The following is a 178,693-nucleotide window of genomic DNA, read 5'->3' on the forward strand; positions in this document are numbered from 1 at the left end:
GAAATCGTCGGTATCCGTCCGACCCAGAAGACGACCGTCACCGGCGTCGAGATGTTCCGCAAGCTGCTGGACCAGGGTCAGGCAGGCGACAACGCCGGTCTGCTGCTGCGCGGCACCAAGCGTGACGACGTCGAGCGCGGCCAGGTGCTGTGCAAGCCCGGTTCGATCACCCCGCACACCGAGTTCGAAGCCGAGGTGTACGTGCTGTCGAAGGACGAGGGCGGCCGTCACACCCCGTTCTTCAAGGGCTACCGTCCGCAGTTCTACTTCCGCACCACCGACATCACCGGCGCAGTGACGCTGCCGGAAGGCGTCGAGATGGTCATGCCGGGCGACAACATCAAGATGGTCGTCTCGCTGATCAACCCGGTCGCGATGGACGAAGGTCTGCGCTTCGCAATCCGCGAAGGCGGCCGTACCGTCGGCGCCGGCGTGGTTGCCAAGATCATCAAGTAATACCCCTCTCCCTGCCGCCTGCGGCGGCGTCCCTCTCCCACAAGGGGAGAGGGAAGGGGAGTCAGGCGCGATGCGTTTCCCCTCTCCCCTTGTGGGAGAGGGACAGGCGCAAAGCGCCAGGGAGAGGGGGCTCAGCGCCCCCTTTTCCCGGTTTCCCAGGTCGTGCTTGCACAACCTGTGGATATCCGGTTAGAATGCACGACCACTGCGGACCTTCCTTCAAGAAGGCCCCGCAACCAGCGAAATGAGGTGCAGGATGCGCCTCGTATTCGCCAGACATGGACATGTCGCACGGCAACGCTCCGTACGTTCTGGGCCCTCGGGCTTCCAAGGAACGCTAAACGGGGCGCTTCGTGCGTTCTACTCCACCGTCTGGGCGGATCGGGAAACCGGTCTGCCTTGTTTTTTGAGGCAGGGAAGCTCCGGAGCGAGGGTGCAGCTCCGGGGTGTTTGCGTATTCCAGGGGTTCGGCACACCCAGAAGCCGGCCCGTCGCTCTTTTAACGTAAGGAATTCCGTCATGGCGGACCAAAAGATCCGAATCCGGCTCAAAGCGTACGATCATCGCCTGATCGACCGCTCGGCCAGCGAGATCGTCGAGACGGCCAAGCGGACCGGCGCGCAAGTGCGCGGCCCGATCCCGCTGCCGACCAAGATCGAGCGTTACACCATCCTCGTTTCGCCGCATGCCGACAAGGATGCGCGTGACCAGTACGAGACCCGCACGCACAAGCGCGTGCTGGACATCGTTGACCCCAACGACAAGACCGTGGACGCGCTGATGAAGCTCGAGCTCGCGGCTGGCGTTGACGTGCAGATCAAGCTGACCTGAGGCCACCACCATGACCGCGAAGAAATATTCGTTGGGCATCGTCGGTCGCAAGGCCGGCATGAGCCGCTTCTTCACTGAAGACGGCAAGTCGGTTCCCGTGACCCTCATCGAGGCCACCCCGAACCGGATCACCCAGATCAAGACCCAGGAAACCGACGGCTACAGCGCCGTGCAGGTGACTGTCGGTGTGCGCCGCGCTGCGCTCATCAACAAGCCCGAAGCCGGTCACCTCGCCAAGGCGAAGGTTGAAGCCGGTCGTGGCCTGTGGGAACTGCGTGTTGAAGACGACCAGATCAACGGTTTCGAAATCGGCGGCGAGATCAAGGCCGACATCTTCGAAGCCGGCCAGTTGGTCGACGTCCAGGGCGTCACCAAGGGCAAGGGCTTCCAGGGCACGATCAAGCGCTGGAACTTCACCATGGGCGACGCGACGCACGGTAACTCGCTGTCGCACCGCTCGCCGGGCTCCATCGGCCAGCGCCAGACGCCGGGCCGTGTGTTCCCGGGCAAGAAGATGGCCGGCCACATGGGCGCGGTTACCCAGAGCACGCAGCGCCTGGAAGTGGTCAAGGTCGACGCAGAGCGTGGCCTGATCGCGATCAAGGGTGCGGTGCCGGGCGCGCCGGGCGGCGACGTCATCGTGCGTCCCTCGAGCAAGGCATAAGGAGAGATGACGATGGAACTCGCCATCAATAACAGCACCAAGACGCTGTCGGTCTCCGACGCGATCTTCGGCCGCGAATTCAGCGAAGACCTGGTCCACCAGGTGGTCGTTGCCTACCGCAATGCCGGTCGTGCCGGTACCAAGGCGCAGAAGACCCGTTCGGAAGTCAACGGCACCACCAAGAAGTCGAAGAAGCAGAAGGGCGGCGGTGCGCGTCATGGTGCGCTGACGGCTCCGATCTTCGTCGGCGGCGGCGTGACCTTCGCGGCCAAGCCGCGCAGCTTCGCGCAGAAGGTCAACCGCAAGATGTACCGCGCCGCGATGGCCGCGATCCTGTCCGAGCTCAATCGCCAGGGGCGCATCATGGTCGTCGAGTCGTTCGACCTCGACGCTCCGAAGACGCAGGGCCTGATCGCTAAGCTCAAGGGCCTGGAAGTCGGTCGTCGTCCGCTGATCGTCACCGAGGACGCTTCCGAGAACCTGTACCTCTCGGCTCGCAACCTGCCGTACGTCGAAGTGCGTGACGTCCAGGGCCTGGATCCGGTCAGCCTCGTCGGCGCCGATTCGGTCGTGGTCACCGCTGACGCCGTCAAGAAGATCGAGGAGTGGCTGGCATGAACGAGGCCAAGCTCTACAACATCATCCGTGCGCCGCGCGTGTCCGAAAAGACCGCACGTCTGCAGGAAGTTTCCAACCAATACGTCTTCGAAGTCGCGACGGACGCTACCAAGGCCGACATCAAGGTCGCCGTGGAAAAGCTGTTCGAAGTCAAGGTCGAGGCAGTCAACGTGGTCAACGTGAAGGGCAAGAACAAGTCCTTCAAGTTCCGCTCTGGCAGCCGCGGCGACTGGCGCAAGGCGTACGTGACGCTGGCCGAAGGCCAGTCGATCGACGTGATGGCCAAGGCCTGAGGAAAGACCCATGGCATTGATGACTTTCAAGCCCACCTCCCCCGGCCGCCGCAGCGCGGTTCGCGTGGTGACCCCGGGCCTGCACAAGGGCGCGCCGCACGCGGCGCTCGTCGAGAAGCAGGGCAAGACCGGCGGTCGTAACCACCACGGCCGGATCACCACCCGCCACGTCGGCGGTGGTCACAAGCAGCATTACCGCATCATCGACTTCAAGCGCGACAAGGAAGGCATTCCGGCGCGCGTCGAGCGCATCGAATACGACCCGAACCGCACCGCTCACATCGCGCTGCTGTGCTACGTCGACGGTGAGCGCCGTTACATCATCGCCCCCAAGGGCCTGAAGGACGGTGACCAGGTGATCGCGGGCCGTGACGCCCCGATCAAGGTCGGCAACACGCTGCCGCTGACCAACATCCCGGTCGGTTCCACCGTGCATTGCATCGAGATGAAGCCGGGCAAGGGCGCCCAGCTGGCCCGCGCCGCAGGCGCTGGCGTGCAGCTGATCGCCCGCGAGCAGGGCTACGCCACGCTGCGTCTTCGCTCCGGCGAAATGCGCAAGGTGCCGGCCGAGTGCCGCGCCACCATCGGCGAAGTCGGCAACGACGAGCACAACCTCGAGAAGCTGGGCAAGGCTGGCGCCAAGCGCTGGCGCGGCGTCCGTCCGACCGTTCGCGGTGCGGCCATGAACCCGGTCGACCATCCGCACGGCGGTGGTGAGGCCAAGGCTGGTCAGGGCAACCCGCACCCGGTCACCCCGTGGGGTGTTCCGACCAAGGGTTACAAGACCCGCAAGAACAAGCGCACCCAGCAGTTCATCGTGCGCGATCGCAGGAGCTAATCGGCCATGGCACGTTCACTGAAGAAAGGCCCGTTCGTCGACCACCATCTGATCAAGAAGGTCGAGACCGCGGGTAACAACAAGAAGCCGATCAAGACCTGGTCGCGTCGTTCGATGATCCTGCCGGAGATGGTGGGTTTCACCATCGCCGTGCACAACGGCAAGAACCATATTCCGGTGCTCGTCAACGAGAACATGGTTGGCCACAAGCTTGGCGAGTTCGCCCTGACCCGTACCTTCAAGGGTCACGGCGGCGACAAGAAGTCGGGCAAGTAAGGAGATGACCATGGAAGCGAAAGCCATCCTGCGCACCGCGCGCATCTCCCCGCAGAAGGCCCGTCTGGTCGCTGACCAGGTTCGCGGTCTCTCGGCCGAACGCGCCATCAACCTGCTGAAGTTCTCGGACAAGAAGGCTGCCCAGATGATCCGCAAGGTCGTCGAGTCCGCCATCGCCAATGCCGAGAACAACCAGGGCGCCGACATCGACGAGCTCAAGGTCAAGACCATCATGGTTGACGAAGGTCCCGCACTGAAGCGCTTCATGGCGCGTGCAAAGGGCCGCGGCACCCGCATCCTCAAGCGCACCAGCCACATCACTGTGGTTGTTGGCGCGGGCAAGTAAGGCGGAGTCAGACAATGGGTCATAAAGTACATCCGACTGGCATCCGCCTTGGCATCTCCAAGGATTGGAATTCCAAGTGGTTTGCCAACAAGAAGCAGTACGCCGAGTTCCTGGCGGCGGACCTCAAGGTCCGCGACCTGCTGCGCAAGAAGCTGGCCCAGGCCGGCATCTCCAAGATCTTCATCGAGCGTCCGGCGAACAACGCCCGCGTGACGATCCACACCGCCCGTCCGGGCGTGGTGATCGGCAAGCGTGGTGAGGACATCGAAAAGCTGCGCAAGGAAGTTAGCGCGGTGATGGGCGTTCCGGCGCACATCAACGTGACCGAGGTCCGCAAGCCGGAACTCGACGCGCAGCTGGTCGCCGAGTCGATCGCCCAGCAGCTGGAGCGCCGCATCATGTTCCGTCGCGCGATGAAGCGCGCTGTCGGCAACGCGATGCGCCTGGGTGCCCTCGGCATCAAGGTCAACGTCGCCGGCCGTCTGAATGGCGCCGAGATCGCGCGTTCGGAGTGGTACCGCGAAGGTCGCGTTCCGCTTCACACGCTGCGTGCCGACATCGACTATGGCTTCGCAGAAGCCAAGACGACCTACGGCATCATCGGCATCAAGGTATGGGTCTACAAGGGCGAGATCTTCGATTTCTCCCAGGTCGGCCAGGAAAAGCAGGACGATTCGCCGCGCAGCGATCGCGGTGACCGTGGTGACCGCGGTGATCGCAGCGACCGTCCGGGCCGTTCGGCCCGCGAACAGAGGTAATCCGCCATGTTGCAACCCAAGCGAACCAAGTACCGCAAGGTACACAAGGGCCGCAATGAGGGCCTGAGCTGGAACGGCAATGCCGTCAGCTTCGGCGAATACGGCCTTAAGGCTACGGCGCACGGTCAGCTGACCGCGCGCCAGATCGAGGCAGCACGTCGTTCCATCAGCCGTTACGTCAAGCGTGGCGGCAAGATGTGGATCCGCGTGTTCCCCGACAAGCCGATCACCAAGAAGCCGATCGAAGTCCGAATGGGCTCCGGTAAGGGCAACGTCGAGTACTGGGTCGCACAGATCCAGCCTGGTCGCATGATTTACGAGATCGAAGGTGTTGCAGAAGACGTGGCGCGTGAAGCGTTCCGTCTGGCCGCCGCCAAGCTCTCGGTGACCACCACTTTCGTTACCCGGACGGTGCGCTAATGGAACTCAAGCAACTTCGCGAGAAGTCGGCCGACGAACTGAAGGCCCACCTGGTCGAGCTGCACAAGGAGGGCTTCGCCCTCCGCATGCAGAAGGCCACTGGCCAGCTCGCCAAGACCCACGATGCACGCCGTGTGCGCCGCGAGATCGCTCGCGTCAACATGCTGCTCGGCGAGAAGAAGTAAGGACCCTGCAATGACCGACAACAATACAGACAAGGCGCTGCGCACGGTTGAAGGCCGGGTCGTCAGCAACAAGATGGACAAGACCGTCACCGTGCTCGTCGAGCGCCAGGTCAAGCACGCGCTGTACGGCAAGTACATCCGTCGCTCGACCAAGCTCCACGCCCATGACGCCGATAACGCCTGCAAGGAAGGCGATATCGTGCGAGTGAAGGAGATTGCTCCGATGTCCAAGACCAAGAACTGGAGCGTGGTTGAAATCGTCAGCCGCGCGGCCGAATAAGAGGAGGCTGAACCATGATCCAGATGCAAAGCTACCTCGACGTCGCCGACAATTCCGGTGCCAAGGAAGTGATGTGCATTAAGGTGCTCGGCGGCTCCAAGCGCCGTTACGCCGGCATCGGCGACATCATCAAGGTCACCGTGAAGGACGCGATCCCGCGTGGCAAGGTCAAGAAGGGCGACGTCTATGACGCCGTCGTGGTCCGCACCCGCAAGGGCGTTCGTCGCCCGGACGGTTCGCTGATCCGCTTCGACGGCAATGCCGCCGTGCTCCTGAACAACAAGCAGGAACCGATCGGTACCCGCATCTTCGGGCCTGTGACCCGCGAGCTGCGTACCGAGAAGTTCATGAAGATCGTCTCGCTCGCTCCTGAAGTGCTCTGAGCGGAGGAATTTATATGAACCGTATCCGCAAGGGCGATCAGGTGATCGTCACCGCCGGCAAGGACAAGGGCAAGAAGGGCGACGTTGTGCGCGTACTCGGCGAGAAGGTCGTCGTGTCGAACATCAACATCGTCAAGCGCCACACCAAGCCGAACCCGCAGGCAGGACAGCCTGGCGGCGTGGTCGAGCGCGAAGCGCCGATCCACATTTCCAACGTGATGCTTTTCAACCCTGCCACTGGCAAGGGCGAGCGCATCGGTTTCAAGGTGCTGGAGGATGGACGCAAACTGCGTGTGTTCCGCTCCAGCGGTGAGGCGGTTGACGCCTAAGGAATGCTGATATGACCACCCGGCTTGAAAAGTTCTACAAGGACGAAGTCGTCCCGTCGCTGACCAAGAAGTTCGGTTACAAGAACCCGATGGAAGTGCCGCGCCTTTCCAAGATCACGATCAACATGGGCGTCGGCGAAGCCGCGACCAACAAGAAGATCCTGGAAAACGCCGTTGCCGACCTGACCAAGATCGCTGGCCAGAAGCCGATCGTGACCAAGTCCCGCGTGTCGGTGGCTTCGTTCAAGATCCGCGACGGTTGGCCGATCGGTTGCAAGGTGACGCTGCGCCGCGCCCAGATGTTCGAGTTCCTGGACCGCCTGATCAACATCTCGCTGCCCCGCGTGCGTGACTTCCGCGGCGTGTCGGGTCGTTCGTTCGACGGCCGTGGCAACTACAACATGGGCGTGAAGGAACAGATCATCTTCCCGGAAATCGACTTCGACCAGGTCGACGCCCTGCGCGGCATGGACATCGCGATCACCACGACCGCGAAGACCGACGCCGAAGCCAAGGCACTGCTGGAAGCGTTCCGCTTCCCGTTCCGCAACTGATCCAATAGGACTGACACAATGGCTAAGACCTCCATGGTCAACCGCGAGATCAAGCGGGCCAAGCTTGCCAAGCAGCACGGCAGCAAGCGCGAAGCACTGAAGAAGATCATCTCCAGCCAGACGGCCTCGTACGAGGACAAGATGGATGCAGTGGTCAAGCTGCAGAAGCTGCCGCGTGACTCCTCGCCGAGCCGCCAGCGCACCCGTTGCGTGCTCTCGGGCCGTCCGCGTGGCGTCTACCGCAAGTTCGGCCTCGGCCGCAACATGCTGCGCAAGGCGACCATGAACGGCGACGTTCCGGGTCTGCGCAAGGCCAGCTGGTAACAAAACGCGCCGGCAAGTCTGCTAGACTTGCCGGCTCGCTCGTTCCAAGGCACTCCGGCCGGAAGGGCGGGGTGCCGGTCGTTTGTGGGTTTGCCCATCCTCGGCCTGTTTTGTCGCCCTCACGGGCATACAACTGAATTCGCAATCCCGCGGATATCGGTGCTACTCATAGGTAATTAATCATGAGCATGACTGATCCCATCGCCGACATGCTGGTCCGCATCAAGAATGCGGCCGCTGTTCGCAAGCAGACGGTGAAGATGCCGTCGTCCACCATCAAGGTTGCCATCGCCAAGGTGCTGAAGGACGAGGGTTACATCCTGGACTCGCGCGTGACCCCGGTCAGCGCCGGCAAGTCCGAACTCGAAATCTCGCTGAAGTACTACGAAGGCAAGCCGGTGATCGAGCGCCTGGAGCGCTTCTCCCGTTCGGGCCTGCGCCAGTACCGCGGCAAGTCCGAGCTGCCCAAGGTCCTGGGCGGCCTCGGCATCGCCATCATCTCCACCTCGAAGGGCATCATGACCGATGCGCAGGCGCGCCAGCAGGGCGTCGGCGGTGAAGTCCTGTGCTTCGTGGCTTAAGGGAGGAATAGACATGTCCCGAGTTGCCAAGAAGCCGGTTGCCCTCCCGAAGGGCGTCGAGCTGAACATCCAGGCTGAGTCGATCAGCGCCAAGGGCCCGAAGGGCACCCTGTCGGTCGCCAAGCCCGCCGCCATCGCAGTCAAGGTTGAAGACGGCCACGCCGTGTTCTCGACCGAAGATGCCGCGCTGATCCCGCTGACCGGCACCCTGCGCGCCATCCTCGCCAACCTGGTGAAGGGCGTGTCGGAAGGCTTCGAGCGCAAGCTCGAGCTGGTCGGCGTCGGTTACCGTGCCGCCATGCAGGGCAAGGACCTGAGCCTGTCGCTCGGTTTCTCGCACCCGGTCGTGTTCGTGGCCCCGGAAGGCATCACCATCGCCACCCCGACCCAGACCGAGATCGTGGTCCAGGGCGCGGACAAGCAGCGCGTCGGTGAAGTTGCGGCCAAGATCCGCGGCTTCCGTCCGCCGGAGCCGTACAAGGGCAAGGGCGTGAAGTACGCCGGCGAAGTCATCATCCGCAAGGAAGCCAAGAAGGCCTAATCGGTCCTTCAGCTTTCGGAGACATAGAAATGAACAAGAACATTGCTCGCCTGCGCCGCGCCAAGTCCACCCGTTCGCACATCCGCGAACTCGGCGTGCCGCGTCTGACCGTGCTCCGCACCGGTCAGCACCTGTACGCACAGGTCTTCACCGCCGACGGCTCCAAGGTCCTGGCTGCGGCTTCGACCGTCCAGGCCGACGTCAAGGAAGGCCTGAAGAACGGCAAGAACTCCGACGCCGCCATCAAGGTCGGTCGCGCGATCGCCGAGAAGGCCAAGGCTGCCGGTATCGAGAAGGTCGCATTCGACCGCTCGGGCTACCGCTACCACGGCCGCATCAAGGCGCTGGCCGATGCTGCTCGCGAAGGCGGCCTGCAGTTCTAAGCTTGAATGGGTGGGGCCCCGGCCCCACCCAGAACTTTCCCCGCCGACACGGGTCTGTGTCGGGCGCGGCTTCGGGTTTCCGGGCTGGCGAAACACCCGCGGTAAATCACAACCATAAGCGGCCACGCCGCAAATCCTTCAACTAACGAGTATTCGAAATGGCAGAAGAACAACGTGCACCGCGGGGTCGTGATCGCGACCGCAACCGCGAAGAGATCGACGATGGCATGATCGAGAAGCTGATCGCGGTCAACCGCGTCAGCAAGACCGTCAAGGGCGGTCGCCAGTTCACCTTCACCGCACTGACGGTGGTCGGTGACGGCAACGGCAAGGTCGGTTTCGGTTACGGCAAGGCACGCGAAGTGCCGGTCGCCATCCAGAAGTCGATGGAATATGCCCGCAAGAGCATGAACAACGTCGACCTGAACAACGGCACCCTGTGGCACTCGGTCAAGGCCGGCCACGGCGCAGCCCGCGTGTTCATGCAGCCGGCTTCCGAAGGTACCGGCGTCATCGCCGGCGGCGCGATGCGCGCTGTCCTGGAAGCGGTTGGCGTGAAGAACGTGCTGGCCAAGGCCGTCGGTTCGCGTAATCCCATCAACCTCGTTCGCGCCACCCTCAAGGGCCTGGGCGACATGCACTCGCCGGCGAAGATTGCCGCCAAGCGTGGCAAGAAGGTGGAGGAACTGAACCATGGCTAAGACTGAAGCCACCACCGGCGGCACCGTCAAGGTGCGCCTGGTCAAGGGTCTGCGTGGTACCCAGTCGCGTCACCGCCTGTCGGTGCGTGCGCTGGGCCTGAACAAGCTCAACGATGTGCGTGTACTGAAGGACAGCCCGCAGGTTCGCGGTCTGATCAATCAGCTGCACTACCTCGTCAAGGTCGAGGAGTAATCGACATGCGTCTCAACACTCTGCAACCCGCTGAAGGCGCCCGTCAGGAGCGCACCCGTGTCGGCCGTGGTATCGGTTCGGGCCTGGGCAAGACCTGCGGCCGCGGCCACAAGGGCTCGTTCGCGCGCTCCGGCAAGGGCAAGATCAAGGCTGGCTTCGAAGGCGGCCAGATGCCCATGCAGCGTCGCCTGCCCAAGATCGGCTTCCGTTCGAAGCTGCTCAAGGACACCGCCGAAGTGATGATGTACCAGCTCGAGAAGCTGGAAGCTGGCGAGATCGACTTCGCAGCGCTCAAGGCCGCCAAGCTGGTGCACAGCACCGCCAAGCAGGCCCGGATCGTCAAGAAGGGCGAGATCACCAAGAAGTTCGTACTCAAGGGCGTGGCCGCTACGGCCGGCGCCAAGGCCGCTATCGAAGCGGCCGGCGGCAAGGTCGAGGAGTAAGGACTAGATGGCGCGCAGCGGTAGCAATGCAGTTGCCGGTATCGGTGGCGGGCTCGGGAAGTTCACCGAGCTCCGTCAGCGCCTGCTGTTCGTCGTCGGTGCCCTGATTGTCTACCGCATCGGTTGCTACATCCCGGTGCCGGGCGTCAATCCGGAGGCGATGCTCCAGTTGATGGAGACCCAGAAGGGCACCATCGTGGACATGTTCAACATGTTCTCCGGTGGCGCCCTGCATCGCTTCAGCCTGTTCGCACTCAATGTCATGCCGTACATCTCGGCATCGATCATCGTGCAGCTGCTGGTGCAGATCGTGCCGAGCCTGAAGGCCATCCAGAAGGAAGGCGAGTCAGGCCGTCGCAAGATCAACCAGTGGTCGCGCATGGGTGCGATCCCGCTGGCCGTGTTCCAGGCATGGGGCATCGCCACGGCCCTCCAGGCCGGCGGCGCCAGCCAGGGCATCGCGGTGGTCTACAACCCGGGCCCGGGCTTCATCCTGACCGCGGTGATCGCGTTGACCGCCGGCACCATGTTCCTGATGTGGCTGGGCGAGCAGGTCACGGAGCGGGGTATCGGCAACGGCGTCTCGCTGATCATCTTCTCGGGCATCGTCGCGGGCCTGCCCGCCGCCGTCATCGGCATGTTCGAGCAGATCCGCAACGGCGACATGAGCGCCCTGGTCGCAATCGCGGTCGTCGCCATTGTGGTGGGTTTCACCTACTTCGTGGTGTTCGTCGAGCGGGGCCAGCGCCGGATCACGGTGAACTACGCCCGTCGCAGCGGCGGTCGCAGTGCCTACCAGAACCAGTCCTCGTTCCTGCCCCTTAAGCTGAACATGTCGGGCGTGATCCCGGCCATCTTCGCCTCGAGCATCGTGATGTTCCCGGCGACGGCGGCGAACTGGTTCAGCCAGGGCAATTCCGGTTCGACCCTGCACCGCGTCAGCCAGTGGCTGAACCCGGGCGAGCCGCTGCACATGATCCTGTATGCGGGCCTGATCGTCGGTTTTGCGTTCTTCTACACCGCGCTGGTGTTCAACTCGCAGGAAACGGCCGATAATCTCAAGAAGTCGGGTGCGTTGATCCCGGGCATCCGTCCGGGCAAGTCGACCGCCGACTATATTGACGGCGTGCTGACCCGCCTGACGGCGGCCGGCGCGGTCTACCTGGTCCTCGTGTGCCTCCTCCCGGAGGTCATGCGTACCGAACTGGGCACCTCGTTCTACTTCGGCGGCACCTCGCTGCTGATCGTGGTCGTGGTTGTCATGGATTTCATCGCCCAGATCCAGGCTCATCTGATGTCCCATCAGTACGAGAGCCTGCTGAAGAAGGCGAACTTGAAGGGCGGCTCGCGCGGCGGTCTCGCGCGCGGGTGAATCCGGACCGTTCCGCGCGCCAGAGTAGCGCGCGGGGTTGGGGCAGGGCAGTTGACCGTCTTGTCCCAGCCAGTCCAGATTCGTCGCCGGAGCATGGGCACACTCCCCATGCCGGGCTTTGCTGCGCCTTCGGGCGCGGTAGGGCTTCCTATTAACCCGAGACCTTAGTATACTTTCCAGTTCACTCCGCCGGGATTAATCCGTCCTGGCCGCCAATCAGTTGGAGATCGCGTTATGGCGCGTATTGCGGGCGTCAATCTGCCTGCCCAGAAGCATGTCTGGGTTGGGCTCCAGAGCATTTACGGCATTGGCCGTACCCGTTCCAAGAAGGTCTGTGTCTCGGCTGGCGTCACCGCCACCACCAAGATCCGTGACCTTTCCGAGCCGGAAGTCGAGCGCCTGCGCGCCGAAGTCGGCAAGTACGTTGTCGAGGGCGACCTGCGTCGCGAAATCGGCATCGCCATCAAGCGTCTGATGGACCTGGGCTGCTTCCGCGGCCTGCGTCACCGTCGCGGCCTGCCGCTTCGCGGCCAGCGCACCCGGACCAATGCACGTACCCGCAAGGGCCCGCGCAAGGCCATCAGGAAGTAAGGGACACAGACCATGGCTAAGCCGGCTGCTGCCAAAACCAAGAAGAAGATCAAGCGCGTCGTCACCGACGGCATCGCCCACGTCCACGCTTCTTTCAACAACACCATCATCACGATCACCGACCGCCAGGGCAACGCGCTCTCGTGGGCGACCTCGGGCGGCGCGGGTTTCCGCGGTTCCCGCAAGTCGACCCCGTTCGCCGCCCAGGTGGCTGCCGAAAAGGCAGGCCGTGCTGCGCTCGACTACGGCGTGAAGTCGCTGGAAGTGCGCATCAAGGGTCCGGGTCCGGGCCGTGAGTCCGCCGTTCGTTCGCTGAACAACGTCGGTTACAAGATCATGAACATCATCGACGTGACGCCTATCCCGCACAACGGGTGCCGTCCGCCGAAGAAGCGTCGCGTCTGAGGAGCTGAAGAAAAATGGCTCGTTATATTGGTCCCACCTGTAAGCTCGCTCGTCGCGAAGGCGCCGACCTCGGCTTGAAGTCGTCCGCTCGCGCACTTGATTCCAAGTGCAAGCTCGAGCAGAAGCCCGGCCAGCATGGCCCGACTGCCCGCAAGGGCAAGCTGTCCGATTACGCCACCCAGCTTCGCGAGAAGCAGAAGGTCAAGCGTATCTACGGTCTGCTGGAGCGTCAGTTCCGCAACTACTACAAGAAGGCCTCGACCAAGAAGGGCAACACGGGTGAAAACCTGCTGCAGCTCCTCGAGACCCGCCTGGACAACGTCGTTTACCGCATGGGTTTTGCGGTGACGCGTCCGGCCGCCCGCCAGCTGGTTTCGCACCGCGGCGTCACGGTCAACGGCAAGTCGGTCAACCTGCCTTCTTACCAGGTCAAGGCTGGCGACGCGATCGCGCTGGCCGAACGCGCCCAGAAGCAGCTCCGCGTGCAGGAATCCCTGACCGTGGCGCAGCAGATGGACCTCTCGCCGTCGTGGGTTGAAGTCGACAGCAAGAAGTTCGCTGGTGTGTTCAAGGCTGTTCCGGATCGTGCTGACCTGCCGCAAGACATCAATGAAGCGCTGATCGTCGAGCTGTACTCGAAGTAATCCAGGAGACGCCACAACATGACGGTTACCGCAAACCAGGTGCTGCGCCCGCGCGGCCCCCAGATCGAACGCCTTACGGGCAACCGTGCCAAGGTCGTGATCGAGCCGCTGGAGCGTGGCTATGGCCACACCCTCGGCAATGCGCTGCGCCGCGTGCTGCTGTCGTCGATCCCGGGCTTCGCAATCACGGAAGTCGAGATCGATGGCGTGCTGCACGAGTACACCACGGTCGAAGGCCTGCAGGAGGATGTCCTCGAGGTTCTGCTGAACCTCAAGGACGTCGCCATCCGCATGCACACCGGCGAGTCGGCGACCCTGTCGCTCGCCAAGCAGGGCCCCGGCATCGTCACCGCCGGTGACATCAAGACCGACCATAACGTCGAGATCCTCAACACCGAGCATGTGATCGCGCACCTGACCAAGGACACCGCGCTCAACATGCGTCTGAAGATCGAGCGTGGTTTCGGCTACCAGCCGGCCGCCGCTCGTCGTCGCCCGGACGAGGAAACCCGCGCCATTGGTCGCCTGATGCTGGACGCCAGCTTCTCGCCGGTCCGCCGCGTCGCGTATGCCGTTGAAGCGGCCCGCGTGGAGCAGCGCACCGACCTGGACAAGCTGGTTCTCGACATCGAGACCAACGGCACGATCGACGCCGAGGAAGCCGTCCGCACCGCGGCCGACATCCTCACCGACCAGCTGTCGGTGTTCGGCGACTTCACCCACCGCGATCGCGGTGCGGCGAAGCCGGCCACCAGCGGCATCGACCCGATCCTGCTGCGTCCGATCGACGACCTCGAGCTCACCGTGCGTTCGGCCAACTGCCTCAAGGCCGAGAGCATCTACTACGTCGGCGATCTGATCCAGAAGACCGAAGTGGAACTGCTCAAGACGCCGAACCTCGGCAAGAAGTCGCTCACCGAGATCAAGGAAGTCCTCGCCCAGCGCGGTCTTTCGCTCGGCATGAAGCTGGAAAACTGGCCGCCCGCTGGCATCGCCCAGCACGGCATGATGGGCTGAGCTTAACGCTCCGTTCCAGGCGGGCCGCACCTTCGGGTGCGGCCTGTGTTCTTGCAGCAAGTAGTACACCGACGAGCCTGAAGGCTCGCGGCAAGCCGGCCACGGAGGGTCGGTTCGGGCCACCCGCAGTCCACTGTGTCAGCGCCTGGATGGCGACAGCGAAGTTCAACGACTCAACATTCATCAGGAATCACGACCATGCGCCACCAGAAAGCCGGCCGTAAGTTCAGCCGCACCAGTGCTCACCGCGATGCCATGTTCACCAACATGGCGGCCTCGCTGATCAAGCACGGCCTCATCCGCACCACCCTGCCCAAGGCCAAGGAGCTGCGTCGCGTTGCCGAGCCGCTCATCACCCTGGCCAAGGTTGATGGCGTTGCCAACCGCCGCCTTGCCTTCTCGCGCCTGCGCGACAAGGAAGCCGTGGGCACGCTGTTCACCACGCTCGGCCCGCGTTACCAGTCCCGTCCGGGCGGCTACCTGCGCATCCTCAAGTGCGGTTTCCGCGCTGGCGACAATGCGCCGATGGCCTACGTCGAGCTGGTCGACCGTCCGGAAGCCGCTGCGGAGTAATTTCCCGCGCGCGCAGTGTTTCGCAGAACCCCGGCCAAGTGCCGGGGTTTTTGCTTTTGGGGGATACGTCCTTGGATTCCCGCCTTCGCGGGAATGACGATGTCTGGGCAGGGAGTGCTGCGACGAGCGGTGTGCCCGATACGCCAGGCCGACTGGTTGCGCAAAGGCATCGCCGTTAAGCTTGGCGGCATGACCAATGCCATCCTGCGCGGCTCGTTCCGCATCCAGTTCCTGATCGGTTTCCTCGCCTGCGCCGGCCTGTTGGGCTTCGCGTTCTACCTCCAGCTCCACGACGGTCTCGAACCGTGCCCGCTGTGCATCTTCCAGCGCGTCGCGTTCTTCGTCATGGGCCTGGTGTTCCTGCTCGGTGCATTGCACGCGCCCAAGGGCACGGGCGGTCGCCGTGGCTATGGTGTGGCGGCGCTGCTGGCCGCACTGGGCGGCATCGCGGTCGCCGGCAATCACGTCCGCCTGCAGCATCTGCCACCGGACCAGGTGCCGTCGTGCGGTCCGGGCCTGGACTACATGCTCGAAGCGATGCCGATCACCGGCGTGATCCGCAAGGTAATGACCGGCTCGGGCGAGTGCGCCAATGTCGACTGGTCGTTCCTCGGCTTGTCCATGCCGACCTGGAGCCTGGTCTGGTTCGTGCTGTTGGCGATCTGGGCCGGCTACGCAGCGTTCCGTCGCCGCTAGGCCACTGTTGCCGCTGTAACGGTTGCAGGGCGCCTGACTAGCGCCCATAGTGATTCGCCGCATTGCAGCATTCCGTGTCATGCCTACGCCCGATCGCAACCTCCGTGCCGTGAACCTGCCCACCGACTGGAATCCGCAGTCGTGGCGCAACCGTACTGCAATGCAGTTGCCGCAGTATCCGGACGCGGCCGCACTGGAGTCGGCGCTGGCCGAACTGCGCGAGCTGCCGCCGCTGGTGACGTCGTGGGAGATCCTCTCGCTCAAGCAGCAGCTGGCCGACGCGCAGGAAGGCAAGCGCTTCCTGCTGCAGGGCGGCGACTGCGCCGAGAGCTTCTCGGCCTGCAACTCCGGCGTGATTTCCAACCGCCTCAAGGTGCTGCTGCAGATGAGCCTGGTGCTCGTCCACGGCATGCGCAAGCCGGTGGTGCGCGTGGGCCGCTTCGCCGGCCAGTACGCCAAGCCGCGTTCGACCGACACCGAGACGATCGGTGAGGTGACCTTGCCGAGTTACCGCGGCGACATGGTCAACGCGCCGGAATTCACCGCCGCCGCGCGCGCGCCGGATCCTCGCAGGATGATCAAGGCGCACGCGCGTTCGGCGATGACGATGAACTTCGTCCGCGCCCTGATCGACGGCGGTTTCGCCGACCTGCACCACCCCGAATACTGGAACCTCAGCTGGGTCGGCCATTCCGAACTCGCCGAGGAATACCGGCGCATGGTCAATGCGATCGGCGATGCGGTGCGCTTCATGGAGACGTTGTCGGGCTCGGAGGTGCACAACCTCAATCGCGTCGACTTCTACACGTCGCACGAAGCGTTGCTGCTGCCGTACGAAGAGTCGTTGACGCGCCAGGTGCCGCGTCACTGGGGCTGGTTCAACCTCAGTACGCATTACCCGTGGATCGGCATGCGCACCGCCGCGGTCGATGGCGCCCACGCCGAATACTTCCGCGGCATCCGCAATCCGATCGCACTGAAGGTCGGCCCGTCGGTGACGCCGGACCAGCTGCTGCGCACGATCGACCTGCTCAATCCCGAAGACGAGCCGGGCCGGCTCACCTTCATCCATCGCATGGGCGCGACCGGCATCGCCGAGAAGCTGCCGCCGCTGCTCGATGCAGTGCGCGGCGACGGGCGTCGCGTGCTGTGGGTGTGCGATCCGATGCACGGCAACACCGAGAGCACCAGCAACGGCTACAAGACGCGCCGCTTCCGCAACATCCGCAGTGAGCTGGAGCAGGCGTTCGAGTTGCACGCCGCGGCCGGCACGCGCCTGGGTGGCGTGCATCTGGAGCTCACCGGTGAAGACGTCACCGAGTGCCTGGGTGGCGCGCGCGAGCTGACCGAGAGCGATCTGGAGCGGGCGTACATGTCGACGGTGGATCCGCGCCTGAACTACGAGCAGGCGCTGGAGATCGCGATGCTGATCGTGCGCAAGCAGGCGCAGATCGCGGCGCCGGCGTAAGTTCCGTCACCGTCATCCCGGCGAAAGCCGGGATCCATTTGCTGCGCAAGCAAGAGCAACGTCCCTGGGTTCCCGCCTTCGCGGGAATGACGAGCAAGGTGGGTCCCGGCTTTCGCCGGGACGACGAGCAAGACCTCAGCCCTTGCTGTTGCCCAGCGACACCGTCGCCAGGAACTGCGGCGCCTTGCGCGCCTTGGTCTTCTGCTCGAACGCATACGCCAGTTCGATCAGGCGCGGTTCGCTCCAGGCCGGGCCCATGAAGATGATGCCGATTGGCAGGCCGAAGCTGTCGCCCATCGGTACGGTGATGCTGGGCGTGCCGGCCACCGCGGCGGCGCCGTAGCCTTCGCCAAGAAAGTGGTCGCCGTTGACCGGGTCGATCAGCCACGCCGGCGCGGTGGCGGGTGCCACCACGGCGTCGAGGTTGTTCGCCGTCAGCGTCGCTTCCAGGCCTTCGGCGCCGGCAAGGCGACGGGCCTTGCTGCGCGCTTCGATGTAGCCGATCTCGTCGAGCGCGCCCTTGGCCTGGGCGCGTTCGAACAGCTCCTGGCCGAAATAGGGCATTTCCTTGCCGGCATTCTTGCGGTTGTAGTCGATCAGGCCCGCCAGCGAGCTCACCTGCGCACCGCTGCGCGAGAGGTAGCCGTCGACGCCGTGCTTGAACTCGTACAACAGCACGTCCATTTCCGGCTCGTTCCAGCTGCCCGCGCCGGCGATCTCGACGTCGACGACTTCCGCGCCCGCCTTGCGCATGGCCTCGATGCTGCGCTCGAGCGCGGCGTCGGCATCGGGGTGGAAGCCCATGGACTTGCGCAGCACGCCGATCCGGGCGCCGCGCAGGCCGTCGGCGTTGAGTCGGGCGTGGTAATCGAACATCGCACGGCCGGTGCTTTCGGCGGTCGCCGGGTCGGCGTCGTCGCGACCGACGATCGCCGACAGCAGCACCGCCGCGTCGGCGACGCTGCGCGCCATCGGGCCGGCGGTGTCCTGGCTGTGCGAGATCGGAATGATGCCGTTGCGGCTGACCAGGCCGACGGTCGGCTTGATGCCGACCAGGCCGGCGACCGAGGACGGGCAGATGATGCTGCCGTCGGTCTCGGTGCCGATCGCGGCGGCGGCCAGGCTGGCGGCGATGGCGCTGCCGCTGCCGGAGCTGGAGCCGCACGGCGAGCGGTCCAGCGCGTACGGGTTGCGGGTCTGTCCACCGCGCGCGCTCCAGCCGGAGCTCGAGCGCGAGGAACGGAAGTTGGCCCATTCGCTGAGGTTGGTCTTGCCCAGGATCACCGCGCCGGCCTCGCGCAGACGCGCGACCAGGAAGGCGTCGGTGCGCGGATGGTGCGAGGCGAGGGCGAGCGAGCCGGCCGAGTTCACCATCGGCGTCGCGTCGATGTTGTCCTTCAGCAGGATCGGCACGCCGTGCAGCGGGCCACGGACGCGACCGGCCTTGCGCTCGGCATCGCGCGCGTCGGCTTCCTTCAGCGCATTCGGATTGGTCTCGATCACCGCATTGAGTCGCGGACCGGCATCGTCGATGGCGGCGATCTGGTCGAGGTAGGCCTGGGTCAGCGCATGGCTGCTGAGTTCGCCGCGTTCCATGCGTGCCTGCAGTTCGGCGATGCCGACCTCGGCGTACGCGAAGCGGGCAGGGGCCGGGCCGGCATTCGCCGATGCGACCGCAACTGCTGGCTTGGACACAGCCACGCCCGCATCCGGCGCGTCAGCGCGTTGGCAGGCAGGCAGCAAGGCGATCATCATCGCCACGGACAACGTCTTGGTTACAGGCAAAGAGCGCATTGCGATTCCCCGGTCGCGGATGGCCGTCGCCGAGCATACGCGAAACTGAACCGCCGTCAGGCCCTATTGGCGACGCTTGAGCAGATCGCGTGCCAGCACTGCGACGACGATCAAGTTGACGGCCAGGACCGCCCACGAAGTCCAGCCGGGGTGGTGGTACACGGCGTAGAGGTCCAGGGGCAGGTAGATCGCGGCGCTGATGCAGCCCAGCCACGAGGCCCAGGCCTTGGCCCGCCACAGACCCCAGGCTTCGAGCATGCGCAGCAGGCCATAGGCCAGGACCACCGCGGCAGCCAGGTGCACGCCGTCGGGGTTGATGACCTTGTTCAACCAGGCCAGGGCGCCTTCGTTGGGGTCGAGCTGGAATCGGGCGATCAGCTCATGCAGCCAGCGCAGCAGCGGCGCCGGCCCGAGAAGTTCGAGGCCGCTGGCTGCCAGCAGTGCCAGCAGGCCCTTGGCGGCCTCGAAGATCGCGATGACATGGAGACCCGGATGCGCGTGCGGATCCGGGTTGTAGTGCTGGGCGTCGGTCATGTTGGCGAGTCGACGCCCTTGGTGCGTGCCGGTGCTTACTGTACCCGGTGACTCAGGCCGCGCGCGAGGCGCGCTTGCGGTCCGACTCGGTCAGGAACTTCTTGCGCAGGCGGATTTCCTTCGGGGTGACTTCGACCAGCTCGTCGTCCTCGATGAAGTCCAGGGCCTGTTCCAGCGAGTATTTGATCGCCGGGGTCAGCTTGATCGCATCGTCCTTGCCCGAGGCGCGCATGTTGGTCAGCGGCTTGGGCTTGATGGCATTGACGGTAAGGTCGTTGTCCTTGGAGTGGATGCCGATCAGCTGGCCCTCGTACACCTGGTCGCCTTCGGCGGCAAACAGGCGGCCGCGCTCTTCCAGCGGTCCGAGCGAGTAGGCCGGGGTGGTGCCGGCGGCATTGGCGATCATCACGCCGTTCTGGCGCTTGGCGATCGCGCCGGTTTCCTTCGGACCGTAATGGTCGAACACGTGGAACAGCAGGCCCGAGCCCTGGGTCAGGGTGCGGAACTCGTTCTGGAAACCGATCAGGCCACGGGCCGGGATCATGTAATCAAGGCGCACGCGGCCCTTGCCGTCGGACTCCATGTTCTTCAGCTGGCCCTTGCGGATGCCCAGCTTCTCCATGACGCCGCCCTGGTGCTGCTCTTCGATGTCGACCACCAGCTGCTCGACCGGCTCCATCATCTGGCCGTCGATTTCCTTGATGATCACTTCCGGACGCGACACGGCCAGCTCGAAGCCTTCGCGGCGCATGTTCTCGATCAGCACCGACAGGTGCAGCTCGCCACGGCCGGAGACCAGGAACTTGTCCGGGTCGGAACCTTCCTCGACCTTCAGCGCGACGTTGTGCAGCGTCTCGCGCTCCAGGCGCTCGCGCAGCTGGCGGCTGGTCAGGAACTTGCCACCGCTGAGTTCCTTGTTGCCGGCGAACGGCGAGTTGTTGACCTGGAAGGTCATCGAGATGGTCGGCTCGTCGACGGTCAGCGCAGGCAGCGCTTCCGGGAAGTCCAGGGCGCAGACGGTGTCGGAGATCGACAGGTCGGCGACGCCGGAGATGGCGACGATGTCACCGGCCTCGGCTTCCTCGGTCTCCAGGCGCTCCAGGCCCATGAAGCCCAGCACCTGCAGGACCTTGCCCTGGCGCTTCTTGCCTTCGCGGTCGATCACGCTGACCGGCATGTTGCGCCGGACCTTGCCGCGCTGGATGCGGCCGATGCCGATCAGGCCGACGAAGTTGCTGTAGTCCAGCTGGCTGATGCGCATCTGGAACGGGCCGTCCATGTCGACCTGCGGCGGCGCGACGTGCTTCATGATCGCTTCGTACAGCGGGGTCATGTCGCCATCGCGGGCGCTGTCGTCGAGGCTGGCGTAGCCGTGCAGCGCCGAGGCGTAGACGATCGGGAAGTCGAGCTGCTCGTTGGTGGCGCCGAGCTTGTCGAACAGGTCGAACACCTGGTCGATGACCCAGTCAGGACGGGCGCCCGGACGGTCGATCTTGTTGACGACCACGATCGGCTTGAAGCCCATCGCGAACGCCTTCTGGGTGACGAAGCGGGTCTGCGGCATCGGGCCGTCCATCGCGTCGACGAGGATCAGCACCGAGTCGACCATCGACAGCACGCGCTCGACCTCACCGCCGAAGTCGGCGTGGCCCGGGGTGTCGACGATGTTGATGCGGTTGCCCTGCCAGGTGATCGCCGTGTTCTTGGCGAGGATCGTGATGCCACGTTCCTTTTCCTGGTCATTGCTGTCCATCGCGCGCTCGGCCAGCACCGTGCGTTCGGACAGGGTGCCCGACTGCTTGAGCAGGCAGTCGACGAGAGTGGTCTTGCCATGGTCGACGTGGGCGACGATGGCGATATTGCGGAGGCGTTCGATGGACATGCGAAAAGGCCGGCAGACCGGCACTCGGGCGAGGAGGTAGCCGGGCATTATACCTGTCAATGATTACCTCTGCCTGTTCAGGTGGAGGCGTTGCAAGTACCCTTGTCTATTGGCCCGGACGCCGCCATCTGAACGGCAAGTCTGAACGCTTTTTGCGCCTTTCCCCCGCTTTTGCCCCACTTGCACCCAACTGCCCCACGTCCCAGGAGACGGATTCATGAGCCTGATCGCCACCTTCGACACCGACCGCGGTCCGATCCGCATCGAACTCGCCGCCGACAAGGCGCCGCTGACGGTCGCCAACTTCGTCAACCTGGCCCAGCGCGGCTTCTATGACGGCCTGAACTTCCACCGCGTCATCAACGATTTCATGGTCCAAGGCGGCTGCCCGCTGGGCACCGGCACCGGTGGCCCCGGCTACCGCTTCGAGGACGAGGCCCGCAATGGCCTGAGCCACGAGCGCGGCGTGCTGTCAATGGCCAATGCCGGCCCGGGCACCAACGGCAGCCAGTTCTTCATCACCCACGTCCCGTGCCCGTGGCTGGACGGCAAGCACACCGTCTTCGGCAAGGTCCTGGAAGGCCAGCAGATCGTCGACAGCGTCAAGCAGGGCGACACGATCAAGTCGGTCAAGATCGAGGGCGACACCGCCGCGGTGCTGGCCGCCAAGGCTGACCGCGTCGCCGAGTGGAACAAGACGCTGGACCAGAACGCCCGCCCGTAAGGCGGCGCCAGCCGGTCACGCACAGGCGCCCGCTCCGGCCTTGCCGGGGCGGGCGTCTGCGTTTCAGGGATGCATTCGACCCGCCCGCGCAACGAGCCGCCACGAACCTCCGTGCTAACATTTGCGGGCTCTGGCGGCGGTTGGACATGTCGCCCGCAGCGACCCCACATCGACTCCCAGAGGTTCCCGCGATGCCCCAGCTTGCCCGGCGCATCGGTCGCGCCAAGCCCAGCGCGATCATGCAGGTTGCCGAGAAGGCCAAGCGGCTCAAAGCCGAAGGCCGCGACATCATCAGTTTCTCGATTGGTGTTCCCAACTTCCTCCCCGGCGACCATGTCTATGCCGCGGCGCGTGATGCGCTGAGCAAGGACAGCGGCCAGTACGGCAGCAATCGCGGTGCCGACGCGATGCTCGATGCCTTCATCGAGCACATGGCGAAGATCGGACTGACCGGCTACGGCCGCGTCAACATCGCCACCGGCATCGGCGCCAAGCACGTCATCTACAACCTCGCCGAAGCGCTGCTCGACGAAGGCGACACGATCGTCTTCCCGACGCCGTACTGGACGAGCTACCTCGACATCGCGGACATCGTCAACGCGAAGATCGACCTGCTGCCGTGCCCGGCCTCGCAGGACTACAAGCTCACCCCGGCGCAGCTCGACGTCGCGCTGGCGAAGAAGCCCAAGGTGTTCCTGTTCAACAATCCCTCGAACCCGACCGGCATGGTCTATTCGAAGGAAGAGATCGACGCGCTGGCCGACGTCGTCGCCAAGTACCCGGACACCTGGGTCATCACCGACGACATCTACAACCGCATGGTGTTCGACGGCCTGGGCTACCACAACTTCGTGCACGCCCGTCCGGAGCTGCGCGAGCGCGTGATCTTCATCGACTCGCTGTCCAAGACCTACGGCATGCCGGGTTGGCGCGTGGGTTTCATGGCCGGCCCCGAAGCGATCGCGCAGGCGATCGTGACGATGAACTCCAACCACATCACCAACATCCCGGAGATCGTCAGCGCCGCTGCGGTCGCCGCGCTGTCGGGTCCGCAGGACGTGCCGACGGCCAAGTGCGCAGAGTTCCAGGCCAAGCGCGACCAGGTGATGGCGGTGATGGATTCGATCCCGGGCGTGATCTGCCCGCGTCCGCAGGGCGCGTTCTACGTGTTCCCGGACATCAGCGTCGCCTTCGGCAAGATCCACGGCCCGACCGGCACGAAGATCGGCAACGACGTCGACTTCTGCAATGCGCTGCTGGAAGCCAAGGGCGTGGCCTGCGTGCCGGGTTCGGCGTTCGGCGAGCCGCGCGCGCTACGCATCAGCTACACCTGTCCGACGCCGCAGCTCGCTCCGGGCCTGCAGCGTTTCCAGGAATTCTTTGCAGAGCTTTCCTAAATTTCGTGATCCATCGCGGGGCGCCTGTCGCCCCGCTTTTCATTTCAGGAGTTACCCATGAAGACCCCCGTCCGCGTTGCCGTTACCGGTGCTGCCGGCCAGATCGGCTACTCGCTGCTGTTCCGCATCGCTTCCGGCGAAATGCTCGGCAAAGACCAGCCCGTCATCCTGCAGATGCTCGAGCTGCCGATGGAGAAGGCCCAGGCCGCGCTCAAGGGCGTGATGATGGAGCTGGAAGACTGCGCGTTCCCGCTGCTGGCCGGCATGGTTGGCACGGATGACGCCGAGGTCGCGTTCAAGGACGCCGACATCGCCCTGCTGGTCGGCGCGCGTCCGCGCGGCCCGGGCATGGAGCGCAAGGACCTGCTGCTGGAGAACGCCAAGATCTTCACCGCCCAGGGCGCCGCGCTGAACAAGGTCGCTTCGCGCAACGTCAAGGTGCTGGTGGTCGGCAATCCGGCCAACACCAACGCCTACATCGCCATGAAGTCGGCGCCGGACCTGCCGGCGAAGAACTTCACCGCGATGCTGCGCCTGGACCACAACCGTGCGCTGTCGCAGCTGGCCTCCAAGGCCGGCGTGGCCGTGGCCGACATCGAGAAGCTGGTCGTGTGGGGCAACCACAGCCCGACCATGTACCCGGACTACCGCTTCGCCACGATCAACGGTGCCTCGCTGAAGGACAAGATCAACGACGCCGACTGGAACGCCAATACGTTCATCCCGCAGGTCGCCAAGCGCGGCGCGGCGATCATCGAGGCGCGCGGTCTGTCGTCGGCCGCTTCGGCTGCCAACGCCGCCATCGACCACATCCGTGACTGGGTGCTGGGCAGCAACGGCAAGTGGGTGACGATGGGCGTTCCGTCGGACGGCAGCTACGGCATTCCCGAAGGCGTGCTGTACGGCGTGCCGGTGACCACGGCCAATGGCGAGTACACGCGCGTCGAGGGTCTGCCGGTCGACGAGTTCAGCCGCGCGGCGATGGACAAGACGCTGGCCGAGCTGGAAGAAGAGCGTGCCGGCGTGGCCCATCTGCTGGGTTGATTGACTGCTGCCGGCTTCGTGCCGGCTGCGCTGAAGAGGCGGCCTTCGGGCCGCCTTTTTTTGTGGCTCCGCCATCCCGCCCTGTCACCGTCATCCCGGCGCACGCCGGGACCCAGGCCGACACACCTTCCGCCCCGTCACCGTGATCCCTGCGGACAACGCTCCGGCGATTGGTTGCACGGTCTTCGGTAAGGGGAGCAACGACGCTGGGTTCCCGCCTTCGCGGGAATGACGGGTTGGAGGAATGATGGGTCGGGGGAATTTCGACCAAGGTCGTAACGCTTCCTTCCGCCGCTGGGACTAGCCTCAACGCATGGGTCGTTGAGGGTGCCGCGATGGGTTACGAAGAGTTCTACCGCCGCTCGATTGAGCAGCCCGAGGTGTTCTGGGCGGAGCAGGCGAGGGCGATCCATTGGCACAAGCCGCCGCGGCAGATCCTCGATTATTCCAACCCTCCGTTTCGCAAATGGTTCGCGGGCGGCGAAACCAACCTCTGCTACAACGCGGTCGATCGCCATCTGGATGAGCGCGGCGATCAGCTGGCGCTCGTGGCGATTTCGTCGGAGACCAACGTCACCCGCGAGATCAGTTACCGCGAACTGCACGCCGAGGTGAACACCTTCGCCGCAGTGTTGAAGTCGCTCGGTGTCGGGCGCGGCGATCGCGTCGTGATCTACATGCCGAACATGGCCGAGGCGGTGTTCGCGATGCTGGCCTGTGCGCGCATCGGTGCGGTGCACTCGGTCGTCTTCGGTGGCTTCGCCGCGCACAATCTGGCGCTGCGCATCGACGATGCGAAACCGAAGTTGCTCATCTGCGCCGATGCCGGCATGCGTGGCGGCAAGGTCATTGCCTACAAGCCGCTGGTCGATGCCGCTTGCGCGGAGGCCGCGTCACCGCCGCCGCATGTACTGGTCGTCAGCCGCGGGCTCGATCCTGCACTCAACATCGTCGAAGGTCGCGATGTCGATTACGCAACGCTGCGCGCGAAGCATGAAGGTGCGCAGGTCGAGGTCGAGTGGCTGGAGTCGAACGAGCCCAGCTACCTGCTCTACACCTCCGGCACCACCGGCAAGCCCAAGGGCGTGCAGCGCGACGTGGGTGGCTATGCGGTGGCGATGGCGCTGTCGATGTGGTCGATCTACGACGTGCGCGCCGGGCAGGTGATCTTCTCCACGTCCGATGTCGGTTGGGCAGTCGGGCATTCGTACAACGTCTATGGCCCGCTCATCGCCGGTGCGACATCGGTGCTGTACGAAGGGCTGCCGACGAATCCGGATCCAGGCATCTGGTGGCGCATCTGCGAGCAGTACGGGGTGCGCACGATGTTCTCATCGCCCACCGGCATCCGCGTGCTGAAGAAACAGGATCCGTCGTGGCTGACGAAGCACGACCTGTCGAAGCTCCACTGGTTGTTCCTTGCCGGTGAACCGCTGGACGAGCCGACCGCGCACTGGATCACCGACGGCATCGGCAAGACCATCATCGACAACTATTGGCAGACTGAAACCGGTTGGCCGGTGCTGTCGCTGATGCCTGGCCTGGACATGAAACCGGTGAAGTTCGGCTCGCCCGGGCTGCCGACGCCGGGCTACAAGTTGCGCGTGATCGACGACAGCACAGGCGAGGACGTCGCGCCGGGGCAGAAGGGCGTGCTGGTGATCGAACCGCCGCTGCCTCCGGGGTGCCTGACCACGGTGTGGAACGACGATGCGCGTTTCCTGTCGAGCTACTTCAGTCACTTCAAGCAACTGGTGTACAGCTCGCTCGACTGGGCGATCCGCGACGAAGATGGCTATACCTTCATCCTCGGTCGCACCGACGATGTCATCAACGTCGCCGGGCACCGTCTGGGCACGCGCGAGATCGAGGAGTCGTGTTCGACCCATCCCAGCGTCGCCGAGGCGGCGGTGATCGGCGTGCATGACGAGCTCAAGGGGCAGGTGCCGGTGGTGTTCGCGACGTTGAAGCAGGCGCTCGGCGGCGAATCGGCGGCGGAGGCGGCGGCGAGCATGCAGCAGCGGGTGGTCGAGCAGCTGGGCGGGGTGGCCCGTCCGGCACGGGTGTATGTCGTCAACGCCTTGCCCAAGACGCGATCGGGCAAGTTGCTGCGGCGCTCGCTGCAGGCGTTGGCCGAGCACCGCGACCCGGGCGACCTGTCGACGTTGGATGATCCGGGGGCGCTGGAAGAGGTGCGGCGGGCGCTGGAGCGGGGGGCCGATTCTGGCAGTTGACCCGGGGAGTTGAGTTCTCAAATCGCGACATCCTGGCGAAGGCGGGGAAAAGCCACGTCACTGGGTTCCCGCCTTCGCGGGAATGACGAGCGCAGGCAAACCCGACGCCGCCGCCCGAGGTGGCCTAAAATGCCCCTTCAACCAGGAGATGACATGACTTCGCAAGCCTCCGCCGGTGCCCGTTTCCGCGCCGCCGTTTCTGAAGAATCCCCGCTGCAGGTGATGGGTGCCATCACTGCCTACGCCGGCCTGATGGCCAAGCGCGTGGGCTACAAGGCCCTGTACCTGTCCGGTGGCGGCGTCGCCGCCAATTCGCTTGGTGTGCCGGACCTGGGCATCAGCACGATGGAAGACGTGCTCACCGACGCACGCCGCATTGTCGACGCCACGCAGATGCCGTTGCTGGTCGACATCGACACCGGCTGGGGCGGTGCCTTCAACATCGGCCGCTCCATCAAGTCCTTCATCAACGTCGGCGTCGCCGCCGTGCACATGGAAGACCAGGTCGGCCAGAAGCGTTGCGGCCACCGCCCGGGCAAGGAAGTGGTGCCGACCTCGGAAATGGTCGATCGCGTCAAGTCGGCCGTCGATGCGCGCACCGACAGCAGCTTCGTGATCATGGCCCGCACCGATGCGGCCGCGGTCGAGGGCATCGATTCGGCGATCGAGCGCGCCTGCGCGTACGTAGAGGCCGGCGCCGACATGATCTTCCCCGAGGCGATGAACACGCTCGAGGATTACCGCCGCTTCAAGGCCGCGGTGAAGGTGCCGATCCTGGCCAACCTGACCGAGTTCGGTTCCACGCCGTTCTTCACCACCGACGAGCTGCGCGAGGCCGGTGTCGACATCGCCCTGTACTGCTGCGGCGCCTACCGCGCCATGAACAAGGCGGCGTTGAACTTCTACGAGACGGTACGCCGCGAAGGCACGCAGAAGAGCCTCGTGCCGACGTTGCAGACGCGCGCGGAGCTCTACGACTACCTGGGCTACCACGCGTACGAAGAGAAGCTCGACGCGCTGTTCGCGCGCGAGAAGTAAGCAAAGGATGGAAGTGGTCGGCCGACGGAGCGTACAGGGCCTCGACGTTGAGTCCCCCTGTCCCTATCTCCGCCGGCGCGTCCGTCCGCCATGCGACCGCGACGGGCGCGATACTGGCCCGCCACGGTCGCGTGCGACCTGCCCGTCGCAACTTGGCTTTACCCCCTGCTATTAGCAGCACCTGCAGCTAACCGCGTTATCCCTGAGAACGACGGCCCCTGGCGGGACCGGACAAAAAATCCACCGCCAACGTGGCCGAATGAGGAGACAAGCAATGAGTGACTCGGCACAGATCCTGCCCAAGGCCAAGAAATCCGTCGCCCTGAGCGGCACCGCCGCGGGCAATACCGCCCTGTGCACCGTCGGCCGCAGCGGCAACGACCTGCATTACCGCGGCTACGACATCCACGACCTGGCGACCAAGTCGACGTTCGAGGAAGTCGCGCACCTGCTCGTGCACGGCGCCCTGCCGACAGTGTCGCAGCTCAAGGCCTACAAGGCCAAGCTCAAGCGCCTGCGCGGATTGCCGGCGATCGTCTCCGAGGCGCTGGAGCTGGTGCCGGCCAACGCACATCCGATGGACGTGCTGCGCACCGGTTGCTCGGTGCTGGGCACCGTGCTTCCCGAGCGCGAAGGCCATCCGGCTGCCGAGGCGCGCGACATCGCCGACAAGCTGATCGCCAGCTTCGGTTCGATGCTGATCTACTGGTGGCACTTCACCCGCAACGGTCGCCGCATCGACGTGGAGACCGACGACGACAGCGTCGCCGCGCACTTCCTGCACCTGCTGCACGGCGAGCCGCCGAGCGAGCTGCATGCCGACTCGCTCGACAAGTCGCTGATCCTCTACGCCGAGCATGAGTTCAACGCATCGACGTTCACCGCGCGCGTGATCGCCGGCACCGGTTCGGACCTGCATTCGTGCCTCACCGGCGCGATCGGTGCGTTGCGCGGTCCCAAGCACGGCGGCGCCAACGAAGTGGCGATGGACATCATCAGCCGCTACGGCAGCGCCGACGAGGCCGAGGCCGATATCCGCGCACGCATGGAGCGCAAGGAGATCGTCATCGGCTTCGGCCATCCTGTGTACACCATCGGCGATCCGCGCAATCCGATCATCAAGGAAATCTCGCGCAAGCTGTGTGCCGAGGGCGGCAACCAGATGCTGTTCGACGTGTCCGAGCGCATCGAGAACCTGATGATGGACACCAAGAAGATGTTCCCGAACCTCGACTGGTACAGCGCATCGGCCTATCACATGATGGGAATCCCGACGCCGATGTTCACGCCACTGTTCGTGGTTGCTCGCACCACCGGCTGGAGCGCGCACGTGATCGAACAGCGCGAGGACGGCAAGATCATCCGTCCTAGCGCGAACTACGTCGGCCCGGAAGATCGCGAGTACGTGGCGATCGACAAGCGCTGAGTCACGTGCAAGACCCTCCCCCTTCGCGGGGGAGGGACAGGCCGCACCGCGGCCAGGGAGAGGGGCAGGGCAGCGAACAGCCTGCCCCGACCCCCGCCTTTCGTCTGATACCCCCTTTCAGGCCATCCTCCGGCGCGCCGCCCATGGCATAGTCGGCCACGCCTTTCGTGGCCGATGGTTTTAGGGGAAGCCATGCGCGATGACGAAGTGCCGAACAAGACCGATGCCGGGCGCGATGAGATCCTGCAGCGCACGCGCAAACTGCCAAACGTATTGCGTTCGATCCTGTTGCTGGTTGATGGCCAGCGCAGCGCCGGGCAACTGCGTGACGTGATCGCAGGTCTGCGTGGGCCGCCCGATGGGCTCGAGCAACTGCGCGCATTGGGGCTGGTCGACGTGCCGCAGACCATGGCAGCCGTTGCAGCTGCGTCGATTCCCGGGCGGGTGACGGGACAGTTCTTCACTGCCGCTGTAACGACAGCCATGGGGCCCGGACCGACGGCCGGCAGCGGTGGCGGTTACGCCCCGCTGTACACGCAGATGTCTGAGACCGTGCGCGAGCACTTGGGCCTGCGCGGCTATTTCCTGCAGCTCAAGATCGAGCGCTGCACCGATGTGGACGAGTTGCTGGCGCTGTTGCCGGACCTGAGCACGGCCCTGGCCAAAACCCACAGCGTAGGGTTCGCCGGTGAGATGGAGCGGCGCCTGCGTTCGCTGGCGACTGCCTAGGCGTCGCGCTTGGAACAGCGAAGGACCTGCCTTGGAAGCAGGTCCTCCGTGGCGTAGGGCTCAGGCCAGCCCTTCGTCCTTCAGCGCCTTCTGCACGCCGGGGTCGGCGTCCATGCGCTGCCGGAAGGCCGCCAGGTTGGCCAGGCCGCCCAGGTCGATTCCCAGACCATCGGCCCAACGCATCGTGATGTAGAGGTAGGGGTCGGCGAAGCTGCGGAAGCCGGCCAGCCACTGCTTGCCGGCCAGCTGCTTGTCGGCGGCCTCGAACAGGCTGCGCACGCGCTTGCGCGCGGTGGCCCTGACGGCGTCGTACTGGGCTTCGTCTTCGATGAAGGCCGCCGGGCCGAACAGCGGCTTGAACGCCGGGTGCAGGTCGGAGTTGACGAAGGCCAGCCAGCGGGCGGCTTCGCCGCGCTGGCGCGCGCTGCCGTCGCCGGCGAGACCGGCCTCGGGATAGCTGTCGGCGATGTAACCCATGATCGCGGCGTTCTGGGTCAACACGAAGTCGCCATCGACGACGGCCGGCACGGCGCCGGTCGGATTGATGGCCAGGTAGGCGGGCGCCTTCATCGAGTCCTTGTCCAGGATCTCGTACTCGAACGGCTGGCCGGTCCACTCCAGGGCGATGTGGTCGGCGGTCGAACAGGCACCGGGCTTGGTGTAGAGCTTCATGGCGAACTCCGCGGGGGCGATGGGCAATTACCCACTATCGCCGACTCGTCCCGCGTGCTCAACGCCACGGCTGCAACAGTCCGTGAGCGGCTTCAGGCGAAGCCGCTTGCATCATTGCCGCCTCAGGTGCGGCGCGGCTTCAACGACTGCACCTTGTAGAAGGTGTGGTCGCCAATGGTGGCCACCTGGTAGGCGGTGCGCCAGCTCGGGCTGGCGATCGCGTGGGCGGCGAAGTGGCTGGCACCGGGCACGATCTCCTTGCGCTGGCCGGGCGGGAGGGCCCAGTTGCGCTCGGCATCGAGAGCGACGGTGACGGCCTCGCCCCACGCCTCGGTGTTGGTCAGGCGCGTGCCTGGGGCCACCAGGGTCGGCGCGAACTGCTTGCGGGCGGTGACCACGTCACAGACCGTGTTGCCCCACAGGCCGCTGTCACGGCGGCGCAGGGCCACTTCAGCCACCGCCTTCTGGCCGCGCACGGACTGGTCGCGGGCTTCCAGGTAGACGGTGGTGCTCAGGCACAGCGAATCGGCGGTTTGTGGCGGAAGCACAGAGGCCAGCCACAGGATCCAAGCCAGTTTCATCTAATCGGACTCCTTGCTCCGTTGCGCCGTTCCGCATCGCGGTCGCCGTCCCTGATGGGAAACACGGCAACTGCGGCGCGAACCGGCATGGCGTACTGGGGAGGGCAGCGGGCTCTGCGGCACGCTTTTGCCCCTTCACCTAAACCGCGCAAAGGCGCGGGCGGTGTGGGTCGCCACCAAGGGGGTGGCTGAAAAGTTGGCGCAAGGTAGCGGCGGAAGTATAAATGCCAGCTGAATGGCTAATTCGTAACCATCGGATTGTCTTGGGTTTTTTATCTGAACAGGCAGCTGAAAGCCCCGTCCCGTGGGGCTCTCAGCGTCCGGGAGCGGGCGCGTGTCACAGCGTCGCGGCGAGCCGCGAGGCCTGCGCGATGGCGCGTTTTGCGTCGAGTTCGGCGGCCACATCGGCCCCTCCGATCACATGAGTCGCCTTGCCGGTACCCCCCAATTGACTCTCCAGCGGCTTGAACGGCTCCTGACCCGCGCAGATCACCACGTGGTCGACCGGCAGGGTCTGGTCGCTGCCGTCGACCCGGATGTGCAGGCCTTCGTCGTCGACCCCGAGGTACTCCACGCCGCCCAGCATCCGGACCTTCTTGGCCTTGAGCGTGGCCCGGTGGATCCAGCCGGTGGTCTTGCCCAGGCGGGCACCCGGGCGACCCGGGCTGCGCTGCAGCAGCCAGACCTCGCGGGCGGGCGCCTCCGGTTGCGCCGGGGCCAGGCCGCCACGGGTGTCGCCGCCGTAGCCGAGGTCCACGCCCCATTCGGCGCGCCACTGGGCTGCGTCGACAGCGTCGGGGTCGGTCGGGCCGGGGTGATGCACGAGGAACTCGGCGACGTCGAAGCCGATGCCGCCGGCGCCGATCAGGGCGACCTTGCGTCCCGGCACGACCCGACCCGTGAGGACGTCCAGGTAGCTGACCACCTTGGGATGGTCAGCGCCGGCAAACTCGACTTCGCGCGGACGGATGCCGGTGGCCAGCACGACGTCGTCGAAGCCGGCGAGTGCGTCTGCGTCGGCGCGGGTGTGCAGGCGCAGTTCGACACCGGTCTGCTCGATGCGGCGAGCGAAGTAGCGCAGGGTTTCGTGGAACTCTTCCTTGCCCGGGATGCGCTTGGCCAGGTTGAACTGGCCGCCGATCTCACTGCCTGCTTCGAACAGGGTGACGCGATGGCCGCGCTCGGCGGCGATCGTCGCGCAGGCCATGCCCGCCGGTCCGGCGCCGACCACGGCAATGCGACGTGGCGACGTGGTCGGCGTGTAGTTGAGTTCGGTCTCGGCGCAGGCGCGGGGATTGACCAGGCAGCTGGCGGTCTTGTTTTCGAACACGTGGTCCAGGCACGCCTGGTTGCACGCGATGCAGGTGTTGATGTCGTCGGCGCGCTGCTCGCGCGCCTTGTTGACCCACTGCGGATCGGCCAGCAGCGGCCGCGCCATCGACACCATGTCGGCGTCGCCGCTGGCGAGCACGCGCTCGGCGACCTGCGGCATGTTGATGCGGTTGGTGGTGATCAGCGGCAGCGACACATGCGGCTTCAGTCGACCGGTGATGCCGGTGAAAGCTGCGCGCGGCACCGACGTGGCGATCGTGGGAATGCGCGCTTCGTGCCAGCCGATGCCGGTGTTGATCAACGTCGCGCCGGCGGCTTCCACGGCTTTCGCCTGCTGCACCACTTCATCCCACGCCAGGCCTTCGTCGACCAGGTCGAGCATCGACAGGCGATAGACGATGATGAAATCCGGTCCGCAGGCCTCGCGGATGCGGCGGACGATCTCGACGGCGAAGCGCATGCGCTTGCTGGCGTCGCCGCCCCAGGCGTCGTTGCGTTTGTTGGTGCGCGGGGCGGTGAACTGGTTGAGCAGGTAGCCTTCCGAGCCCATCACTTCCACGCCGTCGTAGCCGCCTTCGCGGGCGAGTTGGGCGGTGCGTACGAAGGCGCGGATCTGGCGCTCGACGCCGCCGGCCGACAGGGCGCGCGGGGTGAACGGATTGATCGGGGCCTTGAGCTTGCTCGGCGCCACCTGCAGCGGGCTGTAGCCGTAGCGGCCGGCGTGCAGGATCTGCAAGCAGATGCGGCCGCCGTGGCCGTGCACGGCGCTGGTGACCTGGCGGTGGCGGCGCACTTCCCACGGCCAGCGCAGGGTGCCGCCGAAGGGTTTTAGCCAGCCGGCCAGGTTCGGCGAGAAGCCGCCGGTGACGATAAGGCCGACGCCGCCGGCGGCGCGCTCGCCGAAGTAGGCCGCCAGCTTCGGGAAGTCGGCGGCCTTGTCCTCCAGCCCGGTGTGCATCGAGCCCATCAGCACGCGGTTGCGCAGGGTGCAGAAGCCCAGGTCGAGTGGCTCGAACAGGCGTGGGTAGAGCGGGTGCGGGGTGGCGGTGTTTTCGAAGCTCAGGGGGCTGGCGGCCGTCATGGCGAATACGCTGGCGTACGGAAGCCGGCACCATGCCGGGAAAGCGGGCTGGCGGCAAGCTTCCTTGCGCCGGTTGGTGGCCGGCTTGCTTCTGCGGAGCGGCGCCGTCCGCCGGGCCGGGGATTGCTCCGCCCCTCCAGACGCCATCCTGGCTTTAGTCGGGGCGCGGGACATCCATGTCCCGCTGCTCCGCAATCCCCGACCCGGCGGACGACGCTTCGGCAATTCATTTCACGGTCTTCGGCGGCCCCTCTCCCCAACCCCTCTCCCACAAGGGGAGAGGGGCTAAGGGCGCGAGTGGTTTTGGAACTACCACTCCCTTTCGCGGGCGTCCGGGACCGAGCTCACCGAGCAGACGTGCGAATGAGCGAGGGCACGGACCCCGTCCAGGGCCGGCACAGCCCGAGTCCGACCCGCGCAGACGCATCACGCAGGCACTGCGCTCTCGCCAACAGCCCAAGTCAATAAAACAGTAGAAGCTTCCGGAAGGAGGGGGTGGGGTGTATTTCGCGAACAATAAACGGAGCGAAGCGGAGGTTCGCGGAATACACCCCACCTCCTCCACCCACTAACCGCGCACGACGCACGACGTGGGCATCACCAGCCCGACAGCACCAGCTTCCCGATCGTCGCACCCGATTCCAGGCGCCGGTGCGCCTCGCGCAGGTTGGTCGCGTTGATCGGGCTGAGCGCATCGTGCTGCGTGCCGCGCAGTTCGCCACCGTCGATAAGCGCTGCGACCCGGTCGAGGATGTGGCCCTGCTCGTCCATGTCGGCGGTGCGGAAGCGCGTGCGGGCGAACATCATTTCCCAGTGGATGCCGATGCTCTTGGCCTTGTACGGGTCGCCGATGCGCAGCGGTTCGGATGGCTCGACGATCAGGCCGACGTGTCCGAGCGGGGCGAGCAGTTCGCCCAGCACCTCCCAATAGCGGGAGGTGTCGGCGAGGTTGAGCGCCGCGTCGATCGTGGGGAAGCCCAGCGCGGCCAGTTGCGGCGGGAACGGTTGGCGATGGTCGATGACGTGGTGCGCACCCATCGCCTTGCACCATTCGATGGTTTCACTGCGCGATGCCGTTGCAATCACGGTGAAGCCGGCGCGGCGGGCGAGCTGGATGGCGATCGATCCGACGCCGCCGGCGCCGGCGATGACCAGCAGCGATTTGCGGCTGCCGCCGCTTTCGCTGTCGAACGGCATGCGCTGGAACAGCAACTCCCATGCAGTCAGCGCGGTCAGCGGCAGCGCTGCCGCCTGCGCGGCATCGAGCGACTTCGGTGCGTGGCCGACCACGCGCTCGTCGACCAGTTGCAACTGCGCGTTGCTGCCGGCGCGGGTGATGTCGCCGGCGTAGTAGACGCGATCGCCGGGACGGAAGCGGCTGACATTTTCTCCGATGGCTTCGACCACGCCGGCGGCGTCGTAGCCCAGGATCTTGGGTTGCGCTTCCACTTGCGGCTTGGGCGAGCGCACCTTGGTGTCGACCGGGTTCACCGAGACGGCTTCGACGCGCACGAGCAGGTCGTGGCCGGTCGGCGCGGCCGGATCGGGAAGGTCTACGTCGACGAGCGATTGCGGGTCGTCGATGGGGAGGTAACGGGTGAGGGCGATGGCTTTCATGGGCTCTGTGCTGTTGTTCAAACCGGCGACGGATTGCGCTCGGCGAAACCGGCCTGGTGCCAGTACGGATACACCGCGGTCGATGCGCTGGCTTCGTCGAGCGATGCGACCTGCTCGGGCGTCAGGCTCCAGCCGACCGCGCCGAGGTTCTGCCGCAGTTGCTCCTCGGTGCGCGCGCCGATCACCACGGTCGATACCGTCGGACGTTGCAGCAGCCAGTTCAACGCGATCTGTGGGACGGTCTTGCCGGTCTCCGTGGCTATCGCGTCGAGCGCGTCGACGACGCGGTACAGGCGCTCCTCGTCGACCGGCGGGCCGTAGTCGGCGGTGGCCGACAGGCGCGTCACTTCCGGTCGCGGCTGGCCGCGGCGGATCTTGCCGGTGAGGCGGCCCCAGCCGAGCGGGCTCCACACCACCGCACCGACGCCCTGGTCGATACCGAGCGGCATCAGCTCCCATTCGTAGTCGCGACCGATCAGTGAGTAGTACGTCTGGTTGGCGACATAGCGCGACCAGCCGTGGCGCTCGGACATCGCCAGCGACTTCATCAGGTGCCAGCCGGAGAAATTGGATACACCGAGGTAGCGGATCTTGCCGGCGCGGACCATGTCGTCGAGCGTCGACAGCGTTTCCTCGATCGGCGTGCGCGCGTCGAAGCCGTGCAGCTGGAACAGGTCGATGTAGTCGGTGCCCAGGCGCTTGAGCGCGGCGTCGACGGTGTTGATCAGGTGGAACCGCGACGAGCCGACGTTGTTGGGGCCGTCGTCGAAGCGGAACGTGGCCTTGGTCGAGATCAGCACCTTGTCGCGGCGGTTCTTGATCGCGGCGCCAAGGATGCTTTCGGCCAGGCCACCGGAGTAGACGTCGGCGCTGTCGAACATGTTGAGGCCGGCGTCGAGGCAGATGTCGACCAGGCGCGTGGCCTCGGCGATGTCGGTATTGCCCCACGAGCCGAACAGTTCACCCTTGCCGCCGAAGGTGCCGGTGCCGAAGCTCAGCGCGGGGACGCGAAAGCCGGATTTGCCGAGAAAGCGGTAGTCCATCGTTGCGATTCCTGAGTCAGTGTTCGTGGGGAACAAATGCCGGTGAGGTAGTGGCCACTGCCGGTTCGTCGCCGAGCAGGGCGCGCAGGTCGATCGAGTCGGCCATCGCCTGGTAACCGGCATCGCCGGGATGGAGATGGTCGCCCGAGTCATAGGCGGGCAGGAAACGTGCCGGATGCGACGGGTCGCAGGTGACCGCGTCGAAATCCAGCACCGCATCGAACTCGCCGCTGTCGCGGATCCAGGTGTTGACGGCCTGGCGCACGCGTTCCTTGTCGGCGCCGTAGTAGCCGCGCATGGGAGTGTCCTGCAGGGCACCTTCAAACGGCGTCAGGGTCGCACCAATGATGCGCACGCCGCGTGCATGCGCGCGGGCGATCAGTTGGCGGTAGCCGCCGATCAGGTCTTCGGCGCGGGCGGCCGGATCGGTCGGCGCGAACGCGGTGCCGTTCCAGGCGATGTCGTTGATGCCGATGAAGACCACGGCTGCCGCCACGCCCGGTTGCGCCAGCACGTCGCGGTCGAAACGCGCCAGCGCGTTGCTGCCCATCTTGTCCTGCAGCAGGCGCGCACCGGAGATGCCGGCGTTGAGTACGGCGACGTCCTGGCCGGCCAGGCGACGGGCGAGGAAGTCGGGCCAGCGGCGGTTGTGGTCCACCGTCGACATGTTGCCGTCGGTGATCGAGTCGCCCAGTGCGACCACGCTGCGCGTCGCCGCGGGCGCCTGCACCTGTATGGCCGACAGGAACACGCGCGTGCTCAGCGTGCTCTCGGCCTTGAGCGCGGTCGCAGAGGTCTGGTCGCCGGCGCCGACGTGGGTGGTCTGGCGCGCATCCCAGTGGAACGTCGCCGGTGGCGTCGGCTCGGGCAGGTACAGGCTCACCGAGACGTCAGCCAGTGCGGGCACGTCCAGTTCGACCGGATCGCTGAGCATCGGCGCGCCAGGCGGAATGACCACCGACGACTTGCCGCCGAACGTCAGTGCGCGATCGCTCGCCGCGACGATGCGACCATCGCCCTGGCTGCGTGCGATGCGCGCTGCGCCAATCCGCAACGGTCTGCTGCCGTACTCATTCGAAAGCAGCACGCGCACGCGCGGTCCTCCGATACTCACGCGCGCATCCTGCCGCACCGTCTGGTTCCACAGGTGATACGGAACATTGGTGGGCAGCACGAAATCGCCAGCCCACAGCGGCTGTGGGCTCGCGGTCCAGGTGGTGGTCCACTGCGTTGGCTCTTCGCCCGCGCGTGTCGGCAGCGGTGTGGCGGTGCCCGCGAGCAGCAGCGCGGCGAGCAGGGCGGGGGAGGCGATGTGGTTCATGGCACGCAATTCCTTCGCGAATGGTGAAGTCAGGAACGTTCGGGCAAGCAGCCTGCGGGCAACGCGGCGTCACGCTCGCGCGCGCTTTCCAGTCGCACGCTCCACAGTGCGACGGCCAGGCCGGCGACGGTCACCGCCGCTGCCGCCCACGTCACCGCTTGCAGGCCGGGGCCGCGTTCGATGACCACGCCGCCGAGCCAGGCGCCCATGGCGTTGCCAAGGTTGAAGGCGGCGATGTTGAAGCTCGATGCGAGGTTCTCGCCGGCACCGGAGGCGTGGCGCAACACGCGCAGCTGCAGCGGCGAGACCGTGGCGAACGCAGCGATGCCCAGTGCGGTGACGAAGGCGACGATGGCGACCTGGTTGTGCAGCGCGAAGCTCATCAGGCCCAGCACGATGGCGAGCGCGGCGAGCGTGCCGAGCAACGCCGGCGTCGGCTTGCGATCGGCGAGATGGCCGCCGAGCAGGTTGCCCACCACCATGCCGGCGCCGAACAACAACAGGATCGGCGAGACGGCGCTTTCGGAGAATCCGGCCAGGCCGGTCAGCAGCGGCTGGATATAGGTGATCACCACGAACACACCGGCGAAGCCGAGCATGGTCATCAGCAATCCCAGCAGGACCTGCGGACGCACGATCGTGCGCAGTTCGTCGCGCACTGCGACCGGCGCCTGCACCTCGCGGCTGCGCGGCACCAGCAGTGCGATGACCAGCAGCGAGACCACGCCGACCAGGCTCATCGCCCAGAAGGTCGAACGCCAGCCCAGGTGCAAGCCGAGCCAGGCGCCGGCCGGCATGCCCAGCAGCGTGGCCAGGGTCAGGCCCGAGAACATGATGGAAATGGCCGAAGCCTTGCGGTCGGCCGGAACCAGGCCGGTCGCGACCACCGCGCCGACACCGAAGAACGTGCCGTGTGTCAGCGAGGTCAGCACGCGCGCGGCCATCAGCGTGGTGTAGTCCGGCGCCAGCGCACAGGCGGCATTGCCGATCGTGTAGATCGCCATCAGCGCCAGCAGCACCGCCTTGCGCGGCATGCGCCGGGTCAGCAGGGTCAGCACCGGGGCACCGACGAACACGCCCAGCGCGTAGCCCGACACCAGCATGCCGGCGGCGGCGATGGAGACGTGCAGGTCGGCGGCGACCTGCAGCAGCAGGCCCATGATCACGAACTCGGCGCAGCCGATGCCGAACGAGCCGGCGGTCAGGGCGTACAGCGCCATGGGCATGCGGCCGGAGGTCGGGGCGGGAAGGTTTGGATTGGAGCGAGATGGGGCGGTGGCGAGGGCCATGGCGCGGCGTCCACTCGGGGAAGAAGGGAGGTGCGCAGGCTAGGGCGTTGCATATTCCGCGAAAACCGCCAAGATGACTAATCAGTTTCAATGATTGGTTGATAATCCATCCATGGACCGCATCGGCGATATCAGCCTGTTCCTGCGCGTGCTCGACCTGGGCTCGATCAGTGCCGCCGCCCGCAGCCTCGACCTGTCGGTCGCCGTAGCCAGCCAGCGCCTCAAGCGGCTGGAGCGGGACCTGGGGGTACGCCTGCTGCACCGGACCACGCGCCGGCTGCACGCGACCCCGGAGGGCGCTGCGCTGGCCGAGCAGGGGCGGGCGCTGGTGGAGGACCTGGAGGCACTGACCAGCAGCCTCGGCCTGGGCGGCAGCGAGATCGCCGGGACCCTGCGGGTGACGACCTCGGCCTCGTTCGGACGTTTATATGTATCGCCGCTGGTGCCGGAGTTCCTCGAGCGCCATCCGCGCGTGCGGCTGAGCCTCAACCTGAACGACCAGATGCTGGATCTGGTCAGCTCCGGGTTCGACCTGGCGATCCGGATCGGCGAACTCGCGGACTCCAACCTGGTCGCGCGCAGGCTCGCGCCGAACCGGCGGGTGCTGTGCGCGTCGCCCGACTACCTGCGCCGGCATGGCACGCCACGCACGCCACAGGATCTGGTCGAGCACGATTGCGTGATGCTGGTCGGCAGCCAGGGGCGGCAAGACGTGTGGCGAATGAGCGACGGTGCCGGCGGCGAAGTCGCGGTGCGCGTGCACGGCCGCATCGAAAGCAACTACGGCGAAGTCGTGCGCGATGCCGCCGTCGCCGGGCTCGGCATCGCCCTGCATTCGACCTGGCATGCGTCGGATGACCTGCGCAGCGGTCGCCTGCAGATCGTGCTCGCCGACTTTCCGCCGGCCGAGACCGGCATCTACGCGGTGATGCCGCAACGCCGGCTCGTTCCGCCGCGCGTGCGAGCCTTCGTCGACTTCATGGAAGAGCGGTTGGCGCAGGTGTTGCCGACGGACTGACGGTCGGCATTGACCGCGCCCATCGCCACTCAATCGAACGCGAACGCATCCAGTGCCAGCGAGCCAAGCTGGTGCGATCGATGGATCGCGCGGACGTTGGGCGTGTCACCCGCGGCGCCGAGTGCGACGAACAGCGGCATCAGGTGCTCTACGGTGGGATGCGCGTGCTGCGCGTGCGGCGCGCGCTGTTGCCAGTCCAGCAGGGCCGGCCAGTCGTGCGCGGCCAGCATCGTGTGCATCCAGTCGCCGAACTCCTGCGCCCACGGTGCCAGCGCCGCCTGCGGATGTTTCCAGTCCAGATCGCCCAGGTTGTGCACGAAGCCGCCAGATCCGATTACCAGCACGCCTTCATCGCGCAAAGGGGCCAGCGCCTGGCCGAGCGCGAAATGCTGCGCCGCGTCGCCGTGCGGCATCACCGACACGGGCACCACCGGCACGTCGGCATCGGGATACATGCGCAGCATCGGCACCCAGACGCCGTGATCGAGGCCGTGGTTTTCGCGCACGCGCGGATTGAGCCCGGCATCGGCAAGGCGTTGCGCGATCTGTTCGGCCAGGTCGGGCGCGCCCGGCGCCGGATAGCGGATCTGGTAGAGCGGTTCGGGGAAGCCGCCGAAGTCATGCACCGTGTGCGGCTGGATATGCCCGCCCACCATCGGCCGGTCCGTCATGAAATGCGCCGAGACGACCACGACCGCCCGCGGCCAAGGCAGTTGTCGGCCAAGGCCATCAAGGAAGCGGCCGGCAGGGGAATCCTCCACTGCGAGCATCGGCGAGCCATGGGAGAGGAACAGGGTCGGAAGGCGGGTAGGAACGTCCATGCAACAAGGGTGGGCCCGTAGCGCGTCTTTTCCAAGCACCATGCGCGTGCCGGTGCGTTCCGCCGTGAAGCGTGCAGCGACGCAAGTTGCTCACATCCACGCCACTGCGCCCCGACGACAATGCGCGCGGCACCGTCCACTGGATTGCTCATGAGCCACGCCGACCTGCGCTCCGCCGTCCGCCCGCCGCCCGATGCGGCGATGGCGGACATCGCCGACTACGTCGTCGACTACCGGATCGATTCGAGCGAGGCCTACGACACCGCCCGTTACATGCTGCTCGACTCGCTGGCCTGTGCGGCGCTGGCAATGGACCACGCCGAGTGCGTCAGGCACCTGGGACCGCTGGTGCCCGGTGCCGTGCTTCCCGGCGGCGCGCGCGTTCCGTTCACCGCGCACGAACTCGACCCGGTGCAGGCCGCCTACAACATCGGCGTGCAGATCCGCTGGCTGGACTTCAACGACACCTGGCTGGCGGCGGAGTGGGGGCATCCGTCCGACAACCTCGGCGCGATCCTGGCGGTGGCCGACTACCTGGGACGAAAGGGCGGCGGCGCGGCGATGACCGTGCGCGACGTACTCGGCCATGCCATCAAGGCACACGAGATCCAGGGCTGCTACGCGTTGAAGAACTCCTTCAACCGCGTCGGCCTCGATCACGTGATCCTGGTTCGCCTGGCATCGACGGCCGTGGCCACCGCGATGCTCGGCGGCGGCAAGGAGCAGATCGTCAACGCCATATCGCACAGCTGGATCGACAACGGCGTGTTGCGCACCTATCGCCACGCGCCCAACACCGGGCCACGCAAAAGCTGGGCAGCAGGCGATGCATGCCGTCGCGCGGTCACGCATGCACTCAACGCGGTCAAGGGCGAGGTCGGATATCCCAGCGCCCTGAGCGCAACGACATGGGGATTCCAGGACGTCGCCTTCGAGGGCCAGCCGTTCGAGTTCGAGCGGCCGTTCGGCAGCTACGTGATGGAGAACATCCTGTTCAAGATCAGCTACCCGGCCGAGTTCCACGCGCAGACCGCGGTGGAGTGCGCGATGCAACTGCACGCGCAGGTCGCGCCGCGAATCGAAGCGGACGGCGTGGAGGCGATCGAGTCGATCGTCATCCAGACCCAGCAGGCGGCGATGCGCATCATCGACAAGACCGGCCCGCTGGCGAACTACGCCGACCGCGATCACTGCCTCCAGTACATGGTCGCCGTGCCGCTGTTGTTCGGGCGCCTGCGTGCCGACGACTACGGCGATGCGGTGGCGGCGGATCCGCGCATCGATGCACTGCGTTCGCGCATGCGGGTGGAGGAAGACCCCCGTTTCACCCGTGATTATTTCGATCCCGACAAGCGGTATATCGGAAACTCCGTTCAGGTTTTCTTCAAGGACGGAACGCAGAGCGAAAAGGTTTCTGTCGATTATCCGGTCGGCCATCGCCGCAGACGCGGCGAGGGTATTCCGCTGCTGATGGCCAAGTTTGAAGCGGCTGTAACGGCAAAACTGCCGGAAAGGCAGGTTGGGGCGCTGCTCGCGCTGGTGGCTGACCCCGAGCAACTGCTGGCCCAACCGGTCACCCGGCTGATGAACGGCCTGCGTTGCTGAATCCCGACCAATTGCCGGACGTTGGCCGGGGAACTTCCCGGATTGTTAGATCACCGTTAACACCGCTTTCACATAGGCAAATTTAACCTCCGCCCCGATGGCGTCGTCTGGCGGCCGTCCTAAGTGGGAACCTCGCAGACGCTGTTTCCGTTTTTTGATCAAGGAGCTGGATATATGAATAAGAAACTCCTCTGCGCCGCCCTGCTGGGTGGTCTGAGTCTGGCCCAGGCTGCCAATGCGCAGGAATTCGATGATCGCTGGTATCTGACCGGCTCGGCCGGCATGAACATCCAGGACAACGATCGCGGCACGCGCAATGCGCCGTTCGGTGCGCTCGGCGTCGGCAAGTTCCTTAATCAGAACTGGTCGATCGACGGCGAGCTGAACTACCAGAACCCGAACATGGACGACAACCAGGATCTCAACTGGAGCCAGTACGGGATTTCGTTTGACGGTCGTTACCACTTCGTGGAAGAGGGCCGCAACTGGGCTCCGTACATCCTGATGGGCCTGGGCTACCAGCGTTCGGAGCAGGAGTTCGACAACTTCCCGAATCCGAATTCGCCGGCAGAGCGTGAGGAAGGCAATCTCGCAGCCAAGGTCGGCGTCGGCGTGCAGAGCGCCCTGTATGGCAAGCGCGCTGCGATCCGCACCGAGCTGGCCTACCGCGCCGACTTCGACGACAGCGACTTCAGCACCAATGCAAGCGGTGCCCCGCTCGACGACGAATCCTGGTACGGCGATCTGCTGGCTTCGGTCGGCGTCGTGATCCCGCTGGGTCCGCCGGTTGTTGCCGCTCCGCCGGCTCCGGCGGCGCCGAGCTGCGCCGACCTCGATGACGACGGTGACGGCGTCAACAACTGCGACGACAAGTGCCCAGGCTCGCAGGCCGGCCAGACCATCGGTCCGGACGGTTGCCCGGTGCCGGTGTCGATCGACCTGAAGGGCGTGAACTTCGACTTCGACAAGGCCACGCTGCGTCCGGATGCGGTTTCGATCCTGTCCGAGGCCACCGAGATCCTGAAGCGCTATCCGGAGCTCAAGGTCGAAGTCGCCGGTCATACCGACCAGTGCGGCAAGGATGCGTACAACCAGAAGCTGTCGGAGCGTCGCGCCACCACGGTGTACGACTACCTGACCAGCAATGGCGTGGACGCCGCTCGCCTCGTGGGCCCGATCGGTTACGGCGAGAGCCGCCCGCTCGAGGACATGGGCCAGGCCTTCCCGGGCTGCAAGAGCGAGAAGAACCGTCGTACCGAGCTGAACGTGCAGAACTAAAGCTCGAACCGCGGGGGGCTCGGCAACGAGTTTCCCCCGCAAAGCAATCCTCGAAGCCCGGCCTCTGGCCGGGCTTCGTCGTTATTGGGACTTTGCCTTATCAGATAAATTCGCGAAAAAACGTTAACCAGTATTAACAAATACAATCACGGTGTATGATCGCCGCCGTCAGTGACCCCCTTGGCCCCCGCCAAGGCCGATTCAGCTACCGCAACGCGCATGCCTGCAGTACGCCTGTATTTCCCCGTCCGTTTCTGACTGATCAAGGAGTGACACATGAAGACCCGTTTGTTGAGCACCGCCCTGCTGGCTGGCCTGGCCGTTTCCCAGGTCGCCAGCGCCCAGGAATTCGATGACCGCTGGTACCTGACCGGCACCGCCGGCATGAACATCCAGGACAATGACCGTGGCACCCGCAATGCGCCGTTCGGTGCTCTGGGCGTCGGCAAGTTCCTGAACTCGAACTGGTCGCTCGATGGCGAGCTCAACTACCAGAACCCGAACAACGACGCCAACCAGGATCTCAACTGGAGCCAGTACGGCATTTCGTTCGACCTGCGCCGCCACTTCCTGGCCGAAGGCCGCAACTGGGCGCCGTATCTGTTGATGGGCTTGGGTTACCAGCAGTCGGAAGAAGAGTTCGACTCGTTCCCGAACCCGAACTCGCCGAGCCAGCGTGACGAGGGCAACCTCGCCGCCAAGGTTGGCGTCGGCCTGCAGACCGCCCTGGGCGAGCGCGTGTCGCTGCGCACCGAGCTGGCCTACCGCGCCGATTTCGACGACGGCAGCGTTGCTGCTCCGAACGAAGACTGGTTCGGCGACATGCTGGCCTCCGTCGGCGTCGTGGTCCCGCTGGGCGCGCTGCCGGTCGCTGCCGCGCCGGCCCCGGTCGCGCCGAGCTGCGCCGACCTCGATGACGACGGTGACGGCGTCAACAACTGCGATGACAAGTGCCCGGGTTCGCAGGCCGGCCAGACCATCGGTCCGGACGGTTGCCCGGTGCCGGTGTCGATCGACCTGAAGGGCGTGAACTTCGACTTCGACAAGGCCACGCTGCGTCCGGATGCGGTTTCGATCCTGTCCGAGGCCACCGAGATCCTGAAGCGCTATCCGGAGCTGAAGGTCGAAGTCGCCGGTCACACCGACCTGTGCGGCAAGGACGCGTACAACCAGAAGCTGTCGGAGCGTCGCGCCACCACGGTGTACGACTACCTGACCAGCAATGGCGTGGACGCCGCTCGCCTCGTGGGCCCGATCGGCTACGGCGAGAGCCGTCCGCTGGAGCCGACCGAGCAGACCATGCCGGCCTGCAAGAACGAGAAGAACCGTCGTACCGAGCTGAACGTGCAGAACTAAGCACGCGACGCGGGAGGCTCGGCAACGAGTTCTCCGCACTGCACTCTTCGAAGCCCGGCCTCGCGCCGGGCTTCGTCGTTTCCGGGAGGCTCGTGCATCCTCACGTTGCTGCGACGTGATGCGCGCGTGATGCTGTTTTCCCGGCGGTTTTCGCGGTTGTCGCCAGTTGCCCCGGCGCCTACACTGCCGACGCAACCCCGCGACGTTCCGGTCGCCGGGACGAATGGAAGGAGCCGTGCCATGCGCGCGATGATCGGTGTGTCGTTGTTGTTGCTCGCAGGAGTGGCGCAAGCGCAATCTGCGCAATGCGGTTCGATGTCGGCACCGGCTGCGCTGCCGATCCGTCCGACCGTGGTGGCACCGATCGCGCCGGAACTGGTCGTGCCCAGCCATCAGCTCGGTGCGCCGACTGGTGTGCTGTCGCAGGCGTTCGATGAAGCACTCGCCGTGGACCAGGTGCTGTTCCGCTTGCGTCTGGAAGGTTGCCAGGTGGCCAAGGCGCTGCCCGCTGCCGCTCCGGCGAGCGCGATGCCGAGCGCGAATGATGCGGCCGCCTACAAGCCCAAGACGCAGTTCGACAACACGCCGTGGCGGTTCGACATGAACCAGAACGGCAAGAAGATGACGGCCGAAGAGTTCGATGCCTGGATGAAGGCCAAGGGCGTGCGCGTGGCCAAGGGCAAGGGCGGTGCCGTGGCACCTGCGGTAACTGCGCCGGCTCCGGTCGCAGCGCCGCCTGCTCCGGTCAAGGACGAGAAGAAGTGATTGACGCGGGGCGCATCCGCGCCCCGTTGCCTGCATCGCATCACGCGCGCTGCGCGGGTGCCTGCGCAACGTCGCCCTCGCAAGCGGGCGACATGAACCCAGCGAATCGATGATGGCGTCCACGCCTCGCCACGGCCTTGCGCGCGTGCTGTCCAAACAGGGTGTGTGTTCGCGCAGCGAGGCCGCGCGCTGGATACAGTCCGGTCGCGTCGAAGTCGACGGTCGCGTGATCCGCGATCCCGAATTCCCGATCGTGCAGGGCCGCCACCGCGTCGTCGTGGACGGCAGCGAGCTCGGCCAGGCGCGGCGCATCCACCTGATGCTCAACAAGCCGCGGGGCCTGGTGACCACGACCCAGGACGAGCGCGGGCGCGACACTGTCTACCGCTGCTTCGACGGCGCCGGCCTGCCCTGGCTGGCGCCGGTGGGCAGGCTCGACAAGGCCAGCGAGGGCCTGCTGCTCTTCAGCAACGACCCCGTCTGGGCGGCCCGCATCACCGACCCGGACAGCGGGCCCGACAAGACCTACCACGTGCAGATCGACACGCTGCCGGACGAGTCGCTGCTGGCGGCCCTGGTGGCCGGCGTGGACGAGGATGGGGAGAGGCTTCGTGCCAGCAGGGTGAGCCTGCTGCGCAATGGCGAGCGCAATGCCTGGGTCGAGATCGTCCTCGAGGAAGGCCGCAACCGGCAGATCCGGCGGCTGCTCGCCGCGTTCGGGATCGAAGTACTGCGCCTGGTCCGGGTCGGCATCGGCTCATTGGCGCTGGGCGACCTGGGCAAGGGCCAATGGCGTGAACTGAGCGAGGCCGAAGTGGCCGCGCTGGCGGCGCCTCCCTGTTCATCTGATCGTTGAGGTGCCGGCTTGAATGCCGCAGTGCGGGACTGTGGGCGGCATCACCTTTTTAACGTTTCCTTTGCGCGGTTTTGACGCCTACACTGCCGCCAACTTCGTCGTGGGGAGAGCGTGAGATGCGCAAGATGTCGATGGTGGTTTCGCTGCTGCTGGTGTCGGGTGTTGCCGCAGCACATACGGGTATGAATGATCGTGGCCCGGCCGGCGCTGCCCAGTCCGACGTCGCTCGTTCGGCCGTGCGCATGGATCAGGGCGTGATGGTTGCCGCAGGCAAGAAGACCAAGGCGGCCGAAGCCGCTCCGAAGGCCGAGGAAGCCAAGGCCGAAGTCGCAGCCGAATCCACGGCGCCGGGCGAGTACAAGCCCAAGACCCAGTTCGACAACACGCCGTACCGTTTCAACATGAACCAGAACGGCAAGAAGATGACTGCCGAAGAGTTCGATGCCTGGATGAAGTCGCGCGGCATCCGCGTCGCCAAGGGCGCACCGGCTGCCGGTGCCCAGCCTGCCGCTGCGCAGGGCGGTGCCCAGGTCGCGAACGAGGCCAAGGGCAAGTAAGCGCTCCACATCCTCGTCGGGATGAAAAGCAGAAGGCCGGTCAATGACCGGCCTTTTGTTTTTTTGTCGTCATCCCGGCGAACGCCGGGATCCATTTTGCTGTCGACGTCAGGCCTTCACGACGCCCAGCTCGCGACCAATCTTCACGAACGCAGCGATGGCCTGGTCGAGTTGCTCGCGCGTGTGCGCGGCGGAAATCTGCGTGCGGATGCGCGCCTGGCCCTGCGGCACCACCGGGAAGAAGAAGCCGATGGCATAGATGCCTTCTTCCAGCAGTCGCGTTGCGAACTTCTGCGCCAGCGGTGCGTCGTACAGCATCACCGGGCAGATCGGGTGCACGCCCGGCTTGATGTCGAAGCCGGCGGCCGACATCTGTTCGCGGAAGTAGGCGGTGTTGGTGGCCAGCTGCGCGCGCAGTTCGCCGGCCGACGACAACATCTCGAACGCCTTGATGCCGGCGGCGACCACGTGCGGCGGCAGTGAGTTCGAGAACAGGTACGGGCGCGAGCGCTGGCGCAACATCTCGATCACTTCGCGGCGCGCGGTGGTGAAACCGCCCAGTGCGCCGCCCATGGCCTTGCCCAGGGTGCCGGTGAAGATGTCGATCTTGTCCATCACGCCTTTCACTTCGGCCGAGCCGCGGCCGCTGGCGCCGAGGAAGCCGGTGGCGTGGCATTCGTCGATGTGCACCAGTGCGTTGTACTTCTTGGCCAGTGCGGTGATCTCGTCGAGCGGGGCGATGAAGCCGTCCATCGAGAACACGCCGTCGGTGGTGATCATCTTGGTCTTGCAGCCGGCGGCATCGGCGGCCTGCAGTTGCTTCTCCAGGTCGGCCATGTCGCAGTTGGCGTAGCGGAAGCGCTTGGCCTTGCACAGGCGCACGCCGTCGATGATCGAGGCGTGGTTGAGGGCATCGGAGATGATGGCGTCTTCTTCGCCGAGCAGCGGTTCGAACAGGCCGCCGTTGGCGTCGAAGCAGGCGGCGTACAGGATCGTGTCCTGGGTGCCGAAGAAGTCGGCGATGGTCTGTTCCAGTTGCTTGTGCAGGTCCTGGGTGCCGCAGATGAAGCGCACCGAGGCCATGCCGAATCCGTGGGTGTCCAGCGCGGCCTTGGCGGCGGCGATCACGTCCGGGTGGTCGGCGAGGCCAAGGTAGTTGTTGGCGCAGAAGTTCAGCACGCTGCGGCCGTCTTCGAGGGTGATCTGCGCCGACTGCGGCGAGGTGATCACGCGCTCGGCCTTGAACAGGCCCTGGCTGCGGATGGTGTCGAGTTCTTCCGCGTAGCGGGCGGTCAGGGCAGGGGAGTTCGTCATGGCGGGATTCCGTCGGAGGCAGGGCGCTGCGGCAAGCGGGCATTTTAGCTGGTGCTTGGGTGTCCGGCGCTTCACAGGCGGGGACCCGGCGACGTTGCTCTGATCAACTGGTTACCATCCGCCCCATGAGCCTGCGCACCACGCTGCCGCTGTGGCCGCTGCCATTCCTGGCGGCACTGCTGCCGTTCGCGGTCAGTCACGTGGCGTGGTGGCTGTCGGTGCGCGATGGCCTGATTCCCTCCTGCAACCCGTACTGGGACGGTTGCGTGTCGATCAGCCGGGCGGCGCGTTATGGATTGGGCAACCACCTGTTCCGGATGGTGATGCTTCCGGCGGCGACGATCCAGGCACTGTGCTGGCTGGCGGCGACCGTCTGGCTGCGGCGGCAATGGCAGGTGCGCGTGCGCGTATTGCCATGGCTGGGCCTGGCGGCAGGTGTGTTCCTCGGCCTGTACGCAACGTTCCTCGGCAGCGATGGCGAGATCTACCAGGTGCTGCGCCGCTACGGTGTCTACCTGTACTTCGGCTGCAGCTACATCGCGTTGATGCTGGTGCTGCATGCCTTGTCGCGGCGGCAACCGCGGCCGCGCGCGTACGCGCCCTTGCTGGCCGTCGCGATGGGATTCCTGGCGCTGGGGGTGATCGCGGTGGCGCTGGGCTATGCGCTGGCTGCAACGCTCTATGGCGATCGCTGGGAGAACGTGCTCGAGTGGCACGTCGGTTTGTGGCTGACCGCGATGTTCGCGGCGCTGGCGTGGTGCTGGTGGCGCGATGGGCTGCGCGTGGCGCTGGTGGACTGACGGACGCCCGAGCGTCCGTCAGTCGAATCAGATCAGTTCCAGCTCAGCACGACCTTGCCGGCCTTGCCCGATTCCATCAGTTCGAAGCCCTGCTGGAAATCGTCGATCGGCAGCTGGTGCGTAAGCACCTTGCCGAGCGGGAAACCGCCGAGCACGAGCTGCGTCATCTTGTACCAGGTCTCGTACATCTTGCGGCCGTACATGCCGTGGATGGTGAGGCCCTTGAAGATGATCTTGTCCCAGTCGGCGCCGGCGCCCTTGGGCATGATGCCGAGCATCGCGATCTTGCCGCCGTGGTACATGCAGTCGAGCATGTCGTTGAAGGCGCGCGCGTTGCCGCTCATCTCCAGGCCGACGTCGAAGCCTTCCATGTGCAGGTCGGCCATCACGTCCTTGAGCGAGGTGTTGGCGACGTTGACCACGCGCGTGGCGCCCATGTCGGCGGCGAGCTTGAGCCGGTAGTCGTTGACGTCGGTGACCACCACGTTGCGCGCGCCGATGTGCTTGCAGATGCCGGCGGCAATGATGCCGATCGGGCCTGCGCCGGTGATCAGCACGTCCTCGCCGACCACGTCGAATTCCAGCGCGCAATGCGCGGCGTTGCCGTAGGGATCGAAGAACGCGGCCAGCTCGCTCGGGATCTGGTCCGGGATCGGCCACAGGTTGCTGGCCGGCATCACGATGTATTCGGCAAAGGCGCCGTTGCGGTTCACGCCGATGCCGACGGTGTTCGGGCACAGGTGCTGGCGGCCGGCGCGGCAGTTGCGGCAGTGGCCGCAGACGATGTGGCCTTCGGCCGACACGCGCTGGCCGATCTTGTAGCCGGTCACGCCCGGGCCGACTTCGGCGATGCGGCCGACGAACTCGTGGCCGATCACCAGGCCCGGCTTGATCGTGCGCTGGCTCCACTCGTCCCACAGGTAGATGTGCAGGTCGGTACCGCAGATCGCGGTCTTCTCGAGCTTGATCAGGACTTCGTTCGGGCCGGGCGCGGGGATCGGCACCTCTTCCATCCAGATGCCCTTGCCAGCTTCGCGCTTGACCAGCGCTTTCATCGATTGCGTCATTGGGATCGTCCGCGGTTTGGCGGTAAAGAGACGGCAATTATACGCCGCCGGCCCGGTCGGACCGGGGGGCGGGTTTGCCCGGGGCGGCAGGATTGGCCTATCGTCGCCGGCTTACATCCCAGATTCGATTCATGCCCCTGTCCATGCCGACCATGCGCCACCGTCTGTCCGCCCTGTCCGTCTCGCTGTTGCTGGCTCTGGGAGCGGGCGCCGCCCACGCCGACGAGGGCATGTGGATGCCGTCGCAGCTGCCCGACATCGCCCGCCAGCTCAAGGCGGCGGGGTTCAAGGGCAAGCCCGGCGACCTGGCCGAGCTGGCGCGGCCGCCGATGAACGCGGTGGTCAAGGTCGGCGGCGCCAGTGGCGCGTTCGTGTCGAACGATGGCCTGGTGCTGACCAATCATCACGTCGCCTTCGGCGTGGTCCAGTACAACTCCAAGCCTGAGCGTGACCTGATCAAGGACGGCTACATCGCCAGCGACCGCGCCGGCGAACTGCCTGCCAATCCCGACTACCGCGTCCTCGTCACGACCGGTTTCGATCGTGTCACCGACAGCATCCTCGACGCTGCGCGCGGCAAGCAGGGTCGCGCCTATTACGACGCCGTCGACAGCGCCAGCAAGGCCGCGGTCGCTCAGTGCGAAAGCGAGCCTGGCTATCGCTGCAGCATCGCCAACATGTACTACGGCACGGACTTCTATCTCGTGCGCCAGCTCGAGCTGCGCGACGTTCGCCTGGTCTATGCGCCGCCGAACGACATCGGCAACTACGGCGGCGAAGTCGACAACTTCGTCTGGCCGCGCCATGCCGGCGACTTCACCTTGCTGCGTGCCTACGTCGGCAAGGACGGCAAGCCGGCCGACTACTCCGCCGACAACGTTCCGTACGTGCCGCCGGCGCACCTGCAGGTGTCGACGCGCAACGTCAAGGATGGCGACTTCGCCATGCTCGCCGGCTACCCGGGCGTGACGTTCCGTCATCGCATGGCGTCGGAGTTCGACAACCAGATCCAGTGGCAGCTGCCGTCGCGCGTGGCGCTGTACCAGCGCATGATCGACGTGGTTGAAGCCGGTGGCAGCAAGGATGAAGCCGCGCGCGTGAGCTACGCCTCGCAGGTGCGCGGCATGAAGAACACCCTCAAGCGCGCGCAGGGCGAACTCGATGGCCTGCGTCGCAGCGACGCGGCCAAGGTGCGTCGCGATGACGAGTCGGCCATGTACGCCTGGCTCGACCAGCAGGCCGATGCCGCCGCCACGCGCGCCGACATCGACGCCGCGCAGGCGGTGATCGACCAGGGCGTGGCCACGCGTGAGCGCGACCAGCTGCTGGGCGCGATCCAGTCGCAGACGCAGCTGCTGCGAGCGGCGATCACCCTGCAACGCTGGGCCGCCGAGCGTCCCAAGCCGGACGCGGAGCGCGAGACCGGCTACCAGCAGCGTGATGAAGTGCTGGTCACCGGTCAGCTCAAGCAGGTACAGCGCCGCTATGCGCCGGCGATCGAAAAGGCGCTGCTGACCGAATTGCTGACGCAGTACCAGGCGTTGCCGGTGACGCAGCGCGTGGCCGAGTTCGATGCGGTGTTCGGCACCAGGCCGGCGCAGCTGAAGACTCGGCTGGATGCGCTGTACGCAGGTACCAGGCTGGGTGACGAAGCCACGCGCCTGGGCGCGATGGAGTCCGACAGCGACACGCTGGCCAAATCCGGCGACACGCTGCTCAAGGCGGCGGCGACGCTGCTGCCGGCGATCCAGCGCCTGGAAGACGAGAACAAGGCCAGCGCAGGCGAGCTGCTGCGGCTGCGCCCGGCCTACATGCGTGCGCTGATCGCCTACCGCAAGACGCAGGGCCGCGCCGTCTACCCCGATGCCAACTCGACGCTGCGCGTGAGCTATGGCCGCATCAGCGCGATGGACCCGCGCGACGGCGTGCACTACCTGCCGCTGACCACGGTGCAGGGCATCGTCGAGAAACACACCGGCGAGGAGCCGTTCAACGCGCCGCAGCCGCTGCTCGACGCCATCGCCAAGGGCGATTTCGGCAGCACCGCCGAGCCCAGCCTGGGCACGCAGACGGTCGACCTGATGACCAACCTCGATACCACCGGCGGCAATTCCGGCTCGCCCGTACTCGATGCGAGGGGCGACCTGATCGCACTGAACTTCGACAGCAACTGGGAAGCGGTGAGCGCGAGCTGGATGTTCGATCCTCGTTACAAGCGCGCGATCCATGTCGACATGCGTTACCTGCGCTGGCTGCTGGCAAAGGTGTATCCGGCGCCGCACCTGCTCCGGGAAATGAACCTGCCGGCGGAATAAAGGCAGGTAGACGGGGCGGGCGTGCCGATATTGGCGCGCCGCCTTGCAGCAGCAAAGCTGAACGGCGGTCATGGTCTTTGCCATGGCCGCGCGGGCGCGGCAGAGGCTAGACTCGCCCGTCGATCTTCGTGCTGGGAGCGGATGCATGCGTCATGCGGTGTTGGCGGTTGCGGTATTGGGTGCGACGGCCGGAGTCGGCGTTGCCCGGGCAGGCGAGGGCATGTGGGTGCCGCAGCAGTTGCCGGAAATCGCCGGCCCGCTGAAGAAGGCCGGCCTCAAGCTCAATCCCAAGCAACTGGCCAACCTCACCGGCGATCCGATGGCCGCGGTGGTTTCGCTCGGCGGATGCACCGCCAGCTTCGTTTCGCCGCAGGGGCTGGTGGTGACCAATCACCACTGCGCCTATGGCGCGATCCAGCTCAACTCCACGCCCGAGAAGAACCTGATGAAGGACGGCTTCAACGCCGCCACTCGGGGCGAAGAAGTATCGGCCGGGCCCAATGCGCGCATCTATGCGCTCGATACCATCCAGGACGTGACGCGCCAGGTGCAGGACGCGATCGCTGCCGCACCCGACGCACTTGGCCGCACCGCTGCGCTGGAGAACATCGAAAAGCAGCTGGTGGCCTCGTGCGAACGCGAAGCCGGATTCCGCTGCCGCCTCTATAGCTTCTCCGGCGGCAATGCCTACCGGCTGTTCCGCAACCTCGAAATCCGTGACGTGCGCCTGGCCTATGCGCCTCCCGGCGGCGTCGGCAACTTCGGTGGCGAAGTCGACAACTGGACCTGGCCGCGCCACACCGGCGACTTCGCGTTCTATCGCGCGTATGTCGGCAAGGACGGCAAGCCTGCCGCGTTCTCGCCCGACAACGTCCCCTACCAGCCCAAGGCGTGGCTGAAGTTCGCCGACAAACCGCTGGAGGCGGGCGACTTCGTGATGGTCGCCGGCTACCCGGGTCGCACCGCGCGCTATGCGCTGGCCGAAGAGTTCGAGGAAACCGCGAGCTGGACCTACCCCACGATCGGCGGCCACTACAAGGACCTCGTCGCGCTGGTCCAGGCCGAGGGGCGCAGGAACCCCGACGTCGCGGTGAAGTACGCCAGCACCGTCAAGGGCTGGCAGAACACGATGAAAAATTACGAAGGCCAGCTCGCCGGCTTCAAGCGCATCGACGCCGCCGGCCGCAAGCAGGCCGAGGAAACCGCGGTGCTCGACTGGCTGCGCAAGCAGGGTGGCAAGGGCGAGGCGGCGCTGGCCGCGCACGCCAGGTTGATCCAGCTTGACGATGCCGCGCGCGTCAATCGCGAACGCGACCTGGTGTTCGGGCAACTGCGCAGCACCGGCGTGCTCGGCGCGGCGACGCAGCTGTACCGGCTGTCGCTCGAGCGTGCCAAGCCCGATGCGCAGCGAGAGCAGGGCTACCAGCAGCGCGACCTGGCCACGTTCGAAGGTGGCATGCGGCAGATGGAGCGTCGCTACGTGCCGGCCATGGATCGCCAGCTGCAGGCCTATTGGCTGCGCGAGTACACCAAGCTGCCGGCATCGCAGCGCATCGCCGCGATCGAGAAGTGGCTCGACGGCAGTGACGACAAGGCGATCAACCGCGCCCTCGACAAACTCGCCAAGACCAACCTCGGCATCACCGAGCAGCGGCTGAAGCTGATGACGGCCAGCAGCGCCGAGCTGGAGAAGAGCAAGGACCCGGCGATGCAGTTCGCCGTGGCGATCATGCCGACCGTGCTGCAGCTGGAAAGCGAAGGCAAGGCCCGCGCCGGCGACGCATTGCTGGCGCGTCCGCTGTACCTGCAGGCGGTGGCGGACTATCGCAAGAGCAAGGGGCAGTTCGTCTACCCCGATGCGAACTCCTCGCTGCGCATCACCTTCGGCAACGTCACCGGCTATACCAAGCTCGATGGCAGCAAGCAGGTTCCGTTCACGCGCCTGGAAGAAGTCGCCGCCAAGGCCACCGGCCAGGATCCGTTCAACGCGCCGAAGGCATTGCTCGATGCAGTCGCGGCGAAGAACTACGCGGGCCTGGCCGACAAGAAGCTCGGCACCGTGCCGGTGAACTTCCTGTCCGATCTGGACATCACCGGCGGCAATTCCGGTTCGCCCGTGCTCGATGCGCAGGGCAAGCTGGTCGGCCTGGCCTTCGATGGCAACTGGGAGTCGGTCAGCAGCAACTGGGTGTTCGATCCGGCGATGACGCGGATGATCTCGGTCGACCAGCGCTACATGCGCTGGATCATGCAGGAGGTCTATCCGGCGCCGCAGCTGCTGCAGGAGCTGGGTGTCGCGAAGAAGCAGTGAGGCAGCAGTGCCTCACTCCTGCCTGGGCAATTCGTAGTCGAAGGTATAGAAATGCGCGCCATCGCGGATGTCGATGGTCATGCGCCCGCTCAGGCCCTTCAGCTCGCCGGTGCCCGAGTCGGGCACCACGCTCACCGTCAGTGTTGGTGAGCCGCGGTCGAGCGTGCCGTTGTGCTGGGTGAGGAAGGCGCCTACGCGGCCCTCGAGCGCACCGCTGATGCGCTCGACCGCGACGTAAGCCGCCGAGCCTTCGACTTCGGTGCCGACGGCGAGCATGTGCACCACCGCGGTGGCATCGAGCGCGCCATGGAAGCGCTTGTCGAAGCGGAAGTGGCCGGCGACGACGCCGTCGCCGAGGTCGCAACCGCCTTCCGGTGTGCGCTTGACCTCGAATTCGCCCTTCACCTGTTGTGCCATGGTCGTGCTCCGTGCGCTGTCGTGTGCGGTGAATCCTCGCGCACGGCCACGGCGGTTGCCAGTGCAACGGTTGTGCGGCCGCCGGCATTTGCCTAGGCTGCAGGGCTGTCGTCCCCACAGACCAGAGCATGCGCATCCTCTTAGCCCGTCACGGCGAGACGCCGTGGAACGCCGAAGGCCGCTACCAGGGCCAGGAAGACATCCCGCTGTCGCCGGTCGGCATCGGCCAGGCGACAGCGCTGGGCGAGCGCCTGCGCGAGCTTCCGATCACCCGCGCCGTGGCCTCGCCGCTGACGCGGGCCCGCCAGACCGCCGAGTTCGCCCTGGGTGAGCGCGACCTGCCGCTGACCCTGGATCCGGGCCTGATTGAAATCGCCCATGGCACCTGGGAAGGCCTGCTCGCCAGCGAGATCCGCGAGCGCGACGGCGAGCGCCTGCAGGCCTGGCGCGATGCGCCGCACGAGGTGCTGATGCCGCAGGGCGAATCGCTGCAGCACGTGTTCGACCGCGCCTGGCCGGCCTTCGCCCGCGCCACCGAGGGCCTGGGCGATGGCGACACGCTGCTCGTGGTCGCCCACGATGCGGTCAACCGCGTGCTGCTGTGCCACGTGCTGGGCATCCCGCTGTCGAAGCTGTGGGGCTTCCGCCAGGCGCCCACCACCATCAACCTGCTGGAAGGCCCGGACGTCGACCATCTCGAAGTGGTGCGCCTCAACGATTGCAGCCACCACACGCTGCTGTTCGGCGAAGCGGTGCACCGGGCCCTGTAATCGCCTGCCAGAGAGTCGGACAGGCGATAATGCGGCGATGACCCGCACGCTTGCCGACTGGCTCGAGTACATCGAGCGCATCCACCCCAAAACCATCGACATGGGCCTGGAGCGCATCGGCGAAGTCGCCAGGCGCCTGCGCCTGAAGCGACCGGCGAAGAAGGTCATCACCGTCGGCGGCACCAACGGCAAGGGCTCGACGGTGGCCTTCATCGAGGCGATCGCGCGCGCCGCGGGCCGCAAAGTCGGCGCCTACACCTCGCCGCACCTGCTGGCCTACAACGAGCGCATCCGCATCGACGGGACCGACGTTGGCGACGCCGACCTGATCGCCGCCTTCGAAGCCATCGAGGCGGCCCGCGTCGAAGTCGAGCTGACCTATTTCGAATACGGCACGCTGGCGGCGCTGTGGCTGTTCGAGCGCGCCGGGCTGGACCTGGCGATCCTCGAGGTCGGCCTGGGCGGGCGCCTGGATGCCACCAACCTGGTCGATGCCGATGTCGCGGTCGTCACCACCGTCGACCTCGATCACCAGGACTACCTCGGCGACGAACGCGAGGCGATCGGTGCCGAGAAAGTCGGGATCGCGCGCATGGGCAAGGCGCTGGTGCTGGGCGATGACGATCCGCCGTCGAGCGTGCTCGGGCATGCCTACCGCATCGGTGCGTCGACCTGGCGCATCAGCAACGACTTCTTCTTCGAGGTGTTGCCCGTCGATCTCGACGGCAACGGCGAGCCGCTGCCGCCGCGCTGGCGCTGGCGCGAGATCGGCTATCGCCAGGAGTTGCCGATGCCGCGGCTGGCTGCACCGGTGCAACTGCGCAACGCCGCCGTCGCCATCGCGGCCCTGCGTGCGCTTGGCAAACCGGTGCCGCGTGCCGCCATCGCCGAAGGCGTCGCCAATGCACAGGTCAGTGGCCGCTTGCAGCGCTTCGATCGCGACGGCGTCGAGGTCGTGGTGGATGTCGGCCACAACCCGCAGGCGGCGCGTGCGCTGTCGGCGTGGCTGGCGGCCAACCCTGTGGGCGGCACCGTGCATGCGGTCTATGCCGCGCTTTCGGACAAGGACGTGGCGGGCGTGGTCGAGGCGATCGCGCCGCAGGTCACGCATTGGCACCTGGCGGGCCTTCCCGGTCCGCGCGGTGGCAGCGTCGAAGCGTTGGCAACGCGTTTGCAGGGCACGCCGGCGGCGACCGCGACACGCCATGAGCAGGTCGAGGATGCGCTGCGGCAGGCGCATGCGCAGGCAGGTGCCGGCGATCGCGTGCTGGTGTTCGGTTCGTTCCACACCGCCGCCGCCGCGCTGGAGTGGCTCGACCGCGACTGAACGGTGCGAAGCGATTCCTTTGCGTCCGATCGCGGTCGCGGCGGGCGGCGAGGGTATAATTCGCACGGCAATCCGCCTGCGGTGTGCGAGACCCGATGGAACCTGCCCTGAAACAGCGACTCATCGGCGCGACGGTACTGGTCGCGCTGGCGGTGATCTTCCTGCCAATGCTGATCAAGGGCCCGGCGCCCGAAAGCGGAGCCTCCGACGTTCCCCTCAAGCTTCCCGATGCCCCGCAGGGCGAGTTCGAGACGCGCGAGTTGCCACTGGTTACTCCTGGCCAGGCCCCGCAAGGCGGCGCGGTCGGAATGAACGCCGGCGATGCCGACAGGCTGCCCACGGTCGATACCACGCAGGGCGCGACTGCCGCAGCGCCGACCACTGACACCACACCCGCGCCTGCCGGTACCGCTGGCGGCGATTTCGCCGTGAGCTTCGGCAGCTACGCCTCCGCGGCCGATGCCGACCGGGTGGTGAAAGCGCTGGCCTCGGCGCAGTTGCCCGGTTTCCAGGAAGCGGCGCCGGGCAACGGTGGCCGCACCCTTTATCGCGTCCGCATCGGACCGTATGCGACCCAGGCCGAGGCCGAGGCCGCGCGCCTGCAATCGGCGCGCGTGCGCAGCGACGTCGGCGCCAAGGTCTTGACCCTGAATGCAGACGCGGATGCGGATGCCGCGCCGGCGGCGCAGACCGCCGCCGTGCAGCCCGCACCGGCGGTGTCGGCGGCGGTACCGCTGGCCGACTCGACGCCGGCAGCCCGCCCGGCGCCGCTGCCCCCGGAGCCGACCAAGCCGGTGGCCAAGCCGGTCGAGGCCCCCGCCAAGCCCGTGACCAAGCCCGCGTCGACCACGGTCGCCAGCGCCGCCCCGGCGGCAGCGCCGGCCAGGCCGGCCGCCGCCGATACCGGGTTCGCGGTCCAGTTGGGCGCCTTCGGCAGCGCCGAGGAAGCCGGAAAGCTGCGTGACCGCGCCCGCGCGGCCGGCTTCAGCGCTTTCGTCGAGCAGGTCCGGACCGACAAGGGCGTGCTCAACCGGGTCCGGGTCGGGCCGGTGGCCAGCCGCGCCGACGCCGACCAGCTCAAGGGCCAGGTCGCGGCGAAGCTGGGCGTCGGCGGCATTGTCCGACCGCACCCCTGACCCCATCTAGGCCGGGCAGACCATGAGCGATTGGCGCACCCCATGAGCATGTTCGACTGGGTGCTGCTGGCGGTGGTGGCGGCATCGGCGCTGTTCGGGCTGATGCGCGGCTTCGTCGGCGTGCTCGCCTCGCTGGCGGCATGGGTGCTGGCAGGGTGGGCGGCGTTCCTGTTCGGTGCGCAGGTCGCGCTGGCCCTGGCCGGTGATGGCGATGCCGGTCCCGGCGAGCTGCTCGCCGGTTACGCATTGAGCTTCATTGGCGTGTTGATCGTGGTCGGCCTGGTGGGCTGGCTGGTACGCAAGCTGGTGCAGTCGGTCGGCCTGTCCGGGCTGGACCGGTTGCTGGGCCTGGCACTGGGCCTGGCGCGTGGTGCGTTCGTCGCCTGCGCGCTGGTGCTGCTGCTGGGCCTGACGGCGATGCCGCGCGAGCCGCAGTGGCAGCGCTCGCAGGTGGTGCCGGTGTTCGTTCCGGGGGCGCAGTGGCTGCGCACCTGGCTGCCCGACTGGGTGGCCGCGCAAGTTGACCTGGACGGTCGTGAAGAAGCACTGCCGGCGCCGCAATCGCCGGAGCACGAAACCGGTCAGGCCCTGCCTGCGCCGGTCAGCGAGGCCTGACGGGCCGCGCCAGCACCAACCCTCTTTACTCAGCAGGACTCATCACCATGTGCGGCATTCTCGGTATCGTCGGCCATAACGACGTCGCGGCGCAGCTCTACGACGGCCTGACGGTGCTGCAGCATCGCGGCCAGGACGCCGCCGGCATCGCCACCGCCAACGGCAGCAAGCTGCGGGTGCACAAGGGCAATGGCCTGGTCAGCGAAGTCTTCGACGCCAAGGCGATGGCGCTGCTGGAAGGGCGCGTCGGCATCGGCCACTGCCGCTACCCGACCGCGGGCAGCGAAGGTTCGGACGAGGCGCAGCCCTTTTACGTCAACTCGCCGTTCGGCATCGCACTGGCCCACAACGGCAACCTGATCAACACCGACGCGCTGCGTCGCGAGGTGTTCGAGCAGGACCGCCGCAACGTCAATACCGAGTCGGATTCGGAAGTGCTGCTGAACGTGTTCGCGCACGAGCTCGACACGCAGAAGGCGCTCAACCCCGAAGCGACGTTCCGTGCCATCGAAGGCGTGCACAAGCGCTGCGTCGGTGGCTTTGCCGTCGTCGCCACGGTGCTTGGCCTGGGCCTGGTCGCGTTCCGCGATCCCAACGGCATCCGTCCGCTGGTGCTGGGCAAGCGCCAGGGCAATGGCCAGGACGAATATGCGGTCGCGTCGGAATCGGTCGCGCTCGACCTGCTCGGTTTCGAGCGTCTGCGTGACGTCCGGCCGGGCGAGGCGATCGTGATCACTCCGCGCGGCGAACTGTTCACGCGCCAGTGCGCCGAGCCGCGCATGCACACGCCGTGCATCTTCGAGTACGTCTACTTCGCCCGTCCCGACTCGATGATGGACGAGGTTTCCGTGCACAAGGCGCGCATGCGCATGGGCCAGAAGCTCGGCGAGAAGATCCTGCGCCTGCGCCCGGACCACGACATCGACACCGTGATCCCGATCCCGGACACCTCGCGCGACGCCGCGCTGGAAATCTCCAACGTGCTGGGCGTGAAGTACCGCGAGGGTTTCATCAAGAACCGCTACGTCGGCCGCACCTTCATCATGCCGGGGCAGGGCGAACGCGCGAAGTCGGTACGCCGCAAGCTCAACCCGATCCCGCTGGAGTTCCGCAACCGCGTCGTGCTGCTGGTCGACGATTCGATCGTGCGCGGCACCACCTCCAAGCAGATCGTGCAGATGGCGCGCGACGCCGGCGCGCGCAAGGTCTACCTGGCCTCGGCCGCGCCGCCGGTGCGCTTCCCCAACGTCTACGGCATCGACATGCCGTCCGCCGAGGAACTGGTCGCGCACGACCGGACCGACGATGAAGTGCAGAAGCTCCTCGGCTGCGACTGGCTGATCTACCAGGACCTGTCGGACCTGGAAGAGGCGGTTTCCGGGCCCAAGCACAACATCGAGTATTTCGATTCGTCGTGCTTCAACGGCGAATATGTCACCGGCATCGAACCGGGCTACTTCGAGCGCATCAAGCAGTTGCGTTCTGACGAAGCCAAGAAGACGCGGAGGGCCTGAGCCATGCACGAACTTCGCCGAATGATGATCCCCGACGACGAGAACGGCCAGGTACTGCGGCAGATGCTCGACGACGGCGACGACCTGGACGTGCCGCGCGGAATCGAGTTCTTCCATGTCTTCGCCGAGCAGGAGGATGCCGACGCCTTCGTCGAAGCCGCCGCCGCATTGCCCGACCTGATGGTCGAGGATGCCGAAGTGGACGAGGAAGGCATCTGGCAGGTGTGCGTGATCCGGGTGATGGCGCCGTCGCACGCGGCCATCACTGCGCTGGAGCTGCAGCTGGGCGAGCTGGCCGAGTCGCACAGCGGTTATGCCGACGGTTGGGGCTGCCCGCCGGCGGACGAGACCTCGCACTGAGTCCTGTATGGAAGGCTCGCTGTTTTCCGCTGCGCGGGCCTGCCTCGATGCGTCCACGCCCGACGACAAGCTGGCGCTGACATTCGCAGCAGCCGAAGCCTTCGCCCGCGGTGAACTGGTGGTCGACGAGAACGCGCCGGCGCCTGAAGCAATCAGGATGCCCGGACGCCCCGAGCGTCCGCTGCTGGTGCATCCGCGCGACCTTCCAAGGCGTGGCTTCGGTACCAGCGACGGCCGCGCGGCGTTCGTACACGCCATCGCCCACATCGAGTTCAATGCGATCGACCTGGCGTGGGACGCGGTGTACCGGTTTCGTGGGATGCCTGCGGAGTTCTACGCCGACTGGGTAAGCGTGGCCGCCGACGAGGCGCGCCATTTCGCGATGCTGCGCGCGCGCCTGCAGGAGTTCGGCCGCGACTACGGCGACTTCGACGCCCACAACGGCCTGTGGGAGATGGCGGAAAAAACCGCACACGATGGCCTGGCGCGGATGGCGCTGGTGCCGCGCGTGCTGGAGGCGCGCGGCCTCGATGTCACTCCGGCGATGATCGTCAAGCTCCGCTCGCTCGGCGACGACGCCACCGCCGACATCCTCGAAGTGATCCTGCGCGAGGAAGTCGCGCACGTCGCCGCCGGTTCACGCTGGTTCCGCTGGTATTGCGAGCGTGCCGGTGTCGCGCCCGCGCCGCGCTTTCGTGAGTTGCTCGCCGAGTACGCGCGAGCGGTGCTGTATGGCCCGTTCAATCACTCCGCGCGCAGTGCGGCGGGCTTCGATGACGAGGAACTGGCGGCGCTGGAGAAGCTGGCGGGATAGCAGCCCGTCGTCCCGGCGAACGCCGGGACCCAGGCCCACAACCCGTCGGCCCCATCACCGTCATCCCGGCGAACGCCGGGATCCATTTGCGGTTGACGTTGCTCGAAGGCGCTGGGTTCCCGCCTGCGCGGGAATGACGGGTAAGCGCGCCACGGAATGACGATCAGCCAATCGCCTGCAGGTCATACCCATCCGAATTCACCCGCAGCACCGAGCCCTGGTCGTACCAGTCGCCGAGCACGATGCGCAGGCAGGCCTGTCCATCGACTTCCAGCTCATGCATCGCCGGGCGATGGGTGTGGCCGTGGATCATCGTGTCGATGCCGTAGCGGCTGAAAGTGCCGGCCACCGTCGCCGGCGCGACGTCGGTGATGGTTTCCATCGTGCCTTGGGTCTTGAGCCCGCTCTGGTGCGCCTTGCTGGCCGCGCGCGCCTGCTGGGCGAACGCGATGCGGGCGGCCAGCGGTTGCGACAGGAACTGCGCCTGCCACTGTGGATGACGCGTCTGCGCGCGGAACTGCTGGTAGGCGACATCGTCGGTGCACAGCAGGTCGCCGTGCTGCACCAGCGTCGGGCGGCCGTAGAGCATCACCACCGAAGGGTCCGGCAGGATGCGCGCGCCGGCGCGGCGGGCGAAATCCTCGCCGAGCAGGAAATCGCGATTGCCGCGGATGAAATACACCGGCACGCCGGACTGGTTCAGTGCCTGCAATTCGCTGGCGACGAAGGCGCCGGTCTCGGACGGATCGTCGTCGCCGACCCAGGCTTCGAACAGGTCGCCCAGGATGTACAGCGCATCGGAACCACGGGCTTCGTCGCGGACGAACTGGCCAAACAGCTGGGTGATCTGCGGACGCTCGGCGTCGAGGTGGAGGTCGGAGATGAACAAGGTGGTCATGGTGGGAATTCTAGGGCACGGGGTTGCGGCTGCGGCCTGTGGATCCTTCGACTTCGCGCGACACCCTGTCCAGGGCCGGGCGCTACGCTCAGGACGAACGGTCATTGGATCCGATGGGCAGGCCCCCACTCCGGTAAAATCCCCGTTTTCCGCCGTCCGAGCCCCCCGCATGAGCTGCCGTACCCGTTTCGCCCCCAGTCCCACCGGCTATCTGCACATCGGCGGCGCGCGCACCGCGCTGTATTGCTGGCTGGAAGCGCGGCGTCGCGGTGGGCAGTTCATCCTGCGCGTGGAGGACACGGACCGCGAGCGCAGCACCCAGGCGGCGATCGACGCCATCCTGGAGGCGATGGACTGGCTGGGCCTGGGCTACGACGAAGGTCCGATCTACCAGACCCAGCGCCTGGATCGCTACCGCGAGGTCGCCGAGCAGATGGTCGCGGCCGGTACCGCCTACTACGCGTACGAGACCAAGGCGGAGCTCGAGGCCATGCGCGAGGCCGCCGTCATCGCAGGCGACAAGCCGCGCTACAACGGCGCCTACCGCGAGCGCAACGCGGGCTATCGCGATGACCCCAACCGCGTCATCCGCTTCAAGAATCCGTACGACGGCGTGGTCGCGTGGGACGACAAGGTCAAGGGTCGCATCGAGTTCGCCAACGGTGAACTCGATGACCTGGTGATCTTCCGTTCCGACGGCTATCCCACCTACAACTTCGCCGTGGTGGTCGACGACCTCGACATGGGCATCACCGATGTCGTGCGCGGCGACGACCACGTCAACAACACGCCGCGCCAGATCAACATCTATCGCGCGCTGGGCGCGGAGGTCCCGCATTTCGCCCACCTGCCGATGATCCTCGACCCGGATGGCGCCAAGCTGTCCAAGCGCACCGGCGCCGCCGACGTCATGCAGTACCGCGACGCGGGTTACCTGCCGCACGCGCTGCTGAACTACCTGGTGCGGCTGGGGTGGTCGCACGGCGACCAGGAAGTGTTCTCGATCGAGCAGATGATCGAGCTGTTCGACCTCAAGGACGTCAACTCCAAGGCCTCGCGACTTGATCCGGCCAAGCTCGGCTGGCTCAACCAGCAGTACCTGAAGGCCGACGATCCGGCGCAAGTCGGCGAGCACCTGCTGTGGCACCTGCGCGAGCACGGCTACGACCTCGACAAGGGGCCGGCGGCGAAGGACGTCGTCATCGCCCTGCGTGACCGCGTGCAGACGCTCAAGGAGATGGCCGAACGCGCGGCGGTGTGGTTCCAGCCGCTGACGCATTACGACGATGCCGCGGTCGCCAAGCACCTGGGCGCCGCTGCGCGCGCGCCGCTGGCCGACGCGCGCGAGCGCCTGGCAGCGCTGACGCAGTGGAGTGCGGAGAGTGTGTCGGCGGCCCTGCACGAAACCGCCGAAGCGCTTGCGATCGGCATGGGCAAGGTCGCCCAGCCGTTGCGCGTGGCCATCACCGGCACGCAGGTCAGCCCGGACATCTCCCAGACCGTCTACCTGGCGGGGCAGGGCGAGGCCGTGGCGCGCATCGATGCGGCCCTTGCAAAAGTGCCGGCCGGGGCATAAATCAAGGCCATAGCCGACAACCATCCCAATGAGCCAACACGACCACGCCTGCACCGACCCCAAGCACCACGTCCACGACGGCGATGCCTTCGTGCAGGAGGTGGAGCGGTCGTGCGAGCAGCGTGGCCTGCGGCTCACGCCGATCCGCGCGCATGCACTGCGCCTGATCGCTGACGCCGGCCGGCCCGTCAAGGCCTACGAACTGCTCGACCAGATGAAGGCGACGCACGACGCCGCGGCGCCGCCGACGGTGTACCGCGCGCTCGACTTCCTGCTCGAGCACGGCTTCATCCACAAGCTGGCCTCGATCAACTCCTACGTCGGCTGCCACCATCCGGGCGCGGCGCAGCACGCGGTGCCGTTCCTGATCTGCGACCGCTGCCAGTCGGCGACCGAACTGGAAGACGAACGCATCGTCGAGCTGCTCGATTCGCGTGCACGTGCGCTGGGATTCACCGCGCAGGCGCAGACGCTGGAAGTGCACGGCGTCTGCGCGGACTGTGCGGGCAAAGAGGCGGCCTGAGACGGCGTCCCTGGCCGATTGCAATGCCTTCTACTCGTAGGCGTTCGTCTTGACGGTCAGCTGCGATCGCGTTTTTCCGCGTTCCTGCATGTAGTCGGCGAAGTAGTCGAGCAACTCGAACCGGGCTTCCAGAGGCATGGCCTGTAGCGCGGTCGCGTGGCGCGGTACGAGACCCTTCGGGTCGCGAGGCGCCTGGAGGCGTGGGTCCAGGGTCGAAAGGACGATCTGGCCGCTGAAGTAGATCGTGCCGTCCGATGCGTAGGTGGTTCCAGGCGCGAGGTTGGTGGCCAGGCTGGACATGGCCACGACAATTGCTGCGAGAACTTTCATTACGACCTCCGGAGGGTGCAGTCGGACACTGTGCCGCACGCGAATTCTCCGCAACCGGTGTGCAGCTTGTGTCTGTGCTTACTCGGTGTCGTGTGTCCTCAGGTGCAATAGCTTCGATCAACCCGGTTGCAGCAAGAGCCATTGCCGCATCGGAGCATCACCCTGCCGCTGGTTGCAAAGCGGGCCGGCTCTCGCGAATCGGCAGATTGGCTATCGCCGCGCCGGCGGCCAGCGCCATGAAGGTCAGCGGCGTCGGCGGCGAGGCTAGATGGATCGCGGACACCTGTTTGGCGCGAGGGGAAAGCGGGCGGCAGACGGAAAGTGCAACGTCCATGGATCCCCGCCTTCGCGGGGATGACGAGGTGAGGGCTTGGACGCCCGTTTCCGTTATCTGCTGGTCCGGTCATCCCGGCGATCGCCGGGATCCATTTGCCGTTGACGTTGCTTGACAGTCGCCGGGTCCCCGCCTTCGCGGGGATGACGATGCGAGTGCGCTCTCTGCGGCGCGCGTCAGAAGAACGCGCGTACGCCGAAGGCGAAGCCGCGGCCGGGCAGCGGGGCGACGTCCTTGAGGAAGGACGTATGCACGCGAGCTTCTTCGTCGAGCAGGTTGTTGCCGTCGACGAACAGTTCCCACGCGTTGCCGGCGGCGGTGTCGGCATGCCAGGCCACGTGCGCATCGACGAGTGTGTAGCCAGGCGTTGCAGTCTCGAACTCGGCCACGTCGTCCTGCTTGGCATAGCGCACCGCGCCGAGCGAGGCACGCCACTGGCCACGCTCCCAGCGCACTTCGCCACCGACACGGCCGGGCGCGATGCGCGGGAGATTGCCGCCGCGGGCGAGGTCGATGGTGTAGTCGTCGCTGTGATCGCCGTGCGGGACCGAGAAGCTCAACTCGCGCGTTCCGCTGCCGCTGAGTTCGCCGCGCACCATGTCACCGAAGATGCGAAGTTCCCAGTCGGATCCCACGCTGTCGGCGAAGTTCCAGCTGGCCTCGGCTTCGGCGCCGTTGAATCGCGCGTTGTCCTGCGTCCACACGCGAACCGGGCCTTCGGCATCCTCGATGCCGGTGTCGGCGAGGTAGATGAAATCGTCATAACGCACGTGGTAAAGCGAGGCGCCCAGCTTGAACGGGCCGCTGTGCCAGTGCAGTCCGATCTCGGCGCGATTGGCGGTCTCGGCATCGAGCTCGGGTGAGCCCAGCTCGATGCTCGAGGTGGCCACGTGCAGGCCGTTGGAATACAGCTCCTCGGCGGTCGGCGAACGCTGCGCGCGGTCGAGACCGAAGGACATGTGCCAGGACTGGTTGATGTCCCACTTCAGCGCCGCCGACAGGCTGCTGGTGTCGAAGTCACGATCCGGGCCGATCGCGGTGGCCTGGTCGACGTCGATGCTGTTGCGGTCCAGGCGTGCGCCGAGCTCGGCCTTGAACGCACCGAAGGTGCGATCGCCGAGCCAGAACAGGCCGGCGTCTTGCGACTTCGACGGCGGCACGAATGCCTCGGCGCCGATCGCTTCGAAGTCGCGCTGGCCCCATTGCACGCCGATTGCGCCATCCCAGCCCAGCAGCGGTTCGTGGACGAGTTCGACGCGGCCTTCGGTGCTGGTGTTCTCGAACACGGTGCCGGTTTCTTCGCCTTCGAACTCGGTATGCGTGTACTCGGTGCGCGCGACCTTCGCGCGCAGGGACTTGAACGGGCCGAGGTTGTCGAGACCGCCGCGCAGTTCATAGCGGTGCTGGTCCATGGAGATGGTGACCGGACCTTCCTCTTCCTCGACGGGCGCGCCGGGTGATTCGTCGGCGTGTTCGTGCGCGGCGCCGGGGATGCCGTAGCGGGTATTGAACAGGCTGGCGCCGACGCCGAGGAAGCCGCGGCTGCCGACCCAGGTCACGCCGAGCGCGCCGCTGTCGGTGCGCACCGCACTGTTGGGCAGCGTGCCCTTTTCGGCCGGGTCGGGGGTTTCGCCTTCCTCGGCCATGCGCTGGGCGCTTTCCGGGTAGCCGGGAATGTCGTAGTCGCCGGTCTCACGGTGCAGGCCATCGATATGGAAGACAAAGCCACCACCGGAGGAGGTGCCATCGAGTCGGAACATGCCGGTGGTCTCGTCGTTGACCGAATTGCCGCGCAACTCGGCACGGCCTTGCAGCGGTTGGTCCGTCACGCCCTCGGGGATGCGTCCGTCGACGACATTGACCGCGCCGCCGATCGCGCCGCTGCCATAAAGAAGCGTCGCCGGGCCCTTGAGCACTTCGATCTGGTCGGCCAGGAACGGCTCGACGCTGACCGCGTGGTCGACGCTGACCGTGGACACGTCGCCGGAACCCAGGCCGTCGCTGAGCACCTGCACGCGGGCGCCATCGAAGCCGCGCACGATCGGCCGGCCAACGCCGGGGCCAAAATAGGAACTCTGCACGCCAGGCAGCTTGCTGACCGTCTCGCCGATCGAGTTCGCCTTCATTTCGTCGAGCTTCTCGCCCGTCAGCACCTCGACCGGCCGCGCCAGGTCCTCGGCGGTGCCCGCCAGCGGAGTGGCCTTGACCTCGACTCCGGCCAGATCGGTCGGCTGCTGGTGGTCGTGCTGGTCGGCTGCGCCCGCGGCATCGGCGGGCTGGGCGGCCTGGGACGCAAAGGGGAGGGCGATGGCCAGGGCCAGGGCGAGGGGGAGGCGTGGGGGCATGCAGCGCTTGGGCATGGGTTCGGGTAAAGTGGCGTGGTGGATTCCGTGGAATGTTATATTATAACAACCTAGGACATCGCACTCCCCCGGAAGTCATGCTCATGCCACTCGTCCGCCCCCGCCGCCTGCTCGACCGCCTCGGCGCCTTTGGCTCGCTGCTGTGCGCGATCCACTGCGCGCTGCTGCCGGTGCTGATCGCGACGCTGCCGTCGCTGGGCGTGGCGAGCTGGCTGGGCAGCAGTTTCGAGGCTGGATTCGTGATCTTCGCGACCGGTCTGGGGCTCTTCAGCACTATATGGGGTTACCGCCGCCACCACGGCCTGCGCGCGCTGTCGCTGGTCGTGCCTGGCCTGCTGCTGCTGTGGCTGGGCGTGCTTTACCGCCCGCTGCACGAAAGCCTGATCCCGCATGCCATCACGATGACCCTCGGCGGCACACTGGTTGGACTGGGTCACCTGGCCAACCTTCGCCTGGGCCACATCCACGACGCGACGTGCGTTCATTGACCTCACCGCCGGGTCCCGTCATCCCGGCGCGTGATAGACTTTGCGGCCGCGCATTCTTATAACGCCGCACCCTTCGTGCGGATTTTCGATAGTTCCAGGAGCACGACCATGGGTAAAGGCGACCGCAAGACCGCCAAAGGCAAGCGCTACAACTCCAGCTACGGCAACGCCCGCAGCAGCTCGACCGTGACCAAGGCCACCGGCAACGCCGCTGCGCCGGTCGCCAAGAAGGCGACCAAGACCGTGGCCAAGGCCCCGGCTGCCAAGAAGGCCCCGGCCAAGAAGACCGCTTCCAAGGAATAAGCGCCCCGGCGCTGTTCCGAACGAAAAAGCCCCGCTCCGGCGGGGCTTTTTTGTAACTCAGCGCGCCGTCGCCGCCTTCTCCACCGCCGTCCAAACCCGCAGCAGGTTGCCGCCGAGGATCTTGCGGATGTCCGCGTCGGAGTGGCCGCGTGCCTGCAGGCCGGCGACCAGGTTGGGATAGTCGGCGACCGACTTCAGCTCGACCGGCAAGTTGCCGCTGACGCCGTCGAAGTCCGAACCGATGCCGACATGGTCGACGCCGATCAGCTTGACCGCGTAGTCGAGCTGGTCGAGCACTGCCTCGATATGCGTGACCGGCATCGGATGCGCATCCTTCCATGCCTTCTCGAAATCATCCTTCGAGCGCGCCGGCTTGCCGGCCGCGACCAGCGCCGCGTTCTCGCGATCAAAGTCCGCCTCGGCCTGGAATGAGGCCTGCAGATCGGACGCCGCCTTGGCATCGATGAAGCCGGTGCCGAACACCAGCTGCACCACGCCGCCCTCGGCCGCCACCGCCTTGGCAAGCTCATCGCTGATGTTGCGCTCGAAGCCCGGCGTGAAATGACGCATGCCCGAATGGCTGGCGATCACCGGCACGTTGGTGGCGGCGAGCACGTCGCGGATCGAATCGTCCGACAGATGCGAGACATCGACCATGATGCCCAGGCGATTCATCTCGGCGACGACCTTTTCGCCGAACGGACTCAGCCCGCCCCACTTCTTCTGCAACGCGTAGGACGAATCGCTGATGCGATTGTTGGCGCTGTGGGCGAGGGTGATGTAACGCACGCCGCGCTTGTGGAACGCGGCGAGCTGGGACAGGTCATCGCCGATCGGCGCACCGTTCTCCATGCCCAGCGCCAGCAGCACCTTGCCGCCTTTGCGCAGGCGCGCCACGTCGGCGGGCGAAGTCAGCTTGGCGAACTTGTCCGGATGCCGGCCGACCATCGCCTCGACGGCATCGATCTGCGTGTTCGCGCTCTGCCAGGCGGTGCCGGCATCGTCCTGGTCAGGCGAGGTGTAGATCGACATGAAGCCGATGGCGAGCCCGCCCTGTCGCGCGCGCGGATAGTCGAACTCCTTCCCCGGCGTCGCCACCCCCAGGTCGTCCCAGTGCGACATCAGCTCGCCCGGCGCATCGATGTGCGTGTCGACGATGATCGAATCCTGGGCGAGCCGGTGCGCGGCCTCGTTCGTGGCGGCCAGCGCGGGGACGGCGGCCATGGACAGGGTCAGGCCGAAGACGAACGGAAAACGCATGCTGTATCCCCAAGTTGAGCGTGAGAGTGGTGAAGAGGCGATTCAGAAGCAGTGTTCAGATGACGCGGTGCCCGCCCGCATAGACCGCCTGCGCGAGGCGGCCACCGAGCCAGTAACAAAGCTCGGCGGGGTGATGGATGTTCCACAGCGCGAAGTCCGCGCGCGTCCCCACGCGCAGGATCCCGCGGTCGTGCAGGCCCAGCGCGCGCGCCGCATGCACCGTGGCGCCGCGCAGTGCTTCTTCCGGGGTCAGGCGGAAATGCGTGCACGCCAGTTGCATGGCCTGTCGCAGCGACTGCAGCGGCGACGTGCCCGGGTTGCAGTCGGTGGCCACCGCCATGGCAACGCCGTGATCGCGGAAGGCATCTAGCGGTGGCAGTCGCGTTTCGCGCAGGACATGAAAAGCACCGGGCAGCAGCACCGCGACCGTGCCGTGGGCCGCCATCGCGCGCACGCTGTCCACGCTGGTGTGCTCGACGTGGTCGGCCGACAGGCCGTCGAACGAGGCAGCCAGCGCGGCACCGCCCAGGTCGCTGAGCTGGTCGGCGTGCAACTTGACCGGCAGCCCGAGCGAACGGGCCGCTTCGAACAGCTTGCGCGTCTGCGCCGGACTGAAGCCGATGCCTTCGCAGAACGCGTCGACCGCATCGACCAGGCCGTCGCGGTGCAGGCGCGGCAGCCATTCGATGGCCGCGTCGATGTAGTCGTCGCTGCGCCCCGCGTACTCCGGTGGCAGCGCGTGCGCGGCAAGGTAAGTGGTGCGCACGCCGATGCCGAGCTGGTCGAGCCGGCGCGCGACGCGCAGCATCTTGCGCTCGTTCTCGAAGTCGAGGCCGTAGCCGGACTTGATTTCCAGCGTGGTCACGCCGTCGGTGATCAGCGCATGCGCGCGCGGCAGCGACTGGCGCAGCAGTTCGCTCTCATCCGCGGCGCGGGTGGCGGCCACCGTGGAGAGGATGCCGCCACCGGCGCGGGCGATGTCTTCGTAGCTGGCGCCCTGCAGGCGCAGCTCGAACTCGCGGGCGCGATCGCCGGCGAACACGAGGTGGGTGTGGCAATCGACCAGGCCTGGCGTGATCCAGCCCTTGGTTTCGATCACTTCGCGGGCAAGGCGCTGGGGGGCGTCGGGCAGGTCCTTGCGGGCGCCGACGAAGGTCAGCAGGTCGCCCTTCCAGGCAAGCGCGCCATCGTGGATTTCGGCATAGCCCTGCGGCGAGTCCAGCGTGGCCAGCGAAACGCCAAGGACGATGCCATCCCAGGCCGGGTGGGTACTTGCGGTCATATCGGCGATTCTAGCCACGTTTCCCCGTCCACTGTGGTCCTCGGGGACAGGCGCCGGACATTCGCCAACGCCGGCCGACCGGGCGACAATCGGCGTCATGAAGACACTCGACGCCGCGATGCTGTGGACCCCGGGCGGCTGGCAGGCCGATGCCGGATTCGACATCGACGACCAGGGCCGGATCGTCGCGATCGACTCCGCCGAACCCACCGCCAGTGCCAGCTGGATCGTGCCGGGCATCGCCAACCTGCATTCGCATGCCTTCCAGCGGGCGATGGCGGGCATGGCCGAACGCCAGACCAATCCCGAGGACTCGTTCTGGACCTGGCGCGAGACGATGTACCGGTTTGCCGCGCGCTTCACCCCGGAGCTGCTGAAGGATGTTGCCGCGCAGCTGTATGCCGAGATGCTCGAGGCGGGGTACACGACGGTCTGCGAGTTCCACTACCTGCACCATGCGCCCGACGGCCGCCCGTACGACGATCCGGCGGCGATGTCGCGCGCGCTGATCGCCGCCGCCCGCGAAACCGGCATCCGCCTGACGCTGCTGCCGGTGCTGTACATGACCGGTGGATTCGACGGTCGCGCCCTGGGCGAGCGGCAGCGCCGTTTCGGCCACGATCTCGATGCCTACCTGCAACTGATCGACACGCTGTGCGAAGAGGCCGCGCCCGACCTGCACGTCGGCTGCGCGCTGCACAGCCTGCGCGCGGTTCCGGCCGATGCGATGAAGGCGGTGCTGGCCGCGTTGCCGCCGGCCATGCCGGTGCATATCCACATTGCCGAACAGGTCGGCGAAGTGCAGGACTGCCTGGCGATCCGCAACGCGCGGCCGGTCGAATGGCTGCTCGACAACGCCGCCGTCGACGCGCGCTGGACGCTGGTCCATGCCACCCATCTCAACGGACCGGAAGTGCAGGGCATCGCCCGCACCGGCGCGACGGTGGCGATCTGCCCGACGACAGAGGCCAACCTCGGTGATGGCTTGTTCCCGCTGCGCGACTATCTCGCCGCGGGTGGACGCTGGGGTATCGGTTCGGACTCGCACATCTCGGTGTCGCCGGTGGAAGAACTGCGCTGGCTCGAGTACGGCCAGCGCCTGATCACCCGCCACCGCAACATCGCCGTGCGAGCGGCGTCACCGAGCGTCGGCGAGACGCTGCTGGCCGATGTGTCCGCCAGTGCGCGGCAGTCGACCGGCCATGCCATCGGCCGCCTCTCGGTGGGCGAGTTCGCCGACGCGGTCGTGCTCGACACCGATGCGCCGCCGCTGTTCGGGCTGACCGGCGCTGATGCGATCGACCGCTGGATCTTCAGCGGCAATCGCAACCTGGTGCGCGATGTGTACGTGGGTGGGCGTCGCGTGGTGGTGGGTGGGCATCACGTGCAGCGTGATGCGATCGCGGCGCGCTACCGGGCGGCAATCACGCGGTTGATGACGTAGCGAGTCAAGCTCGCGTCAGCCCCCCGGATGTTCGGCCCCCACCAACTCGCCATCACGGCCCCGTTTTTGCAGGACCGCCAGATACACCAGGCCCAGTGCGATCCAGGTCAAACCAAGGTACTGGGCGTCGCGGCTCATGCTTAGCAGCACGTAGGCGATGATCACCAGGCCCAGCAGCGGCACCAGCAGGTGGCGCAGAATCTTGCCGCTGCGCTGGCGCACGAAATAGTGGTTGATCACCGACAGGTGAAGCAGGCAGAAGCCGGTCAGCGCGCCGAAATTGACCAGCGAGGTGAGCACGTCCGGGGCGTCTAGGAATCCCACGCCGATCGCCAATGACAGCAGCGACACCATGTAGAGGCTGATGTGCGGCGTCTGGTAGGTCGGATGGACCTTGGCCAGTGCCCGCGGCAGCTTGCCGTCTCGGGCCATCGAATAGAGCAGGCGCGAAACTGCCGCTTGCGAAGTGATCGACACCGTCACGCCCCAGGCCAGCGCCGTGGCCACCGCGGTGAGCGTCGACAACCAATGGCCGCCGGCGGCCTGCGCGATCTCGTAGAAGGCCGTATCGGCGGAAGTGAACTGCATGCCGGCGGCCAGGTCCGTGGCCAGCCAGGTCTGCGCAATGAAGATCGCACCCATCACGAACAGGGCAATCAGCGAGGCGCGACCGATTTGTCGGGCCGGATCTCCCTTGACCTCCTCGGCCAGGGTGGAGATGGCGTCGAAGCCAAGGAACGACAGCACCGCGATCGACACCGCCTTCATCAGCAGACTGAGGTCGAAATGCCCGGGCTGGTACAGCGGCGCCAAGGTCAGCCGGCCGTTGCCCATGCCGCCCTCGAGGGCACCGTAGCCAACCACCAGGAACACCGCGAGGACGATCAGCTCGGCGATCAGGAATATGAGGTTGAAGCGCGCAGCGAAGGTGATGCCGCGCAGGTTGACCAGGGTCGCCGAAACCAGGAACAACAGCATCCACGCCAGCTTGGGAATCGCCGGGTACAGGTGGTTGAGCGCCAGCGCACTGAACACGTAAAGCAGCGGCGGGATCAGCAGGTAGTCGAGCAGCAGCACCCATCCGGCGATGAAGCCAACGCGCGGATGGATGCCGCGCTGCGCGTAGGAGTACACCGAGCCGGCGATCGGGAAGGCGCTCGCCATGGCACCGTAGCTCAGGGCGGTGAACAGCATCGCCAGCATGCCGACCAGATAGGCCATCGGCACCATGCCCTTGGAGTCGGCGTAGACCCAGCCATACACACCGAACGGTGCGATGGGGATCATGAAAATCATCCCGTAGATGACCAGGTCGCTGAGGGAAAGACTGCGGCGGAGCTGTTGCTGATAACCGAATTGCTCGATTGCCATGGAGATCCCTTCGGGAATCGCAGTGATCAGGGTTCTGTGCAAAGTGTGCAGTTCTGGTGTAACGGTTGGCCTGCGCAGGTCGAGCTCAGAGCCAGGGCGCCAGGCGCTCGGCCCAGCGGGCAACACCTTGCGCAGTCCGCAGTCCGTCATTGCGGACTTCGATCAACACCGCGTCGATGCCACGTTCGTCGCCATGCCGGGGGACGGTCACGTCCTCGTCCGGGTCGATCCGGTAGGGCTGGTTGGCGCCAATTTCCTCGCCGCACTGGCGCAGCCCGTCGATCATGCGCATCGCATAGGCCTCGGCGCGGCCGTAGAGCACTCCCGCCACCCACGGCCTGGGCACGCCGCGATATGTCGGAGTGAAGCTGTGCACTCCGACCAGGCGCAGTCCGCGGCCACTGGCCAGGCGCTGGTCGATCAGGCTGGCGAGTTGGCGGTGAAAAGGTTCGAACAGGCACTCCTGGCGCTCGCGTCGGGCCTGCGCGCTCAGCCCGAAGTTGCCCGGGATGGGGTAAACCTCACTGTGTTCGGGGATGCTGTCGGGTGCTTCCAGCGGACGGTTCAGGTCGATCAGCAGGCGCGAGTAGCCGGCCACCAGAAGCGGCGCATCCATGCGCGCGGAGAGTGCTTCGGCCAGCGCCAGCGCGCCGATGTCCCAGGCGATGTGCTCGCGGGCAGCGACATCGTCCAGCCCCAGTTGTCGCAGCGGTTCGGGAATGAAGCGGCTGGCGTGCTCGCAGACCAGCAGCACCTGGTTGCGCCCCTCGGGGTTGAGCAGGCGCGCTGGCGGCTCGCTGTAGAGACCGCGCTCAATAGAGGTTGGCATAGCGTTCGCACAGTTGTTCGGCGGTGAGCTCGCGGGTCAGCAGCAATTCCTGTCGCTTCATCGCGACGTAGGTCTTGAGCAGGGCCGACGGCAGTTGCGCGCATAGCGCGCTGTCGTCAGCGAGCAACTGCTGGGCGTGTTCCAGCGATCCCGGCAGCGCCTCGATGCCGCGCCGGGCGCGCTCCTCGGCGCCAAGGCCGTCCGGATCGACGTCGGTGACCGCGCCCAGCACCAACTGCTCCTGCAGGCCCAGGCGCCCGGCGATCAGCACCGCGGCCATCGCCAGGTGCGGCGAGGCGGTGGCGTCCATCGGCCGGAACTCCAGGTTGAACTGGCGCGCCAGCGGTTTGCCGCCGAAGCTCACCACAGGGCAGATGCGCAGCGCCGCTTCGCGGTTGCGCAGGCCCAGGCAGGCGTAGGCGGCGCTCCAGTGGTGCGGCTTCAGGCGCAGGTAGGAGACAGCGGTCGGTGCGGTCAATGCGCACAGTGCCGGCAGGTGGCGGAGCACGCCGGCGGCCCAGTGTTCCGCCAGAGCCGACAGGTTGTTCGGGCGCTTGCTGTCATAGAACAACGGCTCGCCATCCAGATCCTGCAAGCTCAGGTGCAGGTGAACGCCATTGGTCACCTCGCCCGGTGCCAGCAGTGGCGAGAAGCTGGTGTGCAATCCGCACTGGCGTGCGATCTCGCGGGTCAGCTCGCGAACGTTCACCGCACGGTCGGCCGCGGCCACGCCCTGGGTCGGTCGGCAGGTCACCTCGTACTGGTTGCGCCCATATTCGGGGAGGAACATTTCCGGCTCGGCGCCAATGTGCTCCAGTGCGCCCATCAGCCAGCCCGCGAAGTCGCCGGCCGCGCGCTGGGCCTGCAGCGAGAACGCCGCGGCTGGCTTGCTCGCCAGGCCGAGCAGGTTGAACTCGTGCTCGAAGGCCGCGGTGACCTGCAGGCCCAGCTCCTGGTAGCGGGCGACTTCCTCGCGCAGCAAGGTGCGCGGGCACACCGGCCAGGCGCGGCCGTCGGTGTCCACCAGGTCGCCATGGAAATAATCCAGGCTCGGTGCCAGCGGGTCCGGGCCTCGCTCCAAGCGCACCCGGCTGGCCGGATCGGGGAGCAGGCGCAGGTCGCCATGGCTGCCCCAGGGGTTGTCCTGCGCGATCACGTCCTGTGGCGTCAGCGCGCTGTTTGCGGGCACCCAGCCGCAACCGCTGGCGAGCTGGTCGACAACCTCCGATTCGGGCAGCGAGCGGCCGCGGGTGATGCCGGACAGATCGGTGGTGACAAAGCTGCACAGGCGCATCGGGCCGGCGGGGCGGGCAAGGCTCATGGTCTGGTCGGCTCAGGCGAGGGCGGCGATGCGCGTCAGCACGCTGTCGGTGTCGGCGATCCAGCAATACCCCTTGATCGCTTCCAGGCAGGCTCGATGGCGCTCGGCGGTGTGGGTGGCGCAGGCGTCCTCGACCAGGGTGACCAGGTAGCCGCGATCGGCGGCGTCGCGCACGGCCATGTCCACGCACTGATCGGTGACCACCCCGCAGACGATCAGGTGACGGGTCTGCAAGTTGCGCAGGACATAGTCGATGGCTGTCGAGTTGAAGACCCCGGAGGAGGTCTTGGGCAGCACGATCTCGTTTTCCTGCGGTGACAGTGCATCGATCACGCGGGCATCGGGGTGGCCCTTGGGCAGATGCATGTCCGACAGCTTGTGGTCCAGCGAGCGGTCGCGGCCGTCAGCGCTGAGGCTTTCGATGATCGTGTGCACGACGTTCTCACCGGCACCGCGCATCGCCGCCAGCAGGCGGCGCTGGTTGGGGATCACCTGGGCCTCGACGCGTTCGTAGTAGTACTGCGCCGCGTGCGGGTCGACATGGGCATCGCGGCCGGGCTCGACCCAGGCGCGTTGCATGTCGACGAACAGGATCGTGCTCCGCCCGCGGCGCAACGGCATGTCGCGGGGAGATACGTGAGGGAGGCTGAACGTCATCACTTCGAGGCAGGTGTTTTTGTAGCGAATATTTCACCTCATTCCAGTTGATTAATTCTGGTTGAGTTCACTACATTTCCGGGCGATGCCGGCGTGCTACCCCGGCCTGTCGTCAATGCAAAAAGGCAGCACTGCGTCGACGTTGGGTCCGCCTAGGGACTATTCGAAGGGATGGGAATATGTGAGGCGCACTGCACCCGCTGGCTCCGAGCGCGCTGCTGCTCGACGAGACGATTCGACGCGTGGTGGCACGCGGACATCACGTGCAGCGGGATTCGATCGCGGCGCGATATCGGGCGACGATGACGCGGCTGAAGGCGTAGCGGCGACGCGCATCGCGAGCAAGCTCGCTCCTACGGGGCGCTGCGGGACGCTACGGGGCGATGGCGAAGAGGTCGCTGGCTTCATGCAGGGCGCCTTCCATGCGCAGCAGGAAGTGCTTGGTCGGCAGGCCGCCACCGAAGCCGGTCAGGCTGCCGTCGCTGCCGATCACGCGGTGGCATGGCAACACCAGCGGCAACGGATTGCGGCCGTTGGCCGCGCCCACCGCGCGCACCGCGCTCGGCTTGCCCACGCGCTGCGCCAGTTGCGCATAGCTGATCGTTTCGCCGTAGGGAATTGCCGCCAGCGTATGCCAGACCTCGCACTGGAATGGCGTGCCATGCGGCGCCAGCGGCAACTCGAACTGGCGGCGCTTGCCGGCGAAGTACTCGTCGAGCTGACGCCGCGCCATGCGCAGCAACGCGTTGTCGCCTTCGTGCCAGTTGGCGTCGCGTCGCATCGGATGGCGCGGGGTATGGAACTCGATCAGGTGCATGCCGTCATCGCTCGTCGCCAGCAGCAGCGGGCCGACCGGACTGGCGATGGTGGTGTGCACGATCACGGCGTCGCGCCCGTGGCTTCGGTGCCGCGGCGCCTGGTCGCGGTCGTCTTGCGCGCCGGTTTGCGTGCCGGTGGCGTTGCAGCAGGCAAGGGCGCCGTCATCGTGTCGCGCCACAGGTGGATGACCGCGTAGCCACGCCAGGGACGCCAAGCCTGTGATGCGGCGGTCAGTGCTTTCGCGGTGAGGCGTGATCCATCCGCAGGGACCGCGCGCTGCAGCACCAGGTCCTCGGCAGGGAAGGCGTCGGGGTGGCCGAGCGCGCGCAGGGCGATGTACTGCGCCGTCCATGGTCCGATGCCTGGCAAGGCCACCCAGCGCGCCGCGAAATCATCGAGCGTGCGCTCGGCGCGAAAGTCGACGCGGCCGTCGAGCAATGCGCGTGCGACCGTGCGTACCGTTTCGGCGCGCGCGCGGGTCATTCCGCTTGCGCCCAGGTCGGCATCGGCCAGTGCTTGCGCGGTCGGGAACAGGTGCTCCAGCCCGGGCGCGAACGGATGGGGCAGCGGCTGGCCAAAGCGTTGCGCCAGGCGTGCGGCGACGGTGCGCGCAGCGGCAACGGAGACCTGCTGGCCGATGATCGCGCGCACCGCGATCTCGAATCCGTCCCAGCCACTGGGCAGGCGCAATCCAGGCCGCTTCGCCAGCAGCGGTGCCAGTCTGGCGTCTGTCGACAGCGCCGCGGCGATTGCCTGCGGGTCGGCGTCCAGGTCGAACATGCGGCGCAGGCGTTGCACGATCTCCAGCAGTCGCGCCGGCGCGGGGCCGAACAACTCCAGTTTCAGCGCGTGCTCGCCACCGGGCCAGGCGCTCACGCGCAACCAGCCGGCCTGTTCGATCGGGCCGATCGCGCGCGAGTAGCTGTGTTCGTCGACGACTTCGACGCCGGGCAGGGCGCGGCCGCGGAGGAAGTCCAGCATTGCCGCGAAGTCATACGGCGGACGGTAGCCAAGGCGCAGGACCAATGCCTGGTTGGCATCGTGGCGCTGGTGATCACGTTGCTTGCGCAGGTCGCGCGGCGCCATGCGATAGGCGGCACGGAAGGCATCGTTGAAGCGGCGCAGGCTGCCGAAGCCCGAGGCAAGCGCGACTTCGGTGATCGGCAGCGTCGTCTCGGTCAGCAGTTGCTTGGCGAACAGCAGGCGACGCGTGCCGTGCACGCCGATCGGCGCAACGCCGACTCGCTCGACAAACAAGCGGCGCAGTTGCCGTTCGCCCAGCCCCACGCGCTCGGCCAGTGCCGACAGCGGCTGCTCGGCCAATGCGCCGTCATCGATCAGCTTGAGCGCACGCGCCACCGCCGCATCGCCGCGGCGCCAGCTGCCATCGTCGGGCGATAGCTCGGGGCGGCAGCGCAGGCAGGGACGGAAACCGGCGGCTTCGGCCGCGGCGGCGTGGCGGTAATAGGCGACTTTCTTCGCCATCGGCGCCGGACACACCGGACGGCAATAGATGCGCGTACTCGGCACCGCGGTGAAGAACAGGCCGTCGAAACGCGGATCTCGACTCTTGCGCGCCTGCTCGCAGACCTGCCAGTCGGGAAGCGAGTCGGAATGGGTGGGGGACACGTTCGCCATGGGTGCAGGCTAGCACCGTCGACGGGCATCGACTGGCCGGATTCGGACATGGACGTAGTATGGCCTGGCGCAGCATTTCTGAACGGCCGGGCGCTCGCTTTGCCCGGGAAAACGGGTGGCTATGCCTGATTCACTACCGCGGCGATGTCTTCGGCACCCAGCGCGTGGCCTCCAATGCCCCAGCCGCCCTCTGTGGCTTCCGTCAGCAGCACCCACACGCGATCCGGTGGCACGGCGCTGGAGGCAGCCACGAGTGTCGTGAGGCGAGCGACCGCATCCTTCTGCCTGTCGCGATCAAGCGCGCCGTGAGGCGTCAGAACCTGCACCCGGATGCAGGCGCCGTCGCCGTTGACATCTGCGAGGAACTGCACGTCGTGCACAAAGGCCGCGGTATTCGCGCGGAAAATCGGAAGGTCAGGCAACTGTTCGGCCGCCATCAATTCACTGGCGGCTTCGCGGGCGCGACGCGCGGGATCGGCAAACGTGCCCGGTGAAGCGTAGATGTCGATCATCGGCATGGCAGGGAGTTCCGCAAGCGACGGCGCGTACGCACTCACCTTTTCGAACGCGAACTCCCAGGCCGGCCGGTCAACCGTTCCAGCCAGAGCGCCGAGGCTCAGCGCCCCTGATCGCGCAATGCCGGCAACAACGTCGACGGATCGCCATCGTTGGGAGCGGGCGCGACGTCCAGCAGCCTGGCCATCAGTGGATAGACATCGACGTTGTCGAACGCCGGCAACACCGCACCCTGGCGGAACGATGGGCCGCGTGCCAGGAAGATCGCCCGCATCGACGGCAGCGCCGGATCGAAACCGTGCGAACCGCGGGTGATGCCTGGCGGCCGTTGCGCGACTTTCTCGCGCGCCAGCGCATCCCAGCCCTCGTGCATCTGGCAGACGATTGGCGGCACGCGCGGATTGCTGCCGTAGTGCCAGCGTCCAGGCAGCTCGCCCTTGCGCCAGCAGTCGTAGCGCGCGTGCGCACCGAGCAGGCGCTTCTCCACGAATGCCTCGCGGCCCGGTCTGGGGGCGATACCGATCGACTGGCCGATCGAGACGACAGTGGCATCGTCGGGTTCGACCATGTCCTCCACCGCGATGACATGGCCGGGACCGACGCTGGCCATGCCGTGGTCGGAGACGATGATGAGGTTGATGCGATCGAGCTGTCCGCGCGCTTGCAGGCGATCGAGCAGGCGACCGATCGCGGCATCGAGTTCGATGATGGTCTGGCGCACCTGCGGTGAATCCGGGCCGTGGTCGTGGCCGGCGACGTCGAGCTGGTCGAAGTACAGCGTCGCCAGTTGCGGGCGCGTCGATGCCGGTTCGTCCAGCCACGCCAGGACCTGGTCGACCCGGGCGTCGGCGCTGACCTCCTTATCGAACGGCCTCCAGCGTTGCGGGCGACGGCCCTGGATCGGCGCTTCGCTGCCCGGCCAGAACATCGTCGCGGTAGTCAGCCCGGCCTTGTCCGCGCCGACCCAGATCGGCTCGCCTCCCCACCACTGCGTGGCGCCAACGGCGGTCTTGTCGGACGCCCGGAACGTACCCAGCCCGTCATCCCACATGCTGTTGTGGACGATGCCGTGATGGTCCGGGCGCAGCCCCGTGACCAGCGTGTAGTGATTGGGAAAAGTCAGCGACGGGTAGGACGGGTTCATCCACTGCGCGCGCACGCCCTGCGCGGCGACGCGCGCCAGGTTGGGGGTGATGCCCCGGTCGAGGTAGTCGGCGCGGAAGCCGTCGATGGATACCAGCAACAGGCTGTCGGCACGGGCGGGCAATGCTGGCGACGCCACTGCATGCGGCGGGGCAGTGGTACAGCCGGCGAGGGCGGAAGCGAGGGCGAGGCAGGCGGCCGCGGCCGCGAAACGTATCGAGGGCATCGGGCGATGATAGCCAGCCTGTGTTGCGGCATGACTTTCGTCGCTGGTCGCAGGCGGCAACGTTGCCGATAGTGGCGCCTCGTCCGAGGAGCGTCGTCATGAAGCCACAGGCACCTGGTCTGGCAAGCGTTGCCCTGCTGTTCGTGTTCGCTTCCGCCGGCGCGCAGCAGCCGGTCAAGCCCGCTCCGGTCGCACGCCTGAGCGCCGAGGAATGCCAGGTCTGGTCACGCGAACTGAGCTTTGCCCAGTCGGTGGCCGATCACGACGCCGCGGCATTCGCCTCGCACCTGGAATCGGACGCGGCCTTCGGTGCCAGTGGCCCGGAGCCGACCCGGGGCCGCGAGCTGATCACCCGGCGCTGGACCGGGATCATCGAGGGCAAGCGCTTGAAGCTCGCCTGGTACCCGACGCGGACGACGATCGGCGGCGTTGGTGACATCGCCTGGTCCAGCGGCCCGTCGTTGTTCGAGGATCCCGACCCGAAGGCCGAGCATCGCTACCGCATCGGTGCCTTCAACTCGGTCTGGCATCGCGGGGCGGACGGCGTGTGGCGGGTGCTGTTCGATGACGGTATCGAGCCGCACCCGGTCGGCGAGGCCGAGGCGGTCGCGTTCCGTGAAGGCCGCCGGGCGACCTGTCCACAAGCCTGACGAACGCCTAAACGCCGGCAAGCACGCAACCGCCTTCGCCGCGTCCGCGGCGTATGGTGGAATCGCGGCAATGCCTGCCGCTGTAACCCCGGCATAGAAGCCAAAGGTGATGCCATGAACCGCATGACCCCCACCCTGATCGCGGCATGCCTGCTGGCAACCACGTTCGTGGTTTCCGCACAGTCCGCTCCGGCCACCGAAGCCGCTGCGCCGGCGCAGGCCGATGCGCAATTGGCGGCGCAGGCCGACCTCGGCCAGGCCGATGCCACGGCCAGCAACGTCCCTGGCGACAAGCTCGCTGCGCAGACTCCGTACAACTGCCTGCAATACACCGGCTCGCGCATCCGCACCGCCGACCGCAAGACTGGCAAGCCGGCGTGCGCGCAGGGTCCGGGTCGCTCCTACGGCCGCGATGACCTCGACCGCACAGGCCAGGTGGACATCGCCGACGCCCTGCGCCGCCTGGATCCTTCGATCAAGTGACGCACCGCGCATGAAATTGGCGCTGCCAATCCTGTTGGGTTCATTGCTGGTGGCACCGTCGTCCGCCCTGGCACAGTCGAACTCGCTGCAACCGCCGCCGCTGGTCGCGCCGATACCGCCACCGACCTCGCCGGTGAGCAGCAAGCCCACGCGTGCCGGCAACGACGCCGCCAAGCTGGGGCGCGACATCGACGCGGCCAGTCGCCGCGTCCAGGCCGATGGCGTGCGTAACGACATCGACCGTGGCGACCAGCAGTTGCAGAACGATCGGGCGCGCCTGGACCGTGAGCGGGGTGCCGAACCCGCGCGCAGCAACGAGCTTCGCCAGGAATACGACCAGAAGCAGGCCGATCACGATGCCTGGCGCGTGGGCAAGGAACGCGAACTCGATCGGATCGAGGCCGAGCCGACGCCGGAGCCACCGCCGCCGAACGATATCCCACCAGCGCAGCCACGCGTGCGTATTCCGTAGGAGCGAGCTTGCTCGCGAATGGGCGTGCGGCTCGTGGGAACCGTGGTCGCGAGCTAGCTCGCTCCTACCGCTGCAGCCCCGCCATCAGCCGCTGCAGCGACGCGTCGTAGTAGCGGCGGAATGCCGCCTCGTCGAAGCTGAAGCGTCCGGCGCGGTACAGCGCGATCAGGCCATGGGTGTGTGCCCACAGCGTCATCGTCACGTCCCAGACATCGTCCGTGCGCAGCAGGCCGGCGCGCATCGCGTCGGCAACCGCGTCGGCGACGACGTTGAGGGTCGGCGACAGACGCGCATGGAAGTCCTCCGGGAATCGACGTGCGTCGTTGCGCGGCGTTGAGAAGGCGTGGTCGAAGCGGTGCGGGTAGGCAAGCGCGAAGTCGAGGTAGATGCGCTGCACCGCCAGCAGACGTTCGCCGACGTCGCCGCCGCTGCCGCGCGCGTGCCAGTGGCGAGCGATCGCGTCGAAGCTGTCGTCGCTCATGCGCTTGAGCAGCGCTTCGCGATTCGGGAAGTGTCGATAGATCGCCATCGGCGTCAGCCCGACGGCGGCGGCGACGCGGCGCATGCTGACGCCTTGGGCACCCTCACGGTCGAACAGCACCTGCGCGGCGCGGAGGATACGAGTGGCGGTGTCGGCGGGGCGTGGCATGTATACAGCGTATACAAAACCGCTCCCCGAGGCGCGCAACGTGCCCGAAAGGCGTGGTTTGCGCTCCGTCGGCGATACCGCGCCGCAAACCGGGCGCGATAATTCCTTTCCAGTCCTTCATTGCGGCCATGCCCCCCGCATGGCCGGCCCGTCGCCTGCCGGAGTCGTCCGATGTCCACCCGCAAAGATCCCTCCCGCGTCATCCGTGCACCGCGCGGAACCGAGTTGAGCTGCAAGTCGTGGCTGAGCGAAGCCGCGTACCGGATGATCCAGAACAACCTGGACGCCGAAGTGGCCGAGAGCCCGACCGAGCTGGTGGTGTACGGCGGCATCGGCCGCGCCGCGCGTGACTGGGAGAGCTATGACGCCATCCTCAAGTCGCTGCGCGAGCTGGAAGACAACGAGACCCTGCTGATCCAGTCCGGCAAGCCGGTGGGCGTGTTCCCGACCCATGCCGACGCGCCGCGCGTGCTGCTGGCCAATTCCAACCTGGTGCCGCACTGGGCGACCTGGGAGCACTTCAACGCGCTCGATAAGAAGGGCCTGATGATGTACGGGCAGATGACTGCCGGCAGCTGGATCTACATCGGCAGCCAGGGCATCGTCCAGGGCACCTACGAAACCTTCGTAGAGATGGGCCGCCAGCACTACGGCGGCAGTCTCAAGGGCAAGTGGATCCTCACGGCCGGCCTGGGTGGCATGGGCGGCGCGCAGCCGCTGGCGGCGTCGCTGGCCGGCGCGTGCAGCCTCAACATCGAATGCCAGCAGAGCCGCATCGACATGCGCCTGCGCACGCGCTACGTCGACGAGCAGGCCAGCGACCTCGACGACGCGCTGGCGCGGATCGAGAAGTACTGCGAGGCCGGCGAGGCGAAGTCGATCGCGCTGCTGGGCAACGCCGCCGAGATCCTGCCGGAGCTGGTGCGTCGCGGCGTGCGTCCGGATGCGGTCACCGACCAGACCAGCGCGCACGATCCGGTCCATGGTTACCTGCCGATCGGCTGGAGCGTGGAGCAGTGGCAGCGCATGCAGGTCGAGGATCCGGGTCGCGTGCGCGATGCCGCCAAGAAGTCGATGCGCACGCACGTCGAGGCGATGCTGGCATTCGAGGACATGGGCATCCCGGTGTTCGACTACGGCAACAACATCCGCCAGATGGCCAAGGACGAGGGCTGCGAGAACGCGTTCGACTTCCCGGGCTTCGTTCCTGCCTACGTGCGACCGCTGTTCTGTCGCGGTGTCGGCCCGTTCCGCTGGGTCGCGCTGAGCGGCGATCCGGAGGACATCTACAAGACCGACGCCAAGGTCAAGGAGCTGATCCCCGATGACGCGCACCTGCACCGCTGGCTCGACATGGCGCGCGAGCGCATCAGCTTCCAGGGCCTGCCGGCGCGCATCTGCTGGGTCGGCCTGGGCCTGCGCCACAAGCTCGGCCTGGCCTTCAACGAGATGGTGCGCAATGGCGAGCTGAAGGCGCCGGTGGTGATTGGCCGCGATCATCTCGACAGTGGTTCGGTGGCGTCGCCCAACCGCGAGACCGAGGCGATGAAGGACGGCAGCGATGCGGTCAGCGATTGGCCGCTGCTCAACGCGATGCTCAATGTCGCCGGTGGTGCGACCTGGGTGTCGCTGCACCACGGTGGCGGCGTCGGCATGGGCTATTCGCAGCACTCGGGCGTGGTGATCGTGTGCGATGGCAGCGAGGAAGCCGACAAGCGCATTGCGCGCGTGCTCTGGAACGATCCGGGCACGGGCGTGATGCGTCACGCCGATGCGGGGTACGACATCGCCAAGGCGTGCGCGAAGGAACAGGGTTTGAAGCTGCCGATGGTGTGACCGGCCACCGTCATCCCGGCGAACGCCGGGATCCATTTTGACTTTGCCGTTGCCCGGTTTCCTGCTCCGGTGCGGCGTCGTCCGCCGCTCCGGCGATTCATTGCCAGGTCTTCGTCGCAACGTCCTTGGATTCCCGCCTTCGCGGGAATGACGGGCTAAGGGCAACGACGCTGGGTCCCCGCCTTCGCGGGGATGACGGCGTGAAGCTTCCAGGTTGGTTATCAGAACAACCAATTTCTTTCGCGGGCGTCCGGGCCCGAGCTCACCGAGCAGACGTGCGAATGAGCTAGGGCACGGACACCGTCCAGGGCCGGTACAGCGCGAGTCCGCCTGGCGCAGCTGCATCACGCGGGCACTGCGCTCTCGCCAACAGTCGAAGTCAATGAAACAGTGGCTGCTTCCGGAAGGAGGGGGTGGGGTGTATTTCGCGAACAATAAACGGAGCGAAGCGGAGGTTCGCGGAATACACCCCACCTCCTCCCCAACTGACGCACCACGCACCACGCAGCAATACCAACACAGGTACAAACCCTGCCCAACCCCGGGTAGGCGCTCCAATGGCACCAGCGCTTAGCGTTAAAGGGCAGTTAATTCGCCCAGAACGCAAAGCGGAGGTCCACCATGAATTCTTGCCATTCGCGGCCGTCACTGCGGCGCGCGCCGCTGCCGGCCAGCATTACCCTGGCACTGCTACCGGCGCTGGCCGGTGCGCAGGAAGCACCGGCCACTGAAGACACCACCACCACGCTCGATCGCATCGAAGTCACCGGCTCGCGCATCAAGCGAGCCGACATCGAGACCTCGCAGCCGATCTTCAGCCTCAGCCGCGACGAGATCCAGGCGCAGGGCCTGACCTCGATCGGCGACGTCATCCAGAACATCACCGCCAACGGCTCCACCCTCAACTCCGCGTTCAACAACGCCGGCAACGGCGAGACGCGGGTGTCGCTGCGCAACCTCGGCTCCAATCGCACGCTGGTGCTGGTCAACGGCCGCCGCTGGGTCGGTGGCACCGGCCTGGGCGGTGCGGTCGATCTCAACACGATCCCGACCGCGGCCGTGGAGCGCATCGAAGTGCTGAAGGACGGCGCGTCCACGATCTACGGTTCCGATGCCATCGCCGGCGTGGTCAACGTGATCCTGCGCAAGGACTTCGACGGCGCCGAAGCCAACGCCTACCTGGGGCAGTACGACAAGGGCGACGGCTTCCGCCAGTCCTATGACGTGCTGATCGGTTCGCGGTCGGATCGCTGGTCGACGATGCTCGGCGTCGGCTACGTGAAAGAGGAGCCGGTCATGGCCGGCGACCGGCCGCAATCGGCGGTGCCGGTGTTCGGCGCCATTCCCGGCACCGGTGGCAGCTTCTCGCCACCGGACGGCAACTTCTCGTTCTTCCGCCCGCCGGTCGACGAGAACGATCCGGGCCCGTTCTTCACCCAGCCCAACGACGACTACGGCTTCTTCGTGCCGACGCCGGGCGTGGGACCGGGCTATAGGGCCAACGCAGGGCTTGCCGACAACTACAACTTCGCCCCGGACAACTACCTGATCACGCCGCAGGAACGTGTCTCGCTGTTCGGCAGCGGCACGCTGGAGATCACCGACGAGATCCGCTTCAGGACCACGATCACCTACAACCAGCGCAAGTCCGAGCAGTTGCTGGCCGCGGTTCCGCTCGCGTTCGATGCCAGCTCCGGCGACCCCGAATTCATCAGCGCCGACAGCATCTACAACCCCTACGGCCGCGACGTCAACGAGATCTTCCGGCGCATGGCAGAGACCGGCGGACGCTCGTTCAACCAGGACGTTCGCACGTTCGCATTCGACGGCGGATTCGAGGGCACCTTCGACATCGGCGAGCGCTTCTTCGACTGGGAGGCCGGCTACTTCTACGGCGACAACAAGGCCAACAACACCACCAACGGGTTGTTCCAGATCAGCAAGGTTGTCAATGCGATCGGCCCGTCGATGCTCGATGCCACCGGCACGCCGATCTGCGTCAGTGTCGCCGGCGATGCCAGCACGGTCATCGATGGATGCGTGCCGATGAACCTGCTCGGCGGTGCCGGCACGCTGACCCAGGACATGATCGACTACGCCACCTTCACCGCCCACGACGAGTTCTACTACAAGCAGAAGACCTACTACGCCAACGTCGGCGGTGATCTGTTCGACTTGCCCGGTGGCGCCCTCGGGTTCTCCTTCGGCCTGGAGCACCGCACCGAGTTCGGCTACGACGAGCCCGACGGCCTGATCAACTCCGGCGACACCACCGGCAACGCGCGCACGGCGACGCGTGGCGGCTACAAGCTCGACGAGGCGTACCTGGAGCTGGCGATTCCGGTGCTCGCGGACGTGCCGTTCGCGCGGTTGCTCGATTTCAGCCTGGCCACGCGCTATTCGGACTACAGCAATTTCGGCGACACGCTCAACAGCAAGTTCGGCTTCCGCTGGAAACCGATCGACGACCTGATGATGCGCGGCAACTGGTCGGAAGGTTTTCGTGCACCGTCGATCTCCGAGCTGTTCGCCGGACAGGCCGACTCGTTCCCGGCGATCACCGATCCCTGTGCCGGCAGCCTGCAGGGCACGCCCAACAACGACATCCCGGCCGGATGCGCCGGCATCCCGCAGTACAACCAGAACAATCCGCAGATCCGCATCACCGTCGGTGGCAACCCGGACCTGCAACCGGAGCTGTCGACGTCGAAGACGCTCGGCTTCGTCTACAGTCCGGGCTTCATCCAGGGCCTGGATATCTCGCTGGACTGGTGGCAGGTCGAGATCGATGACGCCATCTTCCTGCAGACCGGACAGGCCATCCTCGACAACTGCTATCGCAACGGCACCGACGCGGCCTGCGCGTTGATCAGTCGCACTTCGTCGGGGCAGGTCAGTGACCTGCTGTCGATTCCCAGCAACATCGGCACCATCGACACCGAAGGCTACGACTTCACGGTCAGCTACCGGTTGCCGGAGACGTCGTGGGGCAAGTTCGCCTTCGTCTGGGACACGGCGTACACAAGCGATCTGTTCATCGACGTCAACGGCGACGGCGTGTACTCGCCGGACCAGCTCAACGGCGAGTCGGGCAACAATGTCGGCGAGTACTTCGGCTCGACATTCACCAACAACTGGCGGATCCGTTCCAACCTGTCCGCGCGCTGGGACAAGGGCGACTACGGCGCGACCTGGTATGTGCGCTACTACTCGCCGCAGGACGAGCTGTGCGTGGGCACGCCGAACGTGCCGGCGGCGCAGATCGAGCGCCTGTGCTCGGATCCCGACCGTTTCACCAACCTCGACGGCGACGATCCGGACCTGGCGCCCGACGGTCCCGCCGCGCGCCCGGAGAACAACATCCCCAGTGCGACCTACCACGACCTGACGGTGTACTGGAACGCGCCGTGGAACGCGAGGGTAACCCTCGGCGTCAACAACGCCTTCGATCGCGATCCGCCGATTGCGATCACCGCCTTCGCCAACAGCATCGACCCCGCCTACGAGATCGGAGGACGGTTCTTCTACATGACTTATTCGCAGAAGTTCTAGCCACACGCGATGCATCCGGACGCGGACCGCGCTCCGGCGCGGCAGCAGGGAAGGGCGCACGTCCTTCCCGCTGTCCCGCGTTGGCAAGCATGACCTGAGCCAGTGGCGCTGACGAAGTTGATCTAGAATCCTGCCAGGAGTCGCTCACACCGGTTCTGGCGCGCAATGCCCAAACAGCATCAAAGCTTGTTGCAGTCGTTGCCTTCCCAACGCGTTCGCGTGGGCGACAGCATGGTCGACCTCGCCGCGCGCGAGATCACGCCCGCGTCCGCTGGCGGCGATGGCGCGCCGCATCGCATGAGCCTCAAGGCGATCGACCTGCTGGTCGTGCTGATCGGCCATGCCGGCAAGGTCGTCAGCCGCGAAACGCTGCTGGAGACCGTCTGGCCCGATACGTTGCCCGGCGACGACGTCGTCACCCAGGCGGTGGCGCAACTGCGCAAGGCGTTCGGCAGTGACGAGCCCTATATCGAGACCATCGCCAAGCATGGCTATCGCCTGCTGGCGCCGGTGGAGTGGCTGGATGTGCCCGACGCTGTCGAGCAGACGCCGCTGCCGGCGCAACCCACTGCCATTCCAGCCAGTCCGCGTGCGCGGCCGGGCCTGCGGATCATCGGTACGGCTGCGGCACTGGCCGCGCTCGGTTTCGCCCTGTGGCTGGCGATCGGCGCTGACCGCGAACGCGCGCAGCGCGTCGCCGGTGATAGCGACGAAGCCGCTCCGCCGTTCCTGAAGATCACTTCCGCGCCCGGTGCCGAGTTCGCGCCGAGTCTGTCGCCGGACGGTTCGCAGGTCGTGTACAGCGCCTATGTCGACGTGGATGGCAAAGGCCGCACGCAGCTGATGCTGCAGACGACGGCGCCGGTCGAACCGCGGGCGCTGACCCATCCGGTGGCCGGCGAGCAGGACCTGATGTCGGCATGGTCGCCAGATGGTCGACAGATCGCGTTTTATCGTGTTCGCCGCGGCGCCGGCCCGGGTTCCAGTTGCCATCTGATGCTGATGGCGTCGGCCGGCGGCGACCCGCATCCGGTGGCCACTTGCGAAAGCGATCGACTGCGCATGTTCGGTTGGCACCCGGACGGAAAGCAGCTGGTGTTCGGCGCCAGCAATGCCGGCCAGCCCGGCGTGAACGCGATCGAGGTGCTTGATCTCGCCGCCGGCACGTCGCGCAAGCTCGACTACGCGCATGCCGCAAGCGATCTCGACCTGGCGCCGAAGTATTCGCCCGATGGTCGCTGGATCGCATTCCAGCGCAACGTCTCGCGCGGTGACCTGTGGCTGGTGCCGGCCGCCGGCGGGCAGCCGGAACGGCTTACCCGGATCGAATCCAACCTCTACGGCCTGGCCTGGTCGCCCGACGGCAAGTCGATCGTCTTCTCCGCCTACCGCGGCCAGGAGCCGTCGCTGCTGCGTCTGGACGTGCAGTCGCGGCGGATTACCGAGCTGGGCATCGGCAACGCACGCTTCCCGAGTGTTGCATTGAAGGATGCGTCGGTCGCGATCGTGATCGAGGAGACGCCGACGTCGTTGTTCCGCGTCCGCATTCCCGCGCAGGGCGAGGCGGTTGCCGCGCCGGAGAAGGTGTTCCCGTCCTCCGGCAGCGAACTGCTGCCGTCGGTGTCGCCCGATGGCCGGCAGATCGTGTTCGTCTCCGATCGCACCGGCGATGTGCGCCTGTGGTCGGGTGAGATCGGACGCGCCTCCTCGCTGCGTCCGATCGAGAACTTCATACCGTTCCCGCGCCATCCCGCCGCCTGGTCGGCCGATGGCAAGACCGTGCTGATGATCGGCGCCGATGGCGACAACGAGGCACTGTTCGAGATCACCCCGGCCACCGGTGCGGTGCGCAAGCTGGCGCTGCCGCAGGGGCGGCCGACATACGGTGCCTATGTGGCCGAGCCCGGGCGATTGCTCGTGGTCTCCGACCGCGGCGCCGGGCGGCTCGGGCTGACCCTGTACCAGCGCAGCGGCGAACAGCTGCAACCATTGGCGACGCTCGACGATGTCTCCCTGGCGCGCTTCGATCCCTCGAGCCGGCGCGTGGTCTTCTTCCGCAATGCCTCGTGGGGGCTGTGGCAGGCCGGGCTGTCGCTGGACGGTGCGCAGATGCTCGACGACCTGCATGCCGATCCCGGCGGCTCGCTGCCGCGGATCGTTCCCAATGCCGGGTTCTACCTGCAGAGCCGGCGACTGGTCACCTCCGATCGTGGCAACTGGATCGTGGCTGCCGGCGACGGCTGCAACGTGCGCTGGGTCGCCGTCGATGCGCCGGCCGGGAGCCGCAGCGGGCCGTGCCTGGACTCTCGCGGTGGCGAGCTGACCGGAGTCAGCTACGACCCCGCCAGCGGCTGGCTGTACTACTCCTACAGCACCGGCGATGCCAGCGACATCGGCTGGGCGCGACTGCCCCCGGAACCGGCGCGCTGACCGCAGCGCAAGGCGTGGCAAGGGTTTCGGAACTTCATCAGGAATCCGATACCGCGATTTCAGCAAGAAATCCGCGCAACGACAGGACATCAGAACCGCGTAATCGGCAAATCAGGGCACCCCACACACGGAGAGGTGCCATGGCCAGTTCGCGGCTTTCGATGCATGCGCTGTCGATGCAAGCCATCCTGCCGGTCGATGACCTGGCGTCGCGATACGCCGAGCCGGCCCCGGGCATGCGCCCGGCCCCCGCAGCCGCCACGACGCCGTTGTCTCCGCATCGCGTCTGGGCCCATGACGGCCAGTTCCGCGAGATCGCCGCGGCCGCCACCGCGGCGGGTGCCAATGCTCCGGCACGGGTGTGCTGGGCCGCCGTGTCCAGGCTGGGCAGCATCGCGCTGACGCGGCCCTCGTTCTCGCTGTGGATGCAGATCCGCGGCAGCGCGCAGGTACACGCGGCCGAGGGTACGTTCCGGCTGCGCACGGGAGCATGGATCGCCCTGGACGCCGATTCGGCGCCGGAGGTGCAGGCCGACCACAACGGCCTGACCCTGGCGTTGGTCGTTCCGGCCGACCTGATGCCGCTGCTCCAGGATGCCTACCTGTTCGTTGGCAAGGGCACGATGACGTTGCGCGATCGCATCCTCGCGCTGCGGCTCTGGCACGGCGCGGTGCGCGTGCTGCAGGCGCATGAACGCGTCCCCGACCGCACCCTGGTGCGGGCGCTGCGGCCGCTCATCCTGCACATGTCGGCGGTGCAGGCGCGCCACGTCGCCGCGCTGGGTCACTGCCCCGGTCACTCGCGCACCCGCAAGCGGCGCCTGTTCAACCGCCTGCAGCGCGCTCGCCTGTACCTGGAAGGCAACGCCCACCGGATGGTGCGGATGAGCGAGATCATGGCCATCAGCAATTACTCGCTGTGGTACCTGTCGAAATCGTTCCACGAGCTCTACGGCGAGAGCGTGCAGACGGCAGCCTCGCGGTTGCGCATCGAACGCGCCTATGACCTGCTCGAGACGACCTCGATGGACATCACCGAGATCGCCGAATCCTGCGGCTTCGACAACGCCTGCAGCTTCGCCCGCGCGTTCCGCGCCAAGAGCGGCACCAACGCCACCCAGTTCAGGAGCGCGCTGCGCGATGCCGGCGGTGGTCGGCGCAGGCCGGTGATTTCTTCATGAGTGACGCGGGTCGCACCTGACCGGGACTGTCCGGTCTTGCCCGGCGTGTCGATCTCTGGTTGCATCCGGGTATGGCCGATCACGTCCTCGACAACCCGATCTGGGAATCGCTGCGCAGCCGCCATCGCGACCTGGCAATCCGCGCCGGCGATGCGGCCCGCTACCCGGCGCAGGTGGCGCCGTTCCTCGGCGTTGCCGCCGACGGCGTCGATGTCGGCGCCGCGCTGGCGCAGCTGGTTCCGCCCGATGACACGGTGCTGCTGCTCGGCGTGACGCCGGCCGTGGCCGACGGCTGGCGCCTGGACAAGCTGGCGATGCTGGCGCAGATGGAATGCCCGCATCACATGGCCGAGGTGGAAGGACCGCCGATCCTGGAACTGGGCGAGGCGCACCGGCAGGACGTGCTGGAACTCACCGCGCTGGTGTACCCGCACTACTTCCGTCCGCACACGATGGACCTGGGTCGCTACTTCGGCATCTACCAGGACGGGCGCCTGGCGGCCATCATCGGCGAGCGCATGGGCATGGACGAGTTCCAGGAAATCAGCGCGGTGTGCACGCATCCGGACTTCAACGGCCGCGGTTATGCGCGACACCTGCTGGCGTGGCTGAGCAACGACGTGCTCGATCGCGGGCGGACGCCGTTCCTGCATGTCGCCCACGAGAACCATCGCGCCAAGCAGTTGTACGAGCGCGGCGGTTATCGCGATCGCCGCGATATCGGCTTCTGGTCGCTGCGCAGGGCCGCGCCGCTGTAGGAGCGAGCTTGTTCGCGGACAAGCGTGTCCGTGGCCGCCAGGCTGCTCGCGAGCAAGCTCGCTCCTACGGGCGCGCGTCCGTCGCCAGCTCGCGGCACAGTTGCACGGTCGCCTCGTCCACCGGGAAGCAGCATTCGATGCGCAGCTCGTCCAGGGTCACGTCACGCGGCGTGCCGAACGTCGTGATGGTCGAAAAGAAGCGCAGCTGCCGGTCGTCCCGCTGCAGCACGGTCGTCAGCAGCGGTGCCGGCGCGGTTTCGAGATCGCGCCTGCGCCAGCGGGCGGGAACGCCGGGGTAGGCCAGAACGTCATCGAGCAGTGCGCGCGCTTCCAGGTCCGACGGCGCGGCCGCCACTTCGGCATGGAGATGGTGGATCAGGTCGCCGGCCACTTCCTCCCAGTTCGCCACCGCCGCGCGCAGGTCGGCGGGATCGAAGATCTGCCGGATCATGTTGCGGTGCGCACTGGTGCGGCCGTGCATCACGTAACCGTTGACGCGCAACGCGGCGTCGTTGGCCATCAGCACGTCCCAGCGGCGATTGAGGACGAAGGCGGGGTAGGGCTCCTGCTGGGCGAGGATGAACTCGATCGCGCGGCGAACCTGGGCGAGCTCCGGCGTCGCCAGCGCGGTCTCCGGATAGCGCGGTGCGAAGCCGGCGGCGACCAGCAGCGAATTTCGTTCGCGCAATGGCATGTCGAGGGCATCGGCCAGGCGCGTGACCACGTCACGGCTGGGCTGCGCCTTGCCGGTCTCGATGCAGCTGAGGTGGCGCGGCGAGATGCCGGCATCGAGCGCCAGGTCGAGCTGGCTCAGGCGCCGCGCCGCGCGCCATTCGCGCAGCAGCGCGCCCAGCTGGGGACGGGACAGCGGATGGGCAAGGTTGTTCACGCCGGCAGGATACGACCGGCTCGCGCGCAGTTCCATGACCTTGCAGGTCATGACGTCATGACCTGCGACTTCGTTGATCGCATGCCCTGTCAGGCGAATCATTAGCCTCGACAGGCGGGGATCGTCCCCGTGGAGATCACTACGATGCTTCGCAGGCAGTTCCTCTCGATGACCATGGGCACGCTGGCGGCAGGCGCGCTGGGTGGATACGCATCGGCACTGGGCACGCGGCCCGGCGCTGCGGCTGCGGCTGCAGCCACGGACGACGATGCAGTCGCCGCGGCGGCGTTCCGCGCTGCCGGCCGCTTCATGAAGACGCCGTTCGGCAACATCGCCTATGCCGAAAGTGGCAGCGGAGAGGCAGCGTTGTTCCTGCACGGATTCCCGCTCAACGGCTACCAGTGGCGCGGCGCGTTGCAACGCCTGTCGCCGTACCGCCGCTGCATCGCGCCGGACTTCCTCGGCCTGGGCAATACCGAAGTCGCGCCTGGCCAGAGCGTGGCGCCCGATGCGCAGGTGGCGATGCTGGCCGATCTGCTCGATCGCCTCGGCATCGACAGTGTCGACCTGATCGCCAACGACAGCGGCGGCCAGGCCGCGCAGCTGTTCCTCGCTCGCTATCCGCGGCGGGTGCGCACGCTGCTGCTGACCAATTGCGACTCGGAGATCGAATGCCCGCCACCGGCGCTGCTGCCGGTGCTGGAGCTGGCCAAGCAGGGCAAGTTCGTCCAGGAATGGCTGGCGCCATGGCTGGCCGACAAGGCGCTGGCACGCTCGCCGCAGGGATTGGGCGGGCAGACATTCACTTATCCGTCCCATCCCACCGACGAGGCTGTCGACACCTACCTCGGCCCGCTGGTGCGCAACGCGGATCGAACCCACGCCTATGCGATCGGGCTCGATCGTAACTGGCTGGAAGGCATTGGCCCGACCCTGGCGCGCTTCGAAGGACCGACGCGGATCATCTGGGGAACCGGCGACAACATCTTCTCCGAGCGCGGCGCCGAACACCTGGATCGCAGCTTCGGCAATTCGCGCGGCGTGCGTCGCATCGAAGGCGCAAAGCTGTTCTTCCCGGAAGAATTTCCGGACGTCATTGCCGAGGAAGCGCGCGCGCTGTGGGGCGTCTAGCCCACGTCAGGAAGCCAGTTCATGGACCGCGCGCGCGGCGCGGTCCACTTCTTCCGGCGTGTTGACCAGGCTCGGCGCCAGGCGCGGGTAGCTGACGGCATACGGACTGCTGCTGGCGATGATCTTGCGCTCCAGCAGGCGCTTGACCACGTCCTCGGTCTTCACCCCTTCGACCTCGAACGCGACCAGTCCTGCCGACAGGTCCGCCGACATCGGCGTGTGGATCCGGATCTTGCGGTTCTGCGCGAGGTTCTTCTTGAGCTGGTCGTTGAGGCTGGAAATGCGGGATGCGACGCGTTGCCGTCCCATCGCCTGGTGCATCTGGAAAGCGGCTGCCATCGCCCACTGATGCTCGAAGGCATGGAAACCACCAGGGCTCATGCGCGCGGCGTTGCTGGGCGTCTTCGGATCGCGGTTCTCCGCCCAGGCGTTGTACGACTCCCATTCGCTGAAGGTCGGGATGGTCGGGCGCAGGCGCGCCCAGTTGTCGGCGTTGGCCCAGACCAGTGCGGTGCCGCGCGGCGCGAACATCCACTTGTGGCAGCCCCCACAGAAGTAGTCGGCGCCCATGGTGGCAATGGTTTCGTCTGCCGCGCCGATGCCATGCACGCCATCGACCACCAGCAGCACGTCCGGATGCTTTGCCTTGAGGGCGGCGGCGAGCGGGCGGATCGGCAGGCGGATGCCGGTGCTGGAGTGCACCCAGGTCAGGCCGACCACGCGCGTGTTGGGTTGCACGCCCTGCAGCAGGCGCGCGATCAGCTGGTCGGTGCTGGCTTTGGCGGAATCGTCGAACAAGGTGATCTTGCGCATGCCCGCGCCGCTGCGCTCGCACGCCAGGCGGATCGACTCGTGGTGCGAGTAGTGGTCGTGGACGGTGGTGAGCACGTCGTCGCCCGACTTCAGCGGCAGGCCGTGGTAGACCAATGCCAGGCTTTCGGTCGTGCTGCGGGTAAGGCAGACCTGGTCGGGCTGGCCGCCGAGGTAGGCGGCAATGGTCTTTTGCACCTGCAGCGGGACGTTGTGCGCCTCGTCCTCGAACAGACCCTGCTCGACGACCAGGAACGGGTTCAGGTCGATGGAGCGGCGGTAGGCCTCGATCGCCTCGCGCACCGGCGCCGGGTGGCTTGCGATGAAGAAGCTGGCGAAATGCGCGTACGCCGGATCGAGGACGAACTGCGCGCGCACCCTGGTCCAGTCCGACAGGTCGGGCAGGGCGGGCGTTTCTCGCGCCAGTGCCCCAAGCAGGCCTGCAGGAAGCAGCGCGGCGGCGCCGACTGCAGCGGGAATTGCCAGGAACTGACGGCGCGAAACTGAGCGGTTCATGGCGGTCTCCATTGCGGATCACACGCGACCGGCGCAGCCTGCGCCGGGTTGGGTTCAGATCAGGTCAATGCGCATCAGTCCGGTCAAACGGGAAGTGGCGGCATGGACCGGCACACGCGACCGCGGGTCGGAAGGGACGACCGTCCGGCCGCCGTGAAGCGCCTCTTCACACCCGGGCGGCACGGGTTCTGCCAGCCTGATTGGCGCGGGACCGCCCCGGACCATCGCGGTCCTTCGCGGGGACACGGAGGAGCAGCGCAATGGTGCAGAGCGGACGACGTGCATTGCAGGGGGCGCTTGCCCCGATCCTGATTGTGGTCCTGGTTGCGGTGCTTGGCGCCTGTGGCGGCGGTGGCGGCAGTCCGCGCGCCGGTGTCACGCCGCCGCCCACGCCGGCAAACCGGCCACCTGTGTTCACTTCGGGCGCAACAGCGACAGTTCCCGAAGACACCACGTCGGTCTTTTACACCGCCACCGCGAGCGACCCCGACGCAAATCCCATCACGTTCTCCCTCGCCGGCGGCGCCGACCAGACGCGCTTGCGCATCACCGCGCAAGGCGGACTGTCATTCGTCACCGCGCCGGACTTCGAGAACCCCGTCGATGCCAACGGCGACAACGTCTATCTGGTGACCCTCGCCGCCAGCGACGGAATCACCAGCGTGACGCAGGCTCTGTCGGTCACCGTCACCGACGTCCGCGGGGCTGCTTTCCGTGTGCGCCGCGTCGCGACCGGTTTCAACTTCCCGATCTTCCTGGCGCCGGTGCCCGACAGCAGCGGCCGCCTGTTCGTGGTCGAGCGCGAGGGACGCATCCGCATCATGACCGCGAATGGCGCGATCACGGCCGCACCGTTCCTCGACATCAGCGGAACGATCTCGATCGACGGCGAGCGCGGCTTGCTGGGCTTTGCGACGGCGCCGGATTTCTTCACCAGCGGCCGTTTCTACATCTTCGTGACTGCGCCCGACGGGACGCTGGAGGTGCGTCGCTACCTGACCGTGGCCGGCGACCTCAACCGCGCCGACCCCACCAGCGGTGACGCGATCGTGCGCGTGCCGCACCCGCGCAACAACCACAACGGCGGTTGGATCGCTTTCGGTCCGGACGGCATGCTCTACATCGCCACCGGCGATGGTGGCGGTAGTGGCGATCCGGACAACAACGGCCAGAACACCAGCACGCTGCTGGGCAAGATCCTGCGCGTGAATCCTGCCAGCGACGGGTTCCCGTCCGACCCCGACCGCGACTACGCGATCCCCGCCGGCAATCCGTTCATCGCCTCCGGCGGCGCGCCTGAGGTCTGGGCGTACGGGCTGCGCAACCCGTTCCGCAACAACTTCGACCCGCAGACCGGCAACCTGCTGATCGGCGATGTCGGCCAGGGCGCGATCGAGGAGATCGACCTGATGCGGCCCAGCGACGGCGGCGCCAATTTCGGCTGGCCGATCCTCGAGGGCACCGTGCCGTTCCGCGGCGGGCCGACCACGGGACTGACGCCGCCGGTGGCGCAGTACTCGCACGGCACCGGGCCGGTCAACGGCTTGTCGGTGACCGGTGGCCTGGTATATCGCGGCGCGGTCGAGTCGCTGATCGGCGAGTACATATTCGCCGACTTCGTGCGTCCCAATATCTGGTCGCTGCCGATCTCGCGGCTGGTGCCGGGGACGACACTGCAGGCGAACGAGTTCACCTTGCGCAACGGCGACTTCACCCCCGACGCCGGCGCGCTCACCAATATCGTCAGCATCAATGCCGACAGCAGCGGGCAGGTGTACCTGGTCGATTTCGACGGCGAGATCTTCGTGATCGAGAGGGTGGTGCTGGGATTGCCGTTCGCCGCCTCGCAGATGACGCCGCAGCAGTTGCTGCGCCGGAGCCTGTCCGGGGGGCCGTAGCCCCGTTCGTCGAGGCCCCGGATTCCGCGTGTGCCTGGTGCCACACTAGGCCGACAGTCAGCCCGCGCATCGTATCCTTGTGTATACGTGCGCTGCGGGCGCGCATTCATCGACTGAACACAAAGCGGGATTTCCTTGCGACAGATCCTCACGCACTCCTGGCCGTTGCTGTTGTGCCTCACGCTGGCAGCCTGCCAGCGGGCCGAGCCGGCGACCCATTCGGGCATGGTCATCGAAGAGGTGAACAGCCCGCAGGAAGGCGGTGCGATCAGCACCGCGCCGGTCAAGGTGCCGCCCGCGCCTCCCGAACCGACGGCATCGCCGCGCAAGGCCAAGACCAGCGTGCGCGAAGCGGCCAAGGCCGGCAGCGAGGAAGCACCGATCGACTGGTCGACGCTGGAGCTGACCTCGGGCGAGGCATCGATCAGTTGCGAGCTGGACTACGCCGCGCTGGGCGACGGCAACGTGCTGGCGAAGTTCGACCAGGCCGGCCTGCGCGAAGCGCTGCAGCCGTGCGTGGAACGTGGCGTCGCGCGCCTGCGCTACAAGGGCAAGATCACCGCCGAGTTCGGCTCGCTGGTCGAACGCGTCACCCATGTCGCCAACGAGCTGGGCATCCACAAGCGCGTGCTCGACGTCGACTCGGCCGGCGGCCAGGTCGAGGATGCGATCAAGGCCGGCGATTTCATCGCCGAGTCGCGCTGGACCATCTGGGTGCGCGAGGGCGCGATCTGCCACAGCGCCTGCGTGTTCATCCTCAGCGCGGGCGACACCCGCATGATCGCCGGCCAGGTTGGCATCCATCGCATCATCCGGATGAGCTCGACGGCGACCACGCGCGCGCAGCTCAACGCCGAACTGCGCGTGGTCTACGAGCGCGTGCGCGATTACCTCGAGCGCAACGGTGCCGCGACCGCGGTCGCCGACCTGATGATGGCCGTGCCCAACCGCGGCCTGCGCCTGCTCACGGTCGAGGAGCTGGAGCTGTATGGACTGGACGGCGTCAACCCGGCCCAGGACGACCTCGACCGCCTGCGCCTGATGCGCAAGTGCGGCGAGGACTTCGTCAGCCGCCGCGATTCGTTCGTGCGTGCCTTCGACAAGCGCTGCAAGACGCCCAACACCGACCTCGACGCGCTCAACACCTGCGGCCTGAACCTGCGCAAGGATTACGGCTTCCCCGACCAGGCCTGCCCGGCGGAGAGCCCGTTGTCGGAGTTCGATCCGGGGACGGCTCTGGTCCCGGGCGCCAGCAAGCCCGACGGCGTGTCGCAGCAGTCGCCCAAGCCCAAGGCGGGCGAGAGCTGACCGCAGCCATGCGCGACTGATCGGCCGGGTCGCACCGGCGGCCGCGTGAGTCGGCCATCACATCACCCGCGGCACGATTCCCCGGCGCGCATACCGCACGCGCCGGAGGCCCTGCGATGAGTGATCTGCGCTATTCGTTGCTGCGTGGTGGCCTCGTGTACCGCGTTTCCAGAATCAGTGGTCTCAGCCGCGTCCAGCGCCGGCTCGCACCGCTGGTCGCCATCGTCCTGGTGCTCATCATCCTGGTGCCGATGGTGGCGGCAGCGGCGCGCGACGGTACCCTCGTCGGCGGCGTGACCATTCCGTTGCTGTACGACTATTCGATCTGGGCTCGGTTCCTGATTGCCGTGCCGCTGCTGGTCCTGGCGGCACCGATGGCCGATGAACGCCTGTGGCGCGCGATCAAGCACCTGCTGGATCTGGTCGATGCAAGCGACCGTGGCCGTTTTGAAGAGGTGTTGGCGCAGATGCGGCGCTGGCGCGATGCCAACACGCCCGAGCTGGTGCTGTTCGCGCTGTCCATCTTCGCCTCGTACGCGATCCCGGTGCTGGGGCTGCTGGACAACGTCAGCGACTGGAAGGGCAGTGCCGGCGCGATGAGCTTCGCCGCGATCTGGCTGCAATGGGTCGCGATGCCGGTGATCCGCTTCCTCGTGCTGCTGTGGTTCTGGCGCCTGGCGCTGTGGACGCTCCTGCTGCTGCGCTTCTCGCGCTTCAACCTCGACCTGCACGCCGCCCATCCCGATGGCCGTGGCGGGCTGGCGTTCCTGGGTTATGCGCAGACTGCATTCCTGGTGCTGCCGCTGGTCGGTGGCATCTCGCTGGGCGGCACGCTGGCGCTGGACGTCCAGTACTACGGTGCAGAGCTCAAGAGCCTGCGTTTCATCATGGCCGGCTGGGTCGTGCTGGGCGTGGCGCTGATGGTGGCGCCGTTGCTGCTGCTGGTGCCACGGCTGGCGGCGCTGAAGCGCAACAGCCTGCTGGCCTACGGCGCGCTGGGCACCGACTGCTCGGAGAGCTTCGAGCAAAGATGGCTCGGGCGCGCCCGCGGCGGCGCCTCGCCGATCCTGGAAGCCGGCGACTCGTCGGCGTTGTGCGACCTGACCGGGGTCTACGCCACGGTCAAGGAGATGGGGACGATTCCGCTGCAGCGTTTCCTGTTGACCCAGTTCGCGCTGGCGGCAGCGGTGCCGCTTCTGCCGGTCATCCTGATGAGGATGCCGCTGAAGGAGCTGCTGGGGAAAATATTCTCTGCCCTGGCGTGAGCGCGCCCGCCATCAAGCGGCGTCGACGACGTGGATCTCGACGTCGTCGATCGTCACGACCTGGCCGGCGTGGATCTTGCAGGTCTTGCGCAGTTCGACCGCGCCGTCGACGCTGACCGCGCCGCTGGCGACGATGGCCTTGCCGGCGCCGCCGCTGTCGCACAGTCCGACCAGCTTGAGCAGCCGGTTGAGTTCGACGTGGTCGCGGTCGAGTTCGAATTCGATCTGTTGCATGGCGATGGCGCGGGGAAGGGCGGTCAGGGTCGCAGTGACGGTGGTGTTGCGCAATGGCTGGCGGCTAGACGGCACCGGCGCAGAGCGCGCGCTTCTGCTCCGGCCGCAGCTGCTTTATGGCGTATTCGGCCCGGCTGGCGGTTGCGCGGTCAGGGTAGGGGAATTGCGCAAGCAGTCGGACCGGCGGTCGCGCGCGGGTGTAGCGGGCGCCTTTGCCGGCTTCGTGCTCGGCATAACGGCGCGCAACGTCGGTGGTGATGCCCGTGTACAGGCTGCCGTCGCGGCATTCCAGCAGATAGACATACCAGGCGTTCATGGGGCCGCAGCCTAGCGTAGGAGCGGTCGCGCTGGCGAGCGGACGCGTGGGCACCCGCCAGGCCGGGTCGCCACTGCAGTCGCGGTCGCAGTTTGAAGCATGACCGATGACCATACGCATGCGCACGTCATTGTGGCTGTCATGGCGCGCACCCACAATGCATCGTCCACACCGAGAAGTGCCTTGAGCGCCACAGCCTCCGCGTCACCCACCGCCGCAACCCTTCGCCAGCTTTGCGCCCGTTTCGCCCGCCCGCACCTCGGCCGCGCCGTGTGGCAACTGATCAACACCCTGGTTCCATTCCTTGCGTTGTGGGCAGTGATGGCCTGGAGCGTGGTCGACGGCTGGGGCTTCGGCTGGACGCTGCTGCTGGTGCTGCCGGCGGCGGGCCTGTACGTGCGGATGTTCATCATCCAGCACGACTGCGGGCACGGTTCGTTTTTCGCCAGCCAGCGCGCCAACGACATCGTCGGTCGCTGCCTCGGCCTGGTGACGCTGTTCCCGTACGGCTACTGGAAGAAGACCCACGCCGTGCACCACGGCACCTCGGGCAACCTCGACCGCCGCGAGATGGGCGACATCGACACGCTCACCGTCGCCGAGTACCGCGCGCTGCCGCGCATTCGTCGCCTGGGCTACCGCCTGTACCGCAGCACGCCGGTGCTGCTGGGCATCGGCCCGTTCTACCAGTTCGTGATCAAGCACCGCTTCCCGTTCGACCTTCCCTTCACCTGGAAGAAGGAATGGGCCAGCGTACTGCTCAACAACCTGATGCTGCTGGTCGCGTTCCTGGCGCTGGGCTTCAGCATCGGCTGGCACACGGTGCTGATGGTGCACATGCCGGTGGTGCTGGTGGCCGGTGCCGTGGGCGTGTGGCTGTTCTATGTGCAGCACACGTTCGAAGAGGCCTACTGGGCCCGTCGCGAGGACTGGGATTCCGGTCGCGCCGCGGTGGCCGGCAGTTCCTACTTCGACCTGCCGCGGGTCGTGCACTGGTTCACCGGCAACATCGGTTACCACCACATCCACCATCTCGCCAGCCGCATTCCGAACTACCGTCTGCGCGAGGCGTTCGAGTCGAGCCCGCTGCTGCAGGCCGCGCCGCGGCTGACGATGTGGACCAGCCTGCGCAGCGCCCGCCTCAAGCTGTGGTGCGAGGAAACCCAGCGCATGGTTGGTTTCCCGCAGCGCGCCAGGGCCTGATCGCCGACCTTGGGGAGGTCACTCCTCCCCGAACCGTGCGATCTCGTCGAGGTACTGCTGGGCGCGCGTAACGCTTCGCCCGGCACTTCCGGCATCGATCGCTTCGCCGATGTGCCTGCGCTCGGGCCGATGCGCCCAGCGATGGAACCACACCGTCGCCAGCATGCCGACGATGCCGATCGGAATTCCGATGTAATACACGCTGGCGTGCATCGGCGCGCCGAACTGCTGCTTGAACACGATCGCCATCAGCGGCATCCACAGCAGCCAGAACGGCAATCCCAGCCACGGCGACACGCGCGTGCGCCACAGCCGCAATTGCGCCAGTGATTTCTGGATCGTCAGCACCGGGCCGGCGTAGTCGATCCGGGTAATGAGCAGCAGCTCCATCACCGCCGAGATGATCAGCGCCACGCTCCAGGCATGCATCACCAGGCCGCTGGCGAGCAGCGCCGGTGAGCCGGTGTTGGCGATCCAGAAGTTGGCGAACATCACCGTCAGCAGCACGCCCACGATCAGCTGGATCACCTGGCCGAACCACAGTGGCCGCAGGCGCGAGCGGACCTTGTCGATGCGCGTTTCGGTGAGCAGTTGCAGGTTCAGCGCGGTCTGCTCCTGCAGGCGGCGGTCGAGGGTCTGCCAGGCGAGTTTGAGTTCATCGAGTTCCATGGTCGTTCCTTGCGATTGCGGGCACGTTGCTCATGCGACGTCCTGGCGGATGCGCTGCTTGAGCCGGCTGATGCGGGTGGCCACGTTGGTTTCGCTGATGCCCAGGATCTCGGCGATCTCGCGGTAGCTGCGGTCCTCGAGATAGAGCAGCAGCAGGGCGCGGTGCATCGGATCGAGTGCGCTGATGAAACGCTGCAATACGTCCAGGCGCTGCCGCGCTTCGACATCGATGCCTTGATCGTCGGGCAGGTCGTGGAGGCTGTCGTCGAGCGAAACCGTGCGGCGGCGGCGCTGGCCTTCGCCGCGCAGCCAGGAGATCGCCACGTTCAACGCGATCCGGTACATCCAGGTCGGGAACGGTCGCTGCGGGTCGTACCCCGGGAATGCGCGCCACAGCTGCGCGGCGATGTCCTGGGCGAGGTCGGCGCGGTCTTCGGCATGGCTTGCATAGGTCGCGGCGACCTTGAACACGATGCCGCGGTGGGCCTGGAGCAGGGCCTCGAACTGCTGCCTGGGTCCAGCTGTCTCTGCCGTCATGCTGGCGGTGTGCTCCATCGCGAACGTGTCCATTGCCTGGTCGAAGACATGATTCGCAGGCAGGGGCGAATCGTCACAGCCGCCCTCGATCCTTTAGTCCAGGTAGTCGTACAGGCGGTAGATCCAGCTCAGCTCGTAGACGATCGCGGCGACGACGAAGCAGCGGTGGAAGGTCTCCGAGCGCACCTTCATCGCGATCAGGCACAGGCCGATCATCGCCACGTTGCGGATCGGGTACTCGACGTTGAAGCGGCGGTAGTAGTCGTGGCCCTTGATCAGGGTGTCGCCGAAGTCGATCAGGTACAGCACCGCCATGATCCCGAAGAACCAGCCGCGGCGGGACTGGAAGTAGTCGTGCCAGCCGGTGTACTCGGCCAGGTCGTCGGGGAACAGGACCGTGCACAGCAGGAACAGCACCACCACGTACAGGATCAGGAACGCGTAGGCGACGAAGCTCCACGGATGGACGTGGCTCAGGCCGAATTCCCACCACCAGAAATGCACGAGCAGGATGAACATGGAGATCGCCCAGCCCATGTGCACCCAGTAGATGTGATCGCGGCCGGGGTGCTGGACGAAGCGGGCCATGCCCTTTAGCAGGGTGGTCAGGCCCAGTCCGAGGACGATGCCGAGGACGATGCGGATATGCGTGAACAGCGGGTCGGTGGTCATGCACTGCGTCCCGGCAGGCCGAGGGCCGATGGCGGCAGCATAGCCAAATCCCAAAACCGTCATCCCACCGAACCCTCACCGTCATCCCGCCGAACCCTCCCCGTCATCCCGGCGCACGCCGGGATCCAGGCCCGTCCCCTTCCAGCAATGCTCCGTCATCCCGGCGGACGCCGGGATCCATTTTGCTTCGCGCCTGCCACGTCCATGGATCCCCGCCTGCGCGGGGATGACGGTTACAGGGCGGCGCGCGTGTGGCCCTGGATCCCGGCGTCCGCCGGGATGACGTGGCTCCACCGAGCCCGTGCTCGGCCGATAGCTGCGATCATGGCGGCATGAACGAACCGCTTTCCGACGATTTCGCCTCCCTGGCCCTCGACCCGGCCCTGCAGCAGGGCGTCCAGGCGCTGGGCTATACGAAGATGACGCCGGTGCAGGCCGGCAGCCTGCCGGCGATCCTCGCCGGCCGCGACCTGATCGCGCAGGCGCCGACCGGCAGCGGCAAGACCGCGGCCTTCGGCCTGGGCCTGCTGCACCGCCTCGACCCGTCCCAGGGCGCCACCCAGGCGCTGGTGCTGTGCCCGACCCGCGAACTGGCCGACCAGGTCGGCAAGCAGCTGCGCAAGCTCGCCTTCGCCATCCCCAACCTGAAGCTGTCGATCCTGTGCGGCGGCATGCCGCTGGCGCCGCAGCTGGCCTCGCTCGAGCACGCACCGCACGTGGTCGTCGGCACGCCGGGCCGCATCCAGGAACTGCTGCGCAAGCGCGCGCTGAACCTGTCGGCGCTGCGCACGCTGGTGTTCGACGAAGCCGATCGCATGCTCGACATGGGCTTCGAGGAACCGATCCGCGAGATCGTCGGCAAGACGCCGAAGTCGCGCCAGGGCCTGCTGTTCTCGGCGACCTTCCCCGAGGCCGTGCGCGAGATCAGCCGCGGCCTGCTGCGCGAGCCGATGGAAGTGACGGTGGAAGGCGACGAACAGCACGTCGCCATCGACCAGCGCTTCTACGAAGCCGAGCCGACGAAGAAGACGCCGCTGCTGGCGGCGCTGCTGCTGCAGTACAAGCCCGAATCATGCGTGGTGTTCTGCAACATGCGCCGCGATGTCGACGAAGTCGCCGCCTCGCTTGCGCATTACGGTTTCACCGCGCTGGCGTTGCATGGCGACATGGAACAACGCGACCGCGACGAAGTGCTCGTACGCTTCGCCAACCGCAGCTGCGCGGTGCTGGTGGCCAGCGACGTCGCCGCGCGCGGTCTCGACGTCAAGGAACTGGCGATGGTGGTCAATTACGACATGCCGCCGGATCCGGACATCTACGTGCACCGGATTGGCCGCACCGGTCGTGCCGGCAACGAGGGCATGGCGCTGAGTTTGTGCGGACCGCGCGAACAGGCGCGTGCAAGCCAGATCGAGGAGCGCCAGGGCCTGCCGTTGATCTGGTACAAGGCCACGCCGCTGGCCGGCAAGGCCTCGGGCGTGCCGGCCGCTGCGATGGTGACGCTGCGCATCGATGCCGGCCGTACCGACAAGCTGCGTCCGGGCGACATCCTCGGTGCGCTCACCGGCGATGCCGGCCTCAAGGCCGATGCGGTCGGCAAGATCGACGTGTTCGCCACGCGTTCGTATGTCGCCGTGGCACGTGCGCAGGCCGCGCCGGCGTTGGCGCGACTGCGCGAAGGCAAAATCAAGGGACGCAAGTTCCGCGTCAGCCGGATGTAGCAGTGCAAACCCCTCCCGCGCGAAGCGGGAGGGGCTTCAATCGGCTCAGCGCTGGTTGAACGCGTACTTGCCCGGCCCGAGCAGCGCGACGGCCGCGGCGGTGGACAGGAACATGATCTGCAGCTCGATCGCCCAGCCGCCCTGTTCGTTGAGCCGGCCGAAGTCGCCCAGGTGCACCAGGTAGAGCGCGAACAGCATGTTGATCACGACCAGGATGCCGCCGATGCGCGAGAAGAATCCGGTGATGATCAGCAGCGGCGCCAGTACTTCACCGATCAGCACGCCGTAGGCGAACGAGCCGGGGAAGCCCTGCGTCTCGACCATCTTGACGATGCCGTCGAGGCCACCTTCCAGTTTGCTGATGCCATGCAGGAAAACCAGTACGCCCACTGCGAGACGCAGGATCAGCTTGCCGATGTCTTGCTGGGTGCTGCTGTTCATGGCGGAACCCCTTTGCTGGCTGGATGGTTGGGTGGATCCAATCGTACGGAGCAGACCGGTAGAGCCGCGACCCGCTGATGGTCACGCCAGCGCGGGCTCCGGCGCAACTGCAACGCGACGGTGGATCAGCGGATCGGCAAAGCCAGCCGCTGGCCATGCCAGCTTAGGACCACGCTGTCGGCGCCGATCTCCTCGACCACCGCATCGCCGACGCGGTCGCCCTGGCCGACCCGGGCGCCATCGATGATGGCGAAGCGCTGGTCCGGGGTCGCGCCCCACATATGCATGCTGATCTTCAGCGCCGGCAGCTGTTCGCGCTCGCCGGCCGACAGGTCGGCCAGGCGCAGCGGCGCGGGGGCGGTCGGGGCGGTGGCGGGCGCAGGAGCGGTGGTCGGTGGCGGGCTCACGCTGGCCACCTGCACGGGTGGCGGCTGCGGGGGCACGAGGGTCGGATCGCTCACCGGTGCCGGTGGAGCAGGCGGCGGCTCAGCGGTGGCGATCGCTGTCGGCATCGCGGACGTTGCTGCCGGATCTCGTACCGCGGGAGCCGGAGCGGGGTTCGCTGCCGTCGGCGCGATTACGGCAGTAGCGGCCGGCACCGCCGGCGCCACGGCCGCGGGCATCGCGATGGGCGGCTGGGCGGGGATCGTCGCAGGCGCGGTTTCCGGCGGAGGAGCGGCAAGCGGGGCGACCGCATCGGCGGCCGGCGCCGTTGTCGCTCCGGCCAGGGATGGGACATCGCGCAGCATCCACAGCGTGGCGAGCACGGCCAATCCCCCGGCCAGCCACCACGGCCAGGCCGGGCGGCGCGCAGCCGCGCGCGGGACCAGGGGCGGCAGCTCGGCATACAGGTCCGGCGCCTGGCCGCGGCGGCGCTCGGCTTCGGATTTACGCAGGGCGTCGAGGATCAGCGACATCGGATCTAGTTCCCGCCTTCGGGCGTGGTCAGGTGCGGGCCGTCGCTGCCGGTCGCGGCCAGTGCCAGCAACGTTGCCGGGCCCACCAGGCCGTCGCTGTCGAGTCCGCGATCGCGCTGGAACTGGCGCACCGCCTGCTGCATCGCAGCGTCGAAGACGACCGCACCGGATTGTGCCGGCAGGTAACGCGGCTGCAACCGCGCGCGCACCCAGTCGGTGGCTTCGCCCTGGCTGCCCAGGCGCGGCGTTTCGGCCAGGAACGCCGGGGCGCGCCACAGCGCGGCGTGCTCGCCATCCCAGAGCTGCTGCAGGGCGATCCGGTCGACCGCGACACTGTCGCTGCCCAGTCGCAGGCGCGCCTGTCGCGCGTCCGCGCCTTCCAGCAGCGCCCAGGTCTCGGTGCCGCCGTGGCGCAGCCGCAGCAGTACCGGGCGATCCTGCGCGATCAGCGCATCGAGCGTGGTGTGGCCGCGCAGGCAGTACACGCCGGCGGCCAGCACCGGCGGGCAGGTTGCGGCTGCGACGGATTCATTCGCGCCCGACGGCAACTGCCAGCGCGCCAGCAACTGGCTCCAGGCGGCGGTGGGTGCAACCGACGAAGCGTCCAGGTGCGCGACGGCAGCGGTCGCATCCAGTGCCGTCTGCGTGGCCGGCCTGGCCGGCTTCGCCACGACTGGCGCGGCCGGTGTCGAGGCGGTGGCAGGCGACAGTGCCGGCGCGCGCGGCCACCACAGCGTGAGCGCGAGGGCGAGCAGGGCGATCGCGGCGACGGCAAGCGGCACGGTCACGATTGCCCGGGGCGGCCACCACTTCCGGGCGCGTGCAGGCAGCACTTCGGCCGCGGCGCGATCGACCCAGCGCGCATCGATGACGCTGGCATCGTGGGCATAGCCGGCCAGCAGGCTGCGTTCGGCGATGTTGTTGATCAGCCGTGGCACGCCACCGGAATGGGCGTGGATGCGCCGGACCGCGGCGGCATTGAACGGAAAATGCTGGCCGCCGGCGACGCGGAAGCGATGGCGCAGGTACTCACCGGTTTCGGCGGCGTCGAGCGGGGTGAGGTGGTAGCGCGCGGTGATGCGCTGGGCGAGCTGACGTAGCTCGTCGCGGCCCAGGATCGTGCGCAGCTCGGGCTGTGCCAGCAGCACGATCTGCAACAGCTTCTGCGTCGGCGTTTCCAGGTTGGTCAGCAGGCGCACCTGTTCGAGTGCGTCTACCGACAGGTTCTGTGCCTCGTCGATGATCAGCACCACGCGCAGGCCCTGTGCGTATGCATCGAGCAGGTAGGCGTTGAGGGCGTCGACCATCGCCTTGATGCTGCCGCCGGCACCTTGCGCGCGGATCCCGTCGAGGTCGAGGTGCAGCTCCTCGCAGATCGTCTCCAGCAGCTCTACTGGGGTCACGCGCGGGTTGAGCACCAGCGCCACGCGGGTGGTATCGGGGATCTGTTCCAGCAGCAGGCGACACAGCGTGGTCTTGCCGGTGCCCACTTCGCCGGTGAGCTGGACGAAGCCGCCGCCGCCGCCCTGGCCGATGCCGAACAACAGGTGCGCGAGCGCATCGCGGTGGCGCTCGCTGAGGAACACGAAACGCGGGTCCGGCGTGATCGAGAACGGCGGCTCGGTCAGGCCGTAGTGCTCGAGATACATGCGCAACCTGCAAGGGGTGATGGCGGTAAGCCTGCCACAAAATGCCTGGCGGGGCTAAGGCCCCCTTCGCCCGGTGAGGGTTGCCGTCTCCGACGCAGTCAGAAACATCTTCGACCTTTCGTCCCGAACGCAGTGAGCGACCTGATGGTGCCTGTGCATCTCGGTCTCGCGCCCCGTCGTAACAGATCGCACCCGCATCCCACCCGCTTACAAGAATAAGTCTCTCTGAGGCGACTCTGATGGTTCCGCGTGGCCGCACGTTCGAGCATTACAGCGTGCTATCGCAATCACGGATGAAGTATGCGTAACGAGTGTCTTCTGTACTTGTTTGTGGGTGCCATCACGGTTGTGTCCACGCCGGCATCTGCGGGAACCATCGACTACACCTACGACGCGCTGGGCCGAGTCGTCCGCGTCGTTTACGTGAACGGCGCCGTGAAGACGACCGTCTACTACTTCTATGACGAAGCCGGAAATCGGACGACCAGGATAGCCAACTCGTCAACGTCCTGATTTCTGGACTGACGCTGCAAATCAAACCAAAGGTATCGAACGGCTACCCCGATTGCAGGGGGTGGTCGTGGCCTGCTCATGGAATGACAAAGATGACGACAACGAAGTCGAAGTGGAAACTGCTGTTCGCCCAATGCCTGGGCATGTGGCTGTTGTTCGACGCCGGTTCCGCACTGGCAGGCAATGTTCAATTCTCCACGGCGCAGCCTGCGGTGTCGTACCCGTCGCCTGCCAAGACCAGAATGGTCACCACCGATGCGCAACCCTCTGCTGCTGCACAGCAGACTTGGGCGCCAGCGCCCAACGTTTACCGCGCCATAATGTCGCCGGTCACCGTGGATGCGTCCCACGAGGCCATCGCGGCCAACCAGGGCCGGCTGCCGACTACCTTGAACAGCGGCATCGGCAGCGCCGTAAGGTCGGGCGCGGCACGGATCGGCGGCGATGCAAATCCGCTCGGGCCGGCCTCCATCAGCGAACTGGCGCGATCGCTTCGCAACAACCCTGACCTCATCTACCAGTTCGTCCGCAACAACATCGAGTCGTACCCGGTGTGGGGTATCCAGAAGGGTGCCCTGGGTACGGTGCTGGACAACCAGGGCACCAGCATGGATCAAGCCATGCTGATGGTGGAACTGCTACGGGCATCGGGTTACAGCGCCAAGTACGTGCGCGGCGTGATCACCCTGAGCGCGCAGCAGTTCAAGGACTGGTACGGCTTCGATACCTCCAGCGTGTGCGGTGTGATCAACCTGCTGGGGCAGGGCCAGATTCCGATCTACGACATCAGTGCAAGCACTAGCGGCAGTTGCCCTGGCCTGCAGTCGCCGACGAATAGCGTTTCGATCGAACATGTCTGGGTCACGGTCGTCATCGGCGGGGTCAGTGTCGTGTTCGACCCGAGCTACAAGCCACACAAGGCCGTGGCCGGCATCGATATTGGCAGTGCCGCCGGTTACGCCGCCTCCGCGTACTACAACTCCGGCGTCGGTGGCGCCAGCGCCACGACCGACTACGTGCAGGGCATCAACCGCACCAACGTCCGTAACAACCTGTCCAGCCATGCCAGCAACCTGGCCCGGTGGTTGCGGACCAACAAACCAACGGCCGGAATCGACGACGTGCTGGGTGGCCAGGTAATCGTGCCGTACCTCGGCGATGCCTTGCGTCAATCGGTCCTGCCCTATCAGAGCGGCGGCTACAGCACAGTGGAGATGGGGGAGCTGCCCACCGGCTACCGCCCAACCCTTCGCATCCGTTACCAAGGCATCGACCGGACGTTCACGTCGGACGCCATCTACGGGAAGCGCCTGACCGTCAGCTTCAGCGGCGGGCAACCCTCGCTGCGGCTAGACGGCACCGTCCTGGACACCGGCACCGCCGTGGCCAACGGCGCCAACAGCACGATCACCTTCACCGTCACCCACAACGCATACGCGGACAGATACTCGGATCACGAGTTCCAGCAGCAGATCAAGGGCGGCGGCACTTACCTCATTGCCAACGCATGGGGTCCCACGGGCCGAGGGCTATCCCAATTGTTTGCGTCCCAGCTGAGCGATCTGCGTGCAGGCGGAGGAGCCGACGATAGCGAAGGCGTGCTTGGTTCGAGCCTTGGCGTCATCGCCGCGCAATGGACGGCGCAGAACACGCAAGTTGGCTCCATGGCCGAGCGTGTCGCGGGCGCTTCCATCGTTCATCACCATCAGGTGGGCATCGCCGGTTACAACGGCTCCAGCTACGTCGACCTGCCGAGCAACAGCGTCGCCATGGCGCATCCGCAGGGGAACATCGCCCAAGAGGACGCCATGTTCGCCAACTGGGGAATGCACCTGAGCATCCTTGAGTCCACGGCGGTCAACCAGTCCACCGGCGTGCCGGCAGTGTCGACCGTGAAGCTGCTGGACATGGCGGTTGCCAACGGACAGCGGATCTACAACCTGACCGCCTCGAACTACGGGGCACTCAAAGGCAGCTTGAGCAACTGTTCTGTCGAAGACGGAAATTTCACCTCCTACTTGAGCTCAGGCCTGCGGATCATCACGCCTGCAAACTGCGCACTGACGGAAGGGGCGTGGCGCGGCACGGGCTATTTCACCGTGGGGCCGCGGGTGATTGGATCGGTCATCAGTGGTGGGCTGTCCGGTGGCTTCTCGAGTGCGCCCCAGAGCAGTTCGGCGACCAATACCAACACCTTCGCGAACTCGAAGAGCCAAGACAAATGGTATAGCCAATACACCGGGAAGACTTATGGCGACCCGGTCGACATGGTCCACGGAAACTATCTGTTCGACCGCGAGGACATGTCGGTTGGCGTGGGTGAATTCCCGGCCACCCTGAACTTCCAGCGCCTCTATAGTTCTGGCTTGCGCGCCCAGGACGGGCCGCTCGGCAAAGGCTGGAACCACAATCAAAACATCAGCATTGCCGTCGGATCGGACGGATTTCAGGGCCTGGGCGAGCAGACGGCGCTCAGCGCCGTGGGTGCGATTGTCGAGATCAAGGCGTCCCACGACTTGTTGCTCGATAGCGCGCGTCCGCTGGGCCGCCTGATGGTTGCAGCGGTCGGTCAACGCTGGTTTGGCGATCAGCTCGTCGACAACGTCGCCACCGTCAAGCGTGGCTTGAACGGCGAGATGTTCGCCCGCTTGCCGGACGGCTCCTACAGTTCACCCCGGGGTAACTCCGCGCGCCTGATCAAGAACGGCGATGGCACCTGGACGCATGAAAGCAAGGGTCGCACCAAGCTGCAGTTCGACAGCACAGGCAAGGCCACGGCGCTGACAATGCCGAGCGGACTGCAGGTGAAGTACAGCTACGCCGGCAACAACCTGAGCCGCATCGAAAACAGCCTCGGCCGCTGGCTGTCGATGGCGTACAGCGGAGACCGCATCAGCCAGGTCTCCGATCACACCGGCCGTGCCATCAAATACAGCTACGACGCGGCAGGCAATCTGTCCACGTTCACCGACGCCGCCAACGCGGTGACCAGGTTCGAGTATGACCTGCCGGGTCGCATGACCCGCTTCTTCAAGATTCCGCGCATTCCCATCGTATTCGGCGAGTGCAAGAACATCGTCGGTTTCATTCTGATCAGCGCTGGTGTCTTGATCGCGATCAGAGCCAGAAAATGACTTCGCGCTGGCCGAAGATCCTGGTCATCGCAGCGCACGTTTCATCGATCGACGCCATTCTTCAGCAACGGGAGACTTTTTCAGTATTGCTGGAATAGAACTCGATGGGGGATGCTCGTGAGCAAGCTGCAAACATTTGAACGCGCTTCTGCGCGCTGTGCCGCCGCGGCATGGCGAGGAACGGGCGAACGCAGAATCAGGGGCGAAAGTGGAAACGATAGTCAGGGTTGGGATTGGCTTGCTGTTCCTGGTGGCAGGAATCTCCATTGTGAAATTCGCGCTCAACAATCGCCCGCCGATCGAGGACATTCTCTTCGCTAGCAAGTTCTCATCCGCGGGAGGCGATGTGACCGTCTTCATGTTGAGGATGCTGGTCGGAATCGGCTATTGCGCCGTGAGTTGGATCTTCATTGTGGAAATGGATTGGAACCGGATGGATCTGCTGGAGGCTTGGCGAGGACCAAGTCACACGGCACCGCACTTTCCGAAGGTCAGTGCTTGAGGGAAGTTGAACTCATGGAAGAAGCCAGGCGCTATCGCTCTCACTCGCCGTCCGAACCCGCCATCGACCGCGTAATGGCACTCAGCCTGGCCTTGGCCTTCCCGGTGTCGATGTTGTTCTGGCTGCTCGGCGCCGTAGGACCAGCTCCGTGGTATGCAAGTGGCGTAGACGCCCGCCAGAGCGGGTCCATGGATCTGGTTTGGGTGCCTGCGCCCGCCCGACGTCCCGAGCGCGTCCGGCCGGAACCGGTATTGGAGCCTACGCTGGGGCCGGTGCCCGAGCCCTCGCAACAGACGGGTGCTCCAGGTGCATCGCAAGAAAGTAGTGCGGCCTTTCCGCAAGCGGTATCGTCGATCGAGCCGGATACCGTTTCCGTGCCTGCCGACCCTTCCGGGACGGTGTATGACCCCAGTCGCGTGAGCCAAATCGCTGCTCCCGCGACGCGGTTATTGCGCGCCGATGCTGCACTCAGCAATGAGGCAGCGCGTATCGACGAGGTGTCGCTGCAACTCCATCCGGCGCCAGGCGCTGCGCTGGCCATGGCGGACCGGTGCACGGCCATAGTCGAAGTGAGCATCGACGCCCATGGCGACGTCACCGATGCACGATTGGTCGGCCCCTGCGCAAATCGCGCTACCGACACCGCTGCCTTGGAGGCCGTGCGGCTGTGGTCCTTTCACCCGGAGATCAGGGAAGGTGCGGCGGTGCCGAGCGTCCTGCAGGTCGAGGTGGATGTACCGCTCCAGTGACCCGCCGCTATCCGCACCCAAGGCGGCTATGAAAACCCGGCCTGAATGCGCCCCTCAGTCCGCCGCGCCCTTGGCTTCGGCGGTTCCCAGCACTTCCGGATGCTGCAGGCGCCTGGGTTTGCCCAGCAGCGGGTGCACGAACACCGCAGCCAGGATGATGACCACGCCGACGTAGAAGGTCGTGGTCAGTTCCCGCTGTTCACCCAGCAGCAGTGCGGCCAGCACGATCGCATAGACCGGCTCCAGGTTCACCGCCAGCTGCTGCGCGAATGCGCTCATGTGGCGCAGCGCCACCAGCGACAGCGTGAACGGCAGCAGGGTGCAGGCCAGCGCCAGGCCCAGCAGCAGGGCGATGTCGTGGCCGCTGGGCACCACCAGCAGCGGCCCGGCGAAGGCCGGGAACAGCATTGGCATCAACGGCGCCAGCAGGGTCAGCGTGAGCGTGCCCGCGCCCAGTTCCAGCGCGGTTACGGTGAGCGGGTCGCCGTGTTCGACGAGGCGCTTGTTGAGCGAACCGAACAGCGCCACCAGCAATGCCGAGATCGCGCCGACGGCAATGCCCGCGCGCATGCCCGCCGGCACGCCGCCCACCACCAGCACCACGCCCGGCAGCACCATCACGCCCAGTGCCAGCTCGCGCTTGGAAAAACGCGTGCGGGTCAGCCAGGGTTCGATCATCGCCACGAACACCGTGCCCAGCGCCATGCAGGTCGCGCCGACCGAGGCGTTGGAGAGCTTGATCGCGCCGTAGAAGGTCAGCCAGTGCAGGGCCACCAGCGCGCCGATGCCGGCATAGGCCAGCATCAGTCGCGCCGACATCGCCCGCAGCCCGCGCCACACGCGCGGCAGCAGCGCCAGCGCGGCGACCACGATCAGCATCCGCCACCACACCAGCGGCAATGCCGGCAACGTGATCAGCTTGCCGAGGATCGCGGTGAAGCCCCACAGCAGCACGCAGAAATGGATTTGCAGTTGCGCCTTGCTGGTCGGGTTCATGCGGCTGTGGTCGCTGTGGGGCGGTGGTGGCGAGGGGGCCCATTGTCGCCGCAGTTGCCAGTCGGCGGCGACGGGCGGAACGGACGAGACGAGGCGCCATCATGGGGTGCAGACTGGGAGCGGCCGGAGCCACTGCGATCGCACGTCCATGAGCAACGCCTTCATCGCCCATCTCCACGACCTGCTCGACGGGATGGGCCGGGTGACGACGCGTGCCATGTTCGGCGGCCACGGCGTGTATCTCGAGGGGGCCCTGATCGGCGTGGTCATCGAGGAAGCCCTGTACCTGAAGGCCGACAACGAGACCCGCCTGCATTTCGAGGCCGCAGGCAGCGAGCCCTACGTCTACCGCGGGCAGCAGCTGCCGATCCGCATGAGCTACTGGTCGGTCCCGGAGTCGGCCATGGAATCGGCGCAGGCGATGAAACCCTGGGCGGAACTCGCCTACGCAGCTGCCCTGCGCAAGACCCCGTCCAAGCGCCGCAAATAAAAATCCGCGGCCCGCCGCTGCGATGTCGATTTGGCCCGGGCCCGTTCGTCGTGACAGTGAAGGCCGCCATTGTGGATAGTTCGCAGGCCGCCGGCATCCCATCCAACCCCGGAACCCTGTCATGTCATTCCAGCACTCTGTTTTCGCCCGACTCGCCCTGGCCGCGACCCTGCTTTCGCTTGCCGTGGCGGCCAGCGCCAAGCCCGTCCGCTATGAGATCGACCCGTCCCACACGTTCCCGAGCTTCGAGGCCGACCACATGGGTGTCTCGGTGTGGCGTGGCAAGTTCAACTCCAGCCAGGGCGAGATCTCGCTCGACAAGAGCGCCGGCACCGGCACGGTGGAAGTGACGATCGATACCGCCAGCGTCGACTACGGCCTGGACGTGATGAATGACAAGGCGCGTGAAGCCGACCTGCTCGACGCGGGCAAATTCCCGAAGGCGGTCTACAAGGGGCGCCTGGCCGATTTTCGCGATGGCGCACCCACGCGCGTCAAGGGCGAACTGACCCTGCGCGGCGTGACGCGGCCGCTTGACCTGACCATCGACCGCTTCAAGTGCATCCCGCATCCGCTGCACAAGCGCGAACTGTGCGGCGCCGATGCGCTGGGCACGTTCCGCCGCGACGAATTCGGCATCGACGCCGGAAAGGACTATGGCTTCGACATGAACGTGACGCTGCGGATTCAAGTTGAAGCAGTGCAGGAAGCACAGGCTTCAGCCGGCAATGCGCAGGCGCCGTGACCTGTTGATCGTTTTCTTGCCGGCACGCTAACGGCCCATGCCGGAACATGCGACCACACAGTCGCCCATGAAGGAGGAGCAACGATGGCTTACTACGTTGATGGTTATGTGATCCCGGTGCCAAAGAAGAACCTGCCGGCGTATCGCACGATGGCGCGCAAGGCCGGGAAGATCTGGCGTGAGCACGGTGCACTGGAGGTCGTCGAGTGCGTGGCCGACGATGTCCAGCCCGGCAAGCTCACTTCGTTCCCGCAGGCGGTGAAGCTCAAGGCCGACGAGGTGGTGGTGTTCTCGTGGATCACCTACAAGTCGCGCGCGCAGCGCGACAAGATCAACAAGCTGGTGATGAATGACCCGCGCCTGGCGTCGATGATGGATCCCAAGAACTCGCCGTTCGACGCCAAGCGCATGTTCTTTGGCGGCTTCAAGCCGATCGTGTCGCTCTGAGCCGCCGCTCCGAAGCTCAGCCTTCGGCCAGGCACTCGGCCGCGCGCTGCCGCAGCAGCGCCTGTTCGCGCGCGTTGCGGGTCATGCCCGCGGCGCGCTCGAACTCCTCGCGCGCCTCGCCGAAGCGACCAAGCTTGCGCAACAGATCGCCGCGCACGCTCGGCAGCAGGTGGTAATCCTTCAACAGCGGGTCGCCGGTCAGCCCGTCGACCACGGCCAGGCCCGCGGCCGGGCCGAACAGCATCGACAGCGCGACCGCGCGGTTGAGTTCGACCACCGGTGAGGGCACCTGCTGCGCCAGCGCACCGTAGAGGCCGACGATGCTGGCCCAGTCGGTTTCATCGGCGGTCAACGCGCGGGCATGGCAGGCGGCAATTGCCGCCTGCAGCGTGTACGGGCCACGCGTGGGGTTGCGCACCGAGCCGAGTTTTTCCGCACGCTCCAGCGCGGCCAGTCCGCGGTGGATCAGCAGCTGGTCCCAGCGGGCGCGGTTCTGTTCGAGCAGCAGCACAGGCTCGCCGTTGCCGTCCACGCGCGCGGCCGAACGCGAGGCCTGGATTTCCATCAGCGCGACCAGGCCGTGCACCTCCGGCTCGTTCGGCACCAGCCCGGCGAGGATGCGGCCCAGGCGCAGCGCGTCCTCGCACAAACCGGGGCGCATCCAGTCGTCGCCGGCGGTGGCGGCATAGCCTTCGTTGAAGATCAGGTAGATGACCGCCAGCACCGACGACAGCCGCTGCGCCAGTTCCTCGCCACGCGGGACCTCGTACGGCACCTGCTTGTCGGCCAGCGTGCGCTTGGCGCGGACGATGCGCTGGGCGATCGTCGGCTCCGGCACCAGGAACGCGCGCGCGATCTCGTCGGTGCTCAGTCCGCCGAGCAGGCGCAGGGTCAATGCCACCTGCGCGGGCGTGGACAGCACCGGATGGCAGGCGGTGAACACCAGCCGCAGCAGGTCATCGCCGATGGGATCGTCGAGCTTGTCCAGGTGCGCGTCGTCGGCGCTTTCCTGTTCGGCTTCAAGCTCCCGCGCGAGCTCCTCGTGCTTGCGCTGCAGCAGCTTGCTGCGGCGCAGGCGGTCTATGGCACGGTGCTTGGCGGTGGCCATGAGCCAGGCGCCGGGCTGGTCGGGGACGCCGGTCTCCGGCCAGCGTTCCAGGGCGGCGACCAATGCGTCCTGCGCCAGTTCCTCGGCCAGGCCGACGTCGCGCACCATGCGCGCGAGCGTCGCGATCAACTTGGCTGATTCGATGCGCCATACGGCATCGATGCTGCGGTGGATGTCGGTCGCCGTCATGGCGACCGATCACACCACCGACGTTGTGAGGTTGCAAGTGCTCGAAGTGGCATCACGCGCCTTCCAGGCGGGGCGTCGCGGCACCGTCGTGCTCGCTCAGGCGCTTGAGGTTGCCGAGCCCTTCCTCGAAGGCCTTGCCGATCATGCGGTCCATGTTCACGAACACGCTGAACACCTTGGAGACATACGGCATGTCGCCATTCATCGCCCAGGTCACGTCGCTGCCATTGCCCTGCGGCACGATGGTGAACTGCGCGGAGCTGCGCGCCTGCATCGGCCGGGTGAAATCAAGCTGCACCTCGATGCGCGAGGAGGGCACAGACTGCACGATCTCCATCCGTCCGGCGCCGGCCTTGTTGTTGCCGTCCCACCGGTAGGTCGCGCCGGTGCCCTGTGCGGCACCGCCGATCTCGCGCTGCATCTGCGGATCGAGCTTCTCGTACGGCGACCACGCGCGCCAGCGGTTGAAGTCGTTGATCTGCGCGAACACCTGGTCCGGTGGTGCCTGGATGTGGACGTGGCGTTCGACGCGGAACGTGTCCGGGCGGGTTGCGGCGAAGATGAGGACGGCCGCGATCAGTACGACGACGGCGATGGCGATGAACTTCAGCATTCGAAACTCCGTTCCATGGGGTGAATAGGTTTGAGGTCAGTGCTTGGGGGGCGAGCCGGCCTGCTGCTGCATTTCCTCCAGGCCGGCGGCGGCTTTCTGCACGTCGGCGGGGAAGTCGGCCATCTCCTGCACCTGGCGGATCTCGATCACTTCGTTGTCCGAGGCCGGGCAACGCGAGGCCCAGGCGATGGCTTCCTCGCGCGACTTCACCTGAATCATCCAGTAGCCGCCGAGCACTTCCCTGGCTTCGCTGAAGGGGCCATCGGTGACCTGCGGTTTGCCGCCCTTGAAGCTCACGCGCGCGCCCATCGACGGCGGGTGCAGTCCGTCCAGCGCCAGCAGCACGCCGGCTTTCTGCAGGGACTCGTTGTATTTCATCATCGCCGCTACGGCGTCGGCTTCCGGCATCGTGCCGGGCGCAGCGGATTCATAACCCTTGGGGATCATCAGCATCATGAAGCGCATGGTGGCATCTCCGTGGTGGCGGGTCAGCGGTTGGGGACCGCATCGGGTTTCATGTGGACGTACTCCCACAGGTGGCCGTCCAGGTCCTCGAAGCCGTGGCCGTACATGAAGCCCTGGTCGCTGGCATCGAAGTGGGTCTTGGCGCCGGCGGCCACGGCCTTCGCGACGATCGCATCGACCGCGTTGCTGCTGTCCAGGGTCAGGCAGACGATGGCCTCGGTGGCCTGTGTCGCATCGTGCACCGGCTTGCGGGTGAAGGTCTGGAAGAACGGTTCGGTCAGCAGCATGACGTAGATGTCGTCGGACACCACCATGCATGCCGCCAGTTCGTTGGTGAAGTCCGGGTTGAACGAGTAGCCGAGCTTTTCGAAGAAGTCGACCGAGCGGTCGAGGTCCTTGACCGGGAGGTTGACGAAGATCTGGCTGGCCATGGCGATCACGCCTCGCTTTCGCAGTTGACCATCCACGACACGCCGAACTGGTCGACGAGCATGCCGAAGCTGACCGACCAGAAGGTCTTGTCGAGCGGCATGATCACGTTGCCCTTGTCCGACAGTGCCTTGAACACGCGCTCGGCTTCGCCGACGGAGTCGACGTTGAGGGCGATCGCGCAGCCCTTGATGCCGTCGTAGCTGTCGGTGGGCATGCCGTCCGATGCCATCAGCACCTGGTCGCCGACCTGCAGGCGGGCGTGCATGATCTTGTCGCGATAGTCGGCCGGCACGTGATCGCAGGCGGGGCTGTCGCCGAAGGTGGTGATGGGGTCGAGCGCACCGCCGAGTGCCTGCGCGTAGAAGCGCATCGCGGTGCCGCAGTTGCCGTTGAAGGTGAGGTAGGCGTTGATCTTCATGGGATGTCCTGTTGGCTGATGAGGTCGGTGATCAGCGGCGTTCGCCAAGCTGGGCACGCAGGCGGTCTTCCTGGGCGCGCAGCTCGGGGGTGAGTTCGGGGCCGAAGTCCTCGGTCTCGTAGACCTGGCGGATCTCGACTTCGCCGTTGTCCTTGCCTTCGAACAAGTTGGGTGCGCGCTTGACCCATTCGATCGCTTCGGCCAGTGAGCCGGTCTCGAACAGCCAGTAGCCGGCGATGAGTTCCTTGGTCTCGGCGAACGGGCCGTCGACGATGCTGCGTTGCGTGCCGCTGAAGCGCACGCGGGCGCCCTTGCTGCTCGGGTGCAGGCCTTCGCCGCCGACCATCACGCCGGCCTTGACCAGTTCTTCGTTGTAGTTGCCCATCTGCGTGAGCAGCTCTTCGCTCGGCATCACGCCGGTTTCCGATTCCGCGGTCGCGCGGACTATCACCATGAAGCGCATCGTCGTCTCCTGCTTTGGAGCCGCCGGAGTGGGGCTCTTGTCTGGATGACGAACGGGAATGGGGTGGATCGACAGTTGCCGGAAACTTTTTTTGCACTGTGGGCATTCGTGTGCGGGTTGCGTCGGTCGCAGCATCGGCTCTTGCGTCTTCCGAAGGGCGCCGTCCGCCGGGCCGGGGATTGCTCCGCCCCTTCGCCGGACATCCTGTCCGGAGGTGGGGCGTGGGCCATCCATGGCCCACTGCTGCGCAATCCCCGACCCGGCGGACGACGCTTATGCATTTCATTGCCCGGTCTTCGTCTCTGGCCCGTCATCCCCGCGAAGGCGGGGACCCAGCGACGTTGGCCCGTCATTCCCGCGAAGGCGGGAATCCATGGACGTTGCTTTTTCACCCGCCCACGGAAGTCCCGCCTCAATCCTTCGGCAGCGCCAGCAACCAGTCCACGAACGTCTGCGCCGCAGCACGCAGCCGCCGGTGCGAGGGATACACCACGTAGTAGCCCCAGCGCGCCTTCACCGTCGGCACCGGCAGTCGCTGCAGCCGTCCGCTTTCGAGATAGGGCGTGACGATGCGCGAGCGCGCGAGCGCAATGCCCATCCCGAACACGGCGGCGTTCATGGCGCCGGTGCTGTCGGTGTAGGTCAGGCGCTCGTCGAACTTGGCGCCGTGCACGCCGGCGGCGCGGAACCAGTCGTGCCAGCCCTGCCGCGAGTGGTCGGAGATCAGCGGCTGCCTGGCGACGTCCGCCGGCTCGCGGATCTGGTCGACTCCCGGAAAGTCCGGCGAGACCACCGGCAACAGGCCTTCGTCCATCAGGAAATGCGATGTCAGGCCGGGCCAGTGTCCGGGTCCATGGCGGATGCCGAAGTCCGGGCCAGGTTCGTCGAAGCGGGTGAGTGCGACTTCGGTGTCGATGCTCAGGCGCAGGTTGGGGTGCGCCTGGGTGAACTCAGGCAAGCGCGGCGTCAGCCAGGTGTAGGTGAGCGAGTGCAGGGTGGTGAAGCGGATGCGGTCGCTGTCCTCGCGACCCGAACGCAGGCTGCGCAGCACGCCATCGACGTCGGCCAGGGCACTGCCGGCGGCGTCGGCCAGCTTGCGGCCGTCGGCGGTCAGGGCGACCCCGCGCGCATGGCGCTGGAAAAGGGCCACGCCCAGCCGCGACTCGAGCTTGCGCACGTGGTGGCTGACCGCGCTGGCGGTCAGGTGCAGTTCCTCGGCGGCGTGGGCGAAGTTCTGGTGCCGGGCCGCCGATTCGAATGCCGTCAGGGCCGGCAGCCAGTCCGCGCGCAGTGCCATGTCGAGCCTCAAATCTGATTTGTGTCTGACAGCCAAAGTATGCGCTTGTGCAGGACGTACAGGTAATCAGAATGGCGGTCTGGCAAGAGCCAGATTAGTCGATGGGCGCCCCCCCGGCGCCGGACCGCAGGAGCGGACGAATGGGCCATCTGCACGAAGTGACTCCGCAATTGACGATGCAGGCGCTGCCGATCGAGGCGGTCCCGGCGATCGAAGTGGGCCCCGGCTGCCTGCGCCGCGACCTGCCCGCCGGTCCCGGCCTGCGCATGTGGGTGGTGGACATGGCGCCGGGCTCGAAGTGGCCGGTGCTGGACCACCATGAGACCGGCGTGTCGTACTACGTGATCAGCGGCGAAGTAATCGAGGGCGAGGCCCGCCACGGCGCCGGAACGTACGTGTACTTCGCTCCCGACAGCCGGCATCGCCCGCACACCGAAAGCGGTGTACGCCTGATCGGAGTGAACCTTGGCTACGCCGCGTTCCTGGCCGCAGGCGGCAGTTCGGAATCCATCACGCATTGCTATCACCCGACGCAGGGCTGACCACGCCCGCGCGTCGACTGTCGTTCCACATACGTCCTCCCCCACGAGTACGTCCTCGAAGAGGTTTGGCATGACCAGCGTTGCATCGACTTCCAGTCTTTCCGATACGCACGAACGCGGTTGGCTCACGCCGCTGGAACTGTGCCTGCTTGGCGCCATCTGGGGCGCTTCGTTCCTGTTCATGCGCGTGGCCGCTCCTGATTTCGGCGCGATGGCGCTGGTCGAGGTTCGCCTGGCCCTGGGCTCGCTCGTGCTGCTGCCGTTCCTGTGGCGTGCCCGCGCGCAGTTCCCGGCGAAACTGTGGCCGAAACTGGCGATCATCGGCGCGTTGAATTCGGCGCTGCCGTTCATGTTGTTCGCCTGGGCGGCCAAGACCGCGCCCGCCGGCGTGGGCGCGATCACCAATGCGATGACGGTGCTGTTCACCGCGCTCGTCGGCTTCCTGTTCTTCGGCGAGAAGATCGGTGCACGCCGGGCGATCGCGCTGGTCGCAGGTTTTGTCGGCGTGATCGTGCTGGCCAGCGACAAGACCGCCGGCGCGAGCATCGGCTGGGCGGTCGCCGCCGGTGCCGGCGCTTCGTTCCTGTACGGCGTGGGCATCAACCTGGTGCGTCGCCACCTGACCGGCCTGCCGCCGGCGGCGGTGGCCTCGGCGACCCTGGGCGTGGCCGCGCTGCTGACGTTGCCGTTCGCCATCGCGAACTGGCCGACCCATGCGGTCGCGATGAAGTCATGGTTGTCGGCCGGCATGCTCGGCGTGCTGTGCACCGGCCTGGCCTTCGTCATGTACTACCGCCTGATCGCCCGGATCGGCGCAGGCCGCGCTTCGACCGTGACCTACCTGATCCCGGTGTTCGGCGTGGCATGGGCCTGGCTGCTGCTCGACGAGCCGCTGACCTTGAAGATGGGCATCGCAGGCGTGATGATCCTGGGCAGTGTTGCGCTCAGCCAGCGCACTGCGAAGTGACGACATGACCGAAAAGCGCGTGGTTTTCGACTTCGACTTCGAGTTCACCAACGGCGGCGGTATCCAGGGCCAGGACTTCCGCCTGGACATCGACGGCGACGACATCGCCGATGCCGAGCTGGTCGACTACATCGTGCGCGACCTGCGCCTGCTGATGGTCGGCCCCGCGCGCATCCTCAACAAGAAGATCATTACCGAGCCGCACAAGCGCAAGGCAGGAGGCGCCGGGAAAGGGCGCATCTACGTCGACCTCAGCCACGTCATCGAGGACGGCCTGGTCACTTATCCCGGTCTCCCTGCCGCGCGCATCTGCGACTTCCTCAGCCGCGAGCAGTCGCGTGCGAAGTACGCCGCGGGCACCGAGTTCCAGATCGCGAAGATCGAGATCGTCGCCAACACCGGCACCTACATCGACTGTCCGTCGCACCGCTATGCGCATGGCCACGATCTTTCGCAGGTCGGGATCGCTGCGTTCGCCGACCGAGATGGCATCGTCATCCGCGCAGATCATCGCGAAGTACGTGCGATCGATGCCTCGTGGTTCCGCGACAAGGAGCTGCGCGGTCGCGCCGTGCTCGTCCACACCGGCTGGGACGCCTACTGGCGAGAGCCGGGCTACGCCATCGAACATCCGTACCTGACCGAGGACGCGGCTGCCTACCTGCGCGACTGTGGCGTCGCCCTGGTCGGCATCGACTCGATGAACATCGACGACACCCGCGGTGGTGAGCGCCCGGTGCATACGACGCTCCTCGGCGCCGAGATCCTGATCGTCGAGCACCTGTGCAACCTGGCCGCGCTGCCGGACGAAGGCTTCGCCTTCAGCGCGATCCCGCCGAAGGTGAAGGGCGCAGGTACGTTCCCGGTGCGCGCGATGGCACGCCTGCCGTAGGAGCGAGCTTGCTCGCGAACCAGCGTGTGCCCATCGCGAGCAAGCTCGCTCCTACGTCGACGGGCCCTGCGAGTCGGCGATGCGTGACTGCGCCCGCGCCAGGCTCGCGCCCGTCACCGCCCATGCGAGCGCGATGGCCGCGCCCACCAGAGCGGCGATCGCCGGTTGCTGCGCCAGCATGTCGACGAAGGTCTTGGCCCAGCCGCTGACGGCATCGGCGCCGCGATAGACCACCGAGTCGATGAAGCTCTTGGCCTTGTACTTGGCCTCGGTCGGGACAACGGTGAACAGCATCTCGCGGCCCGGCCTGACGAACGCGTACTCGCCGAAGCGGCGCACCACCATCACCACCGCCAGGACAGCAAAGGTCGGCGCCATCGCCAGCCACAGGAAGCCGAGCATGGTCACCATGGGCACCGCCACCAGCAGCACGCCCAGCCCCAGTCGCTGCACGAGCCGGCCGGTGAGGAACAGCTGCGAGGCGATCGTCAGGCTCTGCACGATCACGTCGATCATGCCGAACACCTGGGTCTGGTCGGCGCGATCGGGGAAGCGCAGCTCGATCAGTCGCGCCTGTTCGAAGTAGAGGAAGGTGCTGACGCTGGCCAGCAGCAGCACGAACGCGGAAATGCCCAGCAGGTATGGCGAGCGCATCACGGTGGTGATGCCGGCAAGCGGACTGCCGCCGAGCGGTCGTGCGCGCGCACCGGCGGTGAGTTCCTCGCGCACCGGATGCGCGTCGCGCCATCGTTGCAGGCGCCGGGCGGCGAAGATCGCGGCAACCAGCAATGTCGCCGCCAGCCAGAGCAGGCCCGCGTGGCCGATCAGTTCGACCAGCGCGATGCCGAGCAACGGCCCGACCAGGCCGCCCAGGCTGGCGCCGGAGGCCATCAGCGCGAAGATGCGCTTGGCCTGCGAGGTCGGGAACAGGTCAACACACACGCTCCACACCACCGACACCGCGATCAGGTTGAACACCGAGATCCAGATGTAGAACGTGCGCGCGATCCACAGGTTGTCCGGATCGAGCTGGAAGCAGACCGCGAACAGCGCCAGGTTGGCGGCGAAGAAGCCGAACGTCCACGGCAGGATGTGGCGCCGCTTCACCTTCGCCGCGATCCAGCCGAACAGCGGCATCACCGCCAACGTGGCGACGAAGGTGCCGGTGAACAGCCATTGCAGGTTGTCGACGCCACCGGCGACGCCCATCGTCTCGCGCACCGGCCGCAGCATGAAATAGCCGGCAAACAGCAGGAAAAACACCAGGGCGCCGGCCAGTACCGGGGGCGCCTCGTCTTCGGTCACGCCGAAGAGGGACGCGATCTTGTGCGACCAGTTCGCCATGGGCACCGCTCAGGCCAGCGCCACGACGAGCGCGTCGCGTTGCTTTGCATCGAGCAGTTGGCCCGTGCCGGCCTTGAGGTTGTCGAGCTGGTGCCGGGCCTTCGAGGTGGCCGGGATCACCACCGTCACTTCCGGCTGGCTGAGCACGTACTTCAGGATCAGCTGCGCCCAGGAATCAGCACCGACCTCGGCCGCCCACGGTGGCAGCGGCTTGTCGCGCATCTGCGAGATAAGGCGGCCATCCTCGAAGGCGCGGTTGATCATCACCGCGATGCCCAGTTCCTTCGCCAATGGAAAGATCGTCTTTTCGGCGCCGCGCGAAACCGGCGAGTAGTTGATCTGGATCCAGTCGGGTTTGTGCTGGCGCATCTCGGCGGCGAGCTGCGCCTGACCGTCCTCGCGGTAGTGGGTAAGGCCGACGTAACGCGTCTTGCCCTGCTGCTTCAGCTCGCGCGCAAGTGCGATCTGCGCGGCGGTGTCGCGCAGGTTGTGGACCTGCAGCAGCTCGACCTTGTCGGTCTTGAGCCGGCGCAGCGAATCATTGAACTGGGCCAGGCCTTCCTCGCGCCCGCTCACGCCCGACAACTTGGTGGCGATGAACAGCTTCTGCCTCGCCTTGGCGTCGGTGATCAGGTCGCCGAGGACGTCTTCGGCGGTGGAGTAGGTAGGTGCGGTATCGATCAGCGATCCGCCGGCGTTGACGAAGGTGTCGAGCACTTCACGCAGCGGCGCGCGGCCGGCGGCATCGGTGCCGACTTCAAAACTGCCGGACGTGCCCATGCCGATCACCGGGATCTTCTCGCCGGTGGCGGGAACCGCGCGCGTCAGCAGCGGGCCCTTGAAAGGCTTCATTGCCGCGGCCGCGGGCGCGGACGCACTGGCGGCCGGCTTTTCCTGGCTGCAGGCCACCAGTGGCGCCAGGGCGATGCCTGCGGCGGTCAGGGTGGCGGTGGAGATGAACTCGCGACGGTTGGCCATGGCGTGATCTCTTCCGGGGGGTGAAGGGGGATTGTGCCGTTGTTGCCCGTGCAACGTGCGAGTGCCGATTGGCACGGCCGGGAGCCGGTGACTGCGCGCTTCGCGCGACTGGATCCCGGCTTTCGCCGGGATGACGGGATACCTCAGGCGCCCAGGCGCCGCAGCAGCGCCATTGCCGCCGCCGGGTTGCGCTCTTTCGCGGCGCTGATGAAATAGACGAACACGTCACGCTTGCTGCCACTGCCATGCTGCGCCGCAAGATAGGGCAGGTCGGCCGGTTGCCCGCCTTGCGACCACTCGCGCGCACGCGCTGCCCAGCGGTCGAGTTCGTCGTCGGGATAGCCGTCGGGGATGTCGCTGCGCGTCTGCATCAGGCGCGCGTAGACGAAGTCCGCGGTGACGTCGGCGAAGGACGGATGCTCGGGCGAATCGGTGAAGACACCGGCCATGTTGTGTTCGCGCAGCAGCGCCACGTAGTCCTTGTCGACGAAGGCGTGGTCGCGCACGTCGATCACGTGGCGCAGGCGCCGGCCTTCGACTTGCGTGGGAAGCAGTGCGAGGAACTGCGCGAACGTGTCGCGCTGCAGCGGCGGCCCCTGGTCGAACTGCCAGACGATCGGGCCAAGGCGATCTCCCAGCGAAGCGATGCCACCGACGAAGTCCTCGATCTGCGGACCGGTCCTGGCCAGCGTCTTCGACTGCATGATCCGCATCGGCGCCTTGGCCGAAAACAGGAAGCCGTCCGGCGTCTCCGCCGCCCACTTCGCGTACGTCGCCGGTTTCTGCGAGCCGTAGAAGGTACCGTTGACCTCGATCGCGCTGAGATGGCGGCTGGCGTACTCGAGCTCGCGCCGCTGCACGAGGCCCTTGGGGTAGAAGTTGTTGCGCCAGGGCACGTAGGTCCAGCCGCCGACACCGACGCGGATGCCGTCGACCGGTTTCGGGCCGTTACCGAAGTCGTCCATCGCTCAGGCGTCCTTCCAGGGGTCGTAGGTGCCGAACCACCACAGATGGCCTTCGAGGTCGCGGCAGGCATAGCCACGGCCGCCGTAGGGCTGGTCGGCGATGTCGATCACGACAGGGGCACCGGCTTTGGTGGCCTGCGCATAGTGGGCGTCGGCATCGGCGACGATCACGCAGATGCTCTGGGTCGCGCGCTGGCCGGTTTCGTCGGGATGGATCATCAGCCGCGACCACTCGCCGTCCTTGTTGGCCGAGCCGAGCATGATCATGCCGCTGCCGTGGACGAGCTGCGCGTGGAGAACCACATCGCCGTCGGTGTAGACCGCCTGGCGCTGGAAGCCGAAGGCGTCGCACAGCCAGTCGATGGCCTTGGGTGCGTCGCGGTAGACCAGGGTGGGAATGACCGTGCTGCCGGGGGACATGGCGGGTTCCTCGTTGGATGAAGCCCCTCTCCCGCGCGCGGGAGAGGGGGGTAGAGCACGCGCTTCGCGCGTCTGGATCCCGGCTTTCGCCGGGATGACGATCATTTGATCGGTTCGTCCAGCATCATCTCGCGAACGAAACGCACCGGCGGCGCGCCATACGACAGCACCTGGTCGTGATAGGCCTTGGCGTTGAACTTGTCACCGAGCTTGGCCTCCACCGCCTTGCGCATGTCGAAGTGCTCCTGCGCACCGACGAAGTACGTCGGCAGCTGCGCCGAGGTCAGCTGCGCGCGCACCCACTTGCCGGACGCTTCGCGCTCCTGCTGGAAGGCCTGCTTGGTCATCAGCTCCATCGCCTGCTCGCGGCTCCAGTTGTCCACGTGCACGCCCTGGTCGAGGATCGCGTTGGCAATCGTGCGCAGGTAGAACTTCAGCTGCACAAGGCGGAACAGCGGGTCGTTATCGAGGTAACCCGCGTCGGCCATCATGTCCTCGGTGTAGACCGCCCAGCCCTCGGCGAACAGGCCCGAGCGCAGCACCGAACGCAGGGTCGAATGCGACTTGGCCGAATGCGCGCCTTCCAGGTAATGGCCCGGCATCGCTTCGTGGATCGACAGCAGGTGGATCATGCGGCTGTTGTATTCGCGCAGGAACGAGTCGGCCTGCTTGGCGTCCCAGTCGTCCGGAATCGGCGAGATCGCGTAGTAGGTGTCCAGCCCCTTGTCGAGCGGACCCGGCGAGTCGCAATAGGCCACCGCGACGCCGCGCTGGAACTCCGGCATCAGGATGATCTTGACCGGGTCGTTGGGCACGGTGACCAGGTCATGCTTGCGGGTGAAGTCGGTCGCTTCGGCCAGCGTCTTCTTGGCGAAGTCGACCACTTCGTTGCGTGCCGGCTTGTCGGTGTAGGCCAGCTCGAGCGCAGCCTCGATCGCCTTCTGCTGCTGGTCCGGGTTCGGGTTGGCCGGCAGTTCCGGTGCGTTGGGCTTGTCCTTGAGCACGTTCTGGGCGATGGCGTACATCTCGCCGCGCACGCGCTTGAGCTCGGACTCGGCACGCTGCTTGATCTCCGCGCGCGACAGCGAGGAGTTCAACGAGAACTGCAGCTTCTCGTCGTACAGGGTCTGGCCGATGCGGAAGTCACCCTTCGCGTTCGGTACCAGGGTCTTGTCGAGCCAGGTCTGCTGCTCGGCCACGGCCTTGCGCAGGCCAGCGACGGCGGCGTCGAGCTGCTTGCGATCCTCGCCCTTGAGCTGGTCGGCATTGGGGACGATGAAGGTGTCGATCAGGCTGAGCACGCCGGCGTTCTGCTTGGCGACGGTCTCGGCGTGGATCGACGGCACGCGTGCCGGGTCGAGGTTCTCGCGCATCTGGGCGTAGATGCCCGGGATCTTCTGCATGCGCGCGGTGGCCGACTTCAGGCGCTGCGGCATCGGTGCGAAATCGCGCGCCATGAGGTTGTAGATCGCGCCGCCGGCCAGGCCGCTGTAGACCTGCGGATCCCAGGCCCAGCTCTGCAGCGTCTCGATGCCCCAGATGTCACCGCGGATCTGGTTGCGCAGGATCGAGGCGTCGATCTGGTTCTCGCGCGAGAGCTTGGTGGTGTCGATCGCGTCGAGCTCGGTCAGCAGCTTCTTGCTGAAGTCGACCAGCTTGGTGCGGCCGGCCGCGCTGAGGTCGTCGACCTCGCTGTCGTAGTCGTGCTTGCCGATCTGGGTGGCGCTGACCGGGTTGAGCTGCAGCCAGCCGTCGAGCCAGCGCTGCGAGATCTCGGCGAAGCGGGCGTCGGTGGCGGCATCGGAGGCCGGGGCGGCCGGTGCCGTGGCGGCGGTGTCGGCCGGCGCCGGCGGGGTCTGCGGCTGGCAGGCGGCCAGGGTCGCGCTGAGCACGGCGACGGCGAGGAGGGTGGGGCGCAACGAACGCATGGCAGGTCTCGGAACAGGCGGCAGGCCGCGATCTCCACAGGATATCGCCAGCGGCGTGGGGCCCGCATGGGTCGTTGGTTGAGTCCGGCCGCCGGTTGCCTTGCCGAATCTGTCGCGAGCGCCCGGGAGGGCCCTCAGGCGCCGGCGCCGGCAATGCCTTCGGGGTGGGCGTAGACATTGAGCTGCCCGCCGCGGGCGAACGCCGCCAGGGTGATGCCGGCAGCCTCTGCGGTGCGGATGGCCAGGTCGGTCGGAGCCGAGATCGCCACGACAATCGCGATGCCCGCGGTCGCGGCCTTGTGCACGATCTCGTACGACGCGCGCGAGGTGATGACCAGGAAGCCGTCCTGCGCACGCAGCGGCGGCGCCTGCGCCACCATGGCGCCGATCAGCTTGTCGAGCGCGTTGTGCCGGCCGACGTCCTCGCGCACCAGCAATCCGCCGCCATGGGCGAAACCTGCGGCATGCACGCCACCGCTGTGGGTGTTGAGGGGCTGCTGTTCGGCGAGGGCGGCCAGCGCGGCATGGATCTGCGTTGTGCCCACGGGTGTCGGTGCGGCCACGCGCGGCACCGGACGCAACGCTGCCTGCAGCGATTCGACCCCGCACAAGCCGCAGCCGCTGCGGCCTTCGATGCCGCGCCGCCGATCCTGCAAGGCATCGAAGCGCGCTTGCGGAATCGCCGCGTGCAAGGCGATGCCATCCTCGTGCCGCACCACATCGACCAGGCGGAACTCGTCGGCGCTGGCAACAATGCCTTCGCTCAGGGCAAAGCCGAGGGCGAAGTCCGGCAGCGATTCGGGCGTGGCCATCATCACCACGAACGGTTCACCGTTGTAGAGCAGCGCCACCGGCGCCTCGACGATCACGCGGTCGTCGTGCTGCATGCGCGCGTCGCCGTGCAGGCGCAGCGCCTGCACATCGCTCAGTGCTTCGTTCACACGGTCCCGCACAGCTGCCGTCCGCGCGAAGTGAGCCACAACACGGTGCGATCGCCGTCCTCGCGTTGCTCGACCAGGTCCAGGCCATCGAAGCGCGGATCGCTGCCCAGTGCCGACAGCAGTCGCTGCAGTTCGCTCAGGCCCAGGCCCAGGCGCTTGGCGACGCGATGGATCGACTGCCCGTCCTCCTGTGCGAGCAACTGCAGCAACGCCAGCGCGGAATCCTCGGTCATGCGATCGCGCTCCGTGCGAGCCGCACCGGGATCGATTTCGATGCCGGGGTGCGTGCGCGTTCGGCATGGTGGTCGAGCGGAACCAGTGGATTGGTCTCCGGGAAGTAACTGGCCAGGCAGCCTTCGGGGATGTCGTACTCGACCAGGCGGAAACCGGTCACCGTGCGTTCGCCGTCGGACCACACCGAAGTGATGTCGACCAGGTCGCCGTCGTGGAAGCCCAGCCGGCGCAAGTCGGCGGCATTGATGAAACACACGCGGCGCAGGCCGTGCACGCCGCGATAGCGATCATCGAGGCCATAGACGGTGGTGTTGTACTGGTCGTGCGAGCGGACGGTCATCAGGGTGAACAGCTTGCCGTCCCGGGATTCATCCGCCGGCAGCAACGGATGGGCATGGAACGTCGCCTTGCCGCTCGCGGTCGGGAACACCCGCTCGCGGCCGGGATGGTGGAGGTGGAATCCGCCCGATGCGCGCACGCGCGAGTTGAAATCGGTGAAGCCATCGATGACGCGGGCAATGCGGTCGCGGATGCGGTCGTAGTCCTCCACCAGCCACAGCCACGGCGTGCGGCTCTGCGGCAGCGTCGCCGCGGCCAGCCGCGCGACGATCGCCGGCTCCGACAGCAACTGGTCGGAAGCCGGCGGGTTCATGCCCGACGACAGGTGCACCATGCTCATCGAGTCCTCCACCGTCACCGCCTGCGGACCCGCGGCCTGCAGGTCGATCTCGGTGCGTCCCAGGCACGGCAGGATCAACGCCTGGCGGCCATGCACCAGGTGCGAGCGATTGAGCTTGGTGCTGACGTGCACGGTGAGCTGGCAGCGGCGCAGCGCCTCGATGACGCGCGCGCTGTCGGGCGTGGCCGCGGCGAAGTTGCCGCCCATCGCGAAGAACACGCCGGCACGACCATCGTGCATGGCCTCGATCGCGGCGATGGTGTCGTGGCCGTGCGCGCGCGGCGGCTGGAAGTCGAACTCGGCGCCGAGACGGTCGAGAAACGCAGGCGAAGGCTGTTCGTAGATGCCCATCGTGCGGTCGCCCTGCACGTTGGAATGGCCGCGCACCGGGCAGGGGCCCGCGCCTGGCCGGCCGATGTTACCGCGCAGGAGCAGCAGGTTGGCCAGCATCTGGATCGTGGCGACGCTGCGCGCATGCTGGGTGATGCCCATGCCCCAGCACAGGATCGTCGCCGGGCTGTCGATGTAGGTCTGCGCGGCGTGTTCGAGCTCGGCGCGGGTCAGGCCCGACTCGCTTTCCAGCGTGTCCCAGGCGATCGCGCGCAGCGAGGCAGCGAAGTGCTCGTAGCCGCTGGTATGTGCGGCGATGAAGTCGGCATCGACCACGCCGCGTTCGACCACGACCTTGGCCAGCGCCGTCGCCACGGCGAGGTCTCCGCCGATGCGCGGTTGGTAGTACTCCGAAGCGATGCGCGTGCCGCTGCCGCCGAGCATGTCCGCTGGTGACTGCGGATTGGCGAAGCGTTCCAGTCCGCGTTCCCGCAGCGGGTTGAACACGACGATGCGGCAACCGCGGCGTGCCGCCGTGCGCAACTCGCCGAGCATGCGCAGATGATTGGTGCCGGGGTTCTGGCCGAAGATGAAGATGGCGTCGCTGTGCTCGAAATCCTCCAGCGTGACCGAGCCCTTGCCGCTGCCCAGCTGCTCGGTGAGCGCCACGCCCGACGCCTCGTGGCACATGTTCGAGCAGTCGGGCAGGTTGTTGGTGCCGTACTCGCGCACGAACAGCTGGTAGAGGAACGCCGCCTCGTTGGAGGTGCGACCGGAGGTGTAGAAGATCGCCTCATCGGGCGAGGGCAGGGCGTTGAGCGCGTCAGCCACCATCGCGAACGCGCCGTCCCAGTCGATCGGTCGGTAATGGTCGCTGCTGGCGTCGTAGACCATCGGCTCGGTCAGGCGGCCCTCCGCTTCGAGCAGGCGATCCTCCCACTGCGCCAGCTCGCTGACGCTGTTGGCGGAGAAGAACTCGCGCGTCACCCGCTTCGACGTCGCCTCGTTGGCGACTGCCTTGACGCCGTTCTCGCAGAACTCGAACGTCGAGTGCACGTTGCGGTCCGGCCATGCGCAACCCGGGCAGTCGAAGCCGCGCGGCTGGTTCGCGCGCAGCAGGGTGTTGGCGCCCTTGACCAGCACCTGCTGCTCGCGCAGTGCCTGCCAGGAACTCTTCAGTGCATCCCAGCCACCGGCGGGCTTTTCGTACGGGTCGATGGGCTTGTTGTCGGTCATCTGCAGTCGATCGTTTGCCGGCGGTTGCGCCTGCATGCGCCGATGATAGGCCTGTTGCCGTCTTTCCGGGCTGAAGGCCCGTCCGGCACGTGTCGGCTCGTGGCATAGTCGCGACCGTTGAAGTTCACGAGGGGCGGCGATGCGGATCAACTTTGCGGCAACGGCGATGCTGGCGTCGGTGATGGCGCTGGTCGTGGCGGTGGCGGGCTGCAGCGAAAAGCGCAGCGCCATGGATGCCGGCGGCTCGGGCCCCGCACAGGCCACCGCCAATCGCGCCGGCTCGATGCTGGCCTATGAGCACAGCGTGGTCGTCTGGCTCGATGCCGGGCAGATTCCGCAGCGGCTTCAGACCGTGCGCGATGCCTGCAGCCAGCAGCGCGTCGGTGACTGCACCGTGCTCGATGTCGACCAGCAGGCCGGCGATACGCGCAGTGCCAGCCTGACCGTGCGCGTCGTGCCGGCCGGCGTGGAGCCGCTGATTTCCCTGGCCGGCAAGGACGGCGAAATCGGTCACCGCCGCACTCACGCCGAAGACCTGGCCGTGGTCGTGCGCGACAACGACACCCAGCGCCAGCGACTGCAGAATGAACGCACCCAGCTCCAGGCGTTCCAGCAGCGCCGTGACCTTGCCGTCGCCGACATGATCGCGCTGTCGCGGCAGCTGGCCGAAGTCGAGGCACAGTTGCAGGCGGCCGAGCAGGAAGGCGCGCAGCACCGCATGCGCATCGATACGCAGAAGCTCACGATCTCGTTCCTGCCGCCGGCCGGGCAGAGCGGTCGCAGCGAGATCGGACAGGCCCTGCGGGACTTCGGCCAGACCCTGGCCATGGGCACCGCCTGGACCATCCGTGCCGCCGCATTCCTGATCCCGCTGGGACTGGTGGTGCTGGTGGCGGTGTGGCTGTGGCGGCGCCTGCGCCGACGGGGAGCACGCTGACATGCGCAATGTGATGCTGGCCCTGACGCTGGCGGTTGCATCGATGCCGGCATTCGCAGGCACGTGCCCGCCCGACGGCTGGAGCGTGGAAAAGCTCGAAACGCTGAAGCAGTCACAGTTTGTCGTCGCCGATGCCGGCGAGCGCTCGAGCCTGGCCATGGCGCTGCTGGACTGCCTCGGCAACACCGATGCGCAGTTGCGTGACGGCATCGCCTACGAAGGACTGGCGGCGTGGATGCGCAAGGGCGAGCTCGCGCCGGAGACGCTGCGGCCGATGCGTGAGCGCCTGTACGCGATGCTGTCCGAGCCCGATCCCGATGGCGTGCGCTGGCCGTTCGTGGCGCTGGTACTGGCCGAGGTGGCGCGCACCGACCGCACCACGCCATGGATGTCGCCGGCGGAGCGGGCGACGATGGTGGTGCGCGCGACGACGTACTTCACGTCGGTGCGTGACTATCGCGGCTTCGAGGCTGGCGTCGGCTGGCGCCACGGTGTCGCCCACGGCGCCGACTGGCTGATGCAGCTGAGCCTGAATCCGGCCCTGGACGGGCCGCAGTTGAATCGCATCGTCGATGCGGTGGCGGTGCAGACAGTACCTGCCAGTGGCCACGCCTACATCTTCGGCGAACCGCAGCGGATGGCGGCGCCGCTGGTGTACGCGGCGCAGCGCGGCGTTCGCGACGAGGCGGCATGGTCGGCCTGGTTCGCCGCGATGCTGCCGCGACTTGGCGATCCGGCGCTGGCATGGCGCGACAGCGCATGGCTCGGGCGCCGGCACGACCTGAGCGCGTTCCTGGAAGCGGTCTATGTCGAGGCCGATCTTTCCGCGGACCCGCGCGTCAAGGCGTTGCTGCCGGGCGTGACCGCGGCGCTGAAGGCGCTGCCCTGACGTTCGACGCCGGGGTCAGTCCTCCTCGGTATCGAACTCCACCAGCACGTCGAGATCGAAGGCCAGCGCCTCGACTGCATCGCGCACGCGCGCCGCGGTCGCCAGGTTGGGGGCCTCGATTTCCAGGGCGTGCTGGCCCGGGCCCTGGTCATCGACGAGTCCGGCCGAACTCGAATCGTCGTCGTCCAGGTGCGACATCAGGTCGTCCACCTCCTCGATGTGTTCGATGCCGTCGAGGCTGGTGAGGAGGTTGCTGATGGCGCGGACGCTGTCGTCGCTGCCGGTCACTCGTAGACGCATCAAGGGCATGGCAGGGGCCTTTCGGATGGGGCCATACGAGGCTATTGACCGGCGGGATAAGACCGCGTGATGGCGCACCGGCTGCATCCGGGCTACACGCGGTGGTGTCACGGTGATGGAGTAGGGTTGCCACCATGAATACAGACACCCGAATCCCGTCAACTGGCGTCACCCTGAGGCCACTGGAGCGTGGCGACCTGCATTTCGTCCACGTGCTCAACAACAACCGCAGCGTGATGGGCTACTGGTTCGAGGAACCGTACGAATCGTTCGTGGAGCTTGAGGAGCTGTACCGCAAGCACATCCACGATCAGTCCGAGCGCCGCTTCATCGTCGAGGATGGCGCGCATGAACGCGTCGGCCTGGTGGAGCTGGTCGAGATCGACCATCTGCACCGCCGCGCCGAGTTCCTGATCATGATCTCGCCCGAGCAGCAGAACCACGGCTATGCGCGCGAGGCGACGCGGCTGGCGATCAACTACGCCTTCCGCGTGCTGAACCTGTACAAGCTTTATCTGCTGGTCGACGTCGACAACGAGCGCGCGATCCGGATCTACGACGAAGCGGGTTTTCGCCGCGAGGGAGTGCTGATCGACGAGTTCTTCAGCGACGGCCGCTACCACGACGTGGTGCGGATGTGCCTGTTCCAGGACGAGGCGCTCAATCGCGAACCCAGCCAGGTGCGGACCGCGCCGTAGCGACAGTGGAGGAGGGCCCGTCATTCCCGCGAAGGCGGGAACCCAGTGACGTTGCCCTTGCCGTCATTCCCGCGAAGGCGGGAACCCAGTGACGTCGCCCTTTGTCATCATTCCCGCGAAGGCGGGAACCCATGGACGTTGCCCTTTGCCGTCATTCCCGCGAAGGCGGGAACCCAAGGACGTTGCCCTTGCCGTCATTCCCGCGAAGGCGGGAACCCAGGGACGTTCGAACGATGTCAACCGCAAATGGATCCCGGCGTTCGCCGGGACAAGTGATGGCCGGGACGACGGTGAAGTCAGCGTTTCCTGGTCTTCGGCTTTGCCTTCGACTTCGGTGCCGCCACCGGCTTCACCGGCTTCGGCGGCGGCGCGCGCGTGGGCAGCGGCACGTTGCACAGGTCGATGTGGCCGGCCATGTGCTTGTACCACTCGTCGCGGCGATTGCGGCGCGACTCGACCAGGTCGGTGAACAGCGGCGTGTCGGTGCGCAATACCTCGATCGCGACGCGGTCCTTCTTCGCCACGTCCGCGGCCAGGCGCACCGAGCGGATCGGCGTGCGCTGCGAAGGTTGCTCGTAGAAGCCCAGCGGGCCTGTGCCGCGCGGAAGCACCGACAGCAGCTCCATGCCCTTGATCACGCGACCGACGAGGGTGATGTTGCGGTCGAGCTGGCGCGGCGACTGCCCGGTGACGACATACAGCTCGGTGGCATTGCTGGAATCGGCGGCGACATCGCGGCCGGCACCGACGGCGCCATAGCAGTGCGCCATCCAGGCGGTGTTGGTGGTCGGATCACGACCGGCCGGGAAGCCGTTGGAGAAGCCGACCTGCGGTGCCCAGCCATCGGCATCGGGCAGGCGATCGAACGGCAGGCCCTCGGATTTGCGCGCGAACTCCGCCGGCAGCTTGGGCTTGGTGCCGCGGCCCATCGGCTTGCGGTCCTTGTCTTCCTCGGCCGGGTCGCCCCACTGCACGACGAAGTTGTCTTGCGAGCGGTTGATGCTCATCCCGTTCCAGTAGCCGTTCTTGGCCATGGCGCGGATGTTGGCCACGTGCGCCGGTGCGAACGCCGGCGCCAGTTCGATCACGACCTGGCCGCTGTCGAGGTCAAGGTACAGCGTGTTCTTCGGGTCAGGGACGCGCCAGTCCGACGGCGCGGACGCATCGAGGATCTCCTGCATCGAGCGCGGCTTGGGCGCGGCGGCAGCCGGCTCGGGTGCGGCTGGTGCGGGGGCAGCTTGTTTGGTGGCAGCCGGTTTGGGGGCAACTGGTTTAGGAGCCGCCGGATCGGGAGGTGCGGCGCCGGCCGCGGAAACCGCCAGCAGCATCGCCGACGAGAGCAGGGCGAACGACCAGTTGCGTGCCCTGGACAGGCGTTGATGCGACAGGCATGACTTCGACACGACTTACCCCCTGAGATGAACAGGCAGATTCTGGCCCAGCCCCTGCGTCGCGGCCAGCCCTTTCAGCCGCGCCGGAATGCCGGTGGTCAGAACGATTGTCCGACTGTGCCGCGCTGGGTCAGGTTGATGCACCGTTGGAGCTGGCGCGCCGGCTGGCCGTCCGCTTGCGTGCTGTCTTTCGCGCCGGTGTCTTGCGCGCGGTCTTTTTTGCAGCTTTCTTCGTTGCCTTCTTCGCGACCTTGCTTGTTGCCTTGCTGGCGGTCTTCTTCGTTGCCTTTTTTGCGGCGGCGGTCTTCTTCGTCGCTTTCTTTGCAACCTTCCTGGTGGCCTTTTTGGCTGCCTTCTTTACAGCCTTCTTCGCAATCTTCTTCGTCGCCTTTTTTGCGGCCTTCTTCGTCGCCTTCTTCGCGCTCTTGCGGCCCGAGCCGGACTTCTTGCCGCCGCCGTCGCGCTTGTTGACCGTCGCCCAGGCGATGCGCTCGGCAGCTTCTTCGGGCATGCCGCGCTCGCGTTCGCTGTCCTCGATGTGTTCGGCCTGGCGCTTCTGCTTGTCGGTGTAGGCGGATTTGTCACCCCGTGGCATCGCGATCCTCTCCTCGCCGCCTGGAATACGGCGCAAGGCCTTGATAACAGGGACGCGGTCGAGGGGGCGGCAAGGCCATGAACGGCCCACTGGCGGGCTCATGACTAATGGCAGGTTCTGTATATAGAACTTGATAGTAGTGTTGCCATCAGCATAGCGGGACCCCCGCCCCGCAAGACCCCGTGGACCCAGTGCCATGACCGACCTCGACACCCAGCTTCGCAAATTCCAGAAGGAGCTCAGTGCCGGCACCGTGTCGCTGGTGCTGCTGGCAGTCCTGGCTGCGGCGAGCGAGCCGATGTACGGCTACCAGATCGCCAAGCGCCTGGAGCGGACCGGGGAGGGTGTGCTCAGCGGCAAGCAGAGCGCGCTGTATCCGGTGCTGCGCAACCTTGGTGCCTCCGGCCTGCTCGACAGCCATGTCGAGCCGTCGATGTCCGGCCCGCCCCGTCGTTACTACCAGATCACCGATGCCGGTCGTGCGGTCCTGCAGGAATGGATCACCGCCTGGCGCGCCACCCGTGATTCCGTCGATACCGTCCTTGAAGGACCTGACAAATGAACGCGTTCAATTCCAGCAGCGCCGGCCTGCCGACCACGATTCCCGAATACCTCGAACACCTGCGTCGCTCACTGGCCGGTGCCGATCCGGCGCTGGTGCAGGACGCGCTGTACGACGCCGAGGAATACCTGCGCTCGGAACTGGCGGAGAACCCCGGCAAGTCCGAGGCCGATGTCATCGTCGCCGTCGCCAGCAGTTACGGTGCACCGGACGAAGTCGCCGACATCTACCGCGACACCGAGGTCAAGGTGCAGACGGCATTGCGGCCGCCGGCGCCGCCGCCGCGCAAGTCGTTGCTCGGCCAGTTCTTCGGCGTGATCGCCGAGCCGCGCACGTACGGCGCGCTGTTCTACATGCTGCTGTCGCTGGCCACCGGCATCTTCTACTTCACCTGGGTGGTCACGGGCATCTCGCTGTCGGCGGGCCTGGGCGTGCTGATCATCGGCATTCCGTTCGTGATCCTGTACTTCGGATCGGTGAAGATGCTGTCGCTGGTCGAGGGTCGCATCGTCGAGACGATGCTGGGCGAGCGCATGCCGCGCAGGCCGCTCTACGGGACCCGCGGGCAGCCGTTGCTGGAGCGCATCAAGGATCTCTTCATCGATCCGCGCACCTGGGCCACGCAGCTGTACTTCCTGATGATGCTGCCGCTGGGCATCCTCTACTTCACCGTGACGGTGGTGGGTCTGACGGTGTCGCTGTCGATGATCGCGGCCCCGATCGCGCTGCTGCTCGGGTTTGGTTCGCACCTGTATGTCGACGACATCGTGGTGTTCGGTGCGGCCGAGCCGTGGCTGTGGCCGCTGGCGATACTGGGCGGCGTGCTGCTGCTGTTCGCGACGATGCACCTGGTGCGCCTGTTCGGCCAGATGCACGGATTGCTGGCCAAGCACATGCTGGTCAAGACGGCGCAGTACAACTGACGCAGACGTCATTCCCGCGAAGGCGGGGATCCAGTGACTTGAGGTTGACCCGACTGCCCCTGGATCCCGGCGTTCGCCGGGATGACGGTGAGGGAAGGCCCGTCATTCCCGCGAAGGCGGGAACCCAGTGACTTGAAGTTGACGCGACTGCCCCTGGATCCCGGCGTACGCCGGGATGACGATCAAGATGGATCCCGGCGTTCGCCGGGATGACGATCAAGATGGATCCCGGCGTTCACCGGGATGACGGTGAGGGTTCAGAAGTCGAACAACTCGCCCAGCAGGTTCTTCTTCTTCTTGTGCCGATGCTCGGAATAGCCGCCATGCGAGTCGCGCGACTGGTACGGCGACGGCGGCGGGCCGTGCTGCGGTCGCGGAGCCGGCTGGCGGCCGCCTTCGGCGGTGGCGCGCTCGATCAGCTTGTCGAGCTCGCCACGGTCAAGCCAGACGCCCCGGCATTGCGGGCAGTAATCGATCTCGATGCCCTGGCGATCGGTCATCGCCAGTTTCACGTCGCGGCAGACAGGACAATCCATCGAAGGTTCCTTTGCTCGGCTTGGGATACCTTCGTGATCTGGGCGAAGCGCCCGTGAATCAAGGCTTGGCCGGTGCGTCCCCGCTCGATTCAACCGGAACGGCATAGCGGGCGATGAAGTCGCGCACCTGCGGATACACCTGCGTGCGCCAGCGACGGCCGCTGAAAATGCCGTAGTGGCCGGCCCCCTTGACGGTCAGGTGCTCGCGGTCGGCTTCCGATACACCGGTGCACAGCGTGTGCGCGGCGCGGGTCTGGCCCTGGCCGGAGATGTCGTCCAGCTCGCCCTCGATCGTCAGCAGGGCGGTGCCGTTGATGCGCGAAGGGTCGACGCGCTCGCCGCGCACCTCCCACAGGCCGCGCGGCAGCAGGTGCTCCTGGAACACGATGCGCACCGTCTGCAGGTAGTACTCGGCCGGCATGTCGAGCACGGCGTTGTACTCGTCATAGAAGCGGCGATGCGCGGCGGCATCGTCGAGATCGCCCTTGACCAGGTCCTGGTAGAAATCCCAGTGCGAGGTGAAGTGGCGCTCGGGGTTCATCGCCACGAAGCCGACGTGCTGCAGGAAGCCCGGGTAGACGCGGCGACCGTGGCCCGGATAGTTCTGCGGCACGTGGTGGATCAGGTTGTTCTCGAACCACGACAGCGGCTTGTCGGTGGCCAGGTCGTTGACCTTGGTCGGGTTCTGGCGGGTGTCGATCGGGCCCCCCATCATCACCAGCGAACGCGGTGTGTCCTCGCCACGCGCGGCCATCAGCGACACCGCGGCCAGCACCGGCACGGTCGGCTGGCAGACGCTGATCACGTGCAGCGACTTGGCGCCGATGTGGCGGATGAACTCCTCGATGTAGGCGACGTAGTCGTCCAGCGAGAACTCGCCGTCGCTGGTCGGCACCATGCGCGCGTCGACCCAGTCGGTGATGTAGACCTTGTGGTCGCGCAGCAGCGTGCGCACGGTATCGCGCAGCAGCGTGGCGTGGTGGCCCGACAGCGGCGCGACGACCAGCACCGGCGGATCGTCCTTGAGGTCGCGCAGGTTGCCGGCGTCGTCGGCGTAGCGCTTGAAGCGCAGCAGCCGGCAGAACGGCTTTCGCAGCATCTCGCGCTCGACGACGGGGTAGGCGACGCCGTCGATGTCGACCGAGTGGATGCCGAACTCGGGCTTCTCGTAGTCCTTGCCGATCCGGTACATCAGTTCGTAGCCGGCGGCGGCCTGCGCCGCGCCCGGCAACGACGACAACCATCCGCCGTTGGCGCCGAAGATCTTGGCGCTGGCTTCGGCCCAGTAGGTCATCGGGGCCATCCAGGCGCGTCCAAGCTCGTGCATCTGATAGAGCATTCGTCGAATCCGGTCAGGTTGGCGGTTTGCTGCGACGCAGCATAAGGGATCGGCAGGGCGTGAAACTGAATTGGGGTCCGGTAGGAGCGAGCTTGCTCGCGAACGGGCGGTCTGCAAGCGCCCAGATGCTTATCGCGAGCAAGCTCGCTCCTACGCGGGACGTTCGAGGGCGACCAGGCGATCGGCCAGGGCCGGCGCCAGCCACAGGTGCGAACCCAGTGCGGTCATGCCCAGCGCCTGGAAGCGCTGGCGATAGAAGCGTGCCGGCCGCTGCTTGAACTCGTGGTTGTCGCCGTCGGTCTCGTCTTCGCGGGTGAAGGTTTCGAGGAAGGCGACGCCACCGCACAGCTCGGCCAACGCCGGCAGGCCGCGATCGAGTTCGCGAGTGTCGAGGTAATGCATCACGTCGCTGCACACCAGCAGGTCCACCGGCGGGCAAGGGCGCAGGTGCTGGAAGTCCGCGAAGCGCGCCAGATGCAGGTTGCGCCGTGCGCCGTAGCGGGCGATCGCATATTCGCTGCTGTCGAAACCCAGGTACTGCAGTTTCGGCCGCAGCTTCAGCAGCGGTGCGCGCCAGGCGCCTTCGCCGCAACCGATGTCGAGCACGCTGCGGATCGGCCGTTCCAGGTGGTACTCGGCGGTGGCCACGGCCAGTGCGACCTTGCGCGCAAGCCGCACACCGCTGCCGACGGCGTGGTCCTTGCTGGCGCCCTTTCGGTACCAGCGGTCGAAGTAGCTCTGGTCGTACTGCTTGCTCATCGGATCGATCGATTGCGGCTGGCGCGGGACGGGGCATCGTAACCGGATGGGGTTCCCGCAGTAGCAATCACCTTCCGCCCTTCATCCCCGCGAGGAGAGCCAACGTCCTTGGATCCCCGCTTTCGCGGGGATGACGGTGACGGGAAGGGATGGACTGGTATGCGATCCTATTGCCCGCATTTCGGAGCAGAACCCAATGGCCTATCTCTGGACCAAGACCGCGCACCTCGTATTCGTGATGGCCTGGATGGGCGGGGTGTTCTACCTGCCGCGGATCCTGGTCAACCTCGCCGAAGCCGGCGACGACGCGGCCGTGCGCGCGCGCCTGGTGCTGATGGGCAAGCGACTTTACCGCTTCGGCCACATCATGTTCGGCCTCGCCTTCGTGCTCGGCCTGACGCTGTGGCTGCACTTCAAGATCAGCGGCGGCTGGCTGCATGCCAAGCTCGCGCTGGTCGCGGTGATGCTGGCGTACTTCATCGTCAGCGGACGCTGGCTCAAGGGTGTCGAAGCCGGCAAGGCGCTGCCTTCGTCGAAGGCGCTGCGCTGGTTCAATGAGCTGCCCGTGCTGCTGCTGGTGGCGATCGTGTATCTGGTGATCGCCAAGCCGTTCTGACTCACCTGTTACGACGCAGCCCTCAGCGGAACTTCGCCGGGTCCGGAAGCGTCACCGGCACGCCGTTGCCGTCGCAGTCGCCGGCCTTGCACAGGCCGTCGCGCAGTTTCGGCATCGCCTGCAGCATGAAGTGGAAGATCGCGTTCTGCTCGACGCTGCCGCGCACCGCATCGCTGCCGGGGCCGCGCGCCCAGATGCCGACGTCATCGCCACCGTGCGATTCGGCGCTCATCGGCATCAGCGCTTCCTGCAGGTAGTCCGGATCCTGGGTGTCGACGTTGCGCAGGTCGGGACGGCCCCGCTTGGGGATCTGCACGCCGCTGACCGAATGCAGGAATTTCTTCGGGCCCTCGGGCTGCTGCGCGCTCGCGCCGACATAGCCGGGACCATTGCTGTAGCTCAACGTGGCGTAAGGCAAGCCGAGTGCGTCGATGGCGTAGTCGCCGTTCTCGCCTTCCTCGCCGCTGGCGCCGCGGACCTTTCCGAGGATCGGATTGCCGCGCACCGGGTAGCCGACGAAGCTCAGCGTGTGCGAGTGGTCTGCGGTGACCAGGATCAGCGTGTCGTCGGCCGACGTCGCTTCGGCTGCCGCTTGCACCGCTTCGCTCAGGGCGATGGTGTCGGTGAGTGCGCGGTAGGCATTGCCGTAATGGTTGGCATGGTCGATGCGGCCGCCTTCGACCAGCAGCACGTAGCCGTTGCTGTTGCGCTGCAGGCGCGCAATCGCGGCGCGCGTCATCTCCGCCAGCGTCGGTTCGCCGGCGCCGTCCTTCGGGCGGTCGTGCGAGAACTGCATGTGGTCGTATTCGAACAGTCCAAGCAGCGGGCCCTGCGTCGGCGCGGCGGCGAACTGCTGCGCATTCCAGACATAAGAGCCTCCGGGATGTCGCTGCTTCCACTGCGCGATCAGGTCGCGGCCGTCGAGGCGCTGGCCGACCTTGTCGTCGTATTCCGGGTCGGACTGCTGGGCAGTCATGAACTCGCCGCGGCCGCCGCCCATCAGCACGTCCGGGCCGTTGCCGTAGGGGGTTTCGATCAGTTGCCGCGCGATGTCGATGCAGCCGGCGGCCTTTGCCTCGTCGGGCATGTCGACGTCGTTTTCCCAGTTGCGGTCGGCCGAGTGCGTGAACGTCGCGCCCGGCGTGGCATGGGTGACGCGCGTGGTGGTGACCACGCCGGTGCCCAGGCCCTGGCTCGCGGCCAGTTCCCACAGCGTCAGGATCGGTGCCTGCAAGGCCTGCGCACAGTTCCGGCGGGCGGCCTGCTGGCCGATGCTGAGCACGCCGGCGCGCGTCTTCACACCGGTGGCCATCGCGCTCATGGTGCCGGCCGAGTCGGGCGTCTGCGAGTCGGTGTTATAGGTCTTGCTCAGCGCCGTGGCCGGGAAACGCTCCCAGCTCAAGCGGTTCTCTTCGCCCGAGCCGCCCTTGCGCTGGCCATCGAGGATGCGCGCGGCGGCGACCGTGGTGAGGCTCATGCCGTCACCGACGAACAGGATCACGTTCCTGGCCTTGCCCGACATGGCGCCACGCTGTGCCGCCTGTGCCGCGCCGTCGCGGAACCACCAGCCCGGGGTCTCTTCCTTCGGGTGCGCAATGACGGGCACGTCGACCGCCACGGCGGAGGCCGCCGACGGCGCGTGGACGCCCTGGCTGGCGCAGGCGCTGGCGAGCACGGTGATGGCGAGCCCTGTAATGGCGTGGGAGAGGCAGGCGTGCGGCAGTCGGGACATCGGGCAGGGGTATCGGCAGGCGAAACCGCGATTATGCAGTGCGTTATTGCAGTGCTGGGACACCGGCGTTGCACTCACGGGGTCGCAGCCCAGTTCCGGCTGGGATATCGTGCAAATCCGACAAGTAACGCAAAGCGACGGTTCCGATGAAGGTGGTTTCGGCCTGGCTCCGCATCCCGTTCTGGCAGCGCGTGCTGGCCGGATTCGTGCTGGGTGCGCTAGCCGGATGGCTGTTCGGCCATTCCGCCGAAACCTGGTTCGGTCCGCTCGGCACGATCTACGTCAACGGCATCAAGATGATCGCCGTGCCGCTGGTGTTCTTCGCGGTGATGAACGCCATCAGCAGCCTGCACGGCCAGAAGTCGGTGGCGGCGCTGGGCGGACGCACGTTCGTCTGGTTCGCGATCACCGCGGCGTTGGCGGTGGGTGTCGGCCTGTCGGTCGGCTGGGTGCTGCAACCCGGTCACGGCCTGGCCGGGCTGACGGTCGCGCCGGACTACACCGTGCGCGAAGTGCCGTCGGCCACGCAGGTGCTGCTCGACGTCATCCCGACCAATCCGTTCAAGGCACTGAGCGAAGGCAAGATCCTGCAGGTGATCGTGTTCGCCGGCCTGGTTGGCTTTGCCCTGGTCAAGCTCGGCGAGCGCACCGCGACGCTGCGCAAGCTGGCCGCCGAGGCCAGCGACACGATGGTGCAGGTCACCCGCTTCGTGCTGGAGCTGACGCCGCTGGGCACGTTCGGCCTGATCGCTTCGCTGGTCGGCGCCTACGGCTTCGAGAAGCTGCTGCCGCTGGGCACGTTCGTGTTCGCGCTGTACCTGGCGTGCGCGCTGCACATCGTCTTCGTCTACGGCAGCCTGCTGCTGGCGCACGGGCTCAATCCGCTGAAGTTCTTCCGCGGCGCCGCGCCGGGCATGCAGGTGGCGTTCGTCGCCTCGTCGAGCTTCGCGGCGATGCCGGCGGCGATCCGCTCGGTAACGCACAACCTGGGCGTCGACAAGGACTACGCCGCATTCGCCGTGCCGCTGGGCGCGAGCATCAAGATGGACGGCTGCGGGGCGATCTACCCGGCGCTGACATCGTTGTTCGTCGCGCAGTACTTCGGCCTGCACCTGGAGCCGGGCCAGTACTTCACCATCCTCATCGCCTCGGTGCTGGGCAGCTTCGGCACGGCCGGCGTGCCGGGCACGGCGATCGTGATGGTGACCCTGGTGTTGTCGGCGGCAGGTTTGCCGCTGGAAGGCATCGGCTACCTGGTCGCGATCGACCGCGTGCTCGACATGATGCGCACGATGACCAATGTCACCGGCCAGATGCTGGTGCCGGTGCTGGTCGCCAAGGAGACCGGCATGCTCGACCGCGAAGTCTACGAGGCCGCCTCGAGCAACCTGGGCATCGCCGAAGGCGAACGTGCCGAGATCGGCCGGATCTAAAAACGGGGTCAGAGTACCTTTTCCGACTTGCCACGACGCGGACGACCGGGCACCCCCAAGCCCGCGCGCTGCTGCAACTGCCGCTCGATCTCAGCCTGGAAGCGCGAATCTCCCAGGGCGCGTTGGCGCGTCACGTACAGCCGTATTGCCTCAAGTTCCTCGGTTGGCAGACCGGACGACACGAGTGCGCAGTAGCGCGCATGTCTGCCCGGTTCGTCGCGATGGAGTTGCAGGTACGTGGGGTGAGGAGAAACCAGCGGGTCGAACCGGCCCTGCGCGTTGTGTCCGTAGCTGGACCAGCGGTACTGATCGGGGCCAGTCACCATGGCCGCCCGCACCGGATTGAGCTCGATGTAGCGGTAGCAGGTCAGGACGTAGCGCTCGCTGTCGACAAGGCAGGCCTTGTATCGGCCCTCCCAAAGCGTACCGGTGCGCAGACGGGTGTCGTTGATGTAGCGGACATAGCGTCGGCCAATGGCTTGCATCATCCGGCCGATGCCGCCTGCCTGCTCGGGCGTGACGAGCAAGTGGACATGGTTGGTCATCAATACGTAAGCATGGATGCCGCAGCCGAACTTCACAGCCGCCTCGCGCAGGTCTTGCAGGTAGTGCAGATAGTCGGATTCACGAAAGAAGCACGGCTGCCGATCATTGCCGCGCTGCACGACGTGCTGCGGCACACCGGGGAGGTCGAGTCGCTTGGCCCTGGGCACTGTCCGGTCTCTGGGGAGTCGCGGGCATCGTTGCATCTGGGCCGGCGGCCGTCGGTCGGGCTGAGCAGTCCGGAGATGTCAGTATTGAGAGAAAGGCACTCTGACCCCGATTCGGACCCCGATTCGAAAAGTACTCCGAAAAGGTACTCTGACCCCGGTTTGCTAGAGGACGCGGACGCTGCCGCGGCCGTCCTTCTGCTCGAATACGAAACGGTAGGTCAGGCTGACCGCCTCGGGGATCGCCTGGAACTCGCCGCAGCTGGCAATCGTGTCCTCTTTCGTCTTCGCATCGGGGAACACGCAGCGCAGCGCTGGATCGAACCGCCAGCCGGCGACGGCCTTGGCTGCCGCGCCGAAGAAGGCGGCATCGACAAGCTCCGGGCCGGGGCATTCGGGCATCTTCACCAGCGGTGCCGATGAGGTGACGGCACCGTCGCGGTCGACACTGACGCGCATGCATACGATCTGCGCGGGCAGGCGCTGAGCGAGCAGTGCGTCCGGGTAGGTCGGCGTGGCGTTGGCGCTGTCGTCGAGTGGCATCAGGAACGATTCGTTGTCGGCCAGCTGCATCCGCGTCGTCGGAGCAATGACGGCGCTGATGTCGCGCATGCCGACCTGGCCGGACGGCGATGCCGCCTCGCTGTTCGCGGTCGGTGGAGCGGTTGCGCAGCCGGAGGCCAGCAGTGCGGCGAGTGCGGCCGCTCCTCGTGCCGTCGTGGCACTCATACCCGCGAATACGACCACGACACCATGCGCCCATCGCGATAGGGCATCACGCCATGGAACGAGCGTGCGTCGTCGTCGAACACCAGCGGCAGGAAGTTGCGGTCGCCTTCCCACATCGGCAGCTCGTCCAGCTTTTCCAGCGGCACCCATTCCAGCGTGCCTTCCGGATTGCTCGCATGCGGCGTGCCGCTGAAGCGCGTGATCACGAACACGAAGCCCAGCCAGTCCTCGCCGTGCTTGCCAAAGCCGGGCCAGCTGATCGTGCCGCGCAGTTTGAGTTCCTCGCAGTCGATTCCGGCTTCTTCATGGATCTCGCGGCGCATGCCGGCGACGACATCCTCGAGCGGTTCGAGCTTCCCGCCCAGGCCGTTGTACTTGCCCAGCTGATGATCGTCCGGGCGCGCATTGCGATGAACCATCAGTACATGGCGGCCGTCGGGCGAGAGGACGTAGCCCAACGTGGCCACGATCGGCGTGTACGGCATCAGTGCTTCGCCTCTTCGGCCTTGAGCTGGTCATCGAGCCGTGTCGCGGCACCGGTTGCGAAGTCAGCGCACGTCATCGGTCGCGGATGCGGCGCGGCGGTATTGGCCGGTGTCCAGCCGCTGGCATCCGGGTGTGGCGTGATCAGCACGTCGCACGGCAGCGCACGGACGGTGTCCACGCTATGTCTGTAGTCGTCGACGATGTGCGGGTAGCGCGGATTGCCGGCCAGGTGATAGCCCGGCGCCGACAGGCTGTCGACGTAGGCGATGCGCAGCGGCTTGCGGTTGCGTGTGTCGTCCCAGGTCCAGCTCATGCTGCCCGGGGTATGGCCGGGCGTGAAGTGCACGGTGAAGCGGATGCCGCCCAGTTCCAGCACTTCCTCGTCGAGGACCAGGCGATCGGCGCGCAGCGGAGGAAACTGGATCTCGTCACCGAAGTGCAGGTCGGCGCTGCCGCCACGGGCCAGCAGCGCGTCCGATTCGGCGTTGCTCACCACTCGGGCACCCGTGGCGCGCTGGATTGCGGCGAGCGGGCCGGCGTGGTCGGCGTGGGCGTGGCTGTGCAGGATGTACTTGAGGTCGGCCGGTGCCACGCCGAGTTCGCGCATGCGCGCCAGGATCATGTCGGCGGCCTGCGGCATGCCGCCGTCGATCAGCACGGCACCGGCATCGGTTTTCACCAGCAATGCGCTCAGGCCGGCCGTGCCGACATACCAGGTGTGGTCGCCAATGCGGAACGGCGACACCGGTTGCCGCCATTCGTCCTTGGTTTCATACGCTTTCAATTGCGGCAGGACCGGTTCTGCTTTCTGCGCCGGTGCCGCGGCCACCGACGAGGCGATCGCGATCAGCAGCAGGGAGGCGACAGCGGAAACGCGCGGCATTGGCATCGGCGACAGCTCACGTGGGGGGCGCACAGTTTCGGCGATTTTGGCGCAGCCGATATGTGCCGGTGTTCACCCGTCGCGTCTGGATGCGACCTACACCTTCGGCAGCGTGTTGCGCCGGTACACCAATCGCACCGCCAGCAATGCCACCGGGATCGGCAGCACCAGGCCGCACACCGACAGCCAGCCAGGGTGCGGGACCTTCAGGATCATGCCGAGCACACCGGAGATCACCACCAGCGCGACCAGCAGCGCGGCGGCGGTCTGATGGCGGGCGATCTTCGCCCCGGCCAGGGCGCCGGTGAACGTGCCCAGCAGCCAGGCCAGCAGCACCATGAGCTTGGCGCCAAGCGGCATCTGCGCGACGAAGGCGGCGAAGGCGGCCTCGTTGGCCGGATCGGTGATGTCCAGGCCCGGCGGTGGCGGCCAGGCCGAGTGGCCCAGCATTTCCACCAGCATGATCACCGCGACGGCGACCACCACGCCGACCAGCATGCCCAGGATCGTCCGCCCCATGATGTCGTCCTCGATTGTCTGGCCGCGAGGATCGCCCGGGCGCGGCCATGCCGCAAGCTCACGCGTGCCGCGCATAATCGTCCCTCCGCCGACCCACGCACCACGGAGCCAGGAATGCCTGCTGCAGTTCCCCGTTTGCTCGCCTTTGCCGGAAGCCTGCGCCAGGGTTCCTACAACCGTCGCCTGATCCATGTCCTGGTCGAGGGCGCGCGCGCTGCCGGGGCCGAAGTGACGCTGATCGAGCTGCGCGACTATGCGCTTCCGGTCTACGACGGCGACATCGAGGCGGCGGGCATGCCCGAGGCGGTGCGCCAGTTGCAGGCATTGATGGCCAGCCATGACGGGCTGTTGATCAGCACGCCGGAGTACAACGGTTCGATGCCGGCGCTGGTGAAGAACACGCTCGACTGGATCTCGCGGCCGACCGACGCCGGCGGGTCCGGTGTCGCGTTGTTCCAGGACAAGGTCGCCGGCATCGTGTCGGCATCGCCCGGTCCGCTCGGTGGTCTGCGTTCTCTGCTGGTGTTGCGCGATGCGCTTGCAAAACTTGGCCTGCTGGTAGTGCCACAGCAGGTCGCTGTCGGTCAGGCCGCCGACAAGCTGCCCGATTACGGCATCCTCAACGACGATCGACTCAGGAACGGCGTGCACGGCGTGGCCAATGCCGTGGTGCGCCATGTGCGGGCGACGGTCGCCTGATCCTTAAGCCACGCATCCCCCAGCGGAGCCCAGCCATGAGCGGTAGACAGCGTGAACTGAACCTGCGTTTCCTCGCCGAGCCGTCGGACGTCAATTACGGCGGCAAGGTCCACGGTGGCGTGGTGATGAAGTGGATCGACCAGGCCGGGTATGCGGCGGCCGTCGGATGGGCCGGGACCTATAGCGTGACGGTGGCCGTTGGCGGCATCCGCTTCGTCGCGCCGATCCGCATTTCCGACATGGTCACGGTGCACACCAAGCTGGTGCACACGGGCACGACCAGCATGCATTTCGCGGTCGACGTGAAGGCGCGTGATCCGATGGATGGGCCGGAGTGCGACCGGTTGTGCACGCACTGCGTGATCGTCTTCGTCGCGCTGGACGGCGTCGACGGCAAGCCGACGCCGGTGCCGCCGTGGACGCCGCTCACAGACGTGGACCGGCACCTGGGCGAGTACGCGCTCAAGGTGATGGACCTGAGCAAGGGCATCGAGGCGACGATGAACGAGTTGAGCCAGGTGGCGCAGGAAGTCTGAGCGTCCGGGTGTTCGGGCGTTCGGGCGTTCGGGCGTGAGTCTTCCGAGGGACGCCGTCTGCCGGGTCGGGGATTGCTCCGCCCCTTAGTCGGACATCCTGTCCGATGCGGGGCGCGGGACATCCATGTCCCGCTGCGGGTCAATCCCCGACCCGGCAGCCGCCGCTCCGGCATTTCATTGCCCGGTCTTCGGCGCGGCAAGGGAACCGTCATCCCCGTGAAGGCGGGGGCCCAGCGTCGTTGCTCTCGTGCCCGTCATTCCCGCGAAGGCGGGAATCCAAGGACGTTGTTCGGCGCAACCACGAAAAAGGCCGCCCGGAGGCGGCCTTTCCAGATCGTGCTGTCGCGTCGCTCAGATGCCGTCGAGGCGGCGCGCCTGCATGAACTTCGCGCTCCAGTAACCGGTGTCCATGCTCGATACCTGGACGTCCTTGCCGCGACTGGGGGCGTGCACGAAACGGCCTTCGCCGACGTAGATGCCGACATGGTCGACGCGGCCACGACGGCCGAAGAACACCAGGTCGCCGGCGTTGAGCTTGGCCCGGTCGGTGACCAGCTCGCCGCTCTTGGCCATTTCGCGCGAGACGCGCGGCAGGTCGATGCCCAGGGCGTTGCGGAACACGTAGCCGACCAGGCCGCTGCAATCGAAGCCCTTGTTCGGATCGGTGCCGCCCCAGCGGTACGGGGTGCCGAGCAGCGCCATCGCGCGCTGCAGGACGGTGGCGATCTTGCCTTGCTGCGCCGGCGGCACGGACGCGGCAGCGTCGACGGCACCCGGGGCGAACAGGCGGTTGAGGTCGGTGGCCAGCAGCAGGGCGCGGTCAGACAGGCCCATCGCTTCAGGCAGCATCGTGCTGGTGGTGGCGGCCGGGGCGTCTGCCGAGTCAGCGGCCAGCGACGAAGACGGCACCTGCTGGGCAAACGCCGGCACGGCCAGCACGGCCAGCATGGCAGCGAGGAAGAATTGGACGCTCGCCCGGAAGGGGCGGCGGGAGCTTACGGCGGCTTGGCCGGAGCGGGGCGGGTTGAGCGTCACGCGGTCATCACGAAGTCGTCGACCGGGGGATCATGCCTGCCAAACCCTTGGATTGGGTTCATTTTTCGTTAAAAAGTCATTAAGTAGGCTGTGGATGGTCACAATTCGTGCCACCGCTAAGTCCAAGTCCCCGTTCAGTAAAATTACTGAACCACCTAGTTCAGCACACGCTTGGCACCGCTGTAGTGGTCCCGCCAGTAGCTGCCGTCCAGGGTGTCCAGTCGGACGGTTCCGCCAGTGCTGGGCGCATGCACGAAGCGGCCTTCGCCTACATATATGCCTACATGACTGACGTTGCCGCCCTGGCCAAAGAACACCAGGTCGCCGGCGGCGAGGCGGTCGGGGACGATCCGCGGGCCCTGGAAGCTGGCCAGGTCGCGCGAGGTCCGCGGCAGGCGCAGGTCGAGCATGTCGCGGTAGACATAGTTGACCAGCCCGCTGCAGTCGAAGCCGCCTTCGGGCGTGTTGCCGCCGTACCGGTAGGGCGTGCCGACCAGGCTGATCGCCCGCATCAGCACCGCATTGGCGGCGACCGGGTCCTGGGGTTGCACCGCCGGCCACGAGCGGGCCGGGGGCCGCGACTGGCGCACGGCCTGCTGGTTGCCACCGCAGGCGGCGAGGGCCAGGCACAGCAGCACGAGAGAAATGGCGCGCGCTCCGCGCAGTGGCGCGGGGGCGGTCTTGCCGGGATAATGCGGCGCTTTCGTCACGGCCATTAGCTTGGCCGTTCATGTTGCCGACGGTCAAGCCGTCGCCGCCCCCAGCTGCCGTATCGGCGGCAGCACTCCATTTCGAGCCCCCTGCAATGAACATCGAGAAAGATCGCGTCGTCCTTTTCCATTACTCCGTTTCCGAGCAGGGCCAGGAGACGCTTGAAAGTTCGGAAGGCCGCGAGCCGCTGGCGATCCTGATCGGCCACGGCAACATCATCCCGGGCCTGGAAAAGGCGATGGAAGGCCATGTCGCCGGCGACAAGTTCGAAGTCGACGTCGCTGCGGTCGATGCCTATGGCGAGCGCCGCGAGGGCCTGACCCAGCGCGTGCCGAAGAAGCATTTCCAGGGTGCGCGCCTCGAGCCGGGCATGCAGGCCGTGCTGCCGACCAACTTCGGTCCGCGCGCCGTCACGATCCAGAAGGTCGGCATGAGCGTGGTCGACGTCGACCTCAACCATCCGATGGCCGGCAAGGACCTGCACTTCGCGATCGAGATCGTCGAAGTGCGCGAGGCTTCGGCGGAAGAAGTCGAGCACGGCCATGTCCACGGTGAAGGTGGTCATCAGCACTGATCGCCGAGTTCCCTTCAGCGAACCGACGGCCCGCGCATGCGGGCCGTTTTCGTTTGTGTCGTTGTCTCCGTCCCGTCGTCGCCGGTCCCGTCGTCCCGGCGAAAGCCGGGACCCAGGCCGTCACGCTTCCAGACCCATCACGTCATCCCGGCAAACGCCGGGATCCATTTTGACTTTGCCCCCGCTCGCCACGCGCATGCTTTAATCGGCGCTTCTCCTGGGGAGGGGGGCGTCAATGGCGGCAACTGGCTTGCACTGGGCGCGGCTCGTCGCGCTGGCACTGGCGATGGGCACGGTCGCTATGGCGAATGCCGCCGCGCCGCCTCAAGTCGCATTGCCTGCGGCTCCTGCCGACACTCCAGCCGCCACGACCGACGCCCTTGCGCCGCCACCGCCGCGCGCGGTCGATGCCGCCGACCTGTCGGCCTATGTCGACGGCGTGATCGAAGGCTACATGCGCCGCCTCGGCATCGCCGGCGTCACCGTTGCCGTGGTCGATCAGCAGGGACCGCTGCTGCTGCGCGGCTACGGCATGGCCGCGCAGTCGCCGCATCGCGATGTCGATCCGGCACGCACGCTGTTCCGCGTCGGTTCGGTGTCCAAGACGTTCACCTACCTGGAAGCGCTCAAGCTCATCGACGCCGGCAAGCTGTCGCTCGACGCACCGGTCAACGATTACCTGCCCGCCGACCTGCGCCTGCCCGATGACGGCTATCCGCCGGTGCTGGTGCGCCACCTGCTCACCCACAGCGCCGGCTACGAGGACACCGCGCTCGGCCACCTGTTCGCCAGTGCGCCGGAGACTTCGCTCAGCCTGCACGACTATCTGCTCAATCACCGGCCGGCGCGGGTGCGTGCGCCGGGCACGCATGCGGTCTACTCAAACTATTCGCTGGCGCTGCTTGGCGCCGTGCTGGCACGGGTCAACGACGTGCCGTTCGAGACGCTGGCCGAGCGCGACCTGTTCGAGCCGATGGGCATGCCGTTGACGACCTTCCGCGAGCCGCTCGGACAGGGTGACGCGCGCAGTGCCGATGCGCGCTTCCAGGGGCTGTGGTCACAGGGTTTCAAACGCGAAGGCGGCGGCTACACCAGCGAACCGTTCGAGTACATCGCGCAGATCGCGCCGGCCGGCAGTGTCTCCAGCAATGCCGCCGACATGGCGCGCTACCTGACGATGCTGGTCAATCGCGGCCAGCTCGATGGCCGCCAGATCATCCCGGCCGCGGCCTTCGCGCGCCTGGAGGGCGAACCGCTGTTCCGCAACGCGCCCGATGCCACCGGCTTCGCCTACGGCTTCTTCCGCAAACGCTACGGCCAGGTGCAGAGCCTGGAGCATGGCGGCGCGACGCTGTATTTCCATTCCAACCTGGTGGCGGTGCCGGAGCTGGGCTTTGGCGTGTTCGTCTCGACCAACACCGACAACGGCGCGCGACTGGCCGCGGAACTGCCGCAGTTGCTGCTGCAGCGCTATTTCCCGCGCGCACGCGACGCCGCACTGCCGGCGCCGCCGAAGGACTTCGCCACGCGGGGCGTGGTCTACGCCGGCAAGTACCTGGGCGAACGCCGACCGTTCCGCGGCTTCGAGAAACTGCTGCTCGCCAGCGCCGCCACCGTCGCGGTCACCGACGACGGCTACCTGACCCTGACCGCAGGCGGTGAAAGCTCGCGCTGGGTGGAAGAGAAGCCGCACGTCTTCCGCGCCCTGCAGGGTCCGGGGCGCCTGGCCTTCCTCGTCGGCCAGGACGGTGCGGTCACCGGTTTCGTCAGCCCCGGTGGCCACGATGTCTACGACCGCGCCGGTACGCTCGATGACTCGCAGTTGCTGATCGCACTGATCGTGCTGGCGGCGCTGACCGCGCTGGCGGTCATCACCGGTGCCTGGATGCGGCGCTGGAAGCGCCGCAACGGCGAGGCGATGGCGGCGATGCGCAGCGCGCAATGGCTGTACATCACCGCGGCGGCCTGGCTGGTGCTGGGTGTGTTGCTGGCCGTCGCCACTGTCGGCATCGTCCAGGGCGGCGATGCGTTGATGTTCAGCTACCCGGGCCTGCCACTGCGGCTGGCGCTGTGGTGGGCGCTGCCGGTCATGCTGCTGACGCTGGTGTGCATCGTGCAGCTGTGGCCGGCATGGCGGGCACGCACCTGGGGCTTCTGGCGCAAGCTGCGGCACACCGGCGCCGTCGCGATCTTCGCCTTTGCCGCCGTACTGATGTGGTCCTGGAACATGGTTGGCTGGAAACTCTGAGGAGACTGTCCGTGCTGCGTCCGTCCGCAATCGCTCTCGCCCTCGCGCTGACCGCCTGTACCGGGCCGGCTCCGCCGGAAGCTCCGCACTACGACCTGGTGATCCGCAACGGCCAGGTCTTCGACGGCAGTGGTGCACCGGCCAGGCGCGTCGATGTCGCCGTGCGCGGCGACCGCATCGCCGCGCTGCTGGCGCCTGGCGCGCCGGTGCAGGCGACGAAGGAAGTGGATGCGCATGGCCAGGCGGTGACGCCGGGCTTCATCAACGTGCTCAGCTGGGCCACCGAATCACTGATCGCCGATGGCCGCGGCCAGAGCGACACGCGCCAGGGCGTGACCCTGGAGATCTTCGGCGAAGGCTGGTCGATGGGACCGCTGACGCCGGCGATGAAGGCCGAGGCCCTCAAGCTGCAGGGCGACATCCGCTATCCGATCGAGTGGACCACGCTCGGTCAGTACCTGGAGTACCTGGAACACCGCGGCATCACGCCCAACGTCGCCTCGTTCGTCGGCGCCGCCACAGTGCGCATCCACGAGCTGGGCGAGGCCGATGTCCAGCCCGATGCGCAACAGCTGGCGCGGATGCAGGAGCAGGTCCGCCAGGCGATGCGCGAAGGTGCGCTCGGTGTTGGTGGTTCGCTGATCTATCCGCCGGGGTTCTATGCGCGCACCGACGAGCTGATCGCGCTGTCGCAGGCGGCCGCCGAATCCGGTGGCGGTTACGTCGCGCACATGCGCAGCGAAGCCAATGGAATGCTGGAGGCGCTGGACGAGACGATCGCGATCGGCCGCGCCACGGGCCAGCACGTCGAGGTCTACCACCTCAAGGCGGCCGGGCAGGGCAACTGGCCGAAAATGGCCGAAGCCATCTCGCGCATCGATGGCGCGCGCGGGCAGGGCGTCGACATCGCCGCCAACATGTACGCCTACACGGCCGGCGCGACCGGCCTGGACGCGAGCCTGCCGCCGTGGGTGCAGGACGGTGGCCACGACGCGATGATCCGTCGCCTGAAGGATCCGGCCACGCGCGCCCGCATCATCGCCGAGATGAAACGCATCGACGGCGACTGGGAAAACCTGCGCCTGCAGGCCGGCTCGCCCGAACGCGTGCAGTTCATCGGTTTCAGGAGCGACAAGCTCAAGCCGCTGACCGGCCTGACCCTGGCGGAGGTTGCCAAGCGCCGCGGCACCACGATCGAGGACACCGTCATCGACCTGATCATCGAAGACGACTCGCGCGTGGACACGGCCTACTTCCTGATGAGCGAGGACAACGTCGCGCTCGGCCTGCGCCAGCCCTGGGTCAGCCTGGGCTCGGACGCCGAGTCGTCCGCGCCGGAAGGCGTGTTCCTCAAGTCCAGCACCCACCCGCGTGCCTATGGCAACTTCGCCCGCTTCCTTGGCCACTACGTCCGCGAGCAGAAGCTGATGCCGCTGGAGCAGGCCGTGTTCCGCCTGACCGGGCTGCCTGCGCGCACCTGGAAGCTCAAGGACCGCGGCTGCCTCGCCGTCGGCTGCTTCGCCGACATCGCGGTGTTTGATCCGGCCACCATTCGCGACAACGCCACCTTCGCCAAGCCGCAGCAGTACGCCACCGGCGTCAGCGACGTGTTCGTCAACGGCGTGCAGGTGCTTCGCGGAGGCGAGCACACCGGTGCCAAACCCGGACGCGTGGTGCGCGGTCCGGGCTGGCAGGGCGCGGCACAGGCACAACCATGACCGAGGCGGTTGCGCTGGCGCCTGTCGAAGCGCGCCAACGTCTGCACACGCTTGATGTCCTGCGCGGGTTCGCGCTGTTCGGCATAGCGCTGATGAACGTCGAGTATTTCGGCCGTCCACTGGCCGATGTCGGCAGCGGCGTCGATCCGGCGCTGCACGGACTCGATTACGCGCTGTCGTGGCTGATCTACGTGTTCGTGCAGGGCAAGTTCTGGATCTTGTTCTCGCTGCTGTTCGGCATGGGCTTCGCACTGATGGCCACGCGCACGCACACGGCCGACGGCGGCTTCTCGAAACTGTACGTGCGCCGCAGCCTCGGCCTGCTGGTCATCGGCCTGGTGCACGCAGTGGCGATCTGGGCTGGCGACATCCTCGTCACCTACGCCATCGGAGCGCTGCTGTTGCTGCTGTTCCGCGATGCATCGCCACAGAAGCAGGGACGCCTGGGCGCGCTGCTGTACGGTGCGCCGGTGCTGGGCCTGCTGCTGATGTCGGCGGTCATGCTCGCCATGCAGGCGGGCGGCTCGACCGCGGCCGACCACGTCGATGCCGCGCACGAGGCCGCCGAACAGGCTGCGCGTGCCGCCGAGATCGCCGCTTATTCCACCGGCTCGTGGTGGCAGGCGACCGCTGTCCGTGCGCGTTACCTGCTGACCCATATCCCGGAAATGCTGGTGTTCGAGTGTTTCGCCCTCGGCATCTTCCTGATCGGCGCCTGGCTGCTTCGCAGCGGCGCGATGGCCGACCCGGCCGCGCACGCGCTGCTGTATCGCCGTTTGCGCCGCTTCGCCCTGCCGGCCGGACTGGTGCTGGCGCTGCTTGGTGCGTCAGTGACGGTGCACCTGGACTGGAAGCAGGACAGTGCGCACGCGATGCTGGCCATGGCGCTGATGCTGGCCGCCAGCCCGCTGATGAGCCTTGGCTATCTGGCGCTGGTCGTCGGCGCGCTGCAGACGGCCCTGGGCGCTCGCGTGCTCGGCCTGCTTGCACCCGCCGGACGGATGGCGCTCAGCAACTATCTGCTGCAATCGCTGGTCGGCACCTGGCTGTTCTATGGCCATGGGCTGGGTCTGTGGGGCAGCGTGCCCAGGCGCTGGCAGGTGGCGGGTGTCGTGGTGGGGTTCGCGCTGCAGGTGCTGCTCAGCCGGGTCTGGCTGGCGTACTTCCGCCATGGCCCGGCCGAATGGCTCTGGCGGGCATGGACGTATCGGCACTTTCCAGCGATGCGCGCACGCTGATCACTGCGCCAGGGATCAACACGCAACAATCGAGAAGACCTTTGTCCGATGGCCGAGCCTACCCAAGCGATTAAACTTGCCCCCATGGAACAACGCGAAGATGTCCTGATCGTCGGCGCCGGCGTGATCGGCCTGGCCTGCGCCCTTGCCCTCCTGGAAACCGGCCGAAGCGTGCGCGTGATCGATGCCGGCCGCATCGGCGGCGGCAGTTCGCACGGCAATTGCGGCACGATCACGCCCAGCCATGCACCGCCGCTGGCCGCACCCGGCGTGGTGCTTAAGGCGTTGCGCTGGATGCTGACCCCGGATGCGCCGCTGTATGTGCCGCCGCGCTTCGACCCGCGCCTGTGGTCCTGGCTGTTGCGCTTCGCCCTGCGCTGCAACGAGCGCGACTGGCGTGCCAGCGCGGTGGCCAAGTCGGCGATCCTCAACGACTCGCGCGCGCGACTGGCGCAATGGGTCGAGCAGTATTCGCTGGCCTGCGAGTTCGCGCCGTCCGGCGAGGATTACATTTTTCGCACCCAGGATTATTTCGAGCACACGCTCGAAGAGGTCGGCCTGCTGCGCGAGCTGGGCGTTGCCGTCGATGTCGTCGACGGCCGTGCCTACGAGGCCATGGAGCCGGCACTCAAGCCCGGCCTGGCCGGCGCGATCCGCTTCAATGGCGATGCGGTGCTGCGTCCGGACCGCTACGTCGCCGAGCTGGCGCGCGTGGTGCGCGAGCGTGGCGGCACCATCGTCGAGGACTGCGCATTCGTCGGGGCCGTGGCCGAGCAGGGCGGCGTTCGCGTGACCACCGGGCAGGGCACCCTGTTGGCGGGCGAAGTAGTGATGGCCCTGGGCGCCTGGTCGCCGAAGCTGGCCGATGCCATCGGCGCGCCGGCACTGAAACGGACCATGCAGCCGGGAAAGGGCTACTCGATCACCTATTCATCGCCGGCCCTCGTGCCCCGGCGCCCGCTGGTGCTGCGCGAACGCCAGGTCTGCGTGACGGCGTGGGGCAGCGGCTACCGCCTCGGCAGTACCATGGAGTTCAGCGGCTTCGACGACAGCCTCAATCCGCGCCGCCTGGCCGCGCTGGAGCGCGGTGCCGGCGAGTACCTGCACGAACCGGTCGGTGCGCAGAAGCAGGAGCAATGGTTCGGCTGGCGCCCGATGAGCTGCGACGACGTCCCGATCATCGGCCCGGTGCCGGGGCGTGATCACATCTGGTTGGCAACCGGTCACGGCATGATGGGCGTCAGCATGAGCGCGGCGACTGGCCAGCTGGTTGCCGACCTGATCGCCGGGCGTGATCCGGCGATCGATCCTGCGCCCTTCCGCATCGAGCGATTCGAATGAACACGAGTCCCGCCACCAGCGAATTCGACCTGATTGTGATCGGGGGCGGATCCGGTGGCCTGGCAGGCGCCTTCCGCGCGGCCGAACATGGCGCGCGCGTGGCGCTGCTCGAACCGAACCTGCTCGGCGGCACATGCGTCAACGTCGGCTGCGTGCCGAAGAAGGCGATGTGGCTGGCCGCGGAGGTGGCGGCGAAGCTGAAGCTCGCGCCGACGCTGGGCTTTCCGGTGCAGCCGGCAGCGCTGAACTGGCCTGAGTTCATCGTCCACCGCGAGCGCTACATCGAAGGCATCCATGCCAGCTACCGGCGCCGCCTGGACGCGGCCGGCATCGTGCTCGCGCCGATGCGCGCGCACCTGGTCGACGCGCGCACGGTCGAATGCGAGAACGGGACGCGGCTGCGTGCCCGCCACCTGCTGATCGCCACCGGCGGACGGCCGGAACGACCGGACATTCCCGGCGCCAACCTGGGCGTGGTTTCCGACGACTTCTTCCAGTGGCGCGCCGCGCCCGCGCGCGTGGCCGTTGTCGGCGGCGGCTACATCGCGGTGGAGCTGGCCGGCGTGCTGCAGGCGCTGGGCAGCCGGGTCGAGATGTACGTGCGTGGTTCGCACCTGCTCAGGGGCTTCGACCACGACGTGGTCGAGCAACTAACCGAGGACTATCGCCAATCTGGCGTCCGCATCTGCTTCGACCAGCACCTGGCCGCGGTGGAATCCGACAGCGGCGGTGTGCGCCTGCGCCTTGCCGACGGCAGCGCCAGCGATCGCTACGATGCAGTGCTGTTCGCCACCGGGCGCCGCCCCAACAGCGAGCGCCTGGGGCTGGAGGAGGTGGGTGTCGCCACCGATGCCGACGGCTACATCGCCGTCAACGAGCGCCATGAAACCAGTGTCGAAGGCGTCTATGCCGTCGGTGACATCACCGCCAACGCGCAGCTGACGCCGGTCGCGATCGCCGCGGCGCGCCGCCTGATGGACCGCGTCTACGGTGGCAGCCAGGCCGTGCTCGACCAGCGCGACATCCCGACCGTGGTGTTCTCGCATCCGCCGTTTGGCCAGGTCGGATTGACCGAGGTCGACGCGCGCGCCGAGCACGGCGACGAGGCCGTACACGTCTATCGCGCCGCGTTCCGGCCGATGTTGAATGCACTGGCCGACGTGCCGCAGCGCAGCCTGTTCAAGCTGGTCTGCGTCGGTGAAGAGCGCCGCGTGGTCGGCATCCACCTGATGGGCGAGGCCGCCGACGAAATCCTGCAGGGCTTCGCCGTCGCCCTCAAGCGCGGCATCACCTTGCAGGACCTGCGCGAAACCGTGGCGATCCACCCGACCAGCGCCGAGGAAGTGGTGCTTATGCGCTGAGAAGCGCTGCAACAGACATCCTGATTTGAGCGACTCGAGATGAACGACGAGATCTACACCCTGCATCGCGGCACCGCGCCGCTGCTGGTCAGCCTGCCGCACGACGGCAGCCATATTCCGCAGGCGCTGGCCGAACGCATGACCGAGCGCGCACGCGTGGCGCCGGACACCGACTGGCACGTGTCGATCCTCTACGACTTCGCCCGCGAGCTGGGCGCGTCGGTCATCGTGCCACGGCATTCGCGCTACGTCGTCGACCTCAACCGCCCGCCGGACGACACCTCTCTTTACCCCGGCCAGAACACCACCGGCCTGTGCCCGGCCGTGCAGTTCACCGGCGAGCCGGTGTACCTGGAAGGCCAGGCGCCGTCGCCGGCTGAAGTCGCACAGCGCGTGGACACCTACTGGCGTCCCTACCACGAGGCGCTGCGCGGCGAGCTCGACCGCATCCACGGCGAGCACGGTCACGTGGTGCTGTGGGAAGGGCACTCGATCCGCGGCAGCGACCTGCCGTTCCTGTTCGAAGGCCGGCTGCCCGACCTCAACCTGGGCACCTCTGCCGGCGCCAGCTGTTCGCCAGCGCTGCAGCATCGGCTCGAGTCGGTGCTGGCCGCGCAGGACGAGTACGACTTCATCGTCAACGGGCGCTTCAAGGGCGGTTACATCACGCGCCACTATGGCGAGCCGGCGCGCGGCATCGATGCGGTGCAGATGGAGATCAGCCAGCGCAATTACATGGACGAGGACAGCTTCGCCTACGATGCCGGCAAGGCCGCGCACCTGCGCAAGCTGCTGACGGCCCTGCTGCAGGCCACGCTGAAACCATGAAGGCGACGGCGTGACCGGTGCCGTCGCGGTGCTGGCGCCGGCACAGGCGCGCGCGCTGCACCTGGCCGCGCAAGGGCTGCTCGCACGCCCGCGCGCGCGGGCACGCAAGGCCGACCTGCTTGCGGCGATCGCGCGCATGCAGCTGCTGCAGATCGACACCATCCACGTCGTCGCACGCAGTCCGTACCTGGTGCTGTTCTCGCGCGTCGGCGCCTACCCCGCCGAATGGCTCGACGAACAGCTGGCGCAGCGCGCCATCTTCGAGACCTGGGCGCACGAGGCCTGTTTCGCCCCGGTCGGCGACTACACCCTGCTGCGCAGCGCGATCGAGCATCGCGAACATCACTGGGCGATCCGCAACGCCCGCCACCGCCATGCCGAGCACGGCGCCGAGATTGCGCAACTGCTGACGCACGTGCGCGAGCGGGGCGCGGTCAAGGCCGCCGATTTCGAGCGCGAGGCCGGCAGCGGCAGCGGCGGCGGCTGGTGGCAGTGGAAGAACGAAAAGCTGTGGCTGGAAGCCGCGTTCGCCCTCGGCGAGCTGATGGTGAGTCGGCGCGAGAACTTCCACCGCGTCTACGACCTCGCCGAACGCGTGATCGGCCAGGTCCAGCCCGACTGGAGCAGCGCCGTGGTCCCCACCGCGCTGGCGCGGCGCGAACTGCTGCTCAAGTCGGTGCGCGCGCTCGGCATCACCCAGGCGCGCTGGATCGCCGACTACTACCGCCTGCGGCCGCGCCTGCGCGACCCCGACCTGGACGATCTGGTGGAGGAGGGCGCGCTGCTGCGTGTCGAGGTGCGTGGATGGGCGGCGCCCGGCTACGTTCATCCGGACCTGGCGCCGCAACTGGCGCGGGCTGCCGCCGGCCGCCTGCGCGCGACCCATGCCACGCTGCTGTCGCCGTTCGACCCGGTGGTCTGGGATCGCGAACGTGCCAGCGAGTTCTTCGACTTCGATTACACGCTGGAGTGCTACACGCCCGAGTCCAGGCGTCGCTACGGCTACTTCGTGCTGCCGATCCTGGTCGGCGGCCGCCTGGTCGGGCGGCTCGACGCCAAGGCGCACCGGCGCGAGGGCGTGTTCGAGGTCAAGGCGCTGTACCTGGAAGAGGGCATCGTTGCCGATGATGCGCTGGCGCAATCGGTGGCGCGGGCGATCGACGACTGTGCGCGCTGGCACGCGACGCCGCGGGTCACGCTGGGGCGTTGCCGTCCCGCAGCGTTCGCGCGATTGCTGAGGACGCAGCTCGCCGCGATGCGCTGAGGCGCACCGCGGCGAGTCGATTGCTATTTCGTGGCGGCAGAAGCCGCGCCCGCACCCGGTCCGATGTTCCGGTCGAGGAAGGCTTCGATGCGCTTGTACACCTCGGCACGGTTTTCCGGCTTGTAGAAGCCGTGGCCTTCGCCCTTGACCACCATCGTGTCGACCTTGACGCCGGCCTTGCGGAAGCCGGCGACCATCGCGTCGAACTGTTCCATCGGCACGCGCCGGTCGACGGCACCCTGGAACAGCATCACCGGCACCTTGATCTTGTCGGCATGGCGGGACGGCGAGTTGGCCGCCAGCTCCGCCGGATCGGTACCCAGTGCCTGGTCGAGGTAGTCACGGCCCTGTTCGCTGCCGCGCACGTCTCCGACCTTCTTCATCAGCGCCAGGTCATAGACGCCAATCGAGCCGATCGCACAGCGGTACAGGTCGGGATAGCGGATCGGATTCATCAGCGCCGCGTAACCGCCGAAACTGGCACCATAGGTGCAGATGCGATCCGGGTCGGCGAGCTTGCTGTCGATGGCCCAGCGCACGCCGTCGGCGATGTCGTCCATCATCGTGCCGCCCCACTGGCGGTAACCGGCGTACTCGAACGTGTCGCCACGGCCGCCGGAGCCGCGGAAGTTCACCTGCAGCACGGCATAGCCGCGACTGGCCAGGAACTGCACGTCGCTGTCATAGCTCCACGCGTCATAGACGCCGTGCGGACCACCGTGCGGCATCACCACCATCGCCTGCGGGCCCTTGCCACCAGCAGGCAACGTGTAGAACCCGTGCAGCGTCATGCCGTCGCGGGTCTTGAAGCTGACCGGCGTCGTCGCCGCCATGCGCTCGGGTTTGATCCACGGCTCGACCTCGTTGATCAGCTGGACCTTGCCGGCCTTGCGGTCGAAGACGTAGTAGCCGCCCGGGGAGCGATCGCTGTGGGTCCGGAACAGGACCTTGTTGTTGTCGTGGCTGAAGTCGTACAGCGACACGAGTTCACCCGGGAATGCCTTCATCAGGCCGGCGTGCAGCCGCGCCCATTCGGACGTCGTATCCAGGTACTGGATCGTCGGCGCAGCGGCGTTGTAGTAGACGCCGAACGGCGCGCCGCGATGCCCGGAGTAGAACAGGCCGGCGATGTCGATGTCGTCGCGGCCGGCCAGCCGCGTGCGCGTTCCGCTGGCCAGGCTGATCCGGTAGAGCTGCGAGGGTTCTCCTTTGTCGGAGATCAGCGCGTAAGCGGTATCGTCGTCGTCGGCCACGTAGGCCAGGTGCATCGTGCGACCTGCCAGACTCGCCGGGACGGCAGTCCAGTTCGTATCGGTCGGGCGTGGTCGATAGAACAGGTCCGGCTTCTGCATGCCCGGCCGGGCCACGATGCGCAGGCGCGCACGCGACCTGCTGTCGAACTGGAACGTTGCTGCTTCTTCCGAGAACTCGATCTGGCGGCGTTCGCCGGTGACCGTGTCGACGCGGAAAATGGTGGTTGGCTGGAACTCGTCGTCATGGCGCGTGCGCCAGGCGGTAAAATCGACCATCGCGATGCCCGGTTCGCTCTCCACCAGATCGGCGATTTCGGCCCAGCCCTGGTCCTTGCGCCGTCCACCGACGACGCCGTCGTCCGGGATGTAGGCGAACAGGATTTCCTGGTTCTTGCCGTCGATGTCGGCGGCGACCAGTTCCCCCTGGCTGATTGGCCGCGCCTGCAGCGGCTCCATGTTCGCGCGCGACACGACCACGCGGGTCGGACTGGTCCAGATGATGTTGGTGACGTGTTGGCGCTTGCCGAAGCGGAGCGTCTGGGTCTTGCCCGAGCCATCGATCGGAACGATCAACAGCTGGGTCTCGTTGCCGTCGTCGACCGGGACGGTCATGGCTACGTTGCGCCCATCGGGCGACAACGCCACTTCCTGGACTTCGACATGGCGCGCGAAGTCCTCCACCGGAACCACCTGCGCTGCCGCCACGACAGGCAGCATCGATACGAAACCGGCGATCAGCCGGCGACTAACCTGGTGCATCGGTTGGCCCTCCCCAAGGCCTGGCGATGCCCAAGCATATCGCCTGCGATGCATCCGCAGGAAACGACGCCCGGAGTCAGACCTCCAGCGTCGCCAGGTCGCCCTTGGTTTCCAGCCACTGCTTGCGGTCGCCGGCGCGCTTCTTGGCCAGCAGCATGTCCATCAGCGAATGGGTTTCGGTGTTGTCGTCGACGGTCAGCTGGACCAGGCGGCGCGTGTCGGGGTGGATTGTCGACTCGCGCAGCTGCGAAGGATTCATCTCGCCCAGGCCCTTGAAGCGGGTCGTGTTGACCTGGCCGCTGAAGCCCTTCTTGCGGTCACCCTTCTCGCGCTCGATCTTCTCCAGCAGGATCCGCTTTTCCTCTTCGTCGAGCGCATAGAACACCTGCTTGCCCACGTCGACGCGGAACAGCGGCGGCATCGCCACGAACACGTGGCCGGCCGAGACCAGCGACGGAAAGTGCTTGAGGAACAGCGCCGTCAGCAACGTTGCGATGTGCAGGCCGTCGGAGTCGGCGTCGGCGAGGATGATGACCTTGCCGTAGCGCAGGCCCGACAGGTCGTCCTTGCCCGGGTCGCAACCGATCGCGACGGCCAGGTCGTGGACTTCCTGCGAGGCCAGCACGCTGCCGGAGGCGACTTCCCAGGTGTTGAGGATCTTGCCGCGCAGCGGCAGGATCGCCTGGAAGTCCTTGTCGCGGGCCTGGCGCGCACTGCCGCCGGCCGAGTCGCCTTCCACCAGGAACAGTTCGGTACGCGACAGGTCCTGGCTGCTGCAGTCGGCCAGCTTGCCGGGCAGGGCGGGGCCCTGGGTGATCTTCTTGCGGACGACCTGCTTCTCGGTCTTCAGGCGCGCGCTGGCGCGTTCGATCGCCAGCTGCGCGATCCGCTCGCCCATCTCGGTGTGCTGGTTGAGCCACAGCGAGAACGCGTCGTGCGCGGCGCCCTCGACGAAGCCGGCGGCCTGGCGCGACGACAGTCGCTCCTTGGTCTGGCCGCTGAACTGCGGGTCGGTCATCTTGATGCTGAGCACGAAGGCGACGCGATCCCAGACGTCTTCCGGCGCCAGCTTGACGCCACGCGGCAGCAGGTTGCGGAAGTCGCAGAACTCGCGCAGCGCATCGGTGAAGCCGGTGCGCAGGCCGTTGACGTGCGTGCCGTGCTGCGCGGTCGGGATCAGGTTGACGTAGCTCTCCTGCACCAGTTCGCCTTCCGGAACCCACGCCACCGCCCAGTCGGCGGTCTCGGTGTCCTTGGTCAGCTTGCCGACGAACAGGTCCGGCGGCAGCAGCTCACGCTCGGCCAGTTCACCGCGCAGGTAATCGCGCAGGCCATCTTCGTAGTACCACTCGTTGCGCTCGTCGCTGGCTTCGTCATGCAGGCGGACGGTGAGGCCCGGGCACAGCACGGCCTTGGCGCGCAGCAGGTGGCGCAGCGAGCGCAGGTTGAACTTGGGCGTGTCGAAGTACTTCGGGTCGGGCCAGAAGTGCACGCGAGTGCCGGTGTTCTTCTTGCCGACGGTACCGATCACTTCCAGCGGCGTGGCGCGGTCGCCGTCCTTGAAGGTCATGCGGTATTCGTTGCCGTCGCGCTTGATGCGCACGTCGACCAGGGTCGACAGGGCATTGACCACGCTGACGCCGACGCCGTGCAGGCCACCGGAGAAGGTGTAGTTCTTGTTGCTGAACTTGCCGCCGGCGTGCAGGCGCGTGAGGATCAGTTCCACGCCCGGGATCTTCTCCTCGGGGTGGATGTCCACCGGCATGCCGCGGCCGTCGTCGCCGACCGAGCAGCTGCCGTCGCTGTGCAGGGTGACGTCGATGAAGCGGGCATGGCCGGCCAGCGCCTCGTCGACCGCGTTGTCGATGACTTCCTGCGCCAGGTGGTTCGGGCGCGTGGTGTCGGTGTACATGCCGGGACGGCGCTTGACCGGATCCAGCCCGGACAGGACTTCGATATCAGCTGCGTTGTAACGGGAACTCATTCTTGGCTACGACAGCGGGGGCAGGAGCGGGGATGGTCTGCGCGTAGCGGCGGAAATTCAACCGCGCGCGCCGGCGCCCGGGGTGATCCCTTGAAGCGACAGGGTTCTGGCCGCATCTTGGGAGGGCCCGGCGAGGCCGCCGGTCCAACTTCGCGCAGGCCGTTCAGTCCCGGCTACGGAAGGCGCCGCTAGGGTCGCCTCGTCGTCAACCGCGCGTCCCGTGACGCGTTATGCAATATGGATGGCGCTGCCGCTACTGTTCCCAGGAGGTCTTACGCATGAATACCCGCAAGCTGTTGCTCCCGAGCCTGATCGCCGCGCTGCTGGCGTCGCCGCTGGCACTCGCGCAGCAGCAGGACGCCCAGGCCGATGCCAAGGCCAAGGAACAGGCTGCACAGGCACAGAAGGCCGACGCAGCGCAGTCCGGCAAGGCCGACAAGGCCGGCAAGGCCCAGAACGACGCCAACAAGGGCGGCAAGAACGACAAGTCCAAGTCCCGCCCCGAGGTCGAGCCCGAGGAAGAGGACGACCGCTGAGCCTGCTGGCTCGACAGGTTTGACCCGCGACGCCCCGGCTTGCCGGGGCGTCGCTGTTTGCAGGGCCATGCAACGCATCTGAACGGCCCTGCGGAGCCCGGACGGCTCGCCGGAAAGCGACTCAGCCTGTAGACTATGGCTTTCCAGCGGTAGCAAAACCATGACTCCCCTGATTTTCGTCACCGGCGGCGTGGTGTCCTCGCTTGGCAAGGGCATTGCGGCAGCCTCGCTGGCGGCCATCCTCGAAGCACGCGGCCTGCGCGTGACGATGATGAAGCTCGACCCCTACATCAACGTCGATCCGGGCACGATGAGCCCGTTCCAGCACGGCGAGGTGTACGTCACCGACGACGGCGCCGAGACCGACCTGGACCTGGGCCACTACGAGCGCTACCTGCGCAACCGGCTCAGCCGCAAGAACTCCATCACCACCGGTCGCATCTACGACAACGTGATCCGCAAGGAGCGCCGCGGCGACTACCTGGGCGGCACCGTGCAGGTGATCCCGCACATCACCGACGAGATCAAGCGCTGCATCATCGAGGCCACCGAAGGCTTCGACGTGGCCCTGGTCGAGGTCGGCGGCACGGTAGGCGACATCGAGTCGCTGCCGTTCCTCGAGGCCATCCGCCAGATCCGCAGCGAGCGCGGTTCGGAAGGCGCGTTGTTCATGCACCTGACCCTGGTGCCGTACATCGCCGCCGCCGGCGAACTCAAGACCAAGCCGACCCAGCACTCGGTCAAGGAACTGCGTTCGATCGGCATCCAGCCCGACGTGCTGCTGTGCCGCAGCGAGCAACCGCTGCCCGACAGCGAGCGCCGCAAGATCGCGCTGTTCACCAACGTCCCCGAGCGCGCCGTCATTTCGGCCGTCGACCTGGACAACATCTACAAGATGCCGCGCCGCTTCCACGAGGAAGGCCTGGACGCGATCGTGCTCGACCGCCTGCGCATCAACGCCGGCCCGGCCGACCTGACCGAATGGGACGAAGTGGTCGATGCCAGCGAGCATCCGGTCGACGAAGTCCGCATCGCCGTGGTCGGCAAGTACATCGACCACCAGGACGCCTACAAGTCGCTGGCCGAGGCCCTCAAGCACGGTGGCCTGCGCCAGCGCACCAAGGTCAAGCTGAAGTGGCTGGAGTCGAGCGAAATCGAGGAGCAGGGCGTCGCCTCGCTCAAGGACGTCGACGGCATCCTCGTGCCGGGCGGCTTCGGCGACCGCGGTTTCGAAGGCAAGGTGCTCACCGCCAAGTTCGCGCGTGAGGCTGGCGTACCGTACTTCGGCATCTGCTACGGCATGCAGGCGGCGGTGGTCGACGTCGCCCGTCACCTCGGCGGCCTCGACGGCGCCAACAGCACCGAGAACGACAAGGCCAGCCCGCATCCGGTGATCGGACTGATCACCGAGTGGCGCACCGCCACCGGCGAGATCGAGCGCCGCAGCGAGGACAGCGACCTGGGCGGCACCATGCGCCTGGGCCTGCAGGAGCAGCGCCTGAAGCCGGCTACGCTGGCGCGCGAGGTGTACGGCAAGGACGTGGTCGCCGAGCGCCATCGCCACCGCTACGAGTTCAACAACCGCTACCGCACCCAGCTCGAGGACGCCGGCCTGGTGATCTCGGCCAAGTCGATGGACGACCTGCTGGTGGAAATGGTCGAACTGCCGCGCGACAAGCACCCGTGGTTCCTGGCCTGCCAGGCGCACCCGGAATTCCTGTCGACGCCGCGCGACGGCCACCCGTTGTTCATCGGTTTCGTCCGCGCCGCGCGCGAGCACAAGGCGCAGGCCGGCGGCCGGCTGCTGAAGGAAGCCACCGCGTGAGCGGGACTGGCACCCCACGCCCGCAACCCATCCCCTCCCAACCCTCCCCTTGAAGGGGAGGGCTACCGAGTACACAGCATGAAACTTTGCGGATTCGAAGCCGGTCTCGACCAGCCCTTCTTCCTGATCGCCGGCCCGTGCGTGATCGAGTCGATGCAACTGCAGCTCGACGTCGCCGGCAAGCTCAAGGAAATCACTTCCGAGCTGGGCATCAACTTCATCTTCAAGTCGAGCTTCGACAAGGCCAACCGCACCTCCGGCACCAGCTTCCGCGGCCCCGGCCTGGAAGAGGGCCTGAAGGTGCTGGCCGAAGTGAAGAAGCAGATCGGCGTGCCGGTGCTGACCGACGTGCACGAGTACACGCCCATGAACGAGGTCGCCAGCGTCGTCGACGTGCTGCAGACCCCGGCATTCCTGTGCCGCCAGACCGACTTCATCCAGAACGTGGCGCGCACCGGCTTGCCGGTGAACATCAAGAAGGGCCAGTTCCTCTCCCCGTGGGAGATGAAGCACGTCACCAACAAGGCCAAGGCGACCGGCAACGAGCTGATCATGGCCTGCGAGCGCGGCGCCAGCTTCGGCTACAACAACCTGGTGTCGGACATGCGCTCGCTGAGCGTGATGCGCGACACCGGCTGCCCGGTCGTGTTCGACGCGACCCACTCGGTGCAGCTGCCCGGCGGCGCCGACGGCAAGAGCGGCGGCCAGCGAGAGTTCGTGCCGGTGCTGGCGCGCGCGGCGATGGCGGTCGGCATTGCCGGCATCTTCATGGAGACGCATCCGGTCCCGGACGAGGCCCTGTCCGACGGCCCCAACGCCTGGCCGCTGCCGAAGATGCGCGCGCTGCTGGAGACGCTCAAGCAGCTCGACGAGATCACCAAGCGCAACGGTTTCCTGGAATCCGACGCCTGACCATGCCGGGCGCAGCCATCCCCTGCGACCACCGGCTGGCGCCGCAACCGCGCGGCGCCGCCCCAACTCGGCTATCGTCCCCGGCTGGCGCCTGTCCGGCCCCCATGCCCTACACCCCTCATTGACCTCAACTTCGACGACATGACCACGACCATCGCCAAAGTCCACGCCCGCGAGATCCTCGACAGCCGCGGCAATCCCACGCTCGAAGCCGAGGTCACCCTGGCCGACGGCAGCTTCGGTCGCGCGATGGTGCCGTCCGGCGCCTCCACCGGCACCAAGGAAGCGGTCGAGCTGCGCGACGGCGACAAGACCCGTTACCTGGGCAAGGGCGTGCGCAAGGCGGTCGAGAACGTCAACGGCGCCATTGCCACGGCGCTGGCCGGTTTCGACGGCGCCGACCAGGCCGGCCTCGACCGCCGCCTGATCGACCTCGACGGCACCGAGAACAAGGGCCGCCTGGGCGCCAACGCGCTGCTCGGCGTGTCGATGGCCAACGCCCACGCCATGGCCGCCTCGAAGAAGCTGCCGCTGTGGAAGTACCTGGCCGGTGGCCGCGAGGCCGTGCTGCCGGTGCCGATGATGAACATCATCAACGGCGGTGCGCACGCCGACAACAACGTCGACCTGCAGGAATTCATGATCCTGCCGGTGGGCGTGGACAACTTCGCCGAAGCGCTGCGCGCCGGCACCGAGGTGTTCCATGCACTCAAGTCGGTGCTCAAGGGCCGCGGCCTGAGCACGGCGGTGGGCGACGAGGGCGGTTTCGCGCCGGACCTGCGCAGCAATGAGGAAGCGCTGGAAACCATCCTCGAAGCGATCGGCAAGGCCGGCTACAAGGCCGGCGAAGACATCCTGCTCGGCCTCGACGTCGCCTCCAGCGAGTTCTTCGAGAACGGCAAGTACAACCTCACCGGTGAAGGCAAGCGCCTGACCAGCGAGCAGTTCGTCGACTTCCTCGCCAACTGGGCCGCGCAGTACCCGATCATCACCATCGAAGACGGCATGGCCGAGAACGACTGGGCCGGCTGGAAGCTGCTGACCGAGCGCATCGGCAACAAGGTGCAGCTGGTCGGCGACGACCTGTTCGTGACCAACCCGAAGATCTTCCAGGAAGGCATCGACAAGGGCGTGGCCAACGCCATCCTGATCAAGGTCAACCAGATCGGCACGCTGACCGAGACCCTGGAAGCGATCGCGATGGCCGACGCCAACCGCTACGCCTCGATCGTCTCGCACCGCTCGGGCGAAACCGAGGACACCACCATCGCCGACATCTCGGTCGCCACCACCGCGACCCAGATCAAGACCGGCTCGCTGTGCCGCAGCGATCGCGTCGCAAAGTACAACCAGCTGCTGCGCATCGAAGAGCAGCTGGGTGCCGCGGCGAAGTACGCCGGCCGCGACGCCTTCATCTCGCTCAAGCGCTGAGCCAGGAGCCCCGGCGCATGCGCGGCTTGCGACTGCTGCTGCTGGCACTGGCCGGGTTGCTGGTGTTCCTGCAGTACCGGCTGTGGGTGGGCGAGGGCGGCAGCCGCTCGGTCGCCCGCCTGCAGCAGCAGGTGCAGCAGCAGGCGCACGAGAACCAGGGCATGCAGCAGCGCAACGACGCGCTCGCCGCCGAAGTCGAGGACCTCAAGTCCGGCGAGGCGGCGGTCGAGGAGCGTGCGCGCAGTGAGCTGGGCATGATCAAGCCGGGCGAAACCTTCTACCGCGTGGTCGAGCCGGAAGGCGCGGCACCGGCGCCGGAAGAAGGCGCCGAGCCGAAGAGCGAGTGACTCTCCGCACCGTCGACGTCGCCGCCACCGTCACCGTCACCGTCATCCCGGCGAACGCCGGGATCCAGTGACGGAGCCTCAGGCTGTGGTGGGCGGCAAGGGTGGGGGGCTGGGTCCCGGCGTGCGCCGGGACGACGTTCTATTGGCAGTCTCAACGAGGATCGTGACGAAGTGATCTGGGCCGTGATTCCCGCAGCAGGTCGTGGCTCGCGCTTTGGCGGCGAGACACCAAAGCAGTACCTCGAAATCGCTGGCCGTCCGTTGATCGCACACGCGCTCGATGCGCTGCTCTCGCACCCGCGCATTGCCGGTGCGATGGTCGCATTGTCGAAGAACGATGCCCTGTGGCCCGGCTGGGCCAACCTGCACGGCAAGCCGGTGCTGCGCTGCGTCGGTGGCGGCGAGCGCGCCGATTCGGTACTGGCGGCATTGCAGGCGCTTCCCGTCGAAGTGGCCGACGACACGCTCGTGCTGGTGCACGATGCGGCACGGCCCAACCTGCGAACTGAAGACCTCGATCGCCTGATCGCAGCGGCCAGTGCCCATGCCGACGGCGCCATCCTCGGCGCTCCGGTGCGCGACACGCTCAAGCGTGCCGACGCCGCCGCGCACATCGCCGCGACCGAACCACGCGAGCGGCTGTGGCGTGCATTCACCCCGCAGGCGTTCCGCCGCGGCGCGTTGACGGCCGCGCTGGAGCAGGCGCAGGCGCAGGGCATCGTGGTCACCGACGAAGCGATGGCGATGGAGCGCTTGGGCGCCCACCCGGCGCTGGTCGAAGGACGCGAGGACAACCTCAAGGTGACGACGCCGGCCGACCTGGCCTTGGCGCGATACCTGATCTCCAACAGGTAACCCAGTACATGAACATCCGCATCGGCCAGGGTTTCGACGTCCACGCCTTCGGCGAAGGCGACCACGTGATGCTCGGCGGCATGCGCGTGCCGCACGAGCGCGGCATCGTCGCCCACTCCGATGGCGACGTGGTCATCCATGCGCTGTGCGACGCGATGCTCGGCGCACTCGCGCTGGGCGACATCGGCCAACATTTTCCGCCGAGCGACCCGCAATGGAAGGGCGCCGACAGCCGCGCTTTCCTGCGCCACTGCCAGACCCTCATCCAGGAGCGCGGCTGGCAACTGGGCAACGCCGACATCACCGTGATCTGCGAACGCCCCAAGGTCGGGCCGCATGCGGCGGCGATGCGGCAGCTGCTCGCAATCGATCTGGGGTTGGCGGAGGACGCCGTCAGCATCAAGGCCACCACCACCGAGAAGCTCGGCTTCACCGGCCGCGGCGAAGGCATCGCGGCGATGGCGGTGTGCCTGCTGGTGCGTGCGTGAGCGCGCAGGAGCCGACGCTGCCGCGTGCGCATGGGCCGTCCGTGCTCAGCGCCAACATGCGCACCACGCCCGGGGATTTCCTGGTCGAGGAACTGCCGGGCTTCGAGCCCAGCGGCAGCGGCGAGCACCTGTTGCTGACCATCGAGAAGCGCGGCATGAACACCGCCTTCGCAGCCCGACGCATCGCCGAGTGGGCGGGCGTAGGTGAGGTCGCCATTGGTTACGCCGGCCTCAAGGACCGCAACGCCGTGACCCGGCAGCGTTTCAGCGTCCACCTGCCCAAGCGCGTGGCGCCGGACCTGGCGACGCTGGAAACCAGCGGCGACAATGAGCACCTGCGCGTGCTCGAACACACCTGGCACGCGCGCAAGCTGCCGCGCGGCGCGCTGGCCGGCAATCGCTTCGTGCTGGTCCTGCGCGAAGTGGCCGGCGGACGCGAGGCGATCGAATCGCGCCTGCAGGCGATTGCCGCGCGTGGCGTGCCCAATTACTTCGGCGAACAGCGCTTCGGCCGCGACGGCGACAACGTCGCCAATGCCATGGCGATGTTCGCCGGCCGGCGCGTGCGTCGCGAACAACGCACGTTGCTGCTGTCGGCGGCGCGCTCGGAGTTGTTCAACCGCGTGCTTGCATCGCGCGTCCTGTCCGCCAGCTGGGACCAGGCGCTGGACGGAGAGGTGTGGCTGCTCGACGGCAGCCGCAGCGTGTTCGGCCCGGAGCCTTTCAGCGACGAACTCGCGCAGCGCCTGGCCGCGTTCGACATCCATCCCAGTGGCCCGCTATGGGGCAAAGGCGAACTGCGCAGCCAGGGTGAGTCGGCGGCAGTGGAACTGGCCGCATTGTCTGGCGATGACGCCGCCGCGCTGCGCGCCGGCCTGGAGGCCGAAGGGCTCAAGCAAGAACGTCGTGCCCTGCGCCTGAAGCCTGCCGACCTGGCGTGGGACTGGCTTGACGGCGATGTACTCCAGTTGGCTTTCAGCCTTCCACCGGGCACGTACGCCACGGTCGTACTGGCCGAACTGGGCGACGTACGCGCGCTGGGTCGCAGCGGCTGAACGGGTAGTTTCGACCGTTCGTCGGAAAGCATCTGCTGGCACTGGTGTGCCCCAAGCGCCGGCGTATAAGCCGAAATCGTACAAGTCTTCATGTTGGCTTGTGCCGTCGTACCCGTCGGGTAGGGCGATCACGTCATGGAGATGTCGTCATGAACGCATCGTTACGCATGGCCGTGTTGGTGTCGGTGGTGGGCCTGGCGGCCTGCGCCGGCATGCAGAGCAAGACCGCTTATGTGCCGGAGCCGAAGGCTCCGTCGATCATGGACGACGACGAGGCTTACATCGCCTACGTCGAACGTGTTGCCCGCCGCCGCGGTATCGAGGTGGTCTGGGTCAATACGCCGCGCAAGACGGCCGACCAGGTCGCCCAGGAAAGCGGTCAGCAGTAGTGCAACACTGTCTCGCGTCCCGGTGGCCGGGCTCAGGATGAGCGCAGGCGACGGGGCGCAAGCAGTATCAGCACCGCTCCGGTGCCTCCCTGCGCGGGCGGCGCGGAGTGGAATGCCAGGACGTCCGCGCGCTGTCGCAGCATGCGGTCGACCAGGTTCTTCAGCACCGGCATGCCGCTGCTCGCGATCGTGGCGGCGCCATGCAACCCCTTGCCGTGCACCACGCGCACGCAGCCCACGCCGTGCAGGCGGGCGTCGTGCAGGAATGCGCGCAACAGCAGTTCGGCCTCGCGCGTGTCGGCGCCGTGCAGGTCGAGCTCCTCCTGTACCGAGATCTCGCCGCGCCTGAGCTTCTGCAACAGCCGCGGCGAGACTTCGTCGCGGCGATAGGACAACGCGTCACCGGCATCGAGCAGGCTTTCGTCCAGGGCATGGCGGAACTGTTCGCGCGCCTGGGCCTCATCGCGCTCGGCCATGCGCGCCCGCGGCCGTGGCTTGGGCGTCGCCGGTGGCGGCGTGGTGTCGGGCAGCCGCCTTACCGGACCGATCGCGGTGCGGAACAGCTCGGCGTCGTCGTCTTCGGGATCGTCAGCCATGGCGACAGTCTAGGGGCTCCCGCGCGGGGCGGGCAGGGGGCCGGCAGGGAGCAGCAAGGTCCGCAATCCCCATCGGCTATCATGGGTGCCGCACGGTCCGGCAAGCGCATGCAACAAGTGCCCGGTCCTGTCACCACCCCACGTTCCAAGGTTCGATCAAGGGAGTTCATGCGAGTTCTGGTCAGCAACGACGACGGCGTCGACGCCCCCGGTATCCGCGTCCTCGCCGAAGGCCTGCGCGCCGCCGGCCATGAGGTGCTGGTGGTCGCCCCCGACCGGGACCGCTCCGGCGCCAGCAATTCGCTCACCCTGGATGCGCCCGTGCGCGTCCAGCGGCTGGACGAGTCCACCTGGCGCGTCTACGGCACCCCCACCGACTGCGTGCATGTGGCCATCACCGGCATGCTCGAGGTCGAGCCCGACATCGTCGTGTCGGGCATCAACAACACCGCCAACCTCGGCGACGACGTGATCTATTCCGGCACCGTCGCCGCGGCCATGGAAGGGCGCTTCCTCGGCCTGCCGGCCGTGGCGATGTCGCTGCAGACGGTCGACCACACCGGGCGCCATTACGAAACGGCGGCGCGTGCGGCGGTGGAGATCATCGCCCGCCTGCGCGTGGATCCACTGCCGGCCGACACCATCCTCAACGTCAACGTTCCCGATTTGCCCTGGGACGAGGTCCGTGGCTTCGAAGTCACCCGCCTGGGCAATCGCCATCGCGCCGAGGCGTGCATTCCGCAGCACGACCCGCGCGGCCGCGAGTGGTGGTGGATAGGGGCTGCAGGCCAGGAGCAGGACGCCGGCCCCGGCACCGACTTCCATGCGCTGCGCACTGGCAACATCTCGATCACGCCAATCCATGTCGACCTGACCCGCTACCAGGCGCTGGACCAGGTCGCGAGCTGGGTCGACGGGCTGGCCGTGTCGCTCGATCGCGGCGCCGTTCGCCAACATTCGGAGCACAGCGCATGACGTTGCGCATGCGCCTGCAGCCCGAGGCCATCGGATCCGGCATGACATCGCAGCGGGTCCGCGACCGCCTGGTCGAACGCCTGCGCGAGAACGGCATCCGCGACGAACGCGTGCTCAACGCGATCCGCACCGTGCCGCGCCATTTGTTCGTCGACGAAGCACTGGCCACGCGCGCCTACGAGGACACGGCACTGCCGATCGGCCACGGCCAGACCATCTCGCAACCGTGGGTGGTGGCGAAGATGACCGAGGCCGTGCTCGAGGCCGAACCGAAGAAGGTGCTGGAGATCGGCACCGGCTCGGGCTACCAGGCGGCGGTGCTGGCCGCGCTGGGCCTGGAAGTGCACACCGTGGAGCGCATCGGTGAGCTGCTGCGTACCGCGCGCAAGCGCTTCCGCCAGCTCGGCATGAACATCCGCAGCAAGCACGACGACGGTCGCATCGGCTGGTCCGAGAACGGCCCGTTCGATTCGATCATCGTCACCGCGGCCGCACCGGCGCTGGTCGAATCATTGACCGCGCAGCTGGCCGCGGGCGGCACGCTGATCGCGCCGGTCGGCGGCGCCTCGTCGCAATCGCTGCTGAAGCTGCACAAGGACGCCGATGGCGTCGTCACCCAACACACGCTGGCTCCGGTCGTATTCGTGCCGCTGCTGTCAGGGATGATCGATTGAACACCGCAGGAACTGGCTCCGCAGTGACATTCTGGAAGGACTGGCGTTGAAGATTTTTGGACCGCTTTACGAGCGCACGATTTCCTGGGCGCGTCATCGCCATGCACCCGCACTGCTGACCGGCCTGAGTTTTGCCGAGGCGGTGGTGTTCCCGGTTCCGCCGGAAGTGATGCTGGCGCCGATGTGCCTGGCCGATCGCCGACGCGCGTTCTGGTTCGCCACGCTGAGCCTGGCCGGTTCGATGGTCGGCGCGTTGCTGGGCTATGCGCTGGGACACTTCGCCTATGAGCTGGTCAAGCCGCTGCTGACCTCACTGGGCTGGATCGATCGCATCGACGCGCAGGTCACGCAATTGCGCGAGATCGCCGCGAACTCGCCGTGGAAGGCGTTCTGGCTGCTGGTTCTGGCCGGGTTCACGCCGATTCCGCTGAAGATATTCACCTGGGCGTCGGGCATCGTCGGTGTGCCGATCCTGCCGTTCATGGCCAGCATGTTCATTGGCCGCGGCAAGCGCGTGTACCTGATTGCCCTGGCAATCCGCCTTGGCGGCGCGCGCGCGGAAGCGGCGCTGCGGCGTTACATCGAGCCGATCGGCTGGGCCGCTTCGGTCCTGCTGCTGGCGGCAGTGGCATGGCTGGTCTGGAAGGCACAGTTCGCAGCATGAGCGCACGCACGACACGAGCACGAATGTCCGTCGCATCGCGTCCGCTCCTGGTGGCGGCGCTGGTCGCCGTCGCGGTGGCCGGATGCGCGAGCACGAAGGTGATCCGCACGCCCAGCGGCGGCACGACCACGGTCAAACCGTCGGTACCCCGGTACGGCAAGACCGTGGTGGTGCAACGCGGCGACACCATGTACCGCGTGGCCTCGAGCAATGGCATCCGCGCGGTCGACCTGGCTGCATGGAATGGAATTCCGGCGCCTTACACGATCTACCCGGGCCAGCGCCTGCGCCTGTATCCGTCGCAGGGTTCCGGCAGTGCGACGACCGGCACGTCGGGCGGCACGGTAGCGACGCGACCGGTGCCTGCGACCAGGCCGCCGACGACCACGCCACGTCCGCCGACCGCCACCGCACCGGCGCCAGTGCCGCAGGCGGCACCTGTCGCCAGTGGCTTCAACTGGCGCTGGCCGGCCGATGGCGAACTGATCGGACGTTACGTCGCCGGTGAGCCGACCAAGCAGGGCATCGACATCGCCGGCAGTAGCGGTGCGCCGGTGCGTGCGGCCGCCGACGGGGTGGTGGTGTACTCGGGTTCGGGCCTGGTGGGTTACGGCGAGCTGGTCATCATCAAGCACAACGAGCAGTGGCTGTCGGCCTATGGCCACAACCGCAATCGCCTGGTCAACGAGGGGCAGCTGGTGAAGGCCGGCCAGCAGATCGCGGAGATGGGCCGCAGTGGCGCGCCGCGCGAGATGCTGCACTTCGAGGTGCGCTACAACGGCAAGCCGGTCGATCCGCTGCTGTACCTGCCGAAGAAGTAGCGTCCCAGTCGTCCCAGTCGTCCCGGCGAACGCCGGGACCCAGGCCCGCACTCCATCAGCAATGTCACGTCATCCCGGCGAATGCCGGGATCCATTT

184 protein-coding genes are annotated in these 178,693 nt (G+C 66.8%); 112 read left to right on the top strand and 72 right to left on the bottom strand.

What is annotated here, in order from left to right:
- The 30 genes from AC3A3Q_RS15225 to AC3A3Q_RS15370 all read left to right on the top strand — a co-directional run.
- Positions 1–456: EF-Tu C-terminal domain-related protein (locus AC3A3Q_RS15225; RefSeq protein ID WP_487587048.1), on the top strand; the 456-nt coding region annotated here is incomplete at its 5' end.
- 519 nt (positions 457–975) lie between these two features.
- Positions 976–1,287 (top strand): 30S ribosomal protein S10, encoded by a 312-nt coding sequence (gene rpsJ / locus AC3A3Q_RS15230; RefSeq protein WP_014161383.1) that lies wholly within the window; start codon positions 976–978, stop codon positions 1,285–1,287.
- A 10-nt stretch (positions 1,288–1,297) separates the two neighbouring features.
- On the top strand, positions 1,298–1,951 hold the full coding sequence (gene rplC, locus AC3A3Q_RS15235; protein ID WP_200606506.1) for a 50S ribosomal protein L3: 654 nt from the start codon (positions 1,298–1,300) through the stop codon (positions 1,949–1,951).
- 12 nt (positions 1,952–1,963) lie between these two features.
- A complete protein-coding gene (gene rplD / locus AC3A3Q_RS15240) occupies positions 1,964–2,569 on the top strand; it encodes a 50S ribosomal protein L4 (protein ID WP_200606504.1) in 606 nt (201 codons plus the stop codon).
- Positions 2,566–2,862, top strand: a complete 297-nt coding sequence (rplW, locus tag AC3A3Q_RS15245; RefSeq protein ID WP_158733593.1) for a 50S ribosomal protein L23 — start codon at positions 2,566–2,568, stop codon at positions 2,860–2,862. The genes rplD and rplW overlap by 4 nt, the downstream gene beginning before the upstream one ends.
- A 10-nt stretch (positions 2,863–2,872) precedes the next feature.
- Entirely contained in the window at positions 2,873–3,700 is an 828-nt protein-coding gene (gene rplB, locus AC3A3Q_RS15250) for a 50S ribosomal protein L2 (RefSeq protein ID WP_200606503.1), read from the top strand.
- A 6-nt stretch (positions 3,701–3,706) separates the two neighbouring features.
- A complete protein-coding gene (gene rpsS / locus AC3A3Q_RS15255; protein ID WP_200606502.1) occupies positions 3,707–3,976 on the top strand; it encodes a 30S ribosomal protein S19 in 270 nt (89 codons plus the stop codon).
- 10 nt (positions 3,977–3,986) lie between these two features.
- Complete coding sequence (gene rplV, locus AC3A3Q_RS15260) at positions 3,987–4,322, top strand: 50S ribosomal protein L22 (protein ID WP_158733590.1); 336 nt, start codon at positions 3,987–3,989, stop codon at positions 4,320–4,322.
- A gap of 14 nt (positions 4,323–4,336) precedes the next feature.
- Positions 4,337–5,080, top strand: coding sequence for a 30S ribosomal protein S3 (rpsC, locus tag AC3A3Q_RS15265; RefSeq protein ID WP_158733589.1), 744 nt, complete (start codon positions 4,337–4,339; stop codon positions 5,078–5,080).
- A gap of 6 nt (positions 5,081–5,086) precedes the next feature.
- A complete protein-coding gene (rplP, locus tag AC3A3Q_RS15270; protein WP_055902334.1) occupies positions 5,087–5,500 on the top strand; it encodes a 50S ribosomal protein L16 in 414 nt (137 codons plus the stop codon).
- Positions 5,500–5,685, top strand: a complete 186-nt coding sequence (rpmC, locus tag AC3A3Q_RS15275; protein ID WP_057948548.1) for a 50S ribosomal protein L29 — start codon at positions 5,500–5,502, stop codon at positions 5,683–5,685. Before rplP ends, rpmC begins: the two co-directional genes overlap by 1 nt.
- A gap of 10 nt (positions 5,686–5,695) precedes the next feature.
- Positions 5,696–5,965 carry a 30S ribosomal protein S17 gene (gene rpsQ / locus AC3A3Q_RS15280; protein WP_158733587.1) on the top strand — a complete coding sequence of 90 codons (270 nt, stop codon included), beginning with the start codon at positions 5,696–5,698 and terminating at the stop codon, positions 5,963–5,965.
- Between the two features lie 14 nt (positions 5,966–5,979).
- Entirely contained in the window at positions 5,980–6,348 is a 369-nt protein-coding gene (gene rplN / locus AC3A3Q_RS15285; protein WP_056136003.1) for a 50S ribosomal protein L14, read from the top strand.
- Between the two features lie 14 nt (positions 6,349–6,362).
- Positions 6,363–6,677, top strand: a complete 315-nt coding sequence (rplX, locus tag AC3A3Q_RS15290) for a 50S ribosomal protein L24 (RefSeq protein WP_158733586.1) — start codon at positions 6,363–6,365, stop codon at positions 6,675–6,677.
- A gap of 11 nt (positions 6,678–6,688) precedes the next feature.
- The gene (rplE, locus tag AC3A3Q_RS15295) at positions 6,689–7,231 is read left to right on the top strand and encodes a 50S ribosomal protein L5 (RefSeq protein ID WP_200606500.1); all 543 of its coding nucleotides are present in this window, start codon (positions 6,689–6,691) and stop codon (positions 7,229–7,231) included.
- An 18-nt stretch (positions 7,232–7,249) separates the two neighbouring features.
- Positions 7,250–7,555 (top strand): 30S ribosomal protein S14, encoded by a 306-nt coding sequence (gene rpsN / locus AC3A3Q_RS15300; RefSeq protein ID WP_158733584.1) that lies wholly within the window; start codon positions 7,250–7,252, stop codon positions 7,553–7,555.
- A gap of 182 nt (positions 7,556–7,737) precedes the next feature.
- Entirely contained in the window at positions 7,738–8,136 is a 399-nt protein-coding gene (gene rpsH, locus AC3A3Q_RS15305) for a 30S ribosomal protein S8 (protein WP_158733583.1), read from the top strand.
- A gap of 13 nt (positions 8,137–8,149) precedes the next feature.
- Entirely contained in the window at positions 8,150–8,677 is a 528-nt protein-coding gene (gene rplF, locus AC3A3Q_RS15310; protein ID WP_487587049.1) for a 50S ribosomal protein L6, read from the top strand.
- A 23-nt stretch (positions 8,678–8,700) separates the two neighbouring features.
- Complete coding sequence (rplR, locus tag AC3A3Q_RS15315; protein WP_487587189.1) at positions 8,701–9,060, top strand: 50S ribosomal protein L18; 360 nt, start codon at positions 8,701–8,703, stop codon at positions 9,058–9,060.
- Between the two features lie 158 nt (positions 9,061–9,218).
- Positions 9,219–9,761, top strand: coding sequence for a 30S ribosomal protein S5 (rpsE, locus tag AC3A3Q_RS15320; RefSeq protein ID WP_158733581.1), 543 nt, complete (start codon positions 9,219–9,221; stop codon positions 9,759–9,761).
- Positions 9,754–9,954 (top strand): 50S ribosomal protein L30, encoded by a 201-nt coding sequence (rpmD, locus tag AC3A3Q_RS15325; RefSeq protein ID WP_200606497.1) that lies wholly within the window; start codon positions 9,754–9,756, stop codon positions 9,952–9,954. The genes rpsE and rpmD overlap by 8 nt, the downstream gene beginning before the upstream one ends.
- A complete protein-coding gene (gene rplO, locus AC3A3Q_RS15330; protein ID WP_487587190.1) occupies positions 9,954–10,397 on the top strand; it encodes a 50S ribosomal protein L15 in 444 nt (147 codons plus the stop codon). Before rpmD ends, rplO begins: the two co-directional genes overlap by 1 nt.
- A 7-nt stretch (positions 10,398–10,404) precedes the next feature.
- Positions 10,405–11,769, top strand: coding sequence for a preprotein translocase subunit SecY (gene secY / locus AC3A3Q_RS15335; protein ID WP_487587050.1), 1,365 nt, complete (start codon positions 10,405–10,407; stop codon positions 11,767–11,769).
- A gap of 234 nt (positions 11,770–12,003) precedes the next feature.
- A complete protein-coding gene (gene rpsM / locus AC3A3Q_RS15340; RefSeq protein WP_200606494.1) occupies positions 12,004–12,360 on the top strand; it encodes a 30S ribosomal protein S13 in 357 nt (118 codons plus the stop codon).
- Between the two features lie 12 nt (positions 12,361–12,372).
- On the top strand, positions 12,373–12,765 hold the full coding sequence (gene rpsK / locus AC3A3Q_RS15345) for a 30S ribosomal protein S11 (RefSeq protein ID WP_055902370.1): 393 nt from the start codon (positions 12,373–12,375) through the stop codon (positions 12,763–12,765).
- 14 nt (positions 12,766–12,779) lie between these two features.
- Positions 12,780–13,409 carry a 30S ribosomal protein S4 gene (gene rpsD, locus AC3A3Q_RS15350; RefSeq protein WP_200606492.1) on the top strand — a complete coding sequence of 210 codons (630 nt, stop codon included), beginning with the start codon at positions 12,780–12,782 and terminating at the stop codon, positions 13,407–13,409.
- An 18-nt stretch (positions 13,410–13,427) separates the two neighbouring features.
- Positions 13,428–14,426 carry a DNA-directed RNA polymerase subunit alpha gene (locus tag AC3A3Q_RS15355; protein WP_158733575.1) on the top strand — a complete coding sequence of 333 codons (999 nt, stop codon included), beginning with the start codon at positions 13,428–13,430 and terminating at the stop codon, positions 14,424–14,426.
- 198 nt (positions 14,427–14,624) lie between these two features.
- Entirely contained in the window at positions 14,625–14,999 is a 375-nt protein-coding gene (gene rplQ / locus AC3A3Q_RS15360) for a 50S ribosomal protein L17 (protein ID WP_200606488.1), read from the top strand.
- Between the two features lie 189 nt (positions 15,000–15,188).
- Positions 15,189–15,695 (top strand): disulfide bond formation protein B, encoded by a 507-nt coding sequence (locus AC3A3Q_RS15365; protein ID WP_487587051.1) that lies wholly within the window; start codon positions 15,189–15,191, stop codon positions 15,693–15,695.
- Positions 15,696–15,774: 79 nt separating this feature from the next.
- Positions 15,775–17,163, top strand: coding sequence for a class II 3-deoxy-7-phosphoheptulonate synthase (locus AC3A3Q_RS15370; RefSeq protein ID WP_487587052.1), 1,389 nt, complete (start codon positions 15,775–15,777; stop codon positions 17,161–17,163).
- Positions 17,164–17,298: 135 nt separating this feature from the next.
- On the opposite strand, the gene AC3A3Q_RS15375 is transcribed toward AC3A3Q_RS15370, so the two are convergent.
- The 3 genes from AC3A3Q_RS15375 to typA all read right to left on the bottom strand — a co-directional run bounded on the left by AC3A3Q_RS15375 (position 17,299) and on the right by typA (position 21,373).
- Positions 17,299–18,930 carry an amidase gene (locus AC3A3Q_RS15375; protein WP_487587191.1) on the bottom strand — a complete coding sequence of 544 codons (1,632 nt, stop codon included), beginning with the start codon at positions 18,928–18,930 and terminating at the stop codon, positions 17,299–17,301.
- 90 nt (positions 18,931–19,020) lie between these two features.
- A complete protein-coding gene (locus AC3A3Q_RS15380) occupies positions 19,021–19,491 on the bottom strand; it encodes a DUF2127 domain-containing protein (protein WP_200606483.1) in 471 nt (156 codons plus the stop codon).
- Positions 19,492–19,543: 52 nt separating this feature from the next.
- Positions 19,544–21,373, bottom strand: a complete 1,830-nt coding sequence (gene typA, locus AC3A3Q_RS15385) for a translational GTPase TypA (RefSeq protein WP_200606482.1) — start codon at positions 21,371–21,373, stop codon at positions 19,544–19,546.
- Positions 21,374–21,590: 217 nt separating this feature from the next.
- Here typA and AC3A3Q_RS15390 point away from each other — a divergent pair, with 217 nt between their 5' ends.
- The 7 genes from AC3A3Q_RS15390 to AC3A3Q_RS15420 all read left to right on the top strand — a co-directional run bounded on the left by AC3A3Q_RS15390 (position 21,591) and on the right by AC3A3Q_RS15420 (position 29,965).
- Positions 21,591–22,097, top strand: coding sequence for a peptidylprolyl isomerase (locus tag AC3A3Q_RS15390; RefSeq protein ID WP_487587053.1), 507 nt, complete (start codon positions 21,591–21,593; stop codon positions 22,095–22,097).
- Positions 22,098–22,288: 191 nt separating this feature from the next.
- On the top strand, positions 22,289–23,494 hold the full coding sequence (locus AC3A3Q_RS15395) for an aminotransferase class I/II-fold pyridoxal phosphate-dependent enzyme (protein WP_487587054.1): 1,206 nt from the start codon (positions 22,289–22,291) through the stop codon (positions 23,492–23,494).
- Between the two features lie 57 nt (positions 23,495–23,551).
- Positions 23,552–24,538: a malate dehydrogenase gene (locus AC3A3Q_RS15400; RefSeq protein WP_487587055.1), complete on the top strand. Its 987-nt coding sequence runs from the start codon at positions 23,552–23,554 to the stop codon at positions 24,536–24,538.
- A gap of 335 nt (positions 24,539–24,873) precedes the next feature.
- Positions 24,874–26,772 carry a propionate--CoA ligase gene (prpE, locus tag AC3A3Q_RS15405; protein ID WP_487587056.1) on the top strand — a complete coding sequence of 633 codons (1,899 nt, stop codon included), beginning with the start codon at positions 24,874–24,876 and terminating at the stop codon, positions 26,770–26,772.
- A gap of 153 nt (positions 26,773–26,925) precedes the next feature.
- Positions 26,926–27,810 carry a methylisocitrate lyase gene (gene prpB, locus AC3A3Q_RS15410; RefSeq protein ID WP_487587057.1) on the top strand — a complete coding sequence of 295 codons (885 nt, stop codon included), beginning with the start codon at positions 26,926–26,928 and terminating at the stop codon, positions 27,808–27,810.
- Between the two features lie 274 nt (positions 27,811–28,084).
- Complete coding sequence (gene prpC / locus AC3A3Q_RS15415) at positions 28,085–29,236, top strand: bifunctional 2-methylcitrate synthase/citrate synthase (RefSeq protein WP_487587058.1); 1,152 nt, start codon at positions 28,085–28,087, stop codon at positions 29,234–29,236.
- Between the two features lie 192 nt (positions 29,237–29,428).
- Positions 29,429–29,965 (top strand): hypothetical protein, encoded by a 537-nt coding sequence (locus AC3A3Q_RS15420; protein WP_487587059.1) that lies wholly within the window; start codon positions 29,429–29,431, stop codon positions 29,963–29,965.
- A 60-nt stretch (positions 29,966–30,025) separates the two neighbouring features.
- On the opposite strand, the gene AC3A3Q_RS15425 is transcribed toward AC3A3Q_RS15420, so the two are convergent.
- The 7 genes from AC3A3Q_RS15425 to AC3A3Q_RS15455 form a co-directional block, all read right to left on the bottom strand.
- A complete protein-coding gene (locus AC3A3Q_RS15425) occupies positions 30,026–30,637 on the bottom strand; it encodes a glutathione S-transferase family protein (protein WP_487587060.1) in 612 nt (203 codons plus the stop codon).
- 122 nt (positions 30,638–30,759) lie between these two features.
- Positions 30,760–31,218, bottom strand: coding sequence for a cell wall hydrolase (locus AC3A3Q_RS15430; protein ID WP_158733560.1), 459 nt, complete (start codon positions 31,216–31,218; stop codon positions 30,760–30,762).
- A 337-nt stretch (positions 31,219–31,555) separates the two neighbouring features.
- On the bottom strand, positions 31,556–33,631 hold the full coding sequence (locus tag AC3A3Q_RS15435; RefSeq protein WP_487587061.1) for an oxidoreductase: 2,076 nt from the start codon (positions 33,629–33,631) through the stop codon (positions 31,556–31,558).
- 597 nt (positions 33,632–34,228) lie between these two features.
- A complete protein-coding gene (locus tag AC3A3Q_RS15440; RefSeq protein WP_487587062.1) occupies positions 34,229–35,248 on the bottom strand; it encodes a zinc-binding alcohol dehydrogenase family protein in 1,020 nt (339 codons plus the stop codon).
- A gap of 17 nt (positions 35,249–35,265) precedes the next feature.
- Positions 35,266–36,291 carry an aldo/keto reductase gene (locus tag AC3A3Q_RS15445; RefSeq protein ID WP_487587063.1) on the bottom strand — a complete coding sequence of 342 codons (1,026 nt, stop codon included), beginning with the start codon at positions 36,289–36,291 and terminating at the stop codon, positions 35,266–35,268.
- A 16-nt stretch (positions 36,292–36,307) separates the two neighbouring features.
- A complete protein-coding gene (locus tag AC3A3Q_RS15450; RefSeq protein ID WP_487587064.1) occupies positions 36,308–37,612 on the bottom strand; it encodes an SGNH/GDSL hydrolase family protein in 1,305 nt (434 codons plus the stop codon).
- 29 nt (positions 37,613–37,641) lie between these two features.
- Positions 37,642–38,838: an MFS transporter gene (locus tag AC3A3Q_RS15455; RefSeq protein WP_487587065.1), complete on the bottom strand. Its 1,197-nt coding sequence runs from the start codon at positions 38,836–38,838 to the stop codon at positions 37,642–37,644.
- 175 nt (positions 38,839–39,013) lie between these two features.
- On the opposite strand from AC3A3Q_RS15455, the gene AC3A3Q_RS15460 reads away from it, so the two are divergent.
- On the top strand, positions 39,014–39,919 hold the full coding sequence (locus tag AC3A3Q_RS15460) for a LysR family transcriptional regulator (protein WP_487587066.1): 906 nt from the start codon (positions 39,014–39,016) through the stop codon (positions 39,917–39,919).
- Between the two features lie 29 nt (positions 39,920–39,948).
- On the opposite strand, the gene AC3A3Q_RS15465 is transcribed toward AC3A3Q_RS15460, so the two are convergent.
- Positions 39,949–40,740 (bottom strand): DODA-type extradiol aromatic ring-opening family dioxygenase, encoded by a 792-nt coding sequence (locus AC3A3Q_RS15465; protein WP_487587067.1) that lies wholly within the window; start codon positions 40,738–40,740, stop codon positions 39,949–39,951.
- A gap of 150 nt (positions 40,741–40,890) precedes the next feature.
- Between AC3A3Q_RS15465 and AC3A3Q_RS15470 the strand changes: the two genes are divergently transcribed.
- From AC3A3Q_RS15470 to AC3A3Q_RS15495, 6 genes are all read left to right on the top strand, one after another.
- Entirely contained in the window at positions 40,891–42,345 is a 1,455-nt protein-coding gene (locus AC3A3Q_RS15470; protein ID WP_487587068.1) for a bifunctional 2-methylcitrate dehydratase/aconitate hydratase, read from the top strand.
- A gap of 174 nt (positions 42,346–42,519) precedes the next feature.
- Entirely contained in the window at positions 42,520–43,623 is a 1,104-nt protein-coding gene (locus tag AC3A3Q_RS15475; protein ID WP_487587069.1) for an OmpA family protein, read from the top strand.
- A gap of 276 nt (positions 43,624–43,899) precedes the next feature.
- Positions 43,900–44,979 carry an OmpA family protein gene (locus AC3A3Q_RS15480; RefSeq protein ID WP_487587070.1) on the top strand — a complete coding sequence of 360 codons (1,080 nt, stop codon included), beginning with the start codon at positions 43,900–43,902 and terminating at the stop codon, positions 44,977–44,979.
- Between the two features lie 240 nt (positions 44,980–45,219).
- Positions 45,220–45,744, top strand: a complete 525-nt coding sequence (locus tag AC3A3Q_RS15485; protein WP_487587071.1) for a hypothetical protein — start codon at positions 45,220–45,222, stop codon at positions 45,742–45,744.
- A gap of 112 nt (positions 45,745–45,856) precedes the next feature.
- The gene (locus AC3A3Q_RS15490) at positions 45,857–46,600 is read left to right on the top strand and encodes a pseudouridine synthase (protein WP_487587072.1); all 744 of its coding nucleotides are present in this window, start codon (positions 45,857–45,859) and stop codon (positions 46,598–46,600) included.
- Positions 46,601–46,716: 116 nt separating this feature from the next.
- Positions 46,717–47,157: a hypothetical protein gene (locus AC3A3Q_RS15495; protein ID WP_487587073.1), complete on the top strand. Its 441-nt coding sequence runs from the start codon at positions 46,717–46,719 to the stop codon at positions 47,155–47,157.
- Positions 47,158–47,265: 108 nt separating this feature from the next.
- Here the strand turns inward: AC3A3Q_RS15495 and kbl are convergent, their stop codons facing one another.
- Positions 47,266–48,471, bottom strand: coding sequence for a glycine C-acetyltransferase (gene kbl / locus AC3A3Q_RS15500; RefSeq protein WP_487587074.1), 1,206 nt, complete (start codon positions 48,469–48,471; stop codon positions 47,266–47,268).
- 125 nt (positions 48,472–48,596) lie between these two features.
- Here kbl and AC3A3Q_RS15505 point away from each other — a divergent pair, with 125 nt between their 5' ends.
- Complete coding sequence (locus AC3A3Q_RS15505) at positions 48,597–49,271, top strand: hypothetical protein (protein WP_487587075.1); 675 nt, start codon at positions 48,597–48,599, stop codon at positions 49,269–49,271.
- A gap of 32 nt (positions 49,272–49,303) precedes the next feature.
- Here the strand turns inward: AC3A3Q_RS15505 and tdh are convergent, their stop codons facing one another.
- Positions 49,304–50,338, bottom strand: coding sequence for an L-threonine 3-dehydrogenase (gene tdh / locus AC3A3Q_RS15510; protein ID WP_200606451.1), 1,035 nt, complete (start codon positions 50,336–50,338; stop codon positions 49,304–49,306).
- A gap of 131 nt (positions 50,339–50,469) precedes the next feature.
- Between tdh and AC3A3Q_RS15515 the strand changes: the two genes are divergently transcribed.
- Positions 50,470–52,653, top strand: coding sequence for a S46 family peptidase (locus AC3A3Q_RS15515; protein WP_487587076.1), 2,184 nt, complete (start codon positions 50,470–50,472; stop codon positions 52,651–52,653).
- Between the two features lie 145 nt (positions 52,654–52,798).
- A complete protein-coding gene (locus tag AC3A3Q_RS15520) occupies positions 52,799–54,964 on the top strand; it encodes a S46 family peptidase (RefSeq protein ID WP_487587077.1) in 2,166 nt (721 codons plus the stop codon).
- Positions 54,965–54,976: 12 nt separating this feature from the next.
- Here the strand turns inward: AC3A3Q_RS15520 and AC3A3Q_RS15525 are convergent, their stop codons facing one another.
- Entirely contained in the window at positions 54,977–55,381 is a 405-nt protein-coding gene (locus tag AC3A3Q_RS15525; protein ID WP_487587078.1) for a DUF3224 domain-containing protein, read from the bottom strand.
- A gap of 128 nt (positions 55,382–55,509) precedes the next feature.
- Here AC3A3Q_RS15525 and AC3A3Q_RS15530 point away from each other — a divergent pair, with 128 nt between their 5' ends.
- From AC3A3Q_RS15530 to AC3A3Q_RS15560, 7 genes are all read left to right on the top strand, one after another.
- Positions 55,510–56,151 (top strand): histidine phosphatase family protein, encoded by a 642-nt coding sequence (locus AC3A3Q_RS15530; protein ID WP_487587079.1) that lies wholly within the window; start codon positions 55,510–55,512, stop codon positions 56,149–56,151.
- A gap of 37 nt (positions 56,152–56,188) precedes the next feature.
- On the top strand, positions 56,189–57,478 hold the full coding sequence (gene folC / locus AC3A3Q_RS15535; RefSeq protein WP_487587080.1) for a bifunctional tetrahydrofolate synthase/dihydrofolate synthase: 1,290 nt from the start codon (positions 56,189–56,191) through the stop codon (positions 57,476–57,478).
- A 95-nt stretch (positions 57,479–57,573) separates the two neighbouring features.
- A complete protein-coding gene (locus tag AC3A3Q_RS15540) occupies positions 57,574–58,614 on the top strand; it encodes an SPOR domain-containing protein (RefSeq protein ID WP_487587081.1) in 1,041 nt (346 codons plus the stop codon).
- A gap of 42 nt (positions 58,615–58,656) precedes the next feature.
- Complete coding sequence (locus AC3A3Q_RS15545) at positions 58,657–59,229, top strand: CvpA family protein (RefSeq protein ID WP_487587082.1); 573 nt, start codon at positions 58,657–58,659, stop codon at positions 59,227–59,229.
- Between the two features lie 47 nt (positions 59,230–59,276).
- Positions 59,277–60,743, top strand: a complete 1,467-nt coding sequence (purF, locus tag AC3A3Q_RS15550; RefSeq protein ID WP_487587083.1) for an amidophosphoribosyltransferase — start codon at positions 59,277–59,279, stop codon at positions 60,741–60,743.
- 3 nt (positions 60,744–60,746) lie between these two features.
- Positions 60,747–61,103 (top strand): ribonuclease E inhibitor RraB, encoded by a 357-nt coding sequence (locus AC3A3Q_RS15555; protein WP_487587084.1) that lies wholly within the window; start codon positions 60,747–60,749, stop codon positions 61,101–61,103.
- A 7-nt stretch (positions 61,104–61,110) separates the two neighbouring features.
- Complete coding sequence (locus AC3A3Q_RS15560; protein ID WP_487587085.1) at positions 61,111–61,917, top strand: ferritin-like domain-containing protein; 807 nt, start codon at positions 61,111–61,113, stop codon at positions 61,915–61,917.
- A gap of 163 nt (positions 61,918–62,080) precedes the next feature.
- On the opposite strand, the gene lpxH is transcribed toward AC3A3Q_RS15560, so the two are convergent.
- The gene (lpxH, locus tag AC3A3Q_RS15565; protein WP_487587086.1) at positions 62,081–62,815 is read right to left on the bottom strand and encodes a UDP-2,3-diacylglucosamine diphosphatase; all 735 of its coding nucleotides are present in this window, start codon (positions 62,813–62,815) and stop codon (positions 62,081–62,083) included.
- Positions 62,816–62,984: 169 nt separating this feature from the next.
- Between lpxH and gltX the strand changes: the two genes are divergently transcribed.
- Positions 62,985–64,391, top strand: coding sequence for a glutamate--tRNA ligase (gene gltX, locus AC3A3Q_RS15570; RefSeq protein ID WP_487587087.1), 1,407 nt, complete (start codon positions 62,985–62,987; stop codon positions 64,389–64,391).
- A gap of 28 nt (positions 64,392–64,419) precedes the next feature.
- Positions 64,420–64,914, top strand: coding sequence for a transcriptional repressor (locus AC3A3Q_RS15575; RefSeq protein ID WP_158733536.1), 495 nt, complete (start codon positions 64,420–64,422; stop codon positions 64,912–64,914).
- Positions 64,915–64,944: 30 nt separating this feature from the next.
- Here AC3A3Q_RS15575 and AC3A3Q_RS15580 read toward each other — a convergent pair whose 3' ends face one another.
- The 3 genes from AC3A3Q_RS15580 to AC3A3Q_RS15590 form a co-directional block, all read right to left on the bottom strand.
- Positions 64,945–65,244 carry a hypothetical protein gene (locus AC3A3Q_RS15580; protein WP_487587088.1) on the bottom strand — a complete coding sequence of 100 codons (300 nt, stop codon included), beginning with the start codon at positions 65,242–65,244 and terminating at the stop codon, positions 64,945–64,947.
- Between the two features lie 157 nt (positions 65,245–65,401).
- Positions 65,402–65,578 (bottom strand): hypothetical protein, encoded by a 177-nt coding sequence (locus AC3A3Q_RS15585; protein ID WP_487587089.1) that lies wholly within the window; start codon positions 65,576–65,578, stop codon positions 65,402–65,404.
- 176 nt (positions 65,579–65,754) lie between these two features.
- Positions 65,755–67,923, bottom strand: a complete 2,169-nt coding sequence (locus AC3A3Q_RS15590; protein WP_487587090.1) for a TonB-dependent receptor — start codon at positions 67,921–67,923, stop codon at positions 65,755–65,757.
- A 101-nt stretch (positions 67,924–68,024) separates the two neighbouring features.
- Here AC3A3Q_RS15590 and AC3A3Q_RS15595 point away from each other — a divergent pair, with 101 nt between their 5' ends.
- Both AC3A3Q_RS15595 and AC3A3Q_RS15600 read left to right on the top strand, forming a co-directional pair.
- Positions 68,025–68,429 carry a MerC domain-containing protein gene (locus AC3A3Q_RS15595; protein WP_487587091.1) on the top strand — a complete coding sequence of 135 codons (405 nt, stop codon included), beginning with the start codon at positions 68,025–68,027 and terminating at the stop codon, positions 68,427–68,429.
- Positions 68,430–68,537: 108 nt separating this feature from the next.
- Positions 68,538–68,732 (top strand): 30S ribosomal protein THX, encoded by a 195-nt coding sequence (locus AC3A3Q_RS15600; protein WP_200606426.1) that lies wholly within the window; start codon positions 68,538–68,540, stop codon positions 68,730–68,732.
- 57 nt (positions 68,733–68,789) lie between these two features.
- Here the strand turns inward: AC3A3Q_RS15600 and AC3A3Q_RS15605 are convergent, their stop codons facing one another.
- A complete protein-coding gene (locus AC3A3Q_RS15605; RefSeq protein WP_487587092.1) occupies positions 68,790–69,992 on the bottom strand; it encodes a dipeptidase in 1,203 nt (400 codons plus the stop codon).
- 55 nt (positions 69,993–70,047) lie between these two features.
- The gene (gene hutI / locus AC3A3Q_RS15610; protein WP_487587093.1) at positions 70,048–71,274 is read right to left on the bottom strand and encodes an imidazolonepropionase; all 1,227 of its coding nucleotides are present in this window, start codon (positions 71,272–71,274) and stop codon (positions 70,048–70,050) included.
- A gap of 97 nt (positions 71,275–71,371) precedes the next feature.
- On the opposite strand from hutI, the gene AC3A3Q_RS15615 reads away from it, so the two are divergent.
- The gene (locus AC3A3Q_RS15615) at positions 71,372–72,718 is read left to right on the top strand and encodes a formimidoylglutamate deiminase (RefSeq protein ID WP_487587094.1); all 1,347 of its coding nucleotides are present in this window, start codon (positions 71,372–71,374) and stop codon (positions 72,716–72,718) included.
- Between the two features lie 15 nt (positions 72,719–72,733).
- Here AC3A3Q_RS15615 and AC3A3Q_RS15620 read toward each other — a convergent pair whose 3' ends face one another.
- The 8 genes from AC3A3Q_RS15620 to AC3A3Q_RS15655 form a co-directional block, all read right to left on the bottom strand.
- Positions 72,734–74,089 carry an APC family permease gene (locus AC3A3Q_RS15620; protein WP_487587095.1) on the bottom strand — a complete coding sequence of 452 codons (1,356 nt, stop codon included), beginning with the start codon at positions 74,087–74,089 and terminating at the stop codon, positions 72,734–72,736.
- Positions 74,090–74,174: 85 nt separating this feature from the next.
- Positions 74,175–74,918 (bottom strand): N-formylglutamate amidohydrolase, encoded by a 744-nt coding sequence (locus AC3A3Q_RS15625; protein ID WP_487587096.1) that lies wholly within the window; start codon positions 74,916–74,918, stop codon positions 74,175–74,177.
- Entirely contained in the window at positions 74,902–76,239 is a 1,338-nt protein-coding gene (locus tag AC3A3Q_RS15630; RefSeq protein WP_487587097.1) for a hypothetical protein, read from the bottom strand. Before AC3A3Q_RS15630 ends, AC3A3Q_RS15625 begins: the two co-directional genes overlap by 17 nt.
- Before the next feature lie 12 nt (positions 76,240–76,251).
- A complete protein-coding gene (locus tag AC3A3Q_RS15635) occupies positions 76,252–76,860 on the bottom strand; it encodes a cysteine hydrolase family protein (RefSeq protein WP_487587098.1) in 609 nt (202 codons plus the stop codon).
- A 409-nt stretch (positions 76,861–77,269) separates the two neighbouring features.
- Positions 77,270–77,779: a methylated-DNA--[protein]-cysteine S-methyltransferase gene (locus tag AC3A3Q_RS15640; protein ID WP_487587099.1), complete on the bottom strand. Its 510-nt coding sequence runs from the start codon at positions 77,777–77,779 to the stop codon at positions 77,270–77,272.
- Entirely contained in the window at positions 77,776–79,353 is a 1,578-nt protein-coding gene (locus AC3A3Q_RS15645) for a DNA-3-methyladenine glycosylase 2 family protein (protein WP_487587100.1), read from the bottom strand. The genes AC3A3Q_RS15640 and AC3A3Q_RS15645 overlap by 4 nt, the downstream gene beginning before the upstream one ends.
- Positions 79,354–79,472: 119 nt before the next feature.
- Positions 79,473–79,871: a tautomerase family protein gene (locus tag AC3A3Q_RS15650; protein WP_487587101.1), complete on the bottom strand. Its 399-nt coding sequence runs from the start codon at positions 79,869–79,871 to the stop codon at positions 79,473–79,475.
- Between the two features lie 98 nt (positions 79,872–79,969).
- On the bottom strand, positions 79,970–81,238 hold the full coding sequence (locus AC3A3Q_RS15655; RefSeq protein ID WP_487587102.1) for an alkaline phosphatase family protein: 1,269 nt from the start codon (positions 81,236–81,238) through the stop codon (positions 79,970–79,972).
- 98 nt (positions 81,239–81,336) lie between these two features.
- Between AC3A3Q_RS15655 and AC3A3Q_RS15660 the strand changes: the two genes are divergently transcribed.
- The 3 genes from AC3A3Q_RS15660 to AC3A3Q_RS15670 all read left to right on the top strand — a co-directional run bounded on the left by AC3A3Q_RS15660 (position 81,337) and on the right by AC3A3Q_RS15670 (position 82,843).
- Positions 81,337–81,888, top strand: coding sequence for a YybH family protein (locus AC3A3Q_RS15660; protein WP_487587103.1), 552 nt, complete (start codon positions 81,337–81,339; stop codon positions 81,886–81,888).
- Positions 81,889–82,002: 114 nt separating this feature from the next.
- Complete coding sequence (locus AC3A3Q_RS15665; RefSeq protein ID WP_487587104.1) at positions 82,003–82,371, top strand: hypothetical protein; 369 nt, start codon at positions 82,003–82,005, stop codon at positions 82,369–82,371.
- A 10-nt stretch (positions 82,372–82,381) separates the two neighbouring features.
- Entirely contained in the window at positions 82,382–82,843 is a 462-nt protein-coding gene (locus tag AC3A3Q_RS15670) for a hypothetical protein (RefSeq protein ID WP_487587105.1), read from the top strand.
- Positions 82,844–82,907: 64 nt separating this feature from the next.
- Here the strand turns inward: AC3A3Q_RS15670 and AC3A3Q_RS15675 are convergent, their stop codons facing one another.
- Positions 82,908–83,492, bottom strand: a complete 585-nt coding sequence (locus AC3A3Q_RS15675; protein ID WP_487587106.1) for a TetR/AcrR family transcriptional regulator — start codon at positions 83,490–83,492, stop codon at positions 82,908–82,910.
- A gap of 171 nt (positions 83,493–83,663) precedes the next feature.
- On the opposite strand from AC3A3Q_RS15675, the gene hutU reads away from it, so the two are divergent.
- The 5 genes from hutU (at position 83,664) to AC3A3Q_RS15700 (ending at position 93,249) form a co-directional block, all read left to right on the top strand.
- On the top strand, positions 83,664–85,328 hold the full coding sequence (hutU, locus tag AC3A3Q_RS15680; RefSeq protein WP_386700524.1) for a urocanate hydratase: 1,665 nt from the start codon (positions 83,664–83,666) through the stop codon (positions 85,326–85,328).
- Positions 85,329–85,949: 621 nt separating this feature from the next.
- Positions 85,950–88,880, top strand: coding sequence for a TonB-dependent receptor domain-containing protein (locus tag AC3A3Q_RS15685; RefSeq protein WP_487587107.1), 2,931 nt, complete (start codon positions 85,950–85,952; stop codon positions 88,878–88,880).
- A 186-nt stretch (positions 88,881–89,066) separates the two neighbouring features.
- Positions 89,067–91,310 (top strand): winged helix-turn-helix domain-containing protein, encoded by a 2,244-nt coding sequence (locus tag AC3A3Q_RS15690; protein ID WP_487587108.1) that lies wholly within the window; start codon positions 89,067–89,069, stop codon positions 91,308–91,310.
- Positions 91,311–91,450: 140 nt separating this feature from the next.
- The gene (locus AC3A3Q_RS15695; protein WP_487587109.1) at positions 91,451–92,491 is read left to right on the top strand and encodes a helix-turn-helix domain-containing protein; all 1,041 of its coding nucleotides are present in this window, start codon (positions 91,451–91,453) and stop codon (positions 92,489–92,491) included.
- A 71-nt stretch (positions 92,492–92,562) separates the two neighbouring features.
- A complete protein-coding gene (locus AC3A3Q_RS15700) occupies positions 92,563–93,249 on the top strand; it encodes a GNAT family N-acetyltransferase (RefSeq protein WP_487587110.1) in 687 nt (228 codons plus the stop codon).
- Positions 93,250–93,313: 64 nt separating this feature from the next.
- On the opposite strand, the gene AC3A3Q_RS15705 is transcribed toward AC3A3Q_RS15700, so the two are convergent.
- On the bottom strand, positions 93,314–94,138 hold the full coding sequence (locus AC3A3Q_RS15705; RefSeq protein WP_487587111.1) for a helix-turn-helix domain-containing protein: 825 nt from the start codon (positions 94,136–94,138) through the stop codon (positions 93,314–93,316).
- 144 nt (positions 94,139–94,282) lie between these two features.
- Between AC3A3Q_RS15705 and AC3A3Q_RS15710 the strand changes: the two genes are divergently transcribed.
- Positions 94,283–95,269: an alpha/beta fold hydrolase gene (locus tag AC3A3Q_RS15710; protein ID WP_487587112.1), complete on the top strand. Its 987-nt coding sequence runs from the start codon at positions 94,283–94,285 to the stop codon at positions 95,267–95,269.
- Between the two features lie 6 nt (positions 95,270–95,275).
- On the opposite strand, the gene AC3A3Q_RS15715 is transcribed toward AC3A3Q_RS15710, so the two are convergent.
- Positions 95,276–96,595, bottom strand: a complete 1,320-nt coding sequence (locus AC3A3Q_RS15715; RefSeq protein ID WP_487587113.1) for an aminotransferase class V-fold PLP-dependent enzyme — start codon at positions 96,593–96,595, stop codon at positions 95,276–95,278.
- Positions 96,596–96,855: 260 nt separating this feature from the next.
- On the opposite strand from AC3A3Q_RS15715, the gene AC3A3Q_RS15720 reads away from it, so the two are divergent.
- From AC3A3Q_RS15720 to AC3A3Q_RS15730, 3 genes are all read left to right on the top strand, one after another.
- The gene (locus AC3A3Q_RS15720; protein WP_487587114.1) at positions 96,856–98,493 is read left to right on the top strand and encodes a PQQ-dependent sugar dehydrogenase; all 1,638 of its coding nucleotides are present in this window, start codon (positions 96,856–96,858) and stop codon (positions 98,491–98,493) included.
- Positions 98,494–98,628: 135 nt separating this feature from the next.
- Positions 98,629–99,801, top strand: a complete 1,173-nt coding sequence (locus AC3A3Q_RS15725; RefSeq protein ID WP_487587115.1) for a COG3904 family protein — start codon at positions 98,629–98,631, stop codon at positions 99,799–99,801.
- A gap of 116 nt (positions 99,802–99,917) precedes the next feature.
- Positions 99,918–101,066, top strand: coding sequence for a hypothetical protein (locus tag AC3A3Q_RS15730; protein WP_487587116.1), 1,149 nt, complete (start codon positions 99,918–99,920; stop codon positions 101,064–101,066).
- A gap of 12 nt (positions 101,067–101,078) precedes the next feature.
- On the opposite strand, the gene AC3A3Q_RS15735 is transcribed toward AC3A3Q_RS15730, so the two are convergent.
- Together AC3A3Q_RS15735 and AC3A3Q_RS15740 are read right to left on the bottom strand one after the other, a co-directional pair.
- Positions 101,079–101,300: an RNA-binding S4 domain-containing protein gene (locus AC3A3Q_RS15735; RefSeq protein ID WP_487587117.1), complete on the bottom strand. Its 222-nt coding sequence runs from the start codon at positions 101,298–101,300 to the stop codon at positions 101,079–101,081.
- Positions 101,301–101,364: 64 nt separating this feature from the next.
- On the bottom strand, positions 101,365–101,616 hold the full coding sequence (locus AC3A3Q_RS15740; RefSeq protein ID WP_487587118.1) for a GIY-YIG nuclease family protein: 252 nt from the start codon (positions 101,614–101,616) through the stop codon (positions 101,365–101,367).
- A 183-nt stretch (positions 101,617–101,799) separates the two neighbouring features.
- Here AC3A3Q_RS15740 and AC3A3Q_RS15745 point away from each other — a divergent pair, with 183 nt between their 5' ends.
- On the top strand, positions 101,800–102,819 hold the full coding sequence (locus tag AC3A3Q_RS15745; RefSeq protein ID WP_200609538.1) for a fatty acid desaturase: 1,020 nt from the start codon (positions 101,800–101,802) through the stop codon (positions 102,817–102,819).
- 18 nt (positions 102,820–102,837) lie between these two features.
- Here the strand turns inward: AC3A3Q_RS15745 and AC3A3Q_RS15750 are convergent, their stop codons facing one another.
- From AC3A3Q_RS15750 to AC3A3Q_RS15760, 3 genes are all read right to left on the bottom strand, one after another.
- On the bottom strand, positions 102,838–103,488 hold the full coding sequence (locus AC3A3Q_RS15750; RefSeq protein WP_487587119.1) for a hypothetical protein: 651 nt from the start codon (positions 103,486–103,488) through the stop codon (positions 102,838–102,840).
- A 30-nt stretch (positions 103,489–103,518) separates the two neighbouring features.
- Complete coding sequence (locus AC3A3Q_RS15755) at positions 103,519–104,025, bottom strand: RNA polymerase sigma factor (RefSeq protein ID WP_487587120.1); 507 nt, start codon at positions 104,023–104,025, stop codon at positions 103,519–103,521.
- A 93-nt stretch (positions 104,026–104,118) separates the two neighbouring features.
- A complete protein-coding gene (locus AC3A3Q_RS15760; RefSeq protein ID WP_487587121.1) occupies positions 104,119–104,697 on the bottom strand; it encodes a hypothetical protein in 579 nt (192 codons plus the stop codon).
- A 332-nt stretch (positions 104,698–105,029) separates the two neighbouring features.
- On the opposite strand from AC3A3Q_RS15760, the gene dbpA reads away from it, so the two are divergent.
- Entirely contained in the window at positions 105,030–106,418 is a 1,389-nt protein-coding gene (gene dbpA, locus AC3A3Q_RS15765; protein WP_487587122.1) for an ATP-dependent RNA helicase DbpA, read from the top strand.
- Between the two features lie 45 nt (positions 106,419–106,463).
- Here the strand turns inward: dbpA and AC3A3Q_RS15770 are convergent, their stop codons facing one another.
- The 3 genes from AC3A3Q_RS15770 to AC3A3Q_RS15780 all read right to left on the bottom strand — a co-directional run bounded on the left by AC3A3Q_RS15770 (position 106,464) and on the right by AC3A3Q_RS15780 (position 109,425).
- The gene (locus AC3A3Q_RS15770; RefSeq protein WP_487587123.1) at positions 106,464–106,859 is read right to left on the bottom strand and encodes a DoxX family protein; all 396 of its coding nucleotides are present in this window, start codon (positions 106,857–106,859) and stop codon (positions 106,464–106,466) included.
- Between the two features lie 125 nt (positions 106,860–106,984).
- Entirely contained in the window at positions 106,985–107,776 is a 792-nt protein-coding gene (locus tag AC3A3Q_RS15775) for a general secretion pathway protein GspB (protein ID WP_487587124.1), read from the bottom strand.
- Positions 107,777–107,781: 5 nt separating this feature from the next.
- A complete protein-coding gene (locus tag AC3A3Q_RS15780) occupies positions 107,782–109,425 on the bottom strand; it encodes an ExeA family protein (protein WP_487587125.1) in 1,644 nt (547 codons plus the stop codon).
- Positions 109,426–110,030: 605 nt separating this feature from the next.
- On the opposite strand from AC3A3Q_RS15780, the gene AC3A3Q_RS15785 reads away from it, so the two are divergent.
- The 3 genes from AC3A3Q_RS15785 (at position 110,031) to AC3A3Q_RS15795 (ending at position 114,323) form a co-directional block, all read left to right on the top strand.
- Positions 110,031–113,072, top strand: coding sequence for a DUF6531 domain-containing protein (locus tag AC3A3Q_RS15785; protein ID WP_487587126.1), 3,042 nt, complete (start codon positions 110,031–110,033; stop codon positions 113,070–113,072).
- A 136-nt stretch (positions 113,073–113,208) separates the two neighbouring features.
- Positions 113,209–113,574 carry a hypothetical protein gene (locus AC3A3Q_RS15790; protein WP_487587127.1) on the top strand — a complete coding sequence of 122 codons (366 nt, stop codon included), beginning with the start codon at positions 113,209–113,211 and terminating at the stop codon, positions 113,572–113,574.
- A complete protein-coding gene (locus AC3A3Q_RS15795) occupies positions 113,571–114,323 on the top strand; it encodes an energy transducer TonB (protein WP_487587128.1) in 753 nt (250 codons plus the stop codon). Before AC3A3Q_RS15790 ends, AC3A3Q_RS15795 begins: the two co-directional genes overlap by 4 nt.
- Before the next feature lie 54 nt (positions 114,324–114,377).
- Here the strand turns inward: AC3A3Q_RS15795 and AC3A3Q_RS15800 are convergent, their stop codons facing one another.
- Positions 114,378–115,319, bottom strand: a complete 942-nt coding sequence (locus tag AC3A3Q_RS15800; protein ID WP_487587129.1) for a DMT family transporter — start codon at positions 115,317–115,319, stop codon at positions 114,378–114,380.
- 148 nt (positions 115,320–115,467) lie between these two features.
- Here AC3A3Q_RS15800 and AC3A3Q_RS15805 point away from each other — a divergent pair, with 148 nt between their 5' ends.
- The 3 genes from AC3A3Q_RS15805 to AC3A3Q_RS15815 all read left to right on the top strand — a co-directional run bounded on the left by AC3A3Q_RS15805 (position 115,468) and on the right by AC3A3Q_RS15815 (position 117,001).
- Entirely contained in the window at positions 115,468–115,809 is a 342-nt protein-coding gene (locus AC3A3Q_RS15805; protein ID WP_487587130.1) for a TfoX/Sxy family protein, read from the top strand.
- 121 nt (positions 115,810–115,930) lie between these two features.
- Entirely contained in the window at positions 115,931–116,554 is a 624-nt protein-coding gene (locus AC3A3Q_RS15810) for a YceI family protein (RefSeq protein ID WP_487587131.1), read from the top strand.
- Between the two features lie 84 nt (positions 116,555–116,638).
- Complete coding sequence (locus AC3A3Q_RS15815) at positions 116,639–117,001, top strand: DUF1428 domain-containing protein (RefSeq protein WP_487587132.1); 363 nt, start codon at positions 116,639–116,641, stop codon at positions 116,999–117,001.
- Between the two features lie 16 nt (positions 117,002–117,017).
- Here the strand turns inward: AC3A3Q_RS15815 and AC3A3Q_RS15820 are convergent, their stop codons facing one another.
- From AC3A3Q_RS15820 to AC3A3Q_RS15850, 7 genes are all read right to left on the bottom strand, one after another.
- Complete coding sequence (locus tag AC3A3Q_RS15820) at positions 117,018–118,298, bottom strand: RNA polymerase sigma factor (RefSeq protein WP_487587133.1); 1,281 nt, start codon at positions 118,296–118,298, stop codon at positions 117,018–117,020.
- Positions 118,299–118,350: 52 nt separating this feature from the next.
- Positions 118,351–118,911: an SRPBCC family protein gene (locus tag AC3A3Q_RS15825; RefSeq protein WP_487587134.1), complete on the bottom strand. Its 561-nt coding sequence runs from the start codon at positions 118,909–118,911 to the stop codon at positions 118,351–118,353.
- Between the two features lie 36 nt (positions 118,912–118,947).
- Positions 118,948–119,376 carry a YciI family protein gene (locus tag AC3A3Q_RS15830; RefSeq protein ID WP_487587135.1) on the bottom strand — a complete coding sequence of 143 codons (429 nt, stop codon included), beginning with the start codon at positions 119,374–119,376 and terminating at the stop codon, positions 118,948–118,950.
- A 23-nt stretch (positions 119,377–119,399) separates the two neighbouring features.
- Positions 119,400–119,807, bottom strand: a complete 408-nt coding sequence (locus AC3A3Q_RS15835; RefSeq protein ID WP_487587136.1) for a VOC family protein — start codon at positions 119,805–119,807, stop codon at positions 119,400–119,402.
- A gap of 5 nt (positions 119,808–119,812) precedes the next feature.
- Positions 119,813–120,226, bottom strand: coding sequence for a VOC family protein (locus AC3A3Q_RS15840; protein WP_487587137.1), 414 nt, complete (start codon positions 120,224–120,226; stop codon positions 119,813–119,815).
- 31 nt (positions 120,227–120,257) lie between these two features.
- Positions 120,258–120,689, bottom strand: a complete 432-nt coding sequence (locus AC3A3Q_RS15845; RefSeq protein WP_487587138.1) for a YciI family protein — start codon at positions 120,687–120,689, stop codon at positions 120,258–120,260.
- Between the two features lie 412 nt (positions 120,690–121,101).
- Positions 121,102–121,986 (bottom strand): LysR substrate-binding domain-containing protein, encoded by an 885-nt coding sequence (locus tag AC3A3Q_RS15850; protein WP_487587139.1) that lies wholly within the window; start codon positions 121,984–121,986, stop codon positions 121,102–121,104.
- 140 nt (positions 121,987–122,126) lie between these two features.
- On the opposite strand from AC3A3Q_RS15850, the gene AC3A3Q_RS15855 reads away from it, so the two are divergent.
- From AC3A3Q_RS15855 to AC3A3Q_RS15865, 3 genes are all read left to right on the top strand, one after another.
- Positions 122,127–122,528 (top strand): cupin domain-containing protein, encoded by a 402-nt coding sequence (locus AC3A3Q_RS15855; protein WP_487587140.1) that lies wholly within the window; start codon positions 122,127–122,129, stop codon positions 122,526–122,528.
- Positions 122,529–122,598: 70 nt separating this feature from the next.
- Positions 122,599–123,495 carry a DMT family transporter gene (locus AC3A3Q_RS15860; RefSeq protein ID WP_487587141.1) on the top strand — a complete coding sequence of 299 codons (897 nt, stop codon included), beginning with the start codon at positions 122,599–122,601 and terminating at the stop codon, positions 123,493–123,495.
- 4 nt (positions 123,496–123,499) lie between these two features.
- Positions 123,500–124,387: a cyclase family protein gene (locus AC3A3Q_RS15865; protein WP_487587142.1), complete on the top strand. Its 888-nt coding sequence runs from the start codon at positions 123,500–123,502 to the stop codon at positions 124,385–124,387.
- Positions 124,388–124,438: 51 nt separating this feature from the next.
- Here AC3A3Q_RS15865 and AC3A3Q_RS15870 read toward each other — a convergent pair whose 3' ends face one another.
- The 8 genes from AC3A3Q_RS15870 to AC3A3Q_RS15905 form a co-directional block, all read right to left on the bottom strand.
- Positions 124,439–125,731 (bottom strand): NTP/NDP exchange transporter, encoded by a 1,293-nt coding sequence (locus AC3A3Q_RS15870; protein WP_487587143.1) that lies wholly within the window; start codon positions 125,729–125,731, stop codon positions 124,439–124,441.
- A 9-nt stretch (positions 125,732–125,740) separates the two neighbouring features.
- Positions 125,741–126,709: an aldo/keto reductase gene (locus AC3A3Q_RS15875; RefSeq protein ID WP_487587144.1), complete on the bottom strand. Its 969-nt coding sequence runs from the start codon at positions 126,707–126,709 to the stop codon at positions 125,741–125,743.
- A 143-nt stretch (positions 126,710–126,852) separates the two neighbouring features.
- Positions 126,853–127,674 (bottom strand): DUF72 domain-containing protein, encoded by an 822-nt coding sequence (locus AC3A3Q_RS15880; protein WP_487587145.1) that lies wholly within the window; start codon positions 127,672–127,674, stop codon positions 126,853–126,855.
- 3 nt (positions 127,675–127,677) lie between these two features.
- Positions 127,678–128,094, bottom strand: coding sequence for a VOC family protein (locus AC3A3Q_RS15885; protein ID WP_487587146.1), 417 nt, complete (start codon positions 128,092–128,094; stop codon positions 127,678–127,680).
- Positions 128,095–128,195: 101 nt separating this feature from the next.
- The gene (locus AC3A3Q_RS15890) at positions 128,196–130,013 is read right to left on the bottom strand and encodes a DUF885 domain-containing protein (protein WP_487587147.1); all 1,818 of its coding nucleotides are present in this window, start codon (positions 130,011–130,013) and stop codon (positions 128,196–128,198) included.
- A 143-nt stretch (positions 130,014–130,156) separates the two neighbouring features.
- Positions 130,157–130,909, bottom strand: coding sequence for a formate dehydrogenase accessory sulfurtransferase FdhD (gene fdhD / locus AC3A3Q_RS15895; protein WP_487587192.1), 753 nt, complete (start codon positions 130,907–130,909; stop codon positions 130,157–130,159).
- A 50-nt stretch (positions 130,910–130,959) separates the two neighbouring features.
- Positions 130,960–131,196, bottom strand: a complete 237-nt coding sequence (locus AC3A3Q_RS15900; RefSeq protein WP_487587148.1) for a helix-turn-helix domain-containing protein — start codon at positions 131,194–131,196, stop codon at positions 130,960–130,962.
- On the bottom strand, positions 131,193–133,442 hold the full coding sequence (locus AC3A3Q_RS15905; protein ID WP_487587193.1) for an FdhF/YdeP family oxidoreductase: 2,250 nt from the start codon (positions 133,440–133,442) through the stop codon (positions 131,193–131,195). The genes AC3A3Q_RS15900 and AC3A3Q_RS15905 overlap by 4 nt, the downstream gene beginning before the upstream one ends.
- Positions 133,443–133,581: 139 nt before the next feature.
- Between AC3A3Q_RS15905 and AC3A3Q_RS15910 the strand changes: the two genes are divergently transcribed.
- Positions 133,582–134,379: a DUF4349 domain-containing protein gene (locus AC3A3Q_RS15910; protein WP_487587149.1), complete on the top strand. Its 798-nt coding sequence runs from the start codon at positions 133,582–133,584 to the stop codon at positions 134,377–134,379.
- A 1-nt stretch (position 134,380) separates the two neighbouring features.
- Complete coding sequence (locus AC3A3Q_RS15915; RefSeq protein ID WP_487587150.1) at positions 134,381–135,268, top strand: DUF2785 domain-containing protein; 888 nt, start codon at positions 134,381–134,383, stop codon at positions 135,266–135,268.
- 15 nt (positions 135,269–135,283) lie between these two features.
- Here the strand turns inward: AC3A3Q_RS15915 and AC3A3Q_RS15920 are convergent, their stop codons facing one another.
- Positions 135,284–135,577, bottom strand: coding sequence for a hypothetical protein (locus tag AC3A3Q_RS15920; RefSeq protein WP_158731763.1), 294 nt, complete (start codon positions 135,575–135,577; stop codon positions 135,284–135,286).
- A 125-nt stretch (positions 135,578–135,702) separates the two neighbouring features.
- On the opposite strand from AC3A3Q_RS15920, the gene speG reads away from it, so the two are divergent.
- Positions 135,703–136,266, top strand: coding sequence for a spermidine N1-acetyltransferase (gene speG, locus AC3A3Q_RS15925; protein ID WP_487587151.1), 564 nt, complete (start codon positions 135,703–135,705; stop codon positions 136,264–136,266).
- 296 nt (positions 136,267–136,562) lie between these two features.
- Here the strand turns inward: speG and AC3A3Q_RS15930 are convergent, their stop codons facing one another.
- Positions 136,563–137,669 carry a peptidylprolyl isomerase gene (locus AC3A3Q_RS15930; RefSeq protein WP_487587152.1) on the bottom strand — a complete coding sequence of 369 codons (1,107 nt, stop codon included), beginning with the start codon at positions 137,667–137,669 and terminating at the stop codon, positions 136,563–136,565.
- Positions 137,670–137,787: 118 nt separating this feature from the next.
- Complete coding sequence (locus AC3A3Q_RS15935; protein ID WP_487587194.1) at positions 137,788–138,252, bottom strand: hypothetical protein; 465 nt, start codon at positions 138,250–138,252, stop codon at positions 137,788–137,790.
- A gap of 196 nt (positions 138,253–138,448) precedes the next feature.
- Between AC3A3Q_RS15935 and AC3A3Q_RS15940 the strand changes: the two genes are divergently transcribed.
- Positions 138,449–138,814, top strand: a complete 366-nt coding sequence (locus AC3A3Q_RS15940) for a PadR family transcriptional regulator (RefSeq protein WP_487587153.1) — start codon at positions 138,449–138,451, stop codon at positions 138,812–138,814.
- A complete protein-coding gene (locus tag AC3A3Q_RS15945; RefSeq protein ID WP_487587154.1) occupies positions 138,811–139,737 on the top strand; it encodes a sensor domain-containing protein in 927 nt (308 codons plus the stop codon). Before AC3A3Q_RS15940 ends, AC3A3Q_RS15945 begins: the two co-directional genes overlap by 4 nt.
- Positions 139,738–139,994: 257 nt before the next feature.
- Here the strand turns inward: AC3A3Q_RS15945 and AC3A3Q_RS15950 are convergent, their stop codons facing one another.
- The 3 genes from AC3A3Q_RS15950 to AC3A3Q_RS15960 all read right to left on the bottom strand — a co-directional run bounded on the left by AC3A3Q_RS15950 (position 139,995) and on the right by AC3A3Q_RS15960 (position 142,371).
- A complete protein-coding gene (locus AC3A3Q_RS15950; protein ID WP_487587155.1) occupies positions 139,995–140,273 on the bottom strand; it encodes a TFIIB-type zinc ribbon-containing protein in 279 nt (92 codons plus the stop codon).
- Positions 140,274–140,331: 58 nt separating this feature from the next.
- A complete protein-coding gene (locus AC3A3Q_RS15955) occupies positions 140,332–141,612 on the bottom strand; it encodes a polyhydroxyalkanoate depolymerase (RefSeq protein WP_487587156.1) in 1,281 nt (426 codons plus the stop codon).
- 150 nt (positions 141,613–141,762) lie between these two features.
- On the bottom strand, positions 141,763–142,371 hold the full coding sequence (locus tag AC3A3Q_RS15960) for a class I SAM-dependent DNA methyltransferase (protein WP_487587157.1): 609 nt from the start codon (positions 142,369–142,371) through the stop codon (positions 141,763–141,765).
- Positions 142,372–142,567: 196 nt separating this feature from the next.
- On the opposite strand from AC3A3Q_RS15960, the gene AC3A3Q_RS15965 reads away from it, so the two are divergent.
- Positions 142,568–142,987: a CopD family protein gene (locus tag AC3A3Q_RS15965; RefSeq protein ID WP_200609468.1), complete on the top strand. Its 420-nt coding sequence runs from the start codon at positions 142,568–142,570 to the stop codon at positions 142,985–142,987.
- Between the two features lie 22 nt (positions 142,988–143,009).
- On the opposite strand, the gene AC3A3Q_RS15970 is transcribed toward AC3A3Q_RS15965, so the two are convergent.
- On the bottom strand, positions 143,010–144,719 hold the full coding sequence (locus AC3A3Q_RS15970) for an alkaline phosphatase (RefSeq protein ID WP_487587158.1): 1,710 nt from the start codon (positions 144,717–144,719) through the stop codon (positions 143,010–143,012).
- A 146-nt stretch (positions 144,720–144,865) separates the two neighbouring features.
- Here AC3A3Q_RS15970 and AC3A3Q_RS15975 point away from each other — a divergent pair, with 146 nt between their 5' ends.
- Entirely contained in the window at positions 144,866–146,152 is a 1,287-nt protein-coding gene (locus tag AC3A3Q_RS15975; protein WP_487587159.1) for a dicarboxylate/amino acid:cation symporter, read from the top strand.
- A gap of 8 nt (positions 146,153–146,160) precedes the next feature.
- Here the strand turns inward: AC3A3Q_RS15975 and AC3A3Q_RS15980 are convergent, their stop codons facing one another.
- The 5 genes from AC3A3Q_RS15980 to AC3A3Q_RS16000 all read right to left on the bottom strand — a co-directional run bounded on the left by AC3A3Q_RS15980 (position 146,161) and on the right by AC3A3Q_RS16000 (position 149,554).
- Positions 146,161–146,832: a transposase gene (locus AC3A3Q_RS15980; protein WP_487587160.1), complete on the bottom strand. Its 672-nt coding sequence runs from the start codon at positions 146,830–146,832 to the stop codon at positions 146,161–146,163.
- A 195-nt stretch (positions 146,833–147,027) separates the two neighbouring features.
- The gene (locus AC3A3Q_RS15985; RefSeq protein WP_487587161.1) at positions 147,028–147,591 is read right to left on the bottom strand and encodes a hypothetical protein; all 564 of its coding nucleotides are present in this window, start codon (positions 147,589–147,591) and stop codon (positions 147,028–147,030) included.
- Entirely contained in the window at positions 147,588–148,076 is a 489-nt protein-coding gene (locus AC3A3Q_RS15990) for an NUDIX hydrolase (protein ID WP_487587162.1), read from the bottom strand. The genes AC3A3Q_RS15985 and AC3A3Q_RS15990 overlap by 4 nt, the downstream gene beginning before the upstream one ends.
- Positions 148,076–148,960: a subclass B3 metallo-beta-lactamase gene (gene bla / locus AC3A3Q_RS15995; protein ID WP_487587163.1), complete on the bottom strand. Its 885-nt coding sequence runs from the start codon at positions 148,958–148,960 to the stop codon at positions 148,076–148,078. The genes AC3A3Q_RS15990 and bla overlap by 1 nt, the downstream gene beginning before the upstream one ends.
- Before the next feature lie 96 nt (positions 148,961–149,056).
- Entirely contained in the window at positions 149,057–149,554 is a 498-nt protein-coding gene (locus AC3A3Q_RS16000; protein ID WP_487587164.1) for a hypothetical protein, read from the bottom strand.
- 39 nt (positions 149,555–149,593) lie between these two features.
- On the opposite strand from AC3A3Q_RS16000, the gene AC3A3Q_RS16005 reads away from it, so the two are divergent.
- Positions 149,594–150,178: an NADPH-dependent FMN reductase gene (locus tag AC3A3Q_RS16005; RefSeq protein ID WP_487587165.1), complete on the top strand. Its 585-nt coding sequence runs from the start codon at positions 149,594–149,596 to the stop codon at positions 150,176–150,178.
- Positions 150,179–150,213: 35 nt separating this feature from the next.
- A complete protein-coding gene (locus AC3A3Q_RS16010; protein WP_200609452.1) occupies positions 150,214–150,714 on the top strand; it encodes an acyl-CoA thioesterase in 501 nt (166 codons plus the stop codon).
- A 351-nt stretch (positions 150,715–151,065) separates the two neighbouring features.
- On the opposite strand, the gene AC3A3Q_RS16015 is transcribed toward AC3A3Q_RS16010, so the two are convergent.
- Entirely contained in the window at positions 151,066–151,749 is a 684-nt protein-coding gene (locus AC3A3Q_RS16015; protein WP_487587166.1) for a C40 family peptidase, read from the bottom strand.
- A gap of 155 nt (positions 151,750–151,904) precedes the next feature.
- On the bottom strand, positions 151,905–152,465 hold the full coding sequence (locus tag AC3A3Q_RS16020; protein ID WP_487587167.1) for a C40 family peptidase: 561 nt from the start codon (positions 152,463–152,465) through the stop codon (positions 151,905–151,907).
- A gap of 89 nt (positions 152,466–152,554) precedes the next feature.
- Here AC3A3Q_RS16020 and AC3A3Q_RS16025 point away from each other — a divergent pair, with 89 nt between their 5' ends.
- The 8 genes from AC3A3Q_RS16025 to AC3A3Q_RS16060 all read left to right on the top strand — a co-directional run bounded on the left by AC3A3Q_RS16025 (position 152,555) and on the right by AC3A3Q_RS16060 (position 163,032).
- Positions 152,555–153,034 (top strand): FKBP-type peptidyl-prolyl cis-trans isomerase, encoded by a 480-nt coding sequence (locus AC3A3Q_RS16025; protein WP_200609446.1) that lies wholly within the window; start codon positions 152,555–152,557, stop codon positions 153,032–153,034.
- Between the two features lie 235 nt (positions 153,035–153,269).
- Complete coding sequence (locus AC3A3Q_RS16030) at positions 153,270–155,282, top strand: serine hydrolase domain-containing protein (RefSeq protein WP_487587168.1); 2,013 nt, start codon at positions 153,270–153,272, stop codon at positions 155,280–155,282.
- Between the two features lie 11 nt (positions 155,283–155,293).
- Positions 155,294–157,000: an N-acyl-D-amino-acid deacylase family protein gene (locus tag AC3A3Q_RS16035; protein WP_487587169.1), complete on the top strand. Its 1,707-nt coding sequence runs from the start codon at positions 155,294–155,296 to the stop codon at positions 156,998–157,000.
- Positions 156,997–158,238 carry a DUF418 domain-containing protein gene (locus tag AC3A3Q_RS16040; RefSeq protein ID WP_487587170.1) on the top strand — a complete coding sequence of 414 codons (1,242 nt, stop codon included), beginning with the start codon at positions 156,997–156,999 and terminating at the stop codon, positions 158,236–158,238. The genes AC3A3Q_RS16035 and AC3A3Q_RS16040 overlap by 4 nt, the downstream gene beginning before the upstream one ends.
- 84 nt (positions 158,239–158,322) lie before the next feature.
- Positions 158,323–159,579, top strand: a complete 1,257-nt coding sequence (locus AC3A3Q_RS16045) for an NAD(P)/FAD-dependent oxidoreductase (RefSeq protein ID WP_487587171.1) — start codon at positions 158,323–158,325, stop codon at positions 159,577–159,579.
- The gene (gene gorA, locus AC3A3Q_RS16050) at positions 159,576–160,940 is read left to right on the top strand and encodes a glutathione-disulfide reductase (protein ID WP_487587172.1); all 1,365 of its coding nucleotides are present in this window, start codon (positions 159,576–159,578) and stop codon (positions 160,938–160,940) included. The genes AC3A3Q_RS16045 and gorA overlap by 4 nt, the downstream gene beginning before the upstream one ends.
- A 39-nt stretch (positions 160,941–160,979) precedes the next feature.
- Positions 160,980–161,768 (top strand): N-formylglutamate deformylase, encoded by a 789-nt coding sequence (hutG, locus tag AC3A3Q_RS16055; RefSeq protein ID WP_487587173.1) that lies wholly within the window; start codon positions 160,980–160,982, stop codon positions 161,766–161,768.
- A gap of 10 nt (positions 161,769–161,778) precedes the next feature.
- Positions 161,779–163,032 (top strand): winged helix-turn-helix domain-containing protein, encoded by a 1,254-nt coding sequence (locus AC3A3Q_RS16060; RefSeq protein WP_487587174.1) that lies wholly within the window; start codon positions 161,779–161,781, stop codon positions 163,030–163,032.
- A gap of 23 nt (positions 163,033–163,055) precedes the next feature.
- Here AC3A3Q_RS16060 and AC3A3Q_RS16065 read toward each other — a convergent pair whose 3' ends face one another.
- Both AC3A3Q_RS16065 and parE read right to left on the bottom strand, forming a co-directional pair.
- Positions 163,056–165,044: an alpha/beta hydrolase family protein gene (locus AC3A3Q_RS16065; protein WP_487587175.1), complete on the bottom strand. Its 1,989-nt coding sequence runs from the start codon at positions 165,042–165,044 to the stop codon at positions 163,056–163,058.
- Positions 165,045–165,120: 76 nt separating this feature from the next.
- On the bottom strand, positions 165,121–167,028 hold the full coding sequence (gene parE / locus AC3A3Q_RS16070; RefSeq protein WP_487587176.1) for a DNA topoisomerase IV subunit B: 1,908 nt from the start codon (positions 167,026–167,028) through the stop codon (positions 165,121–165,123).
- 278 nt (positions 167,029–167,306) lie between these two features.
- Here parE and AC3A3Q_RS16075 point away from each other — a divergent pair, with 278 nt between their 5' ends.
- From AC3A3Q_RS16075 to AC3A3Q_RS16115, 9 genes are all read left to right on the top strand, one after another.
- Complete coding sequence (locus AC3A3Q_RS16075) at positions 167,307–167,564, top strand: hypothetical protein (protein WP_487587177.1); 258 nt, start codon at positions 167,307–167,309, stop codon at positions 167,562–167,564.
- A gap of 160 nt (positions 167,565–167,724) precedes the next feature.
- A complete protein-coding gene (gene pyrG, locus AC3A3Q_RS16080) occupies positions 167,725–169,389 on the top strand; it encodes a CTP synthase (RefSeq protein WP_487587178.1) in 1,665 nt (554 codons plus the stop codon).
- 78 nt (positions 169,390–169,467) lie between these two features.
- Positions 169,468–170,301 (top strand): 3-deoxy-8-phosphooctulonate synthase, encoded by an 834-nt coding sequence (kdsA, locus tag AC3A3Q_RS16085; RefSeq protein ID WP_241918813.1) that lies wholly within the window; start codon positions 169,468–169,470, stop codon positions 170,299–170,301.
- Positions 170,302–170,442: 141 nt separating this feature from the next.
- Positions 170,443–171,732: a phosphopyruvate hydratase gene (gene eno, locus AC3A3Q_RS16090; RefSeq protein WP_200609422.1), complete on the top strand. Its 1,290-nt coding sequence runs from the start codon at positions 170,443–170,445 to the stop codon at positions 171,730–171,732.
- A 17-nt stretch (positions 171,733–171,749) separates the two neighbouring features.
- Positions 171,750–172,079, top strand: a complete 330-nt coding sequence (ftsB, locus tag AC3A3Q_RS16095; RefSeq protein WP_487587179.1) for a cell division protein FtsB — start codon at positions 171,750–171,752, stop codon at positions 172,077–172,079.
- Positions 172,080–172,250: 171 nt separating this feature from the next.
- Positions 172,251–172,934, top strand: a complete 684-nt coding sequence (gene ispD, locus AC3A3Q_RS16100; RefSeq protein ID WP_487587180.1) for a 2-C-methyl-D-erythritol 4-phosphate cytidylyltransferase — start codon at positions 172,251–172,253, stop codon at positions 172,932–172,934.
- Between the two features lie 8 nt (positions 172,935–172,942).
- A complete protein-coding gene (ispF, locus tag AC3A3Q_RS16105) occupies positions 172,943–173,422 on the top strand; it encodes a 2-C-methyl-D-erythritol 2,4-cyclodiphosphate synthase (protein ID WP_487587181.1) in 480 nt (159 codons plus the stop codon).
- Positions 173,419–174,477, top strand: coding sequence for a tRNA pseudouridine(13) synthase TruD (gene truD / locus AC3A3Q_RS16110; protein WP_487587182.1), 1,059 nt, complete (start codon positions 173,419–173,421; stop codon positions 174,475–174,477). Before ispF ends, truD begins: the two co-directional genes overlap by 4 nt.
- A 149-nt stretch (positions 174,478–174,626) precedes the next feature.
- A complete protein-coding gene (locus AC3A3Q_RS16115) occupies positions 174,627–174,866 on the top strand; it encodes a hypothetical protein (protein WP_487587183.1) in 240 nt (79 codons plus the stop codon).
- Between the two features lie 32 nt (positions 174,867–174,898).
- On the opposite strand, the gene AC3A3Q_RS16120 is transcribed toward AC3A3Q_RS16115, so the two are convergent.
- On the bottom strand, positions 174,899–175,462 hold the full coding sequence (locus AC3A3Q_RS16120) for a Smr/MutS family protein (RefSeq protein WP_487587184.1): 564 nt from the start codon (positions 175,460–175,462) through the stop codon (positions 174,899–174,901).
- A 168-nt stretch (positions 175,463–175,630) separates the two neighbouring features.
- Here AC3A3Q_RS16120 and surE point away from each other — a divergent pair, with 168 nt between their 5' ends.
- From surE to AC3A3Q_RS16140, 4 genes are read left to right on the top strand one after another with little or no spacing between them, the layout of a single operon-like run.
- A complete protein-coding gene (gene surE / locus AC3A3Q_RS16125) occupies positions 175,631–176,437 on the top strand; it encodes a 5'/3'-nucleotidase SurE (protein ID WP_487587185.1) in 807 nt (268 codons plus the stop codon).
- A complete protein-coding gene (locus AC3A3Q_RS16130) occupies positions 176,434–177,111 on the top strand; it encodes a protein-L-isoaspartate(D-aspartate) O-methyltransferase (RefSeq protein ID WP_487587186.1) in 678 nt (225 codons plus the stop codon). The genes surE and AC3A3Q_RS16130 overlap by 4 nt, the downstream gene beginning before the upstream one ends.
- A gap of 46 nt (positions 177,112–177,157) precedes the next feature.
- On the top strand, positions 177,158–177,775 hold the full coding sequence (locus AC3A3Q_RS16135; RefSeq protein ID WP_487587187.1) for a YqaA family protein: 618 nt from the start codon (positions 177,158–177,160) through the stop codon (positions 177,773–177,775).
- Positions 177,776–177,798: 23 nt separating this feature from the next.
- Positions 177,799–178,596 carry a peptidoglycan DD-metalloendopeptidase family protein gene (locus AC3A3Q_RS16140; RefSeq protein ID WP_487587188.1) on the top strand — a complete coding sequence of 266 codons (798 nt, stop codon included), beginning with the start codon at positions 177,799–177,801 and terminating at the stop codon, positions 178,594–178,596.
- Positions 178,597–178,693: the final 97 nt, after the last annotated feature.

This window comes from Lysobacter sp. Soil_C_59 (assembly GCF_057656415.1).

Coding starts and splice junctions, on each gene's coding strand:
- AC3A3Q_RS15370 (WP_487587052.1), top strand. CDS start 15,775: ATGCCTACGCCCGATCGCAACCTCCGTGCCGTGAACCTGCCCACCGAC.
- AC3A3Q_RS15440 (WP_487587062.1), bottom strand. CDS start 35,248: ATGAAAGCCATCGCCCTCACCCGTTACCTCCCCATCGACGACCCGCAA.
- folC (WP_487587080.1), top strand. CDS start 56,189: ATGACCCGCACGCTTGCCGACTGGCTCGAGTACATCGAGCGCATCCAC.
- rplX (WP_158733586.1), top strand. CDS start 6,363: ATGAACCGTATCCGCAAGGGCGATCAGGTGATCGTCACCGCCGGCAAG.
- hutI (WP_487587093.1), bottom strand. CDS start 71,274: ATGACCGCAAGTACCCACCCGGCCTGGGATGGCATCGTCCTTGGCGTT.
- AC3A3Q_RS15465 (WP_487587067.1), bottom strand. CDS start 40,740: ATGGACGTTCCTACCCGCCTTCCGACCCTGTTCCTCTCCCATGGCTCG.
- parE (WP_487587176.1), bottom strand. CDS start 167,028: ATGAGTTCCCGTTACAACGCAGCTGATATCGAAGTCCTGTCCGGGCTG.
- AC3A3Q_RS15355 (WP_158733575.1), top strand. CDS start 13,428: ATGACGGTTACCGCAAACCAGGTGCTGCGCCCGCGCGGCCCCCAGATC.
- AC3A3Q_RS16040 (WP_487587170.1), top strand. CDS start 156,997: ATGACCGAGGCGGTTGCGCTGGCGCCTGTCGAAGCGCGCCAACGTCTG.
- secY (WP_487587050.1), top strand. CDS start 10,405: ATGGCGCGCAGCGGTAGCAATGCAGTTGCCGGTATCGGTGGCGGGCTC.
- AC3A3Q_RS15785 (WP_487587126.1), top strand. CDS start 110,031: ATGACGACAACGAAGTCGAAGTGGAAACTGCTGTTCGCCCAATGCCTG.
- AC3A3Q_RS15655 (WP_487587102.1), bottom strand. CDS start 81,238: ATGCCCTCGATACGTTTCGCGGCCGCGGCCGCCTGCCTCGCCCTCGCT.
- AC3A3Q_RS15605 (WP_487587092.1), bottom strand. CDS start 69,992: ATGCGTTTTCCGTTCGTCTTCGGCCTGACCCTGTCCATGGCCGCCGTC.
- rplP (WP_055902334.1), top strand. CDS start 5,087: ATGTTGCAACCCAAGCGAACCAAGTACCGCAAGGTACACAAGGGCCGC.
- AC3A3Q_RS15450 (WP_487587064.1), bottom strand. CDS start 37,612: ATGAACCACATCGCCTCCCCCGCCCTGCTCGCCGCGCTGCTGCTCGCG.
- hutG (WP_487587173.1), top strand. CDS start 160,980: ATGAACGACGAGATCTACACCCTGCATCGCGGCACCGCGCCGCTGCTG.
- AC3A3Q_RS15435 (WP_487587061.1), bottom strand. CDS start 33,631: ATGACGGCCGCCAGCCCCCTGAGCTTCGAAAACACCGCCACCCCGCAC.
- AC3A3Q_RS15710 (WP_487587112.1), top strand. CDS start 94,283: ATGCTTCGCAGGCAGTTCCTCTCGATGACCATGGGCACGCTGGCGGCA.
- rpsQ (WP_158733587.1), top strand. CDS start 5,696: ATGACCGACAACAATACAGACAAGGCGCTGCGCACGGTTGAAGGCCGG.
- rpsJ (WP_014161383.1), top strand. CDS start 976: ATGGCGGACCAAAAGATCCGAATCCGGCTCAAAGCGTACGATCATCGC.
- AC3A3Q_RS15990 (WP_487587162.1), bottom strand. CDS start 148,076: ATGCCGTACACGCCGATCGTGGCCACGTTGGGCTACGTCCTCTCGCCC.
- AC3A3Q_RS15685 (WP_487587107.1), top strand. CDS start 85,950: ATGAATTCTTGCCATTCGCGGCCGTCACTGCGGCGCGCGCCGCTGCCG.
- AC3A3Q_RS15900 (WP_487587148.1), bottom strand. CDS start 131,196: ATGACCGAGGATTCCGCGCTGGCGTTGCTGCAGTTGCTCGCACAGGAG.
- AC3A3Q_RS15515 (WP_487587076.1), top strand. CDS start 50,470: ATGCCCCTGTCCATGCCGACCATGCGCCACCGTCTGTCCGCCCTGTCC.
- rplE (WP_200606500.1), top strand. CDS start 6,689: ATGACCACCCGGCTTGAAAAGTTCTACAAGGACGAAGTCGTCCCGTCG.
- rplN (WP_056136003.1), top strand. CDS start 5,980: ATGATCCAGATGCAAAGCTACCTCGACGTCGCCGACAATTCCGGTGCC.
- AC3A3Q_RS15700 (WP_487587110.1), top strand. CDS start 92,563: ATGGCCGATCACGTCCTCGACAACCCGATCTGGGAATCGCTGCGCAGC.
- rplV (WP_158733590.1), top strand. CDS start 3,987: ATGGAAGCGAAAGCCATCCTGCGCACCGCGCGCATCTCCCCGCAGAAG.
- AC3A3Q_RS15525 (WP_487587078.1), bottom strand. CDS start 55,381: ATGGCACAACAGGTGAAGGGCGAATTCGAGGTCAAGCGCACACCGGAA.
- AC3A3Q_RS15555 (WP_487587084.1), top strand. CDS start 60,747: ATGCACGAACTTCGCCGAATGATGATCCCCGACGACGAGAACGGCCAG.
- AC3A3Q_RS15965 (WP_200609468.1), top strand. CDS start 142,568: ATGGCCTATCTCTGGACCAAGACCGCGCACCTCGTATTCGTGATGGCC.
- AC3A3Q_RS15365 (WP_487587051.1), top strand. CDS start 15,189: ATGACCAATGCCATCCTGCGCGGCTCGTTCCGCATCCAGTTCCTGATC.
- AC3A3Q_RS15545 (WP_487587082.1), top strand. CDS start 58,657: ATGAGCATGTTCGACTGGGTGCTGCTGGCGGTGGTGGCGGCATCGGCG.
- AC3A3Q_RS15380 (WP_200606483.1), bottom strand. CDS start 19,491: ATGACCGACGCCCAGCACTACAACCCGGATCCGCACGCGCATCCGGGT.
- AC3A3Q_RS15825 (WP_487587134.1), bottom strand. CDS start 118,911: ATGCTGAAGTTCATCGCCATCGCCGTCGTCGTACTGATCGCGGCCGTC.
- surE (WP_487587185.1), top strand. CDS start 175,631: ATGCGAGTTCTGGTCAGCAACGACGACGGCGTCGACGCCCCCGGTATC.
- AC3A3Q_RS15625 (WP_487587096.1), bottom strand. CDS start 74,918: ATGCCAACCTCTATTGAGCGCGGTCTCTACAGCGAGCCGCCAGCGCGC.
- AC3A3Q_RS15885 (WP_487587146.1), bottom strand. CDS start 128,094: ATGTCCCCCGGCAGCACGGTCATTCCCACCCTGGTCTACCGCGACGCA.
- rplF (WP_487587049.1), top strand. CDS start 8,150: ATGTCCCGAGTTGCCAAGAAGCCGGTTGCCCTCCCGAAGGGCGTCGAG.
- AC3A3Q_RS15805 (WP_487587130.1), top strand. CDS start 115,468: ATGAGCAACGCCTTCATCGCCCATCTCCACGACCTGCTCGACGGGATG.
- AC3A3Q_RS15600 (WP_200606426.1), top strand. CDS start 68,538: ATGGGTAAAGGCGACCGCAAGACCGCCAAAGGCAAGCGCTACAACTCC.
- bla (WP_487587163.1), bottom strand. CDS start 148,960: ATGCCGCGCGTTTCCGCTGTCGCCTCCCTGCTGCTGATCGCGATCGCC.
- AC3A3Q_RS15720 (WP_487587114.1), top strand. CDS start 96,856: ATGGTGCAGAGCGGACGACGTGCATTGCAGGGGGCGCTTGCCCCGATC.
- AC3A3Q_RS16005 (WP_487587165.1), top strand. CDS start 149,594: ATGCCTGCTGCAGTTCCCCGTTTGCTCGCCTTTGCCGGAAGCCTGCGC.
- AC3A3Q_RS15915 (WP_487587150.1), top strand. CDS start 134,381: ATGCGCAATGTGATGCTGGCCCTGACGCTGGCGGTTGCATCGATGCCG.
- AC3A3Q_RS15820 (WP_487587133.1), bottom strand. CDS start 118,298: ATGACGGCGACCGACATCCACCGCAGCATCGATGCCGTATGGCGCATC.
- AC3A3Q_RS15635 (WP_487587098.1), bottom strand. CDS start 76,860: ATGCCGTTGCGCCGCGGGCGGAGCACGATCCTGTTCGTCGACATGCAA.
- AC3A3Q_RS15830 (WP_487587135.1), bottom strand. CDS start 119,376: ATGCGCTTCATGATGCTGATGATCCCCAAGGGTTATGAATCCGCTGCG.
- purF (WP_487587083.1), top strand. CDS start 59,277: ATGTGCGGCATTCTCGGTATCGTCGGCCATAACGACGTCGCGGCGCAG.
- ispF (WP_487587181.1), top strand. CDS start 172,943: ATGAACATCCGCATCGGCCAGGGTTTCGACGTCCACGCCTTCGGCGAA.
- AC3A3Q_RS15810 (WP_487587131.1), top strand. CDS start 115,931: ATGTCATTCCAGCACTCTGTTTTCGCCCGACTCGCCCTGGCCGCGACC.
- AC3A3Q_RS15760 (WP_487587121.1), bottom strand. CDS start 104,697: ATGACCACCGACCCGCTGTTCACGCATATCCGCATCGTCCTCGGCATC.
- AC3A3Q_RS15815 (WP_487587132.1), top strand. CDS start 116,639: ATGGCTTACTACGTTGATGGTTATGTGATCCCGGTGCCAAAGAAGAAC.
- AC3A3Q_RS15470 (WP_487587068.1), top strand. CDS start 40,891: ATGAGCCACGCCGACCTGCGCTCCGCCGTCCGCCCGCCGCCCGATGCG.
- prpB (WP_487587057.1), top strand. CDS start 26,926: ATGACTTCGCAAGCCTCCGCCGGTGCCCGTTTCCGCGCCGCCGTTTCT.
- AC3A3Q_RS15400 (WP_487587055.1), top strand. CDS start 23,552: ATGAAGACCCCCGTCCGCGTTGCCGTTACCGGTGCTGCCGGCCAGATC.
- AC3A3Q_RS15675 (WP_487587106.1), bottom strand. CDS start 83,492: ATGCCACGCCCCGCCGACACCGCCACTCGTATCCTCCGCGCCGCGCAG.
- AC3A3Q_RS15775 (WP_487587124.1), bottom strand. CDS start 107,776: ATGTCGCTGATCCTCGACGCCCTGCGTAAATCCGAAGCCGAGCGCCGC.
- eno (WP_200609422.1), top strand. CDS start 170,443: ATGACCACGACCATCGCCAAAGTCCACGCCCGCGAGATCCTCGACAGC.
- AC3A3Q_RS15945 (WP_487587154.1), top strand. CDS start 138,811: ATGAACGCGTTCAATTCCAGCAGCGCCGGCCTGCCGACCACGATTCCC.
- AC3A3Q_RS16000 (WP_487587164.1), bottom strand. CDS start 149,554: ATGCGCGGCACGCGTGAGCTTGCGGCATGGCCGCGCCCGGGCGATCCT.
- AC3A3Q_RS15975 (WP_487587159.1), top strand. CDS start 144,866: ATGAAGGTGGTTTCGGCCTGGCTCCGCATCCCGTTCTGGCAGCGCGTG.
- pyrG (WP_487587178.1), top strand. CDS start 167,725: ATGACTCCCCTGATTTTCGTCACCGGCGGCGTGGTGTCCTCGCTTGGC.
- AC3A3Q_RS15505 (WP_487587075.1), top strand. CDS start 48,597: ATGAGCCTGCGCACCACGCTGCCGCTGTGGCCGCTGCCATTCCTGGCG.
- rpsE (WP_158733581.1), top strand. CDS start 9,219: ATGGCAGAAGAACAACGTGCACCGCGGGGTCGTGATCGCGACCGCAAC.
- AC3A3Q_RS16115 (WP_487587183.1), top strand. CDS start 174,627: ATGAACGCATCGTTACGCATGGCCGTGTTGGTGTCGGTGGTGGGCCTG.
- AC3A3Q_RS15645 (WP_487587100.1), bottom strand. CDS start 79,353: ATGGCGAACGTGTCCCCCACCCATTCCGACTCGCTTCCCGACTGGCAG.
- AC3A3Q_RS15490 (WP_487587072.1), top strand. CDS start 45,857: ATGGCGTCCACGCCTCGCCACGGCCTTGCGCGCGTGCTGTCCAAACAG.
- AC3A3Q_RS15750 (WP_487587119.1), bottom strand. CDS start 103,488: ATGGAACTCGATGAACTCAAACTCGCCTGGCAGACCCTCGACCGCCGC.
- AC3A3Q_RS15870 (WP_487587143.1), bottom strand. CDS start 125,731: ATGGCGAACTGGTCGCACAAGATCGCGTCCCTCTTCGGCGTGACCGAA.
- AC3A3Q_RS15595 (WP_487587091.1), top strand. CDS start 68,025: ATGCCACTCGTCCGCCCCCGCCGCCTGCTCGACCGCCTCGGCGCCTTT.
- AC3A3Q_RS15695 (WP_487587109.1), top strand. CDS start 91,451: ATGGCCAGTTCGCGGCTTTCGATGCATGCGCTGTCGATGCAAGCCATC.
- gorA (WP_487587172.1), top strand. CDS start 159,576: ATGAACACGAGTCCCGCCACCAGCGAATTCGACCTGATTGTGATCGGG.
- speG (WP_487587151.1), top strand. CDS start 135,703: ATGAATACAGACACCCGAATCCCGTCAACTGGCGTCACCCTGAGGCCA.
- AC3A3Q_RS15850 (WP_487587139.1), bottom strand. CDS start 121,986: ATGGCACTGCGCGCGGACTGGCTGCCGGCCCTGACGGCATTCGAATCG.
- rpsS (WP_200606502.1), top strand. CDS start 3,707: ATGGCACGTTCACTGAAGAAAGGCCCGTTCGTCGACCACCATCTGATC.
- AC3A3Q_RS15580 (WP_487587088.1), bottom strand. CDS start 65,244: ATGAAAGTTCTCGCAGCAATTGTCGTGGCCATGTCCAGCCTGGCCACC.
- rpsM (WP_200606494.1), top strand. CDS start 12,004: ATGGCGCGTATTGCGGGCGTCAATCTGCCTGCCCAGAAGCATGTCTGG.
- AC3A3Q_RS15485 (WP_487587071.1), top strand. CDS start 45,220: ATGCGCGCGATGATCGGTGTGTCGTTGTTGTTGCTCGCAGGAGTGGCG.
- AC3A3Q_RS15615 (WP_487587094.1), top strand. CDS start 71,372: ATGAAGACACTCGACGCCGCGATGCTGTGGACCCCGGGCGGCTGGCAG.
- rpsD (WP_200606492.1), top strand. CDS start 12,780: ATGGCTCGTTATATTGGTCCCACCTGTAAGCTCGCTCGTCGCGAAGGC.
- AC3A3Q_RS15715 (WP_487587113.1), bottom strand. CDS start 96,595: ATGAACCGCTCAGTTTCGCGCCGTCAGTTCCTGGCAATTCCCGCTGCA.
- rpmD (WP_200606497.1), top strand. CDS start 9,754: ATGGCTAAGACTGAAGCCACCACCGGCGGCACCGTCAAGGTGCGCCTG.
- typA (WP_200606482.1), bottom strand. CDS start 21,373: ATGTCCATCGAACGCCTCCGCAATATCGCCATCGTCGCCCACGTCGAC.
- AC3A3Q_RS16010 (WP_200609452.1), top strand. CDS start 150,214: ATGAGCGGTAGACAGCGTGAACTGAACCTGCGTTTCCTCGCCGAGCCG.
- AC3A3Q_RS15835 (WP_487587136.1), bottom strand. CDS start 119,807: ATGGCCAGCCAGATCTTCGTCAACCTCCCGGTCAAGGACCTCGACCGC.
- AC3A3Q_RS15985 (WP_487587161.1), bottom strand. CDS start 147,591: ATGAGTGCCACGACGGCACGAGGAGCGGCCGCACTCGCCGCACTGCTG.
- rplC (WP_200606506.1), top strand. CDS start 1,298: ATGACCGCGAAGAAATATTCGTTGGGCATCGTCGGTCGCAAGGCCGGC.
- AC3A3Q_RS15860 (WP_487587141.1), top strand. CDS start 122,599: ATGACCAGCGTTGCATCGACTTCCAGTCTTTCCGATACGCACGAACGC.
- AC3A3Q_RS15905 (WP_487587193.1), bottom strand. CDS start 133,442: ATGACCGACAACAAGCCCATCGACCCGTACGAAAAGCCCGCCGGTGGC.
- rplB (WP_200606503.1), top strand. CDS start 2,873: ATGGCATTGATGACTTTCAAGCCCACCTCCCCCGGCCGCCGCAGCGCG.
- AC3A3Q_RS15560 (WP_487587085.1), top strand. CDS start 61,111: ATGGAAGGCTCGCTGTTTTCCGCTGCGCGGGCCTGCCTCGATGCGTCC.
- prpC (WP_487587058.1), top strand. CDS start 28,085: ATGAGTGACTCGGCACAGATCCTGCCCAAGGCCAAGAAATCCGTCGCC.
- AC3A3Q_RS15530 (WP_487587079.1), top strand. CDS start 55,510: ATGCGCATCCTCTTAGCCCGTCACGGCGAGACGCCGTGGAACGCCGAA.
- AC3A3Q_RS15940 (WP_487587153.1), top strand. CDS start 138,449: ATGACCGACCTCGACACCCAGCTTCGCAAATTCCAGAAGGAGCTCAGT.
- rpsH (WP_158733583.1), top strand. CDS start 7,738: ATGAGCATGACTGATCCCATCGCCGACATGCTGGTCCGCATCAAGAAT.
- AC3A3Q_RS15855 (WP_487587140.1), top strand. CDS start 122,127: ATGGGCCATCTGCACGAAGTGACTCCGCAATTGACGATGCAGGCGCTG.
- AC3A3Q_RS15395 (WP_487587054.1), top strand. CDS start 22,289: ATGCCCCAGCTTGCCCGGCGCATCGGTCGCGCCAAGCCCAGCGCGATC.
- rpsK (WP_055902370.1), top strand. CDS start 12,373: ATGGCTAAGCCGGCTGCTGCCAAAACCAAGAAGAAGATCAAGCGCGTC.
- AC3A3Q_RS15730 (WP_487587116.1), top strand. CDS start 99,918: ATGAGTGATCTGCGCTATTCGTTGCTGCGTGGTGGCCTCGTGTACCGC.
- dbpA (WP_487587122.1), top strand. CDS start 105,030: ATGAACGAACCGCTTTCCGACGATTTCGCCTCCCTGGCCCTCGACCCG.
- AC3A3Q_RS15520 (WP_487587077.1), top strand. CDS start 52,799: ATGCGTCATGCGGTGTTGGCGGTTGCGGTATTGGGTGCGACGGCCGGA.
- AC3A3Q_RS15590 (WP_487587090.1), bottom strand. CDS start 67,923: ATGCCCCCACGCCTCCCCCTCGCCCTGGCCCTGGCCATCGCCCTCCCC.
- prpE (WP_487587056.1), top strand. CDS start 24,874: ATGGGTTACGAAGAGTTCTACCGCCGCTCGATTGAGCAGCCCGAGGTG.
- AC3A3Q_RS15665 (WP_487587104.1), top strand. CDS start 82,003: ATGAACCGCATGACCCCCACCCTGATCGCGGCATGCCTGCTGGCAACC.
- AC3A3Q_RS15935 (WP_487587194.1), bottom strand. CDS start 138,252: ATGCCACGGGGTGACAAATCCGCCTACACCGACAAGCAGAAGCGCCAG.
- AC3A3Q_RS15800 (WP_487587129.1), bottom strand. CDS start 115,319: ATGAACCCGACCAGCAAGGCGCAACTGCAAATCCATTTCTGCGTGCTG.
- AC3A3Q_RS15660 (WP_487587103.1), top strand. CDS start 81,337: ATGAAGCCACAGGCACCTGGTCTGGCAAGCGTTGCCCTGCTGTTCGTG.
- AC3A3Q_RS16075 (WP_487587177.1), top strand. CDS start 167,307: ATGAATACCCGCAAGCTGTTGCTCCCGAGCCTGATCGCCGCGCTGCTG.
- AC3A3Q_RS15495 (WP_487587073.1), top strand. CDS start 46,717: ATGCGCAAGATGTCGATGGTGGTTTCGCTGCTGCTGGTGTCGGGTGTT.
- AC3A3Q_RS15735 (WP_487587117.1), bottom strand. CDS start 101,300: ATGCAACAGATCGAATTCGAACTCGACCGCGACCACGTCGAACTCAAC.
- AC3A3Q_RS15630 (WP_487587097.1), bottom strand. CDS start 76,239: ATGAGCCTTGCCCGCCCCGCCGGCCCGATGCGCCTGTGCAGCTTTGTC.
- AC3A3Q_RS15880 (WP_487587145.1), bottom strand. CDS start 127,674: ATGGACGACTTCGGTAACGGCCCGAAACCGGTCGACGGCATCCGCGTC.
- lpxH (WP_487587086.1), bottom strand. CDS start 62,815: ATGACCACCTTGTTCATCTCCGACCTCCACCTCGACGCCGAGCGTCCG.
- AC3A3Q_RS16045 (WP_487587171.1), top strand. CDS start 158,323: ATGGAACAACGCGAAGATGTCCTGATCGTCGGCGCCGGCGTGATCGGC.
- AC3A3Q_RS15770 (WP_487587123.1), bottom strand. CDS start 106,859: ATGAACAGCAGCACCCAGCAAGACATCGGCAAGCTGATCCTGCGTCTC.
- rpsN (WP_158733584.1), top strand. CDS start 7,250: ATGGCTAAGACCTCCATGGTCAACCGCGAGATCAAGCGGGCCAAGCTT.
- AC3A3Q_RS15480 (WP_487587070.1), top strand. CDS start 43,900: ATGAAGACCCGTTTGTTGAGCACCGCCCTGCTGGCTGGCCTGGCCGTT.
- fdhD (WP_487587192.1), bottom strand. CDS start 130,909: ATGCAGCACGACGACCGCGTGATCGTCGAGGCGCCGGTGGCGCTGCTC.
- AC3A3Q_RS15955 (WP_487587156.1), bottom strand. CDS start 141,612: ATGCTCTATCAGATGCACGAGCTTGGACGCGCCTGGATGGCCCCGATG.
- AC3A3Q_RS16130 (WP_487587186.1), top strand. CDS start 176,434: ATGACGTTGCGCATGCGCCTGCAGCCCGAGGCCATCGGATCCGGCATG.
- AC3A3Q_RS15420 (WP_487587059.1), top strand. CDS start 29,429: ATGCGCGATGACGAAGTGCCGAACAAGACCGATGCCGGGCGCGATGAG.
- rplD (WP_200606504.1), top strand. CDS start 1,964: ATGGAACTCGCCATCAATAACAGCACCAAGACGCTGTCGGTCTCCGAC.
- AC3A3Q_RS15950 (WP_487587155.1), bottom strand. CDS start 140,273: ATGGATTGTCCTGTCTGCCGCGACGTGAAACTGGCGATGACCGATCGC.
- AC3A3Q_RS15460 (WP_487587066.1), top strand. CDS start 39,014: ATGGACCGCATCGGCGATATCAGCCTGTTCCTGCGCGTGCTCGACCTG.
- AC3A3Q_RS16140 (WP_487587188.1), top strand. CDS start 177,799: ATGTCCGTCGCATCGCGTCCGCTCCTGGTGGCGGCGCTGGTCGCCGTC.
- AC3A3Q_RS15620 (WP_487587095.1), bottom strand. CDS start 74,089: ATGGCAATCGAGCAATTCGGTTATCAGCAACAGCTCCGCCGCAGTCTT.
- AC3A3Q_RS15575 (WP_158733536.1), top strand. CDS start 64,420: ATGAGCCAACACGACCACGCCTGCACCGACCCCAAGCACCACGTCCAC.
- AC3A3Q_RS15755 (WP_487587120.1), bottom strand. CDS start 104,025: ATGACGGCAGAGACAGCTGGACCCAGGCAGCAGTTCGAGGCCCTGCTC.
- AC3A3Q_RS16025 (WP_200609446.1), top strand. CDS start 152,555: ATGAACATCGAGAAAGATCGCGTCGTCCTTTTCCATTACTCCGTTTCC.
- AC3A3Q_RS15425 (WP_487587060.1), bottom strand. CDS start 30,637: ATGAAGCTCTACACCAAGCCCGGTGCCTGTTCGACCGCCGACCACATC.
- AC3A3Q_RS16030 (WP_487587168.1), top strand. CDS start 153,270: ATGGCGGCAACTGGCTTGCACTGGGCGCGGCTCGTCGCGCTGGCACTG.
- rpmC (WP_057948548.1), top strand. CDS start 5,500: ATGGAACTCAAGCAACTTCGCGAGAAGTCGGCCGACGAACTGAAGGCC.
- AC3A3Q_RS15445 (WP_487587063.1), bottom strand. CDS start 36,291: ATGGACTACCGCTTTCTCGGCAAATCCGGCTTTCGCGTCCCCGCGCTG.
- AC3A3Q_RS15845 (WP_487587138.1), bottom strand. CDS start 120,689: ATGCGCTTCATGGTGATAGTCCGCGCGACCGCGGAATCGGAAACCGGC.
- AC3A3Q_RS15650 (WP_487587101.1), bottom strand. CDS start 79,871: ATGCCGATGATCGACATCTACGCTTCACCGGGCACGTTTGCCGATCCC.
- AC3A3Q_RS15910 (WP_487587149.1), top strand. CDS start 133,582: ATGCGGATCAACTTTGCGGCAACGGCGATGCTGGCGTCGGTGATGGCG.
- AC3A3Q_RS15865 (WP_487587142.1), top strand. CDS start 123,500: ATGACCGAAAAGCGCGTGGTTTTCGACTTCGACTTCGAGTTCACCAAC.
- tdh (WP_200606451.1), bottom strand. CDS start 50,338: ATGACGCAATCGATGAAAGCGCTGGTCAAGCGCGAAGCTGGCAAGGGC.
- AC3A3Q_RS16065 (WP_487587175.1), bottom strand. CDS start 165,044: ATGCACCAGGTTAGTCGCCGGCTGATCGCCGGTTTCGTATCGATGCTG.
- AC3A3Q_RS15920 (WP_158731763.1), bottom strand. CDS start 135,577: ATGCCCTTGATGCGTCTACGAGTGACCGGCAGCGACGACAGCGTCCGC.
- rplQ (WP_200606488.1), top strand. CDS start 14,625: ATGCGCCACCAGAAAGCCGGCCGTAAGTTCAGCCGCACCAGTGCTCAC.
- ftsB (WP_487587179.1), top strand. CDS start 171,750: ATGCGCGGCTTGCGACTGCTGCTGCTGGCACTGGCCGGGTTGCTGGTG.
- AC3A3Q_RS15840 (WP_487587137.1), bottom strand. CDS start 120,226: ATGAAGATCAACGCCTACCTCACCTTCAACGGCAACTGCGGCACCGCG.
- AC3A3Q_RS15540 (WP_487587081.1), top strand. CDS start 57,574: ATGGAACCTGCCCTGAAACAGCGACTCATCGGCGCGACGGTACTGGTC.
- kdsA (WP_241918813.1), top strand. CDS start 169,468: ATGAAACTTTGCGGATTCGAAGCCGGTCTCGACCAGCCCTTCTTCCTG.
- AC3A3Q_RS16120 (WP_487587184.1), bottom strand. CDS start 175,462: ATGGCTGACGATCCCGAAGACGACGACGCCGAGCTGTTCCGCACCGCG.
- AC3A3Q_RS15475 (WP_487587069.1), top strand. CDS start 42,520: ATGAATAAGAAACTCCTCTGCGCCGCCCTGCTGGGTGGTCTGAGTCTG.
- rpsC (WP_158733589.1), top strand. CDS start 4,337: ATGGGTCATAAAGTACATCCGACTGGCATCCGCCTTGGCATCTCCAAG.
- gltX (WP_487587087.1), top strand. CDS start 62,985: ATGAGCTGCCGTACCCGTTTCGCCCCCAGTCCCACCGGCTATCTGCAC.
- hutU (WP_386700524.1), top strand. CDS start 83,664: ATGTCCACCCGCAAAGATCCCTCCCGCGTCATCCGTGCACCGCGCGGA.
- AC3A3Q_RS15390 (WP_487587053.1), top strand. CDS start 21,591: ATGAGCCTGATCGCCACCTTCGACACCGACCGCGGTCCGATCCGCATC.
- AC3A3Q_RS15970 (WP_487587158.1), bottom strand. CDS start 144,719: ATGTCCCGACTGCCGCACGCCTGCCTCTCCCACGCCATTACAGGGCTC.
- AC3A3Q_RS15875 (WP_487587144.1), bottom strand. CDS start 126,709: ATGGCCAACCGTCGCGAGTTCATCTCCACCGCCACCCTGACCGCCGCA.
- AC3A3Q_RS15455 (WP_487587065.1), bottom strand. CDS start 38,838: ATGCCCATGGCGCTGTACGCCCTGACCGCCGGCTCGTTCGGCATCGGC.
- AC3A3Q_RS15740 (WP_487587118.1), bottom strand. CDS start 101,616: ATGAACGCCTGGTATGTCTATCTGCTGGAATGCCGCGACGGCAGCCTG.
- AC3A3Q_RS15670 (WP_487587105.1), top strand. CDS start 82,382: ATGAAATTGGCGCTGCCAATCCTGTTGGGTTCATTGCTGGTGGCACCG.
- kbl (WP_487587074.1), bottom strand. CDS start 48,471: ATGACGAACTCCCCTGCCCTGACCGCCCGCTACGCGGAAGAACTCGAC.
- AC3A3Q_RS15960 (WP_487587157.1), bottom strand. CDS start 142,371: ATGAGCAAGCAGTACGACCAGAGCTACTTCGACCGCTGGTACCGAAAG.
- AC3A3Q_RS15430 (WP_158733560.1), bottom strand. CDS start 31,218: ATGAAACTGGCTTGGATCCTGTGGCTGGCCTCTGTGCTTCCGCCACAA.
- AC3A3Q_RS16020 (WP_487587167.1), bottom strand. CDS start 152,465: ATGGCCGTGACGAAAGCGCCGCATTATCCCGGCAAGACCGCCCCCGCG.
- AC3A3Q_RS15780 (WP_487587125.1), bottom strand. CDS start 109,425: ATGTATCTCGAGCACTACGGCCTGACCGAGCCGCCGTTCTCGATCACG.
- rplW (WP_158733593.1), top strand. CDS start 2,566: ATGAACGAGGCCAAGCTCTACAACATCATCCGTGCGCCGCGCGTGTCC.
- AC3A3Q_RS15585 (WP_487587089.1), bottom strand. CDS start 65,578: ATGGACGTTGCACTTTCCGTCTGCCGCCCGCTTTCCCCTCGCGCCAAA.